The following is a 230686-nucleotide window of genomic DNA, read 5'->3' as shown; positions in this document are numbered from 1 at the left end:
AAATTCCAAGACGAAGTTGAAATTGCAGGAAAGAAAACACTTGTTTCTAGAACTGGCTATACAGGTGAAGATGGTTTTGAAATATATTGTCAAGCTGAAGATACAGCAGTCTTATGGAATGCCATTTTAGAAGCTGGGGAACCGGAAGGGGTTTTACCTTGTGGATTAGGTGCGCGTGATACATTGCGCTTTGAAGCCAATCTTGCGCTTTATGGACAAGAACTATCTAAAGATATCACACCAATCGAAGCTGGAATCGGCTTTGCGGTGAAGCCAAATAAAGAAGCTGACTTTATTGGAAAAACAGTATTAAAACAGCAAAAAGAAGAGGGAGCTCCTCGAAAAATCGTAGGAATCGAAATGATTGATAAGGGAATACCACGTCAAGGTTATGAAGTTTATAGTGGTGACGAGCAAGTGGGCGAAGTTACAACAGGAACACAATCACCAACCCTTCAAAAAAATATTGGTTTAGTTCTTATTAAATCTGAGCATGCCGAACTAGGAAAAGAAGTTGAAGTTCAAGTTCGTAAAAAGCGTCTTAAAGCAGTTGTGGTGGCAACACCTTTTTATAAGCGACCAAAAAAATAAATGGAGTTGTGGGAAAGGGGTACATTCATGAAACATCGTTATTTACCGATGACGGAACAAGATAAAAACGAAATGCTTCAAGCAATCGGCGTATCCAAAGTCGATGAGCTTTTTAGTGATATTCCAGAAAGTGTTCAATTTAAAGGCGAATACAAGATCAAGAAGGCGAAATCAGAAACTGCTTTAATGAAAGAACTTTCTGGACTTGCAGCAAAAAATGCTGATTTACGCCACAATGCTTCATTCTTAGGAGCAGGTGTGTACGATCACTATATGCCAGTAATTGTTGACCATGTTCTTTCACGTTCAGAATTTTATACAGCTTATACACCATACCAACCTGAAATTTCACAAGGTGAGTTACAAGCAATCTTTGAATTCCAAACCATGATTTGTGAGCTAACAGGAATGGATGTAGCAAACTCTTCAATGTATGATGGTGGAACAGCTTTAGCAGAAGCTGCGATGCTCGCATCTGGCCATACAAAAAAGAAAAAAGTACTCGTATCTCAAGCAGTACATCCCGAATCTAGATTGGTTCTAGAAACCTATGCAAAGGGTCAATACATTGAAGTTGTTGAAGTCCCAACAAAGAACGGTGTAACGGATGTTGATGCGCTAAACTCCTTGATGGATAACGATGTAGCATGTGTTATCGTTCAGTATCCTAATTTCTTAGGTCAAATTGAACCGTTAAAAGAAATTGAAGCAGTTGCTCACACTGGAAAGAGCTTGTTTGTTGTATCAAGTAATCCATTAGCACTTGGAGCTTTAACACCTCCAGGAAAATTTGGTGCAGATATCGTTGTTGGGGATGCACAGCCATTTGGAATCCCAGCAGCGTTTGGCGGACCTCACTGTGGGTATTTCGCGGTTACATCGAAATTAATGCGTAAAGTTCCAGGCCGTCTAGTTGGTCAAACGGTAGATGAAGAAGGAAAACGTGGCTTTGTATTAACACTTCAGGCGCGTGAACAACATATCCGTCGTGACAAAGCAACTTCAAATATTTGTTCAAACCAAGCCCTAAACGCATTAGCGGCCTCTGTTGCAATGACGGCATTAGGTAAAAAAGGTGTAAAAGAAATTGCAACCCAAAACATTCAAAAAGCCTACTATGCAAAACAACAATTTAAAGAAAATGGCTTCGAAATCCAATTTGAAGGTCCATTCTTTAATGAATTTGTTGTAAATGTAGGTAAATCTGTAAAAGACGTAAATGCTCGTTTAATAGAAAAAGGAATGATCGGCGGATACGATTTGGGTCGTGACTACCCAGAACTTGAGGGGAATATGTTAGTGGCAGTAACTGAGCTTCGTACAAAAGAAGAGATTGATACTCTTGTAAAAGAATTGGGGGATAGCCATGAATAAGCAAGATCAACCATTAATTTTTGAACTATCAAAGCCAGGGCGAATTGGCTATAGTTTGCCAGAATTAGACGTCCCTGAGGTAAATATTGATGAGGTTATCCCTAGTGACTATCTTCGCGTAGAGGAGCCGGAGCTACCAGAAGTATCAGAATTAGATATTATGCGTCATTACACTGCGTTATCTAAACGTAATCATGGGGTAGATTCAGGATTTTATCCACTAGGATCATGTACAATGAAATACAATCCAAAAATTAATGAAAATGTGGCTCGCTATAATGGATTTGCTCATATTCATCCTTTACAAGACGAGAGTACAGTTCAAGGTGCGATGGAGTTAATGTATGATCTCCAAGAGCATCTAAAAGAAATTACGGGAATGGATGAAGTAACCCTTCAACCAGCAGCAGGTGCACATGGTGAGTGGACTGGATTGATGATGATCCGAGCATATCATGAAGCAAACAATGATACTGCTCGTACAAAAGTAATCGTTCCTGACTCAGCACATGGTACAAACCCAGCGTCTGCAACAGTAGCAGGTTTTGAGACGATTACAGTAAAATCTGGTGAAGACGGACTTGTAGATTTAGAGGATTTACGTCGAGTAGTTGGGCCAGACACTGCTGCATTGATGCTCACAAATCCTAATACTTTAGGCCTTTTTGAGGAAAATATCCTAGAAATGACAGAAATCATCCATTCAGCTGGTGGTAAAGTATATTATGACGGAGCAAACTTAAATGCGGTATTAAGTAAGGCTCGCCCTGGAGACATGGGATTTGACGTTGTTCATTTAAACTTACACAAGACATTTACTGGTCCACATGGTGGTGGCGGTCCAGGTTCAGGTCCTGTTGGAGTAAAGGAAGATTTAATACCATACCTACCAAAACCAGTACTTGTTAAAACAGAAGAAGGTTTTCATTTCGATTACAACCGTCCACAATCAATTGGGCGTGTAAAACCTTTCTATGGAAACTTTGGAATCAATGTTCGTGCATATACGTACATTCGTTCAATGGGACCAGATGGTCTAAAAGCTGTAACTGAAAATGCTGTTATTAATGCAAACTACATGATGCGCCGTCTAGCACCGTATTTTGACCTACCATATGATAAACACTGTAAGCACGAATTTGTTTTATCTGGCAGACGTCAAAAGAAATTAGGTGTTCGTACTCTAGATATTGCAAAACGATTGCTCGATTTTGGATACCATCCACCAACCATCTACTTCCCATTAAATGTGGAGGAATGTATGATGATTGAACCAACTGAAACAGAATCAAAAGAAACACTAGATGCATTCATCGAAGCAATGATCCAGATTGCGAAAGAAGCGGAAGAAAATCCAGAAATCGTTCAAGAAGCACCACACACAACGGTTGTCAGTCGACTAGATGAAACATTAGCAGCAAGAAAACCAGTTTTACGCTATCAAAAACAATAAACAACTATATAGAAGAGATTCGTCCTGTTTTGGGTGAGTCTCTTTTTTTTACCATTAATTACCGTGGTTAAAAGTATTGAAAAATGAATGGGAGGCTGATACTATAGATTAAGTCATCACGGCAACGTGATTGATTGAGTCACAACTTTTAAAGAAGAAAAATTGATTCGAAAAAAAGTTGTTGACACAAATGATTAATAAATGATATATTGATAAAGTCGCTTCTGAGAGGCGAACAAAAAAGTTCTTTGAAAACTGAACACAATACAAGCGTCAACGTTAATTCTAAGTAACAAACTTATTGAGCAATCAATACTCTTATTGGAGAGTTTGATCCTGGCTCAGGATGAACGCTGGCGGCGTGCCTAATACATGCAAGTCGAGCGAATCTGAGGGAGCTTGCTCCCAAAGATTAGCGGCGGACGGGTGAGTAACACGTGGGCAACCTGCCTGTAAGACTGGGATAACTTCGGGAAACCGGAGCTAATACCGGATAACATATGAGACCACATGGTCTCGTATTAAAAGATGGCTTTTAGCTATCACTTACAGATGGGCCCGCGGCGCATTAGCTAGTTGGTGAGGTAACGGCTCACCAAGGCGACGATGCGTAGCCGACCTGAGAGGGTGATCGGCCACACTGGGACTGAGACACGGCCCAGACTCCTACGGGAGGCAGCAGTAGGGAATCTTCCGCAATGGACGAAAGTCTGACGGAGCAACGCCGCGTGAGCGAAGAAGGTCTTCGGATCGTAAAGCTCTGTTGTTAGGGAAGAACAAGTATCGTTCGAATAGGGCGGTACCTTGACGGTACCTAACCAGAAAGCCACGGCTAACTACGTGCCAGCAGCCGCGGTAATACGTAGGTGGCAAGCGTTATCCGGAATTATTGGGCGTAAAGCGCGCGCAGGCGGTCCTTTAAGTCTGATGTGAAAGCCCACGGCTCAACCGTGGAGGGTCATTGGAAACTGGGGGACTTGAGTGCAGAAGAGGAGAGCGGAATTCCACGTGTAGCGGTGAAATGCGTAGAGATGTGGAGGAACACCAGTGGCGAAGGCGGCTCTCTGGTCTGTAACTGACGCTGAGGCGCGAAAGCGTGGGGAGCGAACAGGATTAGATACCCTGGTAGTCCACGCCGTAAACGATGAGTGCTAAGTGTTAGAGGGTTTCCGCCCTTTAGTGCTGCAGCAAACGCATTAAGCACTCCGCCTGGGGAGTACGGTCGCAAGACTGAAACTCAAAGGAATTGACGGGGGCCCGCACAAGCGGTGGAGCATGTGGTTTAATTCGAAGCAACGCGAAGAACCTTACCAGGTCTTGACATCCTCTGACACTCCTAGAGATAGGACTTTCCCCTTCGGGGGACAGAGTGACAGGTGGTGCATGGTTGTCGTCAGCTCGTGTCGTGAGATGTTGGGTTAAGTCCCGCAACGAGCGCAACCCTTGATCTTAGTTGCCAGCATTTAGTTGGGCACTCTAAGGTGACTGCCGGTGACAAACCGGAGGAAGGTGGGGATGACGTCAAATCATCATGCCCCTTATGACCTGGGCTACACACGTGCTACAATGGATGGTACAAAGGGCAGCAAAACCGCGAGGTTAAGCCAATCCCATAAAACCATTCTCAGTTCGGATTGCAGGCTGCAACTCGCCTGCATGAAGCCGGAATCGCTAGTAATCGCGGATCAGCATGCCGCGGTGAATACGTTCCCGGGCCTTGTACACACCGCCCGTCACACCACGAGAGTTTGTAACACCCGAAGTCGGTGGGGTAACCGTAAGGAGCCAGCCGCCTAAGGTGGGACAGATGATTGGGGTGAAGTCGTAACAAGGTAGCCGTATCGGAAGGTGCGGCTGGATCACCTCCTTTCTAAGGAAACTGAAGTTCTACGAACTTCATAAAAAGACGCTTTGTATTGTGGTCAGTTTTGAGAGTGCTTTTGTACTTTCAAAGGTCGATTTTTGCCTTAAGCAAAAATCATTTGCGCTTGCGTCTGCAAGATTAATCAAAGATGATTGATTCCTCAGCGCAAAGCTGCATGAAGATTACTCACTGATGTTTAATCATGATGTGATTGAAGTCAGTAGCTTCGTTCCTTGAAAACTAGATAACGTAACAAAACATTCATTGAAGTAAAGTTCTTTAAAACTTAAAGGTGAATGAGAAGCGAGAAGGTCGAGGAACCGATTGAGGAATCACCGGAGCGTACTTTAACGTACGTAAGGATGATGACGAATGAGGTGACAAAGAGATTCGACGCTTATCAAAGCCGAATAGGTTAAGTTATGAAGGGCGCACGGTGGATGCCTTGGCACTAGGAGCCGATGAAGGACGGTACTAACACCGATATGCTTCGGGGAGCTGTAAGTAAGCATTGATCCGAAGATTTCCGAATGGGGAAACCCACTGCTCGTAATGGGGCAGTATCCTTACCTGAATACATAGGGTAAGAGAAGGTAGACCCGGGGAACTGAAACATCTTAGTACCCGGAGGAAGAGAAAGCAAACGCGATTTCCTGAGTAGCGGCGAGCGAAACGGAAGATAGCCCAAACCAAGAGGCTTGCCTCTTGGGGTTGTAGGACACTCTATACGGAGTTACAAAAGAGCGAAGTAGACGAAGCGACCTGGAAAGGTCCGTCAGAGAAGGTAACAACCCTGTAGTCGAAACTTCGTTCTCTCTTGAGTGGATCCTGAGTACGGCGGGACACGTGAAATCCCGTCGGAAGCTGGGAGGACCATCTCCCAAGGCTAAATACTCCCTAGTGACCGATAGTGAACCAGTACCGTGAGGGAAAGGTGAAAAGCACCCCGGGAGGGGAGTGAAATAGAACCTGAAACCGTGTGCCTACAAGTAGTCAAAGCACATTTATGTGTGATGGCGTGCCTTTTGTAGAATGAACCGGCGAGTTACGATCCCGTGCAAGGTTAAGTTGAAGAGACGGAGCCGCAGCGAAAGCGAGTCTGAATAGGGCGACATAGTACGTGGTCGTAGACCCGAAACCAGGTGATCTACCCATGTCCAGGGTGAAGTTCAGGTAACACTGAATGGAGGCCCGAACCCACGCACGTTGAAAAGTGCGGGGATGAGGTGTGGGTAGCGGAGAAATTCCAATCGAACTTGGAGATAGCTGGTTCTCTCCGAAATAGCTTTAGGGCTAGCCTCGAGTATAGAGTCTTGGAGGTAGAGCACTGATTGGACTAGGGGCCCTCATCGGGTTACCGAATTCAGTCAAACTCCGAATGCCAAAGACTTGATTCTCGGGAGTCAGACTGCGAGTGATAAGATCCGTAGTCAAGAGGGAAACAGCCCAGACCACCAGCTAAGGTCCCAAAGTATACGTTAAGTGGAAAAGGATGTGGAGTTGCTTAGACAACCAGGATGTTGGCTTAGAAGCAGCCACCATTTAAAGAGTGCGTAATAGCTCACTGGTCGAGTGACTCTGCGCCGAAAATGTACCGGGGCTAAACGTATCACCGAAGCTGTGGATTGTTCTTACGAACAATGGTAGGAGAGCGTTCTAAGTGCAGCGAAGTCAGACCGAGAGGACTGGTGGAGCGCTTAGAAGTGAGAATGCCGGTATGAGTAGCGAAAGAGGGGTGAGAATCCCCTCCACCGAATGCCTAAGGTTTCCTGAGGAAGGCTCGTCCGCTCAGGGTTAGTCGGGACCTAAGCCGAGGCTGAAAAGCGTAGGCGATGGACAACAGGTTGAAATTCCTGTACCACCTCATTACCGTTTGAGCAATGGAGGGACGCAGGAGGATAGGGTAAGCGCGCTGTTGGATATGCGCGTCCAAGCAGTTAGACTGGTAAGTAGGCAAATCCGCTTACCGTAAGGTTGAGCTGTGATGGCGAGGGAAATATAGTACCGAAGTTCCTGATTCCACACTGCCAAGAAAAGCTTCTAGCGAGGTAGAAGGTGCCCGTACCGCAAACCGACACAGGTAGGCGAGGAGAGAATCCTAAGGTGATCGAGAGAACTCTCGTTAAGGAACTCGGCAAAATGACCCCGTAACTTCGGGAGAAGGGGTGCTTTTTAGGGTGAATAGCCCTGAAAAGCCGCAGTGAATAGGCCCAGGCGACTGTTTAGCAAAAACACAGGTCTCTGCGAAGCCGCAAGGCGAAGTATAGGGGCTGACACCTGCCCGGTGCTGGAAGGTTAAGAGGAGGGGTTAGCGCAAGCGAAGCTCTGAATCGAAGCCCCAGTAAACGGCGGCCGTAACTATAACGGTCCTAAGGTAGCGAAATTCCTTGTCAGGTAAGTTCTGACCCGCACGAAAGGTGTAACGATCTGGGCACTGTCTCAACGAGAGACTCGGTGAAATTATAGTACCTGTGAAGATGCAGGTTACCCGCGACAGGACGGAAAGACCCCGTGGAGCTTTACTGCAACCTGATATTGAATTTTGGTACAGCTTGTACAGGATAGGTAGGAGCCTTGGAAGCCGGAGCGCCAGCTTCGGTGGAGGCGTCGGTGGGATACTACCCTGGCTGTATTGAAATTCTAACCCGAAGGCCTTATCGGCCTTGGAGACAGTGTCAGGTGGGCAGTTTGACTGGGGCGGTCGCCTCCTAAAAAGTAACGGAGGCGCCCAAAGGTTCCCTCAGAATGGTTGGAAATCATTCGTAGAGTGTAAAGGCACAAGGGAGCTTGACTGCGAGACCTACAAGTCGAGCAGGGACGAAAGTCGGGCTTAGTGATCCGGTGGTTCCGCATGGAAGGGCCATCGCTCAACGGATAAAAGCTACCCCGGGGATAACAGGCTTATCTCCCCCAAGAGTCCACATCGACGGGGAGGTTTGGCACCTCGATGTCGGCTCATCGCATCCTGGGGCTGTAGTCGGTCCCAAGGGTTGGGCTGTTCGCCCATTAAAGCGGTACGCGAGCTGGGTTCAGAACGTCGTGAGACAGTTCGGTCCCTATCCGTCGTGGGCGTAGGAAATTTGAGAGGAGCTGTCCTTAGTACGAGAGGACCGGGATGGACACACCGCTGGTGTACCAGTTGTCCTGCCAAGGGCATAGCTGGGTAGCTATGTGTGGAAGGGATAAGTGCTGAAAGCATCTAAGCATGAAGCCCCCCTCAAGATGAGATTTCCCATAGTGTTAAACTAGTAAGATCCCTCGAAGATGACGAGGTTGATAGGTCAGAGGTGGAAGCATGGTGACATGTGCAGCTGACTGATACTAATCGATCGAGGACTTAACCAAACTGATGAATGTAGGAGCGTTATCTAGTTTTGAAGGAATGAATCCTTCAAATAGTCTAGTGGCGATAGCGAAGAGGTCACACCCGTTCCCATACCGAACACGGAAGTTAAGCTCTTCAGCGCCGATGGTAGTTGGGACTTTGTCCCTGTGAGAGTAGGACGTCGCTAGGCACACAGAAGATCAGCCAATATGGTTGGTCTTTTTTTTGTGCGGAATTAATGGCTAAATCGTTCCACTTTTGAGATTGTCATTTTTAATATCGGCAAAAAATGATGACCAGAGAATGTCATAAAGAGGTTCTTAATTGTAAAAGATTAGGAAATGCTAATCCAGCAAACGTTATAAAGAGGTTCTCATTTGTGAAAAATTAGGGAACACCAAACCCGGAAAGCCCATCATCGGTATATCACCCAATCGCAAAACGATAAATGGTATACCGTAAACAACAAAAACGGTATACCATGTTACCTAAAAATAAAATAACTCTCTATTTGATACATTACCCCAATTAAATTTCTACCAGGTCTATTCCTATAACTCCTCTTTCCTTAATCAACAATTAGCAAAGCCCCAAGTAATGGCAAAAGAAGTGCTACAATCCATAACGGTAGGAATAGCTTTCTTGATTTTATTACTTTCTTTGGCGGAAGACTGAATGTATAAATACTTTTATGTAAACAAAACATTACTGCAAAAATTAGGATGGTCCCAATAAAACTATATAGAAGTGAAACAACATAGTATTCCATTTTTTTATCAGTAAATGGAATCTCCCTTATTAAAAATGTCAAAATCAGTGAAATCAACGCAATAAAAAATATGGCTCCGAAGTTTTTTAAAAATAGTTTTGGTGATCTTGCAATTGCGTCCCTTATAGTGGTGTCCTCTAGAACAATAATATACGGGGTTAGGGAATAAAATAATACAATTAAAATTCCTAAAAGGGCTAATGGTAAAAAAACATTTGAGATAATAAAGAGGATTCCACTGATGAAAAACTCGATTATCGAAAACCTCACCATTCTATCAAAATAATAAGGGGCTATTTTTAGGATGGAATATGTATTATCAGGACCTACTAAAAAGCATTTCATGGAGCCGAGGTATATGCTAAGCGCATAGCTTTTTAATAGTAGAATGATAATGGTAGCTATGCTGGTAAGCAACCAATTTATTGTTAGTCCCTGAAGAGGAAATATAACATCTTTTATTAATGGGATTCCAAAGGGTACTGTGTAACTATTGCTAAAATATAATATACTAAAGCCTGCATATGCTCCTAATGTTCCAATGAATGTGAGAAATACGTTTACGATTAGTGGAATGATGATTAGTCTTGGATGATAGACGGTATGGTAAAGTCCCTTAGAAATGTTCAAAGTATCACCTCGAGTTATTTCTTTCCATAGTTTATCATAAACAAGACATGAAAAAACCTATTCCCAAAATGGAATAGGTTATTTTTTCTTTATTTTACCTGACCACTTTTTAAACCCACCTTGCAGCTGGTAAAGTTCTTTATAGCCTTTTCTACGAAGTAATTGTGCTGCACGGCCACTACGAACAGTGTTTTGGCAGTATAAGTAGACTGGTTTATCAGGTCTGATTTCAGTTAAGCGCATTTTCATTTGTGATAATGGAATATTACGTGCACCTAGAATATGACCCCCGTCAAATTCGTTTGGTTCACGGACATCGATTAGTTGTGCTTTACGATATCCTTCACGAAACTGTTCTTCGTTTAAAACAGTTACTATTTTTCTTTGGTAGAAGAATGTGATAATTCCGTATGCAATGATTGCACCTAAAACAATTAAAAGTATTTCCAAAATCAATCTACTCCTTTTTCTATCTCTCTTTTCTATTATATTCGTGTGTTTAAAAAGAATCAAAGGAATTCTCTGGAGGTTTTGATTTTGAAAAACAATTTTTGTTCTGATAGACTAAGGAATGGCAAACAATAATGAACAAAGAGGGTTTCGTATGGAAAAAGAGGTATGGAGATTTATTGATTCTGGCAATTGTTCGCCAGAGTTTAACATGGCTTTAGATGAAGCCTTACTTGATTGGAACAGTGAGGGGAAAATTCCACCGACAATTCGATTTTATGGTTGGAATCCAGCGACACTATCAATTGGTTATTTTCAAAAGGTAGAAAGAGAAATTGACCTAGAAGCTGTGAAAAAGTATGGTCTAGGCTTTGTTCGTCGTCCGACAGGCGGAAGAGGGGTGCTACACGATCAGGAGCTTACTTATAGTGTGATTGTATCAGAGGAACATCCTGAAATGCCTAAAACGGTAACAGAGGCATATCGTGTTATATCTGAGGGCGTTTTGCAAGGCTTTCGCAAACTAGGTCTTGATGCATATTTTGCTGTTCCAAGGACAGCTGAAGAGCGTGAAGGATTAAAAAATCCACGTTCTGCTGTATGCTTTGATGCACCTTCTTGGTACGAGCTTGTTGTTGAAGGAAGGAAAGTAGCGGGTAGTGCACAAACGAGACAAAAGGGTGTAATTCTTCAACATGGTTCGATCCTACTAGATATAGATGAAGATAAATTATTCGATCTATTTAAATATCCAAGTGAGCGTGTTAGAGAAAGGATGCAGCGAAATTTCAAAAATAAAGCAGTTGCTATAAATGCATTAAGGGAAAGTCCAGTTACGATTGAAGAGGCGAAGAAAGCTTTTAAGGAAGGTTTTGAGGAAGGCCTTCATGTTGTGCTTGAGCCATATCAATTAACTAATGAAGAATTGGACTATGTAAATAAAATTGCAGAAAGACGATACAAAACAGATGAATGGAATTTTAAACGATAAACGACTTTTTTTAGTCGTTTTTTACTTGGGCAAAACTTGAAATCTTTGGTATAACTGAGTTTCGTTTATATAGGTAAAAAGCAACCGACAAAATTCTTCAAAATAAGCGAAAAAATTCAGGTTACCTAGTTTTTCCTCCGTTTTTCTTTATATATTATATTATTTTCAGTTTGACAAAATAGATTTTATTTATATAAAAATCAATATGTAGTGGTGTCGAAAATTATTTCAACACTATATATTGATTTTTGTGTTGTCTTTCATTTAGATATATGATACTTTAATTTTATCACAATAAAACAATCACAATTGAATTAATAGATTTAAAGGGAGATGTGGGAATGACTGTTGTGCTAGAAAAAATGAATATTAATGTTGAAAGGTTGAACCAGGACATACGCCTTTTTCCTCAGGTCCATCCAATTACAGAGGACATGAAGATTACGCATAAGGGCGTATCTAGGCTTGTAATGCTTGATCGGTATACGTTTAAGGATACTGAGAAGCTTACTTTAGCAGAAGGTGACTTTGTTGTTCTAACGATCAAAGAGGATCCAAAGTTTCCTGCACGTGGCTTAGGTTTCATTGTTGACATCGATTGGGAAAAGAAGACAGCCCGGGTACTGGTAGAAGAAGAGTATCGTGGTGTGTTGGACAACCCTGAGGAAGTCGAGACAGGAATTGTGAATCGCTCACTAGATGTTATAGAGAAGCCACTTGAAATTTTCTATGAGCAAATTGCCAAAAGAAATGCCACTGGTTTGGCTGCAGTAGAGAAAACGGAGGAGAAGCGCAATGAATGGTTTGAGAAGTTCTATCAAGAGCTTGTTAATCTAAACTTCATTCCAGCTGGACGTGTTCTTTACGGAGCGGGTGCGGATACGGATGTTACGTATTTTAACTGTTACGTAATGCCATATGTTCAGGATTCTCGCGAAGGGATCTCTGAGCACCGCAAACAAGTAATGGAAATCATGAGCCGTGGTGGCGGTGTAGGAACAAACGGTTCTACATTACGCCCACGTAACACACTTGCACGCGGTGTAAATGGTAAGTCATCTGGTTCCGTTTCATGGTTAGATGACATTGCTAAATTAACACATCTTGTTGAACAGGGTGGGTCAAGACGTGGTAGATAAAGTGCCTCGTCTATAAACTAACCTCGTGAATTGCTGGGAAATCTTTAGGTCTTCGTAGTTAAGACACCTCAGATTAATCAAAATCTTATTAGAGGTGAATTTTCTATGAAACCATATGATGCTAAAAATAGTCAGATATGTAAAGTCTGTAATGAAACTTTCGTTCACAATAGGCGATTTTGTGGAACAGGTCTTAACATCATATATGACTCATAAACCACAACGAAGTTGGAAACGACAGTCGTGAGGGTTTGAAAATTATGAGTGGATAAAGACAATCAGCAGCCAAGCTCCTTAAATTGGAGAAGGTTCAACGACCATCGAAAGCGCGTCAATGTTGGCGGAAGTGAGTAGAGTAGGATTCAAGCGAATCCGAAGCGCGAGGACATTCTTAATGAATGTAAGATATGGTCTGAACTCTAGGGAAACTTAGAGAGTTGATTTAGCGAATCAACGTAACATATTTGGCCCAGATGATCATGCTGTCCGATTGGCATCCAGATATCATTGAATTTATCATCTCGAAAATGCAAAATCCAAGAATTCTTCGTTATTTAATCGAAAATACAGAAGATGAAACAATTAAAAAATACGCTCAAGAAAAGCTAAAATTCACTCCATTTACAGAGCAGGAAATTCAAATGTACCAGGGTATTGTAAACTATAAACAAATTCCTGGTTACGGTGGGTTTAGTGAGAAAATTATTAAAGATGCAGAGCAAAAATTAGTAACTGGCGGAACTTACAGTGTTCATAATCCTGAGTTCTTAACAGGTGCTAATATTTCAGTATGTATCACAAAAGATTTTATGCAAGCTGTTGAAGAAGATAGAATGTATGAACTTAAATTTCCAGATGTTGAAAGCTACAATGAAGAAGAAATGAAAATCTATAATGAAGAATGGCACAAGGTTGGAGACGTCCGAGAATGGGAAAAGCTTGGTCATAAAGTACGTGAGTACCGTAAGATTAAAGCTAAAGACCTTTGGAACCTAATTAATATCTGTGCAACTTATGCTGCAGAACCAGGAATATTCTTCATTGATAATGCAAATGACATGACAAATGCACAAAGCTATGGTCAAAAAGTCGTTGCAACTAACCCATGTGGTGAGCAACCCCTCGCACCGTACAGTGTATGTAACCTTGCAGCGGTTAACTTAGCTGAAATGGTTGATAAAGAAACAAAAACTGTTAACTTTGAAAAACTCAAGCAAACAGTTGAAGTTGGAGTAAGAATGCAGGATAACGTAATCGATGCAACTCCATACTTCTTAGAAGCGAATAAAACCCAAGCATTAGGTGAACGCCGTGTTGGTCTTGGTGTTATGGGATTACACGATCTGCTTATCTATTGTGAAACAGAATACGGTTCAGAAGAAGGAAATAAGTTAGTTGACGAAGTGTTTGAAACAATCGCAACTACTGCGTATCGTGCATCGATTGAACTAGCAAAAGAAAAAGGAAGTTTCCCATTCTTAGAAGGAAATTCACCAGAGGACGGCAATCGTATCAGAGAAGCGCTCATAAATACTGGATACATGCAAAAAATGCCGGAAGATATCAAAGAAGGAATTAAAGAACACGGAATTCGTAACTCACACTTACTAACCGTTGCTCCTACGGGTAAACAACTTGCCCCCTATATTCGTAAGAATGTAGCGTAAACTTGGCTGTATGCGGGAAACTCTGAGAATCCTTTTGTACTCGTGCGCCAACACATTCAGAGTAAAAATCAAAAGGTGCAGACAATCCGCAGGGAAGGCGTGGCTGCCCCCTCAACGACTACATGCCGAGCAACCAGTGTCAATTACATCTTGAGAGTCAAACAAATCTCTAAGAAGGTGTAGTAGATGTTTAAGAAATGTCTTAACTGTAACAAGGATATATATGTGAAGCCAAGCCAATTTGAAAGAAAAAAGTATTGTTCTAGAAAATGTAAAGGTGAATATCAATCTAAAAACCCTATCGCATTTAGCCATTTAAGTAAAAAGAAACTAATTCATTGTGACAATTGTGGAAATGAATTGCAAAGAAAGCCATCAAGTATCTTTGATAAAAATTATTGCAACAAAGAATGTAAATATGATCATCAAAGAAAAATAGGGTCCACAATTAATCAACATCTTGTTAGTCAAGTGGAAAAAACTTGTATGGGATGTGGCAAAACCTATTATGTAATTAAATCAAGAGAAAACACTTCTAAATTTTGTTCAATGAATTGTTTAGGTAAAGCGAATGGGGATAGAGGAAGAATCCAATATAGGAAACGGATTGTTGTTTTCTGTACAAATTGTGGAAAAAAGATTGAAAGAAAACCTTCAGTTATAAAAAAATGGAACTTTTGTAATGAAAAATGTATGGCCGAGTATTACGAAAGATCCAAGGCGTTTTCTGGTTCAAATAGTGCCACTTGGCAGGGTGGCGATATCGATTATTATGGTCCAAACTGGAGAGCCCAACGTAGAAAGGCAAGAAAAAGAGATAATTTTACTTGTCAGGATTGTGGGAGAACAGAGTTACAACTTGGGCACGAACTTTCAATTCATCATATAATTCCTTTTCGGGAATTTGATGGGGATTGGAAATCTGCTAACAAACTTTCAAATTTGGTAAGCTTATGTGAATATCCATGTCATCGAAAGAGACATAGTAAAAAGAATTAACTGGTTGGTGATATAGTCTGACCCATATGGCGACATATGGAGTGGGTAATAATAGTCCCACCCTCTATTGAAAATAGGGAGTAACAAACGTGAGCACAGGAACAATGGTTGGCGTTTCAACAGGTTTAGAACCTTACTTCTCATTCTCTTATTTCAGAAGTGGACGCTTAGGTAAGTTTATTGAAGTAAAAGCAGATATCGTTCAAGAATATCTGGATCAACACCCAGAAGGAGATCCAAACAATCTTCCACAATGGTTCGTTTCTGCAATGGAGCTTTCACCAGAAGCACATGCTGACGTACAATGTGTCATCCAGCGCTGGATTGACAGTTCCATCAGTAAGACTGTTAATGCACCGAAAGGCTATACTGTATCTCAAGTAGAAGCTGTATACGAACGTCTATACAAAGGTGGAGCAAAAGGTGGTACGGTTTACGTTGATGGAAGCCGTGACGCTCAAGTTCTTACATTAAAAGCTGAAGAGAATACCTTTGAAGATACAGAAGTGACAACACAAGAAGAAGAAAAACCAAAAAGCCGTGTAGTCCTTATGGATACAATCATTGACTTACGTCAAACGGATGTAACCATTGGTTCTGAAGTGGGTGACACTTGCCCAGTATGTCGTCAAGGTACAGTCGAAGACCTTGGTGGATGTAACACATGTACAAACTGCGGTGCACAACTTAAATGTGGATTGTAATACTAAACACTAAGAGGGAATCGAATCGATTCCTTCTTTTTTTATGCTCCAAAATATTCATTCGTACTAAATTCCTAGCATTGTGATTAAAAATGTATAAAGGCATTGCTTTAACATTTTTAGCAGAACGCCCTTGCTTCAATAGTGGGGGATTGGGAGGGGTTCTATGTTAATCGATGGCGTTTTTTCGGGTGGGGGTATTAAAGGATTTGCCTTAATTGGAGCTTACCAAGCAATCGAAGAAAGAGGATTAGCCTTCGAAAGAATGGCGGGAACGAGTGCAGGTTCCTTAATTGCCGCCTTAATCGCAGCGGGGTATACAAGTGGTGAGATTATTGAACTCATGGAAGAATTAGACCTTGGTGATTTTTTAGATCAACGAAAAGCCTTTTTACCTACACCCTTAGCTAAATGGCTTCTTTTATATTGGCGTCTTGGCTTATATAAAGGTGATATGTTAGAGAAATGGATTTATCAAAAACTCCGTGCCAAGGGTGTTGTCACCTTTCAAAACCTCCCACCAGGCCGATTACGGATTATTGCTTCCGACTTAACTAATGGGAGAATCATTGTGTTGCCTGATGACCTAGAGCGCTATGGCATACATCCCGCATCCTTTCCCGTTGCTAAAGCGGTTCGGATGAGCTGCAGCCTCCCGTACTTTTTTGAGCCAGTCCGTTTAAAAGATTATCAAGGCAATACAATTGTTGTGGATGGTGGGGTGTTATCAAACTTTCCAATCTGGCTTTTTGATGAGGAAAAAAAGCTAAAAAAGCGACCGGTCCTTGGAATCAAGCTAAGTGGGAGTAGTCAGCAGCAAAAACAAAATAAAATTCATAATGCCATCGATATGTTTGGAGCCCTCTTCGAAACCATGAAAAATGCCCACGATGCACGGTATATTTCACGTCGACATGAAAAGAATATCATTTTTATCCCAATTGAAAGCGGGTTGACGACAGAATTTGGTGTAACGGATGAAAAAAAGCAAGAGCTTATTCTGCAAGGTAAAATCCGTGCCGAAACTTTTTTACGTACCTGGTGCTATTGAATTAATAAAACAAAAGAAGAATCAAAAAAACTTTATTCAGTCTGTGCTGAATAAAGCTTAAAATAGTGCTCGGTTCTTCTTTTTTCCCTTTTTTCCTTCAATTACAGTCAGGTGTGTTGTGTTCGTTTTTCGCTTTTTATGAATAGGCGATACAGTCGATCGTTTTGTCGAGGTTGTTGTAAGTTTCTTACTACCCATTCCTATTGTCTGTGATTTTCGTTGACTTCCAGATTTAAAACGCTTCCTAGATTGTTTAGCTGCGCGTAAATAAGCGGAATGTTCTTTTCCTCCCATTCGTCGACTAATCACAAATTTATATAGTAGATAGATTATCCCTATGAATAGGAAAATCATGCCTGCTTGCACGAGTAATGAACCTGGACGAGTGAAAAGAGTGTAGACAAATCCAAGTGCACCTAATCCTAGTAAAATCATTACGACTATATTTGATTTACGACGATTCATGAGATACACCTCCTGAAAACTATCCTTATATTGTATTAAAAATCAATAACGTTGTTGCTCGTATATTTCATTAATGAAAAGATATTTTTAAAAATACGTCCTTCTTCTATTTATATTCTACAAGATATCCTAATAAACCTCTATGTTAACGACATCATTTATTTAGAAAATTTATAAATTATTCATAAACATTTACTATTGTACCCAGCAATTTCCATTGCTACACATTTTTCCATGAATTTTTTCAAATAGATTAAAAAAGTTATGGACATACTACCAAATGGAGGTGTTGACCTGTGGTAGATGCTGAAAAGAAAAATCCAGAACTTGAACAAAATAAACAAAATGGTGATATGTCTTTAATGGGTAAGGTTGTTGTCATAGGTTTGTTCGGGGGAATATTTTGGAGTTTGCTTTCCTATTTTACGTATGTTTTTCATTTTACTGAACTGAGCCCTAATCTTATCCTTAAGCCATGGATCCTTGGTGATTGGAAAAATCATATGTTAGGTCAGTTTATTGGGATTTTTGTAATTGGTATTATCTCAATTGGTGTAGCACTTTTATATTATGCTTTACTAAAAAAATATCAGTCCATTTGGGTTGGTGCCTTATTTGGCATTATCTTGTGGCTAATTGTCTTTTATGTGTTTAATCCAATTTTTCCGGATATTAAAACTGTTGCGGAACTAGAGCGTAATACAGTTATTACTACTATATGCGTTTATATTCTATATGGTGTCTTTATTGGTTACTCGATTTCATTTGAGGAAAATGAAATGAGGGGCGAAAGACAAGCAGTCTCAACAAATGAGTAGGTGAATTAGAGAAAATTATGATAGAATGTTCTTGTTCGAACATTCTATTTTTAAGGGAGTTTTACGTATTAGAGTACTTAGGGGGAAATCTAGATGAGTAAATTAGAAAAATTGCGCGAAAGTTTTTCTGGATTTGGAATCGATGGTTTATTAGTTACGAATAGCTACAACAGACGCTACATAACAAATTTCACCGGTACAGCTGGAGTTGCACTCATTTCTGAAAATGCAGCAGTATTTATTACAGATTTTCGCTATGTCGAGCAAGCCAATGAACAGGTAAAGGAATTTGAAATTGTTCAACATTCAGGTCCAATCATTGAAGAGGTTGCAAAACAAGCTGAAAAAATGGGAATTAAGAAGCTTGGATTTGAGCAAGAGGACCTTTCTTTTGCGACATATACAGCATACGACAGAGATGTGAAAGCTGAACTTGTCCCAGTTTCAGGTGCAATTGAAAAGTTACGCTTGATTAAGACAGAGTCAGAGATTAAGATATTAAAGGAAGCAGCGGAGATAGCTGACGCCGCCTTTACACATATCTTAGATGTAATTCGTCCTGGTATCACAGAAATTGAAGTTTCCACTGAGCTAGAATTCTTTATGCGAAAACAAGGAGCGACTTCATCTTCATTCGACACAATTGTTGCATCCGGGTATCGTTCTGCCTTGCCACACGGCGTAGCAAGCGACAAAGTGATTGAGAAAGGTGATTTTGTAACCCTCGATTATGGTGCCTATTATAAAGGATATTGTTCAGATATCACACGTACCGTTGCGGTTGGAACTCCTAGCGATGAATTAAAAAACATATATGATGTTGTTTTAGAAGCTCAACTTCGAGGTATGGCAGGAATTAAGGCTGGCATTACAGGAAAAGAAGCGGATGCTCTAACCCGTGATTATATTTCAGAAAAAGGCTATGGTGAATTCTTTGGTCATTCTACTGGGCACGGATTAGGTATGGAGGTTCATGAGCAGCCAGGACTATCATTCAGATCAGATAATGTACTTGAGCCTGGGATGATTGTAACCTGTGAACCAGGAATTTACATAGCGGGTCTTGGTGGCGTGAGAATTGAAGACGATCTTGTTGTTAGAAAAGACGGCAATGAAGCTCTTACTTTCTCTACTAAGGAATTAATTATTCTATAGACAAAGTTTTGTCGGAATTGGATTAGGAGGAAATAATATATGATTTCAGTAAACGATTTTCGTACAGGTTTAACAATTGAGGTAGACGGTGGAATTTGGAGAGTAATGGATTTCCAACACGTTAAGCCAGGTAAAGGAGCAGCCTTCGTACGTTCAAAGCTTCGTAACCTTCGTACAGGTGCAGTTCAAGAAAAAACATTCCGTGCCGGTGAAAAAGTTGCAAAAGCACAAATCGAAAACCGCAGAATGCAATATCTTTATGCGAATGGTGATTCACATGTATTCATGGACAATGAATCTTATGAGCAAATCGAATTACCAGCATCTGCAATTGAGTATGAATTAAAGTTCTTGAAAGAAAATATGGAAGTTCACATTATGATGTTCCAAAGCGAAACACTTGGAGTCGAGCTCCCAAATACTGTCGAGCTTAAAGTTGTTGAAACAGAGCCTGGAATCAAAGGGGACACGGCTTCTGGCGGTTCAAAACCTGCTACCCTTGAAACAGGATTAATTGTTCAAGTTCCTTTCTTCATTAATGAAGGAGATGTATTAATCATCAACACAGATGAAGGTTCTTACATATCACGTGCGTAATAAATATTGAGATTTCAGGTAGAACTCACCGTTTGAGGTGGGTTCTATTTTTTTATTACTTTGGAAAAAAGAGGTTCGAAGAATGTGAATGTAAAATCCACAAACTTAATTCCCCCACCTCCCCACTCAACACCAAAATTTCCTCTTCTGAAAATCAGTAAACAAGCATAGGTTGTACAAAAGAAAATTATTGGGTGGGGACTTCAATGAAACGATTATTTTCGGTGTTTGATTCTACAGTTTTAACGATGGCTGGACTGAGGATCATATCAGGATGCTTAGAAATTACGGCGGCCATTTTAATGCTAACTTTTAATGATGTAAAAAAAGCACTGGCCGTCAATGCGATGCTCGCGATTGTGGGACCTCTTATTTTGATTGCAACAATGTCGATTGGACTTATTGGATTGGCTGATCAGTTGTCTTATTCAAAGCTTTTATTTATAGGGCTCGGTGTTGCGTTTATTTTGTATGGAATCTTCCGCTAGAAATCACATGTGTAGGCATAATGTGTCCAAGCTAGCATACATTGAATTATGAGAGTTTAGATGAGGAGTTTACCATATGAAAGAGATAGTCGACGTTTTACCGAAATCAATCGCTAATCTAATAGCTAAGTATCCTCCAGAACGCAAAGAAAAACTGGAAGAAATCCGAATTAGGGTATCAAGACCTCTAGAAATTATTGAGAGTGGAATTCCAATTTTCCACAACTATATCGTGACAAGTGAAGATGCCATTCAGCTCCTTAACAAGCTTGGTCAATACTCGATTTATACGCTTGAAGAAGAGCTGAAACGTGGCTATGTGACGATTCAAGGTGGGCATCGAGTGGGACTAGCTGGTAAGGTCATTACAGAAAGTGGAATGGTTAAAGCCATTCGTGATGTTACCTCTTTTAATATACGGGTTGCCAAACAAAAAATCGGTGTCGCTGAACCACTTGCTCCATATCTCTATGACTCATATTGGAAAAATACCATCCTTATTGGTCCACCGCAAACTGGTAAAACAACATTATTAAGGGACCTTGCACGGATGATTAGCACAGGAATAGAAACAAGACGCATTCCCGCAATGAAGGTGGGAATTGTGGATGAACGTTCAGAGATTGCCGGATGTGTAAAAGGTGTTCCACAAGCGTCACTAGGACCAAGGGTTGATGTCCTAGATGCTTGTCCGAAGGCAGAAGGAATGATGATGATGATCAGGTCAATGAGTCCTGATGTATTAATAGTGGACGAGATTGGTAGAGATGAAGACAGTCAGGCAATTATGGAGGCCGTAAATGCTGGTGTAAGTTTGATTGTTACAGCACATGGCCATCAGATTTCAGATCTCATGAAGCGGCCGTCTTTAGAAAAAATAATTAACGCAGGGGTAATCGAGAGATTTGTAGAGCTATCACGCACAAAAGGGCCAGGAACAATTAAAGCTATCCTTGGTCCATCTGGCAAGCAACTTTTACCAAAAGTGAGCGTGACGTAAATGATAAAAATGATTGGAGCTATTTTAATATTACTTGCAACAACATGGGCTGGATTTGAGGCGGCGCGAAGGTTAAGTGAAAGACCGCGCCAACTGAGAATGCTTAAGACAGCATTGCAATCACTTGAAGCTGAAATCATGTATGGACATGTCCCATTAATAGATGTGGCTACCCATCTTGCAAGACAAATTCCGAAGCCGGTTTCTTACTTTTTCGAGGGGTTTGCAAAACGGCTTCAAACAGGAGAGGTAAGTGTAAAAGTAGCCTGGGATGAGAGTCTGAAAGAGGTGTCCAAGTTGACTGCTTTTCACCAAGGAGAAATTGAGATTCTTCAGCAGTTTGGTGAGACGCTTGGACAGCATGACAGAACCTCACAACAAAAACACATTTTACTCGCTATTACCCATCTCGAACGAGAAGAAAGCGAAGCAAAAGATAGACAACTGCGATATGAAAAAATGGTGAAAAGCCTGGGCTTTTTGTCAGGATTATTAGTAGTCATTTTATTGATTTAGGGGGAGAAGAAGCGAATGGGAGTGGATGTAAATATTATTTTTCAAATAGCCGGTGTAGGAATTGTGGTTGCCTTTCTCCATACAATCCTAGATCAAATGGGTAAAAAGGAGTATGCCCAGTGGGTAACGTTATTGGGCTTCATCTATATCCTGTTTATGGTCGCAACAATCGTAGAGGATCTCTTTAAAAAGATTAAAGCTGTATTTCTCTTTCAGGGGTAAGGAGGGGTGAGCGATTGAGATTATACAAATCGTTGGATTAGGTCTAATTGGGACCTTTCTAGCACTCATTGTAAAAGAACAAAAACCAACCTTTGCCTTTATGCTAATTGTGTTTATTGGCTGTGTGATTTTTCTCTTTTTAGTAGGGGAAATTTCCGACATCATTCGGATGCTTGAGAAAGTGGCCATTAATGCAAATGTGAACACCGTTTATGTGGAAACCATACTTAAGATCATAGGGATAGCCTACATTGCTGAGTTTGGAGCACAAATTACAAAGGATGCAGGGCAGGGATCCATTGCCTCAAAGATTGAACTCGGAGGAAAAATATTAATTTTAGCAATGGCGATACCAATTTTAACCGTTTTAATAGAAACAATTATTGGACTTATTCCAAGTTAAATCTGGTTTCCAAGGGGGTGGTTGAGTGACCAGTAGTAAAGTTTTTTCTTTTGGAGTATTATTGCTTTTCTTTTTCTCATTACCTCAATTTGTACAAGCATCACCCTCACAGCAAGAAATCATTGAAAATCAAATTCAAAATCAGGTTGAGGAACAGTTAGAAACCCTCGGCATCGACGAAATAAAACAATTCTGGGATGAAATAGTAACAGATTATGGTGGATATTTACCTGAAAGTCAAAAGGGTAGTTTACTAGAATTCATCCGTGGCGAGAAGGAGCTCTCATTGAAGGAGTGGTTGCTTGGACTCGTCAAATTCGTGTTTCATGAGTTAATTGCAAATGGAAAGCTTCTAAGTACATTAATCATGCTTACGGTTTTTAGTATGTTTTTACAAACCCTTCAAAATTCATTTGAGAAAAGTGCAGTCAGCAAGGTGGCCTATGCAATTGTATACATGGTGTTAATCATTATCGCATTAAATAGCTTCCGGGTTGCGATTATGTACACCGAGGAAGCCATCCAATCGATGATTAATTTTATCCTAGCGCTTGTGCCTTTGTTGCTAGCATTAGTGGCATCATCAGGTGGAGTTGCTTCTGCTGCATTGTTCCACCCACTGATTTTATTTTTAATGAATACAAGTGGGCTTTTGATTCAATATATCGTTCTACCATTATTGTTTATGGCAGCGTTATTGAGCATTGTAAGTACTTTAAGTGAACAATACAAGGTAACACAGTTAGCACAGTTACTAAGAAATGCGAGTATCGGAATCATTGGTGTGTTCTTGACTATTTTTCTTGGGGTTATATCCGTACAGGGTACCACAACAGCGGTTGCCGACGGAATCACAATCAGGACTGCAAAATTTATTACCGGAAATTTTATCCCAGTCATTGGTCGGATGTTCACAGATGCGACCGATACGGTTATAAGTGCCTCGGTCCTTTTAAAAAATACGGTTGGAATTTTTGGGGTGATCATTCTGCTATTAATTGCAGTGTTTCCTGCGATTAAAGTACTATCTTTAGCGATTATTTATAAATTGGCAGCTGCACTCTTACAACCACTTGGCGGGGGACCTGTTATTGCTTGTTTAGATATCATCAGTAAAAGCGTTGTTTATATTTTTGCAGCATTAGCTATCGTGTCACTGATGTTTTTTCTAAGTATTACGGTGATTGTCGCAGCTGGAAACTTGACATTAATGGTTAGATAGAAAAGCGGAATGCATCTATAAGCTAGACAAATAGACTTGGAGGTGAGGACACTGAGTTTTATAGCTGAATGGATAACAAATATTATTTTATTTATATTACTTGCCACCATTGTGGACATGCTTCTGCCAAGTTCGAGTATGCAAAAATACGTAAAAATGGTAACAGGGCTATTGTTAATCCTAATCATCCTCACTCCATTGTTCTCACTTTTTAAAACCGATCTGGATCAAGCCTTGTTAAATATGAATCTAAAACCGGTTCAATCAGAAAAAAATCTAGAAAATTTAATAGATTTGAAGAAAAAAGAAATACAAGCCTCACAACGTGCATATATTTTAGAAACGATGGCTGTCCAATTGGAATCTGAAGTAGAAGAGGAGTTGGTGCAAAACGAATATGATTTAACAGTTCAAAAAGTAAATGTATTCCTTTCGAGTGCAGTTGACGTTAAGGAAACTGTTACTTTGGACGACATTCAGTCAATCGAGGTGGTGTTATCAAAAGAGACTGCCGAGCCTGATGATGTCCCAGTTGTCAAACCAGTTGAGATTGATACCTCCAAACAGACTGAACCAGTGTATAAAAAAGTAGATCAAACCAACGTCAAAGCAATCACCAAATCATTATCTACTAGATGGGAACTTGACTCAGATAAAATCGTAGTCACTGTGGAAGGGGGGAAAGAGTCGTAGATGGATAAGAACAAAGGAATTCTGAATACAATCAAAGGGATGTTCTCCGGGTCTAAGGATGGACCACCAGATAAAAAAGGAAACAAAAAAAACCAATATTTTTTACTCTTATTAGCAGTTGGAATAGCCTTTATGTTAATTAGTAATCTATTTTCTGGTGACAAACCTACATCTTCTGTTATGACAGCATCGTCTTCAGACGTAAGTGCAAAAGATGAGCCAGCGTTTGGACAGCAGAAGGATGACCTGACAATGGCAATTTCAAAATATGAGGATCGTTATGAAAACGAGCTCAAGGAGGCACTCGAAGCCATTGCGGGAGTAGAGGATGTAATTGTTTCAGTTAGTGTAGACGCTACTGAAACAAAGATACTTGAAAAAAACACCGTAACCCAAAGCCAAATCACAAGTGAGGAGGACAGGGATGGTGGAAAAAGACAAGTAGAGGATATAACAAGCGATGAACAAGTTGTCATCATCCGGAGTGGTGATTCTGAAACACCGATTATCTTGAAAATTGAAAAGCCTGATATTCGTAGTGTTCTAATCGTCGCTAAGGGTGTTGAGAACGCAAAAATAAAACAAATGGTAGTTGAGGCAGTAACAAAAGGATTTGATGTTCCAAATCATAAGGTAGCTGTTGTACCAAGGAAAACGAAGGGGGATTCATAAAATGTTATTGAAAAAACAAACGGTATGGTTATTAACAATGTTAAGTCTAGTTGTAGTATTGTCAGTCTATTATATTACAACACCTGAAAACAACAATAATAATGTGGCAATGGAGCAAGATGAGCAAAAGGATAATGAAAAAGAAAATGTAGAAACATCAACTGAAAATAAAGATGGTGCGAGTGTTACAGTAGAAGAGGATGAAGATGGCAACGTCATTTCTTCTGTTGCAAGTGATGATATGTTTGCCGCATTACGCTTAGAAATTGACGAGCACCGCAGTAAATTAAGAAGTAATCTTGAGGATCAAACGGCTTCAACTGAGCTTACAGCGGATCAAAAGCTAAAAGCTTATGATGAACTAAAGAAGCTTGATGATATCGAAACAAAAGAAAAAATTATTGAAATGCTGATCAAAGGGAATAATTACGAAGATGCTCTAGTTCGCGTAGAGGGTGACAAAATTAAGATTACAGTTAAAGCAAAGGAAAGCTCTAAAAAGGCAGCCAATGATATTTTACGTCTGGTACGCAGTGAGTTAGGCGACCTTCAAAATCTTGCTGTACAATTCGAAGTAACGGGTGAAAAAGAAAAATAAGTGTTACGAAAGCGCGGTATGAATGCCGTGCTTTTTATTTTTTTCATAAATAAATGAAATTTGGGGAAGGTTTTGATATGATTTGTTTACTGATGATAACGTTTTCGATAAAAAATATCAGCAAAATATTGAAATGCACCTTTTAAGTATCGTATCATATTAGTATGTGGTACTAATACTAGCAATAAAATGCTGACCTACATTTGAAAATATATTTTTATCTAATCACAAGGAGTGTAACCGAAATGTTAAAAATTCAAGAGCTACGTGAGCTTATTAAGTTAGTTGATCATTCAAATATTGATGAGTTTACATTTGAGAGTGAAGGCTCAAAAATCAAAATGAAAAAAAATAAAGAAACAACTGTTCAAACAGTAGTTGAAAACAAGGCACAAGCACAGCCAGTTGCGCCGGTTGTAACTGAAGTACCTCAGGCTGTTGCGCAACCTGCACAGCCACAAACACAGCAAGCACAACCTGCTGCCACTTCACCAGCACCAACAGTAGATGAAAATTTACATAAAATTGTTTCTCCAATGGTTGGTACATTCTATGCTTCTCCATCACCAGATGCTGAAGCTTATGTTAAAAAAGGTGATAAAGTAAAAGAAGATTCAGTCGTTTGTATCGTTGAAGCAATGAAGCTATTTAACGAGATCGAAGCAGAAGTGAATGGAGAAATCGTTGAAATATTAGTTGAGAATGGTCAGCTTGTGGAATATGGCCAACCATTATTTCTAGTAAAAGCATAAAGTCTTGTTCAAAAAGGGGGAGGGTTTAAAAGACTAAATGTCAATTCTATTCGGCCAACTTTTTGAACATCACATAAAGTAAGGAGCTTACCCTATGTTAAAAAAGATATTAATAGCAAATCGTGGAGAAATTGCAGTTCGTATTATTCGTGCTTGTAAAGAACTTGGAATTGAAACGGTAGCCGTTTTTTCTGAGGCAGATCGTGAATCACTCCACGTTCAATTAGCAGATGAGGCCTATTGTATAGGTCCTAAATCTTCAAAAGATAGCTATTTGAATTTTACGAATATCATTAGTGTTGCAAAGCTAACAGAGAGTGAAGGAATTCATCCTGGTTATGGTTTTTTAGCAGAAAATGCCGATTTCGCAGAACTATGTCGTGAAGTGAACCTCACTTTCATCGGTCCAAGTCCTGAAGCGATTAACAAAATGGGGACAAAGGACGTAGCGCGTGAAACGATGAGAGAAGCGGGAGTACCAATCGTACCAGGTTCTCAAGGTATCATCAAAGATACAGATGAAGCGATCGCACTTGCTAATGAAATGGGTTACCCAGTTATTATTAAAGCTACTGCTGGTGGCGGTGGTAAAGGGATCCGAGTGGCTAAGAGTGAAGAGGAACTAGTTAAAGGAATCAATATCACTCAGCAAGAAGCAGCAACTGCCTTTGGCAACCCTGGCGTATATATTGAAAAATATATTCAAGATTTTCGCCATGTTGAAATTCAAGTATTAGCCGATAACTATGGAAATGTGATACATTTAGGAGAGAGAGATTGCTCGATTCAACGTCGATTGCAAAAGCTTGTTGAGGAAACTCCATCACCTGCTCTAAATGAAACAACAAGACAAAAGATGGGTGAGGCGGCCGTTAAAGCGGCTAAAGCTGTTGATTATTCAGGTGCAGGAACAATTGAATTCATTTATGATCATATTAATGATCAGTTTTATTTCATGGAAATGAATACGAGAATTCAAGTTGAGCATCCCGTTACAGAGATGGTAACTGGTGTAGATTTAATTAAAGAAATGATTCGCGTGGCATCTGGAGAAAAGCTTTCATTGACCCAAAGTGATGTAACCTTTAATGGTTGGGCCATTGAATGCCGAATCAATGCAGAGAATCCTGAGAAGAATTTCATGCCTTCTCCTGGAAAAATTGAAATGTATTTACCTCCTGGTGGTTTTGGGGTAAGAGTAGACTCTGCGGCATATCCTGGCTATTCAATACCTCCATATTATGATTCGATGATTGCGAAGCTCATTACATATGGGGCAACGAGAGAAGAAGCGATTGCAAGAATGAAGCGCGCTCTCAGTGAATTTGTCATTGAAGGTGTACACACGACGATTCCATTCCATTTTAAGCTTATGAATCATGAAAAATTTGTGGGTGGGGACTTCAATACAAAATTTCTTGAATTATACGAGGTTATGAAGTAGTAGATCAAATACGCCTTGGCGTATTTGCGTCTAAATTGATTGGCTTATACAGTTTTATCCACCACATATAGAAGTGGGGGACTGAATAAAGTTATATGTAGGAGGTGCTTGCTGATGGCAGCGGAAACGAATATTTTAGAAATGGATCAAGGTAGTAACGGCCTTGGTAAGGTTGAGATTGCACCAGAGGTAATTGAAGTAATTGCAGGTATCGCTTCTTCAGAAGTTGAAGGAGTAGCATCAATGAGAGGTAACTTTGCTTCTGGAGTGGTTGAAAAGCTAGGAAAGAAAAATCATGGAAAAGGTGTCAAAGTCGAATTAACAGAAACAGGTATTATTGTTGATGTATTCTGTGTCATGAACTTTGGTGTTTCGATTCCAAATGTAGCTCGTCAAATTCAAGACAATGTACGACAAGCTTTATTGAATATGACAGCTTTAGATGCAAATGAGGTAAATATCCATGTTGTTGGAGTCTTATTTGAAACCCAAAAACAAGAAGCATTAATTGAAGAAGAAATGTAAGGGGAAAATTGTCTGATGGCAAACGCTATCAGGCATTTTTTATTTTCAACATTAGGGTTGGTTTTTATTTTGAAATTATTTTATGATATTATCATGTTATTAGAATGTAAATATTAGCTTTAATATACATAAAGGAGAAATAGAATGAAAAGACGTACAGCACGACAAAAGGCTTTACAATCGTTATTTCAGATTGATGTAAGTGGAAGTGAGCCAAAGGAAGCGATTGAAAGTGTACTGGAAGAAGAGTCTTTAGATCCTTTTTTGGAGCAACTCGTTCATGGAGTTGTCGAACATAAGGAAGAAATTGATGACTTATTACGAGGGCATCTTGAAAAATGGAATCTCGAAAGACTTGCAAATGTAGATCGCTCGATTTTGCGAATTGCTGTCTTTGAAATGAAATACCTGGAAGAAATCCCTGTAAAGGTTAGTATTGATGAGGCAATTGAGCTTGCTAAAGAATTTGGGGATGATAGCTCTAGTCGTTTCGTCAATGCAATCTTATCAAAAATAAAGGATTCATTAGTGAAGTAACCATTACTTTGTGTTTTGAAAAGGCTGTTTTCGCAAACTTTGTTCTTTTTGGATAAGACTGTGCTAAAGAAAATAATAATGATTGACCTTCCTGTGATTTCGGCGGATGGTACGAGATCCTCGAAAATGCAGGCATTTTCTTCGTGCGGTGAAGTTTCAAGGAAGCAAACTCAACGTCCTGCGGGAATAGCGAGCCAAGCGAGACCCCGCAGTGAAGCGAGGAGGCTTGCGGATCGCCCGCGGAAAGCGAGTACCAGGAGCAGAAATCACCCTATGTTTTAAAAGCAACAATCTTTTAGAAATGAGCATTTGAAAAATAGAATTTCAAAATAGTCGAATGGATAACAAGGGAGAGTTGAAAATTGGCAGCAGAGATTATTAGTGGGAAAGAATTAGCGCAATCAAAACGTAATGAAATCGCATTAGAAGTACAAAAGTTATCTCAGCAAGGAATTGTTCCAGGCTTAGCTGTATTATTGGTGGGTAATGACCCTGCTTCAAGATCCTATGTAAAAGGGAAAGATAAAGCATGTAAGGAAACAGGTATCCATTCCCTAATGCTCGAATATCCGGAAACAATCACAGAAGAATTTTTACTTGGGGAAATTGACCGCTTAAATCAAGATCCGTCTATCCATGGAATTCTTGTTCAATTACCATTGCCAAACTCAATTAATGAAACAGCTGTTATCGAGAGAATCTTACCTGAAAAAGATGTCGATGGTTTCCACCCGATAAACATTGGCCGAATGATGACTGGACAAGATGCTTTTCTTCCATGCACGCCGTTTGGAATCATTGAAATGGTGAAATCCAAGCAAATTTCAATTGAGGGTAAACATGTTGTAGTGGTTGGAAGAAGTAATATTGTCGGAAAGCCTGTTGGTCAACTCTTCCTTAAAGAAAATGCTACAGTGACTTATTGCCATTCAAGAACAACAAACCTAAAAGAAATGACCCTTCAAGCTGATATTTTAGTTGCAGCTGTTGGTAAGGCGAATTTTATTCCTGGTGACTATATTAAAGAAGGCGCAGTTGTAATCGATGTTGGCGTAAACCGTCTTGAATCCACTGGAAAGCTTGTTGGTGACGTTGTGTTCGATGATGCAAAGGAAAAAGCAAGTTATATTACACCAGTTCCAGGTGGAGTAGGTCCAATGACAATTACTATGCTTCTGCATAATACCGTTCAATCAGCAAAGAATGTTGCCCTTCTTTCAAGGAAGTAGGGATTAGTTATAATGGATCAGAATCGTTATTTAACTGTAACAGCTTTAACCAAGTATATTAAACGGAAATTCGATGCTGACCCTCACCTCCAGGATATTTGGGTGAAGGGAGAAATCTCAAATTTTAAAGCACATAGTCGCGGGCATATGTATTTTACGATTAAGGATGGACAAGCGCGAATTCAAACGGTTATGTTTGCTGGTTATAACCGTGATTTGAAGTTTACTCCAGAAAACGGGATGAAAGTATTACTTCGCGGCGAGGTAACAGTTTTTGAATCGAACGGAAATTATCAGCTCTATGTAAAAGAAATGCAGCCAGACGGCATCGGGAATTTATACTTAGCCTATGAGGAAATGAAAAAGCGACTAGAGGCAGAAGGGCTTTTTTCGCAAAAGTATAAAAAGCCCATCCCTAATATCCCGCATTATATTGGCATTGTTACATCACCAACTGGTGCAGCAATCCGGGATATAATCACAACAATAAGACGTCGATTTCCAATTGCAAAAGTTATTGTTTTTCCTGCTTTAGTTCAAGGAGTAAATGCAGGACCATCCGTCGTACAAGCTATTCAAAAAGCAAATGATTTTGGGGAAATTGATGTTCTTATTGTTGGACGTGGTGGTGGCTCGATTGAAGAGCTTTGGGCTTTTAATGAGGAAATTGTAGCACGTGCGATTTTTCAGTCAAAGGTACCGGTTATTTCAGCAGTAGGACATGAAACAGATATTACGATTGCCGATTTTGTTGCAGATTTACGTGCACCTACACCAACCGGAGCTGCTGAGTTGGCTGTTCCGCACATGGCCGAGCTATCAGAACGTTTACTAGTGAGACATACACGTTTATTACGTGCTATGAAGGAAAAACTGATAAATGATTCAAAACGATTAGATACCTTGAAAAAGTCATATGCTTTTCGTTTTCCAAAAAATCTCTATGAACAAAAAGAGCAACAGCTTGACCGCTTAGTAGAACGTTTAGAAAGAGAAGCGGTTATGGCTATTTCTCGTAAGCAAGAGGCATTTCAAAAGGTAAAGCTTAGGCTGCAACATAACCACCCAAGTGAAAAGCTTATTCAAGCAAGACAAAAGCAGGATCTTAATACGAAAATGCTTGTAAAAGAATTTAAACAAATTCTAAAACAAAAGCAATATGCTTTTTCATCAAAAGTAGCTAAGCTTGAAGCATTAAGTCCATTAAAAATTATGGATCGTGGCTATAGTCTCGTATATGACCAGGAACAACATTTAGTGAAAAGTGTAAAGCAGGTTGAATCGGGGAATTTAATCAAGGTAAAACTTACGGACGGTACCCTTGACTGTGAAGTAATTGAAACAGAGGAGAGACAATAAATGAGTGAAGAGAAGGTATTAACCTTTGAGGAAGCAATGGAGCAACTTGAACAAATTGTTGAACGACTTGAAGAAGGGGATGTCCCTTTAGAAAAAGCAATCACTTATTTCCAAGATGGAATGAAGCTTTCAAAGCTTTGTCATGACAAGCTTCAGCATGTTGAAAAGCAAATGGAGCAAATTTTGCGTGAAGATGGCGAACTCGAGCCGTTTACGATTCAGGAGGAAGAATAATAGTGGGACTAACTGAGGTAGAGCAATTTTTAGACAATCAAAAGAAAAATATTGAAGAACAGCTCCCAACGTATATTTCACATTTATCAGCTCCGAACATTATCAAGGATGCTATGCACTATTCTCTTGAAGCAGGTGGGAAACGGATTCGGCCATTATTGCTATTGGGCACGCTTCATTCCTTTGGGAAAGATGAAGGTATTGGAATACCGACTGCGTGTGCAATTGAAATGATTCATACATATTCTCTTATTCATGATGATCTTCCAAGTATGGATGATGATGATCTTCGCAGGGGAAAGCCTACCAATCATAAAGTGTTTGGAGAAGCAATTGCGATTTTAGCAGGGGACGCCCTATTAACTTATAGTTTTCAGATCATTTCTGAGACCATGAAAGACCAAATATCCCCTGAAAAAAAGCTATTACTCATTACTGAGTTAGCCAAAGCTTCAGGACCTGAAGGAATGGTAGGGGGACAGGTTGCTGATATGAAAGGCGAAGGAGCTGTCTTGAATCTAGAAGAACTTGAATACATCCATCGCCATAAAACTGGAAAATTATTAGCGTATAGTGTTATTGCAGGAGCAATTCTTGCAGATGCTACTAGTGAGCAGCTTGAGAAGCTTACACAATTTGCGCATCATTTAGGCTTAGCCTTTCAAATTCGAGATGATATTTTAGATATTGAAGGCACAGAAGTAGTTCTTGGGAAACCGGTCGGCAGTGATACAGGTAATCATAAAAATACATATCCTGCTTTATTAACGCTTGAGGGTGCAAAGGAAAAATTAACCTTTCATATAGATGAAGCAAAACGGTTTTTATATAGTGTTGATATGAAACATGATATACTAGACTATATGTGTAATCTAATCGCATCTAGAGATCATTAAATATACTTTTAGCGGATGTTCAAAAAGTCCGGTAAAAATGACACAGCGTCAGAGGAACTTCGACTAACTACCGACACTTCCTGTGTCGAACGTCGAAGTCACCACATCCTGTGGAAGCTCGTTGGCTTGCTTTTCAGTTGCTCTCACGTATTAACAACATACGTTCCGCTACTCAAAGCTTCGCCGCCTTGAACTTTCGACGCACAGGATGTGCTAGTGCCGGCGACGCCACAGGACGTGGCGCTTTTAGCCGGCGTGGTCCTTTTTATCCTCCTTTTTGAACAAGTATTTTAGCTTTAATGTATATGACTGCTGAATAGTAAATGAAAGTGAGTGAAACCTTTGGATCTTCTAAGTATTAAAGACCCTAAGTTCCTTAAAAATATGTCAATAGCTGAATTGGATAAATTAAGTCAGGAAATCCGTCAATTTTTAATAGAAAAACTATCAAAGACTGGTGGACATATTGGCCCTAACCTTGGTGTTGTTGAATTAACAATTGCATTACATAGGGAGTTTGACAGCCCAAAGGATAAATTGATTTGGGATGTTGGTCACCAGTCCTATGTACATAAAATATTGACTGGACGGGCTTGTGAATTTGATACATTGCGTCAATATAAAGGGCTATGTGGGTTTCCGAAGCGTATTGAAAGTGAGCATGACGTTTGGGAAACTGGACATAGCTCAACAAGTCTTTCCGCGGCTATGGGAATGGCTGTTGCCCGAGATGTAAAAGGAACCAAGGAATTTGTCATCCCTATCATTGGCGATGGTGCCTTAACTGGTGGAATGGCATTGGAAGCGTTAAATCATATTGGACATGAAAAGAAAGACATGATTGTGATTCTAAATGACAATGAAATGTCAATTGCGCCAAATGTGGGTGCCCTTCACCATGTCCTTGCGAGATTGCGTACTGCAGGAAAATATAATTGGGTAAAAGATGAGCTTGAGCTTTTACTCAAGAGAATTCCAGCTGTAGGTGGAAAGCTTGCGGCAACTGCAGAGCGTGTAAAAGATAGTCTTAAATATCTACTTGTATCTGGAGTCTTTTTCGAGGAACTAGGATTTACATACTTAGGCCCGATTGATGGACATAATTTTGAGGATTTATTTGAAACCCTTGAATACGCAAAGAAAACGAAGGGCCCAGTATTAGTTCATGTCATTACGAAAAAAGGAAAAGGCTACACCCCGGCTGAAACAGACAAAGTGGGTACGTGGCATGGTACAGGACCTTATAAAATTGAAACAGGTGATTTCGTTAAACCTGAAAATGCACCACCTGCTTGGAGTGCAGTCATTAGTGAGACCGTGCGGAAGCTTGCGAAAGATGATAAGCGAATTGTCGCGATTACCCCTGCAATGCCTGTAGGTTCTAAGCTTGAAAAATTTGCAAATGAATTTCCTGAGCGTATGTATGATGTAGGAATTGCGGAACAGCATGCAACTACGATGGCTGCTGGACTAGCTACGCAAGGTATGAAGCCGTTTCTTGCTATATATTCGACCTTTTTACAAAGGGCATATGACCAGGTTGTGCACGATGTGTGCCGTCAAAATTTGAATGTATTCATTGGAATCGATCGTTCTGGTTTAGTAGGAGCTGATGGAGAGACACATCAAGGTGTATTCGATATTGCCTTTTTAAGACATATTCCTAATATGGTTATTATGATGCCAAAGGACGAGAACGAAGGTCAGCATATGGTGAATACGGCAATTCATTATGATGACGGTCCAATTGCCTTAAGATATGCAAGGGGAAATGGTCTTGGAGTCGAAATGGATGAGGATCTTAAGCTTATTCCGATTGGTTCATGGGAGATTCTAAAACCTGGCACAGATGCTGTAATTTTAACGTTTGGGACAACCATACCTATGGCACTTGAGGCTGCAGAGTTACTTGAAAAAGAAGATATTTCTGTAAGGGTTGTAAATGCACGCTTTATAAAACCCCTTGATGATGATATGATGCATCAAATTTTAGGTTCAAATCTTCCTGTATTAACTATTGAGGAATCTGTGTTGATGGGCGGATTTGGTAGTGCAGTTCTTGAATTTGCCAATGACCATGAATATCAAAATGCGAAAATTGATCGTATGGGTATTCCTGATCAATTTATTGAGCATGGCAGCGTGAACGAACTACTTCGTGAAATTGGAATGACAACTGAGAATGTAGTGGAACGTATTCAAAAGCTCGTACCTAAGAAGAAAAGAGTGTAGAACATGGGTACAAAAAAAGAGAGACTCGATGTTTTATTAGTTGAACGTGGCTTAATCGAAACGAGAGAAAAGGCAAAACGCACAATCATGGCTGGTCTCGTTTATTCTAATGAAGAACGACTTGATAAGCCAGGGGAAAAAGTAGAAATTGATTTACCACTTACCATTAAAGGAAATGTTATACCTTATGTTAGTCGAGGTGGCTTGAAGCTTGAGAAAGCCATAAAAGATTTTGATTTGAATATAAAAGATAAAATCATGATTGATGTTGGCTCTTCAACTGGTGGCTTTACGGATTGCGCCCTCCAAAATGGCGTGAAAAAATCATATGCGCTAGACGTAGGGTATAACCAGTTAGCATGGAAGCTACGACAGGATGAACGCGTAGTCGTCATGGAAAGAACCAACTTCAGGTATGTAACGCCAGCTGACCTTCAAAGTGGTTTACCGGAGTTTGCTACAATTGATGTCTCCTTTATCTCGTTGAGGCTGATTTTACCTGTTTTAAAAACACTTCTTGTACCGAATAGTGATGTTGTAGCTCTTGTAAAACCACAATTTGAAGCGGGAAAAGAGCAAGTTGGTAAAAAAGGGATTGTACGTGATCCGAAGACCCATGAGGCGGTGCTAATGCATATTATTGAATTTTCCTTGAAGGAAGGGTATGATTGCATCAATTTATCTTTCTCACCAATCACAGGTGGGGAAGGAAATATCGAATTTTTACTTCATTTACGCTGGAATGGATCTGCAGAAATCGGTGAAAACAAACTACCTGTATCTGAACAAGAGGTTGTCGAAAATGCACATTCTAACTTAAAATCCGATAAATGATAAAAAACGGGATAGCCACTGTGCTGTCCTTTTTCTTCGTGGAGAATATTTAGTCCATACGTAGTGTTAACACGAAAATTGTTAAAAAAAATGTACAATCTTGTCAGAATCGGCTAACATAGGAGGTAATAATCCACGTTTGTGAAAGTGAGAGGAATTCAGTATGAATAAGGGGCAAAGACATATTAAAATTCGTGAAATTATCACGAGCCATGATATAGAAACACAAGATGAGATTGTAGATATTTTAAAAAGCGAGGGGTACAACATTACCCAAGCGACTGTATCCCGTGACATTAAAGAACTTCATTTAGTGAAGGTGCCTATGATTGATGGTCGTTATAAATACAGTTTACCTGCTGACCAACGATTCAACCCGCTTCAAAAACTTAAACGTTCATTAATGGATGCTTTCGTAAAAATTGATTCGGCAGGGCATATGCTTGTGATGAAAACTTTACCGGGGAATGCAAATGCTATTGGTGCTTTAATTGATCATTTGGATTGGGAAGAAATTTTAGGAACAATATGTGGAGATGATACCATCTTAATTATTTGCAAAACGCCAGAGCAAACAGAGACGGTCTCAAATCGATTCCTAGACATGCTATGACGCGAGACAGTGGAAGAGGAGGTGTAGGAATTGTTAGCAGAACTATCAATAAAGAATTTCGCCATTATTGAATCTCTTTCGATTTCATTAGAAAAAGGTTTAACAGTTTTGACAGGTGAAACAGGAGCGGGGAAATCCATCATCATTGATGCCATTCATTTATTGGTCGGTGGTAGAGGTTCCGTTGAATTTGTACGATATGGCGAAGAACGTGCAGAAATTGAGGGTCTCTTTTTGATTGAAGATGACAATCATCCCTGTTACACAAAAGCTATGGAATTTGGTATTGAAATTAGCGAGGGAATGGTTGTTTTACGAAGAGATATTTCCAAATCAGGAAAAAGTGTCTGTAGAATTAATGGGAAACTCGTGACCATTTCCATTCTTCGTGAATTTGGCAGAACATTAATCGACATTCATGGACAGCATGAACATCAGGATTTGATGAATCAGGAACAACATATCTATATGCTTGACCAATACGGTGGAGATACGCTTAAACAGGCATTACAGGAATACCTAGCCGTATATAAGGATTTTTTAAATGTGAAGCAACGCTTAAAAAGCTTTAATGAAAATGAGCAAGAGTTGGCCCATCGTCTTGATTTAATCCAATTTCAATTAAATGAGATTGGAAAAGCGAATCTGAAGCCTAATGAAGATGTGGTACTAACAGAAGAAAGAAATAAGATTTCAAATTACGAAAAGATCTTTAAATCACTTCAAAATAGCTATAACGCTCTATATGGAGACCAAAAAGGTCTTGATTGGGTGGGGCTAGCCATGAATCAAGCCGAAGCTGTAATGGATATTGATAAAGAATTAAAGAGCATTCATGAGACAATCTCTAATAGCTTTTATTTGTTAGAGGAAATTTCTTATAAAATCCGAGATCAATTAGATAAATTAGAGTTTGACCCAGCAAGACTCGATTTTATTGAAGGTCGTTTGAATGAAATTGCACAGTTAAAGCGGAAATATGGACAATCAGTTGAGGAAATTCTCGAATATGCTGCTAAGATTGAGGATGAAATCGACACTATTCAAAACCGTGAGCAACATATTGGAAAGCTAAAAGAAGAACTCGAATCTATTTTAGAAGATGTGAAGCTTGAGTCCGAAAATGTTTCACAGATTCGAAAAAAGCTAGCAAAAGAGCTTATTGGTAAAATAACACAGGAATTGAAAGACCTGTATATGGAAAAAGCAAAATTCGATATTAAATTTTTTGAAGATACACCTATTAAATTCACTCTAAATGGGAAAGATGATATTGAATTTTATATTTCTACAAATCCTGGTGAACCACTCAAGCCTTTGGCAAAAATTGCTTCAGGGGGAGAACTCTCTAGGATTATGCTGGCGATTAAGAGTATATTCTCAAAACATCAAGGTGTTACTTCCATCATATTTGATGAAGTAGATACTGGTGTAAGTGGCCGCGTTGCTCAAGCAATTGCAGAAAAAATCTATGGTATTTCTGTAAACTCCCAGGTACTTTGTATTTCCCACCTTCCACAGGTTGCGGCAATGTCTGATACCCATTTATTTATTACAAAGGAAACTATTCAAGGAAGAACTACAACCTCAGTTACTTCCCTAGATGAAACCGAAAAAATCAAAGAGATTAGCCGTATGATTTCCGGAGTTGAAATCACAGATTTAACGAAAGAGCATGCAAAAGAATTATTAAGCCTTGCAAAGGAAAGCAAACTTACACGTCAAATGGTAAATCATTGAATAGGCCAGGCCAACTCGGGATGGATGTGAAGAATGAGTAGCTTTATACAAAGTTAAGAGCGATTTTTATTTGTAATGCTATCCAAATTGGGTAGCTTTTTTAATCTCATAGCAGTTATAAATGTTGCTCTGAAAGGTCAAATTATAGAATGTAGCCATAACTTTTATTCAGTCGGGTTTAAGCCTCCGGCGGATGCCACGATTTTTCAAATGAAATTTTACGAAACGTAAGATCAAAGACTAAGAACGCCCCACTTACTGTGGCAACGTCTTTGTGACCCATCTCGTATGGGCCTAAAAAAAATCGGGCGGCATTTACGCTAAGGCGCATTTGATTCATGTTATGGTATGGGATAGGAGCGAGGAGAGTGAAAAATAAATGAAAACAGATAAAATTAGATATTTAATTGGTACATTTCTCCTTGTTTCAATAATGGCTTTAGGGTTTTCCAAGCCACTAAAAGAATATATAGAAATTCCTAAACACCTTACTTTGTTTGAAGGCCAAGATTTCACAGTTCAATCTACATTACCAGTCACGACAACGATTCAAGATTCGAGTTATGCCTTTTCATCGGCTACCGATGATCAACAAATCTCTGTTGCTGCAAAAGAAAGCGGTGAAGGAGAGATGATGGTTGAGTTCGCAGGTATTCCAGTCAAAAAAGTAAATGTTAATGTTTTATCAGATTTTAGAGTGATACCTGGTGGGCAATCAATAGGGGTGAAACTGAATACGCTAGGTGTGCTGGTTGTTGGTCACCACCAAATTGAAACAGAGGATGGTAAAAAGTCCCCAGGTGAAATTGCTGGAGTACAGGTGGGTGACATCATTAAAGAAATTAACGGTAAAAAAATTGATAAAATGAGTGATGTTGGACCATTTGTTCAAGAATCTGGTAAGACAGGTGAACCGTTAGACTTAGTAATTGTCCGAGACAACGAGGATATTAAGACGAAACTTATGCCACTAAAGGATAAAAATGATGAGGCATATCGAATAGGACTGTATATCCGTGATTCAGCTGCTGGTATCGGAACAATGACTTTCTACCACCCAGAAACAAAAAAATATGGGGCGTTAGGCCATGTTATCTCCGATATGGATACGAAAGAGCCGATCGTGGTATCCGATGGACAGATTGTAAGATCAACTGTAACCTCCATTGAAAAAGGAAGTAATGGTGATCCAGGCGAAAAGCTAGCACGTTTTTCAGCAGATAAGGAAATCATAGGGAACATTAAACGCAATAGTCCCTTTGGGATCTTTGGTGAATTAAACAAACAAGTGAATAACGGCATTATGGATAAGCCGCTACCAATTGCGCTTTCACATCAAGTTAAACCGGGACCTGCAAAGATTTTAACAGTCGTGGAAAATGATAAAGTTGAGGAATTTGACATAGAAATTGTAAGTGCTGTTCCTCAAAAAATTCCTGCTACAAAAGGAATGGTTGTTAAAATAACGGATAAACGCCTCTTAGAAAAAACAGGTGGTATCGTTCAAGGTATGAGCGGTAGCCCAATCATCCAAGATGGCAAATTGATTGGTGCAGTTACACATGTATTCGTAAATGATCCGACAAGCGGATATGGTGTCCATATTGAATGGATGTTAAGTGAAGCGGGTATTGATATTTATAAGAAGGAACAGAAAAAAGCGAGCTAATATGCTCGCTTTTCTTTTTGGACTAACATTTTCTATCGCCAAAAGTTAAATGAGATTATATAATGAAATCAAAACAAAGATTTTTCGACAAAACCTAAATTTTATAAATAATTTATGGCGTATTTAGTCGAATATTTAAGTATAATGGAGAATAAATTATTTTTCAATAAATTTTTCCTATTTTTTTAAAAAAATAAAGGAATTCTTATTGCATTGTCGAAATCTTTCTTTAGAATAAGAATATATAGACAAATTTTTGCGGATTTTAGCTTGAGGAGGAAACAGAGTGAAAAAAATAACAGTTTGTGTGGTTGATGATAACAGGGAACTGGTTAATTTACTTGATGAATATTTATCTAGCCAAGATGATATCGAAGTCTTAGGTGTTGCCTATAATGGTCAAGATTGCCTTAATATGCTTCAAGATAAACAGCCAGATGTTCTCGTTTTAGATATTATTATGCCTCACCTAGATGGATTAGCAGTACTAGAAAAACTACGTGATTCAAATCTTGAAAAACAGCCTAATGTTATTATGTTAACTGCTTTTGGTCAGGAGGATGTGACGAAAAAGGCTGTCGATTTAGGAGCTGCATACTTTATTCTAAAGCCTTTTGATATGGAAAATCTTGCGAGTCGAATTCGTCAAGTTAGCGGAAAGGCTGCTCCGATTGTTAAACGTAATCCATCAAATCAGCTTGTTCGTTCACAGCAGGAAAATAGTCCGAAAAATTTAGACGCGAGCATTACAAGTATTATTCACGAAATTGGAGTTCCAGCACATATAAAAGGATATCTATACTTAAGGGAAGCAATCTCAATGGTATACAATGATATCGAATTATTGGGCTCAATCACAAAGGTTCTTTATCCAGATATTGCGAAGAAATTTAATACCACTGCAAGCCGCGTAGAGCGTGCAATTCGTCATGCCATTGAAGTTGCTTGGAGCCGAGGAAATATTGACTCTATTTCTAATCTTTTTGGTTATACAGTGAGCATGTCGAAAGCAAAGCCTACAAATTCTGAATTCATCGCGATGGTCGCTGATAAACTTCGTCTCGAACACAAAGCCTCTTGAGAGGGTAAGAAGTAAATTTATTCGAACTTATTACTCGTCATATAAGCAAAAAACACCGCTTTCAATGAAGGCGGTGTTTTTACGATATCCATTTATGGAAATTATTCTATAATGGAAGTATACCAAAAAAAGGAGAATATCAATGATGAGTACGAAAATTTTTGGGCATAGAGGTTCGGCTGGAACACATCCGGAAAACACAATGATCTCATTTAAAGAAGCGGAAAGAGTTGGTGCTGATGGCATTGAATTAGATATTCAAATGACGAAAGACGGTGTTATTGTTGTCATCCACGATGAAACCGTTAACCGAACAACAAATGGAGAAAATAAGGGATGGGTTAAAGATTATACATTAAACCAACTCAAAAAAATGGATGTAAGCTATAAATTTAAGGATAAGTACGGAACTTGCAGCATTCCAACCCTTGATGAGGTGTTTGATTGGGCAAAATCAAACCAACTGCTTATCAACGTTGAATTTAAGACTGGATTAGTTTCTTATAGGGGCATAGAGGAGAAAACCTTAAAGATGATCCATGACTACAGAATGGAAGATCGAATTGTGCTATCAAGCTTTAATCATTACAGTTTAGTAAAATGCAGACGCTTATCGAGGACAATTGATTTGGCTATTTTATATATGGAGGGTCTTTACGAGCCATGGAAATACGCAAAACGTCTGCGTACAAACGGCATCCATCCGTATCATCAAACGATTAATAAAGAGATAATTGAAGAGTCGAAGCGGAATGGTATTGCGGTTCGTCCGTTTACCGTAAATGATGAAAAGAAGATGAAACAATTTATTGATTTCGGATGTTCTGCAATCATCACAGATTATCCAAAAAAGGCGAAAGCTTTGCTTAAATAAGAAAAACGCAAGGCGCCTTCCTATCTGCGACAAGCAAAAGATGAGCGCTGACAGAACGTGCTTTTTGCCCTATAAAGCGATTGGCTTAGACCAGAGAGCCGATGGCGCTTGGAGGTAGACATCGAATACTAAATAAAAATTTTTATATATTCTTATCTTTTAAACATAAAATCCTGCTAAATTTAGCAGGATTATTTATTTTGCTCTCCAACAGGGGAGCTTTCTTTTTGAAATTTTTCTTGAACTTTATTACGTTTACGGTCACGGTGTAGAATGAATCCACCGATAAAGGATAAACCTGCTAGGAAGAAAATAAGACCGATAATAAATTGTACCATTAAGGATGGAATTGGGCTATGTAACACACCGAAAAACATATCCCTCATAAATTTAATTCCAATCCCAGCAATAATGCCTGGTATTAGTAGCACGATTAGAGCCAGTATTCGTTGCATAGTATAAAATCCTTTCGCAAATTGACTTCTATATTAAATGTAAGCTATTCAAAAAATTTGTCAAGATGAAGGTTTAAGGTTATTATAAATGTGTGCATAATTTTGCAAAGGGAATAATAAGAGTATGTAAAAAATTGCAAAACTCTTACCGTGTGATTGGGGGGTGACTGTGGTTATGGAGAAAGTTATGGTAGATTTAATTTTAGATTCAACCCATGATGGAATGATTGTCATTGATATAAATAGCCAAGTCATCTTACTAAACAATAGCGCATCAAAGATGATTGGTATTTCGAAAAAGGAAGCTATTGGTAAGCATATATATGAATGCATTCCTGATAGCCGATTGCCAGAGATTCTTTCAACAAGGGCCATTGAAGTTAACCAAGAATTTGTTCTAGAAAATGGACGAAAAATTATTACAACTAGAATTCCAGTGGTAAATGAGTCAGGAATGCTACTTGGTGCATTTGCTGTTTTTAAAGATATTACTGAAGTTGTCAATCTTGCTGAAGAAATTACAAATTTAAAAGAGATTCAAACAATGCTTGAAGCAATCATCCAATCCTCTGATGAAGCTATATCGGTTGTGGATGAGAACGGAAATGGAATTTTAATAAACCGTGCATACACACGAATCACGGGGCTTGAAAAGGAGCAGGTCATTGGGAAGCCTGCAAATGCAGATATTTCTGAAGGAGAAAGTATGCACATGCAGGTGTTAAAAACGAGAAGACCTGTAAGAGGTGCCCGGATGAAAGTGGGACCTCACGATAAAGATGTAATTGTAAATGTTGCGCCAGTCATTGTTGATGGCAAGCTTAAAGGTAGTGTAGGAGTTATTCATGATGTGTCTGAAATCAGTCAGCTCACATCTGAATTGAACAGAGCAAGACATATCATACGTTCCCTTGAAGCAAAATATACCTTTGATGATATTATTGGTTCTTCAGAAGAAATGGAAATTGCAATTGAACAAGCGAAGCTTGGTGCAAAAACCCCAGCCACTGTATTACTAAGAGGGGAGTCTGGGACGGGCAAAGAATTGTTTGCACATGCGATACATAATGAAAGTAAGCGGAAATATAATAAGTTTGTTCGTGTGAACTGTGCTGCAATCTCAGAGTCACTGTTAGAAAGTGAGCTTTTTGGATATGAAGAAGGTGCATTTTCCGGAGCGAAGCGCGGTGGAAAACGTGGCATTTTTGAAGAAGCGAACAATGGCAGTATATTCTTAGATGAAATTGGCGAATTATCCTTAAATACTCAAGCGAAATTATTAAGGGTTTTGCAGGAAAGAGAAATCAGGAGAGTGGGGGGAACGAAGTCCATTCCAATCGATGTAAGAATCATCGCAGCAACAAATGTAAATTTAGAAAAAAGTATTGGAAATGGAACTTTTCGCGAGGATCTCTACTATCGAATTAACAAAATACCCATTCACATCCCTTCACTAAGGATGAGAAAACAAGATATCAAACCACTCGCGGAGCATTTACTAGTTAAAATAAATCAGGATTACGGGCGGACTGTTGAGGGATTAACAGAAGAAGCGATTTATTATTTATATGGTTATGATTGGCCTGGTAATGTGAGAGAGCTCGAAAACGTCTTAGGACGAGCCGTAATCTTTATGAATTATCAGGAAAGACTAATTGATGTAAAGCATATCCAACCCTTACATAATTCAAAAGAAAAAGCCAATTCTAGTCAATCCTTACCTGAAACTGAAATTAAGGATGTCCCTTTATCGGACATAGTGGAGAAGTACGAGGCAAAAGTTATTTCAGAGGTATTGGATTTGAATGGTGGAAATAAGACGGCTGCTGCCAAATCGCTAGGGATATCGCTTAGGAGTCTTTATTATAAGTTGGAAAAATATAATATTGCAAATTAAAGCACGCAATTTTTTGCAAAAAATGCAAGAAGTTGCATATTTGATTTTGTAAAATAGGTCACCAATGAAGCGCTTTCATTTTATTTTGCATTGGCACGATTATTGCATTATATAAAAATGAAAAACGACAGGACTATGATCGAAAAGAAGGTAAAAATGAATGAAGCTGACTAATCTCATCAAAAAAGCTACAGGACGATCTCATGTTACCGTTGCAGTTGCGGCTGCTGAAGATGAAGAAGTACTTGAAGCGATTGTCGAAGCTGTAAATCACAGGCTTGCCCGTTTTTTATTGTTTGGTAATCAAGAAAAAATACTACAAATCCTTTCTGAAAAAGGGGGAAATATTCAAGAGTCTGGTGTACTAGATGTTGTAGATTCATCAACACAAGAAGAAGCAGCAAAGGCTGCTGTAAAAGCGGTTCATACAGGAGCAGCAGATGTATTGATGAAAGGAAATATTCCGACATCAACAATACTAAAAGCCGTTTTGCATAAAGATTATGGACTGCGGACAGGGAATGTTCTGTCACATGTTGCTGTTTTTGAAGTGCCTGATTATGACCGATTTGTAATTGTAACTGATGCAGCTATGAACATTGCTCCAGGTCTACAGGAAAAGATGCAAATTTTAAATAATGCAGTTAAGGTAGCAAACTCAATTGGGATAGACACCCCAAAAGTAGCACCCATTGCTGCTGTGGAAATGGTGAATCCAGCAATGCAAGCAACTTTAGACGCAGCTGCTTTAACCCAAATGAACCACCGTGGCCAAATTCACAACTGTATTGTTGATGGACCATTAGCGCTTGATAATGCCATTTCGATTCACGCAGCCGAGCACAAAGGAATTACGAGTGCAGTGGCTGGACAGGCCGATATTTTGCTAGTTCCAACAATTGAAGTTGGAAATGCATTATATAAATCATTGGTTTACTTTGCAAAAGCAGAGGTAGGGGCCGTTATCGCGGGTGCTTCTGCACCTATTGTTTTAACTTCGAGGGCTGACTCTGCAAAAAGCAAATTATATTCATTAGCGTTAGCAGTTTGCTCTGCTAACAAATAATCAACTAATCATCATTCTTTGGAGGTACTACAAAATGGAAATCTTTTCTTACATGGAAAAATTTGATTATGAGCAATTAGTATTTTGTCAGGACAAACAATCTGGTTTAAAGGCGATTATTGCGATACATGATACAACATTAGGACCTGCACTTGGTGGTACTCGTATGTGGACATACGCTTCAGAGGAAGATGCGATTGTAGATGCATTAAGACTGGCAAAAGGCATGACCTATAAAAATGCTGCTGCTGGACTTAATCTTGGCGGAGGCAAAACTGTTATTATTGGCGATCCTCGCAAGGATAAAAACGAAGAAATGTTCCGTGCATTTGGACGTTATATCCAAGGTCTTAATGGTCGTTATATTACAGCAGAAGATGTAGGTACGACAGTTGCGGATATGGACATTATCCACGAAGAAACCGATTTTGTAACAGGGATATCACCTGCATTTGGATCTTCCGGAAACCCCTCTCCAGTGACTGCATTTGGTGTATACCGCGGAATGAAAGCCGCAGCCAAAGAAGCATTTGGTACTGATTCACTTGAAGGAAAGACAGTTGCGGTTCAAGGAGTTGGAAATGTAGCATACACACTTTGTAAATACCTTCATGAAGAGGGAGCGAATCTAATTGTAACTGACATTAATAAAGATTCTGCTCTCCGTGCAGTAAGAGACTTCGGGGCAAAAGCAGTAGACCCTGACGAGATTTATAGTGTCGAGTGTGACATTTATGCACCTTGCGCACTAGGTGCAACAGTAAATGATGAAACTATTCCGCAATTAAAGGCGAGAGTCATTGCGGGTTCGGCTAACAATCAGCTAAAAGAACCTCGTCATGGAGATATGATCCATGAATTAGGAATTGTCTACGCTCCAGACTATGTGATTAATGCTGGTGGAGTTATTAATGTGGCTGACGAATTATACGGGTACAATCAAGAACGTGCACTGAAGAAGGTTGAATCACTGTACGACACAATTGAAAAAGTAATTGAGATTGCGAAAAGAGATGGGATTCCTACTTATCAGGCTGCTGATCGTTTAGCAGAAGAGCGCATCGAAAGAATGAGAAATTCAAGAAGCCAATTTTTACAAAATGGACACCACATTTTAAGTCGTAGAAAGTAATAGGACTTTTAGATGGGGGAAGGCAGATTACGCTTTTCCTCCTTTTTACCTTCTTGCCATTCATAGTTGCAATAGGAGATAGTAAAACAATCGTAGGACTGCATTTAAGTACTGGAGGTTTCAATCTTGCATGACAAAGAATATCGGATTCTCGTGATCAATCCAGGATCAACATCCACAAAAATCGGCGTCTATGATAATGAACGTTCTGTGTTTGAGAAGACAATTCGACATGATCGATCTGAATTAACTGCTTATGAGAATATTATCGATCAATATGAATTTCGAAAGACTACGATTCTTGAAACATTAGATAATGAAGGCATAAATATTTCAAAACTAAACGCAGTTTGCGGTAGAGGTGGATTATTAAAGCCAATACAAGGTGGAACATATAAAGTAAATGATGAGATGCTACATGATTTGAGAATTGGTTATGCAGGGCAGCATGCATCAAATCTTGGAGGGATTTTAGCGTATGAAATTGCTTCTGGGTTAAATATTCCACCATATATCGTCGATCCTGTTGTTGTTGACGAACTTGAGCCTATTGCTAGAATATCAGGTTTTCATTTGATTGAAAGAAGAAGCATTTTTCATGCTTTAAATCAAAAAGCAGTAGCGAGAAGAGTTGCGAAGGACCTCGGCAAAACCTATGAAGAAATGAATTTAATCGTTACCCATATGGGCGGTGGCATTACAGTTGGCGTCCATAAGCATGGTAAAGTGGTGGACGTTAATAATGGGTTGCATGGTGACGGACCATTTAGCCCAGAACGGGCTGGGACAGTTCCTGCAGGAGATTTAATTGATCTTTGCTTTTCTGGTCAGTACTTCCGTGAAGAAATTATGAAAAAACTAGTTGGTCAAGGTGGTTTAGTTGGATATCTTGGTACAAACGATGCAGTTGAAGTCGAAAAAATGATTGATAGAGGAGACGAAAGGGCGAGGCTAGTCTACAAGGCAATGGCGTACCAAATCGCCAAAGAAATAGGAGCGGCAAGTGCAGCTCTATCTGGGCGTGTTGATGCGATCATTTTAACCGGTGGATTGGCATATGGGAATGAATTTATTTCCGAAATTTCCAACCATGTAAACTGGATAGCGGACGTCATCATTCAACCAGGTGAGAACGAATTACAGGCGTTAGCAGAGGGTGCATTACGTGTACTCCGTGGGGAAGAGAAGGAAAAAGAATATCCCGGAAAGCAACTCCGAACCCCTGTCTTAAAATAGGAAGGTGAACAGGTTATGTCAAAGGAATATGATTTAGTGATTTTGGGTGGCGGTACCGGTGGGTATGTCGCTGCTATTCGTGCCTCACAGCTTGGACTAAAGGTGGCAGTTGTAGAAAAAGGGAAGCTAGGTGGTACCTGCTTGCATGCAGGATGTATTCCGAGTAAGGCACTTTTAAGAAGTGCAGAAGTATATGCAACTACAAAGAGAAGTGAAGAATTTGGAGTCATCACAAAGGATGTTTCACTTGATTTTTCAAAAGTACAGGACCGAAAATATAAGATCACTGAACAACTATATAAAGGTGTCCAGCATTTGATGAAACAAGGGAAAATTGATGTGATTGAGGGCTATGGACGAATTCTAGGTCCGTCAATCTTTTCACCAATACCTGGAACCATTTCCGTTGAAATGAACAACGGCGAAGAGAATGAAATGCTCATTCCTAAAAACGTCATTATTGCAACAGGCTCTAGACCAAGGTCATTACCTGGGCTCGAAATAGATGGCGAATATGTGTTAACTTCCGATGAAGCTTTACAAATGGATCGTCTTCCAAATTCAATGATCATCGTTGGTGGAGGTGTGATCGGAATTGAATGGGCATCAATGCTTCACGATTTTGGAGTGGAAGTAACAGTGCTTGAATATGCCGATCGTATTCTTCCTACGGAGGATCATGAAATTTCGAAGGAAATGCAGCGGTTGCTTAAGAAAAAAGGCGTAAAAGTTGTAACGGGTGCGAAAGTTTTACCCGAGACACTTGAAAAAGGAGAAGGGATTACGATTAAAGCAGAACTTAAAAGTGAAGCTAAATCTTTTTCTGCGGACAAGGTGCTTGTATCTGTTGGCCGACAAGCAAATGTTGAAAATATTGGCCTTGAAAATACGGAGATTGTTTTGGAAAAAGGATATATTACAACAAATGAATTTTTCCAAACGAAAGAATCCCATATATATGCGATTGGCGATGTCATTGGCGGGCTACAACTTGCACATGTAGCTTCTCATGAGGGAATTGTAGCTGTTGAGCATATTGCAGGTGAAAATCCTTCCCCGATGGATTATTCACTCGTATCAAAATGTGTTTACAGTAATCCCGAGGTTGCAAGTGTTGGATTTACTGAAGCAGAAGCAAAAGAGAAAGGCTTTACTGTTAAAGTAGGTAAATTTCCATTTAGAGCAATCGGAAAAGCACTTGTTTTTGGGGAATCTGATGGGTTTGTGAAATTGGTTGTTGATGAACTAACAGATGATTTATTAGGAGTTCATATGATTGGTCCACACGTAACAGATATGATATCAGAGGCTGGTCTAGCGAGAGTACTAGATGCAACACCTTGGGAGGTTGCTCGCACAATTCACCCACACCCAACCTTATCTGAAGCAATTGGAGAGGCAGCTTTAGCTGTTGATGGAAAGGCAATTCACGCATAAATTATTCACACAACTAATATTTTTTAATATGGCAGGCTTGTCCATATAGTTAATTAGGATTTTTTAGGGAGGTATTTTCATGACCGAAAATCGTCATCAAGCATTGGGTTTAAGTGATGATGCAGTTCTTGAAATGTATGAAACCATGCTGTTAGCTAGAAAAATAGATGAAAGAATGTGGTTGTTAAACCGCGCTGGAAAAATTCCATTTGTTATTTCCTGCCAAGGGCAAGAAGCGGCCCAAGTAGGTGCAGCCTATGCACTTGACCGTGAAAAGGATTACGTATTGCCATATTACCGCGACATGGGAGTGGTTCTGACATTCGGAATGACAGCTAAGGAATTAATGTTATCTGGATTTGCGAAGGCAGAAGACCCGAATTCGGGTGGACGTCAAATGCCTGGTCACTTTGGACAAAAGAAAAATCGAATTGTAACGGGTTCATCTCCTGTAACAACTCAGGTTCCACATGCCGTCGGTGTTGCGCTAGGGGGAAGAATGGAAGGCAAGGATTTAGTTACATTTGTGACATTTGGAGAAGGTTCTTCAAATCAGGGGGACTTCCATGAAGGGGCGAACTTCGCAGCGGTTCATAAGCTTCCAGTCATCTTCATGTGTGAGAACAATAAATACGCTATTTCAGTCCCTTATGAAAAGCAAGTAGCTTGCGAAAAAATTTCTGACCGTGCCATTGGGTATGGAATGCCAGGTGTAACGGTGGATGGAAATGACCCACTAGAAGTATACAAAGCAGTTAAAGAAGCAGCGGATAGAGGGCGTCGAGGTGAAGGTCCGACCTTAGTTGAAACTGTCTCATATCGTTTAACTGCACACTCTTCGGATGATGATGATCGTGCATATCGTGAACAGGAAGAAGTGGCAGAAGCGAAAAAGAATGATCCAATCCTTTCTTTTGCAAATTATTTAAAGGAAATAAGAGTTTTAGATGAGGAGAAAGAAAAGGAAATTGGAGAACGTGTTGCAGGACTAGTTAATGAAGCGACCGATTATGCAGAAAATGCACCATATGCAGAGCCGGAATATGCTCTTAAACATGTTTACGCGGAACAGTAAGGGGGAAAAAGAATGCCTGTAATTTCATATATTGATGCCGTAACAATGGCAATTCGAGAAGAAATGGAACGAGATCCTAAGGTTTTTATCTTGGGTGAGGATGTAGGGAAAAAAGGCGGAGTATTTAAGGCGACAAATGGACTTTATGAACAATTTGGCGAGCAACGCGTAATTGACACCCCTTTAGCTGAGTCAGCTATTGCAGGTGTCGGTATAGGTGCAGCCATGTATGGAATGAGACCTATTGCAGAAATGCAGTTTGCAGATTTTATTATGCCTGCAGTCAATCAAATTATCTCTGAAGCGGCTAAAATTCGATACCGTTCAAACAATGATTGGAATTGCCCAATCACAATTAGAGCTCCTTATGGTGGAGGTGTACATGGGGCACTTTACCACTCACAATCTGTTGAAGCGGTTTTTGCCAACCAACCAGGATTAAAAATTGTGATGCCTTCTACCCCTTATGATGTAAAAGGCTTGCTAAAGGCGGCAATACGTGATGAAGATCCAGTGTTATTTTTTGAACATAAGCGTGCTTATCGCTTAATCAAAGGTGAAGTACCTGAAGATGATTATGTATTACCAATTGGTAAAGCAGATGTGAAGCGTGAGGGAGAGGATATCACGGTTATTACGTACGGCTTATGTGTTCACTTTGCTTTACAGGCTGCAGAGCGCCTCGCGAAAGATGGCATTCAGGCACATATCCTTGATTTACGTACTGTATATCCGCTGGATAAAGAAGCAATCATTGAAGCAACTTCAAAAACGGGTAAAGTGCTATTGGTAACGGAAGACAATAAAGAAGGAAGCATTATGGGTGAAGTTGCTGCCATTATTGCTGAAAACTGCTTGTTTGATTTAGATGCCCCAATTAAGCGACTTGCCGGCCCGGATGTACCTGCGATGCCATATGCACCAACGATGGAAAAATACTTTATGGTCAATCCAGATAAAGTAGAAAAGGCAATGAGAGAGCTTGCAGAATTCTAATTTGCTACTATACAGAGGAGGTTTTATGAGTGGCAACTGAAAAAATAACAATGCCCCAGCTTGGTGAGAGTGTGACAGAGGGGACGATTAGTAAATGGCTTGTAGCAGTTGGGGATACCGTAAACAAATATGATCCTTTAGCTGAAGTAATGACAGATAAAGTAAATGCAGAAGTACCTTCCTCTTTTTCAGGAACTATTACAGAGCTTATTGCGGAAGAAGGAGAAACACTAGCAGTAGGTGAGGTGATTTGTACCATTGAAACTGTTGGTGCTGGAACTGAACAAACGGCACCTCAACCAACTGTAAAAGAAGAAACTCTTGAAAAGGCTGTAAATGTGTCTGCTGAGCCAAGTGATACGACCAAAAAATTACGATATTCACCTGCTGTTCTAAAGCTTTCACAGGAACATAATATTGATCTTGAGCAGGTACAAGGGACGGGTGCAGGTGGAAGAATTACCCGTAAGGACCTGCAAAAATTAATCGAGTCTGGACAAATTCCAACTGCAGGTCAGAAAGTTGGAAAAGTGACAACTCAAGCTACGGTTCAGCAAGTGACAAGTGAACAATCTACAAAACCAACACCTGCACCAACGGTACCTGTAACAGCTGGCGATGTTGAAATTCCTGTAACAGGTGTTCGAAAGGCAATTGCATCAAACATGCTTCGTAGCAAGCATGAGATTCCTCATGCTTGGACAATGGTTGAAGTCGATGCAACAAAAATGGTTCAATATAGAAATTCAATTAAAAATGATTTTAAACAAAAGGAAGGCTTCAATCTAACGTTTTTTGCCTTCTTCGTAAAAGCAGTTGCTCAAGCGCTTAAGGAGTTCCCACAAATTAATTCAATGTGGGCGGGAGACAAAATTATTCAGAAGAAAGATATTAATATTTCAATTGCGGTTGCTACAGAGGATGCTCTCTTTGTTCCAGTGATTAAGAATGCGGATGAGAAATCAATTAAGGGCATTGCAAGAGAAATTACTGAACTTGCTGCTAAAGTACGAGCTGGAAAACTATCAGCAGATGATATGCAGGGTGGTACATTCACAGTAAATAATACAGGTTCATTTGGTTCTGTCCAGTCGATGGGGATAATCAATTATCCGCAGGCAGCGATTTTACAGGTGGAATCCATCGTGCAACGACCAGTTATTATCGATGGCATGATTGCGGTTCGTCACATGGTGAACCTTTGTATGTCACTTGACCATCGTGTGTTGGATGGCCTTGTTTGCGGACGCTTCCTTGCACGAGTAAAGGAAATAATCGAGAATACTTCAAAAGAAAATACATCTATTTACTAAAGACATTGCCATGCAGTGTCTTTTTTTATGCGGAGAAAATCTTAATCCGCATAATATATTTTTTGACTGGCGAGTATGGTGAAAGGGAACTATCTTTACATGCTGGCATAATAATTGAAGGCAGCATGTCGCGCAAGGCTTTTCAAGAGGTACCAACTAACTCGGAACTTCAAGAAGTATGCCCCGCAAGACCAATCAAGTGGTACACGCTTCCGCGAAATAGGAAGGAGTATGCCCCTCAAAACCAATGTAACGGTACAAACTAGGACAAAAATCGAAGAAGCATGCCCCAAGACCTTTTTTAATCTTCCATCTATTCATTGCGACAACCCAATATATATACTAAAATTAAATTATAGTTGAAAACGATTTCGAAAGAGGGGAAAGCCTTGTGACGAAACAATCGAAAGAATTCCAGAATATTACCTTCCCGACCATAGATTACGAGACATGGAAACAGGAAGCTGAAAAATCATTAAAAGGAAAACCCATTGAAAAATTACATAAACAAACCTATGAAAAAATTACACTGAAACCTATTTATACGAAGAAGGATGTTCAGAAAATACCGTTTCTAAACGATATGCCTGGTGAAGGCTCAAGAGTGCGTGGCTCAAAACCTACAGGTTACCTAAATCAGCCGTGGCATGTTAGTCAGGAAATGGACTTAAAAACACCTGAGGAGTTTAACCCTGTAATAAGGGAAGCCCTTCAAAACGGTCAAACGATGATTCATTTTACCTTGCAACCGAAAAATGGCTCGCATAAAGGGCTTGCATTACATACAGAAAAAGATATTGAGAAGGCATTCAACGGTATTTCACTGACTAATACGCCTCTCCTAATTGATGCTCAAACTGACTTGTTAGTATTTTTATCACTTCTCCAATCACACGTAAAAACAGATTCTTTAACTGGAACAATCGGTATGGATCCACTTGGAATATTAGTGGAAACGGGGCAGTTGTCTATGAAACCAAAAGCTGCCTATGACCAATTAGCAGAATCCGTAGAATGGGTGATGGATAATCAACCAAATTTAAGAACGATTCTTGTAAAAGGCGAACCATACCATAATGGTGGTGCAAACGCAGTTCAAGAACTTGCTTTTACAATGGGTACTGCTATTGAATATATGAGCGAATTACTAGAGAGAGGGCTTACTGTTGATCAAATTGCCCCACGAATGACATTTTCTTTTTCCATTGGTTCCAATGTGTTTATGGAAATTGCCAAATTAAGAGCTTCCAAAATTCTTTGGAAGACAATCATTGAAGCATATGGAGGAAATGAAGATTCTTGTAAATTGTATATCCATGCCAGAACATCTGCATTTACGAAAACGATCTATGATCCCTATGTTAATATGCTACGCTCGACAATTGAAGCATTTTCTGCAATTGTAGGCGGAATTGATAGCCTCCATGTTTCAGCGTTTGATGAACCAATCAAAACCCCAAATACTTTTTCAAGAAGGATTGCAAGAAATACACAATCAATACTTCGCGAGGAATCCTTCCTAAATAAGGTGATTGATCCCGCGGGCGGTTCTTGGTATGTGGAAACATTGACAAATGAACTGGCAGAAAAAGCATGGGAGTTGTTAAACGAAATTGAATCAGAGGGTGGAATGCTTGAAGCGTTGAAAGCAGGAACGGTTCAAGAAAGGATCTCATTAGTTTTACAAGAAAGACAAAAAAATGTGAACAATCGAAAAGAAAAAATAGTCGGTACAAATATGTATGCAAATATCCAGGAAAAGCCCATCGCATACACCAAAACAAAATCAATATATGAAAGTAATGAAGCGGTTATATCCATCAACCGTATATCACCGGTAAGAATTTCAGAAAGCTTTGAGCAGCTTCGACAAGCATCTGAGCAGTATCTTGAAACTTCTGGCGAGCGACCTAAAGTCGGTTTAATTAATTTAGGTTCTATACCAGAACATAAACCAAGAGCTGATTTTATTACAGGATTTTTTGAAGCGGGTGGCTTCCAGGTCATAAAAAACGATGGATACTTAACAGCAAGAGATGCGATTGAAGGCGCCAAAACAATGAATCTAACAACCTATATTATTTGCGGGAAAGATGACTCTTACAAGGAAATGGCCACTGATATATGCAATGATTTTAAAAAATCGAACCCAGATGTTCGCCTGTTTATCGCGGGGAAACTAGAAAATGAAGAATTCTATCGAAACGTAGGAATAAACGACTTTATCCATATTGGTACAAATTGTTTTGCGTTTTTACATCAATTACAACAAGAAATGGGGGTGCGCTAATTTGGCTAAAAGGCTGGATCTTTCCAATATAAAGTTAAAAATATCTGATACATCACCTTCTCCTGAAAAATGGCGTAAAAAAGTAGAAGAAGAGATTAATCAATCTATTGATGATTTGCTATTTGAAACGAACGAACAAATTGCTGTAAAACCCGTATATACAAAGGAAGACATGGATGGGATGACTCATCTAGATTATATGCCTGGTATTCCCCCGTTTTTACGTGGTCCATATCCAACGATGTATGTAAACCGAGCCTGGACCGTTCGACAATATGCTGGTTTTTCCACAGCTGAGGAAAGTAATGCTTTCTATCGCCGCAACCTTGCGATGGGGCAAAAGGGTCTTTCTGTGGCGTTTGACTTAGCTACACACCGTGGCTATGATTCAGACCACCCCCGTGTTGTTGGCGATGTCGGGAAAGCTGGGGTTGCGATTGATTCAATCCTAGATATGAAGACATTATTTGATGGTATTCCGCTTGATCAAATGAGTGTGTCGATGACGATGAATGGCGCTGTACTTCCGGTTTTGGCGTTTTATATTGTAACGGCAGAGGAGCAGGGTGTCCCTCCCGAAAAACTGTCAGGAACGATTCAAAATGATATTTTAAAAGAGTACATGGTGAGAAATACTTATATTTACCCACCAGACACCTCAATGCGAATTATTTCGGATATTTTCGAATACACGTCAAAAAATATGCCAAAATTCAATAGCATTAGTATTTCTGGGTATCATATGCAGGAAGCCGGTGCACCAGCTGATCTTGAACTAGCCTATACGTTAGCAGATGGGTTGGAATATGTTCGAACAGGAATTGCGAAAGGGATTGATATTGATTCCTTTGCCCCTCGATTATCCTTTTTCTGGGCAATCGGTATGAACTATTTTATGGAGGTAGCGAAGCTGAGGGCAGCTCGACTTATTTGGGCACAAATGATGAAAGCCTTCAATCCTAAGAATCCAAAATCACTTGCGTTAAGGACACATTCACAGACTTCAGGTTGGAGCTTGACTGAGCAGGATCCATTCAATAATGTGACAAGAACATGTATTGAAGCTTTAGCAGCAGTATCAGGTCATACACAATCCTTACATACGAATGCACTCGATGAAGCAATTGCTCTTCCGACTGATTTTTCTGCTCGAATCGCTAGAAATACTCAGCTGTATTTACAGGATGAAACGGGTATTTGTCATGTAATTGATCCATGGGGTGGCTCATATTATGTAGAGACTTTAACTCATAGGCTAATGGAGCGGGCTTGGAAGCATATCGAGGAAATTGAGGAACTTGGTGGAATGACCAAAGCGATTGAAACTGGCCTTCCGAAAATGCGAATTGAAGAAGCAGCGGCGAGACGTCAGGCAAAAATTGATTCCGGCAAAGAAACAATTATAGGTGTCAATAAATATCGATTACAAAAAGAAGATCCAATCGATATTTTAGACATTGACAATACAGCTGTTCGACTCAAACAAATTGAAAGACTCAGTGAATTAAAGGCTTCACGTGATGACGGAAAAGTGGAAGAGGCGTTGGCTGCCATTACGAATGCAGTTGAAACAGGTGAGGGAAATCTGTTGGAACTATCGGTTCAAGCGGCAAGAGCTCGTGCAACGCTAGGAGAGATTTCAAATGCGATTGAAAAAGCTTCCACACGTCATAAAGCTGTCATTCGTTCAATTAGTGGAATTTATAGCTCTGAATATTCAAATGAGGAAGAAATCATGAGTGTGAAGAAGATGACAGATGAGTTTTTGGAAAATGAGGGAAGACGCCCAAGGATCTTGATTGCGAAAATGGGGCAGGATGGCCATGACCGTGGAGCAAAGGTCATTGCTACTGCTTTTGCGGACCTTGGCTTTGATGTTGATATTGGACCATTATTTCAAACACCAGAAGAAACTGCTCTTCAAGCGGTAGAAAATGATGTTCATGTCGTTGGAATGAGTTCACTCGCGGCAGGTCATAAAACATTACTTCCGCAGTTAATTGAAGAACTGAGGAAATTAGGGCGAGAAGATATACTTGTAATTGTTGGTGGAGTTATCCCCGCTCAAGATTATGATTACTTAAAAGAGCATGGAGCTGCAGCTATTTTTGGACCTGGAACAGTAATTCCAGTGGCTGCACAAAAAGTAATCGAAGAAATTTATCTGCGTCTTGGATATGAGGAAGAAGGCAATGACTGATAATAAAAAGAAACCTGAATGGGTTCCCGAAAATGCCTCTGATGGTTTTACAACTGAAATTGTGAAGGGGATAGAGCAAAATAACTCTTCTGGAAGTGCACGTAAATTTGTTAAGAAGAAAGGACGAACAACTGAAGAGTATGTACAGGGTATACGAAATGGTGATCGTACAATTCTCGCCCAAGCCATTACTCTTGTTGAAAGCAACGCAAAACGTCATGAAGACCAGGCACAGGCTGTAATCAATGAAATTCTTCCATACACCGGAAACTCGATACGGATAGGCATCACTGGAGTCCCGGGTGCTGGTAAAAGTACATTTATAGAGAGTTTTGGTTCTTATTTATGTGAACAAGGACATCGCGTTGCAGTTTTAGCTGTAGACCCGAGTAGTAGTGTAACAGGTGGCAGTATACTTGGTGATAAAACTAGAATGGAGACTCTTACCAGGAATAAAAATGCTTTTATACGTCCATCACCTTCAGGAGGAACCCTTGGTGGGGTCAATCGTAAAACGAGGGAAACCATTTTACTTTGTGAAGCCGCGGGGTTTGATGTGATTCTTGTTGAAACGATTGGTGTTGGTCAAAGTGAAGTTGTGGTACGTAGTATGGTGGATTTTTTCCTGCTTCTTGTTTTAACTGGTGCAGGTGACGAATTACAAGGCATGAAAAAAGGAGTAATGGAGCTTGCGGATACCATATTGATCAATAAAGCGGACGGTGAAAATCGACAGAGAGCAAAAATTGCTCGCGCTGAATATAATCGGATTCTCCACTATCTTCAGCCTGCAACGAAAGGTTGGTCTACGAAAGCCTATACAGCTTCCGCACTTTATCATGAAGGTATGGAAGAAATGTGGAAAATCATCCTGCGATTTCTTAAGACTACGAAAGAATCTGGCGCATTTGCAGAACGAAGGGACTCTCAAACAAAGGATTGGATTCATGCAATGATAAAGGATTATCTTGAAACAAGCTTTTTTACCCATCCTTCCATTAAAACGAAGCTTCCAGTCCTTGAAAATAAAGTTATACAGGGAGATTTAAATGTTACAACCGCTGTAAAGGAGTTAATTGAACTATTTGAAGCATAAAAAAAGAAGGAGTGCATTCGCTCTCCTTCCATCTAGGGAGTTTAGGGGTATGATCTAGATGTATTAATAGAATACCCGATTATATATTTTTTAAACGTTCATTTAAGTTCCTAAGATTTGAAAAAACATGATGTAAATTGATATGATAAAAATAGCAAGATATTTTTCTTAAAGGAGTGCACAAAAATGGAAATAGATTTCAATCTGTTTATGAATGATATAGTACAAACAGCTAGAAAAGAAATTACAGAGGCTGGCTATCAAGAGTTAAAAACACCTGAAGAGGTCGATGAAGCATTAAATCGTAAGGGTACAACTTTAGTGATGGTTAATTCTGTTTGTGGTTGCGCAGGTGGAATTGCAAGGCCAGCTGCAGCACATTCAATCCATTATGATAAGCGACCAAACCAATTAGTAACAGTATTTGCAGGGCAAGATAAAGCGGCAACAGAAAAAGCAAGATCATATTTTGAAGGATATCCGCCATCATCTCCATCATTTGCATTATTAAAAGATGGGAAAATCGTTAAAATGATTGAACGACATGAAATTGAAGGACATGAGCCAATGGATGTCATCACTAAATTACAGGAATCCTTTGAAGAATATTGTGAAGAAGTATAAGAGGCCTTTTAGGCTTCTTTTTTTAATTATAAATTATGCATAATGTGATGAATGTTTTATCACTTTTTCACTTTAATTGTTTATATCAGTAGAGTATTAAAAGAAGATTGTGCCAAAATAAACACTAAATTTTCCCTCTAAAATACCTTGTAAGCAGAATAAACTGTAACCATTGCGCAAATGATAGAATTATTAATCAATTATTATTTTTAAAAAACATATTGTATATTTATGCAGATGTGTTAAAATACATTCTATCGAATAATTATAAATAACCACATAGGGGGAAAACATAATGAAAAAGTTTTTACTAGCATCATTGATTGCTATTTTATCAATTGTATTACTAGCAGCTTGTGGGACAAGCGATGATAATGCAACAGGATCTGATAAAGGTACTGATACAAAGAAAGTATTAACAATGGGAACATCTGCTGACTTCCCACCATTTGAAACAATTGATGAAAAAACTGGTGAATATATTGGGTTTGATATTGAGTTAGGGAAGAAAATTGCAGAGAAACTTGGATATGAGCTTAAAATTGAAAACATGGACTTTGGTGGTCTTATTAGCGCATTACAAGCAGAACGTATTGATTTTATTATTTCAGGTATGTCAGCAACTGCTGAACGTAAAGAAAGTGTAGATTTTTCAACAGAATATCATAAATCTGGGGAAATGTTTGTTACATTAAAAGATTCTGATGTTAAATCATTAGAGGATTTAGACGGTAAAACAGTTGGGGTTCAATTAGGTTCCATTCAAGAAGAAGGAGCTAAAAAGATTAAAGAAGAAACACTTAAAAGTTTGGAAATCTCAGCTTTAAATAAGGCTCCAGAATTAATTCAAGAGCTAAAAGCAGGAAGAATTGATGCAGTTTATTTAGATAAGACAGTTGCTATAGGATTCATTGAAGAACTTGATTTAACAGGTTTTGATGATCCTACAGAAGCTTCACCAGGTATGGCGATTGCATTTGCAAAAGGCAGTGAGCTGACTGAGGAATTTAATAAGGTTTTAGAGGAAATGAAGGAAAATGGCGAGTTAAAAGCAATAGAACAAGAATGGATCGAAAAATAAAAAAATTTATTCAGCAAAGGTCCTTCCACTTTAAGTGGGGAATGAAAATTATCATCTATACTTTGGTTGTGAGCATCCATGGGCTGAATAAAGTTTAGCCTCCGGCGGATGCCACAGATTTTCAAAGGAAGGTTTTCGAGCATGCTCGAAAAAATCTGGGCGCAAATACGTCGAGACGTATTTGAATAAATGTAGAAATGAGGTGTAAGGCATGGGTTTGGATATTGATTTTTCCCGAATCGTGCCTTCAATTCCGTTTATACTAGAAGGAATCGGCCTTACGGTATCCTTTGCACTAGTATCGGCAATTTTAGGTTTAATTCTCGGGACAATTTTAGCGGTTTTTAAAATTAGTAAGGTTTCATTTTTAAAGTGGTTTGCGGATATTTATACATCTATATTCAGAGGAACACCACTTATTCTCCAATTGGTTTTAATCTATTTTGCAGTTCCACAGCTTTTTCACTATGATATTGATAAATTTGTTGCTGGGGTTTTAGCATTTGGACTAAACTCAGGTGCGTATATTTCAGAAATCATTAGAGCGGGTATACAAGCTGTTGATAAAGGCCAACAAGAAGCGGCGGAAGCACTTGGAATTTCATACCGTCCAATGATGTTGGATATTATCCTGCCACAGGCAGTAAAAAATATTTTACCTGCACTTTTAAATGAATTTATAACCCTAACAAAGGAATCTGCAATTGTAAGTACAATTGGTTTATTGGATATTATGAGACGTGCTCAAGTGGTCGGATCGAACACGTTCCGCTATTTTGAACCATTATTAATTGCTGGACTAGTTTATTGGATTATTGTTACAATCCTCACATTCCTAGGCGGAAGACTTGAGAGGAGGTTGCGTCGTAGTGAGTAATGATCATATTAAAGTAGAAGGTCTTCATAAATCTTTTGGCAAGCTTGATGTGTTAAAAGGGATTACGACCACCTTTAAACAAGGTGAGGTTGTTGCCATTATTGGTCCTTCTGGTTCTGGAAAATCTACATTTTTAAGATGTTTAAATCTACTTGAAAGACCAACTCAAGGACAGATTTGGGTTGGGGAAGATGAAGTCACAAATGCGAAGACGAATATTACAAAGGTCCGTCAGCATATCGGAATGGTGTTTCAACATTTTTATCTATTTCCGCATAAGACGGTTCTTCAAAATCTTACTTACGCACCAATGAAGGTAAAAGGGATTTCAAAAAGTGAAGCGGAAAACAAAGCCAGGGAGCTATTAAAGCAAGTTGGTTTATCAGAAAAAGAAAATGAATATCCAAATCGCCTTTCTGGAGGACAAAAGCAGAGGGTTGCGATCGCAAGGGCTTTAGCAATGGAACCAGAAATCATGCTTTTTGATGAGCCTACTTCCGCACTTGATCCTGAGATGGTAAAAGAAGTTCTTAATGTTATGAAGGGCTTAGCTAATACAGGAATGACGATGCTTATTGTAACTCATGAAATGGGCTTTGCACGTGAAGTGGCAGACAAAGTACTTTTCATGGATGATGGGCTTATAGTTGAACAAACAACACCTGATGAATTTTTCACAAATCCAAAAAGCCAACGTGCGCAAGATTTCTTAGAAAAGGTTCTATAAAAGAAAAGGAATGATCAACGTGATCATTCCTTTTTTCGTGATTTAGTCATATTAAGATTTGTATAGGTGTTTTATTTTTCCTTTTGATAACAATATAATAAAACCCATTATGGATTTTTAGGAGCCGATTTATGTTTAAAATAGGTTATCGCACTTTAAAAACAGCAATAGGCACAACGATTTCTATATCAATCGCAAAACTAATAGGACTTGATAGTTTTGCGTCTGCTGGAATTTTAACGATTTTATGTATTAAAGTAACAAGGAAAAAATCGCTGGAAAGTTCGTGGGAGCGATTTATTGCGTGTGTGGTTGGAATCCTATTTTCGTTTGTATTCTTTGAGGGAATAGGCTATCATCCATTAACAATTGGGGTGTTACTCCTATTTTTTATTCCTACTGTAGTTGCCGTAAAAGCGAAAGATGGGATTGTAACAAGTACCGTTATTATTTTACATATATTTTCAGCCGGAAAGGTAACACTTGATTTGATTATAAATGAATTGGGTTTAATTGTGATTGGGATTGGAATTGCATTACTCGTAAATCTATATATGCCGAGTGTTGACAAGCAACTTAGGGTATACCAACAAGAAATTGAAGCCCTTTTTGGAAATATATTAAACGAGATGGTTCACTATCTTCGAACAGGTGAGAGTATTTGGGATGGACGAGAGATAACAGCCGTTGAAGATTTATTAAAGAAAGCGAAAAGAATTGCATATAGGGATGTTGAAAATAACTTAATGCGCGATGAAAACTTATATTATACGTATTTTGAAATGAGAGAAAAGCAATTCGAAATTCTACAGAGGATGTTACCTACTATTACTTCGATTACCCAGTCGGTTGAACAGAGGGAAATGGTTGCCGATTTTATTATGGAGGTGAGCCAGTCCATTCATCCTGGTAACACGGCAAGTATATTTTTGAAGAAACTAGAAGCAATGCGTAAAGTGTTTAGAGAAATGCCATTGCCACAAACTCGGGAGGAGTTTGAGACAAGAGCTGCCCTTCTTCAATTTATTAAAGAAATGGAAGAATATTTAATCATAAAAAGATTATTCAAAGGGTTGCCAACCTAATTTTCAAAGCAAAAGGTGACCATTTAGGGTCACCTTTTTAGACTGTTAACAAACCTCGTAACACTGTAAATGTTGGACTTAAAACCACATACCTACACCAGCTAACAGAGTAGTAATTACCATTACTGCAATCATTAAATAAACCACAATTTTTTGAGTTTTACGGGACATGTCACATACTCCCTTCTGCTTACATATTTACTCATATTTTACCGCGAAAATGACAGTTGGACAACCATTAAGTCCTCTTCGTTAAAACTGAAAATACACAATTTTTGATGAGTTCGTGTTAAAATAGATTTATATATTCATGAAGCGCTTACAATGTTGAGCGAGCGCTCGCTTGAGGAGTGAAAGCATGATTGAAAAGATTGACCATATTGGGATCGCTGTCTCATCGATTGAAAATACTCTTCCATTCTACACAAACGTTCTAAACCTTAAGTTAGAAGGAATCGAAACAGTAGAATCAGAGAAAGTAAGAGTTGCCTTCATCAAAATTGGAGAATCAAAACTCGAGTTATTGGAGCCACTTTCATCAGAAAGCCCGATTGCTAAATTTATTGAAAAACGCGGCGAAGGAATACACCATATCGCTTTAGGGGTTTCATCCATCGAAGAGAGGATCAAAGAAATAAAAGAACACGGCATTCGAATGCTTGCAGATGAGCCTAAGAAGGGCGCAGGTGGTGCAAAGATTGCCTTCATGCATCCAAAATCTACGGGGAGTATTTTATATGAGCTTTGTGAGAAACCAAGTAAGGGGGAAAATAATTAATGGTAGATATTTATGAGAAAATAAACGAACTATATGATCGTCGTCGTGAGGTAGAGCTAGGCGGTGGTGATGAGAAGATTGATAAACAGCATGAAAAAGGAAAATTAACAGCTAGAGAGCGTATTGACCTATTACTTGATAAAGGAACCTTTGTCGAGTTAAATCCATTTATTGAACATCGTAGTACGGACTTTGGCTTAGCCGATAAAAAGGGACCTGGCGATGGCGTTGTTACTGGATATGGAAAAATCAACGGTAGACCGGTTTATTTATTTTCACAAGATTTTACTGTTTTTGGTGGAGCGCTTGGTGAAATGCATGCGAAAAAAATCGCGAATGTCATGGACTTAGCAGTAAAAAATGGTGCGCCCTTTATTGGCTTAAATGATTCAGGTGGGGCAAGAATTCAAGAGGGGGTTGTCTCCCTCGATGGATACGGTCATATTTTTTACCGAAATGCGATTTATTCAGGGGTCATTCCGCAAATCTCTGTGATTATGGGACCTTGTGCTGGTGGTGCTGTGTATTCTCCAGCGATTACCGACTTTGTTTTTATGGTGGAAAAGACATCTCAAATGTTTATTACAGGACCGAAAGTCATTGAAACCGTTACTGGTGAAAAAATAAGCTCAGAGGATTTAGGTGGGGCAAGCGTACATAATTCAATTAGTGGAAACGCGCATTTTTCAGGAGAAACTGAAGAGGAAGTTCTACAACAGGTAAGAGCTTTAGTGAGCTATCTACCTCAAAATAATGAGGAAAAACCGCCAATTCTCCCCGAAAAAGAAGAGATTGATTATCGACCTGATTTAACTGATATTATTCCTTTTGATGCAGTCCGACCATATGATGTTCGCAAAGTCATTGAACAAGTGGTGGATGAGAAATCATTCATGGAAGTTCATAAAGATTTTGCGAAAAATATCGTGGTTGGTTTTGCAAGAATAAAAGGGGAAGTTGTCGGCTTAGTATGTAACCAGCCGAAATTTATGGCCGGTGGGCTTGATATCGATTCATCTGATAAAGCCTCAAGGTTCATTCGTTTTTGTGACTCCTTTAATATCCCACTAATTACGTTCGAGGATGTGACAGGCTTTTTTCCAGGGGTAAAACAGGAACATGGAGGAATTATCCGACATGGAGCCAAAATTTTATATGCGTACTCTGAAGCAACAGTACCAAAGCTAACTGTCATTCTAAGAAAAGCATATGGTGGAGCATATGTCGCCTTAAATAGTAAATCAATTGGGGCTGATTTAGTTTTTGCATGGCCAAATGCAGAAATTGCGGTAATGGGTCCACAAGGTGCAGCCAATATTATTTTTGCTCGAGAGATTAATGAAAGTGATGATCCGGAAAAAACACGAGCTCAAAAAATTGAAGAATATCGTGAAAAATTTGCCAACCCATATGTTGCAGCCAGCCAAGGCATGGTTGATGATGTCATTGATCCGCGCGAAACGCGAATTAAAATTGTTCAAGCATTAGAAATGCTGCGGAATAAAAAGGAATCTCGTCCTAATAAAAAACATGGAAATATTCCATTATAATAATTAGAATTTATTTTTTTACTATAGTATGATAGGCTAATTTCATTAACCTATTCATCTTGGAGGTACATACTATGATTAATCAGGATAGACTTGTCAATGAATTTTTAGAGTTAGTACAAGTAGACTCAGAAACTAAATTCGAAACAGAAATTGCCAAGGTTTTAAAAGAAAAATTCACAGCATTGGGTGTACATGTTGTTGAGGATGACACAACTGGTCAAACCGGACATGGTGCAGGAAATTTAATTTGTACCCTTGAAGGAACTAAAAATGATGTGGATACCATTTATTTTACATCACATATGGATACTGTTGTCCCTGGTAAGGGCATTAAGCCTTCTATCAAGGATGGTTATATAGTCTCAGACGGAACAACTATTTTAGGTGCAGATGATAAAGCAGGCTTAGCTGCAATGTTTGAAGCGATTCGAGTTCTGAAGGAAAATCAAATTCCACATGGTAAAATAGAATTTATTATTACAGCTGGAGAAGAATCAGGGCTTATGGGTGCTAAAGCGTTGGACCGCTCCATGATCACAGCAAAATATGGCTATGCGCTTGATAGTGATGGCAAGGTTGGAAATATTATTGTAGCTGCACCAACACAAGCGAAGGTGAAAGCAACAATTATTGGCAAAACAGCACATGCCGGTGTTGCCCCTGAAAAAGGTGTTTCAGCGATTACAATGGCTGCAAAAGCAATTTCAAGAATGCCTTTAGGTCGAATTGATGAAGAAACAACTGCAAATATCGGCCGTTTTGAAGGTGGAACACAAACCAATATCGTTTGCGATCATGTTGAAATTTTGGCTGAAGCTCGTTCATTAATTACAGAAAAAATGGAAATCCAAGTTCAAAAAATGAAAGAAGCCTTCGAATCTGTAGCTGCTGAAATGGGTGGCAGAGCAGAGGTTGAGACTACAGTCATGTATCCGGGCTTTAAATTTGCAGATGGAGATCATGTTGTTGAGGTTGCAAAACGAGCAGTTGCACGAATTGGACGTCAAAGTGAACTACAGCAAAGCGGTGGAGGCAGTGATGCGAACGTCATCGCAGGACATGGCATTCCAACGGTAAATCTAGCAGTTGGTTATGAAGAAATTCACACGACAAATGAAAAAATGCCAATCGAAGAACTAGTTAAAACTGCTGAATTAATTGTTGCAATTGTAGAAGAGGTTGCAAAATAAATTGATTCTATATTGCGAAATTCCGATTTGTAGAGGAGTTTCGCTTTTTTTATTTCTTTTCCAGAACGGGTAAAGTATGATAGAAAGAGAATATAGATTGTTGTTACTACGGTAGAGGTGAAAGTAATGATGGATGACCAAAAAGTTGTTGTTTTTTCAGCAGGTGATGAGGAATATGGTGTCCCTGTTTTAAACGTGATTTCCATAGAAAGAGCACAGGCGCTTAATGCTATACCACAAATGCCAAACTATATGCTAGGCGTGCTAACCATACGAGATGAACTTGTTCCAATTGTGGATACGGGAATTATTTTATTTAATAAATCAATAAATCATACGGATAAAACAAAAATCATCGTTGCCAAAACGGATACACTATCTGTTGGTTTACTTGTTGATGATGCCAAAGAAATAATTGATATCCCACAAAATCAAGTGAAACCATTGAATGTAACTTACCAACTTTCCTCTTATATTACTGGAGTTGCGACATTAGAGGGTAGATTGGTAACATTACTAGACCCTCACAAACTATTTTATGGTTTAGAAGGATTCAATCGAATAGAGGATCATATTCACAGCCACCATTAGAATAGGTGGCTTTTTCTATGATAAACTAGAGATAGTGGATGATTAGGGAAGTGCATAACATGAAAGAAATGTATCCGAAAAACGGAAAGGTAATCCTACATGTGGATATGAACAGCTTCTATGCATCGGTTGAAATGGCATACGACCCTTCCTTACAGGGTAAACCTTTAGCTATAGCTGGGAATGTAGAGGAGCGTAAAGGCATTATTATCACCTGTAGTTACGAGGCACGTGCCTTTGGTGTGAAAACGACGATGCCCTTATGGGAAGCGAAACGAAAATGTCCAAATCTCATTGTCCGAAAACCAAATTTTGAACGTTACCGGAGAGCGTCACTAGCGATGTTTGATATTCTACGTTCATATACAGACTTAGTTGAACCTGTTTCAATCGATGAGGGTTATCTTGATATTACGGACTGCTTTGAAAAAGGGTCTCCTCTTGAAATTGCGACATCTATTCAAAATACGGTACAAAAGACACTGCTTCTTCCTTGTAGTATTGGAATTGCGCCGAATAAATTTCTAGCAAAGATGGCATCCGATATGAAAAAGCCGTTGGGAATTACAGTTTTACGCAAACGAGATGTTCCTAAGGTCCTTTGGCCAATGCCCGTCGGTGATATGCATGGAGTGGGATCAAGGACCGCGGAGAAGTTATCGACGATTCATATTCATACAATTGGTGATCTTGCGAAAGGGAATGATATTCAATTAAAGCAATTGTTAGGTATTAATGGGGAGAGATTAAAACAAAGGGCAAATGGAATGGATAATCGCCCAGTTGACCCCGATGCCATTTCGGAGTTTAAAAGTATCGGAAATTCAACAACATTACCATATGACTCAACAGATGAAGAGGAGCTTCTCGGTGTCATTAAAAGACTTTCAAATTCGGTAGGGGGACGGATTAGGCGAAAGGACATGTTAACAAATAATGTCCAGTTGATGATTCGCTATTCAGATCGAAAGACAGTAACAAGAAGCAGGAAACTTGAGAATCCAATTGATCAAGATATTGAAATTTTTCAGGCTGCCAAGCGCCTTTGGAAAAAACATTGGAACGGGGAACCGATTCGATTGCTAGGTGTCACTGCACAGGAATTAGTTGAGAAACATGAGGCATTTAAACAGCTTGATTTGTTTTCCTATGAAAAAGAAGCAAAAAAAGAACCTTTATTAAAAGTAATTGATAAATTGAAAGGCAAGTATGGAAATGATATTCTGTCAAAAGGAATCAAGCTTCCAAAAGATAAAAATCCTCGAAATAATGAACATGGAACCAGCTTCGAAAAGGATTTTTTAAGTGATTAGGTGATGCAACCTATTTCCTACATTTTATATAAAGGGTAGATATTATGGAAATGAGAAGTATCGTTTAATCTTTTTTTTTATAACAAAATACATACTGCATACTTCAAGGGTTTAACAAGTTTTAAAGGAGATAATAAAACTAAATAATATAGAATATAAAGAGCAGGTATAGCAACCTAGCTCTTTTCTTCCGTTTTGTTTTAAAAAGAGGATTTGGTAGATTTTTGTAGAATTATAGATAAATTGTACTGTGGCATAAAGGTGGTGTAATTTAAATGCCTGATAGAAGAAACCTAACTCCTCATGAGAATGCAATTTTACTTGCAGAGGTTGAAAATATGTGTCCATTCTGCACAAAACCACTTATGTATGAGAAAAAAGGTAGGAATTATAAGTTGTGGGAAGGTGCTCATATTTATCCTCTTAATCCTATAAAGGATGAGATTGAATTATTAAAGGATGAAGAGCGATTGCATGATGATGTAAATAACATAAGAAATTTTATAGCTTTATGTGGTGATTGTCACAAAAAGTTTGATAATCCAAGAACAATTGAGGAATATAGATTGTTATTAAACATCAAGAAAAACATATTGTCAAAGAGTGAAACAAGAGCAAAGTATGTTGATTATCAAATTGAATCAGAAATAAAAGAAGTTATAAAAATGCTTGTAGAGGAGTTTAATGAATCTGAACTTAAACCATTAGAGATGAAAGCCTTAAAGTTGGATGAGAAAGCAAATGAAACACTAACAAGAATTACAAAGATGAGGATAAGAAATGAAATAACTGAATACTATTACTATATAAAAGAGCAATTTGCTCAATTAGATAGTTCATATCCTAGGTCATTTAATGCAATTGCCTCACAAGTAAGTGCATTTTATAACAGTCTAAGTAGAATTGAGTCATCACAAGAAGTGATTTATGGGCAACTTACTGAGTGGCTCTCTAAAAAAACTGGTAACAGCAACCTAGGTGCATGTGGCATTATTATTTCTTTTTTTGTTCAAAACTGTGAGGTGTTTTCATGATAGTGCCTAACAAGGTAATTAGTTTAAGTGAGTCAATTATAGGGAAAATGCCAATTATCCTTAAATGTTTATCAAAGGAAGAAATGACAGTAAAAGAATTATTCTTTACTACACAAAATGATTTTGATGAAATAGATGAATTTATTTATGCACTTGATGTTTTATTTCTACTTGAAGCAATTAAAGTAGATATTGATAAAGGAGTAGTTACATATGTTAACAAGGATTAAGAGTGCAATATTTTCTGAGGAGACTATAGAGTTTCATGTGGGGTTAAATGTAGTATTAGGTGATAATAATGGCTCTAACTCTATTGGTAAATCTACATTACTTATGATTTTGGATTTTATCTTTGGAGGTAATACATATACCTCATATAATAGTGATGTTATAACAAACTTAGGGCATCATAATTTTGGATCAACTTTTATATTCAACAACAATGAATTCCATTATGTAAGAGGTACAGAAAAACCGGATGTAGTTTATAGGAGTAACAAAAACTATGAAAATCTAGAACAAATCACAATTAATGATTTTACAAAGGAACTAAAGTTACTCTATGGAATAGAATCAGACCAATTAACTTTTAGGGCAGCTGTAAGTAACTTTCTCTAGAGTTTGGGGAAAGGAAAACTATAATGTTAAGAAACCTCTACATAGTTTTCCACAAGAGAATTTTAGTCAAACTGTAACAAGCTTAATTCAACTTTTTGATAAATATGGTGCAATTGAAATTCATGATAAAGAGCTAAAAAAATTAGAAGAGCAAAAAAAAGTACTAAATAGTGCCGGGAAACATAAATTGATTCCAAAAATTACTAAGAAGGAATTTAGCAAAAATGAAAAAGAAATTGAATCTCTACTTAAAGAAATAGAAAGATTAGGAAAAAATGTATATAGCCCATCAGGTGATATTAAAGAAATTGTATCTGAAGAAATGATTAACCTTAGAAAAGAGAAGAAAAAACTTATAGATGAGAGAGAATATTATATCTCTAGGTTAAATAGGACAACTAGAACTATAAAAAGAACAACAACTGCTGAGTTTGAATCTCTCCTAGAATTTTTCCCAGATGTAAATCTAGAAAAATTGCAGAATATAGAATCATTCCACCAGGGCATCACTTCCATTCTTACTGAAGAGCTGGAGAATGCAAAAAAAGAGTTAGCAAACAAAATAGATGAGATAGAGAAAAAAATCAATATAATTATCACAAAGCAAGAGCAGTTATTAAACCCTGATGAAGAACTTAATTTATTTATTGATAGCTTAATTGAATTGTCATCAAGGTTAAAGAACCTCCAATTAGAAAATCAGTATTACAAAAAGTTGTCAGGAATAAAAGGGGATATTAAAACCAAGAAAGATGAACTTGAAGTGTTGAAAGAAAAAATAGTTCAAGAAATTAACAAAGCCATTAATACAAAATTAAGAGAGATTAATGACTTTATTCATGAGGACAAAAGGACTGCACCTGAATTAAATTTAACTTACAGTAAATATGATTATGAGTTTTTTGATAATACAGGTACTGGGAAAGCCTATACCAACTTATTAATATTTGACTTGGCAATTTTATCCCTAACTAAACTACCTTTTATCATGCATGACTCTTTCTTATTCAAGAATATTGAAAAAGAAGCTGTCGAACAAATTATAAAATTTTACAACTCTATGTCTAAACAAGTGTTTATTGCAATTGACATTATTGATATGTATAACAAGACAACCCAAAAGACTTTAAAGGATAAGAAAGTGCTCCAATTATCTAAAGACAAGTTATTAACTACTTTAGATTGGAGAGATAGCAGTAAGAAATAGATTGAGTAAGAGGAGCTATAAAACCACTTAGCTCCTTTTTGCTTTTTGGGGATAATGTTTATTTTTTGAGCTTGTAGCTTTCTCTTAGTTAAACAAAAATATAGGGGTACTGGGGAATGAGGTAAAGATAATGAATAAAGATTCTTTTGCTAAATGGTAAAATTTATACAAATATAAAACCTTACTCCATTGGTAGATATTCTAAAGCTATTGGTAAAATACCAACAAAATTAGATACAAGCATTTATTGATTCAATTCTTAAAGTTCCTGAGTTTAAACAGAAGAATGAAAAAGTACACAGAATGTATAGTGTAGCTCTTAATTATTTTAAAATATATTGAGTATTACTATGAATCTGAGTTACAAACTGACCTATTTAAAGAGGAGCAGGAGTTCGAAAAACACCTTACTGATAATCCTAAGTCAAAAGACCAACATAATCACCGGTCAGTAAATAATAGGAAAGTATGGATCAGAAATCCTAAGTATGCAAGTGAGGCTTTGGCTTATGCAGATTATTTATTGGAGTTTGACAATAAACATCAGCATTTTATTTCTAAATTTAATGGAGAGAATTATGTAGAGGCTCATTACTTAATACCAATGCAATATCAGGAGCAGTATGATAATATTCTAGACATCCATGCTAATATAGTTTCACTCTGCTTAGTCTGTCATAAGCAAATCCATTATGGATAGTTTTAGGATAAGAAAGAAATATTAGATAAGCTATTAAAAACAGCAGAATAATAAGACTAAAAGCTGAAGGAATTGATATCAATATCAATTCCTACAGCTTTATCAGGATTAATTTAATCTAATGTTGTGGAGCAAATAGAAAAGATATAAGAAAAAAGGTGAGAGTATTTGGAAAAGAGAGGAAAGGTCAAAAGTAAAAAAGAAAGCAGTAGTAAGAATCATAATGAAAATGTATCAAGTAAAAAGGGGAAATTTGTAACAAATGGAAGTGAATCATATAAAAAAGGTGATGAAACCTTAGAATATAGTCAGCAGGAAAAACATGAGTATCTTAAAGATACAGCATTCATTCTTGCAATTATTACTAGTGTATCTTACTTAATATCTTTAGCATACCAAAAGGGTAAAAATACTTTTTATGGTATTGAGGGCTTAACAAATATTGATTTAAATATTAATAGTCTAACAGGTTCATTATTTGATATTACATCTTTATTATTAATAATTGTCTTAGTATTTGCTGTAGGAAAAATTATATATTTTTTAGCGAGAGTGGGATACAAGAAGTTTTATAAAGATTATGATAATGAGGTAATTGAGAGTTTTCTTGTAATGGTATCAAATTTAGTCTTGATATCATTTATAGTTTGCTGGCTTCCATTTATTATTCTAGGTACAGGAGATAACCTTACAAATATAATGGGAAATTACAGAATGTTTTTTTCTATCCTGTTATGCATTTTACTGATTTCTACTTTACTATGCTTCATTTTCAAAAATCATATTGAAAAAATATTAAAGCCTATTGTGGCTATTGGAAAAGAAAATCTATTAACAGGTCTTTGGAGCAGAAGTAGGTTGAACACAAGAGTTATTTTAGGATTGGCTATGTTATATTTATTAGCAATTATCTTTTTTAATTATGGATACACCCAAGCAGAAAATGAAGAAGAATATGTTATTTTTAATTATAACAATAAAGATTATCTTTTACTTGAAAAGGAGAAAAGCCAGCTTATTGTTGCTCCAATTGAGAAAGAAAAAGACAATATTATTATGAGAAAGGATAATATAAATACTGTAGAGTTAAAATCAGATGGTGTACAATTCTTTAACTTTAAAACCATACAGATCAAAAATGGACTTACTGTTGAACCAAATGAAAGAAAGAAAAAATTAGATAAAGTGAATGAAATTCTTAATAAAATTAGATAATTAACATCCTGACCTTAGGTTAAATCCAGAGGTCCTTTTTATTGTATATATTGTTGAGCCACTACCTTGCATCGTTTCCTCCCCCTGTCCCCCCTTCTTAGTCTGACTTGACAATTAAACAAATATATCATTATGGATTACTGCTATTTGCTAAATTATATAAGTGATGATTACACAAAATGATAGGTTTAAATGTTATCTATGACTAGGAGAAAGAGGAAAGCAAAATCTTAATGCTGTGAATTTGAGAGGGGAGCACACGCAACCTTTGTGGTTGACTTAGCTACTGCAATGGCCTTTAACACGCACGAAAGAATGCTGTTGATTGTAGAAAACAATGGAGCTATTGCGAACTTTGATGATGATGCAATGGTGGAAGTTCCATGTATTGTTGGAAGTGATGGTCCGGAGCCATTAAGTCAAGGTAAGATCCCTGAATTCCAAAGAGCGTTAATGTACCAACAGGTGACTGTCGAAAAATTAGTCGTGCAAGCCTATATTGAGTGCAGTTATCAAAAATTATGGCAGGCTTTAACACTTTCAAAAACAGTTCCTAGTGCAAAAGTAGCAAACGAAATTTAGACGATTTAATTGAAGCTAATAAAGAGTACTGGCCTGAGCTAAATTAATAAATGGTAAAGAGAAAGGCGAAAAAAGCATTTGATGCTTCTTTCGCCTTTTTATATTGTATAAGTCTTTGTTATTTAATCCTCAACTGGCCACCAGTGGAATCCGTCCTCGGCCAATAATTCATCGGCTGCTTTTGGACCGCTAGAACCAGAAGGGTAATTAGGAAACTCCGTTGCAATTTGATTTTCCCATACCTTTGAAATGGAGTCTACGTAACGCCAAGAAAGGGCAACTTCATCCCAGTGAGCAAAGTTTGTTGTATCACCCATCATACAGTCAAAAATAAGCTTTTCGTAAGCCTCTGGTGTATTGATGCCGTCGATGCAGTTATTACAATAATCAAGCTTAACTGGCAATGTCATTGTATTTTGTCCCGGTCTTTTCGCATTTAAATAGAGCGTGATGCCTTCATCTGGTTGAATGTTAATGACAAGAAGGTTAGGGTTTTGACGATCATTTTCCTCTTTATAATATAAATCCATCGGTATGTCCTTAAACTGAACCACAATTTTTGTGGACTTTTCCTTCATTCTCTTCCCTGTACGGATATAGAATGGTACGCCTGCCCATCTGAAATTATCAATTAACAGCTTGCCGGCTACAAATGTGGCAGTATTCGAGTTTGGATCTACTTTTTCCTCCTGGCGATAACCAGGTACATTTTTTCCATTGATAGTGCCCGCATCATATTGCCCTCTAACAAAGTACTTTTTAACATCTTCCTCTTCCAATGGTCGAAGGGCGCGTAATACCTTTATTTTTTCACTACGAATTTCGTCTGTATTTAATTTTATCGGTGGTTCCATGGCTAACAGAGCTACCATTTGAAGCATATGGTTTTGAACCATATCACGAAGTGCCCCTGATTTTTCATAATAGCCGCCACGGTCTTCTACACCAAGGACCTCACTTGAAGTAACCTGGATATTGGATATGTAACGATTGTTCCAAAGTGGTTCGAAAATGGCATTTGCAAAACGGATGACTTCAATGTTTTGAACCATTTCCTTACCTAAATAATGGTCAATTCGGTAGATTTCGTCCTCTGAAAAGGCATGACGCAGCTGTTCATTTAGTTGTTTTGCAGAAGGTAAATTATGTCCAAATGGTTTTTCGATGACAAGTCTTGTATAACCTTCTGTTGAGGTTAACCCTTCTGTTTTCAAATTGACCGCAATTGTACCGAAAAACTCTGGAGCCATTGCGAGGTAGAAGATTCTATTTCCACCTGTGTTGTAAGTTGAATCTAATTCCTCTGCAATTACTTTTAATTCCCTATAAGAAGCAGTATCATTCACATTAAATGGATGGTAGTAAAAATGCTTTGAGAATTTTTCTATATCATTTCGTTGCTCCTCAAACTGTCCGGCAACTGAATTTCTTACGTTTTCTTGGAACTCTTCATTTTTTAATGGACGTCTTGCTACACCGATAACTGCAAAATCCTCAGAAAGTTTTCCTTTTGTATAAAGGTTATATATAGAAGGATAGAGCTTTCGGTTTGCCAAATCACCCGTTGCTCCAAATATAATCACGATTGATTTTGGTGCTGTATTTGTCATAATAATCCCCCAATTTTTTCACGCATTAGTTATCTATTTAATTTATACTTTTTTGTTTAGTAAATCAACTAATTCAAATTATTTTTTTGTTTTCACTTTAAGTATGCCTTAACAAGGAATGGATATGCGATAGAACGACTTAAAGGGCATATATGGAGAAGAAAAGGCAGAATATGATATAGTAAGTAATGGGACAACAGTGGAAAACGTAATAAATTTATCGATTAATTGGAGGATTTCTCAAGTGGAAGTCGTATTTTTAGGAACGGGTGCAGGGGTGCCTGCAAAAGAGCGGAATGTCACTTCAATTGCTTTACAATTGCTTGATGAGCGGAGGGCCACCTGGTTGTTTGATTGTGGGGAGGCAACGCAGCATCAAATTTTATATACATCCATAAAGCCAGGGAAAGTAGAAAAGGTTTTTATTACCCATTTACATGGTGACCATATCTTTGGATTGCCTGGATTTTTAGGAAGTCGCTCCTTTCAGGGAGGAGAGTCTTTATTAACCGTCTATGGTCCACAAGGGATAAAAGCATTTATTGACACTTCATTAACAGTAAGTACGACTCATATTCGATATCCGCTAAAAGTGGTTGAAATCGAAGAAGGAGTGGTTTTTGAAGATGATCAATTTTGTGTGATTGCAAAAGAGCTAGATCATGGGATTCAATCCTATGGATATCGTATCGTTGAAAAAGACCTACCTGGAACATTGTTAGTTGACAAGCTATCCAAAGAAGGGATTAAACCTGGTCCCATCTATCAAAAAATTAAAGAAGGTCAAACGGTCGTTCTCGAGGATGGGCGTATGATAAATGGGGATGAATATATTGGTCCGCCTAAAAAGGGACGTATTGTAACCATTTTAGGCGATACTCGTTATGTTCAAGAAAGTATTGAACTAGCAAAAAATGCGGATCTCCTTATTCATGAAGCAACTTTTAGCTCGAATGAAGCGGAGTTAGCTCATGATTATTTTCACTCGACGACTACTCAGGCAGCAGAGGTTGCTAGACAGGCTGGAGTTAAAAACTTGATATTGACACATATTAGTTCACGATATCAAGGAGAGGACAGTCAGAAACTCCTTGAGGAAGCGCAGCAGGTGTTTCAACATACATATATATCTAAGGATTTTTTTAGGTTTGATATTAAGTCAAGCCACACCGATTAAGCCGACTACGAGGAGGATACATAATCATGAATTCAGTTATCGAAACCATTATGAATCACCGTTCGATTCGTAAATTTGAAGAAAAATTATTAACAGACGAACAAATCCGCACGATTGTTGAATGTGCCCAAGCAGCCTCAACCTCTAGCTTTATTCAGGCTTATTCCATTATCGGAGTTAAGGATCCAAATAAAAAGCAAAGGCTTGCTGAAATTGTTGGTAATCAAGCCTATGTTGCGGAAAATGGACATTTCTTCGTGTTTTGTGGAGATCTTTATCGCCACCAAGTTATCAGCGAAATAGAGGAAAAGGACTTATCGACCTCTTTGGAGAGTACAGAAAAGTTCATGGTTGCGACAATTGATGCTGCTTTAGCTGCACAGAATGCTGTACTCGCAGCAGAATCAATGGGGTTAGGTGCTTGCTATATTGGCGGCTTACGTAATAATTTAAACGAGGTTTGTGATATTTTAAATATCCCTAGATTTGTGATTCCGCTTTTTGGAATTGCTGTTGGCTTTCCGGCACAAATGCCTGTTAAAAAGCCACGACTTCCATTCGAGCATATTTATCATGAAGAGGAGTACCAGCAAGACAAAGCTATATATAAACAAGAGTTAGCAACCTACAATCAAACAATTTCAGATTATTATACACAACGTACAAAAGGGAAGCGCTCAGATACATGGACCGGTCAGATGGCAAATATGCTTGAAAATCCGAAACGAATGTATATGAAGGACTTTGTAAAAAAACAAGGATTTAATCAACAGTAATCCCTAGAAAAATTGAAAGGAGCGGAACCGTGGATATCAAAATCAATCATAAAATGATCAAAGAAATGTGTGGGACCGTCTCCTTCAAAAGAGGGGACGCTTTTTATCGAACGAATAAAGTAACATTTACGGAATACGGATTTGATCAATGCAAAGCCACCGTAAAAGGTACAGAAGACTTCCATGTTAGCATTGAAAAAGACACAAATGGAAAGCTAAAAGCCACATGCACTTGTCCATCACTTGCGAATTTCGATAAGGATTGTCAGCATATTGCAGCAGTTTTAATTGCGATTCATGAACAGCAAAGTCAGGAACCATTCGAATTTTCAGTGATCACGACATCAAAAACTGAAAACCTAACAAGCGATTTCATGACGCTTTTTTTAGATCGACCAACGCGTTCGAGTGGTCACCAGCTTCATTTTGAAAAAAGAGAAGTCCTAGATGCTCGCTTCATATTTCATCCTGTGAAAGTTGCGAATGAAATTTTATTTGGCGTGGAGATTGAAATCGAACAGATAAAAATACATGACATTCGTAACTTTCTAAAGGATCTAAAACAGGGGAAGCAAAGTGAAATATCATCTAATTTTATATATGACTCTAATCTTCATTGCTTTTTACATGAAGCGGATATCCTGCTTCACCAATTAGTGAAAGTAACCGAGGATGAAAAAATTTTTCTAGACATGATCTCTGGACATTCAAATTATAAAGGGAGTCCTAGAACATTGTTAATTCCTCCATCATCGTGGAAAGGGCTCATTCCTTTATTTTCAAAATGTCCTTTCATTTTTCTGGAATACAATGATCATTCCTATGAAGGGCTTCAATTTGTTCAGGAGCCACCTCCACTTCATTTTTCATTTGAGGAAGGGGAAGAGAATGACTATCTGTTAAGAATTCAGGGGTTCAATCGAATGAGTATTTTAAAACCCTACCACACCGTCCTTAGTGATGGACTTCTTTATCAAATCGAAGAAGAGGATTGTGACCGATTATTGGAGCTTAAACAAATGCTCGCGAGTCCTGGTTCAAACCATATTCCCATTCAAAAGGAGCAAGCGCCATTTTTTCTTAAGAAAATTGTCCCAAGCCTGAAAAAAATTGGTGTTGTTCATATGTCTCAAGCCATATCCAAAGAGATGATGAAAACACCACTTGTTGCTAAGCTGTATTTGGACCGGCTGAGACATAAGTTGCTTGCAGGTCTTGAATTTCACTATGAAAATATCATCATCCAACCATTAGAGAATCGTGATTTGCCAACTGGTCCCATGATCATCAGAGATGTGGAAAAAGAGGATCAAATTCTACAAATTATGGATGAGAGTGGTCTTTCAAAAACTGAAGGCGGATATTATATGCATAATGAGGAACTTGAATATGAGTTTTTATATCATATCATTCCAAGACTCCAGCCACTTTGCCAAATTTATGCGACAACAGCTATACGGAATCGCATCATTCCTAAAAATGAACATCCGAAAATAAGGGTGAAGATAAAAAAAGAACGCACAAATTGGCTTGAATTCAAATTTGAGATGAAGGGCATTGCTGACCAGGAAATTCGTGAAATTCTAGCTGCCCTTGAGGAAAAACGAAAGTATTATCGTTTGAAAAATGGTTCACTACTCTCACTTGAAACGAGAGAAATGGAAGAGATACAGCGCTTTTTACATGCTATTCCGGTCCAGGACGATGATTTTGAATCAACCTTAAATATGCCGATGATTGATGTTTTACCCCTATTAGGCTCAATTGATGACAGTGATATTTTTACGGCAGAGAAATCATTCCGCCAATTTCTTGACTCTATCCGACATCCAAATGATTTATCTATCGAGGTTCCGAAGCATTTAGAGTCCATTTTACGAGATTATCAGAAGGTGGGCTACAAATGGATGAAGACGTTGGCTAGTTATGGATTTGGCGGTGTTCTAGCCGATGATATGGGACTAGGGAAAACCGTGCAGAGCATTGCTTTTATGGTTTCGGAAGTTGCTACTATCCGAGAAAAGAAGCAGCCCGTACTCATTGTTTGCCCTTCCTCTTTAACCTATAATTGGCTACATGAGTTATTGAAATTTGCTCCTGAACTTCAAGCGGTTGTGATTGATGGGAATAAGGCAGAACGAAAAGAGTTGCAAAAAGAGAAAGAAGGTATGGATGTTCTTATCACGTCCTATCCGTTATTACGACGTGATATTAAATGGTATGAATCTCAAAGTTTTCATACCGTATTTTTCGATGAGGCTCAAGCTTTTAAAAACCCAGTGACCCAAACAGCGAGGGCAGTCAAACGGATAAAAGCAGATCATCGTTTTGGATTAACCGGGACCCCGATTGAAAATTCAATCGAGGAACTCTGGTCCATTTACCATGTTGTCTTTCCACAACTGTTTAAGGGCTTAAAGGAATATAGTCATTTGACTAGAAAGGACATCTCAAGAAGGGTTCGACCCTTTTTGCTGCGCCGTGTAAAAGAAGATGTTCTTGCAGAGTTACCTGAAAAGATTGAAATCATGGAAACATCAGAGCTACTACCTGAACAAAAAAAGCTTTATGCTGCCTATTTAGCAAAGCTACGACACGATACATTAAAGCATCTTGATAAGAATACGATTCGAAAAAATCGAATTCGAATTCTTGCAGGGTTAACCCGCTTGAGGCAAATCTGCTGCCACCCGGCTTTGTTCGTGGATGGCTACAAGGGAAGTTCTGCAAAGTTTGAGCAACTTCTTCAAATCCTTGAGGAATCCAAATTGTCTGGAAGGAGAGTTTTAATTTTCTCTCAGTTTACGAAAATGCTTGAGTTGATTGGAAGGGAACTTACGAATCGGGGCTTTACCTTCTTTTACTTAGACGGACAAACACCTACGGATGAACGTGTGGAATTATGCCAACGTTATAATGCGGGGGAGCGGGAATTATTTTTAATCTCGTTAAAAGCAGGCGGAACAGGTCTGAACCTGACGGGTGCTGATACGGTTATTTTATATGACCTTTGGTGGAATCCAGCTGTAGAAGAACAAGCTGCAGACCGCGCCCATCGGATTGGTCAGAAAAAGGTTGTCCAAGTAATTAAACTATTTGCTCGCGGCACCATTGAAGAGAAAATGAATGAGTTACAAGAAAAGAAGCGAGATCTAATTTCAGACCTTATTGAATCTGAGGAAAAAACAACACTAACGGAAGAGGATATTCGAGAGCTTCTAATGATTTAAACAAGGCACTTTCCATGTAGGAGAGTGCCTTTTATCATACCTAAGAAATTTATAGCCAACCGCGATCATATTGTTTCGGGCTTTCAATGGATACCCCTAATTCTTTTGCAGCAGTTCTTGGCCAGTAAGGATCACGTAATAATTCACGTGCAATAAATATTAAATCCGCCCGATTGTTTTTTAAAATTTCTTCAGCTTGAACAGCTTTTGTGATTAAACCTACTGCACCGGTAGGGATATTCGCATCATTGCGAATTTTATCTGAAAAAACGACTTGATATCCAGGATATACGTCAATTTTAGCCGGTGCTACGCCACCTGAGCTAACGTCGATTAGGTCAACACCTTGGTCTTTCATGCGTTTTGCATAGTCTACATAATCGTCAGGAGTTAAGCCGTCGTTTGTATAATCATTTGCTGATATACGAACAATTAATGGACCATCCCATACTTCCTTAATTGCCTCGATTACCTCTTGAAGGAAACGGTAGCGGTTTTCGCTGTTTCCACCATATTCATCCTCACGTTTATTTGAAAGTGGAGATAAAAACTCATTAATTAAATAGCCGTGTGCCCCATGAATTTCGATGATATCAAAGCCAGACTCTTTTGCACGTCTTGCTCCATCCTTGAATGCTTCGACTGTTTTTTTAATTTCATTAATTGTTAATTCTTTTGGAGTTTTATATCTTTCATTAAATGCAATTGCAGATGGGGCAACAATATCTCCTTCAACAGTTGCTTTTCGACCTGCATGAGCAATTTGGATAGCTGTTTTGGCGCCCTGAGCTTTGATCATTTCAACAAGTTTTTTGAAGCCAGGTATATGCTTATCGCTCCATATTCCTAAATCCAGTGGGGAGATTCTTCCTTGTGGTGTAACAGCAGTTGCCTCCACCATGATGAGTCCAACCTGACCGACAGCTCGGCTTACATAATGGGTATAATGCCAATCCTGAAGCATTCCATCCTCATTATGACTGGAATACATACACATCGGTGACATCACAATTCTATTTTTCAAGGTGACATTTTTAATTGTATATGGTGAGAATAATGCTGTTTCCATAAAATCACAGCCTCCTATGTAGTTTGTTACGTTAAATAGTATATCAAGTTATAACTTGAAGTTCATCGATTCTGCATATCAAATAAAGAAGCATCGACCTTACATTGTCGATGCTTCTGTTTATTTATAGGGAATTTCCGCTAATTTCTTTCCTGTTTCTGTACTAATGAGTGCCACTTTCGAAGGCACATATTTTTGAATTTGTTTATCAAAAACATATCGTGTTTCAAAATACGCAATTACATCATAATGGGCAATACCTGAAACAGCTCGAATTGCCACGATTTCCTGAGGCTTCATTTTTGTTAATTTATCAAAACGATAGCTGGAAACCGGGTCAACCCATGTTTCGATCGCTTCAAGTCGTTTTTTTAATTCTTCCTTGTCAGGAAAATCTCGGTAGCGATCCTCTGATAACGGAATAACTGCTTCTAAGTCAGTCTGTTTATCAATAAATTCAACTTGATAATCTCCCATGTATTTCATCGAAAAACGCTTTTTCGCTTCGTCAAACCAGCCTGACGTATTAGGGTCTTTGAAAATTTCCTCAACTTTTTCACCTGTATAGCTCAGAACCGTTAACCCGGTGATCCCTCCACTCCCTACAGAATGAAAATAGAGGAGTATATCCTGTTTTCCGTTTTGAAGGACATCAGCAAACTTCATGTCTGCCAATTGGTATAAATCTTGTTTATTATGATAGGTACCTAATTGTTCACCATTGATTTTTAAAGACCACTCATTCGCGAGATTGTATTGATTTTTTCTCGCATATAACTCGATAATATCCTTATTACCATCTCCGTCTAAATCAATATATTCCTTTTGGACAATTGTAAAGGGACCATACTCAACATCGGTTTGCTGGGCAAGAGTCACACTGTGAAAGCCGATGAGAAGGCCTAGTAATACTAAAAATCGTACCAGTTTCACAAAATCACCTCTTTGGTAGGATAACCAAAAATTGAGAGGGATATAGGTGAGACTTCTTATTTTGTATAAAAGTTCTCCGTGTAATATGGATGAGATTCCGTATTAAAGGCAACCCCAACCCCTAAATACGTATATTCCTTTTTTAAAATATTTTCCCTATGTCCCATGGAATTCATTAAACCTTCATGGGCGAAAATACTGCTGAACTGTCCATACGCGAGATTTTCTCCAGCAATCGTAAATAATATTTCATCCTCAAGCATACGATCAAAAGGAGATTGACCTTGTAAATTTGTATGACTGAAATAGTTATTTTCCGCCATGTCTAAACTGTGCTTTCGCGCTGTTTCCTTCACGTGTTCATCCCAAGTTAGTACCCCTAATCCGTAATTTACTCTCGATGCATTTGTAAGATCAAATAATTGATATTCAAAGCCTTCTTTTAATTGTTCACTGGCATTTGTATAAAAATCTTCTCTATTTTGTTCGAGTGCTTCTGAAACGATTTGAATTGAAGTCACCGTATTATTTTCATGTTTATCATAAAAGAGGGTGACATAAGTGTTATCGATATGGAAGACGTCATAGTCCCGATCTTGTTGAAATTCATAATAGACAAATCCTTTTTGGATTCGAGTCATAGGTTCACCAAGTAGATTGAGAGCATCTTGTTTTGGTGTTCCACGCTTGATTCCTTTCGTTGATGAAATAAGGTCTTGATTTGTGTATAATCCGATAACCTTAGCACCAGAGTCATAAGCGACCATCATAAAATTATGGTAGTTTTCATGATACGTATACCAGTTCGTTCCATATTCATTTAATGATGTCCGTTGCGCGGGACCAAGCTTCTTTTCTACACTTTGTTTACTCTCTCCTAGCTCAATGTTGTGTATCGAAAAAGCCTGTTCACTAGGAACATGTAACTCTGGTTTTTCAATTTCATTCTCACCAATAATTGAATTTTCCGGTGCTTTTTCCTCCAATGTTTGCAGTAACGTAGCGATATAATCTATTCCATCATTTAATTTTGTTTTAATCGATGCGATTTCCTCAGATTCAGAAACTCGGTCGAACTCAGACGTAATAGTATCGAAAACTGATTGATTATCAGATTTTACAGCGAGTTTATCAAGTACCGTCCAAGCCGCATATAAGAAAAATAAAAAGGATAAAAATAATAGGATTCTCCTCATAACTAACCTCCAATCCCTAAATCCATTCTATCCAAATTTCTTTGAAATGATAAGGTATTTAACTTTATTCAGCAGAAGCCCTTAACTTCTGCTGAATAAAGTTAAGCCTCCGGCGGATGCCACGATTTTTTTAGGGGGAATTTTGCGAGCTAGGTTCAAAGACTAAGTTCGCCACTTTCTGTGGCAACGTCTTTGTGACCCACCTCGTGTGGGCCTAAAAAAATCAGGCGCAAATACGCCAAGGCGCATTTGATATACAAAAAAGCGAAAAAGGGGAGGAATCCCCTTAGACGGAAGTTGTTGTTTTACCAATCCATATGAAATATAGCAAAATGGAAATGAGAACAGAGAATGCAGAGGCAATGTAGATTGAATGGTACCCTAATAAGTGAGAAAGTTGACCGAATGTAATTGCACCGATTCCAACTCCTAAATCAAACGATGAAAAAAAGGTTGCATTTGCCATTCCTTTGCGGTGTGCAGGTGCTGTCTGAACAGCCCATGCTTGGAGGGCTGGTTGCAAGGCACCAAAACCAAGTCCATAAAGAAATGCGGCAATATACAGGACAAGACTACTAGGTAACCAAGCTAATAGAATCATAGCTATAACAATTAAAAAAGCACCAGGTGCAAAAATAGCTCGATGACCTTTTAAATCATAAAGGCGACCAGCAAAGGTGCGAGAAATCATTAAAGCAACTGCAAATATAAGAAAATACCACTCAATCCCGGGTATTTCCTTTTGTAAAGTATAGATAGGTAAAAAGGCAGTAATTCCTCCAAATGTAACAGTTATAAAGAATAATAGAATTGAAGGTGGAAGGGCTGTTTTTTCATAAAAGTCCCATTTTCTGGGGTTTTCTTTTACCGGCTCGATTTTTTTGTAGTGGATTCTAGATGAAAGAATGAGTGCTACTAATCCAAGAATGGCACAAATGGAAAAGAGTTTTGTAAAGGATATTGTACCAGCAAGTGTAAGACCTAAAGACGGACCAAACGCAAGGGCAATATTGCCGAATAGACCGAAATAGCCCATTCCTTCTCCACGTCTATTGGCAGGGATTAAATCTGTGGCGATTGTTCCTGAGGCTGTTGTTGAAAAGCCCCACCCAATTCCTTGAATGATTCGAAACAGGAATAAAAAGAATAAGCTTGAGATGATTCCATAGGAACCAACAGATAATACGAAGATGGAAAGCCCAAGTAGATAAACAAAACGACGCCCTCTTTTTTCTAATTGATGACCGGCAAACGGTCTGATTAAAAGTGCGGAAAAGGTAAAAAATCCAACGACTAATCCAATCAGTTGGTCATTGCCTCCGAGCTGTTCTACAAAAAGTGGAATGGTTGGTAGTGTCATTTGAAAGCCAAGAAAAATAAAAAAGTTTGAGATGCAAATAAGGGTAAAATCGCGGGTCCAGATTTTCTCTTTCGTCAAACTTAATTGTGGTGATGTTTCTTTTATAAGCGGTGCACTCATAGAATCTCCCCATATTGTATTATTTCGATTTTTTAAATAATTTTATCAAAAAAGTCAGTAAAATCCTACCCCTCATGCACTATTTTCTCGGATTCGGCAGAATTCCACTGACATATGAAAAATTTTGATTTAATTTTCTTGTGAAACGGATTGTAGCATAGCTTCTCCAAGCTCAGCGGAGCGAATAGTCGCACGTTTAATACATGCCACCATAGCTTGCTGGTAATTACATTGCTCTAACACTTTTATTCCTGCTTCTGTTGTACCGCCTGGACTTGTTACTTCTTTTCGTAATGTAGCGGGTTGTTTTGATGAATGTTTTAGCATTTCCGCTGCACCAATTATGGTTTGAAGAATTAATTCTTTGGCAATTCCTTTTTCGAGTCCGATATCATCAGCTGCTTTTTCCATTGCTTCAACTAAATAATATACATAGGCTGGACCACTTCCTGACAGGCCTGTGACGGCATGAAGATCCTTTTCTGCTACTGTTGTTACAATTCCAATTGTTTGAAACAATTGGCGCGCTATTAGAAGGTGGTTTTCGTTTGCGTGCATTCCTGCGGACAGGGCAGTGGCCGATTTTCCGATAGTAGCAGATGTGTTTGGCATTGCACGTACGACTGCCACCTCTTTGTTGAGTAAGTCCTTTATGGTTGTTGTTGCTACTCCTGCTAGTACAGAGATGATAAGTTGTTTTTCACTGACATAATCTTTTATGGCTAATATAGCTTCCGCAACATCCTTTGGTTTTATCGCAAGAATGATGATTCCAGCATTTTCAATCGATTCTTTTTGGTTTTGACTAATAGTTACTCCATAGGTTTTGTTTAGCTCTGCTAATCGTGTATGGTTAGAGCGATTCATTACAGAAATTTGTTTCGGCAAGATGAGCTCCTTTTGTAGCATCCCAGAAATCATTGCCTCAGCCATTGAGCCAGCTCCAACAAACACAATATTTTGATTCATTTCCATAACGATCCCTCCGTTAAATTAAAAGGCTGTTTTCGCAAACTTTATTATTTTTGGCACAATTGATTTTCGCTGCAGGTCACGAAGCCGTTGCCACAGGACGTGGCGCTTTTAGGCTTCGTTCTACTGTTCGCTCCTGTGGGGTCTCAAGTCTCACGCTTTTCCCGCAGGACTTTGAATTTCTTCCTTGAAATCACCCACGTACGAAGAAAATGCGAATGCATTTTCGAGGAGTCGCCACCTTTCGCCTTCAATCAATGTTTTTATTTTTGTCAAATAGCAACAATCTTTTAGAAAAGATCCAATTAAAAAGTAAAAAGACCTATTCCATCCTTGATAAAGGACGGAATAGGTCTGTTATCCGCGGTACCACCTTATTTAACATTTGAAAAATGAACTTTCAATGTTCCACTTGAACCCGTATCGTGGGAAACGGTTAGGTTTTCCTAACAGCTCATAGGTAGGTTCAATCAAGAAGCGGGCGATGAGATCTTTCAGCCGGTGGATCTCACTCTCTTTCACCATTACAGGATTTACTAGTCCTAATCATTGCCTTTGCGAATTTTATATTATTGGTCATTATGCACTGATTTCAGCGGGATGTCAAGGGTTCAAAAGTAAAAAAAGAGCCCAATTTATTTTACATATCAGAGATATTATTTGAATATAATGACAAAATGAGAATGAAAAGGTAAACTAATATTGGATAAATGTAACAAAATGATATGGATATCGTACAAAGGAGATTTTTATGAATAAACTTACGACCACGAAGGATGTTTTTAAAATTACCTTGCCCACACCTTTTGCTGTCGGGGATGTGAATGTATATGTTGTTAAAGGAGACGCACTAACATTAATTGATGCGGGTGCAAAAACAGAGGAAGCGTGGCAATCCTTTAAGGAGCAGCTTGCTCAGTTAGGTTATTCACCATCTGATATTGAACAAATTGTAATCACCCATCATCACCCAGACCATGTTGGGCTTCTTGACTTTTTTAGTAAGGATGTCCCTATCATTGGTCATCCTAAAAATCAGCCATGGATTAGCCAGGATAAGCAATTCTTTGCACATAATGAGCCGTTTTATAAAGAGCTTTTTACTCAATTAGGCCTTAATCCATCATTTACAGCTTTAATCGATATGGATGAAGAATTTGAATATTCTTGCCGTAGAACGTTAACTTCAACAATTGGAGAAGGAGATACAATTGAAGGATTATCTGGCTTTAAGGTATTAGAGACGCCTGGGCATGCACAAAGTCACATTGTTCTTTATCGGGAAGAGGATGGAATGCTTATTGCAGGAGATACCCTTTTAGCTAAAATTTCACCAAACCCATTGCTTGAACCACCGCAATTTGGTGAAACAGCTAGACCAAGACCATTAATTCAATATAATAATTCTTTAAGAAAACTACTAACGCTAGATATGTCAAAGGTCGTAACAGGGCATGGAGACGATATTACGAATGCTCATCACTTAATTCAAGAAAGATTCCTCTCACAAAAAGAACGAGCCTATCATGTGCTGAAAATGATCAAGGAAAAGCCGATGACAGCATTTGAAGTATGTACCAGGTTATTCCCGAAAGTTTACTTAAGGCAGCCTCTTTTTACAATTTCTGAAACAGTTGGACAGCTTGACTTCCTTGAGGAATTAGGGGAAATTAAGATAGAAGTAGTGAACGGACAACATATATATCACTCAAATTAACAAATTTCTGAGGTGAAAAAGGTCGTATGAATTCAAGACTTAAAGGAAAAACAATTGTCATTACGGGTGCTTCGAGCGGGATTGGTGAAAAAATTGCCTATCTCGTTGCAGAGCAGGGGGCTACTCCCGTTCTATTGGCCCGTAGTTATGACCAGTTGGAAAAAATAGCACAGAACATTCAAGAAAAATACAAGATAGATTGTTTATTTTATAAGTTAGATGTGCGTGATGCCGAAAATGTCAAAGAAGTATTTGAGAACATCCTACATCATGTAAAAACGGTTGATGTCCTTGTGAATAACGCGGGGTTTGGTGTGTTTGCCAATGTTGTCGATGCAAAAATAGAGCAAATGAAGGCAATGTTCGAAGTGAATGTTTTCGGGCTTATTTCCTGTACAAAAATGGTATTGCCGACAATGATTGAGCAAAACTCAGGTCATATTATTAATATTGCTTCACAGGCTGGCAAAATTGCGACTCCAAAATCAAGTGTCTATTCTGCTTCAAAGCATGCGGTTCTCGGTTTTACAAATAGTTTACGGATGGAGCTATCGAGTACAAATATTCATGTAACAGCCGTAAATCCAGGACCCATTCGAACTCGTTTTTTCGATATTGCAGATGAGTCTGGAACCTATGCGAAGAATGTAAATCGTTTTATGCTGGATCCCGATGTAGTTGCGTCTAAAATTGTAAGTGCCATGTTAACTCCAAAACGCGAAATTAACCTGCCGGGTTGGATGAATGCAGGTAGTGTTTTTTATACCCTTTTTCCTCGTCTTGTTGAAAAAGTGGGTGGGAAGGCGTTTTTTAAGAAATAACTTTCAATCATACTCCTTTTTATTAAGGGGTATTTTTTTGCGTTTAAACATATAAAATTAACTGAATCTTATAAGTTTCATTACTTGACGAATGATTTAGATAATGAGTAAATTACATTAAACACATTGAATTACTGTGTATTAAATAGAAGGTACATGAGGGAGAGAATGACGTGTCACAAAATAATCAGACATTAAGCCTAAAATTACCACTGAAGCAAACATTACTTCAACCAATAAGCCTGAAGAAATAAAAGGGGATGGCTCGTTTAATCGTCAAACAAATCGCTTTACAACTCCTTTTGGAAACCAGCCAGATGAGCTACCCGTTAAGTCCGGCCGCTACCGTTTACTTTGGTCGGCCGCATGTCCATGGGCACACCGTTCTGTGATCGTTCGCAAAGTGCTTGGTTTAGAAAAAGCAATTAGCTTAGGAACAGTAAGTCCACTTAGACCTCGAATTGAGCATGTAGATTGGGAATTTTCTTTGGATGAAAATGGAGTGGATCCTGTTCTTAATGTTCAGTATGTGGGTGAGGTCTATAAGAATGCGGACCCTGATTATACAGGTAGACCTACTGTACCAGTCATGGTTGATCTTGAAACCAAAAAAGCGATTAACAATGATTATGTTAAGCTTACCAACTATTTTGAAACCGTTTGGGCTCCTTTTCATAAGGAAAATGCTCCTGATTTATATCCGAGTAGCTTGCGCGAAGAAATTGATGCATTAAATGACGTCATTTTTCATGATGTAAACAATGGCGTATATAAATGTGGATTCGCTCGTTCTCAGGAGGCCTATGAACAAGCCTATGATCAATTATTTGCTAGGTTAGATGAATTAGAAGAGCGTTTGTCCAAGCATCGTTTCTTATTTGGAGATTTTATTACGGATTCTGATGTCCGCCTATTTACGACATTGGCACGCTTTGATGCTGCTTATTACTCCGCTTTTCGGACAAATCGAAATTTGATCCGTGAGTTTAACAATTTATGGGGGTATGCCCGTGACTTATACCAGACTCCTGGTTTTGGTGAAACGACTGATTTTGATGCGATTAAGCGACATTATCATCTATCGATCACCATTGATCCTGCAAAAGGAGAAGTGAATATTCTTCCTAAAGGACCAGATGAATCTGTATGGCTCTCCGAACATAACCGTGAGCAGTTAAGTGGAAAAAAAGAAAAATTCTTGATCAAAGGGTAGGTGAAATCAGTAATGAAAATTCGTGATGCAAAACAGGATGAATTGGAGTTTATTCGTGAGCAACGAGTTGCTGCTTATCTTGAGCATTCAAGGGTAATTCCAGCTGCTCATTGGCAAGCTCTTAAGCAGGCCATTTCATCTGAGGCTGATCGCCTCCATGGTTCTGAGCTTATTGTCTGTGAGCTTGATGGAAAAATTATAGGAAGTGTAGTCTTGTTTCCCGCTAATACAGACGCATATGAAGGTCAGTTAGAAGAACTCGAATACCCTGAAATACGAATGCTAGCTGTAAGTCCTGAGGCACGTGGAAAGGGTGTCGCTTCTGCATTAATTACCGAGTGCATACAGCGTTCGCAAGCAAAGAATCATCAATTTCTTGGATTACATACTGGTGAATTCATGATACAGGCAATTAAGCTTTATACAAAACACGGATTTGAACGTTTGCCTCACTATGATTTTGAGCCAGCCAATGATGGGATTATTGTTAAAGCTTTTCGCTTATCTATTTAATACTAAAAAACCAATTCGCTATCTAAGCGTTTTGGTTTTTTTGTTTACGAGGTACTCCATTAGGCAGTTAAGTATTCATTCACAACGTCATTTATGATGTCCTGTGGTTCTGCTTTAAATTTCCATTGAAATCGAACGTATATTCTCCTATTATTAGGAATAGAATACGAACATATATTCTTTTTGGAGATGATGTTAGATGGTGGATTACAGTCAGTTTCCCGTTCAAAAGATTTTATGTGTGGATATAAAAAGCTTTTATGCGAGCTGTGCTGCAGTATTATTAGGCCTTGATCCACTTGAGTGCTATTTAGCGGTTGTTGGAGATACAGAGCGCCAAGGAAGTGTTGTGCTCGCAGCTTCGCCAAAGCTAAAACAGGAATTTGGGATAAAAACGGGGTCAAGACTCTTTGAGATCCCAAAGGATCCACGAATTCAAATTGTAAACCCGAAAATGGCAACCTATTTACGAATTTCAACGGAAATTACGAGACTTTTTAACCGGTATGTACCAAAAGATGCAATCCATGTATATAGCGTCGATGAAAGCTTTATTAAGATTGATGGAACTGAAAAATTATGGGGAGATGCGACAACAATCGCTCGTAAAATCAGGAAAGAAATTAAAGCTGAATATGGGCTAACCTGTGCCATTGGGATTGGTCCCAATATGCTGATGGCAAAGCTATGCCTAGATTTAGATGCAAAGAAAAAGGGAATCGCGGAATGGACCTATGATGATATCCCCGAAAAACTATGGTCTGTATCGCCACTACGAGAAATGTGGGGAATTGGAAGAAGGGTAGAGCGAACCTTAAATGGGATGGGAATTACAACCGTTGGTCAGCTTGCTCAATATCCACTCGAACTACTTGAGAAAAAATTTGGAGTGATGGGAAATCAGCTTTATTACCATGCCTGGGGGATCGATTTATCGGAAATTGGTGCCCCTATTATGCAGGGGCAAGTAAGCTTTGGGAAAAGCCAAATCCTTTTGCGTGATTACCCTGACCCACAAGAAGTAAAACATGTCATTCTTGAAATGTGTGAAGAGGTAGCAAGGCGCGCACGTCGACATAAAAAGGCAGGAAGAACGATTAGCCTCGGAATTCATTATAGCCAAGATGAGTTTGGGGGAGGATTTTACCGTTCAAAAACGATTGAAACTCCGACAAATATTACGATGGAAATGTATCGCGTCTGTCTTGAATTATTTGAGAAATTCTATGCGAAAAAGACAGTTCGTAAAATATCAATTGCACTTTCTAATATTGAGGATGACACACAAATGCAGTTGGATTTGTTTTATCTTAATCGAGTCAAGCAGCATAAGCTTGGGTATGTAATGGACGGCATCCGTGGTAAATACGGTTCAGATGCAATCCTACGTGCCGTTTCCTATACAAATGCCGGAACATCAAGACATCGCAGTAAACTCGTTGGCGGACACAAGGCAGAGTAGAGCGTCTCAATGGGTTAGGTGCTGGAGATAGACGTAAGAAAGAAGGTAATAAGGATGATACGGGACCGCGGAACGATAAAATGGACAGCAATGATGCTGCCAGAACATGTGAAATTGCTTAGAGATTGGGCAGAAGAAGATACGTATGAGCCAAAACCAGAACTAGATGAACAACAAATCGAAGAGATGAACAGTGTTCTTTGTCAGGCGATGGAGGAAGGGAGAGAGCTGGTTATCACGCATTATGAAGCCAAACATCACAAACTCCTTCTTGGTACTATTCACCATTACGATTACTTACAAAATAGACTGCATATCATTGATAAATTTGGGGAAGTCCACTACATCCCTACAAATAGATTAGTCGATTTACGCTTTTCAGACTAATTTTAGAAGGATTTTTAGACAAAGGATAGAAGTTAATATGGTAAAAGAAAAGAATGGAGTAAAAATAATGTTTGTATACCAAATTGACAAGGAACTGTCCTTGAAATTAACAGAAGTAAACGATGCCGAGCGAATTTTTAAATTAACAGATCAGTCAAGAGGGTATTTACGAGAATGGCTGCCATGGCTTGATATGACAACAAAGGTAGAGGATACAAAAGCATATATCGAATCCTGCAGGAAAAGCTATGCAGAAAATAAAGGGATGCATACCGTTATCGTCTATAAAAATGAAATCGTTGGGGTAGTAGGTTTCAACGAAATCGACTGGACCAATAAAATAGTCTATATCGGCTACTGGCTTGGACAGCAATATCAAGGAAACGGAATCATGACAAGGGTAGCGAAGGCATTAACTGATTATGCTTTCAACCATTTAAAACTAAATCGAGTGGAAATCCGTGCAGCGGTCGAAAATCATAAGAGCAGATCGATACCTGAAAGATTAGGCTTTGTGAATGAAGGCGAGATTCGGCAATCCGAATGGCTCTACGATCACTATGTTGACCATATTATATATGGCATGCTAGCAAAGGATTGGAATCCAGAAAATTAAGAAAGGAGCCAATGAGGCTCCTTTTACGTAATTTTTTACAGGATATCCAGATATAAATTACATTCCCAGACTGTCTTGAAAACGATTTTCAGGCGAAGCAAGCAACGCGGTATGCTAACGTTTGTCAACAGTCTGCTTTACGTATCTTTACCCAAATGAAAAAAACGGTACGTCATAATAAGTCCAATAAAAAACAAGCAAAGGGCGAAATAAGCGGGAAGAAGATGAATAAAGGTCGTATACCCGATTGCAAAATGAATCCAAATTCCTACAAAAAAGGCTGGTAGTCCACCTATTAGCAAAGTCCACCAAACCCATTTATTCCCCTGCTGAAATCCCCAGAGAGAAATAGTTAGCACCAAAAATCCAACACTCAGAAGGGCACTTCCAAAGCCCGCGCGGTCATGAGCAATGACCGAAATCAATTTATCATTAAATAAATCCAACTTTTCAGGCGGCATACAAATATAGAGAATATCTGTTGCAACAAACACATTCGTAATCCCAATTAATGAAATCACAATGCCGCCTAACACAAATGAAAATCCAAGGATGATAAAAGCTAGTTGTCCAAATAAACTATGTTTCCAAACCGGGTGATTACGAGTGTTAAGCGATGTTGGCGTCCCTTTCATATGTCTCGTTTTAATAAAACCAGTTAAATAGATTGGGAGTAAAATGAGCCAAAAAAGAAGGTGAAGCCAATCGAAATATCCGTATCCAATGAATAAGAATATTCCTAAAAAACCAAGGATGGCTGCAAGATCAATCGTCTGCTTGGTCCAGAGAATCTGTTTTCGAACTCCGAAACGAGCCAATGCCATATAGACGATACCGCCAGAAATCATTGTCCCAGCAAGTGTCATCCGATCATGGGCCATAAAATAGAGAATCCGTTCATTAAACAGAAGGATTTCTTCTCTTTGCATTCCAAGAAATTGTTCATCATAAGGAAGAATAATAGTCGTCAAGCTGAACAGAGCGGCAATTAATCCACCAATAACGATGGACAAACCAAATAGCCAATACCATATCCATGCTGGATGAAGCGGTGGATGTGGTTGAAGTTGGTGTAAAAGGGCTTCGCTAGTTCTTTTTGTAAGACCTGGTCCAGAAAAAACATATCCTTCTGAAAGCAGCACAAGGTCAGCCCCTGCATCAAGAAGTGCAAGAGCATTGGCGGGTTCATAAATACCACCGACTGTAATGATGGGAAGCGTAAACCCACTTTTTCTTAAATAATGAATAGAATCTAGTAGTTTCCTTAAATAATTATCCTTTGCCATATCCAAAGGTTCATCAATGACGATACCAGAACAAGTAGACTGAATCCGCTCAAGTGAAAGATTCTTGATCTCATATACTGGAACAGCAAGATAAACAGGACGGTTTGTAGTCCACTGAAGATTCGGAGTAGAAGTTACAAATGCCGTAACATATGGATCTAATTTCGTAATCAAATCCTGTTGTTCTTCACTCATTCCAGCCAATCTTGCCCAGACAGGCTGTATTGGCTTCCACTTTTTAAGCTTTTGAACCGTTTTCTCAACTCCGATTGATTCATAGTTTGAAGAAAAGTCGATTTGCTGTTTTTGCCAATCTACAATTGGAAGTGATGGGTCTTTTGTCGGCACTTTCGTTACTGGACCAATTTCAATAAAACCAAATCCAAGATTAGAAAAAGCGTTTGAACCAGTTAAAAGGGGATCCACTTTTCCAGAAAGCCCAATGGGATTTGGATAGATTACGCTATGAATTTCTGTTTTTATAAGTTCAGAAGATTCCTCTCTACCAAGAAAATGAATGAAATGCTTTCCTCCTGGAATGGAGGCAACCAGATTCATTCCCCGGTGGATAAATTCCCGGGATTGATAGGGAGACAGACGGGATAAGATAGGTTTAAAGAGTCCATGATATGACCAATCAGGCATGTTTTGTCCTCCATGAAAGGCTTTTACCCGTATTGTAACATAAAGTGAAACTTCAATCAGTGGGGGTATCATTCCCCACTGATTGTTAGTTGAGGCCCACATGATGTGGGTCACAAAGACGTTGCCACAGGACGTGGCGTTCTTAGTCTTTGATCCTTTAATCGGGCTTTTACGGGCAGTTAACTCTTGCTTATACTTCTGTGATTATTAAAGTTTTAAGGTGGGGGTTATACTGCCCGTTAATGCGGGATAATTGGCGATCCGGATAACGAAAAAACCGAATGCATAGTGCATTCGGTGCAATAAGGATTATTCTTTTGGAGCTCGTACGACTGATTCAAAGTGACCTTTATGAGAACCGTCGCAAAATGGTTTATTATTGGATCTACCACATCTGCATAATGAGAAGGTTTGTTTTGTTGGAAACGTATTTCCTTCCGCATCGATCAAATCAACATCACCTGAAATCCTTAATGAACCATTATCATTTACTTTGATGGTAACCTTCGACATCTCCGAAATCCCCCCTTAAAGTAATCATATTACTATTGATAATAAACCAGCATTTACCAAATTTCAAATTGCTTGGTAAAGTGTAGAGCCATTGTAATGATATGTAGAAGAAGACAAGATATGTTAGAATAGACGTAATATGAAAGAAAAAGGAGAACAAAAATGAACGTTACATTTTCAGAACGGGCAATTGAAAAACTGAATACACAAATTAAAAATAAAGACAAAAAATTAAAACTAAAATATGAAACAGAAGGCTGCGGCTGTGTGATGAGTGGGGTTACGGCCTTGTGGCTAGTAGACTCTGAAGACGATGATGACCTAGTCTTTGAAACAAATTATCAACCATTATTAGTAGAAAAATCTAAAATGGTATTCTTAGATGAAAATATGACAATCGATTTTCTTGAACAGGCAAATTGCTATATGTTAAAGAGCCCAAATGAGATTTTAAATCCGCGTTTACGGCTAGTAGAAGTGAGTGATGTACATGAGTTCCAATCTTAAAACAATCCGAAATATTGCAGAAGATAAAACATGGGTTTCCTTTTTACATGATAACCATCCATATAGCCTCTTACACTGGTCAATTGCAGGGGTAAACTATGATCAAAAGGATGTTTGGTTGCTTCAGGATGAGGTGACTTTTGAGGTTCAGGAGTTTGAAACAATTGAACTCGCATTAGCCTGGATCGATAAGAATTTAACAGACATTACAGATGTACTTGGGTAAGGGACTGAATTCAATCAGTCCCTTACATATTTCTCAAAAAAATCGTCAATTACTTTTTCATACGCTTCCTTGTTATCAGCGAAGGAATAGGCATGTTTGCCTTTTTCCGCGATCAGCATCTGCTTTGGTCCTTCCTTCATTTTATAAAGCTCCATTGTCATTTCAGGTAAAATATAATCATCCTTCGCACTATGAATAAATAAAACTGGATTTTTGATATTTTGAATCACGGAAACAGGAGAAACATCTTTGATGCTATATCCATCGCGAAGCTTTAAAAATACGTTGGCAAAAGGAAGAACAAGTGGGGCGGGAACTTTGTAATCAACCTTTAATAAATATTTCAGTTGAGCTTCAAAATCGGAAAACGGGCAGTCCACAATATAAAAATTTGCTCCGTCTTCAATCATTCCGGCATATAGTAAAGTCGTTACTGCCCCCATAGATTCCCCGTGAATACCAATCGTACTGTCATCTCCAAATTTTTCTTTTACCCAGGAAACAACCGATTCAAGATCGAATTTTTCATAATGCCCATAGCTTGTTGTCTTTCCCCCGGTTTCTCCATGTCGACGATGATCATACAAAAGGACATTCCAATCACGTTCCAAGAAAAGCTTCATGTATTTAATGGAATTTAGTTTATTTTGAGTCACGCCATGGGAAATGATAATAACTCGTTTTTTATCCGTTCCTTTTACAAGCCAGCCTTTAATCATGTATCCAAATCTAGATTGAATGGATACATCCTCTTTTTTCAGAGACTCAACCTCATCTAAAGTAAGGCGCCCTTCCTGTGTTTCTCGTTCAAGAATCTCATCATCGGTTTTCTTCTTCATAAACATAACAATGTTTGTAAAAATCATTCCAATTGTGGTCATATAGCCGATTAGAATTCCAAGCAATATTAATATCTTTTTCATTCTTTTCATGAAAAAACGCTCCTTCTAAAAATCCGATTGGATATGTTAGCTTCTTTTATTATATCTTTTTTTAAACGATTCTCCATAATTTTCCTACGCCTTAGGTCTTAGGTAAAGATATATCTCCGGCTCATTATCCCACTTTCCATAAGCCGATATGATTAATTTATACAAAAATACTAAATTTTACCTATTAGGAGAAAGAGGAGATGAACAGTGAATTTATTGAAATTTATTGTCCAACGGAAAATCTTAATTACTTTAATGATTTTCCTAGTAACCGTATTAGGGGGCTATTCTTTATTAAAAGTAGACAAAGAGCTCATGCCCCCTGTAAAACTAGACGGAGCGTTTGTTGAGATTTACGCAGGAGAAATGGCAGCAATTGAAGTTGAAAGAACGATCACCACCCCCATTGAACAACAAATTTTAGCAATAGATGGTGTTGAGGGTGTTGAGTCTACTACCAATATCGGAAGAACCATGTTGAATCTTACATTTGAGTCAGGGCGAGGAGAAGAGATTTTTAAAGAAGTCGAGTCTGTCATTGCATCCGCCAAATCGGAGTATCCGAATATCACCGATATTGCATCAGGTCAGTATGGAGGAAGTCAAAGTTACGAATTTTTTATGGATGTATCTGGTGGCAACATGGAAGAGATGTCTGCTTTTTCAAAAGAGATTTTAGAGCCGAGATTAGAAGCTCTGCCTGAGGTAAGAGATGTCTTACTAACAGGGAGCAAGGAGCAAGAGGTTTCCATTAAAATAGACCGTGAAAAATTGCTAAAACATAATCTTGAGGTTTCCCAAGTGGTTGCAGCAATTCAACAGTCTGAAGGTGAAGCAACCTTAGGAGAATTACAAAATGAGAAGGGTTCACCTTCTTTGAGATGGAGTTCAAAGATAGATAGTATTAATGATATTGAAAATATTTCACTCCTAACGCAAAATGGATCGATTTTATTAAAGGATGTTGCAACTATTACAATCCAGCCTATAGAGAATAACTCATATGTATGGAAAAACGGTTCGCAGGACTTTATTCTCGTACAAATTGGGCGCGTATCGAATGTCACGCAAATTGAGATGGCAAAAGCAATACGTGCGGAAGTGAAAAAAATTCAAAGTGAAGGTCTTGTAAAGAACTTTGAATTAAACGAGGTTGTTGCCCAAGCAGATTATGTCAGTGAGTCAATCGACGGGGTTAAAGACAATATATTAATTGGTGGAATCATTGCGATTGTCATTTTATTACTGTTTTTACGTAATATTAGAGCTACCTTTATTATTGGTTTGTCGATTCCATCTTCCGTTCTTTTAACTTTTACAGCCATGTGGTTATTTGATTATAGCTTTAATATGTTAACCTTACTTGGACTTGGCCTGGGAATAGGAATGATGGTGGATTCCTCTATTGTCATCCTAGAAGCTATATATAAAAAGAAGGAACTTGGTTTTGGTAGGTTCGAATCTGTTATCGAAGGGACTAAGGAAGTAGCTTCGGCAGTCATTGCATCTATGCTAACAACCATCGTTGTGTTCCTACCAATTGGCTTAATAGGTGGCGAGATGGGTGAATTTGTCATAATGCTTTCCGCTGTTGTGGCAATAACCTTAATAAGTTCCGTTATCATATCTTTCACATTAATTCCTTCTCTGTCAGAAGTATTTTTAAAGCTAAGAAAACCATCTAAATTGAAAAAAGACTCGATTTTTATGAAAGGCTATCGCAATGTAGTTGCTTGGGTAATTAAAAAGAAAAGAAATAGCTTGGCCATAATAACATTGTTTCTTTTGATGTTAGTTGGTTCCTTATTTCTTGTATCGAAAATACCGATGACCATCATGCCTGATATGCTAAATCGCTATGCAGAACTTGGCGTAGACTTAGAACCAGGATTATCTGTGGAAGAAAAGCAGAATGTAGTGAATGAAATAAACCAGAGACTACAAAAAGTAAACGATGTTGAAACAAATTATGTCATGGATAATGGAAGTATGCTTTACATTATTATTAATATGACCAAGGGCGATCAAATTACGGTAGAACAAAAGGAAGTAAATGAAAAAATACTAGATACTTTGCGAAAGATGCAGGAAGATCAACCCGTCTTGGGTGTTCAAAGTGCAATGGCAGGCGGGGGAGGGTTTCCTGTCAAAGTAAATATTAAAGGAGATAGTTTTGAACAGCTCCAAATGATTTCAAACAAATTTGCAGATGAGCTTCAGAATGTAGATGGGATTTCAGCAATCACAAATTCAGTTGAAAGATCCTCTGATGAGCAAATCGTTGTTTTAAAAGAAAAAGAAATGGAAGAAGAGGGCTTATTGCCTTCACAAGTTAAACAATTTATTGAAACTTCCTTTATTCAAATGTCGGTCGGTACGATGCAGTATGATAATGAAACAATACCTTTACAACTAAGTTGGACGAAAATACCTGATACAAAAACGGATTTACTTGATATGAAAATACCTGTTAATGGTGTTGAAGTGCCACTTTCTACTTTTATTGAACTTGAAACTGTTCAAACACCAAATGAAATCATTCATTCTGATGGAGAAAGACTTGTGACGATTTCCGCTGATATAAAGGATCGTGATCTGGGTGCGGTAAATCGAGATATTCAGAAAATGATTGATGAATTTGAGATGCCAACAGGGTATACTCTTTCAGCAGGTGGGGATTTAGAGCAGCAACAGGAGCTAATGACGGATATGATATTTGTTTTTGCGATTTCAATCTTCCTTGTTTATTTGGTTATGGCTGTTCAATTTAACCATTTTGGGCATCCGCTGCTTGTAATGTCCGTTATTCCGATTACAATCATTGGGGTTATTTTAGGATTGTTTATTACACAGATGGAATTAAATCTCATGTCGGGAATGGGTATTATCATGCTTGTAGGAATTGTTTTAAACAATGCAATATTGCTCATAGACAGAACAAACCAGCTTCGAAAGGAAGGATTTACGATTGAGGAAGCGCTTGTCGGAGCAGGGAATGATCGGATTCGCCCAATATTTATGACGACTTTAACAACAGTTGGCGGTATGCTCCCGCTTGCGCTTGAATCTGGAGCCTCCGGGAATTATCAGGCGCCGATGGCAACTGTCATCATTTCAGGGTTGTCGTTTGCAACGCTCATTACATTACTGTTAATTCCTGCTGTCTATCGATTGTTTTCATTCTCTCGGATACCCGCAACTCGTAGAGAAAGAAATAAATTAAAAGCAAGAGCAACGACAAAAGTAGAAACAGCACCGAAAATCTAAAAAAATCCCCTGGTGTAGGTCACAGTTGACTTTACCAGGGGATTTTTTTCATTGCTCTGAATTTTGACGGTTTGTAGGGTGAATGGCTTTTTCCATTTCTTCAGCAGCCATCGTGTTGTTTGTCGTATCAGCATTCGGTTTTCCTTTTTGAGCACGACCTTTGTCTCGTTTTGCCAATGGTAACAACTCCATTTCCTAAAGAGGATATTTATAAATTCATGGATAGGATGTGGAGTTTTTCAGCGAAATATTCTTATTTTGCTTTTGTAAGCCGGTAAAATTTACTTTCAATCGGCCTTGTCAGATGGGGATTTATTACATCAACAGCCTCGACAAGCTTTGAAAGGTTAATCCCTGTGGAAATCCCCATTTCTTCAAGCATATACACAACATCTTCAGTAGCAACATTACCAGTCGCACCTGGTGCAAACGGGCAACCACCTAAACCACCAGCAGAGGTATCAAAACGGTCTATTCCGGATTGAATAGCAGCCAACACATTTGCAAGCGCCATGCCGCGGGTGTCATGAAAATGAGCTGTTAACAAGGTGTTTGGTAGCTCTTTTTTTAACATTGAAAAAAGGGAGAAGACCTCTTTTGGATTTGCTCTTCCAATTGTATCGGCGACACTTAATTCATCTACCCCATATTGTACAAAAGTTGAGCATAGCTTTAATACAGCTTCTTCATCTACTTTTCCTTCGAACGGACAGTAAAAAGAAGTAGAAATACATGCACGCACAAAATATCCCTTTTCCTTTAGTTCCTGAATAAGAGGTTTTAATTCCTCTAAACTTTCAGCCGTCGTTTTATTGATGTTTTTTTTGTTAAAGCTATCACTGGCCCCAACAAAAACAGCAATCGCTTTGCAATTTGTTTCATACAGTCTTTCAATTCCTTTGCGATTCGGTGCTAATACAATGTTTCGAGTGTCATCTAAACAGGCTGCGATAACTTCTTCTGCATCCTTCATCTGTGGAACCCATTTTGGCGAAACAAATGAGGTAAGCTCCATTTCTTGAAGGCCCGCCATTTTTAATTTTTTAATAAAATTAATCTTCGCCACTGTTGGGATTATTCTTTTTTCATTTTGCAGCCCATCCCTTGGTCCGACTTCAATAATTGTGACTTGCTTAGGTAATTGCATGGACAACCCTCCAGCAAAACATAGTCTTATCTCTTATTCTAGTGGAGCTCTTTTCTAAAAATCAAGAATAATAGAAATTTAGACAAAATAAGAGGTATTTCGAAAAAAGCATCGAAATATATATGATAATGATTACATAAAGTCCGTACGTAAAGGAGATGTTGAAATGAGTAATGATGTAGTGGTTGTAAGCGCTGTCAGAACAGCGATTGGTAGTTTTGGAGGAAGTTTGCAGTCTGTTTCAGCTCCAGAACTAGGTGCTGTCGTTATTAAAGCAGCTATTGAAAAAGCAGGGGTGGACATGGAGCTTGTAGATGAAGTGATTATGGGCAATGTTTTGCAGGCGGGTGTAGGCCAAAATCCAGCAAGGCAGGCAGCCATAAAAGCAGGTTTGCTACAGGAAACTCCAGCGATGACAATAAATAAGGTATGTGGCTCAGGATTAAAAGCCGTACACTTGGCAACGCAGGCAATCATAGCTGGTGATGCAGACGTAATTGTGGCTGGTGGAATGGAAAATATGAGTCAGGCTCCTTATCTTTTAAAGGGTGCCCGAAATGGATTTAAAATGGGCGACCAAAAGATGGTTGATAGCATGATTTCCGATGGGTTATGGTGTGCATTTAATGACTATCATATGGGGATTACAGCCGAAAATTTATGCGATAAATATGAGATTACGAGGGAAGAACAGGATCGTTTTTCAGCTCGTAGCCAGGAGAGAGCAATAGCCGCAATTGAAGCAGGTAAATTTAAGGAAGAGATTGTGCCAGTTGTGATTCCACAACGTAAAAAAGAAAGCATAGTCTTTGATACAGATGAATACCCAAAAGCAGGTACAACAGTTGAGAAGCTTGGAAGCCTGCGTCCAGCATTCAAGAAAGATGGCTCTGTTACAGCAGGTAACGCCTCTGGAATAAATGATGGAGCTGCTGCATTTGTCATTATGAGTAAAAAGAAAGCTGATGAGCTTGGCATTAAGGGCTTAGTTACCATAAAAGCGAATGGAAATGCTGGGATTGACCCTAGTATTATGGGGATTGGTCCGGTCGCAGCTGTCCAAAAGGCAATGAAAAAATGCGGTTTAAGTATTAGTGATATGAATTTAATTGAGGCAAATGAGGCATTTGCTGCTCAGTCTATTGCAGTAGATCGAGAGCTTCGTTTTAACCATGATATTTTAAATGTGAATGGTGGTGCAATTGCCTTAGGTCATCCAATAGGCGCAAGTGGAGCAAGAATTCTAGTTACACTTATTCATGAGCTAAAACGTCGTAATGATCGTTATGGATTAGCGACTTTATGTATTGGCGGCGGCCAAGGTGTAGCGACTATTGTTGAAAATATTGAATAGTGGGGTGTGCAAATGAAACCAATATATTCCTCTTTTCAGGAAGCGGTTAAGGAAATCAAAGACGGTTCCACGATTATGGTGGGTGGATTTGGTTTATGTGGTATCCCGGAAAATTTAATTTTCGCATTGGCCGAGTCTGGGGTAAAGGATCTGACAGTTATTTCAAACAACTGTGGTGTTGACGATTGGGGACTTGGTTTACTTTTGAAGAACAAACAAATTTCGAAAATGATCGGTTCATATGTTGGGGAAAACAAGGAATTTGAACGACAAGCATTGTCAGGTGAACTTGAGGTTGAGCTTGTTCCCCAAGGTTCATTGGCGGAAAAAATTAGAGCAGGTGGAGCGGGGATTCCAGCATTTTACACACCTGCAGGAGTTGGAACCCCAATTTCTGAAGGAAAAGAAACCCGTGTATTTAATGGGAAGGAATATGTGTTAGAAGAGGCATTTGTGGCTGACTTTAGTCTAGTTCGCGCTGAAAAGGCTGATAAAATGGGGAATTTAATCTATAACAAGACGGCCCGTAATTTTAACCCGATGATTGCTGCTGCAGGAAAGGTCACGATTGCAGAGGTTGAACAACTCTATGAAATTGGCGAACTTGACCCAAATTTGATTCATACACCGAGTATCTATGTCCAAGGATTAATTGTAGGTGAACAAAAGAAGCGAATTGAACGATTGACATTATCTAAGTAAGAGGGGAGAAGGCGATGACAAATACGCGTGAAAAGATTGCAAAAAGGGCTGAAAAGGAAATTGAGAATGGCTTTTATGTGAATCTTGGAATTGGAATGCCAACCCTTGTTGCCAATTATATATCTTCTAATAAACAAGTTGTTCTCCAATCCGAGAATGGGTTGCTTGGAATTGGTCCATATCCAACTGAAGAAAATGTTGACCCAGATTTAATCAACGCCGGGAAAGAGACGGTCACAGCGATTCCGGGAGCAGCATATTTTGACAGTGCGGAATCATTCGCGATGATTCGCGGTGGACATATCAATATTGCGATTCTTGGTGCAATGGAAGTTTCAGAGCAGGGTGACCTTGCAAATTGGATGATTCCAGGAAAAATGATAAAAGGAATGGGTGGGGCAATGGACCTCGTTCATGGTGCCAGGAAGATCATTGTAATTATGGATCATGTCAATAAAAAAGGAGAGCCGAAAATCTTAACAAAATGTACCCTGCCTTTAACCGGAAAGGGAGTCGTAAATCGAATCATTACCGATCGTGCTGTAATTGATGTAACTGAAAACGGATTAAAATTAGTAGAGGTGGCAAAAGGATTTACGGTAGAGGATATACTAACTTCTACAGAGCCAAATCTACTCATTGATAATGACGTCGTACTTGATGCATACTAAAGGGACTTCGGCGAATAACCCACCAAGCGGTTATTCGCTTTTTTTGCTATAATAGTAGTCAAATGGTTGATGTATGGAGGGAATACTATGGCTAAGAAGAAGCAAAAGCCATCTGTTAAAAAGCAAAAAGATGAGAAATTAAGCCTTGGCGACTTACTAAATGACGATATTGTTTCAAAGTTAAAAAATACACAACAACAGTTAAAAGAAGAAGCCCAGAAAAAACAAGAAGAAGAGCTTGAAAGACAAAGAGAGGAAAGAAGACAACGAGAAAAAAACAAATCATTTGAAGAGCTATTCAACGAGAGTAACCTTAAATGGTCAGATTTCAAATAATGTAAAAAACCCCACAGGTTCTGTGGGGTTTCAGAGTGTAGACAAAGTTAGTACTGACTTTGTCTACACGTTTTTTTACAGGATATCTAGATGTAAATTACTCTCCCCAGACTGTCTTGAAAACGCTTGTCAGACAAGGCGCGCAGCCGATCGAAGACGCGAATAGAAGTTGTCCTTCATGAGCGGACGAGAGAGGCAAGCAACGAAGTATACGAGCGTTTGTCAACAGTCTGAAAAATCTATTTGATTTGAACAATTTTAGTGGGGCAATTTAAATACGGTTCTTAATTTTGATTTACCGTTTTTAAATCGATAATACGGTTTTTAATTCAAAAACACTGTTTATAAACTGTATTTACTGTTTTTAATTACGTAACTGGTTGGGCGTGATCATCTATGTTGCACGTATACAGAAGCTTTCGTGAGTTCTCTAATTTTCTGTACCTGTTCATCTGTTAAAGGTTTCGTATTTGCAGCTTCCACATTTTTTTCAATTTGACGGGTTGAACTTGCCCCGGCTACGACAGAAGCAACAACATCCTCATATAAGCAATATTGTAGTGCGATTTCCGTTAAAGGTCTATTCCCTGCCACTTCTGATTTTAAGGTAGAAATCACAGACTCAAGCTCCTCAAAAGAATAATCAAGGTATCCATTTTGTTTTATAATTTGACTTGCATCCTCAACTGGTCGATTGGTGAGTAAGCCTTTAGCGACGGGTCCACGTGCAACAACGCTGACTTCATTTTCTTTTAAAAAGGAGAGCATCTGTTCCTCAGGGCGTCGGTCGAGAATACTGTATTGCATCATCACGCTTACGACGGAAGATTTCTTCACAAATTCCCGGATCACATTTGGACGGATAGAAGAGATTCCATAATAGCGAATGACACCTTCCTCCTTTAACTCCTCGAATGCTTCAATCGTTTCATCGATATGATCTTCAATGGTCCCACCATGGAGTTGGTATAGATCTATATAATCGGTTTGCAGACGTCTCAGACTGTCCTTAACAGTGGACTTTATGTATTTTTTAGATGGGTCCCAGGACCATCCTTCCTTACCTATTTCAAAACGGTTTCCAACTTTAGTAGCTAAAATAATATCTTGTCTTTTTGATTTAAGAGCTTTACCGACGAATTCTTCATTTAGTCCTTGATCATATAAATCTGCCGTATCTAAATAATTGATTCCCAAATCTATTGCAGCATCAATGATTTGTAAGGCTTCTTTTTCTTCCGTACCAATTGACATACAGCCTAGTCCTAGTTTACTTACATATAAGTCAGAAGCCCCGATCCTTCTTTTGTCCATAGCAATCCCCTCCATATTTCTCATTCTTCTAACATCTAGATATCATTTTATCTTTTTGATGTCCGAATCACAAATAATTTGAAGGGGCATCAAGCCAGCTTATTTTTTCTCCTTTTCCACTCTTCCTTGATTAATCCACTCTTGGACAGTTTGATAGGAACGACTATATTCCTTCAGTTTTGCGCGAATTTCCCATGCCTTGCCGACTAACGCTACCCGATTTTCACCAATCACAATTTTCATCGCAAACCTCCTTGGGGGTTATAAAAAGTGAAAAGAACTATGCTAAAATGTATGAAGTATATATATTTAGTAGAACAAGGAGCTGGCTATAATGGATCATTTGCGAGAAAAGACAATTAGTAGGGACGTTCTTTTTGAAGGAAAGGTTATCGATTTACATATAGAAGAGGTAGAGTTACCAAATGGAAATACGAGTAGACGAGAACTTATCAAACATCCTGGAGCTGTTGCTATACTAGCTATAACTGATGACCGTAAGCTCGTAATGGTTCAACAATATCGAAAAGCATTAGAGAAGGTCATTGTTGAGATTCCAGCTGGAAAGCTAGAAAAAGGAGAAGCCCCAGACGTAACCGCAAAACGAGAGTTAGAAGAAGAAACGGGTTATGGTTGTGAAACATTGACGCCGCTTATTTCCTTTTATACTTCTCCAGGCTTTGCAGATGAATTGGTGCATCTTTTTATTGCGAAAGGTTTAAAAAAGATGGAGAACCCAGCAGGCTTGGATGAAGATGAATTTGTCGATGTGCTTGAGGTTACATTAGAGGAAGCTGTTGGTTTGATAAAAGAAAAGAAAATATATGATGCGAAGACGGCTTATGCGGTCCAGTATTTACAATTACAACAAGCATTAGGAGAATAGGCCAAGATGAACAATTACTATGTTGACCTCCATATCCATATCGGAAGAACGAATTCGGGTAAACCAGTAAAAATTACAGGTGCCAAGTCACTTACTATTGGAAACATCCTGCAGGAATCCACTGAAATTAAAGGGATGGACATGATTGGTGTTATAGATTGTCATGTTCCGGAAGTCATCGGGGAGCTTGAAACCTTAATTGAAATGGGAGAAGTGTATCCCTATGAAGAAGGTGGATTACGTTTTAAGAATGTGACACTCCTTTTAGGGAGTGAGCTTGAAATCTATGATGAAAATTGTAAAGGACCGATACATGTCCTAGCTTTTATGCCGACGATTGAAAAAATGAAGCTATTTTCCGCATGGCTATCCGAACGAATGAAAAATATAACATTGAGCTCACAAAGAATTTATGTGGGCGGAAGAGAACTGCAACGAAAGGTTAAAGAGTTATCCGGTATTTTTATTCCTGCCCATGTCTTCACTCCTTACAAAAGTATGTACGGTCGGGGTGTAAAACAATCGTTAACAGAAGTGTTTGATGAGGATTTAATTGATGCAATTGAACTTGGATTGAGCTCGAATACAAATATGGCAGACCAAATAAAAGAATTGCATTCTTTCACGTTTGTGTCTAATTCAGACGCACATTCCCTTCCAAAAATTGCGAGGGAATATCAAATTATAAAAATGAAAGAGCCCACTTTTGAAGAACTCAGACTTGCACTTCATCAAAAAGCTGGCAGGGAAGTTGTTGCAAACTACGGGTTAGATCCTCTATTAGGAAAATATCATAAAACAACCTGTGAGAAATGTTTAACAATTATTGAAGATGTGATGGCAGAGGCTTGTCCTGGCTGTGGGCATACAGGATTTGTAAAAGGTGTTTTTGACCGACTTCAGCAGTTAAAAGACACGGATATACCAAATTCAAATCGGCCTCCATATGTGCACCAAGTTCCACTTGAGTTTATTCCCGGATTAGGGCCAAAAACCTTACAAAAACTGAGGGACTATTTTAAAACAGAAATGGCAATTCTACATGAAATACCTGAAGAGGAATTAAGACGTGTGGTGAAAGGTTCAATCGTCGATATCATCATACAAGCACGACAAGGAAAACTCCGCCTTAAATCAGGTGGTGGCGGTAAATATGGAAAAGTAGACTCCGAATAAAAGGGGTCTTTTTCTATTTAATGAGAGTGGCGAATCACTAGAAATAGTTTTGGACAAGTTGTCATAGAAATCTATTTTCCCTCATAGAATCTACTAGAAGATTGATAGGAGGAACGATAGATGAGAAAGCAACAACCATATAAAACAATTGTCGTTAACCATTTTCGTGAACATTCATCCATATATTTATTTATTTCCGTACTATTCCTAATGGGTGTCATCTTTGGAGCAATTGTCGTAAACAGCTTAAACCCTAGTCAAAAAGAAGACCTCTTTTTCTATTTAAGTCGATTTTTTGGAGAGGTATCTGAAGGAACTTATGCCAATTCGACCGATATGTTCAAACAGAGCATTCTTCATAACATAAAATATGTCGGACTCATGTGGATTCTAGGAATCTCCATTATCGGGCTGCCGATTATCTTAATTCTGTTATTCCTAAAAGGGGTTGTTGTCGGATTTACGGTTGGCTTTCTCGTCAATCAAATGGGCTGGAGCGGGTTTCTCTTATCATTTGTTTCCGTACTTCCACAAAATCTATTAATCATTCCAACATTTATTATCGTCGGTACAGTCGCTGTCGCATTCTCACTAAAAATGATCCGCCAGCAATTTATGAAACGAATGAACGAACCTGTTTTACAACTATTGACTCGATATTCGCTATTGATGATTGGTGTAAGTTTCGTCATTTTAATGGCTTCAGCTATAGAGGCATTCGCTTCTCCTGTTCTAATGAAAGAAATAATTGATGTGGTTAACAAATAAGAATCGTTATTAATTAATAATGGTTACTTCTTATTATTTATAATTATTTTATTTGGACAGTGCCCCTTCTTCTGATATAATAATGAGGTAATGGCGAGGGAGGGAAAGTTTTACATGGAAAATCGGATCGATCGTATAAAAAAACAGTTGCATTCATCAAGTTATAAGCTTACACCACAGCGTGAGGCGACCGTTCGGGTACTGCTTGAACATGAAGAGGACCATTTAAGTGCCGAAGATGTCTACCTCCTTGTAAAAGAAAAGTCGCCTGAAATCGGCTTAGCAACTGTTTATCGAACACTTGAATTACTTACCGAATTAAAAATTGTTGATAAAATAAATTTCGGAGATGGTGTATCCAGGTATGACCTTCGCCAAGAAGGTGCTGCACATTTTCATCATCATCTTGTATGTATCGAATGTGGGGCAGTCGACGAAATTCAAGAAGATTTACTTGAGGATGTTGAAGAAATCGTTGAAAAGAATTGGAATTTTATTATTAAAGACCATCGTTTAACTTTCCATGGTATTTGTCATCGTTGTCATGATAAAGTAGCAAAAGAAGAAACAGATCTTCTTAAATAAACGACCCTTTTCCTTTCGAGAAAAGGGTTTTTTTGATTTTCATAAATTAATAGGGAAATCAAATGCTTCTGGCTTTATCTAATGTAGTATTGTGTGATAAAGGGAAAGAAATATAAAAAAATGGGATAAGCGTGTATAAAACCATGTAAATTTGGCATATCTTCTAATAACAATGGAATTGGAGGATTACTAGATGGGACAATGGTTTCGCGTTGTATTTGATACATTAAAGGTGTTTGTATTGTTTACTGGATGCACAATTCTTTTTTATTATGGTATTATATGGGTTAATGAGGAATATCAAAATTACCACAAATATGATGAACCAGAAGGGTCCTCAGTAAAGGCTACTTCGATGATTGAAGAAAAGGAGAATGGCCTGTTAGACCGATTAGTGTTTTTTTACCGAAATGGGGAGTAGAGTCTAGTGGAAGATCAAGTGAAGGATTATTTGCATTACCTAGTTGTCGAAAGAAGACTAGCTACCAATACAGTAAAGTCCTATGAACGGGATCTTAAAAAATATTATCAATATGTAACCAAGGTTGAAAATATCTCATCCTTTAATGATGTAAATCGCTTACAAGTCATTCATTTTTTGAAGCACTTAAAGGAACAAGGAAATTCATCCCGAACCTTGGCAAGACATATAGCATCAATCCGTTCTTTTCATAAGTTTTTGTTTCGTGAAAAAGTAACTGACCATGATCCTACAGAACAGATTGAGACACCGCAGGCAGAGCGTACACTTCCGAAAGTATTAAATATTTCTGAAGTAGAGGCCTTATTAGATGCACCAAAATTGGACAATCCGTTTGGTATACGTGATAAAGCAATGCTTGAGCTTTTATATGCGACAGGGCTTCGTGTAAGTGAGCTCATTAACTTAAATTTAGCTGATATTCACTTATCAATGGGGTTTATTCGATGCCTTGGAAAAGGAAATAAGGAACGTATTGTTCCACTTGGTAGTGTTGCGACGAAGGCATTGCAGGCATATTTAGAAAATGGTCGTGGTCAACTAGTGAAGCAAAAAAAAACGGACGCCTTTTTTGTGAATCATCATGGGAATCGTATGACAAGACAAGGATTCTGGAAAAATTTGAAGAAAATCGCAAATGATGCCCGTATTGAAAAGGAATTAACCCCACATACGCTTCGTCATTCATTTGCGACACACCTTTTAGAAAATGGAGCTGACCTTCGAGCCGTGCAGGAAATGCTTGGTCACGCAGACATTTCAACGACACAAATTTATACACATGTCACAAAAACACGCCTGAAGGATGTATATAGAAACTATCATCCTCGCGCCTAATAATGATTAATAGATTGCTAGACAATACGTCTGGCTTTTTTCGTCAAAAAATGTTAACAATTTTTGCTAATACTCTTGTGAATTTACTTGAAAAGAATAAACCACACCCTTATACTCAAAGATGTCAGACTTCTGACCATCAAACATATGTGAAAAATTGAGTAAGTTGCAACTAGAAGGGGAAAATACTTCATAGAATACTTTGGGAGGGAAATACATGTCTACTTATACATACAAACGGATCTTCTTAATTGTTATGGATTCTGTTGGAATCGGAGAAGCACCAGATGCTAAAAAATTTGGTGATGAGGGTTCAGATACATTAGGACATATTGCGGAAGAAATGAATGGTCTACATATGCAGAATATGGCAAAGCTAGGTTTGAGCAATATTCGAGAAATAAAAGGAATTCCTGTTCAAGAACAGCCACTAGCATACTACACGAAAATGCAAGAGGCCTCTAATGGAAAAGACACGATGACAGGACATTGGGAAATCATGGGCTTACACATTGAAACGCCTTTTCAAGTTTTTCCGGATGGATTTCCAAAGGAATTATTAGATGAACTTGAAAGACGGACTGGACGAGGAGTTTTAGGGAATAAGCCAGCATCCGGAACCGCCATTATTGATGAACTTGGCGAAGAACATATGAAAACAGGAAAATTGATCATCTATACATCTGCCGATTCTGTTTTGCAAATCGCAGCACATGAAGAAATTGTACCATTAGATGAGCAATATAAAATTTGTGAAATTGCACGTGAGTTAACCCTCGATGAAAAGTATATGGTTGGACGTGTTATAGCCCGTCCATTTGTTGGGGAACCTGGCAATTTTACAAGAACACCAAACAGGCATGACTATGCTTTAAAACCATTTGAACCTACTGTTATGAATGAATTGAGTGATCAAGGTTTTGATGTTATCGCAATTGGAAAAATTTCAGATATTTATGATGGAGAAGGCGTTACACAAGCATTGCGTACAAAATCAAATATGGATGGTATGGATAAGTTAGTACAAACCCTAAATATGGATTTTACAGGCTTAAGCTTTTTAAATCTAGTTGATTTTGATGCATTATTTGGACATCGCCGCGATCCAAAAGGGTACGGAAATGCTCTAGAGGAGTATGACGCACGTTTACCTGAAGTATTTGAAAAACTAACCGATGATGATTTATTAATCATTACAGCGGATCACGGTAATGACCCAGTACATACTGGAACCGATCATACAAGAGAATATGTTCCGTTATTGGTATATAACAAAAAAATGAATGGTGGTAAGGAATTACCATTACGAACAACATTTGCAGACATTGGAGCAACAGTCGCGGATAATTTTAATGTAACATTACCTAAACATGGAAAGAGTTTTCTTTCAGAGATTAATGGGGGAATATAGGAATGGATAAATCAATTATAGAAAGAGCTTCACAATTCTTAAAGGAAAAAAGCCCGAGTGCCCCTGAAATTGGTTTGATTTTAGGTTCAGGTTTAGGCGTGTTGGCTGATGAAATTGAAAATCCAATCAAAGTCCCATATGACCAAATTCCAGAGTTTCCTGTATCAACGGTGGAAGGTCATGCCGGACAACTTGTATTTGGTACATTACAAGGAAAATCAGTTGTTGCCATGCAAGGACGATTTCATTTTTATGAGGGATATACCCTTGATAAGGTTACGTTCCCTGTTCGTGTGATGAAAGAACTTGGTGTAACGAGTTTAATTGTTACAAACGCAGCGGGTGGAGTGAACGAATCATTCCAACCAGGGGATTTAATGATTATTACCGATCATATTAATTTTGGGCAAAACCCATTGATTGGTCCAAATGATTCAAAGGTCGGAGCAAGATTTCCGGATATGTCAGAAGCGTATACAAAAGAACTTCGTACACTTGCAAGGGACGTAGCAAATGAACTGAATATGAACATTCAAGAAGGGGTATATGTTGGAATGACAGGACCTTCTTACGAAACACCAGCGGAAATTAAAATACTACGAACATTAGGTGGGGATGCAGTGGGAATGTCTACTGTTCCTGAAGTGATTATCGCTCGTCATGCGAATTTAAAGGTACTTGGCATTTCCTGTATCTCAAATATGGCAGCAGGTATTTTAGATCAGCCTCTTACCCATGATGAAGTAATTGAAACAACAGAAAAAGTAAAAACTGACTTTTTATCTCTTGTTAAACAAATTGTGAAGAAAATGTAAATCACAAGAAAAAGGTGAAAAATAATGAGAATGGTTGACTTAATTGAAAAAAAACGTGATGGAATGGAATTAACGTCAGAGGAAATTTCATTTGTGGTAGATGGTTATACGAAAGGTGAAATTCCTGACTATCAAATGAGTGCTTTTACGATGGCAGTCTTTTTTACTGGAATGACAAAACAAGAACAAGCTGATTTCACAATGGCAATGGTTCAATCTGGCGATACAATAGACCTCTCAGGGATTGAAGGAGTCAAAGTAGACAAACATAGTACAGGTGGTGTTGGTGATACAACTACATTAGTACTTGCTCCATTAGTTGCATCTGTTGGGGTGCCGGTAGCAAAAATGTCAGGACGTGGTCTTGGTCATACAGGTGGAACGATTGATAAGCTCGAATCTGTTTCTGGTTTCCATGTTGAAATTAATAATGAAGACTTTATTCGTCTCGTCAATCAAAATAAGGTTGCTGTCATAGGGCAAAGTGGGAACCTAACACCTGCAGATAAAAAGCTTTATGCTTTGCGGGATGTAACGGCGACTGTAAACAGCATCCCATTAATCGCTAGTTCAATTATGAGTAAGAAAATTGCGGCAGGAGCAGATGCGATTGTCTTAGATGTAAAAACTGGCGCAGGTGCTTTTATGAAGGATTTAAATGATGCAAAAGAATTGGCTAAAACAATGGTTGATATTGGGAATAATGTGGGCAGAAATACGATGGCCATCATTTCAGATATGAGTCAGCCGCTTGGGTTTGCGATTGGTAATGCGCTTGAGGTAAAAGAGGCGATTGACACGTTAAGAGGAGAAGGTCCTGCTGACCTGCAAGAGCTTTGTCTCGTTTTAGGAAGCCAAATGGTCGTACTAGGAAAAAAAGCGAATTCTATTGAAGAAGCAAGAAGTCTGCTTGAGGAATCCATCAAAAATGGAAAAGCATTAGAAACCTTTAAAACATTCTTATCATCACAAGGTGGAGATGCTTCTGTCGTAGATTCACCTGAAATGCTTCCAAAAGCAAAATATCAATTTGAGTTTGAAGCAGAGTCTGATGGATATGTCTCAGGGATTATTGCCGATTCCATCGGCACTGCGGCTATGCTTCTAGGTGCAGGAAGAGCAACAAAGGAATCATCGATTGATTTGGCGGTTGGGCTTGTTCTTAGGAAAAAAATAGGTGATAAGGTTTTAAAAGGAGATAGCCTTGTCACGATTCATAGTAATTTTGAAGATATTGCTGAAATCAAAAAGAAATTATCTGAAAGTATATCGATTTCATCAAATCCAGTAAAACCACCTACATTAATCATTGATAAAATATCGTAAATCACAATCCGAGGATGAATATTCCTCGGATTTTTTTATGTCCTTTTTATCTCAAAGGACCTTTTTTAAATGTATATTTTTTTATTTGTTGGAAAAAATGGGAAAGTATAAAGAATGGAGGGTTTGGGATGAAACGCGTATTTATTAGTCTGTTACTATTAACAATTATGATTTTTACTATTAGCCCTTTCGCTTCTGCACAGGAATCGTCTGTTGATTTAGCGAATAATGCAAAATCTGCAATTTTAATTGAACGTGATACAGGGAAGATCCTTTACGAAAAAAATAGTGATGAAAAGCTTCCCCCAGCAAGCATGACGAAAATCATGACCATGCTGTTGATCATGGAAGCCCTTGATAAAGGTAGTATCACCTATTCTGAAAAAGTGAGAACAAGTGAGCATGCCGCATCAATGGGCGGATCACAAATATTCCTTGAGCCTGGCGAAGAAATGACAGTCGAGGAAATGTTAAAAGGGATTGCAATTGGTTCGGGTAATGATGCTTCAGTTGCCATGGCAGAAAAGATAGCAGGTTCAGAAGAAGCTTTCGTTGAAATGATGAATAATAAGGTGAAGGAATTAGGTCTTAAAAATACATTATTTCAAAATCCAACAGGCCTTCCTGCTGATAATCATTACAGTTCTGCCCATGACATGGCAATCATGTCAAAGGAATTACTGAAATATGAAGAAGTCACTAAATTCACTGGTAAATATGAGGATTATTTACGTCAGGATTCCGAAAATAAATTTTGGCTTGTAAATACCAATCGCCTTGTACGATTTTATCCAGGTGTAGATGGATTAAAGACGGGCTTTACAACAGAGGCAAAATATTGTTTAACAGCGACTGCTGAAAAAGAGGATATGCGATTAATATCTGTTATTTTTGGAGCCCCAACACCGAAGGAACGCAATGCACAAGTAACAAAAATGCTCGACTTTGGTTTTAGTCAGTATAAGACACATCCTTTATATGAGCGTAATCAGCAAGTTGCTGAAGCGAAAATAAGTAAAGGAAGTGAAAAGAAAATTAAACTTGTTACATCTGAACCTATTTCACTTTTAACGAGAAAAGGTGAAAAAATTGATGATGTACAAAAAGAAGTGGTTGTTGCTGAAAAGCTAAAAGCTCCGATAAAAAAAGGTGACAAAATTGGAAAACTCGTGATTAAGAAAGATGGAAAGGTTTTAAGTGAAAGCCCCCTTGTCGCAGAGAAAGATATCGATGCTGCGAGTTGGTGGAAATTATTTAAACGGACTATGGGAACGTTTAATAAAACCCCTTAAATCTTTAAGTTTGACCTAGTTCATGATGTCTAGCTCCAGCGCCTAGCCCCTCGAGGTCACAATCCAATCTGTCCAGAAGGTCAAAGTAGAACCTTCTAGCCAGCTCGTCTTGTGCTTGTCGGACTTGCACAGGACAAGGAATGCTTCGAAAGCATTATCCTCGCACGAAGAAAATGCATAGCATTTTCGAGGAAGTGCTGACATCGACGTTTGCCACAGGATGTGGCAGTAGTTAGTCGATGTTCAGGCGCTTGCGCTTTTCTTGTTTTTTTGCCGAATGAACACTAGTTTTGTCATCAAGAAGGATTCTTTCATGTGAATATCGAAAAGACTCTCTATACGATTTAAAGGAGGCATTGTAAAGTGAGTCTTGGAATTGAACTTGAGGTAAAACACAATGTGTTATGTATTCGGCTTACTGGTGAGCTAGACCATCATACAGCTGATGAATTGCGATTAAAGGTAACAGATACGATTGAAAGCAATCAAATTAATCACATCTTATTAAATCTTGAAAAGCTGACATTTATGGATAGCTCAGGATTAGGTGTTATTTTAGGAAGATACAAGCAAATCAAAAATCTAGGTGGAGAAATGGTTGTTTGTTCTATTTCCCCACAGGTCGAACGTTTATTTGAAATGTCCGGTCTTTTCAAAATCATTCGGTTAGAGCGTGATGAGTCTTTTGCGCTTCAGTCATTGGGGGTGGCGTAATGAAAAACGAAATGCACCTTCAATTTTCAGCCCTTAGCCAAAATGAGTCATTCGCACGAGTTGCAGTAGCAGCGTTTATCACACAACTCGATCCAACATTAGACGAACTAACTGAAATTAAGACAGTTGTTTCAGAGGCCGTAACAAACTCAATTATTCATGGATATGAAAGTGATCCAAGCGGGATTGTTTACATTTCATGCAAAATTGAAGACAGTACAGTCTATATCACTATAAGAGATGAAGGAATTGGAATTAACAATCTCGAGGAAGCTAGGCAGCCATTGTTTACAACAAAACCAGAGCTTGAGCGATCAGGTATGGGATTTACAATTATGGAAAATTTCATGGATGAGTTTGAAGTGGAAACAGGTTCATGCGTAGGTACAACATTACGGCTAACAAAGCATTTATCAAAGAGTAAAGCGTTATGCAATTAAGGAGACTTGCCAATGGATGTGGAGGTCAAGAACAACAATAGTGAAACGTATTTAAAGGACAACGAGGTTAAGAATTTAATCAAACTCAGCCAAGAAGGACGACAAGAAGCACGTGATTTAATTGTTCAGAAGAACATGAGATTAGTTTGGTCTGTTGTACAACGATTTTTAAATCGAGGCTATGAACCAGATGATTTGTTTCAAATAGGCTGCATTGGATTATTGAAGTCTGTCGATAAATTTGATTTATCCTATGATGTTAAATTTTCAACCTACGCGGTACCAATGATAATTGGTGAAATCCAGCGTTTTATTAGAGACGACGGAACAGTGAAGGTGAGTCGTTCATTAAAGGAGACCGGAAATAAAATCCGGAAAGCTAAGGATGAACTGTCAAAGCAGTTCGGTAGAGTTCCAACAATTGCAGAGATTGCGGAATACTTAGAAATCACTCCTGAAGATGTTGTTTTAGCCCAAGAGGCAAGTCGAGCACCTTCATCTATTCACGAAACCGTATATGAAAATGATGGTGATCCGATTACATTGCTTGATCAAATAGCGGATAATAATGAAACAAAGTGGTTTGATAAAATAGCGCTAAAGGAAGCGATTCGCGAGTTGGATGAACGTGAGAGATTAATCGTTTTCCTGCGCTATTATAAGGATCAAACCCAATCCGAAGTTGCGACAAGGTTGGGGATATCGCAAGTACAAGTGTCGAGACTTGAGAAAAAAATATTACAACAAATGAAAGACCGAATGGACGTATGATCCATTCGGTCTTTTTCGTTTACCGTGGTAATTATTGGTGTTTGCACTCCAGTCGCATTAGATAAATGAGATTTAACATACTACTTATATAAGGAAAACAATGTGTGGGGTGTGAAAGTGATGGAAAAATCAATTTATGTTCGAATGCGCCATCGCGTACTGGTACAACCCAATGCAACAATTACTATTGGTGAAATCATACAAATAAGTGCTGAGGACAGCATCGCACAAGCTATTCAAAAGATCATCATACATCAAGTAAGCAAAAAAGATAAAAATATTATTGTCATTGATGTCATGAAGGTGATTGAACAAATTAGAAGGCGATTTCCTCATGTTGACATTCAAACGGTTGGACCCGCACAAACCATCATTGAGGTAGCTATCAAGAAAAAACGGTTTGCACCTGCACTCTTTGTAGCTGTTTGGTTTCTATTATTCACAGGAGCTGCCCTTACAATGATGAATTTCCATGAAGATGTGTCAATGAGAGAGGTTCATCTGCGAATCTATACCATGATAACTGGTGACGTAGTTCCTAAACCATTGTTATTTCAAATTCCATATTCATTGGGTTTAGGTCTAGGGATGATTTTATTCTTCAATCACTTTTTCCGGAAACGTCTCAACGAAGAACCAAGTCCACTTGAAGTTGAAATGTTTAATTACCAGCAGGATTTAGATAATTATTTAATTTTAAACGAGAACAAAGAAAGTATGAAACACATTGATGACAATTAAAGTCCTTTTAATTATGTTTATAGGATTGGGAAGTGGGCTTGCTGTTGGAGGCGGTTTTGTAGCTTTTTTAGCAGTCTTAGGTATTATTCCACGGTTAACACAATTAACAAAAACAATGAAATTCATTCGTTATTATGAGTGGGGGGTTGTATTAGGTGCAGTATTTGGTGGTTGGTTTACTCTAAACGATCATATCTTTAATCTTTGGGAGGTTTTAGTACTTCCCGTTGGATTAGCAAGTGGGATATTCGTCGGTATGTTGGCAGCTGCCCTCACAGAGGTACTAAATGTTTTTCCAATATTAGCTAAACGCATTGGAATCGATAATAAAATCATTATTCTAGTTATGGCGATTGTTTTTGGAAAAATCGCCGGGTCTTTATTTCAATGGATGTACTATGTGAAATGATTTTATTAAGGATAATTTTACAACGCAGGGAGTGAACATTGAGTGGCTACTAAGAAAAAGATAAAAGACGATTATAAAAATAGCATCAAAAAGTACCAACCTAAACCTAAGTATTTTATTAATTGCATAAAGGCATTTTTGGTTGGGGGGTTTATCTGCTGTATTGGACAAGGGATACAAAATTTCTATATGACAGTATTTGATTTTACGGAAAAAGATGTAGGAAATCCGACTGTCGCAACTCTTATCCTAATATCCTCCTTATTAACCGGGTTTGGTTTATATGACAAGCTTGGACAATTTGCTGGTGCAGGATCCGCGGTTCCTGTTACAGGATTTGCAAATTCGATGACTAGTGCCGCAATGGAATATAAAAGCGAAGGTGTCGTATTAGGAATTGCCACGAATATGTTTAAGCTCGCAGGCAGTGTTATTGTGTTTGGAGCAGTTTCTGCGTATATTGTTGGGATTATTCGTTATTTCTTTAATCTCACAATATCATGATTGCAAGGAGTGAATGACATGAGGCTAGTTGGAAAACAAACATGGGTATTTGAAAATCAAATCTTTTTAAATTCAACGGGAACAGCGGTAGGACCAAAAGAAAGTTTAGGTCCTTTAGGTTCAAGTTTTGATATAAAGTATGATGATTTGCATTGTGGCGAAGATTCTTGGGAATCTGCCGAAAGAAGGCTTATGGTGGATTCGATTGATTCTTGTCTACAAAAAGTGAACTTGTCAAATGATGATATTGATTTCTTTTTAGCTGGAGACTTATTAAATCAAAATGTTACGACAAACTATGCTGCTAGACATCATCAAATCCCACTTATCTGTATGTTCGGGGCTTGTTCAACTTCTATGGAGACTCTTGCTGTTGGTTCAGCGCTTGTTGATGCTGGATTTGCAAACAGAATCTTAGCATCGACGAGTAGCCATAACGCGACGGCTGAAAGACAATTCCGATATCCAACCGAATATGGAGGACAAAAGCCGGATACAGCAACCTTTACAGCAACAGGTGGTGGTACTGCTCTTGTGAGTAAAGAGAAGGGACCGATTAGGATTACTTCAGCGACAATAGGTAAAGTAGTTGACTTAGGAATAACAAATCCTTTTGACCTCGGTTCTGCAATGGCACCGGCAGCTGCTGATACCATCACAAGACATTTTCAGGATTTAAATATTAATCAAGATGAATATGACCTGATTGCGACTGGTGACCTCTCAGGTGTTGGAAGTCCAATTCTAAAGGAAATGGTAAAGGAAGAAGGCTATGATCTGGGCAATAAACATAATGATTGTGGACTGATGCTTTATCATTCAGACCAAGAGGTATTTGCTGGTGGGAGTGGATGTGCTTGTTCAGCAATTGTTACGTATGGTCATATTGTAAAAGAATTAATCAGTGGCAATTTAAACAAGGTGTTTATTGTTGCAACAGGTGCACTTCTTAGCCCGACAATGATACAGCAAAAGGAAACCATCCCTACAATCGCACATGGTGTGGTGTTGGAACGTGTTCAAGGTGGTGAGTAGGTAATGGAATATTTATATGCATTCTTAGTTGGTGGAGCAATATGTGTGGTTGGACAGCTTTTACTGGATTTTGCGAAATTAACACCCGCTCATGTGATGAGTGTTTTTGTCGTAGTAGGTAGTATTTTGGATGGATTTGATCTGTACGACAATTTAATCCGATTTGCAGGTGCTGGAGCAACAGTACCAATTACAAGCTTTGGTCACTCCCTTTTACACGGTGCGATGGAAAGTGCAGAAGACCATGGATTTATCGGTATTGCAATGGGGATCTTTGAATTAACTTCAGCTGGTATATCCTCAGCTATATTGTTCTCCTTCTTAGTTGCACTGATTTTCAGAGCGAAAGGATAAAATATATGGATGAAGCTAGAAGAAAAGTGATTCTAGTAACAGATGGCGATGAATATGCAAAGAAGACATTGGAATACATCGCGAAAGAAGTAGGAGGACGATGTATTTCCAAATCACAAGGAAACCCAACTACTTTAACAGGAAAAGAAATGGTGGAGTACGTTTTAGAGACCCCTTACGACCCTGTATTTGTCATGTTCGATGATAGTGGATTGTTGGGCGAAGGAATGGGTGAACACGCATTAAAGTATGTCGCAAATCATCCAAAAATTGAAGTGTTAGGTGTTATTGCTGTGGCTTCGAAGACCCATCAAACTGAATGGACAAAAGTTGACATAAGTATTGACAGAGACGGTAATCTTACGGAATACGGGGTCGATAAAAGTGGGCTTCCTGAATATGACGTTGGTCGAATAAACGGAGATACGGTGTATTGTTTAGATTCACTAGATGTTCCAATAATTGTAGGAATAGGAGATATTGGAAAAATGGCACGTAAAGATGATATTAAAATTGGTGCCCCCATTACAAGAAAAGCAGTGGATCTAATACTCGAAAGGAGTGGTTATGATCGGAAAGGAACAAACTTCAACAAAGACTCCAATTTCTCCTGACATAGTTAAAAATGATAAATATTTCGAATCACGCATAGGTTTAGGAACTTCAAATTTTGATGTCGGTGTGAGAAGATTTAAGATTTTAAATAAGGAAGTCCATCTATATTATTTAAATGGTCTGTGCGACACGGCATTTATTATTCAAATTTTAGAGGAATTAGTAAATATCAATGATAATGAAAAGAATTCTTACCAGGCCTTTCAAATCATTGAGAATCGACTTGTCCATCAGCAAGTAAGTACTATCAAGAATTTAGACGAGGCCGTTGATACGATCCTTTCAGGACTTATCCTCTTTCTAGTTGAGGGGGAGGATTCGGGGCTAGCAGTTGATGTACGTAGTTATCCAGGAAGAACACCCCAAGAGCCTGATACTGAAAAAGTTATTCGGGGTGCTCGAGATGGATATGTAGAAAATATTATCGTGAATTGCGCATTAACCAGAAGAAGAATACGTGATGAAAGGCTCCGTAACGAAATTATGCAGGTCGGTGAGAGATCAAAGACAGATATTTGTGTCTCTTATATTCAGGATGTAGCTGACCCTGACTTGGTGAGGATCATTAAAAAGGAACTCAGTAAGATTAATGTAGATGGCTTAACGATGGCGGATAAGACAATTGAGGAATTTATCGTTCATCAAGGTTTTAATCCTTATCCATTGGTTCGGTATACAGAGCGTCCTGATGTTGCAGCAACTCACTTACTTGAGGGTCATGTTGTCATAATGGTGGATACCTCGCCAAGTGTCATTATCACTCCTACAACAATGTTCCATCATGTGCAGCATGCTGAAGAATATCGCCAAGCTCCTGCAGTTGGTACATTACTACGGTGGACAAGGTTTATTGGGATAATAGCTTCTATTTTTCTTTTACCCCTTTGGTTTTTATTAGTTTTAGAACCTGAAATGATTCCAAAGGCAATTGATTATATTGGACCAAATGAAAAGTCAAATATCCCAATTGTTGTCCAAATTTTCCTTGCGGATATGGGAATTGAGTTTTTAAGGATGGCGGCCATACATACGCCAACACCATTATCAACTGCGATGGGCTTAATTGCTGCAGCATTAATTGGTCAAATTGCAATTGATGTTGGATTGTTTGGACCAGAGGTAATCCTTTATGTAGCAATTGCAGCGGTCGGTACATTTGCAACACCGAGCTATGAATTAAGTGCTGCTAATAAGATAGCAAGATTATTTTTATTAGTCTTAGTGGCTATATTTAAGGTGCCAGGATTTGTTATTGGTTGCACCATCTATTTCTTGTTCTTGGTAAATATCAGGTCCCTAAATACTCCATATTTGTGGCCGTTTTTACCATTTAATGCAAAAGCGTTATTACAAATTGTGATTCGGACTTCCGTACCAGGAGCAAAGTTAAGACCGAGTATCGTACACCCTCAAAAACCTTTCAAACAATAGTTGCACCATATAAAACGTTGTGTTAATCTATGTTCCATAGCACAGCGTTAAAGATATAATGACAGCTGATGACTATAAGTGATTAGCTGTCATTTTTCTTTGAAAAAAGGCGGGAATGCACATAATACTATTTTATCATAATGAGTACTCTATGAAGGAATGAGGGGAAATCAATGTTTTTGCATGGAACTAGTAAAGTAAATGAAAAAAACCACTTAGAAATTGGTGGGGTAGATACTGTAGAATTAGCAGAACAATATGGTACACCTTTATATGTGTATGATGTTGCACTTATCAGAGAACGTGCTAGAAGCTTTCGTGAAACATTTAAGCGTTTAAATATTCCTGCACAGGTTGCATACGCGAGCAAAGCCTTTTCAACGATTGCAATGGTACAGTTGGCTCATGAGGAAGGGCTGTCTTTAGATGTCGTTTCAGGCGGGGAACTCTTTACTGCCCTACAAGCAGGTTTTCCAGTAGAACGAATTCACTTCCATGGTAATAATAAAAGCTATGAAGAATTAGACATGGCTGTTAAAAATAACGTTGGGTGTATTGTGGTTGATAATTTTTATGAACTATCGTTGTTAGAGCAGGTTTGTAATGAAAATAAAACAACAATGAAGATTTTATTAAGGGTAACACCTGGTGTTGAAGCACATACTCATGATTATATTACAACTGGGCAAGATGACTCTAAATTTGGCTTTGGACTCGAAAATGGACAGGCAGACGCAGCCGTCGAGCAGGCACTTCATTCAGAATACTTAGAGTTATTAGGAATTCATTCTCATATTGGCTCTCAAATTTTTGAAACAACTGGATTTTTAGTGGCTGCTGGAAAAATGTTCGGAAAACTTAAAGACTGGAAGGATCGTTTCGGATTTGCACCTAAAGTATTAAATCTTGGCGGTGGCTTCGGGATTCGCTATACGGAAGAAGACAAGCCACTTCCAGTGTCAAACTATGTAGAAGCGATTATCGGTGAAGTTAAGAAGCATGCGGATGATCTTTCAATCGAGATTCCTGAAATATGGATTGAGCCAGGTCGTTCAATTGTAGGTGACGCTGGAACAACGATTTATTCTGTTGGTTCACGAAAAGAAGTACCTAATATCCGTCAATATATCGCAATTGATGGGGGCATGACAGATAATATTAGACCAGCCTTATATCAAGCAAAATATGAAGCGGTATTAGCAAATCGTGTAGAGGATCCTGTTGAGGAGACCGTTTCTATTGCGGGGAAATGCTGTGAATCTGGTGATATGCTAATCTGGGACTTGCCATTACCAAAAGCAGACTCAGATGATATGTTAGCTGTTTTCTGTACAGGTGCATATGGATATGCTATGGCGAATAATTATAACCGTATCCCAAGACCTGCAGTTGTATTTGTAGAGAATGGTGAGGCGCAGCTTGTTGTTCAACGTGAAAGTTATGAAGATTTAGTTAGATTAGATATTCCGCTAAAATCTAAGTTAGTAGAATAAATTAAATCGTAAAAACCCACGAATATTCGTGGGTTTTTATTGTAATCTTCTTTATTTAAAAAGATTTTTAATGGCATCAATTAGGCTAACAAAAAATTCTTTAAGTTTATCTAAAAAGCCTTGCCCTTCTTCAGATTCTAAAAAGTTTGTTAGCTTCTCCTTAGCTAAATTTAGTTGTTCACCAACTTGATTCCAGTCAATATTAAGATCCATTAGCTTTTTAAAAAGGTCCATTAGTCGATCGATGTCGGCATCTGTTAATGTAATACCTAAGTCATTCGCAGCATTTACAATAATGGTCCGCAGTTCCTCGTCGTTTTTCGGTGCGTTTTTCGCTATTTCATCCTTAATTTTTGCCATTAATGCCGCGGCATCTTCTGCACCAATTTTTTCACTTAATTTTGTGGTTTCAACCATTTCTTCATTGGCAATCTGCTTAACATCCTCAGGGATAACTTGATCTGAAGATATCTCGTAAGCTTTAATAATCCCTGTTAAGGCGGCTGTTCCAGAAACATCAAAAGGTCCTGTTACATAGATTTTTGCATCTTTCACACCAGCTGTAATTAATGCATTTGCGTACATTTCCTCTGTAATTAAAGTAATATGTTTTGAAATGGTTACATCCAGCCCAGAACCCTTTTCCCCAATTGTAATCGAAGCTGAGGATAATGCTTTGTTTCCGATTCTAGCTTTTGGTATATAGTTTCCAAGGTACTGATGTTCTTCCGCATTTGTAACAACGACAATCTGTGGATTCTCTGGTGCATTCATTTCTTTTAGAATTGCGTCTTTTTGCGTCTCGGTTAGGTCTTGACCAAGTGTAAGAATCACATCTCCAGGTGTTGCGTCTGCGAAGCTAAGTGATGGAAAAATGAGTGAAAACAAAAGTAAAAAAGAGAGTATACGTTTATATCTCAAACTAATTTCCTCCTTTGATTTTTAAAACAAGGTGATTCATCGTACATATTATACATTATTCTTTCCCTAAAATATCTTTCTGACGGTGATAAATGAAAAACGCCTCCTCTTGAGATTGGATTATTCCAACCATTTATAGTAAAATGAACTCGTTCAATACATATGGACGAAAGAAATTAAGCGGAGGTTTCAAATGAAAAAAGCTAGCATTGAGTTTGAAAATGGAGAAAAAATTGTTATTGAGTTATATCCAAATGAAGCACCAGGAACTGTAGCGAATTTTGAAAAGCTTGCAAATGAAGGATTTTATAATGGCTTAACATTCCACCGTGTTATTCCTGGATTTGTTGCACAAGGTGGCTGCCCTCGTGGTAATGGAACAGGCGGTCCAGGGTATACAATTAAATGTGAAACAGAAGGTAACCCACATAAACATGTACCTGGAGCATTGTCTATGGCACACGCTGGAAAAGATACTGGTGGAAGCCAATTCTTCATTGTACATGAGTCACAGCCGCATTTAGACGGTGTGCACACTGTTTTCGGTCAAGTGATTGAAGGTTTAGAGTCTGTATACCGTATTAAACAAGGCGATGTAATGAAAGAAGTTAAAGTTTGGGAAGAGTAAGAAATGAGGCACAACAGGTCATTCTTGTTGTGTCTTTTTGTTTGTCCTATAATGAGTCTTGAGGTGACATTAAATGGGTAAAGGAAGATGGACAGTATTATTTGTATTGCTATTCATTGCAATTGCTTGGGGAGTTATTTTCTGGTTGTTTATCGCGTAGTTTCCTATGTGTACTAAAATACATAATTTGCATCGTAAAGCATTAAATTCGACAAACTAAGAGTACTTTATGTTATACTGATTTACATCGCTAAAAGAATAAAATATGTTCCTTCGGGGTTAGGTGAAATTCCTTACCGACGGTGATGAACAATTGTTCTAAGCCCGTGACCCATTTTATTATCAGCATTCTAATGTTGATAGGCTATATGCCATGAGATTTCATTTAAAATGGTGGACTTTGGTGAGAATCCAAGGCCGACAGTTAAAGTCTGGATGGGAGAAGGATGTTAGTACGGTATGTGAAAAAAATTGTCCATTATACCTTTATTTGTGATGGGCAAAAATACATATTCTGTTGCTTGAATAACATCGACCAGGACCCCGGATTGTTTTCCGAGGTCTTTTTTTGTTTCGGAAATAAAGTAAGAACCCTCGTAATTTGTACATGATAAATAGAAAGGAGTGTAGATGGGTGAGAGATCAAGATTATATGAATTTAGCGATAAATGTTGCAAAAGCTGGTGTTGGTCAAACTACACCAAATCCTGTTGTAGGAGCAGTTGTTGTGAACGAAGGCAGAGTGGTTGGCATTGGTGCACATTTAAAAGCAGGTGAACCCCATGCGGAAGTCCATGCAATAACGATGGCTGGTGAGAAAGCCCAAAATGCAACGGTGTATGTAACATTGGAGCCTTGTAGTCACCATGGTAAAACTCCACCATGTGCTGATCTTTTAGTAAATAGCAATGTGAAAAGGGTAGTCATTGCAACGACTGATCCAAATCCACTCGTTGCTGGAAAAGGCATCGCTAAATTGAAAGCAGCGGGAATTGAAGTAGAAGTCGGGGTATGTAAGGAACAAGCAGATGCATTAAACGCCGTTTTTTATCATTTTTTAGATAAAAAACTTCCTTATGTAACCTTGAAATCTGCCATCACATTAGATGGAAAAATAGCAACAGTTACTGGTGAAAGTAAATGGATAACCGGTGAGGACGCTAGAAATGATGTCCATCTGTATAGAAGTATTCATGATTCAATTCTTGTTGGTGTTAATACAGTGCTTGTGGATAATCCAAGTTTAACAACAAGGCTTCCGAATGGAACAGGCAAAAATCCAATTCGAATCATCTTAGATTCAACCTTAAGAACACCCCTAGATTCGCAAGTTGTCAATGACGGTAAGGCAGAGACATGGATTATTGTTTCTAACCAAGTCAATGAAGAGCAAATGAATGAATTCTCCGATAAAAAGGGCGTTCGAATCATTCAATTGCAGGAGTCCAAAATTTTAGTTAACTCTATGCTTGCACGTCTAGCTGATGAAGGGATATCTTCCATTTTTGTTGAAGGTGGAGCAGAAGTGAATGGCAGCTTTTTAAAGGAAAAGGCAATTAACCAAGTCATTGTCTACCTTGCACCCAAATTAGTAGGTGGAAAACTAGCTCCAACTTCTATTGGTGGTACTGGAATTGAATCTATTGATGATGCATTACAATTAACCATTAAATCCGTGGAACAGCTCGGAGAAGATATTAAAATCGTAGCAGAACCGAGATAGAGGTGAAAAAATGTTTACAGGGATTGTAGAAGAAATCGGGAAAGTCAAAGCGATAAATGGTTCACAGGATTCCATTGAAATGGTGATCCAAGCTAAAAAGATTCTCGAGGATGTAAACTTAGGCGATAGTATTTCTGTCAATGGAGTTTGTTTAACTGTAACCGAATTTACTTCAAATGGTTTCACCGTTGATGTGATGCCAGAAACGGTGAAATCAACTTCTTTACGAGATTTAGAGCGAAATCATGCTGTCAATCTAGAAAGAGCAATGACTGCAGGTGGACGTTTTGGAGGGCATATCGTTTCAGGTCATGTCGATGGTACCGGAAAGATCGTTCGAAAAGAACCAAAAGGTAATGCCGTGTACTATGAAATTGAAATACCTGAAGAGCTTGTTGAGTTTATGATATATAAAGGATCGGTTGCAGTAGACGGAACGAGTTTAACGATTTTCGGCCTTACAGAAAATACATTTACTCTCTCTTTGATCCCACATACATTATCAGAAACGATTTTACGTAATAAAGGTGTAGGAGACATTGTTAACATTGAGTGTGACATGCTCGGGAAGTACGTGAGCCAGTTCATGAAACGATCTTTTAATAATGAAAAAATAACGAAATCAAAGATTACCGCAAGCTTTTTAGAAGAACATGGATTTAAATAAAAAAGGGGGGACGACAATGTTTGATCAAATTGAAGATGCTCTTGCCGACCTAAAACAAGGAAAAGTAATCATTGTGTGTGACGATGAAGATCGTGAAAATGAAGGAGATTTTATAGCAATTGCTGAAAAAGCAACCCCAGATATCATTAATTTTATGATCACGCATGGCCGTGGACTCGTATGTACGCCTATTTCAAAGTCGTTAGCTGAAAAATTAGATCTTGATCCAATGGTTTTGCATAATACAGACCCACATGGCACTGCCTTTACAGTGAGTATTGATCATAAAACGACAACAACAGGGATAAGTGCTATCGAACGATCAACAACAATAATGGAGCTGCTTAACCCACAATCAAAAGCGTCAGATTTCAAAAGACCTGGTCATGTCTTTCCTTTAATTGCGAAGGAGGGGGGGGTTCTCCGCAGGGCAGGTCATACAGAAGCTGCCGTTGACTTAGCGCTCCTTTGTGGATCAGAACCTGCTGGGGTGATCTGTGAAATTGTGAAAGAGGACGGAACCATGGCAAGGGTTCATGATTTGCGAAAAATTGCAGATGAATTCAACCTAAAAATGATTACGATTGAGGAATTAATTCGTTACCGGAATCAAAAGGAAAAGCTTGTAAAAAGAGAAGTTGAAGTTTCGTTACCAACTGAATATGGAGATTTCACAGCAATTGGATACTCAAGTCTTATTGATGGAAAAGAACATGTTGCACTAGTTAAAGGTGAAATTAAAGAAACAGAACCAATGCTGGTGAGGGTACATTCAGCATGTTTAACTGGAGATGTATTCGGATCAAAGCAATGCGAATGCGGATCACAGCTTCATGCGGCATTACAACAAATAAAGCAAGCGGAGTCAGGTGTACTCTTATATATGCGTCAAGAAGGTAAGGATGATGGTTTAATAAACAAAATGCGTACCTATAAACGTAAAGTAGACGGGCAAGAAACAGCCGAAAAAAATGAAAATCCTGGAGTTTTACCTGAATTAAGGGATTATGGAATAGGTGCTCAAATCCTCAGGGATTTAGGGATTAAAAAAATGAAGCTTTTAACGAATAACCCAAGAAAAATCACTGGACTTGAGGGATATGGATTAGAAGTTGTCGATCGAATTCCATTTGAATTGGAAGAAAAAAACAGAAATAAAAATGTAGGCCATATACTACATTTTTAAAAAAATGAACAATAACTGATAACATAGGAGGCAAATGATGAATAAAATTTATGAAGGACATTTAGTTGGAACAGGTTTAAGAGTGGGGATTGTAGTTGCGCGTTTTAATGAATTCATCACAGCAAAATTATTAAGCGGCTCACTCGATGCACTCAAGAGACATGGAGTTGCAGATGAGGATGTTGAAATTGCTTGGGTTCCAGGTGCCTTTGAAATCCCTTTAATAGCTAAAAAGATGGCTGAATCAAGTAAATATGATGCTGTAATTGCGTTAGGTACTGTCATTAGAGGCTCTACTTCCCACTATGATTTTGTTTGTAACGAGGTAGCAAAAGGATTGGCCGCAACTGCATTAGCGACTGGAAAACCAGTCATGTTTGGTGTTTTAACAACTGATACAATTGAACAAGCAATCGAAAGAGCGGGAACCAAAGCAGGAAATAAAGGATGGGATTCTGCTGTATCTGCAATTGAAATGGCGAATTTAGCACGTTCATTTGAATAATTCACGAAAATTTGTATGGGTTTGGAAAGTTTTGGATATAATTTAAATTTAAGGGTATTCCAAAAAGACTATGGAAAAATAACCGGGATAATGGTACTCTTAATAAATGTATTATGGTTAGTCCAAAAGTAGTAATGGATATACTATTTGGAAAGTTTTTCGATAATGAGGGATTTATATGTTAATTCGTTATAAAAAGAATTATGAGAAAATCGCAATGGGGCTTCTTTCATTTATGCCGACCGAAAAGGACCTAAAGAACCTGCAAGCAACAATGAAGCAATATGAAGAAGATGATACACAGCAGCTATTCTTATGGAAAGAAGAAGATATTGTAGGAATTATCGGAACAACAATCCATGACGGGAATCTTGTAGAAATTCAACATATCTGCGTGAATCCATCCCATCGCTATCAAGGGATTGGAAAAAAGATGGTAAAGGCGCTAAAAGAGCATTTTCCGGATCGTGAGTTACGACCAAATGAACATACTGCAGCATTTTTTGAGAAATGTGATTTTTCAGAGGATGACAAATGTGAAGAGGGACAGTCATAAGACTGTCCTTTTTAATTTCTGTTTCGATTTTTCTGCTTTAAAAGGAATTGTTTTTCCCGTTCGGTAATGATCTCGCTTCTGTCTCGTAATCTGTGTTTATGGATTAGTTCCTTATTTGAAAGATCACTTTCTTTCCCCCATGTTTTTCCTGATTTAGTAGCCTGGTATTTACAAGTTGCTAGGAGATTTTTATCGGTTAAAGGTAAGTTTATACTTTCATAGGGAGTGCCGTTTTCAATCTCATAAAATTTCTTCACTAAAAGTTCAATTAGTTCATCAGCTTGAAATCCCAACTTTACCAACTCGGATTTCTGTTCTTTACAAATGTTTAGTGCACTCTTCATCATTTTGAGGGCACCTGCTCTATTCCCACGGCGATAGTGATAAAATGACACGGCAATTTGAATTAAACCTACCCAATATTTCTTTCTTTCAGGAACAGGATCTTCTTTCCAATGTTCTTCCAAAATCTCATGGCATTCAAAATAGTCCCGTTCACAGTGAAAATGAATTAAATATTCAATAAATGCTTGTGGATACAAGGTAATCACACATCCTTTTAACACTATGTAAGTGTAGTTTAACATATTCACTGTATCCATTACATGGAAAAAATAAAGTGTTCAGCAAAATGCTGAACACTTTATCGTCATTTTCAGTGATTAATTAAAACCAAGCTGCACCAACGATAACTAAAAGAATAAACAATACTACGATTAAGGCAAATCCGCCTCCAAAAAAGTATCCACCACTCATTTAAAATACCTCCTTAAGTTTCTTGGTTACACAGTTATAGTATGACTTTTATGATTACTTGTGTGGGCGGGTGTCCTTATCCACGCTCATTTTTCAAAAAAATTTGGTGCAAATATCCAAAATCCAGATATGGCTTGAATGGTTATTATGTTCTATACTAATACTTGTGTTAAAATATAATAGGTTGTTCAAAAAGTCCGGTAAAAATGACACATCGAATTTCTACGTTGGTTTGCTTCTCCGTTCCTCACGTATTAACTGCATACGCTCCGGTACTCAAAGCTGCACCGCCTTGAACTTCTTGGTCCTTTTTATCCTCCTTTTTGAACTTGAATTATAAGAATATGAATATGTCAAGAAGGGTATTTTTGGTGAGATGAGCGTGGATTTACATTACAGCGTAAAAATTGACTCTTTTGAAGGTCCATTAGACCTTCTTTTACATTTAATCAATCGATTAGAAATTGATATTTACGATATACCAGTTGCGGAAATTACAGAACAATACTTAATGTATATACATGCAATGAAAGTATTACAATTAGATATTGCAAGTGAATACCTTGTTATGGCCGCGACGCTATTAGCAATAAAAAGTAAAATGTTGCTTCCAAAACAAGAAGAAGAGCTTATCGATGGTGACTCAGAGTTTGATTATGAAGAGGATCCGCGTGAAGACCTGATGAACCGACTGATTGAATATCGTAAATATAAAAATGCTGCAGAAGATCTGAAGCATCTAGAAGAAGAGCGTTCCCAACTGTTCACAAAGCCTCCAAGTGATTTAAGTGAATTCACGAAGGATGTCTCCAACAATTATTCATTAGATGTCAATCTCTATGACATGCTGGGAGCTTTTCAAAAGCTTATGCGTCGTAAAAAATTGCAGAAGCCTTTATCAACAAGAATTACAAGACAAGAAATACCCATCGAAAAAAGGATGGAAGAAATTATTAATGAATTAAAGGGCTACCGTGGAAAAAAGAAATTCACAGAGCTTTTTCCATATCATGATAAAAACCATATTGTTGTGACATTCCTTGCACTTCTTGAATTAATGAAGAAAAATGCTGTATTTATTGAACAGCAGAACAATTTTTCAGAAATTTATATATCGAGTATGGAAAGGGATTTTAGTAATGAAATTAGCTGATTGGAAAGCCATTGTCGAAGGGTTGCTGTTTGCAGCCGGAGACGAAGGGTTGACATTAAAACAAATGGCAATGGTTTTAGAAATAAGTGAGAGCACTGTTTTGGACATTGTAGGAGAATTAAAGAACGATTATAGTAAAACTGGTCGGGGCATAAATCTAGTTGAGGTTGCTGGTACTTATCAACTAACGACAAAAAAAGAACATGCCGGTTATTTGAAAAAACTAGTAGAATCACCCACTTCGACCTCATTATCACAGGCTGCATTAGAGACACTTGCGATTATTGCTTATCGTCAGCCAATTACTCGTGCAGAAATCGAAGAAATTCGTGGGGTGAAGACGGAAAGACCGATTCATACCTTAATGGCAAAAGTTTTGATTAAAGAGGTCGGGCGTGTTGAAGGTACAGGAAGAGCTATTTTATATGGCACAACAAAAGATTTCTTAGAGTATTTTGGATTAAAGACATTGGAAGAATTGCCTCCACTTCCTGAAAAAGTAGATGAACAGTTCGTTCAGGAGGAGGCAGACCTCTTCTTTGATAGATTTCAAGAAACGATAGAAGATTCAAATTAGTTCACCTGCACTATGCTATATATGGTAATATGTAGATAATCTATTTGGAAAATCGTGGCGAGTGGGGTGGAAATGTGTTAATTAAACAATGTAGTGGATTTGAACTTGAAAAAACGTTAAAAAATACGTTTGAGGACTTTTTTAACCAATCTGAAGTAACATATGTGGTAGATGGAGAGGAAAGGACTTTACAGATACTTTATTTGCGTTATTTCGAAGAACAATTTACATCATTTACTCCTTTTACCGAAGACCCAGTTTATAAAATTGATACAAATGATGTTTATTTCAAAGATCTTGTAGCTCTAGTATGCTTGCTTAAGAATCCTGAGTATCGTCATCGTAAACGTGTATATTTAAATGAGCAAAACCAATTTGAAGAACATTTTAAGGGGCTTCATTTTGATAGACTAAAAGAAATATTTACACATCTCCATCACAAAAATGGCTATGAATTAAAATCACCAATAGAATTTATTCAACAAACATAACAATCGAACCCCAATTGAAGAATTTACGCAATTGGGGTTCTCTTTTATTCTTGAACACGAGGCTTTGTCGGGTCACAATTAGGTGGATTGGTCTCTTTTGTGGCTTGCGCTAATTTGATTAAATAATAGCATTCTTCCCTTGCCATATGGTCGGCCATGAGGGGAGTAAGGACCCCTAAAATTTCTTTATTTAATTCCATTTCTTCCAATTCTTCCAAGAAGCCTTTAAAGATTTTCATTTCGATTTCTACATCATTATTAAATCGGGAAAGTGCAGGGAATTCATATTGACTTGTACGTAAAAAACCAACCATTTCAACGGCTTTTAGGTAAAACTCTTCCCATTCCTTTACGAATTTCTCGCTCTTTTGAATTAATTCTTTTTCAACTCTGTCTAGGTTCGATACAATTCCACCTGCATGTCCGGCGGCATCTAAAAGCCAAATAAGGTGGTGATGAAGTGCATGTGTATATGGTACATTTTTACCTTCTACTAAAAAGCTAGATACACGTAACCATTCCTCTAATTCATTGACCATATGATTAATAAAAGAAGGAGAAAGACTGATTTTTACTTTCCCGACTAACTGATTTTTAATAATATCCAATTTTAACTTGCGAAGTTGTTCTGCGGCAGTTCTTCCCTCTTGGATAATGGTAGTCATTTGATTTGGTTGTAATGGTTCTCTTGTTGAATGCAATAAACGATCAAATACGGTGATAAATTGTTGTGATTTTGTAATTCTTTCTTTTTCACTCGGTGCCAAAGAATCGTGTATAAATCGACTATGGTCACCTAGAACCTGCATCCAAAACTGAATTTCAAATAAGGCTTCCTCCTGAAATGAACGATTCACCTTTTCATACCTCCCAATATATATCCATACGTAACAATACAAACGGTTTTCCAATTCAAATAAAAATGGGCATTCGCCAAGTTTTCTACAGTATCTGTATGTAGAAAAGGAATGATGGGTGAATCATCCGTTTTAATTCTTTATGTGTAAGTCACGAAACTGGGGTAAACGCATACGATATTGACGATTAAAAACGAGGGAGGATTAGGATGGGAAGCCCTGAAAAGTATGTGGAAGATGTGAAAAGATGGTTTTTGGAATTGAAAAGTCAATTTGAAAATGAACGGAATGAAAACCTTCAATTGGAACTATTAAAGTTTTCAAATTTCCTTGATGCAGTTGGAAAGGGAACGCCAACTAATGTACTAGAATTGAAGGCTGAGGTAGAGAACCTTTATCGTACTAGTTTACGATTTGCAGAACAAGCTGATGAGGAATTACAAGAGACAAGACGAGTGGGAATTGGCCAGCATAAATTGCCACCGCTCCCATATGAATATGATGCATTAGAGCCTTATATCTCAAGGGAAATCATGATACTCCATCATGATAAGCATCATAAGAGCTATGTGGACGGGTTAAACAAGGCTGAGAAAATGATGGAAAAGGCTCGTGACACTGGTGATTATGACTTACTGAAGCATTGGGAAAGAGAAGCTGCATTTCATGGTTCAGGTCATTATTTGCATACGATTTTTTGGAATGTGATGAAGCCAAAGGGTGGAGGAATGCCAGGTCGCGAATTACTACGCCAGATTAATAGGGATTTTGGCAGCTTTGAAGTCTTTAAGAGACATTTCAGTGAAGCTGCGAATAAGGTGGAAGGCGTAGGTTGGGCTATATTAGTATGGTCACCAAGGGCTGGTCACTTAGAAATCCTACAGGCGGAACGTCATCAATTTATGACCCAATGGGATACTATTCCATTACTTGTTCTAGATGTTTGGGAACATGCCTATTATCTTCAGTATAAAAATGTTCGTGCAGACTATGTGAAAAATTGGTGGAATATCATAAATTGGGATGAAGTTGAACACCGATTTAATGAAGCATCTAAACTTCAATGGAAGGAATATTAACTACTTTTTTAGGTACTGACCTGGCCTTGGTCAGTTTTTTTGTGGATTATAAAATTTAAAAGGTATCGTTAAGGATAACGTTTAATGGGTGTATCCGAGTCCAAATTCAGTTCCTAGCCCCTCGAAGGCATAAGGCAATCTGTCAAGAAGGATAAAATACATCCTTTTTGCCGGCTTTTCCTATGCTTGTCGGACTTGCACAGGAGGTGAACTGGCAAACCGGGTTATCACCCTTTCATATGGATAAATTTAGGAAAATGCGAACCTGCAAACTGTGTTATTATCCCCGCATATGGATAAAATCAGGAAAAGGTGAACCCGCAAACCGGGTTATCACCCTTTCATATGGATAAAATTAGGAAAAAGCAAACACGCAAAATAAGGTATCTACCCCGCATGTGGATAAAATTAGGGAAATGCGAACCTGCAAACTATGTTATCATCCCCGCATTGGATAAAATTAGGGAAACAGTGCTGACATCGACTTTGCCACAGGACGTGGCAAGTTAGTCGATGTTCCTCTCACAAGGCGCTTACGCTTTTGTTCTGTTGGTGAAAAGTGTTCTTTTCCGATCAAAAATTTGATGTCTAGCTCCAGGAGCGATCGGCTCTCTGGTCTAAGCCGATCGCTTCAGAAGGTAAAAGGCACCTTCTGTTAGCGCTCGTCTTATGCTTGTCGCCTAAGGCTGCGCGCTTAGCGATTTTCAATGTTTGTACATATTTTATTCATATAGGTGGACATGTTCTGCATACACTTTTACAAAACGGCAAAAGGGACGGGGATCGAATGACATTATTCCACAAAAGATTTATTTCACTTATCATCATTGTTATGATTCTCATAGGCTTCCTTCCTCAAAAAGCGAGTGCACTTACTGTTAGCGCAAAAGGTGCGATCTTAATAGAGCAAGAGTCTGGTAGAATTTTGTTTGAAAAAAACGCCCATCAACGAATGAGAATTGCTAGTATAACAAAAATCATGACGGCCATTATCGCCATTGAATCAGGAAAACTGAATGAAATGGTAAAAGTAAGTAATAAAGCAGTGCGTACAGAAGGTTCTTCTTTATACCTGAAACCAAACGAGCAAATAAAGCTTGAAGATTTGGTCTATGGACTAATGTTACGTTCAGGTAATGATTCTGCAGTAGCTATTGCTGAACATGTAGGTGGTAGTGTAGAAGGCTTTGTTTTTATGATGAATCAAAAGGCAGCAGAAATAGGTATGCAAAATACAGAATTTGCAAACCCCCATGGATTGGATGATCATGAAAATCATTTTTCATCGGCGTATGATATGGCGATTTTAACAAGATATGCGATGATGAATGAAAAATATAGGGAGATTGCCGGTACAAAAGTACACCGCGCACCGAATCCGACTGAAAAGTGGGATCGTGTTTGGAGAAATAAAAATAAGCTTTTAACAAAGCTTTATCCATATAGCACAGGTGGAAAAACAGGGTATACAAAGCGTGCAAAACGTACCTTAGTTTCAACAGCTTCAAAGGATGGAATTGATTTAATTGCTGTCACAATTAATGCTTCTGATGACTGGAATGATCATATGAATATGTTTAACCGAGCATTTGAAAGGTATGATTTAGTTAAGGTTGTAGAGGAAGGTTATCTGCAAACAGACAGCAGTTTTTATAAAGGTAAAGTGTTTGTCGATCATGATTTTATGTATCCCTTGACCTCAGAAGAGAAAAAAGAGATTAAGATTGATGTTGAATTGCTTGAACCTGAAAATCGGGAATGGCGGAAACCAGAAAATGTCCCTGATATAGTGGGTACACTTACTGTTAATCTTGGTGACAAGACAATAGAGGAAATGCCTATCTATTTTGATAATGGCAATGTAGACAGACCAAAGGTAACATTTTGGGAAACACTGAAAAGTATTTTTTTAGTAATTTTAGGGGTTAAATGACGATGGTAAATATTATATGGGTAGCTATGACAATTATCGGGATTATCTTTGCAAGCGTAAACGGAACGATGGACGAGGTAAATGAAGCAATTTTTAAGGGAGCTTCAGAAGCAGTCACTATTTGTATAGGCTTAATAAGTGTGCTTGTTTTCTGGTTAGGACTGATGAGAATTGCACAAGAGGCAGGCTTATTAGAAAAACTGTCCAAATTATTTCGACCTCTTGTTAGGCGCTTGTTTCCTGAGGTGCCAGTCGACCATCCGGCAATGGGGTATATGCTTTCAAACATGATTGCGAATATGTTTGGACTTGGCAATGCTGCTACACCAATGGGAATTAAAGCGATGGAGCAACTAAAAGTGCTTAATGGCGGGAAAACCTCCGCAAGTCGCTCAATGGTTACTTTTCTAGCAATTAATACAGCAAGTGTAACGCTTGTTCCTACTACAGTCATTGCAATTAGGATGACCTATGAATCTACAAACCCAACAGATATAGTAGGTCCAACTCTTATCGTAACCTTAATTTCAGCAATTGGTGCGGTATTAATTGACCGTTATTTTTATCATCGAAGAGTGAAGAAGGGTGGCGTTGAAAAATGAACATCATTAACACCATTTCACTCTGGCTAATCCCAGTAATTATTGGATTTATACTCTTGTATGGAACTGCAAAACGAATTCCAACTTATGAAACATTTGTAGAAGGTGGTAAGGAAGGAATAAAAATTGCCTTTTCAATTATGCCATTTTTAATAGGAATGTTAGTTTCGATTTCAATTTTCAGGGCATCCGGTGCAATGGATTTCTTCATTAATCTCATTAGACCAGGATTGGAATTCGTTGGTTTCCCGGCAGAAATTGCTCCGTTGGCTTTAATAAGGACGCTGTCTGGAACAGCTGCCTTAGGCATGACTACAGATTTAATTGCCACATATGGACCTGACTCCTTTATTGGTAGACTTGCATCCATCATGCAAGGAAGCACTGACACTACCCTTTATGTTCTGACCGTCTATTTCGGAGCAGTCGGAATTAAAAAAATGGGTGATGCCCTGAAGGTCGGTCTATTAGCGGATTTATTAGGGATAATCGTTAGTGTCGTTGTAGTTACTTTCATATTTGGATCATAAAACACGCAATTATCGCGTGTTTTTCTTTTTTGAGTTTTTTAGGAAACTTCTCGAATGGACATACTAAAGAATGTTTTTATCTTGTACAAATACTGAGAAACAAGTAAGATGTTTAAGGGGTGAGCATAGATGGAACGTCTACAAAAAGTAATTGCACATGCAGGTGTAGCTTCAAGGAGAAAAGCCGAGGAGCTCATAGTTGCAGGCCAAGTTAAGGTAAATGGAAAAGTTGTGAAGGAGCTAGGGATTAAGGTTAGCTCAAATGATAAAATTGAGGTAAGCGGCATTCCATTAGAAAGGGAAGAGCCTGTTTATTTTTTATTTTATAAACCACGTTCAGTGATTTCGAGTGTGAGCGATGATAAAGGGAGAAAGGTTGTAACGGACTTCTTTCCAGAAATTAGAGAACGTATTTATCCGGTTGGAAGACTAGATTACGACACATCTGGATTGCTGTTGTTAACGAATGATGGTGAGTTTGCAAATCTCCTCATGCATCCAAAATATGAGATTGAGAAGGTATACGTGGCAAAGATTAAGGGTATTCCACCTAAGGAAAAACTACGTCAATTAGAAAGAGGCATTAAGCTAGAGGATGGAATGACTGCCCCTGCTAGAGTTAAGCTTATTTCAATGGATAAGCGTAAACAAACGTCTATTATCGAGATTAGCATTCATGAGGGAAGAAATCGACAGGTGAAAAGAATGTTTGAAGCGATTGGACATCAAGTAATGAAGTTAAAAAGAGAAAGATTTGGCTTTTTAACTCTTCAAGGTCTACATACTGGTGAGTTCAGAGAATTGCTTCCACACGAGGTTAAGCAATTGAGAGCTTTAGCAAGCACGAAGGATAATCGGTTGTAGATTTTAAAGCTTACCAATAATGATTCTCAATTGTCACATAACCTTCAAAATGTTTGCAATGTCATAATATTAGAAAGTGCTATAATGGCAAAGAAAGTACATATTTCATCTTATACAAAGGGAGATCTTAAATGGATAAGAAAAAGCGACGATTAGTTATTCGTACGATCATATTGTTACTTCTCGCCGCTGCGCTCGTCTATACATTGTATATCAATTTCTTTACGAGTAAGGATAAGGTTGCAGTTGGGGATATGGCGCCAGATTTTGTCGTTACAGACTTGAATGGGAACGAACACCATTTGTCAGAGTATAGAGGAGAAAAAGGTGTGTTTTTAAACTTCTGGGGAACATGGTGTGAGCCATGTCAAAGGGAATTCCCATATATTGATACTTATTATCAGGAATATAAGGATCAAGGAGTTGAGGTAATCGCCATCAATGTTGGTGAACCTAAATTCAGTGTTAATAACTTTATCAAAAAATACGATTTATCATTTCCTGTTGCGATCGATAAGGGAAACCAGTTGCTAAATGCCTATGGAATTGACCCATTGCCAACAACTTTGTTGATTGATAAGGACGGAAAAGTTGTTAAGATAATTACTGGTGAGATGACTAGCAAAATGGTACGAGATTATATGGAGCAAATAAAGCCATAGGGAGTTATTTTTTATGGAAAATGTTAAATGTGAATGTGGGCATGTGAACCCACATGGGACAATTTTTTGTGAGGCTTGTGGAAAACCTGTTCAAAGTGAAGAAATAAACCAGGATGATAAAGAGAAAAAGAAACTACTTGATATGAGGTATGAAGGTAGCGCAAGACGCTCTCAAACCTATAATAAAACGATTGTTGATAAAATTTGGAATTTCTTTTCTTCGGTGAAAGTAGGAATTTGGATCATCGTTGTGCTTTTAATTGCTTCAGCACTTGGGACGATTTATCCTCAGGAATTATACATACCGCCAACCATGACGCCGGCTGAGTTCTATGAACAAGAATATGGAATAACCGGAAGATTATATTATCAATTAGGTTTCCATAACCTTTATGGATCATGGTGGTATATGATTCTGATCGCAATGCTCGGTATTTCCTTAATTATTTGTAGTATCGACCGTGTAGTGCCTCTATATAAAGCATTGAAAAAGCAAGGTGTTACACGCCATGAAAGTTTCTTGAAAAGACAGCGTGTATACGGTAAAAACACGGTTGAGAATATAGATCAGGACTTTGAAACTGTTAAGCAAAAATTAAAAAAGAAACATTATTCTGTCCGTGAAGAAAATGGAAACATCTTAGCAGAAAAGGGTCGTTTCTCAAGATGGGGTCCATATGTTAACCATTGTGGACTGATTATCTTTCTAATTGGTGCGATGCTTCGCTTTGTACCTGGAATGTATGTAGATGAGGTACTTTGGATTCGCGAAGGTGAAACCGCAAGTGTTCCAGGAACACATGGAAAATATTATTTAGAGAGCGAACGTTTTATTGTAGAAGTTTACGAGAAAGGTAAAGAAAAAGAAGTTTTTGACGATGCGATTGAGCTTGCCGGGAATGGAATGGTAGTTAAGAATTATCAAACAGATGTTACGTTATATGAACGTACAGATGAGATCATCCCGGGAGTTGAACCAGAATTAAAAAAAGTTAAATCTCATGAAATTCGCGTGAATGAGCCATTAAAACATGATCATTATGCATTCTATCAAGTTGATTATAAACTAAACGAATTTAGTACAATGTCTTTTGAGATGATTGACAAAGGGACGAATGAAGATTTTGGAACAATCACGATTAATTTGAGAGACCCACAGGAAAAATATGATTTAGGAAATGGGTATTCAATTGAGCTTGCAAGCTACTTTCCTGATTTTTATTTTAATGATAAAGGCGAACCTGCTACTAAAACAAAGATTCCTAATAACCCGGCATTTGTATTTAAAATGTATGCTCCAGATAAACCTGACGGAGAAATTAGCTTTGTTGCAATTCAGCAAAATATAGAACCTATGGGCGATAATAAATACAAGATGGCTTTTGCTGGAATTGAAATGAAGAATGTTTCTGGCTTAACCGTTAGAAGAGATTTTACACTATGGATCCTAGCAGTTGGAGGAGCAATCTTTATGATCGGAGTTATTCAGGGTTCATACTGGCATCATCGTAGAATCTGGATTCAACGGAAAAATAACGAGGTTATCGTTGCAGGACATACAAATAAAAACTGGTTTGGCTTGAAGAATGAGATACGTTATTTTCTAGCAGACACTGGAATTTCGGAACCTATAGATCAAGTTGATGCGAAAAATAAGGAAAATAAGGAGGGGTAAAAATGGCAGAATTAAGTTCAAATCTTCTATTTGCCGCTTTTATTCTCTATCTTGTAGCAACCTTTGTCTTTGGTGGCGCAATTAGAGACAAGAAAAGCACAAATGGGTATAACCGCTGGTCTCAGTTCGGAATTATTATCACCATTATTGGATTTGCTGCACAAGTAGGCTATTTTTTTACTCGGTGGATTGCAGCAGGACATGCGCCTGTAAGTAATTTATTTGAATTTATTACGTTTTTTGGAATGATGTTAGTTCTTGCATTCATCATCATTTACTTTATATATAAAACAAGCATATTAGGTCTTTTTACTCTACCAATTGCATTATTAGTAATTGCATATGGCAGTATGTTTACAAGGGAAATCTCTCCTTTAATTCCTGCTTTGCAAAGTCATTGGCTTCAAATTCATGTTACGACAGCTGCGTTAGGTCAAGCTATTCTTTCCATTAGCTTCGTAGCAGGAATCCTTTATCTTTTAAAGGTTGTTGATCAAACTGTAAAAAGTAAGAAAACATTTTGGCTGGAATTTATTATGTATGTACTTGTTGTTGTTGTAGGCTTCGTGGCAATTACAACTGCTTTTGGAACAATGAAATATGAATCCGTTTTTTCATGGGTAGATAAAGAAGGCGTAAATGCCGAGATGGTGTATAAGTTACCTGCATTGGTCGTACCTAATGAAGGCGAATTATTAACAGACGGAAAGTTTTCAAGTGGTATTGAATTACCTGCATTATTAAGTGCTAGAAAAGTAAACACTCTTCTTTGGTCAATTATTTCAGGTTCGATTCTATACGGATTAATCCGTTTAATTTTACGTAAACGAATTGGTGCGGCATTACAACCATTAACTAGAAAATTAAATTTAGATTTAGTTGATGAAATTGGGTACCGATCAGTTGCAATCGGATTTCCAATTTTTACTCTAGGAGCGTTAATCTTTGCAATGATTTGGGCACAAATTGCCTGGACGCGTTTCTGGGGCTGGGATCCAAAAGAAGTATGGGCACTTATCACATGGCTCTTTTATGCAGCATTCTTACACTTAAGACTTTCAAAAGGCTGGCATGGTGAAAAATCTGCTTGGCTTGCGGTCGTTGGATTCTTCATTATTATGTTTAATACGATTTTTGTAAACCTAGTTATTGCTGGTTTACATTCATACGCATAACAAATAAAAAGTCTTCATCATCAGATGAAGGCTTTTTACGTATAAAGCCTCTGTTTTGTGTCAGAATTTCGACTTTTCGACAGCTTTTGAAGACTAGTGTGATATATGTTATAGCAAATTATGAAAATTTTATGTACGATAGAGATGTATAGAAATATTCTTTCTGAAAGAAAATGGAGGAATAACAAAATGGAAAAAGAAGCAAAAATTTTAATAGTCGATGATGAAGAGAGAATTCGTCGTTTACTTAAAATGTATTTAGAGAGAGAAAATTATGTAATAGAGGAAGCAGACAATGGAGATGTTGCCTTAGAAAAGGCATTAAAAAACGAATATGACCTAATTTTATTAGATCTCATGATGCCAGGAAAAGACGGTATTGAAGTATGTCGGGAGTTGCGAGAAAAGAAATCAACTCCAATCATTATGCTAACTGCAAAAGGTGAAGAAGTGAACCGCGTTCAAGGATTTGAAGTTGGAACAGATGATTATATCGTAAAACCTTTTAGTCCGAGAGAGGTTGTTTTACGTGTGAAAGCTTTATTAAGAAGAGCTTCTCTTACAACCTACCTAGAAACCGAAACAACCGCCAAGGATGTAATCGTATTCCCACATCTAACAATTGATAATGACGCACATCGTGTCACTGCAGACGGAAAAGAGGTAGGGTTAACACCTAAGGAATATGAACTATTATGTTTCCTAGCAAAATCACCTGACAAGGTATTTGACCGTGAGCAGCTATTAAAGGAAGTATGGCACTACGAATTTTTTGGTGACTTACGTACGGTAGATACTCATGTTAAGCGTTTGCGTGAAAAATTAAATAAAGTGTCTCAGGATGCTGCAAAAATGATTGTCACTGTATGGGGTGTTGGTTATAAATTTGAGGTTGGCCAGGAATGAAATTTTGGCGAAGTGTTGTAGGAAAACTATGGGCAACCATTCTTTTATTGTTTTCCTTTGTACTATTTGTTTTAACCGTGTTATTCATGGAGTACTTTGAAAATTATCATATTCAAGAAGCAGAACGAAATTTAACCCAACTAGCAGCAAATATCGCAGTTATAATGGAACAGCATGAGGATAAAGATATTGCCCGAACCCTTGCATGGGAGCTTGTGAATGACGAAACAAAGGTCATAATTGTAGCAGATAAAAACACCTATTGGGTCTCACCCGATCGGAAGTCACTCGCAAATATTCCTGTTAGCCTATTAATAGAGGATCCGGATCTTAAACTCGTTATTTCAAAGGATCAAAACAAGAGTAAAAAGCTTATTCTTCCAGAAACAGATAATATAAATAATCAAAACCGAGAGTTATTTGTCGTCGGGGCCCCACTCCATATCGAAAATGATCAGAAGGGTGCGGTGTTTCTTTATCAATCATTAGATGTTGTGCAGCAGACAACCCAACATACAACCCAATTTATTATTTTAGCAGCGGGAATAGGAATTGTTCTTACGACGGTTTTTGCGTTTTTCTTATTGACTCGAATAACAGCACCGTTACGTAAAATGAGGGAGGCAGCTACTGAAGTTGCAAAAGGAAAATTCGATACGAAGGTTCCTATTCTTACTCATGACGAAATTGGTGCTTTAGGATTGGCGCTTAACCAAATGGGAAGGCAATTAAAATACAATATGAATGCTCTTAATCAAGAAAAGGAGCAGCTTGCAAGTATATTAAATAGTATGGCAGATGGTGTCATTACGTTAAATCGGGATGGAACGATTTTAATTACAAATCCACCTGCTGAACGCTTCCTTCAGGCTTGGTACTATCAACAAGGTATGTATCAGGATGTTGGTGAGGAGCTTCCGCCAGAAGTTAAAGATCTTTTTCAACGTGCGGTTTCTTTCGAAAAGGAACAATTTATTGAAATAAGCCTTCAAGGCAGAACCTGGGTTATTTTGATGAGTCCACTCTATAATCAAACATATATTAGGGGGGCCGTTGCGGTACTTCGTGATATGACAGAAGAAAGACGATTGGATAAACTTCGCGAGGACTTTATCGCAAATGTTTCACACGAATTAAGAACACCGATCGCTATGCTACAGGGTTATAGTGAAGCGATTATGGATGATATTGCAAGCTCTGAAGAAGAGAGGAAAGAAATCACCAAGGTTATCTACGATGAGTCACTACGTATGGGCCGACTTGTTAACGAACTATTGGACATTGCGAGGATGCAATCAGGTCATATTACCTTGAATAAAGAAAATGTTGATTTTGATTCCTTTATCAATCGAGTGATTCGAAAATTCCAAGGCTTAGCTAAGGATAATTTTATTACTTTAACTGCAACAAAAGAAGAAGATATCGGTGAAATTTACATGGACCCTGATCGGATTGAGCAGGTATTTACAAATTTAATTGATAACGCGATAAGACATACCGATGAAAATGGTAGGGTCGAGGTACATGTAACAGGACAAGAAACATCCATTAAAGTGGATATCAGGGATACAGGGTCTGGAATTCCTGAAGAAGATCTACCGTTTGTATTTGAACGTTTTTATAAGGCGGATAAAGCGAGAACAAGAGGAAAATCAGGGACAGGTTTAGGACTTGCAATCGTAAAAAATATTATCGGTGCTCACAATGGAAATATTTCTGTCCATAGTAAGCTTGGGGAAGGAACAACTTTTACATTCATTATTCCTCGAAAAAGTGAGTAATATGAAAGATTGTGACGAAGATTCTTGTTCCATAAGAAACATTTTCCTTGTAATCGAAATATCCTTTTAGTAATATAAAGAAGTTAATAAAATTTAATAAGAAATCAGAATTATAGGTGTCTGAGGATGATGTTATCATTCTTAAATATTGATTAAAATGGCGGATGAAAAGGACCACGCCGGCTAAAAACGCCACGTCCTGTGGCGTCGCCGGCATTAGCACATCCTGTGCGTCGAAAGTTCGAGGCGGTGAAGCTTTGAGTACCGGAGCGTATGTAGTTAATACGTGAGGAACGGAAAAGCTAGCCAATGAAGAAATTCGATGTGTCATTTTAACCGGATTTTTTAACATCAACTCAAAGACTTAAAAGGGAATCTGGTGTGAATCCAGAACTGCCCCCGCAACTGTAAAAGTGGACGAAATGAGAAGAACCACTGTATGAATGGATGGCTGTCAAATGCTGTTCATCATATGGGAAGGGCTCAGAGTAGAAAGAAGCTAAAGTCAGTAGACCTGCCTAATTCGATCGTATTTAATTCTTCGGGGTGTGGGAATTAACAATAAAGCTTTATGCTTTTTTGTATTTTTCCATATAATTAACAAAGCTCACCCGTTGTGGTGGGCTTTTTCTTTTGGTATTTCGTGCTTAGCACATATATAAACTATCTAACACAAAGGGGAGCTAGAAAATGAAAAAATTATTATTTGCATTACTATCATTGGGATTATTATTTGGATGTAGCAATGAACAATTCACGAACGATTCTACAAACAATAACAATGCATCAGAAACAGTTAATAAAGAAGAAAAAGCTGAAATCGTAACTGTCGTGATCTCGAAAAACAACGGAGAAGAAATCATCGAAGAAAAAGAACTTGAAATTGAGGAAGGAAAAGAAACGACTTTAATGGAAATAATGCTAGAAAACTTTGAAATCGAAGCTGATGAAGCTGGTTTTATTAGTAGCATTAGTGGAGTTGCAGCAAATAATGAAGAGAAAACCTATTGGCATATTTCCGTAAATGGTGAGGATGCAATGGTAGGAGCAAAAGATATCGAAGTAGAGCCAGAAGATAAGTTTGAATTCGATTTACAAACATGGGAATAATGAATTTATCTGTTAAAAACCTAACGTTCCTATCAATGTTAATCGCATTATCGGTTGTTGGGCGAATTATGTTTACATTCCTCCCAAATGTTCAGCCAACGACTGCTATTATTATCATAGCAAGCTTGTTTTTAGGACCAATTTATGGAGTAATTGTAGCTGTATTAAGCTCGGTATTATCCAACCTTGTGATGGGGATGGGCTTATGGACAGTTGGGCAAATCTTTGCATGGGGGATCATTGGTTTAATAAGTGGAGCATTACGTAAATATCGCGACAGAATACCGGTTGTGGTCCTAGTTATTTATGCAGTGTTTTGTGGTTTCCTCTTTGGACTTGTAATTTCAATTCCACTTTATTTGTTCTCCGGTAAGTTTTTTGCTTATTACATAGCCGGACTACCATTTGACATGAGTCATGCAATCGGGAACGGAGTGTTTTTTCTTATCCTGTACCCCATTTTAAGACTATTATTCTTGAAAAATGTAACAATCGCAAAGTAAGGAAGAATATTTCCAAAATATTCTTCCTTTTTTTATGAAAACATACTATATTGGGAGTGTAACTTTTTTAAATAACATTCGACTAATGAAATGAACGGGAGGATTTGCAAAATGGATTCCTTATTTGAGGAACTATATGAAAAGTATCATCACGATGTCTTCTCCTTCTTATTTTATATGGTAAAAAATCGTGAACTGGCTGAAGATCTCGTTCAGGAAGTTTATATAAGAGTTTTAAAATCATATGATAGATTCGAAGGAAAAAGTAGTGAAAAGACATGGCTATTTTCAATTGCAAGACATGTTGCGATTGATTCATTTCGAAAACAAAAAGGCTGGAAACAAAGAATTATGGATTCCTTTGATTGGAGCCGCCAAGAGGTAAAAGATTTTGCTCCACTTCCAGAAGAAATAGCCTTACAAAATGAGCAAGTACAGATGATGTACCGGTGTTTAGAACGCTGTACGACTGATCAACGTATGGTCTTAATTTTACGTTATATTCAATCTCTTTCGATTGCTGAGACCGCTGAAGCTCTAGGATGGACAGAAAGTAAGGTAAAAACAACCCAACATAGAGCACTTAAGGTTTTAAAGACATATATGGAAGAATCTGGTATAAAGGAGGGTGTAGATGATGAAAAAATCAGAGTGGAACGATGAACAACTAGAGCAGATGCTATCGCAAATGCCAAGAATCAAAGACAATCGAAAACCACAAGAAATTTATCAAAATATAACCCTTAAAATGAATAAGCAAAAGAAAAAGGTTTGGATGGTTCCTACTATTGCATCTGTGGCAGCAGCGCTTCTGTTATTCATCTTAGCTCCTTCTTTCATAGATAATATGAATAGTTCAAGCTCCGACTCTGCTGAAATGGCGCGAGAAAAAAGCAGTATTGCGATGGAGAATAAAGAAGAAACTTCAAATGATGAATCATTCAGCACTTTACAAGAAGCTGACGAGCCAAAAGCAGATGATGAGGTGGAGATTTTTTCTTCAGAGGAACAACCTATCCAGAACTATGCAGTAAATAGTGTAGGAGAAAATCAAGTACTATTAACATATGGGGTATATTTAGGTGGTGTCATGTTTCCTACCATCGTATCAATTATTGTTGAATCAGATGGCCAGGATGTTGTAGAACAATGGCAAAAGAACATTCCACAGGTAAATGAATTTATTCGTCAAAATGCGGGATGGGGCATTGATGAGATACCAGAGTCCTATTTTACGGATTTTTCAGAAGTTGAAACGAAGGATTCTGCAAAAGCCGTAAGGGTAGATGTGAATAACGCAGTTCATACAGAGTCATTCTCATCTGCTCAAAGAGTAGAGTTTGTACATGCAATTAATTCTTTCCGCTATCTGTTAGAAGATTTTCAGCATGTTGAACTTTTTCAAAATAATCAACAAGGGATGATGATTGGGGAGACCGGTACTACAGAAAATAATATCGATCTCGAAAAAGATACGAAAAAAGCCTATCTATATTACATGAATGAAGAATCCGGTAAAAAGCTTCTAGCTCTAACTTATGAAGACTTCAAGACAGTTAAGCAGGCGCTGGAAGCTATGAAAAACGATAAAGATCAAGGCGATTATAAACTTTATCCAACCATCATATCCGAAATAAAGGATATTAATGAAGATGGCTCTAATTTAGAGGTTCATTTCAGTGACGATGCAGTTTTAGAAAACACAGATAATTATATTTTAATGTTAGATGCAATCATGCTAACGGCAAAGGAATTTAACTTTGATAAGGTTACATTTTACGGAAATATCGATCAAATTGGAAATGTACGCTTCGGCAAACCGACACCGGTACCATTAGCACCAAATCCATTACCAATACAATAAAGAGGCACATAGTTGTCTCTTTTTTTTGTGCGTCAATTAAATGCGCCTTGGCGTATTTGCACTCAGATTTTTAGACCTAGACAAGGTTGGTCATAGCATTATCCGACTGATTGCTAAAAAGTTTCCTTTGAAAATTGCATGTCTACGCCGGATGCTTTAACATTATTCAGCCTTTAGTTGAAAATCAGTTTATTGGCTAACTCTAGTTGTAGTCATCCCCGCCACTAGTACTTTTACTGAATAAAGTTAAAATATACATGCATTTATTTACATAATTTAAGAAATTTTTTCAAATAATGAAAGGGTGTTAATCTTCATAGCACGAATTGTTCATTTTTTTTGAGGAGGATCATCATGCTTTTTTTTGTTAGACGGATTGTTATTTTTGCAGTAATGGTAATTTGTGTAGGTTTTAGCTATTTAAACATTCAAAATGCCAGTGCACAGGAATTACCAGCAGAAACAACAGAGGAGTGGGCATGGCCAGTCACAGGAAGAGTCACGGATACATTTGGCACAAGACAAGGGAATCATAAAGGTTTAGATATCGCTGCTCCAATTGGAGAACATATATATGCGGTAGAAGAAGGAATCGTTACCATTTCAAGTTTCAAGGGTTCGTATGGACATGTCATTTTCATACAACATCCTAATGGTTATGAAACGGTCTATGCGCATCTAAGTAAACGTAGTGTAAAAGAAGGAGAACGAGTTGCAAAGGGCCAAATAATTGGGCAAATAGGGAGTACAGGGAATTCAACTGGACCACACTTACATTTCGAAGTACACAACGGGGAATGGAATCCTTCGAGAAATAATGCCATTGATCCTTTTTATGTATTGACTGATGAGCAGATTCCGGTTCCTGCGATTATGCAAAAAGAGGGGATTGAGGTTTCAAAAGAGCTTGAAACCTACACTGTCAAGGAGGGAGAATCTCTTTCCGTCATTGCAAATAAAGTGGGATTATCTGTCGAAGAAATTAAAGCTTTAAATCAGTTAACAGGCGACATAATTTTTCCAAATCAAGTCTTAACTTTATTCAGTGGGGATATAATCCCCGACTGAATAAAGTTAGAGCCTCCGGCGGATGCCACGATTTTTTAAAGGAAATTTTTCGAGCTTGCTCGAAAAAAATCGGGCGCAAATACGCTTATGGCGTATTTGATTTATAGAAAAAACCTAAATAATTTTTTGCATTTTTCATTCCCATCAGAAGTCAGTTCATGTATAATGATAAAAACTTCGATGGGGGATTCTTATGCGCACTGATTATCACAATCATTTAGAGCTAGGTACACTTGAATTAGACTATTTAATGAAGTTTATTGATGAAGCTAAGCTTAAGAAGATTGATCATTTTGGGATTTCAGAGCATGCTTATCATTTTTATCAGACAAAAGATATCCTTAGTAATCCTTGGGTAGATGCAAGGAGATATTACGATATGAAGGATTATGTTGATTTATTTAAGCTTGCCTGGAAAAATGAAATTGATGTAAAAATGTCAATCGAAATGGATTATACACCTGGAAAGCACAACGAGATGAAAAAATTCATTTCTTCCTATGACTTTGATTATGTAATTGGATCGATTCACTGGGTTGGAGATTTTGGAATTGACCTTGCAGAGTTCCGTGATGAATGGGATAAACGAGATTTACATGATACATATACAAAATACTATGATCAGGTAATTACATTAGCACAATCAAACTTATTTGATATTATCGGTCATATTGATCTTGTCAAAATATTTAAGTATATTCCGGAGGATGAAGAATTCCTCTTGTATCAATTTGATCGGGCGACAACTGCTTTAGCAAATTCCAAAACATGTGTTGAAATTAGTACAGCAGGATTACGAAAGCCGATTGGCAAGCTTTATCCTGATCCAAGGCTACTTCAAATGTGTTTTGACAAAAATATTCCAATTGTCTTGTCATCAGACGCACATCGTCCACAAGATGTGGGTGCCGATTTTGAGCAGGCAATTGATTTAGCAAAAAGTGTTGGCTATAAAACATTGATGACATTTGAAAAAGGTGAACGTAAAGAAGTTCCACTAGGATAATCAAATAAAACAGGCTACCTTAGCCTGTTTTATTTATTAAAAAGGCTCTTTTCTAAAAGATTGTTGTTATTAGCCTAAAGTTTATTGGTGGAACTAGGGTGATTTCCGCTTCTGGCACTCGCTTTCCGCGGGCGATCCGCAAGCCTCCTCGCTCGTGCCTCACTGCGGGGTCTCGCTTGGCTCGCTATTCCCGCAGGACGTCGACTTTGCTTCCTTGAAACTACACCGCACGAAGAAAATGCCTGCATTTTCGAGGATCTCGCGCCATACGCTCCAATCACTAGAGGGAGCACTTATGTGTCTAAAAATACTTATTAATGGCTATATCAAAAACAACAAAATTTGCGAAAACAGCCATTAAAAAAGAACCCTTTTTCGGAAAAGGGTTCTTTAGAGATTGAATAGGACTATTCAAATTTTAGCGGATCACCATCAAATGGCTCGTCTGCAACTTTAATGGAATCAGTTGGACAGCCCTCGAATGCATCGATCATATCTTCTTCTAATATTTCTGGAATTTCAACAATTCCTTGGTTATCATCAAGTGTTACAAATGCAATACCGTCATCATCGTAATCGTAGATGTCTGGTGCAGCCGCACCACATGCACCACAAGCGATACAAGTTTCTTTGTCAACAATGGTATACTTTGCCATGTGTACTTAACCTCCCGAAATCATTACATGTATAAACATATATTTATATTAGTTCCCAATCCTACTTCCTCATAAGATGGAAACAGCTTCCTCATATCTCATTGTAAAGCTGTTCACAAAACTTTTCAATAAAAATATAATGTGAGATTGCTTATCGGAAAAGGGTTTTTCCCTGGCTGACAAGCATATACATATTTCCACAGGAAAACATCCCACTTTTCGTTATTATTTGATAAAATAAAGGTAACATTCATTCGACAATTTTCCATGTATTTCGATTGTGAGGGAAAGACCATGAACCTAACCTATCGTTCAATATTGATATTAACATGCATCGATAAACTGAACGGAGAACGTACCGTTTATGGAGTTTATCATTTATTGAATGGTAAAAAATCCTCTCAAACGATTGGGGATGCGAATCTATTTAATCTCACATCATTATTTGGAATTCTTAAACCCTTAGATAGAGAACTATTTGATAAAGAGATAAAATTGCTACACCAACTTTCCTTGATTGAAGAAATAAAAACACCAAAAAACAATAAATTTATCGTGACTGATACTGGATATTCCCTTTTAAATAGTAATCATAAAAAGAAACCAATTCCTAAACATTTAAATGGTTGGAATTACAATGATCAATCTCTAGTGCTTTGGCGGAGACTTTCGCTTCTAACACAGGTTTTGTCGAATCTCATTAATGGGAACAAACAATACACACCCATTCAACAGGATGAAGCAGTCTTTGAATGGGTTAAAGAATTTTTAATGAAAAACGGACATAACCGGTATGTACTGGCTGAATGCCTATATAAAGAAGTTTTGCTTTCCCTTGAAAAAGTTACAGAACTTGAAGCAACCATTTTCGTGATGAGGTTAACAAGTTCGACCAGAATCGGCAATACAATTGAGCAAATTAGCTCTTTATTAAATGAGGATGAGACATGGTGCCAACTTCTTTTTCTACATACGCTGCATACGATTGTTAAACAACTTGAAATAAATGGTGAGCAGTTTCCAATCCTTGTTTCAATGACTCAGACAAACCATGACAACAATGTGTTATTCACTGCTTCAACGAATACAACTTATCAGATGCTAATGCAGGGAAAGACAATTGACGAAATTGCACTTGTTCGAAATTTGAAACGGAATACAATTGAAGACCATGTTGTAGAAGTCACACACCAAAAACCTGACTTTTCAATTGATCCATTCGTGCCCTCTGAACATCAACAAATGATTGTATCAGCATTTAAGATGTTGAAAACCAAACAATTAAGACCTATTAAGGCAAAACTTTCAGATGACATATCTTATTTTGAAATTAGACTGGTCCTTGCAAGACATGGTGACATTACATGAATCTTAAAAAAATTTTAAAAGAAAAATTTAATCATACTTCCTTCCGAATAGGGCAACAGGAAATCATCGAGGATATACTTAGTGGCCAAGATGTCATTGCACTTTTACCCACAGGAGGAGGGAAATCCCTTTGCTATCAGTTGCCCGCGCAAATTCTTAATGGGAGTGTTCTGATTATTTCACCACTTGTCGCATTAATGGAAGACCAGGTGCTTCAATTAAAAAAAATGGGAGAGAAAAGGGTAATTGCTCTGAATAGTTTCCTATCATACGAAAAAAAACGAAAAATTATGCCCAGCCTTCACAAATATAAATATATCTTTGCATCACCTGAAATACTCCAATCGAAATTTTTGATTAATCGATTAAAAGGAATTCATTTTTCGTTATTTGTTGTGGATGAGGCCCATTGTATTTCGCAATGGGGACATGATTTTCGCCCTGACTATTCAAGGTTAGGTTCGATTCGTGAATTTCTAGGGTCTCCACCATGCCTTGCATTAACAGCAACGGCAACAAAAGAAGTTTTTGAAGATATCAAAGGAACTTTAAAATTAACAAATCCGAAAATGCATATACACTCCATAGATCGACCCAATATTGCAATCGCAGTAAAAAAGGTTAATTCCATTGAAGATAAAAAGGAAGAGCTTTTAAAATATGTAAAAGAGTTACAAGGTCCAGGAATTATCTATTTTTCAAGTCGTGTCTTGGCTGAAAATACTGCCCAATTTCTAAAGGATCAAGGTTTTGAACGAGTTGCTTTTTATCACGGTGGAATGGAGCAGGAAAAAAGAATGCTGATCCAGGAGCAATTTATTCATAACCAATTATCCATTATTTGCTGTACAAATGCATTTGGGATGGGTGTAAATAAGCCCGATATTCGATTTGTCATTCATTTTCATTATCCTTCACAGATGGAGTCTTATTTACAAGAAATAGGACGTGCAGGGCGGGATGGAAAACCAAGTGCGGCCATACTACTTTTTCATGAAATGGATCACGAAATTCCAGAAGTCTTAATAAAATATGAACTTCCGACAAAAGAACAAACACAATTGGTCGTTGAATATATTAATCAGGAAATTAAAGATAAGGGCAAATTTTTATATACAAAAACGGTTGAAGAATATTTTCTAACCGTCTTTAGTGTATCAGAAGTCCAATGGCGATTTATTCAATATTATTTGTCCTTGGACGAGATTGTACAAACACAAGTTGAAATGAAAACTTCCATCAATATCGTCGGAGAAGCTGCAAGAAAACGATATGTATATAAGTTTAATAAACTAAAGATGATGGAGAACTGGATAAAGTCACAAAGATGTCGTCGGGAAGAAATTTTAGCTTATTTCGATGAACAGATTGAAAAAAAGCCATCATCATGCTGTGATCGATGTGAAATAGATTGGGATATGTATAAACGTAAATGTAATGAGGGAAATGAGTGGAAGCCACCTTCTTGGAGACAAGAATTACATCGAATTTTCCATAGAAATGGGTGAAAAAATATGGGTAGGCGCCAAGCTGATATTATCAAACATTTACCGGATAAAGAAATTGTTTTTCACCTTTATTTAACCCAAGGAATTTTATTAGTTGTTTCCTTAGTCCTTGGTTTTTTCTTCTTTGACAATTGGTCATTATTTACAAAGCTGTGGAATTGGAAGGATTGGAATATTCTTTTCATTGGTTCTGCTTTTGCATTGGTTGTTGTCATTGTTGATTTATTGCTAATGAAGTGGCTGCCAGAAGCAATGTATGATGATGGTGGGATAAATGAACGTATTTTCCAAAAAAGAAGCATCCCCCATATTTTTATCCTGTGTTTATTGATTTCATTTTCGGAAGAAATTTTATTTAGAGGTGTCATCCAAACTCATTTTGGACTTTTCATTGCTAGTTTAATTTTTGCAGTATTACACGTTCGTTATTTATATAAATGGGTTTTGTTGACATCGGTTGTCCTTTTAAGCTTCTTATTAGGGTATATTTACGAGCTTTATCAAAATCTTTGGATTACGGTGTATGCTCATTTTTGGATTGATTTTATTTTTGCAGTAAAGATTAGGGCCGATTATTTGCGTAGACTTTAAAATGAGGAGGTATCGTCTTGAAGCAGGCTGAAGGAGAAAAGGAATCAAATGATTTAAAGACAAGTACTTCGACACTACCACCTCGAAGTGAATTTCATAAAACGAAGAAAAAGAAAACAAAAGTGAAGATTAAATATCCAATTATTCGTTTGTTAGCTCTTTTGTTTGTATTACTTCCCGTTGCAATCCTTAGCTATAAGTTTAATTCGAATCCAGACCAACTTGAATCAACGCCAGTAAAAAGGAGCACAAATTTTGAAAGTATCAGCTATGAAGACGAAGATGAGACTGAACAAGCTCCTGAAGCAGAAGAGATTAGAGAAGAATCTGAAAATGTTGAACATGAGTCGACAGTAGAAAAAGAGGAACCAAAACAGCCGGAAGTTGAAAAACAAGTGGAAGTACCAACTAATGAAGAACCAAATCAAAACGCCGTCGAAATCACAGATCCACCAACAGCTGAAGAAACAAAAGTAATACAACCTGTTCAACAGCAGGAAAAACCGAAGGACCGCTATGATGTGAAGTATCATACTGTAAAAGCGGATGAAACACTTTATCGAATTTCCATGCATTATTACAATAGCCGCTCTGGTGAAGAATTAATCAAAAGATGGAATAATCTAAATGGTGATACTGTCGTCGAAGGACAAGTTTTGCGAATTCCAATTAAACTAAATTAGTTTTAAAATCTTATATGACGCGAGGTTTCTCGCGTTATTTTTATGATTAGACATATACGAGGGTACAAGCTCATATTTATATGAACAGAAAATTGGGGTTAAATGAATATACAGACGAAGTGAAAAAGCAAATGCTTCAGCATTCTGTTGAGTAAAAGAGAAAATTTGAAAAGTTAAAGGTGAGAGCGTATTATATGAAGCTTGTTGCTCTTTTTCTATTATCATTTTTCTTAGTATACGTATATAAAACAATTGTTCTTCCTTATAGCCATTCGACCGAGCTGATGATTTCTGTTTTCCTTGATGGCTCCATTTACTTCATGTTTGCCTTCATCATAGGGGGTCTATATGGAGGTATTCGTTATGTAGATAAGAAGAAAGATGAAGCAGAAGATATGCCATCTGATGTGAAGTTGTAGATATGAGTAAGGATTTATGGAAGGAATCAGCTCAAGGGGTGAGCGCCAATGGTTTTTGAAATGATGAAGAAGGAATTTGACTTAAATTTATATCATGAAAGTAAATAGCTGAATTTCGCATCCAGCTATTTACGACATTTAAAAGTATTTCTTTTTATCACGTTCTTCTTTAAGTATTTCTACTGCTTCTTTAAATCGTTGGGCATGGATAATTTCCCGCTCCCTTAAAAAGCGTAAGCTATCATTTAAATCGGGATCATCACTCATATTGATGATCCATTGATAAGTAGCTCTTGCTTTCTCTTCCGCAGCGATATCCTCATATAAATCAGCAATAGGGTCACCTTTTGCCTGGATATATGTTGCAGTAAATGGTACACCTGCCGCATTGTGGTAAAATAATGCTTTATCATGATCGACATAGTGTTGATCTAGGCCTGCAGCTTTTAATTGATCTGGGGTTGCGTCTTTTGTCAGTTTATATACCATAGTTGCAATCATTTCTAAATGTGCAAATTCTTCTGTTCCAATATCATTTAACAATCCAATAACCTTTCCGGGGATTGTATAACGTTGATTTAAATAACGTAATGCAGCGGCTAATTCACCGTCAGCTCCACCATATTGTTCAATTAGTAACTTCGCTAACATTGGGTTACACGTACTCACTTTGACTGGATATTGCAGCTTCTTCTCATAAATCCACATTAATGTATATTCCTCCCCCTGCAAAATAACTATTTTTTATTAAACCTGCCACGGCCACGGTTCGTCATCCCAATTCCAAGGGTAGCTGGAATAGCTATACCGACCATATTGAGTTAAGGGACCAAATCTTTCTTCATACTGTTTCGCGACTTTCCTTCGTTGCTGGGAAACTGTGTTGAATTGTTGAATCGCCTGATAATCATTAGGATGGGTATCAAGATACAAAGTGAGCTCCACAAGGACAAAATCCAAAGCTTGCAAATCCTCTAATAACGCATAATATTCTGGGGGCATCTGTTTTTGATTCATTCGCTCTTAGCCTCCCTATTTGGTTCATATGGGCCGAAATACGGATCGTAAAAGAGTTTCCAAAGTGTCCCTGTGTATAATGCTTCCTTTGGTGTGAATTGAGGTAAATTTGCTGGCTGAAAAGGTATATAAAGATTTGGTGGGGTAACGTATGTTTTAGGTGTGATTGGTTTACAAGGGTCGAATGGGCTTACATAGGGGTAATAGGCCTTCCTTGTTGTAAACATGAAGCAACCTCCTTGATGTCAAAATACAAAACGATGTCATTCTACTGTATGGTTTATGGAGTAAAAAAATGACAGGGAACACGTTTTTTCTGAAGGGTTGGAAATATGTTTTAATATGGATGCTGAGAATGGTTTAAGGTTAGCCTTTTCCATAATTTATGGTATCATATCCTTATATTAGATGCGTGATCGAGATAGATAGGGCGTGAACTATGATATATTTTTTGGGGATTATAATTGTAGGAATGTTGCTCCTTCTATTCATGTGGCAGGAAGCAAGACTTGAGCGTGTTGTAACAAAGACACTAACATTTTCGGATTTTCCCAAAAGCTTTAAAAAATTAACCATTTTCTTCATTTCAGATATTCATAGAAGAGAGGTATCTGAGAAAATAATTAATGAAGTAAAAGGAAAAGCAGACATTGTGATAATTGGAGGGGATTTAACAGAAAAGGGTGTTCCCTTTGAACGTGTCAAGAAAAACCTTCAATTAATTAATACCGTTGGACCAACCTATTTTGTATGGGGCAATAATGATTACGAAGTGGATTATCATGAACTTGATTCTTTACTTTTAAGTATGGGTATTAAAATTTTAGATAACACCGCGATGTTTTTTGAAACAGAGGACGGCGAGAAGCTTGCTCTGCTTGGGATCGATGATTTGAAGGTAGGGAGAAGCAGGCTAGATCTTGCTCTTTTAGATGCAGGGGATGAGGCGGATTTTAAAATTTTGATTAGCCATAATCCAGAAATAAAAAATGTTCTTATACCAGACAACAAGATTAATCTCTTATTATCGGGTCATACACATGGTGGACAAATTCGGTTTTGGAAGTTTGGGCTATATCCTAAAGGCGGTGTTGAGTATAAAAACGGAATGACCATATTTATCAGTAACGGTTACGGTACATCTGGCATACCGTTAAGGTTTGGTGCACCGCCTGAAACACATTTAATTACTCTTCAATCATCTGATAGCTAATTCATTGCAAAAAATGTCCCAACAATGCTAATTCCAAGAACATAATTCATTTTCCTTCATAAAATAATGTAACGGTTGCTGTAGGTGTGATGGTGAGGGAGGGTTTTCAATGCGTCTTGAGCGCTTAACTTATAATAAAATCAAGATTTTTCTAACATTTGATGATCTGGTTGATCGTGGCCTCACTAAGGATGATCTTTTGTCGGATTCGCTTAAGGTCCATCAATTATTTCGTGATATGATTGAGGAAGCAAGTGTCGAACTAGGCTTTGAGGCAGATGGCCCCATTGCTGTAGAAGTTTACTCTTTGCAAGCACAAGGTATGGTTATCATTGTTACGAATTCAGTAGGGGACCTTGAAGATGAAGAATTTATGGATGAAGATTATATTGAAATGCAGGTTACTCTTGATGAAAGTAAAGATATATTTTATGAGTTTCGTACGTTTGAAGATGTCATACAGCTTTCAACCAGATTAAATAGTTTATCCATAGATGGTGGCAAGTTATATTCATATGAAGACTATTTTTATTTATTACTGGAAGATAATTTGTCTTTTCAAACAGAAAATATCATTGCCATTTTAGCCGAATTTGGAACTCCTGCAACACTAACAAAATATAGAGTTCATGAATATGGGAAAATCCTTTTTAAAGAAAATGCAATGAAAGAGATTTACAATTATTTTATAAAAAAGTAGGAGGGACCTCTAATAAGAATTAGGGGTTTTTCTCTACGCAATAGAATTCTAAATGTAGATTCTAACAGCATTTTTATTTTAATAAATTAAATGAAGATTCTTCATTTTTCATCTTGCATAAACATATGGAAGGTGTATACTAGTGACTGGAAAGGTGGACAATAATACTATCTGGAAAATAGATGTTATTTTTCTGTCTTTGTTTTATACAAATGTGAAATCATATTTTAATAACCAAAAAACCGAAAAACTCGGCATTTCCAGCTTCTTGTTTACACCTTTAAGGAAGAGGAATCGAACTGTGAAAAATCTTGGGAGGTTTACAAATGGTAGCCGAAAACAATAAGGACATTTCAAAACAGAATAACGAAGAGAAAATGGATGTCCTAAAATCTACACAAACAGTCATACATAAAGCATTAGAAAAATTAGGGTACCCTGAGGAAGTATACGAACTTTTAAAAGAACCAATCCGAATGATGACCGTTAAAATTCCAGTACGAATGGACGATGGTTCTGTCAAAATCTTTACAGGCTATCGGGCTCAGCATAACGATGCGGTAGGTCCAACAAAAGGTGGGATTCGCTTTCACCCAAATGTAACTGAAAAGGAAGTTAAAGCGCTTTCGATTTGGATGAGCTTAAAATGCGGCATCGTCGATTTACCATACGGTGGAGGAAAAGGTGGAATCATTTGTGACCCTAGAGATATGTCATTCCGTGAACTTGAGCGACTTAGTCGTGGCTATGTTCGTGCAATTAGTCAAATCGTAGGACCTACAAAGGATATCCCGGCACCAGATGTATTTACAAATTCTCAAATTATGGCATGGATGATGGATGAATATAGTCGAATTGACGAATTTAACTCACCTGGATTCATCACTGGAAAACCCCTAGTATTAGGCGGTTCCCATGGCCGTGAATCTGCAACTGCGAAGGGTGTAACCATTTGTATTCGCGAAGCAGCAAAGAAACGTGGCATTAATCTAGAAGGTGCTCGTGTAGTTGTACAAGGATTTGGAAATGCAGGTAGCTTTTTATCAAAATTCATGCATGATGCAGGTGCTAAGGTAATCGGTATTTCTGACGCATATGGCGGCTTATACGACCCAAATGGTTTGGATATTGATTACTTATTAGATCGTCGTGATAGCTTTGGAACAGTTACAAAGTTATTTAACGATACCATTACTAACAAGGAGCTATTGGAGCTTGATTGTGATATTCTTGTTCCGGCAGCTATCGAAAACCAAATTACAGAAGAAAATGCCCATAATATTCGTGCAAGTATTGTAGTGGAAGCTGCAAACGGTCCTACAACACTTGAAGCAACACAAATCTTAACCGAAAGAGGAATCCTGCTTGTACCAGACGTTTTAGCAAGTGCAGGTGGTGTGACAGTGTCCTATTTCGAATGGGTTCAAAATAACCAAGGCTATTACTGGTCAGAGGAAGAAGTAGAGGAAAAACTCGAAAAAGTGATGGTCAAATCATTTGAAAACATTTATTCAACAGCACAAAATAGACGTGTTGACATGAGACTAGCAGCCTACATGGTTGGTGTAAGAAAAATGGCAGAAGCGTCTCGCTTTAGAGGTTGGATTTAATTCTTAAGAAACATTTCATTTGCAAGAATAACGGAAATCTCCTATCATTTTTATGGTAGGGGATTTTTATATTGGGGTACATCCTCGTAGTCTTGAATTATTTAACAATATCTCTTATAAGAAATTAGGAAAAGATAAATCAAAAAACGTCAAATATAAAAAAGAAGGCGTATTGAATATAGTAGGAGTGACAAACATGCAATTGGAAGAAGTCGTTATTATTGGGGGAGGACCCTGTGGCTTAGCAGCAGCTATTGCACTGCAGAATGTCGGAATCAAACCATTGGTAATTGAAAAAGGAAATATTGTAAATGCCATTTACCATTACCCAACCCACCAAACATTTTTTAGTACAAGCGAAAAATTAGAGATCGGAAATGTTCCATTTATTATTGAGGGGAGAAAGCCAAAAAGAAACCAAGCTTTGGCTTATTATCGCGAAGTAGCAAAACGTGAAAAAATTAGAGTGCATGCATTTGAAAAAGTAACGGGTGTCACCAAACTAGACGATGGGCATTTTAAAATAACAAGTTCTAAAGGTGAGTATCAAGCAAAATATGTAATCGTTGCGACTGGTTACTATGATAATCCAAACTTTATGAATGTTCCAGGCGAAGATCTTCCTAAGGTTTTCCATTATTTTAAAGAACCACATCCATATTTCGATAAAGATGTTGTTGTAATTGGCGGGAAGAACTCAAGTATTGATGCTGCTTTAGAGCTGGTAAATGCTGACGCGAGGGTTACTGTTTTATATCGTGGATCTGAGTACTCCTCAAGCATTAAGCCATGGATCTTACCTGAGTTTGAATCATTGGTCCGTAATGGGATTATTACGATGGAATTTAATGCCGATGTAATCGAGATAACTGAAGATGCCGTGATCTATCAGGTTGGGAACGAAAAAAGGGGGATTAAAAATGATTACGTATTTGCCATGACAGGCTATCATCCAGAACATAGTTTTTTACAGAAAATGAATGTTCAGATTGAGAAGGAAACAGGTAGACCATTATTTAACCCTGACACGATGGAAACGAATGTTGAGGGGATTTTTATCTCTGGTGTCATTGCAGCGGGGAATAATGCGAATGAAATTTTCATTGAAAATGGGCGCTTTCACGGAGACTTAATTGCAAAAGCGATCATAGATAAAAAATAGGGTGACTCTAAGTCGCCCTATTTGTATTGTACAGATAGCTTTCTCCAATAGCTCCTGTTCCTTGGAGTGCAGGCGCTCGACTCCTGAGGGAATAGCATGAGCTTTGAGACCCCGCAGGGAGTATGCTTTTTGCTCACGAGGAGGCTCAAGCCATGCCCGCGGAAAGCGTCCACCTCCTAGAAAATGCATTCGCATTTTTTTCGTGCGGTGCAAATTCAAGAAAGAATTTGCAAAATGCAGCGGAAATCAATTGTGTCAAAAACAACAAAGTTTGTGAAAACAGCCTAAATTTTTTAATTCATTTATGACAAAAAAATAATTTGGAAAACACTTGACTACAGTTAAGAAAGCGAGTACTGAATCAGAAAACACCCTATGTTTTAAAAGTAAAAATCTTTAAGAAATGTGCCTTTATTTATAAAACATTTCCTGTATTTCATCATGATCAATTGTGATTTCTAATGTGACCAACAGTTTAAGTCTTGCTTTTTGTCCATTAAGACCATTTGAAAAAATAACGCCAAGCTCTTTTAATCGACGTCCACCGCCTTCGTAATTATACACGTCCTGTACATATCCGTTAAAACAACGGGACACTAATACAACAGGTATACCACTGTCCATAAGTTCCTTAAGCTCAGGTACCATCGTTGGTGGCAAGTTGCCTTGTCCAAGCGCTTCGATCACTAATCCATCCGGATGTATGGTCCGAATTGCCCGAAGGACCTGACCATCCATCCCTGCATAAGCCTTCAAGAGAACAACATTTTTTGTTATTTCCTCAATGTCATATGTTTCCCTAATCGTAGGCATGTGGTGGAAAGTGATTTCTCGTTTGCTCACAATTCCTAATGGCCCGTATTGCGGACTCTGGAAGGTCGCGATATTACTAGTGTGGGTTTTTGTTACGTTTTTAGCTGTATGAATTTCATCATTTAATACAACTAAAACTCCCATTCCAACGGCACTGTCGGAAGCTGCAACACGAACAGCGGAAATTAAATTATATGGACCATCTGCTCCAAGCTCATTGCTCGACCTCATCGCTCCTGTCACGACGATGGGAATATCGGATTGGACGGTTAGGTCTAAAAAATATGCCGTTTCTTCAAGTGTGTCCGTTCCATGGGTAATGACAACACCTTCAATTTCATCTTCTATAATACTCGTTTCAATCTTTTTCTTTAGCAAAAGCATTTCTTTTTCCGTGATATGTGGAGATGGCAATTGAAATAATTCTTCCACTTTAACATCCGCAATTGCGCTTAAAGCATCAGTGTGAAGTAAAAGTGGATTTTGTTGATTTTGTTGGACAGCACCAGTTTCTTTGTCCTCCATCATTGCAATCGTTCCACCTGTATGTATAATGAGTATTTTTTTCATCTGAATCGCCTCATTTCAATATAGAAAAATGTTCCATTTAAGGATAGTTCATATTTTCATTTACCACATTACATGTTACGATAAAAGTGTTTGTTACTCAACTCAAACATAATTTACATTCGGGGAGAAGAGGTTTCTTTATGGTGGCGGTCATAACCGCAGGGCTAGCACCTGGACTTGCGTTATTAAGTTATTTTTATTTAAAAGATAAATATGAGGCCGAACCAATTGCAATGGTGTTTCGAGTATTCATTTTTGGTGCATTGTTGGTATTTCCAATCATGTTTATTCAATATGTGTTGGAGGTTGAAGAGGTATTTAGGAATAATCTTTTACAAGCCTTCTTATCTGTAGGGTTATTAGAAGAATTTTTCAAATGGTTTATCCTTTTTTATACCGTTTACCAACATTTTGAATTTGATGAAGAATATGATGGAATCGTGTATGGCGCATCCTTGTCGTTAGGATTTGCAACGCTGGAAAACATTCTCTATTTATTTGCAAATGGACTCCAGTTTGCAGTTGGCCGTGCTCTTTTACCGGTATCTAGTCACGCGTTATTTGGTGTGATTATGGGGTTTTACTTAGGTAAAGCAAAATTTTCCCCTAACGAACAGAAAAAATGGATTCTCATTTCCTTCTTATTCCCGTTTTTATTACATGGTTTTTATGATTACATCCTACTTTCAATGAAGAAATGGATCTATATCATGGTCCCATTCATGTTATTTTTATGGTGGTTTGGATTACATAAAGTAAAAATTGCAAAACCTTAACCTGTCAATTGTGGCAGGTTATTTTTATTGGATTCATTTTGAAAAGTATTGAATCTTAGTTGAAATACTTCTGAATAAAATACTAATCTCTACAGAAAATACTTGTAAGTATATATAGAAAATGGTTAGGGAGGTAATTAACATGAGCTGTAAAAAGTATTTGATGTTCCCCATCGTCCTTATCATGTTTGTTGGTGTGTTCATCGGAGGAACTACTAATAATGTTCAAGCTTTTTCTGATCAGATTATTCAACGTGGTGCAACAGGTGACGATGTTATTGAGCTGCAATCAAGATTACAATATAACGGCTACTACCATGGTGCGATTGATGGGGTTTACGGATGGGGCACATATTGGGCAGTCCGGAATTTCCAGAAGGCATTCGGCCTTGAAGAGGTAGACGGCTTAGTCGGTGACAAAACAAAAGCAATGATTAACCGCTTTACTAAGTATAATAAGCAATTTGTATACGACAATTTGCGCAAAGGGAATCGTTTTACCCACTATGGGGGTGTTCCTTGGAGTATTCAATCGGCTCCTTCTGAAAAAAATATCCAAAAAGCAAAAACTACGGCAGAGGCAAGACGTGCAGAAATAGAAAAACAATTTACGGTAGAGCAAAAGAAGCCACAGGCTGGACAGGGAGGTGCCCAGCAACAACAACCAAAGGCACCTACACCAAAGCAACAGCAGCCGCAAGCTCAGCGACAGAACCCTCAAGGGCAGCAAGGTCAAACCAAGCAACCACAAAAACCTCAAGCACAACCTAAGCCGCAGGCTAAACAGCAACCAAAAGCAAAGGTTGAACAACAAGGAGAGGCTAGATCATTAGGACCAACAGCTGTAAATATGCCGGGGGGGTTTTCGCAAAATGATATTCAACTTCTTGCAAATGCGGTATATGGAGAGGCACGTGGTGAGCCATATATTGGGCAAGTAGCAATTGCTGCCGTTATTTTAAATCGTCTTGATAGTCCAACATTTCCAGATACAGTCTCTGGTGTCATTTTTGAACCACTTGCATTTACGGCGGTTGCGGACGGGCAAATTTGGTTGACGCCAAATGAACAGGCAAAAAAAGCCGTTATTGATGCGATAAATGGCTGGGACCCAACAGGTGGGGCAACTTATTATTTTAATCCGGCAACTGCAACAAGTAAATGGATTTGGGGCAGACCACAAATTAAGAGAATTGGCAAGCACATATTCTGTAGATAGAATGGAAGGTGAGGCAAATTGTTAAGAGGAATATTAATTACTGTACTTACGATTGGTATCATAGGAACAGGTTATTGGGGCTATAAAGAGCACCAAGAGAAAAATGCCATTCTAATACAGGCGGAAAATAACTATCAACGAGCATTTCACAATTTAACGTATCATATTGACCTTTTACACGATAAAATCGGAACAACACTAGCCATGAATTCAAGAAATTCACTTTCTCCTGCACTTGCCGATGTGTGGAGAATTACATCTGAGGCGCATTCAGATGTAGGACAATTGCCATTGGCTTTAATGCCTTTTAACAAAACAGAAGAGTTTCTAAGTAATATCGGGGATTTTAGCTATCGAACGGCAGTTCGTGATTTATCTAAAGAACCATTGTCAGAGGAAGAATATAAAACACTTCAGCAGTTATATAAAAATGCAGAGGATATCCAAAAGGAACTCCGAACGGTCCAACATCTTGCAATGGAGAATAATCTCCGTTGGATGGATGTTGAATTAGCACTTGCTTCGGGTGAAAAGCAGGCTGATAACACGATTATCGATGGCTTAAAAACTGTTGAAAAAAATGTTGCTGCCTATTCTGAGAGTGATTTTGGAGTCACCCTTACAACTACAAAAAAAGATGGTGGAGAATTTCCAAATTTAGAGGGTCCGCAAATTAACGAGGAACAAGCGAAAGAAATGGCAAAAAAGTTTCTCGGGTTAAAAGGTAATATTGACATAAAAGTCACTGAGAATGGCGAAGGTTCACCAAATGGTTTTTATAGTCTAGAGATAAATGACCCTAAATCAAAAGTAAATACATTCATGGATATAACAAAAAAAGGTGGAATCCCGATTTGGGTCATTCGTAACCGTGAAGTTGCTAAAAGCTCAATCAGCCTTAATGATGCATATAATCGGGCACAAAAATTCCTAAAAGATAATAAATTTGAAAATCTAGAGCTCTTTGAAAGTGCACAATACGATAATATTGGTGTATTCAATTTCGTTTCTTCAGTTGATGGAATACGAGTCTATTCAGATTCGATTAAAATGAAAGTAGCACTTGATGATGGAAACATTATTGGATTTACGGCAAGAGATTATTTAATGGCTGGTAAAATTAATGCACCAAGTAAACCTAAAATCTCAAAAGAGGAAGCAAGGAAAGAAATTAACCCAAACCTTCAAATCATGGAGGATCGTCTAGCCATTATTACAAACGAACTTGATCAAGATGTCCTCTGTTATGAATTTTTAGGAACAATTGATAATGATACGTATCGAATCTTTATCAATGCCGAGAATGGATTTGAAGAAAAAGTTGAAAAGCTTAAAAATGCTGAACCAGTCTATAAGGGAATGAACAAATCATAATGAAACAAAAGGAAAGCTAGTTTTTGCTTTCCTTTTTTCTGTTCCCACTTCGAAAGATAAAGCTTGTCGTCCATATGTGGGTGTCTTGCGCTTTTCTTGTTATTCATGGTTTAATAAGAATACAGAAGAATTTACAGAATGTTTTAGAAAGAGTGAACGATTGTGTTGAAAATTGGGGATTTGATTTACCTTGAACCCACCATTAATCCGAATGGTGAAAAATATCGGTGTAGGGTAGTTGAAAAAATGGAAAATAGGATTTACATCGACTATCCAGTTAACAACAGTACTGGGAAAACGGTTTTTTTATTAAATGGGACACAGCTAAAGGCTTTTATTGCAGCTGACAGTACTTCAGCATATTTTTTTGACACGACCGTGTTAGGAAGGGTCAAACAAAATATTGCAATGATTGTTCTTTCCTATCCAGGTGAAGACAGTATGTATAAGATTCAGCGACGTGAATATGTACGTGTTGAAACGTCAGTAGATGTTGCTGTACATAGTTTAAACGGGGAATTTCAGCCATTTGTCTCCATTACCCGTGATATTAGTGCGGGAGGTGCGGCTATCATTTTACCGTCTTCAAAAACAATTATACCGGGGCTAGATATCCTTACACATTTTGTTCTTCCATCTCTTTCTGAGGAATATCATTATGTGACTCTTAGAAGTAATGTGATCCGAATTGTGGATGGTAAAAATGGAGAAAGAAATAGGGCTTCTATTAAATTTGTGGATATAAGTGAATCAGATCGCCAGCTATTAATTAAATTCTGCTTTGAAAGACAATTATTATTGAAGAAAAAAGGGATCCATTCAAGTGAAATTATGAAATAGGATAAACTAATAGAATAAAATTCTCTAAATTTTTGCATACTAGTATAAAACTCTCTTATAGGGTAGGTATGCAAAATGAAAAATTTCGAACGGATATTAATAAAGCTAGCTATTATTCAATTTGTATTTTTACTTCTAGCACAGGCTATCATATTATATACCCCATTAACCCCATATATCACGAGAATGATTGAATATGAGGGTGTTGACAAATCAGACACGACCAAAACCATTGAAACATTACTAAATAACAATTAAAATGAATTGCAGGGATTCCCTGCAATTTTTCGTAGGTAGGAATACTGTTCAAATGAATCAATATAATATAGTTTAGATAGACAAGCTTACTTGTTTATTACTATTTTTAATTCCTACCGATTGTTACATACAGGAGGCATACATAGTTTATGGACAAAAAGATTTCAATAGCAATTGACGGACCTGCGGCTGCAGGAAAGAGTACAGTCGCAAAAATTATCGCAAAGGATCTATCTTATATTTATGTTGATACAGGTGCGATGTATCGTGCATTAACATACAAAGCTTTACAATCAAATTTAGATTTAGAAAATGAAGACCAGCTTCTTAAGGCATTACAAAATGCAAATTTAGAGTTAAGACCAAGTGATAACGGCCAGCTTGTTTTTATCGATGGCAAAGATGTAACTGAAAAAATTCGGGAGCATGATGTGACAAATTCGGTATCGATTGTTTCTAGGCATCGCAAGGTCCGCGAAGACATGGTCAAGCGTCAGCAAGGATTTGCTGAGCATGGTGGAGTTGTAATGGATGGTAGGGACATTGGCACTCATGTCCTTCCAAATGCAGAAGTGAAAATATTTCTACTTGCTTCCGTAGAAGAAAGAGCTGTACGCCGCCACGAAGAAAACCTTTCAAAAGGGTATCAGTCCGATTTAGAGCAATTAAAATCTGAAATTGCTGCTCGGGATAAATTAGATTCTGAACGTGAGGTTGCCCCATTGCGAAAAGCGGAAGATGCAATTGAAATTGACACAACATCATTAAGCATTGAAGAGGTTGTAGCAAAAATTATGGATGTTGTAAAGGAAAGGATTTGACTGGCATGAACCTTTATCCCTTTGCACGAGGTTTAGTTGGAGTTATCATAAAACCTCTTTACCGCATTGAAGTTCTGGGCAAGGAGAACATTCCTAAGGAAGGCGGTGTCTTGATTTGTTCAAATCATATTGATAATCTTGACCCACCTGTTGTTGGAGTTACGTCACCTAGACCCATTTATTTTATGGCAAAAGCAGAATTGTTTAAGGTTCCTATCTTAGGTCAGATATTACCGAAAATAAATGCTTTCCCTGTTAAGCGTGGAATGAGTGATCGTGAAGCACTTCGGACAGCATTAAAGGTATTAAAGGATGGGAAAGTATTAGGGATTTTTCCAGAGGGTACAAGAAGTAAGGATGGAACTCTAGGAAAAGGGTTATCAGGTGTTGGCTTCTTTGCATTAAGATCGGAATGTACTGTCGTTCCTTGTGCGATTATAGGTCCTTATAAATTGTTTGGTAAATTAAGGGTTGTGTACGGAAAGCCTGTTCAAATGGAAACATTCCGTGAAGAGAAGACTTCTGCAGAGATTGTAACCAACAAAATTATGGATTCCATAAGAGAAATAATGGAAAAATATAAATAGATTAAGAGTTTATACTTGACAAATAACTCTATTTATTAGAAGTTAATTAAAAGAATATTTTTAACTTTATCTTATACATAAAGAGTTTTTCTGTTGGACATTAAGGAGGTAATTGGAATGGCAGAGGATATGAATCAAGTCGAGTACAAAGAGTTACAGGTTGGTGATGTAATCACTGGCAAGGTAACAAAGGTAGAGGAGAAACAAGTATTTGTTTCAGTTGAGAACAGTAAGCTAGACGGCATTATCCCAATTAGTGAGCTGTCCAGCCTGCATGTTGAAAAAGCAAGTGATGTTGTATCAGAAGGAGAAGAACTAGAGCTTGCCGTTACTAAAGTAGAAGAAGAAGCTTTAATTTTATCTAAAAAAGCAGTTCTCGCTTCTAAAGCGTGGGATGAATTAGAGCAAAAATTCAATTCTGGTGAAGTATTTGAAGCAGTTGTAAAAGATGTTGTTAAAGGTGGACTGGTTGTTGACCTTGGTGTAAGAGGATTTATTCCAGCATCTTTAGTCGAGAATTATTATGTTGAAGATTTCTCTGACTATAAAGACAAATTGTTAACAGTAAAGGTTGTAGAACTTGACCGTGAGAAAAACAGAGTCATCTTATCTCACCGAGCTGTTGTGGAAGAAGAACAAAAAAATAAGAAGCAACAGGTTCTAGATTCATTACAGGTCGGAGCTGTACTTGAAGGTACTGTTCAACGATTAACGGATTTTGGAGCGTTCGTTGACATCGGTGGTATTGATGGATTAGTCCATATTTCTCAGCTTTCACACGAGCATGTGTCAAAACCGTCTGATGTTGTTGAAGAAGGACAGGTAATTAAAGTCAAAGTTTTATCTGTTGACCGTGATAATGAAAGAATTTCTTTGTCTGTTAAAGAAACATTACCTGGTCCGTGGGAAAACATCACCGAGAAGTTATCAGTTGGTGATGTAGTCGAAGGAACAGTGAAAAGACTTGTTTCATTCGGCGCATTTGTTGAGGTATTGCCTGGCGTAGAAGGCCTTGTACATATTTCACAAATTTCTTCTAAGCATATTGGTACCCCTCATGAAGTATTAAAAGAGGGCCAAGCAGTACAGGTGAAGGTTCTTGAACTAAATGAGTCAGAAAAACGTATTTCTCTAAGCATGAAAGAACTTGAAGAAAATGTTGAAGAAGACTATAGCAAATACCAACAACAAGAGGAAACAACAGGTTTTCAGCTTGGAGAAGTAATTGGCGATCAATTAAATAAATTAAAATAATCAATAAAAGAAGAAGCTCTCACCCGAATGGGTGAGAGCTTTTTATTTTGGATTCATACGATTCATTTCTCTTGCTTCTTCAGGTGTATCTAATCTTGTTGCACCTTTATGATCAAGAGATTGGTCTCGGTCAGACTCGACTACTCGTGCTTTTTTCAGCTTGCTTTCCTGTCTATCTCTACCCATCTTAATTTCCTCCTTTTTCATCCCTACATAAGTTTACATGTATAGGGAAATTTATGTAGGGATAATCCTTCATGTAAATTCAAATGAAGTTTCACTTTATTGTGTCTTAAAAGGATTTTTGGTATGCAAATGGGTTAAAATTCATAATTTCGAGCCATAATGGAAATAGTAGGAGGTGGAGAAATGGAAGGTGCAGTATTTTATTGGATTTGTTGGATGGCTTGGGTTTGCAGTACTTTTTTTATGAAGAAAAACAGGGAGAGGCTACTTTTATCCATTCTGTTTTTAGTAACAATCATTTTATCACCTTATTACATTGGACTAGGTGGTATTAAAATCAATTGCAGTATTTTTCTTATATTCTTTTTTTGTATGAAAGAAATCTCGAAAAGACCAAAAAAACAAGTGCTTTATATGCTCATCTGTATTCTTACCATCTCTCTAGCCTATTGTAGTTTTTTAATGTTTGAGTTGTATGACCCTGTGTGGCTTCTTTTTAATCGTAATTTGATGCTTGGAGCAGCCTTAATATATGTAACCTTAATGTTATTGAAGGATTTTCGGTTACGACTAGCAGGGGTTTTGATTGGGTCCATACAGGGTGATATTCTTTATGGGATTATCGTGAATAATGTCAATTTTTCATATGAGATTGGTTCATTTGTCTTTTTAGATGTCATTTCAATTTGTTTTTGTTTTATTTTTGTTTGGTCATCTTTAGAAATACTGTTACGTCATGTTGATGTAATGGTCCAAAAAAACACGAAGGAGAAACACGGCTAGCATGAATGAATATACATACCCGATATTGTTCGGGGTCATCTTTGGTGTTGCAGTTCGATTGTATATGTTAAGGACAGATTATCGTCAATATCCAACTTATTTACACGGAAAAATCATCCATATTGCGTTAGGTTTTATAGCGGCAGGATTAGGAACGGTGGCTGTTCCTTCGATTATGGAAGAAGATTTCACTGCGATTACGTTTTTAACGATTGCGGCCTCACAATTTCGTGATGTCCGTAATATGGAGCGCAATACACTTACAGAACTGGATTCCTATGAACTTGTTCCGAGGGGAAAGACATATATTGAGGGAATTGCGGTTGCGTTTGAAAGTCGTAATTATTTAGTCATTTTCACTTCTTTATTTTCCACATTCGCTTATCTAGCTATTAAATGGTGGGCTGGAATCGTGGTAGGGATAATTTGCCTTCTGATCTGTAAAAAGCTAATGGCTGGTAGTAAACTAAAGGATATTGTTGACGTTGAATATGTAGAGCCACATTTTAAAGATGCTGGCTTATATGTGGATAATATTTATATTATGAATATTGGACTTCCAGCAAGGCAGCAAGAGATTTTAAATTATGGGATGGGGTTTATCTTAAAACCAAAAACGTTTGATGCAAGAGCTACAATTGCAAATTTAGGGCAAAGGCAAGCCATTTTACATGATGTTTCTACTGCTTTGGGGATTTTTAGAGATTCAGGAACCCCTGCTCTTACTCCATTAGCAAAAAGAGATTTAAACGACGGGCGTGTTGGAATTTTCGTATTGCCCCAGGATAAAAATATAGATAGAGCGATCGAGGTAATCAGTAATGTGCCAACTTTAGAAAATGCAATTCGAATGCCGACAGAGAGGGAAAGAAAGGAGAAGGGAATGCCAACTAAATGAATATCGAAAAATTTATTTTAGCCGCGATCACAATGGAGCCATCAAAGGTGAATGTTTCAGGAGGTACACCCGTATTTTCTTGTTCTTCAAAGGAAGAACTTGACTCAGTTGCTGCAAGTTTAGAGGCAATCTTAGATGGAATTGCTCATGAAATCAGCAAGAATGTGTACATAATCGTAAAACACTAAACATTTGATTGTTGTGAGTATGTATTTTTGATAGAATAAAAAAAGTATGACCCTTCTGATGTAGAAGGGTTTGTTTTATAAATATGGTTGGTTTTCGACATTTTTGATTTGATATATGAGAAAGAGATCGTTTAGAAGGGAAGAACGCATGTGGTAAAACCAGTTGTGGCAATTGTTGGTCGACCAAACGTTGGGAAATCAACAATTTTTAATCGAATAGTAGGAGAAAGAGTTTCAATTGTAGAAGATATACCAGGAGTAACCAGGGATCGAATCTATAGTTCGGGCGAGTGGCTTAATCAAGAATTCAATATTATTGATACTGGTGGAATTGATATTGGCGACGAGCCGTTTCTTGCTCAAATTAGGCACCAAGCTGAAATTGCGATTGATGAAGCAGATGTCATTATTTTTATGACAAGTGGTCGTGAGGGAGTGACAAGTGCAGACGAAGAGGTCGCGAAAATATTATATCGCTCTAAAACACCTGTTGTTTTAGCTGTCAATAAAGTGGACAACCCTGAGATGCGTGCAGATATTTACGACTTTTATGCACTAGGGTTCGGTGAACCAATCCCTATTTCAGGCTCCCATGGGATTGGACTAGGTGACTTACTGGACGAAGTTGTCAAACATTTTCCAGAGGGTGGAAATGGGGAATATGATGAGGAAATCATTAAATTTTCTTTAATTGGACGCCCGAATGTAGGAAAGTCATCACTTGTTAATTCTTTATTAGGTGAGGAAAGAGTAATTGTAAGTGATATCGCTGGTACAACAAGAGACGCGATTGATACAAAATACATAGTGGATGGAAAAGAATACGTTATTATTGATACAGCTGGAATGAGAAAAAAAGGTAAGGTCTATGAAAGCACTGAAAAGTATAGTGTGCTAAGGGCTTTAAAGGCAATCGAACGCTCTGACGTCGTCCTTGTTGTGTTAAACGCAGAAGAAGGGATAATCGAACAGGATAAAAAAATTGCTGGTTATGCCCATGAAGCAGGTAGAGCGGTTGTCATTGTAGTTAATAAATGGGATGCAGTTGAGAAAGACGAGAAAACAATGAAGGAATTCGAAGAGAAAATCCGGGACCATTTTCAATTCCTTGATTATGCTCCAATTGTGTTCTTATCGGCGAAAACAAAACGCCGCATTCATACCTTAATTCCAATGATTGATATGGCGAGTGAAAATCATACGATGCGCGTTCAAACAAATGTCTTAAATGATGTCATCATGGATGCTGTCGCGATGAATCCAACACCTACTGATAAAGGGAATCGTCTGCGGATTTATTATGTTACACAAGTTGCGGTTAAGCCGCCAACATTTGTTGTCTTTGTAAATGAACCGGAGTTAATGCATTTTTCATATGAACGTTTCTTAGAAAATCGGATTAGGGATGCTTTTGGATTCGAAGGTACACCTATAAAGCTCATCGCAAGAGCTAGAAAATAGGAAGGGGATGATGTAATGGAGAAAGTAACGGTTGTTGGAGCAGGTAGCTGGGGAACGGCACTTGCACTTGTTCTTGCTGACAATGACCATGAGGTACGGATCTGGTCTCATCGACAAGAACAAGTTGATGAAATCAATACGAAACATACGAATTCTAAATATGTCCCATCAATTGAGTTACCAGAAATGATCATGGGATATGCGGATATAGACAAGGCATTGGAGGCCGTAGAAACAATTGTTCTTGCTGTTCCAACAAAAGCAATTCGGGAAGTACTTCAAAAGATAAGTCAGGTCACCTCTACACCATTAACTATCATTCATGTGAGTAAAGGGATTGAACCAGACACATTAAAGCGGATCTCTGAAATGATTGAGGAAGAAATGCCTTCAAATCTTTTAAAAGATGTTGTTGTTCTTTCTGGACCAAGCCATGCTGAAGAAGTGGTGCTTCGCCATCCAACAACTGTAACGGTTTCATCTAAAAATATGAAATCTGCTGAATATGTTCAAGACTTATTCATTAATCAGCATTTCCGAGTTTACACAAACCCTGATATTGTTGGTGTTGAAATTGGTGGGGCGTTAAAAAATATTATAGCCTTAGCTGCTGGAATCACAGATGGTCTTGGGTATGGAGATAATGCAAAAGCTGCACTTATTACGCGTGGCTTGGCTGAGATTGCACGTTTAGGCAGTAAAATGGGTGCAAATCCATTAACATTTGCGGGATTAACTGGTATCGGTGATTTAATTGTAACGTGTACAAGTGTGCATTCACGCAACTGGCGTGCGGGAAATCTACTTGGTAAAGGGCAAAGCCTAGAAGAAGTCCTTGAAAATATGGGAATGGTTGTCGAGGGTGTTAGAACGACAAAGGCAGCGTATCAGTTAGCTAAAAAAATGGATGTGTCCATGCCTATCACATTTGCGCTATATGACGTTCTTTTCAATAATCAATCACCAAAAGATGCGGTTGATCAACTAATGGCCAGAGGAAAAACAAATGAAATGGCTGACCTCTTTGACTATCTAGATAATGGAACTTTGTAAAAAATGCTTACACAAACCCTCTTTTCATGCATATGATGGAAAGGAGAAAAAAATAGCGGGATTTCCTAAACATTTCGCGCAGCAAAAAAATTTCTAGTGAGTAAAAAGTTTGCACTTTTCTTGCGGAAAATAGGCATCAGACGATACATTTGTTGCTGTTTTCGCATAAAATGCAACGTAGTATACTGTGGGTCTGAGCGACTGGGTAAAAGGGAATATTTAGTTCTACGCTTGCTGAAGTAAAGGCGCCCCTCTTTACTTCAGTTTTTTTGATTTTACAATTAACAATATAGACTTAGTTTAAAGGTTCGTATTATGATATAATATTTGACGGAATGTTAGAGTTGGACAAGGGAGTGAAAAAGGTGACACCAGGATTACTAAAAATGTGGATATCATTTGCAGGAATGGCATTTATGGCGATTGCTGTTATATCTATTTATCTTAGTCGATATAAACTTAAGGGCTTCCTAAAAGGAATAGTAGCCACGATTGCATATCTTTTTATGATTCTAGCAGGAATTATTATTTTCTTTGTTGTGTTTAGCGGACCAGTTAGTGAATAGAGTTACAAACATAAGGATGGTATAAATATGAAAGTTTCATTACAACTGTTGGTTATTGTTTTTTCATTATCATTACTTACTGGGTGTCTTTATCCAAAAGAAAAGCTTGCTCAAAATCAAATTCCTTACGAGGACCAAATTGCAGCTGTCCAGCGGGCGGTTGACCAATTTAAAGAGGATTCAGGGGGGCTTTTGCCAATAAAAAATAGAGATATGGAGACTCCCATTTATCAAAAATATCCAATCGATTTTACCCGGATTTCCCCAAAATACATAGCTGAACCCCCTGGTAATGCGTATGAAACGGGCGGAGTTTATTTATATGTTTTAGTAAATGTAGAAACAAACCCAACGGTTAAACTTCTTGATGTTCGAATTTCAGAAGAAATAAGTGAGCTAAATTTGCGAGTGCAAATGTATCGTTCATCAAATGGTTATGCGCCATTTAAGGAACAGCTTCAAACAAATGTATTTACATTGGATTATAGCAAGCTAGGCTTGAAAGAAGAGCCATATGTTGTGAGTCCATTCACAGGAAAAAACTTGCCACTATTGATTACGAGCACGAATGAGATTGTTGTAGACTATCGTATGGATTTATTTGAGTATTTAACAAAGTATGAACATACATATCAAACAGGTGATGATATTCGGGATCTTTTAGTCGATAACTCGATGTTTGTCCCGACCAATTCCTTGCCGTATACGATAAACGACGAAAATGAACCAATTTTTTTAGATAATTAAGTCATGAACCCTTCTTTTAGACATAAACTCTAAAAGAAGGGTTTTCTTTTGTTCAAAAAGTGTAAAAAAAATAGCTTGCTAGGGTGTTTATAAGACTGTCTTTTTGAACTCAAATTTGCTGCTACATATTGTGGGGGGAATTTTTTTCTAGAAATAGTCATATTTAATTAGGACAACGTCATACAAATATAATGTCCTAGAATATGTAGTAAACGGATAAAATTATCCCAAGAACTGTAAAATCGGGAGGGATCACACTTGGAAAAGGTAGATATTTTCAAAGATATCGCTGAGCGCACCGGTGGCGATATATATTTAGGAGTCGTTGGTGCAGTAAGAACAGGTAAATCTACTTTTATAAAGAAGTTCATGGAATTAGTAGTCTTACCGAATATCGGTAGTGAAGCTGATAAGGCTCGCGCACAGGATGAATTGCCACAAAGTGCAGCTGGAAGAACAATCATGACAACTGAACCAAAGTTTGTTCCAAATCAAGCTGTTTCTGTCCATGTTGAAGAAGGGCTTAATGTGAACATTCGCCTTGTGGATTGTGTGGGGTACACAGTTCCAGGTGCAAAGGGATATGAGGATGAAAATGGTCCTCGTATGATTAATACACCTTGGTATGAGGAGCCAATCCCATTCCATGAAGCAGCCGAGATTGGCACGAGAAAAGTTATTCAGGAGCACTCCACAATCGGTGTTGTTGTAACAACAGATGGTTCAATTGGAGAAATTCCTAGAAGAGATTATATTGAAGCAGAAGAGCGTGTCATTGCTGAACTAAAAGAGGTTGGGAAACCATTTATAATGGTGATTAATACAGTCCATCCTCATCACCCTGAAACAGATGCTCTTCGTCAGGAGTTAAATGAAAAATATGATATTCCTGTTTTAGCGATGAGTGTTGAAAGCATGCGTGAAGCTGATGTGTTCAATGTTCTACGTGAAGCACTTTATGAGTTCCCGGTATTAGAGGTAAATGTTAATCTTCCAAGCTGGGTAATGGTTTTACGTGAAGATCATTGGTTAAGAGAAAGCTATCAGGATGCTGTCAAGGACACTGTCCAAGATATCAAACGTTTACGCGATGTTGACCGTGTAGTTGGACAATTTAGTGAGTATGACTTTATTGACCAAGCAAGCTTAGCTGGTATCGAAATGGGGCAGGGTGTAGCTGAAATTGATTTATATGCTCCAGATGATTTATATGACCAAATTCTTAAGGAAGTTGTGGGAGTTGAGATTCGCGGAAAAGATCATCTTTTACAGCTCATGCAAGACTTTGCTCATGCAAAAGCAGAGTACGATCAAGTGGCAGATGCATTAAAAATGGTGAAGCAAACAGGATATGGAATTGCTGCACCTGCGCTATCTGATATGAGCTTAGATGAGCCAGAAATCATCCGACAAGGTTCAAGATTTGGAGTTCGCTTAAAGGCTGTTGCACCGTCTATCCACATGATTAAGGTCGATGTTGAATCTGAATTTGCGCCAATTATTGGTACAGAAAAACAAAGTGAAGAATTGGTCCGTTACTTAATGCAAGACTTTGAGGATGATCCACTATCCATCTGGAATTCAGATATCTTCGGTAGATCATTAAGCTCAATTGTACGCGAGGGTATCCAGGCGAAATTATCATTAATGCCTGAAAATGCACGCTACAAGTTAAAAGAAACACTTGAAAGAATCATTAACGAAGGTTCCGGCGGATTAATTGCCATCATATTATAGGATTTAGGCTCCTTACTAGGGAGTCTTTTTTTTGTGTGAATTTGCATAAGACCAAGACATAATTTGCTTAGTAAATACGAATATGATACGCTTTTTACAGAAAAATATAGGTTTTTTGGTGAAATATACATAAAAAGGTAAAATTTCTGTTGAAATATATTGAATTATGTCTAATTATCGTTTATTATAAGGCATGTTAGCATCAAGCCAACGTAAGTACATACTTGATGACATAAAGCTTTAAGAACAATGTAAGATCATTCATATGATTTAAAATCTTCATTTGGGAGGAGGTGAATGTCATGAACAAAACAGAATTAGTTAACGCTGTAGCTGAGAGTGCTGAGCTTTCTAAGAAGGATGCTACAAAGGCTGTTGATGCAGTTTTTGATTCTATCCTTGAAGCTCTTAAAGGTGGAGACAAAGTTCAGTTAATCGGATTTGGTAACTTTGAGGTACGTGAGCGTGCAGCTCGTAAAGGTCGTAACCCTCAAACTGGTGAAGAAATCGAAATCGCTGCAAGCAAGGTTCCTGCATTTAAACCAGGAAAGGCGCTTAAAGATGCAGTAAAATAATTTTACATAGAAACTATGTGAAAGATACAAAAAGAGTCGTCTTGCGACTCTTTTTTGTTTTATAACCATAAATATGCTAGAATCAATGAACTGATAGTATGTGATATGAGGAGGGGTTGGCAAATGACTTCTGTAGATTATAAAAAGATAGAGCAAGCCGTTACGATGATTTTAGAAGCGATTGGGGAAGATCCACAGAGAGAAGGGCTAGTTGATACACCAAAACGTGTTGCTAAAATGTATGCTGAAGTTTTCTCAGGCTTAAAAGATGATCCGAAAGAATACTTTCAAACAGTTTTTGGAGAAGAACATGAAGAATTGGTACTTGTAAAAGACATCCCGTTTTTTTCGATGTGTGAGCACCATCTTGTTCCATTTTATGGTCATGCTCATGTTGCCTACATACCTAAAGGAGGTAAAGTAACAGGCTTAAGCAAACTTGCACGAGCTGTTGAAGCTGTAGCTAAAAGACCTCAATTACAAGAGAGAATCACTTCAACCATCGCTGATTCTATTGTTGAAACACTTCAACCTCACGGAGTAATGGTTGTAATTGAAGCAGAGCATATGTGTATGACAATGCGTGGTGTCAAAAAGCCTGGGGCAAAAACCGTGACTTCTGCTGTTCGAGGAATATTACAAAAGGATTCAGCCGCTCGTAGTGAGGTATTATCATTAATTAATAATTGACATCCGTAAAAAAGTACGAGATAGTAAAAAAGATATCGATTTCACTCATCTTCCAAGCAAGTGTTGGATGAGATGAAATGTTTCTTTTATTGTGAGTGTTCAAAAATTCAACGTATTTCATTTAGTCAATTTTTGAGCATCCCCTTACATAGCATTCATAGGAGTGAAGAAGGATGAGCAATAATACAAACTCAGAATTTATTGTAATCAAAGCAGTCGAAGATGGAGTGAATGTAATCGGATTAACAAGAGGATCTGACACACGCTTTCATCATTCGGAGAAATTAGATAAAGGTGAAGTCATGATTGCACAATTTACTGAACATACCTCAGCAATCAAAGTACGAGGGCACGCAATCATTCAAACTAGTCACGGAGAAACTGAATCAGATTCTAAAAAATAAGCAGGTAAATCCTGCTTTTTCTTTTGGAATAAATAAAACTAAGAGAAAATCTAAGTGATGTATGTTATAATTAACGTTGTTTTATAAAGACTAACGATAAAGAACTTGAACATAGATAAATGGTTATTTAAATTGGGGAAACAAGGGTGATTGATTTGCATGACATCAAGGAAATAGTTGCTGATCTTAAGGAGCGTATTGAGAACAAAACAAGACATTCATACCTTCAAAGATATATGGAAACACCTAGTATAGATGAGGATAAACTATTATTGTTATACTCCATATGTGAGGATTTGCTTCTTCCAAAAGAGCAATTAACAAATTATATAGTAACCACTATGCTTGTTCAGCAAGCGTTAGATACCCATGAAACAGTCCCCAATCGACTAACCTATTCAGATGAACGTATGCGCGGTCAACAGTTGGCCGTCTTGGCAGGAGATTATTTTAGTGGATTGTATTATTATCTTCTTGCTCAAGCTACCGATATCGCCTTCATTCGAATACTCGCAGAAGGTATTAAAGACGTAAATGAGGCTAAAATTTATTATTATCAAATGGATCATGAGCAAATAGACAAGCTTTTTTCATGTGTGACAGCGGTCGAATCAGCTGTCTTCGGGAAAATCGTGAAAAGCTTTCAAATAAATAAATGGGAACAACTCGTTCAAAATTTTTTATTGTTAAAAAGACTTCTACTTGAGAGAGACCTCTATATAGAGAGTGGAAATTCGATTCTTTTTAAGACTCTAAAAAAAATAGTCTCGAGGGGAAAACCAGATCAAAAATCAGAAGTTATGTTTGAATATAACAAGCACCTTTCTCTTGTAAGTAAAAAGCTAGAACAATCCTTAGAGATCAACCCTAGAATAAACAAAATGTTACGAAATCGAATAAATGAAGTACTTCTTAAAGGTACAACACTATCATTGAAAAGAAGCGTGGAAGAAGGGTAATTATGGAGCAATCTAAAGAACAACGTGTACATCATGTGTTTGAAAAAATATATAAAAACTATGATCAAATGAATTCTGTTATCAGCTTCCAACAACATATAGCATGGCGTAAGGATACAATGAAGCGAATGGATGTCCAAGAGGGCTCATCTGCACTTGACCTTTGCTGTGGCACTGCTGATTGGACCATTGCCCTCGCTGAGAAGGTTGGTCCTAAGGGCAAAGTAATCGGTCTTGATTTTAGTAAAAACATGCTTAAAATAGGTCAAGAAAAAGTAGACAAGTTAAAGTTAAATCAGGTGGAATTAATACATGGTAATGCGATGGATCTCCCGTTCGAGGACAATTCCTTTGATTATGTAACAATTGGCTTTGGTCTGCGGAATGTTCCTGATTACATGACTGTCTTAAAAGAAATGCAAAGGGTAGTTAAGCCTGGGGGAAAAGTTGTGTGCTTAGAAACTTCACAGCCAACAATGATTGGTTTTAGACAGTTATACTTTTTCTATTTTCGGTTTATCATGCCGGTTTTTGGGAAGCTTTTTGCAAAAAGCTTTAAGGAATATTCATGGCTTCAGGAATCTGCACGTGATTTTCCAGGTATGAAGGAACTCACAAAAATGTTTCAGGAAGCAGGCTTGACCGACATTGAAGTGAAACCTTACACTTTAGGTGTAGCTGCAATGCATTTAGGTTATAAAAGAAATGGATGAACGCGTCATATTTTTTAGACTAAGGTGAAACTGATGAAATTATCTTTGATGTATTCGTATTTGAATACAGATTTAGCAATTATTGAAAAAGAACTAGAGGCGTCCATCAAAGGGAAGCATCCGGTTCTTCAACAGGCTGGGTTGCATTTATTACAATCTGGTGGCAAACGACTACGCCCTGTTTTTGTCCTTTTAGGAGGAAAATTTGGGGATTACAATATTGATGTAATTAAAAATGTTGCCGTAACACTTGAACTGATTCATACGGCATCGCTTGTGCATGATGATGTGATTGATGACGCGGATCTTCGACGAGGCAAGCCTACCATTAAGGCAAAATGGGACAATAAGATAGCGATGTATGCGGGAGATTATATTCTAGGGAGTTCATTAGAAATTATTACAAAGCTTCCCAATCCCTTATTACATAAACTGCTTGCACACACCATTGTTGAGGTTTGTTTAGGTGAAATCGAACAAATCAAAGATAAATATCGTTTTGATCAAAATTTACGCTGCTATTTACGTAGAATAAAGCGAAAGACGGCTCTATTAATTGCGAGCAGTTGTCAATTAGGGGCGGTAGCTGCAGATGTCCCTGCAGAGGTTCATCAAAAACTGTTTTTATATGGTTATTATGTAGGAATGGCCTTCCAAATCACAGACGATATTTTAGACTTTACGGGTACCGATGAACAATTGGGCAAACCTGCTGGTAGCGATTTAATGCAAGGCAATATTACGTTGCCAGTTTTATATGCGATGAAAAACGAAAGCCTTAAACAACAAATTGTTCAAGTGTCTGAACGTACAACAGCTGCTGAGATTAAACCTTTAATTCATGCTATTAAACAATCAGATGCAATAAAGCAAGCAGAGGCTTTAAGTAATAGATATTTAGAAAAAGCATACAAAATCTTGGGGGAATTACCTCCTTGTCGTGCCAGAAATACGCTTTTTAATGTCGCAAAATATATTGGAAAAAGAAAATTTTAGGAATAACATTGATAACCAATCAAAATAGTGTTACTATTTTGATTGGTCGCTAAAAAAAGACTATTTTACATAATTGTGGTGGGGTGGAGATCTTATGGAAAAAACATTTTTAATGGTTAAGCCGGATGGCGTACAGCGTCAATTAATTGGTGAAATTGTATCACGGTTTGAAAGAAAGGGCTTTCAATTAGTAGGAGCTAAATTGATGGCGGTTTCAGAAGAGCTTGCGAGTGAACATTACGCTGAGCACAAAGAGCGACCGTTCTTTGGAGAACTAGTAGAATTCATTACATCTGGACCAGTTTTTGCAATGGTTTGGCAAGGTGAAAATGTAATTGCAACTGCTCGTCATATGATGGGTGCTACAAATCCTAAGGATGCAGCTCCAGGTACTATCCGTGGTGATTTTGGATTAACAGTTGGAAAGAACGTTATTCATGGTTCTGATTCAACAGCAAGTGCCGAGCGTGAAATTTCATTATTCTTCAAAGAGGAAGAATTAGTAGCATACGATAAGCTAATTAATAACTGGATTTATTAATCTAACCAAACCAGCTCTATTCGGAGCTGGTTTTTCTAAAGAAACATTCACCCCTATGATGATTTTTTCGAGGAGAAACTATGGACAAGAATTATACGTTATTTGCCGAGCAGGTAAAAAGAAAAACAGGTATTGATTTACTTTTATATAAAGAAGCTCAAATGGTTAGAAGACTGACTTCGTTGTATGAAAAACGAGGTTTTTCAAGCTTTCAGGAATACTTTAAAGGAATTGATAAAGACAAAGAGTTGTTACACGAGTTTTTAGATCGAATGACGATTAATGTATCAGAGTTTTATCGGAATGCGAAACGGTGGGAAGTATTAGAAACAAAGATTCTTCCAAAACTACTTCAACAGAATCGGAAGCTTAAAGTGTGGAGTGCAGCCTGTTCAGCTGGTGAAGAGCCCTATACTCTTGCAATGATTCTTTCAAAATTTTTACCTTTACATCAAATATCTATTTTAGCTACGGATATAGACGAAAATATTCTTGCAAGAGCAAGGATGGGAGTATATCCAGAACGCTCGCTTCAAGAGGTTCCTCCTGACATGAAGAGACGCTATTTCACTCAAGATGGCACTTTTTATAACGTCCATTCCGACTTAAAAAAGGCAGTAAATTTTAAAAAGCATAATCTTTTATCTGATTCCTTTGAAACGAATTTCGACTTAATCGTGTGTAGAAATGTATTAATTTATTTTACCGAAGAGGCTAAAGATATGCTCTATAATAAATTTAGTGCAGCTCTTAAAAGGGATGGTATTCTATTTGTTGGAAGCACCGAACAAATTTTCAATCCAGCATCGTATGGCTTAGAGACAGAAGATACGTTCTTTTATAGAAAAAATTAAAACGTCAGAAAAATGACAAATCTATTATTGTTTGTTAATATAAAGGAATCGAATTTGCCATTTGGTAAATTCGATTCCTTTATATTTGTAGATGCATAATCATAGAAATTTTTGAAAAAATCTATCCTGTTATACAAAGATTATGATATATTGATACATAATCGCTTTAAATTACGAAAGTGAAATTTATTTTTACTTTAACATACAAGGGGGTAACATAAATGAGATATTTAACAGCTGGAGAATCACATGGGCCGCAGCTTACAACAATCATTGAAGGTGTACCTGCAGGTCTTGAACTAACTACTGAGGATATTAATACTGAGCTTGCTAGACGCCAAAAAGGGCATGGTCGAGGTAGAAGAATGCAAATTGAAAAAGACCAAGCACAAATTGTTAGTGGGGTAAGACACGGTAAAACATTAGGTTCACCTATTGCATTAGTCGTTGAGAACAATGACTGGAAGCACTGGACAAAAATTATGGGCATTGAACCAATAACCGATGAGGAATCTGAAGAGATCAAACGTAAAATTACACGTCCACGTCCGGGGCATGCAGATCTTAATGGAGCCTTGAAATATGGCCATCGTGATATGCGAAATGTTCTTGAAAGATCCTCTGCACGTGAAACAACAGTGCGTGTTGCCGCTGGCGCTGTAGCTAAAAAATTCTTAGCTACATTAGGAATCAAAGTAGCTGGACATGTACTTGAAATTGGCGGTGTACGAGCTAAGAATACAACATATGCGAGCATTGAAGAATTAAAAACAAAATCAGAAGAATCACCAGTAAGATGTCTTGATGAAGAAGCAGGCGTGCAAATGATGAACGCCATTGATGAAGCAAAGAAAAATGGTGACTCGATTGGTGGAATTGTAGAAGTCATCGTTGAAGGCGTACCTGCAGGTGTGGGAAGCTATGTTCATTATGATAGAAAGCTTGATTCTAAGATTGCAGCTGCAATGGTAAGTATTAATGCCTTTAAAGGCGTTGAATTTGGAATCGGTTTTGATGCAGCAAGAATCCCAGGAAGTCAAGTACATGATGAAATTATTTGGGATAAAGAAAGTGGTTATCAGAGAAGAACAAATAATTTAGGCGGCTTCGAAGGTGGTATGACAAATGGTATGCCGATCGTTGTAAGAGGTGTCATGAAGCCGATTCCAACTTTATATAAGCCACTAAAAAGTGTAGATATTGAGACAAAGGAAGTTTTTGAAGCAAGTATTGAAAGATCCGATAGCTGTGCAGTTCCTGCAGCTTCCGTTGTTGCTGAAGCAGTCGTAGCTTGGGAAGTTGCAAATGCAATTGTTGAACAATTTGGACAAGATCGAATCGATTTAATTCAAGAAAATGTAACGAAAATGCGTGAGTATTCGAGGGAATTTTAATGGACAAATTGACCATTGCTACAAAATCGAAAACGTATCCGATGTACATTGGGACTGAAATAATAGATCAACTTCCCAAGTTGATACAGGATACATGTAAACAGGTTTCGAAGATACTTGTTATAAGTGATGAGTCTGTTGCGGAACTATATTTGGATAAAGTGCTTAACATCCTTAAGCAACAATACGACGAGCCATTATCATTTGTAATTCCTGCTGGAGAGAATGCAAAATCCTTCGACGTATATTATCAATGCCAGACCTTTGCACTTGAAAAAGGATTGGATCGTACTTCTGTGATCCTTGCTTTAGGTGGAGGTGTAGTTGGGGACTTAGCTGGCTTTGTTGCAGCAACTTTTATGCGCGGCATTCCGTTTATCCAAATTCCAACAACATTACTTGCTCATGATAGTGCGGTTGGAGGTAAGGTTGCAATTAATCATGAACTTGGAAAGAACATGATAGGCGCATTTCATCAACCGAATGCGGTTCTTTACGATATTGAATTGATGAAGACATTACCTAGGGTAGAGCTTCGCTCAGGTTTTGCAGAGGTTATTAAACATGGACTCATTTGGGACCGGGAATTTTACCGGTGGCTTACGGAGGAAATACAATCTCTTGAGGACCTAAAAGGTGAAAAGCTCCAATATGCTGTATTAAAGGGTGTAGCTGTAAAAGCTAGAGTTGTTTCCGAGGATGAACAAGAAAAAGGACTCCGTGCCATTTTGAACTTTGGTCACACGCTAGGGCATGCAATTGAAGCAGAGTCAGGCTATGGTAGGATTACCCATGGAGACGGAGTTGCAATTGGGATGATTTTTGCATTAAAGGTGAGCGAAAAAATCTTTCATACCAATCTATCGTCCGAAAAGATTAGGGAATGGTTTCGTTTATTTGAATTCCCTACAGCCATTCCTGAAGGGTTAGACCGAGTAAAACTACTTGAGCGTATGAAACATGATAAAAAAGCTACCTCTGGAAAAGTGAAGATGGTCTTGTTAAAAAATATTGGCGAAACCGCCATTGAGGATATAGGTGATGAACAACTACTTCAATTCTTGAAGGAGTTTCATTAAGTAGGTAGCAAGACGCAAAAGGAGGGGCAGAGTTGATAAGGGGAATACGTGGTGCTACAACAATTGAAAATAATAATAAACAAGATATTTTAGCTGCAACTGAAAAACTTTTACGTGACATGATTTCTGAAAACAAGATTGATGCAGAAGATGTTGCGCAAATAGTATTTTCAGTAACAGATGATATTGATGCGGCTTTTCCTGCAGCCGCTGCAAGACAAATTGATGGTTGGTCATTTGTTCCGGTAATGAGCATGAGAGAGATTCCGGTTCCGGGATCGATTCCAATGTGCATTCGTGTCATGATGACAGTGAATACAACCGCAAAACAACAAGAAATCCAGCATATTTACCAAGGTGGAGCTGTAGTGCTTCGACCAGATCTTACAACTGTCAAAGAAAATAATTAAAAGCAATGCATTGACAAATAGGGAATGCATACGATAAGATAATTAAAACATTTAGTACATTTAGTATAGTTAGAGTTTAGTGAGTTTTCAGTTAAGAATTTAGAGTTGAGTTTAGGGTAGACGAGAATGAGAGAGTTTAGCTGAGGTTAGCAGAGTTTACAATGTTTACTTCTACCCAAAGATACGAACGTGTCTTTGGGTTGTTTATTTTTATCGTTTTTTATAAAAAGCGATCCCAAATTTTATATACCTCCTAAACCTCATTCTCCATATTACATGGAGGAGTGAGCCTATTGAATACGTATAATTTTTCCTCGTTTGAGTCCGATGCTAAGCTATATCGGACAATTCCAATCGTCAAACGTTTCTTAGTTGATACGTTGACACCCATTCAAATTTTTCAAAACTTAAAGAACGAAGCATCCTTTCTTCTTGAAAGTAAGGACCATGAATCTGATTGGTCGCGATATTCATTTATCGGCTTAAAACCATTTCTGTTCATGAATGAAAAGAACGGTCATTATTATGTAAAAAACGAAAATCAACAGAGTTTGGTAAAAAAACACACAATGAAGGATGCCTTTAACTGGATCAAGGATTATCTCGTCATAAAGCCGCTTGATATCGAAATTCCCTTTTATGGAGGGGCAGTTGGTTATATTGGCTATGATGCAATCTCAACCTTTGAAAAAGTTGAAGAACACTCAAACAATGATTTAAATATGGAACGCTACCAATTTTTCTTTTGTGAAACGATTTTGGCGTTAGATCACCATTCGCGTGAATTGATTGTCGTTCATTTTATTCGATTGAATGGTGGCGAAGATAAACGGATTCAAAAAGCCGTTTTTGAACATGCCAATTCAAAAATCAATATGTATTTATCGCGAATTATTCAAAACAAAGAGCAAAGCGAAATGTTACTGCTCCCAAAACTACATGAAATACCGAATGTGACTGATATCAAAACCAACTTTGAAAAACAAGATTTTCTAGATGCGGTTAACAAAATAAAAGACTATATCACCGCTGGAGATATTTTTCAGGCTGTTTTATCACAGCGTTTTGAGATTCCGGTTTCAGTAAGCGGATTCCAGCTCTATCGTGTTTTACGGATGGTAAATCCATCACCTTATTTATTTTATATCAAAATCAATGACATAGAGATTGTTGGGAGTTCTCCTGAACGCTTAATTAAAATTCATAATAAGCATCTTGAAATTCACCCGATTGCAGGGACCAGACGGAGAGGGAAGACGAAAGAAGAGGATGAAGCACTTGCAACAGAATTGCTTCAGGATGAAAAAGAGAAGGCAGAGCATTATATGCTAGTTGATTTAGCAAGAAATGATATCGGCAGGGTGTCTACATTTGGTTCGGTTGAAACGCCTGTACTTATGGAGGTTGGTCGATTCTCACATGTTATGCACATTATCTCAAAGGTAACAGGTGTGTTAGATGAGAAAATTGACCCACTGGATGCATTACTTGCTGCCTTTCCAGCTGGAACTGTATCTGGAGCACCCAAGATTAGGGCGATGCAAATTCTTTCAGAACTAGAACCAACCGCACGAAACTTGTACGCCGGTGCCATTGCTTATATTGGATTTGATGGAAATATTGATTCATGTATTACAATTCGAACAGCGATCATTAAAGATGGTGTAGCATATGTCCAGGCAGGAGCGGGAATCGTCGCAGATTCGGTACCTGAACACGAATGGATGGAAACGGTTAATAAAGCGAGTGCATTGATTCAAACCATTCAACTAGCTCAAGAGGCTTTTGAGAAGGAGGATATTCATGTTTAAACAACTTTTAAATAAATGTATCAACGGAGAGGTTTTAACGGAAGAAGAAAGCTATCAAGTGATGGATGTAATCATGTCCGGAAAAGCAACAGCTAGTCAAATTGCGAGCTTGCTTTCGATTCTCCGTTTTCGTGGTGAAACGGTTGATGAGATTACAGGCTTTGCTAGAGCAATGAGAGAGCATATGATGCAGCTTGATTATGAAAGTGATCAAGTGATTGATACATGTGGAACAGGCGGGGACGGTGCTTCTACCTTTAATATTTCAACAGCATCAGCAATTGTTGTATCTTCCTTAGGAATAAAGGTTGCAAAGCATGGAAATCGAGCAGTCTCATCTAAAAGTGGTAGTGCCGATGTTTTAGAGTATTTAGGTGTTGAAATACAATCAACTGGAAAAGAGGCAAAAGAGGCATTAAGCAATCGAAATATGAGCTTCTTGTTTGCACCTATATACCATGCTGCAATGAAGCATGCGGTTACACCTAGACAGGAAATCGGATTTCGTACCATTTTTAATCTATTAGGACCGATGGCTAACCCGGCTAGATGTAAAAAACAGGTACTGGGTGTTTATTCAACAGATTATGCTGAAAAAATGGCAAATGCCCTTGGAAAGCTCGGTTCTGAGCACGTTTTATTCGTCTCAGGTCGTGATGGACTAGATGAATGCAGCATTACAACTGAAACAGATGTTGTGGAATTAAAAGATGGAGAGATTACAAGATTTGTCCTGTCCCCTGAAGATGTTGACCTTCCACGTGGAAACATGGAAGATATTCAAGTTTCTTCTGTTGTTGAAAGTGCAAACCTATTACGGGATGTCTTATATAGTAAGGCTAATCAAAGTGCTACGAATATTGTTTTATTAAATGCAGGAGCAGCGATTTATGTTTCTGGAAGAGTAAATAGTATTCGTGAAGGTGTAGAGTTGGCAAGAGAAGCCATTGTAACTGGAATTGCGAGAAATCAATTTGAGCAACTAAGAAGTCGTGAGGTGGAGTACTATGCTAAATAAAATACTTGAACAAAAGAAAGTTGAAGTGGAAAACATCAACTACCCTGAAATAGATTGTGAGGTTGAAAGAAAGTCATTAAACTCCGCACTTTCTAACCCAAATCGTTCACTTGGGATTATTGCCGAGGTGAAAAAGGCATCACCTTCAAAGGGGATCATACGGGAAGATTTTCATCCAGTCGCGATTGCTATGGAATACGAGGAAGCTAGAGCGGATGCGATTTCTGTGTTAACCGATGAGCGATTTTTTCAAGGTTCGATTAATTATTTAATGGACATTAAGAAAAAAGTAAACATCCCCGTGTTACGTAAAGACTTTATTGTTGATGCAAAGCAAATCAAACAAAGTGAAAAAATGGGGGCCGATGTTATTTTGTTGATTGGAGAAGCACTCGCTCCTAATCAATTACATGAGTATTATTGTGAAGCTTATGAAAGGGGATTAGAGTGTTTAGTTGAAGTCCATTCACGAGAAACTTTGGAACGGGTTTGCAGCATTTTTACCCCGGAAATTCTAGGTGTTAATAATCGGAATTTAAAAATATTTGAAACTTCGATTACCCATACAGAAGAAATCGTGAATGATGCTCCTTCAGACAGTTTAGTCGTTAGTGAAAGTGGAATTCATACTCCACAGGATCTTAAAGACATTATTCGATATGGAGCAAAGGCTGCTTTAATTGGAGAAGCATTTATGAGAGCATCATCCCCTGGAATCGGGATTAAACAAATGTTTGGTGAGGTTCCCTATGCAACAACCTCTCATTAAATATTGCGGGAATAAATCGTTTGAAGATGTACAGGTTGTTGCGAAAAGCAATGCTCATTACATCGGATTTATTTTTGCGAAAAGTAAACGCAAAGTAAAGTCTGCGGATGTCAGTGTATGGTTGGGCAAGTTGGATTTACGGGATAAAAAAACGGTAGGGGTCTTTGTCAATGCAGAACTAAAAGAAATCATAGATGTATTGGCAAAAGTCTCATTATCCGTTATTCAATGCCATGGAACGGAGTCAGTTGATTTTATTAAACAAGTTAAAAACAAAACGGGTTTACACGTATGGAAGGTCATTCATCATGATGAGCTAGGTATTCAGAGGATGAAGGAGTTTGCCGGTGTTGCTGATGGATATGTTGTTGATACAAAGGTTGCAAATATGTGGGGGGGATCTGGGGTTTCGTTTGATTGGAAGTCCATCCCTGTTTATCAGCAGGAAGCAAGAGAACAGGGAGTTCCCTGTCTCATAGCGGGTGGAATTGATTCTACTAATATCGAAGAACTACTTAGCTATGAGATTGATGGATTTGATATCTCAAGTGGAATTGAATGTGAAGGTAAAAAAGATGACACGATCATACAAACAATAGAGAAATGGGTGGATACATGTGTTGAACGTACCTAATAAAAATGGAAGATACGGTGATTTTGGGGGGAAATTTGTACCTGAAACATTGATGATGCCATTGGAAGAAATAGAAAAGGCATTGGAAGAAGCCTATAAGGATAAGGAATTTCATAATGAATATATTCGTATTTTAAAAGAATACTCAGGACGTCCAACAGCACTTACATTTGCTGACAATTTAACAAGAGAACTGGGTGGGGCTAAGATCTATCTAAAGCGTGAGGACTTAAATCATACCGGAGCACACAAAATTAACAATGCCATTGGTCAAGCTCTCCTTGCCAAAAGAATGGGAAAGAAAAAGATTATTGCTGAGACGGGTGCTGGTCAGCACGGTGTAGCCGCTGCGACAGTTGCTGCAAAGTTTGGGTTGGAATGTAAGGTCTTCATGGGTGTGGAGGACATTGAAAGACAAAAACTTAATGTATTCCGAATGAGACTTTTAGGTGCTGAAGTAATTCCTGCTACTAGTGGTAACCAAACATTGAAAGATGCAACAAATGAAGCCATTCGATATTGGGTCCAGCATTGTGAGGATCACTATTATATGATTGGATCGGTAGTTGGTCCTCATCCATATCCAAAAATGGTCCGTGATTTCCAACGGATCATTGGTGATGAAGCAAGAGAACAATTCCTAAAACGTGAAAACAAGTTGCCAACTGCAGTAGTTGCATGCGTTGGTGGTGGAAGTAATGCAATGGGAATGTTCTACCCGTTTTTAGAAGATGATGTACGCTTAGTAGGTGCTGAGGCTGCTGGTAAAGGTGTGGATACTTCCCTACATGCAGCTACAATTACAAAAGGTACAAAGGGCATTATTCACGGCTCACTTACACTTCTTCTTCAAGATGAGCACGGTCAAATTACAGAACCATATTCGATCTCTGCTGGACTTGATTATCCAGGAGTAGGACCTGAACATGCGTTTCTTGCCAGTAGTGGACGAGTTAAATATGAAAGTGTAACAGATAAGGAAGCACTTGATGCCTTACAAATGCTAACTCGTGTTGAAGGGATTATTCCGGCAATTGAATCTGCGCACGCAATTGCAAAAGCTATTCAAATGGCGAAAGAAATGTCACCTGAAGAATCGATTCTCATTTGTTTGTCAGGTCGTGGTGACAAAGATGTCCATTCCCTTATGACATACCTAGAAGAAGGAGGAGCTACAAATGAACACAACCTTTACGAACCGATTGTCCAAGGCTGAAAAATTATTTATTCCATTTATCGTTGCAGGTGATCCACATCCAGATGTGACGATTGAAATTGCACTTTCCTTGCAAGAGGCAGGTGCTTCTATCCTTGAACTAGGAATTCCATATTCAGATCCATTAGCAGATGGACCTGTCATTCAAAGAGCATCTGCTCGGGCTTTAAAAAATGGAGTTACATTGGAAAATTCGATGAATCTTGTCTCGAAAATGAGAAAAAAAGGACTAAAAATTCCTGTAATTATCTTTACCTATTACAATCCTGTGCTACAATTAGGAGAAGAAAACTTTTTCGCTTTAGCGCGACAAAATGGTATAGACGGATTGCTAGTACCAGACCTTCCTTTTGAAGAAAGTGAAGACCTCAGAAGAAGGTGTGAGGAAGAGGGATTGAAGTTTATTTCTCTTGTAGCTCCAACTTCTTCCAGCCGCATTGAAAAAATCGCCACACATGCACAAGGATTCCTATACTGCGTATCATCTTTAGGTGTTACAGGTGTTCGAAATTCCTTGAACAATGAGGTATACTCATTTTTAAAAGAGGTTAAACGATATAGCGATATCCCAGTGGCAGTTGGGTTTGGTATCTCGAGTTCTTCCCAAGTAGAAGCACTTAAGGACCATTGCGATGGGGTAATCATGGGAAGTGCCCTTATCCGAAAAATTGAAGAGCATCTACCTGAATTAGTCAATGAGGAAACAAGAGCTGCCGCCTTATACCATTTCAAGAATTTTATTAAAGATGTTTTGCAACCTATCAACTTTTTTCAGCAGAAGTCCTAAATACTCTGAAAAAAGTTTAAGCCTCCGGCGGATGCCACGATTTTTTAAAGGGAATTTTTTCGAACTTGCTCGAAAAATCGGAAGCAAATACGCCAAGGCGCATTTGATTAAGATAAGAGGTGTAGCTTGAAATGAATATCAAAGAACAATTATTGGATTTAAAACCATATCAACCAGGTAAACCGATTGAGGAAGTCAAGCGGGAATATGGTTTAGAAAAGATTGTGAAACTAGCTTCAAATGAAAATCCATATGGATGCTCAGACAATGCAAAAGAGGCAGTAAAAAATAGCTTAGATTCATTTGCAATTTACCCTGATGGCTATGCTACTGAGTTAAGAGAAAAGCTTGCAAAACATTTAGATGTGGAAGGCACACAGCTTCTCTTCGGTAATGGATCAGACGATGTCATTCATATTATCGCAGCAGCATTACTTGCACCTGGGAAAAATACTGTAATGGCGCATCCATCATTTTCTCAGTATAAGCATAATGCAATTATAGAAGGAGCTGAGGTTCGTGAGGTTGAGCTAATTGATGGCCATCACGATCTTGATGGAATGCTCGCGCAAATCGATGAAAATACGGAAATTGTGTGGGTGTGTTCACCAAATAACCCTACAGGAGTATATGTTAACTCAGAAAAATTGCATGCCTTTTTAAAACAAGTTCCTAGTCATGTTCTCGTAATTATGGATGAAGCTTATTATGAGTTTGCAGTAGATGAACAGGATTATCCGGATACAGTTTCCTTGTTGAATGACTATCCAAATCTTCTTATTTTAAGAACGTTCTCGAAGGCATACGGTCTTGGTGGACTGCGTGTTGGTTATGCAATCGGAAATCGTGATTTTATTAACAAAATTGAACCTGTACGTCAGCCTTTTAACTCCAATCGTGTTGGTCAATTAGCAGCTGCAGCTGCATTGGATGATCAAGACTTCATTACAGCCTACGTTGAAAAAAATAAAAAAGGTCTGCAACAGTTCTATACATTCTGTAAGGAAAATAATTTAGCTTATTACCCATCGTTCGGAAATTTCATTTTGATTAATTTTGAACAACCAGGGGATGATGTATTTCACTATTTATTGGAACGGGGCTTTATTGTTCGTTCAGGAAATGCATTAGGCTTTCCAACTAGCGTTCGAATAACAGTTGGCACAGAAGAACAAAATAGTGAACTCATTGCATTACTTACAGAAATGCTTAAAAATCAAAAGAACTAAGACTATGGGGGTTGAGCATAACCCCCATTATGTGTTTCTTATACGGTGGTGACGACAAGATGAATAAAAATGTTTTAGTCATTGGACTTGGATTAATTGGGGGATCAATTGCACTTGCGATAAAAAAGGAACACCCTGACATTAAAATATACGGTTTTGACACTAATACCGAAATACCGTTGCTAGCAAAAACGTTAAAAGTGATTGATGAAGTGGTTCTGAAGTTAGAGGATGTAATACATATATGTGATTTTATTTTTATAGCAGTTCCCGTAAAGCAAACAATAGATATGATTCATGAACTTAGCTCATATCCACTAAAAAAAGATGTCATTGTGACAGATGTGGGAAGTACAAAACAACAAATTGTTCAAATTGCAGATTCCACTTTTGAAAATCTTGGTGTCAGCTTTGTTGGTGGCCATCCGATGGCAGGCTCCCATAAAAGCGGGGTTGTTGCTGCAAAGGAGCATTTATTTGAAAATGCTTTTTATATTTTTACCCCTCATAATGAGAAACCATCAAGTAAATTTGCTGTTGAGCAGTTAAAAGTTTTATTAAACGGAACAAAAGCTAATTTTGTGATTATGACACCAGAAGAGCATGACCGTGTTGCTGGGGTTATTAGTCACTTTCCGCATATAGTTGCAGCAAGTCTTGTCCATCAAGCGCAAAAATATGATAAGGAAAATGATCTTGTTCGTCCATTAGCAGCGGGAGGTTTTCGAGATATTACTAGAATTGCATCTAGCAATCCATCAATGTGGCGTGATATATTAATACAAAATCAAAGTGTTTTGCTAGATCTGTTTGAAAAATGGATTGATGAGATGGAGAAAATCCGAAATTTCGTGGCAAATGGTAAAGCTGATTATATTTATGATTATTTTATGGATGCCAAAAATTTTCGTGATGGACTTCCTACACGTACAAAAGGTGCGATCCCTTCCTTTTATGATTTATATGTTGATATTCCGGACTATCCAGGTATCGTTTCTGAAATTACGGGACTTCTTGCGCAGGAAAGGATAAGCATTACAAATATTAGAATTATCGAGACGAGAGAGGAAATCTATGGAGTGCTAAGAATTAGCTTCCAAAGTGATGAGGATCGTCAGAAGGCTAAAATATGTATTGAAAGCAAGACTAGTTACGATACATATAATGGTTAATGGAAAATGTTTTCTAGGGGTGGTATTTTGGATTTACTAAAACTACGTACAAATATTACTGGTTTAAATGGTTCAATTGATATTCCCGGTGATAAGTCAATTTCCCATCGTTCAATTATGCTTGGAGCCATTGCACAAGGTAGAACCGTTGTGGATAACTTTTTACTAGGGGATGACTGTCTAAGTACGATTAGCTGCTTTGAAAAATTAGGTGTAAAGATTACACTGGATCATAATCATGTTGAGATAGAAGGAGCAGGTTTCGATGGGCTACGTGAGCCAGTTGAGGTTCTGGATACTGGTAACTCAGGAACGACGACTAGATTAATGGTTGGTCTTCTTTCCGGTGTGCCGATTCATACCTGCATGATCGGTGATGAGTCGATTGCCAAAAGACCAATGAAACGTGTGACTGACCCACTCCGTCAAATGGGGGCTAAAATAGACGGTAGAGAAGACGGCAATTTTACACCGTTAGCGATTCGTGGTGGTTCCATAGAGGGGATAGACTTTACTTCTCCTGTAGCAAGCGCACAAGTAAAATCCTCAATTCTTTTAGCAGGTTTGAACGCTGTAGGGACAACATCTGTAACGGAGCCTCATAAATCGAGAGACCATACCGAACGCATGCTACGTGCTTTCGGATGTGAGGTTGAAGAAGATGGCCTTACTGTAAAATTAAAAGGTGGTCAAAAGCTAACAGGGACAAATATTGAAGTACCTGGAGATATTTCCTCTGCCGCTTTTTTCCTAGTTGCAGGAGCAATTGTACCAAACAGTCGAATTACGTTAAAAAATGTAGGAATGAATCCAACGCGAACAGGAATTATTGATGTTTTAGTTAAAATGGGAGCTCGTCTTGAGATTGGTAACGAGAGAATCGAGAATAATGAACCAATTGCTGACTTAACCATTCAGACTTCAGAGTTAACAGGGATTGAAATCGGTGGAGACATTATTCCTCGTTTGATTGACGAAATTCCAGTTATCGCTCTTTTAGCTAGCCAAGCGCAAGGAAAAACGGTTATCAAAGATGCAGCGGAATTAAAAGTGAAAGAAACAAATCGTATTGATACGGTTGTCGGAGAGCTTTCTAAACTAGGTGCGGTGATTGAACCTACTGACGATGGAATGATTATTTATGGTGATAAAAAACAATTGACTGGTGGCGAGGTACACAGTCATGGTGATCACAGAATTGGGATGATGCTGGCTATTGCCGCATGTATTGCAAATAATGAAGTATCTCTATCTGATTCAGAATCCATCTCTGTATCATACCCAAGTTTTTTTGAACATCTAAATGGATTAATTGTAGAAAACTAATGCATAGTGGCCCATGGAATTAATATTCCATGGTTTTTTACATATTTGTAGGAATAAATAACATACATCCTCCGGCTTTCGCATAGCTTGTCTTAAGAAGATTAGTATGCCTAAATGCGAAAGGAGAGGTTTGATGCCATATATATTAGAAAAAGCGAATGTTCTTAAGAATAATAAGGTCATCACATGTTCAATTCTTATAAAAAATCACCGCGTTGATTATATGAAAGAAAACCTCAAAAGACTTTCTTATATGAAAACGAACTTATCACAATATTTATTAACACCTGGCCATGTCATGATAAACTACTCCTTTACAAAAGAATATTCATTTCAATCATTTAAGAAAGAAATGACGGAAAACTATTTGCGAAAAGGTTGTACAACCTTACTTGTGATAAGTGATGTAAAGAATGAGCATGAAATAGCACAATCACTTAATAGCACAAAACACTTTTTATTAAATAGCCCTATTGACTATTATTTAGGTATCCGTATTCCTCTCGAAAGCCTTACGCCATCATTCCTGGTTGCATGTAGACGAAAAAAAATTCCGGTTATCATCGTCACGATTAATAAAGTGGAAGATTTATTCAACGTACCTTGGGGCTGGATTAGGGAATCCTATCATTCTTATCGAATTCCAATTATCCCGGATTGGAAGATGAAGGAGAAGACTGTTTTTAATAGTAATCGAAAGGAACTAATTTGGAAAGAGATCACCGACGATAATCGAATCCCTACCATCCCTCTCTGTCCAACCGCGGATGTACCCCTGTCCATAGACTTTCTAAAAAAGAGTGGGATTTACCCCGATAAAGGCGATATTCGCGTTGGCGGGGAACTGGATTACAATTTGTATGAACATGATTCTATAAGCTATTCAGTTGATGAAAAGCCAACTCTCGATTATCATAATCTTATACCAACTATCACCATGCACAAGGGGAATTTTACAAAAGTAGGTACTAAGGTATACTTTCGTTCCGGATTTGGTAATGAATGTAAGGTGAAAAAACCTGGGTATTTTGTATCTTCCTATGATCATGAAGTATTGGTGAATGAGAGATAGATATGAGGAGTTAATCATTTATGCATAAATTAGATAACGCCATTCAGCTAGTTGAAGATGGAAATGTAGAAGAAGGACTTAAGGTCTTGAAACAACTTAGAGAGTACTCAAATGATGATGAGAAATACACAATTGCTGAACATTACTTTAAGTGGGGCTTTGTCGAGGATGCGAAAGAAATCGTTGAAGAATTGATGTCACGATATCCTGACGAAGGCGAATTATTTGTTTTTTTAGCAGAAATTCTGATTGACCTTGACATGGAAGAGAAAGCAATTGACATTTTAGAGCAAATTGCAGAGGATGACCCCGTATACTTAGAATCCCTTGTTTTACAAGCGGATTTATTTCAAATGCAGGGGTTATTTGAGGTTAGTGAACAAAAGCTTCTGTTAGCAAAGGAAAAGTCCGATGATGAAACAATCATTGACTTTGCTTTAGCTGAATTGTATTCAAGTCATGGCGAATACAACAAAAGTATTCCTTACTATGAGAAAGTTCTACAGAATGGTGACGAAATAGCTGGTGTAAATGTTAACGCTCGAATTGCTGAGAGTTATAGTACAACAGGAAAATTTGAAGAAGCACTACCATATTATGAGGATGCCATCAAGAAACAAGAAGATAGCAATACATTGTTTGGATTTGGTGTTACCGCGTATCAAGCGAAATATTATAAAAAAGCCATTGAAATACTTGAACGACTAAAGGAGCTCGACCCGGACTATTCCTCTCTTTATTTATACCTGGCAAAGGCATATGAAGAAGAAGCTAACTTTACGGAAAGCTTCAAGGTCTTATTAGAAGGACTTGAAGTGGAATCTTTAAATAAAGAGCTTACTTTCTACGCTGGTAAAATATCTATGTTGCTAGGTGATAAGGAAAATACTGAAAAGTACCTTCGTGCAGCTGTGGGAATTGACCCAGGTTATGTGGAAGCAACCTTACAGCTTTCAAAGTTTTTATTGCGTGAGGAAAGATTTGAGGATGTCGTGGAATGCCTAGAATCTGTCATGAGCTATGGTGAGTATGATGAACAATTTGAGTGGGATCTCGGTTTTGCAAAAAATAAATTAGAACAATATTCGGATGCATTAAACCATTACCGTCATGCATATACTTCTTTTAAAGAAACTCCAGAGTTTTTAGAAGAGTTTGGATATTTCTTATTGGAGGACGGAAAAAGACAAGAGGCAGTCGAAGTATTTAAGGAACTCTTAAAGCTGGATCCAATGAAATATGAAATCGAGGCATTAATTTCTGAACTTGAGTAAGGTAAAGTTTTCGTGGTTAAGAAGTGAGTGATAAAAATGAGGTTGAAAAGGACCAAGAAGTTCGAGGCGGCGCAGTTTTGAGTTGCGGAACGTATGTAGTGAATACGTGAGCAACGGAGAAACAAGCCAACGAAGAAATTCAAAGTGTCATTTTTAACCGACTTTTTAACATCCTTGAGAAGGAATTTTTAATGTGATTGTTGAAGTATATCAGTATATTATCATTAGTACTACTCAATACTAGCAGAGGAGGGAAGCGTGCGATGACTACCCCTGTATCTGTCAACGAGAAAAAAGACTTCATACGCTGGTTTCTAAATAATTATCAGCTAAAACGAAGAGAGTGTGTTTGGATTCTAAACTATTTAATGAGTCATGACCAACTCATGAAAAATGTCCACTTTGTTGAGCAGGCTCAATACTGCCCTCGAGGTATTATTATGTCGACGCATTGTGTTGATGATGTACCATTCCGTTTTTATAAGGAAAATGTCATGACAACGGATGCTGAAAAATCATTTCATGATATTCGCCTTAACAGGGAAGAAGAAATTTATATTCAACTTAATTTCAGATCCTCCTTCCATTCTCCAAATTATGTGGCTGTGCTTGAAGAGAATCCATATATGCCAAAGCATCTTCAGGTGAATGAGCAAGATAAAGAACTCGCGAAAAAATTTCTTGAGCAGTCCATCCATATGTTTCAGAAAGAGCATTTGTTAAAGCGAATTGATGAGGCGCTTGACAGACAGGATGAAACAGAGTTTAAAAGGCTGACTGAAAAGCTTAAACAATTATAAAACAGAAAAGCATACATTAGAAGGGGCTGACAACGTGTCAGTCTTTTTTATTTATCCTAAATATGGTATGGTAGTTTGGGAGTTTGGCTAAAAATCGTAAAAAAGAAATGAAAATGATTTTTGTACAGCAAATGGGAAAGGGAGCAGACAAAATGAAATGGATAACGAAGGATATGGATGTTTATTTACAAGCAAAAGAATATGTTGATACAGCAGTGATTCCATTGATACCAGTTTCTCTAGAAGGAAATTTAAAAAATACGGTTTCCATGGGTGAGTTCATTACCATTCTTTCAAATGAAGTGGAGCGACAATTTAAAGGAAGAATTATACTGTTTCCGGCCTTTACGTATTCAAATGGTGAAGTGCTTGATATAGCGAAAAACCGTTTAAATCAGTGGACAAGTGATTTGATTAGCGGTGGTATGAAGCATACCATATTTATTACTTCTGATAGTAGCTGGAAGCAAGTAGAAGCAGATTTAAATGGCTCACTTATTTGGCTGCCAACTTTACCACTTGAATATGTCGAAGAAAAATACAAGCAAACCATGCTTCAGGATCAAATGAAACAGCTTGTTACACTATTTACAAACATCTGGCAAAGGTAATCGTCAACGTTATGGGACTATAACAATAAAAAATTCCTGACTTTTCCTAAGAAAGTCACATAGTTGCCATTGTTTCGGCAAATCCTATTATTGACCTGTACCAAATATTGATATATCATGAGAATGTCCTAGTTTTTAATGTGTACAATTATGTCCGGAGTGGACTTAGCTTAGCATAGAGGGGGGAAAACAATGAGCGAGAATAAACAACGGGTTTCAAGACGTCAATTTCTAAACTATACTCTAACAGGTGTAGGTGGTTTCATGGCAGCTGGGATGTTAATGCCTATGGTCCGCTTTGCAATTGACCCATTACTTCAACCAGAAGCTGAACACGACATGGTACAAGTAGTGAGTGTTGATAAGATTACGAAAGAACCTCAAAAATTTGATTTTAAAATTAATCAAGTTGATGGATGGTATGAATCAGAAGTTCCAAATTCAGCGTGGGTTTATAAAAATGATAAAGGCGACATCATCGCATTATCACCAGTATGTAAACACCTTGGCTGTGCTGTTTCTTGGGCTGAGGATCCAGCTAACCCGGATCGTTTCTTCTGTCCTTGTCACTATGGATTATATGAGAAGGATGGCATGAACGTACCTGGTACACCACCAATGGGTCCATTAGATGTATATGATAGTCAAGTAAAAGATGGTTATTTATATTTAGGAAAAACAAAACCAAACCCTGTAGGAGGAGCGTAATCAATGTTAAATAAGATTTTTGATTGGGTTGACGAACGACTTGATATTACTCCTCTCTGGGCAGATATTGCAGACCATGAGGTTCCTGAGCATGTAAACCCAGCGCATCATTTTAGCGCATTTGTATACTGCTTTGGAGGACTTACATTTTTTATCGTCGTCATCCAAGTACTATCTGGTATGTTCTTAACAATGTACTATGTTCCAGATATCATCAATGCATGGAATTCTGTTTATTATTTACAAAACGAAGTAGCGTTTGGACAAATTGTTCGCGGAATGCATCACTGGGGAGCGAGTCTGGTTATCGTTATGATGTTCTTACATACCCTACGTGTATTTTTCCAAGGTGCTTATAAGAAGCCTCGTGAGCTAAACTGGATTGTTGGAGTTTTAATTTTCTTTGTTATGCTGGCTCTTGGTTTAACAGGTTACTTATTACCTTGGGATATGAAAGCGTTATTCGCAACAAAAGTTACAATCCAAATTGTGGAATCAGTTCCACTTATAGGGCCTTACTTAAAGACCTTAATTGCAGGACACCCTGAAATTATTGGTGCTCAAACATTAACCCGCTTCTTTGCGATTCATGTATTCTTCTTACCAGCAGCATTATTCGGTTTACTAGCTGCTCACTTTATCATGATTCGCCGTCAAGGTATTTCTGGTCCGCTGTAGGATACAAGACTTTGCCTTCTAGTTAGAGGTGTAAAGGATTAATATCTTCAACGAATTACTTTAGATGAAAAGGGCTTTGGGTATGTTCGAAAATTTATTAATGAATTGAACAATCTCTTTTGAATGAAAATTCTCTAAAAAGGAGGGGGACCGATTATGCATCGTGGAAAAGGAATGAAATTTGTTGGGGACTCACGTGTTCCTGTAAGTAATAAAAAACATATTCCTAAGGATTACTCCGAGTATCCAGGAAAAACAGAAGCATTCTGGCCAAACTTCCTATTAAAAGAATGGTTAGTTGGTTCTGTTTTCTTAGTCGCGTTTTTATGTTTAACAGCAGCACATCCGTCACCACTTGAAAAAGTCGCTGACCCTACTGCTGCAGGATATATTCCACTACCAGACTGGTATTTCTTATTCATGTATCAATTGATTAAGTACACATTTGCATCTGGTGATTTCAATGTTATTGGTACGCTTGTAATTCCTGGACTTGCATTTGGAGCACTTTTGCTTGCACCATTCTTAGATCGTGGCCCTGAACGTAGACCATCAAAGCGTCCAGTTGCTACAGGTATGATGCTTTTAGCGTTTGCCTCAGTTGCATACTTAACATGGGAATCTGCATCTCAAGTAGACTGGGAAGCAAGAGCTGAATCTGCGAAAATAGTAGCAGAGGCAGAAATTGATAAGGAATCAGAAGGATACTTATTATATCAAGAAAAAGGTTGTATCGGATGTCACGGTGGTGACCTAGAAGGTGGACCTGCAGGAAAAGCGTTAGTTGATAACGGATTATCTCCTGAAGAAGTTGCCAACATTGCAAAAAATGGTCAAGGGGCTATGCCTCCAGGAATGTTCGAAGGTACTGACGAAGAATTACAGAAGCTCGCTGAATTTATTTCAAGTGTAACTTCTAAGTAAACAAACACAAAGCTGACTTTTAAAGGTCAGCTTTTTTTATACGTTTTTTCTTGACAAGGTAACCGCTTTTAAGAGAATCTTGAGGTAAGAAAATAGGAGAGTTGGTACATAGGATGAAGTGGATTACTTATTTAATGGGACAACGATGGGTGCTCTGGATTCTATTACTTATAAACGTTCCAGGCACAATCTATGGGTATATTTGGTATGAAAGTCAACTAAACATTACGCCGTCAAAATTTTTAGTCTTTGTTCCCGATAGCCCAACGGCAAGCTTGTTTTTTTGTTTTGTATTAGTTGCATTTTTGCTAAGAAGGAATTGGCCGCTTATTGAAGCGTTGGCAATTGTTACCCTTTTTAAATATGGGATTTGGGCAGTGGTCATGAATATTCTTACTTATTTTGTCAACGGTCTGGATATTTATGGGTATATGTTGATTTTTTCTCACCTTGGAATGGCAATTCAGGGACTATTATATGCTCCTTATTATCGCATAAAGCCGATTCATTTGGTGATTGCAGCTGTCTGGACCATACATAATGATGTAATTGATTATGTTTTCTTTATGATGCCAAGATATAGTGTATTGGATCAGTATATTCCTCAGATTGGCTATTTTACATTTTGGTTAAGTATGGTATCCATCTTACTTACTTATTTACTTTGTATAAAAAAAGATCGCTATCAGTTAGAACTTCAATAAATAATTGGTCTACTCTTGTCCAATCTATCATACATTTTAATAGATGTTTGAGGAGGGACAAGTATGAAAATTTCTAGAATTATATGCATTATTTGTTTTATAGTTATGATTCATCCTATATCCATAAACGCTACCTCCACTGAAGAAAACTGGGATAAGCTTGATCAAATTTCCGATCAAGCCCTACAAATGGTGAAGCAGGAAAGATACAAGGATGCTAAGCAATTGTTAACACATTTTTCAAATGAATTCCTTCGAATGAATCAGCGGGATCCATCCTTTTCAATGGATGAACTTCGGATTATTACCTTAACTCATGAATCAGCCTTTGAAGCAGTTACTTCTAGTTCACTTAGCATGGAAGAAAGAGTCAATCGTGTTACCCAATTTCGTTTAGTGGTAGATGCGATGAGGTCTGAGTATCAGCCGATGTGGACAGAATTGGAAGATTCAATAATGACGACGTTTGGAGAAATGAAGGAAACGATTGAAGAAGGCGATAAGGAAACATTTAATCAATTGTTGACTATCTTTCTATCAAAATATAATATGATTCATCCGAGTATTACTGTGGATATCACACCTCAAGACGTTCAGAAGATAGAATCACATATTGCTTTCTTAGATGCATACCGTAACGAAGATTTGAAAACCGCTACTAGAATACAACAGCTTGAGCAAATGGAGTTAGATCTAAAAAAAATGTTCGACCGTATGACGGAGGATGACGCAGATCCGTCTCTAATTTGGGTGATGATATCAACAGGTGGCGCCATTATTCTTACATTAATCTATGTAGGCTGGAGAAAATATAAAGGCGATAAGCAAAAGCGCCAAAAACAGAGAGATTACGAAGACCGCTGACAGTGGGGCATATCCCACTGTTTACTTTTAGGGATTTTGTAAGCAAGTCAATTGACATTGAGGGAGTCTCTAATTAAAATTAAATTATACTATAATTTGGAGGAACAAAAATGATTCTAGTTTATTTCGCTTTGATCATTATCATTCCGATATATGCACAAATTAAAGTTAAGAGTGCATATAAGAAGTATTCACAAATTCCTTCGTCATCAGGTATGACAGGTGCAGAAGTAGCAAGAAGAATACTTGATCAAAATGGATTATATGATGTGAGAATTGAAGAAACACCTGGTTTGCTTTCAGACCATTATGACCCAAGATCAAAAGTTGTGCGACTATCAACTAATAATTATTATGGAAATTCAATCGCTGGTGCAGCAGTTGCGGCCCATGAAGTTGGACATGCGATTCAAGATCAACAAGATTATGCATTTCTTCGTTTCCGTCATGCACTCGTACCGGTTGCGAACATTGGTTCAAACTTTTCATGGATTTTAATCATTGCTGGTATTATTTTTACAATGTCAAACTTAATTCTAGTAGGAATTATCTTTATGGCAGCAGCTGTGTTATTCCAACTTGTTACATTACCAGTTGAATTTAATGCATCATCAAGAGCAATGAACGAAATCGTTTCTGCAGGTGTCATTCGTAACGATGAAGAACGTGAAACAAAGAAAGTGCTAAACGCAGCAGCCCTTACCTATGTTGCAGCAGCAGCAGTTGCAGTGCTAGAACTTTTGAGATTGATCCTTATTTATACAGGTATGACTCGAGAAGAATAAGCAACGAAAGCCGGTTAATCAATGTGGATAACCGGCTTTTTTCATGTCAGTTATAAAGGCATATAAAGCCCAAAAGCTTCACGCGAATGAGCAAATACTCTTGATACACGTTAAATTACCGCTCAATCGGCTTTTTATTCTCATCCAACGTAAATCCTTCTCCAAGCACATCATGAACATCACTTACTGAGACAAAAGCATGTGGGTCGACGGAGATAATTACTTGCTTTAAACGACCGACTTCACTTCTTCCGACAACACAATATAAAATATGCTTCTCCTGCTTCGTATACGACCCCATCCCCTTCAAGATCGTTACTCCTCGATCCATCTCATGTAATATCTTTTCAGCAATCTCATCATTCCTCTCTGAAATAATCATAGCGCCTCTAGCGGCATAGGCACCTTCCTGCATGAAATCAATTACTCGTGCCCCAATAAAAACAGCAAGCAAGGTGTACATAGCCTCACGATAAGAAAGATAAAAAATGAGGGAAACCGTAATAACCACCGCATCAAATAAGAACATTGTCCGCCCCATTGGCCAGCCAACATATTTTCGAACAAGCCTTGCGATGATATCAACACCACCAGTTGTACCGCCATATCGAAAAATAATCCCTAGACCAACTCCAATAAACACACCGGCAAATAACGCTGCCAGCATTAGGTCGCCATCGAGTGGAATATTAAATTGATAACGCTGAAAGAACCACAAAAATATTGAAACACTAACAGTACCGATAAGTGTATAATAAAATGCAATACGACCAAGGAGCTTCCACCCTAGAAAAAACAGTGGAACATTTAAGATCAAATTCGAATAGGACGGATCAAATTTAAATAAAAAATAAAGCAAAAGTGTAATCCCTGTAAAACCGCCCTCTGCTAGGTTGTTTTGCATATTAAAATGCACAATCCCAAACGAGAAAATAGCGGAACCCAACAAAATGAAAATAATATTTTTTATGGAAAACTTCAAAGTTAAATACCCCCGAAATAGTAATAATTGCCACTTTATTATAAAGTATGGGTGAAAAACAAACAAATCATGTCGTATAAAAGAATTATTTGTCAAAAAGCTATATTTTAAGCTAACATAGGAATAGAAACGATAGAGGTGATAGTAATGGCAGATAAAACGATGAAACAGCTGCAACAAGAGGTAGATGCATACATAGGTCAATTCAAAGAAGGCTATTTTAGTCCGCTTGCATTACTAGCTAGGTTGACTGAGGAACTAGGAGAACTTGCGAGAGAGGTTAATCACTACTATGGCGAAAAGCCTAAAAAAGATTCGGAAACAGAAAAAAGCATGGCTGAAGAAACAGGTGACTTGCTATTTGTTCTGATTTGTCTTGCAAATTCCTTGAACATTGACCTTGAAGACGCACATAATACTGTTATGAACAAATTTAATACAAGAGATAAAGATAGATGGACGCGTATTGATACGAATGAATAAGGGGGAATACATACATCATGGAAACAATAAAAATTGTAATTGCAGGTCCGCGGGGTAGAATGGGAAAAGAAGCGGTAGCCCTTGTTCAGGAAACAGAAAATTTTTCTTTAGTAGGGGTCATCGATCGAAAAAACAATGGCCAGTTATTAAGTGATGTAGAAGGCTTTTCGAATGTAAAAGCTCCGATCTTTACGGATATTTTAGAGTGCTTCTCAGAAACAAAACCGGACGTGCTAATTGATTTAACTACACCTGAAACAGGTAAGTACCATACGGAGGTAGCTATTGAACACGGGATTCGCCCTGTAGTAGGCACGACAGGTTTTACGAAAGATGAATTAGATAGACTGTCAAAAATGGCGGAGGAACGTAAGGTAGGCGCCATTATCGCACCTAATTTTGCGGTCGGTGCTGTTCTAATGATGAAGTTTTCGCAAATGGCTGCCAAGTATTTTCAAGACGTGGAAATTATTGAGCTTCACCATGACCAAAAGCTTGATGCACCCTCTGGCACAGCTGTTAAAACAGCCGAATTATTGACAACAGTTAGAGAATCAAAACAACAAGGACATCCTAATGAAAAAGAAACAATCCAAGGAGCTCGTGGTGCTGAGTACGATGGAATTCGCATACATAGCGTACGCTTACCGGGACTTGTTGCACATCAAGAGGTAATGTTTGGTGGTAATGGACAAATGCTTTCCATACGCCATGATTCATTCAACCGTGCTTCCTTTATGTCAGGTGTCAAATTATCAGTTGACACTGTAATGAATCTTGACGTTTTAGTGTATGGATTAGAAAATATCATCGAATAAGGGGATACATAACTATGAAAATTGCTCTAATTGCTCACGATAAAAAGAAAAATGATCTAGTACAGTTTTCAACAGCTTATACATCTATTTTAGAACAACATGAATTATTCGCTACAGGAACAACAGGCTTACGCATATCTGAAGCTACTGGACTGCAAATTCATCGTTTTCAATCAGGACCACTAGGCGGTGACCAAGAAATTGGGGCGATGATTGCAAATAATCAAATGGACATGGTGATCTTTTTTAGAGACCCACTAACTGCACAGCCACACGAGCCAGATGTATCTGCATTAATTAGATTATGTGATGTGTATGCTGTTCCATTAGCAACAAATATGGGAACGGCAGAGGTACTGATTCATGGACTTGAAAAAGGATTTTTTTCATGGCGTGAAATCATACGTGAAAGACAAGAGGGAGCTAATCAATAAGCTTTCGAGTCTTTAACATGAATCCGTATTTGTAATTAATGTAGAAGTGGGAGAATCTTCAATGAAACTTAAAATCGGGATCACCTGTTACCCTTCAGTTGGGGGATCAGGTATCGTTGCAACAGAGCTAGGGAAGTTGCTTGCAGAGAAAGGACATGAAATCCACTTTATTTCTTCAAGTCTTCCATTCCGTTTAAACAAAATTTATACAAATATTTATTTTCATGAGGTAGAAGTGAATCAATATTCAGTATTTAAATACCCGCCTTATGATTTAGCATTAGCAAGTAAAATGGCAGAGGTTACAAAAAGGGAGAAGCTGGATCTATTACATGTTCATTATGCGATCCCGCATGCAGCATGCGCTTATTTAGCAAAGCAAATGGTGGGTGGGGATGTTAAGATAGTGACCACCCTTCACGGAACAGATATTACCGTTCTCGGGTACGATCCATCTTTAACCGAACTTATTCGGTTTGGAATTGAACAATCCGATGCAGTAACAGCAGTTTCAAAATCGCTTGTCGAACAAACCTACGAATTAATTGAACCAAAAAAAGAGATTAAAACGATATATAATTTTGTGGACGAGAAAATTTACTACAAAAGAAATGTGAATGATTTACGAAAACAGTATGGGATACAAGAAGATGAAAAAGTGATTATCCATGTATCCAATTTCCGAAAGGTTAAACGTGTTCCTGACGTTGTTCAAGCATTTAACTTGATTCAAAAAGAAGTGAAATCCAAGCTATTATTAGTGGGCGATGGACCTGAATTAACTACTGTTTGCAAATTAATTAATAAGTTTGGACTAACTGATAAAGTACTTCTTTTGGGAAAACAAGAAAACCTCCCCGAACTTTATTCAATTAGTGACTTAAAGCTTTTATTATCTGAAAAAGAGAGCTTTGGACTTGTTTTAATTGAAGCAATGGCTTGTGGAGTTCCAACTATTGGGACAAACACTGGAGGTATTCCAGAGGTTATTGATGAAGGTAAAGATGGCTATATTTGTGAACTCGGGGATATTAAAGACATCGCAAACAAATCAATCGTATTATTAAAGGATACCGACTTACATAGTAAAATGTCTGATCAGGCAATCCGCTCTGTTCAAGAAAAGTTTAATTCCGAGCGAATTGTTAATGATTATGAGGATTTATATTATTCTATTCTTGAGGATAAACGTTGAGAGGGGCTCTCGATGATGGATGAACCTTTTATAAAAGCAAAAGAAATTCTTAAAACTTTACATAATAACGGCTATGAGGCTTATTTTGTTGGTGGTTCAGTCCGTGATTATCTTTTACATCGACCCATTGGTGATATCGATATCGCAACTTCTGCACGACCAGAACAAATTATGGCTATATTTCCAAAAACCATTGATGTTGGTGCGGTTCACGGAACAGTAATTGTGTTACATAAGGGTGAACAATATGAAGTGACGACATTCCGAACAGAGGAGGGATATGATGACTACCGGAGACCTTCTCAGGTTGAATTTGTCACTTCCCTTCACGAGGATTTAAAAAGAAGAGATTTTACGATGAACGCAATGGCGATGACGATTGATGGTAACATTATTGATCCTTTCGGAGGAAAGAAAGCAATTGAAGAGAAACGAATTCAAACTGTCGGTGACCCCAACGAACGGTTCTTTGAAGATGCACTTAGGATGATGAGGGCTGTTCGATTTTCAAGCCAATTGTCCTTTTTATTATGTAAGGAAACGGAGTCAGCCATCAAGGAAAATGCGGTATTATTAAAAAAGATTTCAGTTGAGCGGATTTCAATAGAATTTGAAAAATTACTAATTGGCCCGAGTTGCCAAGAATCAATTCCGCTCTTAGTAAACACCAATTTATATCAATATATACCTGGTTTTGCGGATCGAATTCAAAGTTTAGAACGTTTTTCCTACTATAAATGGAATCATCTTCAAGAAAGAGCTGAATATTGGACACTTGTTTGTTATTTATTGAACACAGACGATAGTAAGGCATTTTTGCGACTATGGAAATTACCAAATAAAATCATTGAACAGGTTGTAAAAAATAGAGTTTTTCTTGAAAAAGTCATACAAACTGGCTGGAATAAACGTCTACTATACGATTGTGGAGCAGAATGTATCCAACAGATAGAACGTATTTTAGAAGTTTTAAGGATTCATCAAGACGTGTCACCGTTTCAGGAATTTAATAAATTACCCATTAAACAACGTTCCGATCTAGATATCACAGGTGAAGATCTTTTACTCTGGTACAAACAAAAGCCAGGGAAATGGATAGCGGACCTATATGAATTAGTTGAAAATGGAATTCTTGAAAACAAAGTTGAAAATAACAAGGAAAAGATAAAGGAGTGGCTTCTATCGTGCAATCAGAAATAAGAAAGAAATTGTTAGAAGTCTTCTCTAGTGCCAACGGGGAGTTTATATCTGGACAAAAATTAAGCGAGCAACTTGGGTGTTCGCGGACAGCCGTATGGAAACATATTGAAGATTTACGTAATGAAGGATACGAATTAGAGGCCGTTCGAAAGCTGGGTTATCGTATCATAACTAAGCCAGATAAAATTAGTGGTAATGAAATACAGCTAGGCCTAGAAACTAAAAGTTTAGGGCGAAACATTCATTTTGAGGAATCGGTAACCTCTACCCAGCAAATTGCTCACAAATTAGCGTATGAAGGTGCTGTCGAAGGTACACTTGTTGTGGCAGAAGAACAGACAACTGGACGTGGCAGATTAGATCGCGCATGGTATTCCCCTAAACATACTGGAGTCTGGATGAGTATGATTTTAAGACCACAAATCCCGCCATCACAAGCTCCACAATTAACTTTATTAGCTGCGGTTGGTGTCGTCCAAGCAATCCAAGAAGTGACAGGCTTAGAGCCAGATATTAAATGGCCTAATGATATTTTAATTCATCAAAAAAAAATTGTGGGAATTTTAACGGAGCTCCAAGCTGAAACTGATCGAATTAATTCAGTCATTATTGGGATTGGCATCAATGTGAATCAAGAATTGAGTCAATTTCCTGAGAATCTTCATACCATTGCGAGTTCACTTGCAATTGAAAAAGGCGATAAAATTGACCGTGCCAAATTAATTCAGGTGATTTTATTAAAAATTGAAAAGCTTTACAATGAGTTTTTACAGCATGGCTTTAAGGTCGTTAAACTTTTATGGGAAAGCTATGCAACAAGTATAGGAAAGCAGATCATTGCTAGAACCATTTCTGGATCGATTGAAGGAAAAGCAATTGGCATCAATGAGGAAGGAGTATTACTCCTCGAAGATGCAGAAGGTAAGGTTCATCATATCTATTCCGCAGATATTGAACTTCCTTAAAAATAAAGTGTAGAAAAGAATGCGAATCTTATATATAATTCAAAGTGATGGGTGGTATCCTTTATGGAACTACACCAAGCTTTAATTTTTACCAATGCAATTCACAATTGTATTCTGCCTTGATCCATTGGACTGGGACAGAGGGATGAAATTTACCGAACTTATTCATGTTCAATCCTTCTTTCTCTATTTGAAAGAAGGATTTTTTACTATATTTACGCAAAAAACTACCACGAATCGGTCTTTTCATCTCCTCTTTTAGGAAACTCAAGGGATACTTGAGCAAGGCGACTTTAAAGAAGGGTTGTTTACTTTCTAAAAGCCAAAAGGAGGAAAAATGATGAAACAAACAACGGAATTTTTGAAAATGAAACAAAGGAAAGAGCCAATCGTCATGTTGACAGCCTATGATTATCCATCTGCTAAGCTTGCAGAAGAAGCCGGTGTGGATATGATCCTTGTCGGTGATTCATTAGGAATGGTTGTATTAGGCTATGATTCTACTATACCAGTAACAGTAGATGATATGATTCATCATACGAAGGCCGTAAAACGTGGGGCAAAGGATACATTTATTGTAACGGATATGCCATTTATGTCTTATCATGTTTCGCGTCCTGAAACGTTGAAAAATGCAGCACGGATTATTCAAGAATCTGGAGCCCATGCTGTTAAAGTTGAGGGAGCAAAGGACGTCATTTATACCATTTCGTCTTTAACAGAAGCAGGAATTCCTGTCGTTGCACATCTTGGTTTAACACCACAGGCAGTAGGAGTATTAGGTGGTTATAAAGTGCAAGGAAAAGATGCAGAAAGCGCAAGACAGTTAATTGAGGATGCAAAAAAAGTCGAGGAAGCAGGAGCAATTGCTTTAGTATTAGAATGCGTGCCGAAACAATTAGGTGAAGAAGTGACAAACAGCGTTTCAATTCCTACAATTGGTATTGGTGCTGGTAACCAAACGGATGGTCAAGTTCTAGTATTTCATGATGTGATTTCATATGGGGTTGATCGTGTTCCAAAGTTTGTAAAACAATATGCCTCAGTGAATGAGCCAATTTTACAAGGACTCTCAAATTATGTGGATGAGGTAAAAGCACGTTCTTTCCCAGAAGAAAAAAATACGTACACAATGAAAGAAGAAGAGCTTGCTAATCTTTACGGGGGAAAATAAACATGAAAGTCATCGCATCGATCCAGGAAATGCAGCAATATATGAAATCATTGAAGCAAGAGGGAAAAACAATCGGATTCGTACCAACAATGGGGTATCTTCATGAAGGACATTTAACCTTAATAAATAAGGCAAGAAGTGAAAATGATGTACTAGCTGTGAGTATTTTTGTAAATCCACTTCAATTCGGTCCAAACGAGGATTTCGATTCCTATCCACGTGATTTTGAAAAAGATCGTAAATTAGCAGAGAACAATGGTGTGGATGTTCTTTTTCATCCAAGTACTGAAGAAATGTATCCAACAAAGATGTCTCTTACCGCGGTCGTCCATTCAAGAATTAATGTACTATGCGGAAGGAAGCGTAATGGCCATTTTGATGGAGTTGCCACAGTTCTTGTCAAATTATTTAATATCGTACAGCCAGACCGAGCATATTTTGGTTTAAAAGACGCTCAGCAGGTCGCCGTTGTTGATGGATTGCTCACAGATTTCAATTTTCCAATAACTCTTGTACCAGTGGAAATTGTTCGTGAAGAGGATGGGCTTGCGAAAAGCTCTCGTAATGTTTATTTAACTTCACAAGAGAGGGTAGAAGCACCAAGACTATATGAAAGTCTTCAAATCGCAAAACGAGAGATAGATAAGGGAGAACGAAATCCGAAAGTGATTGAGGAATTAATAAAAAAACATATTTCAGTACATACATCAGGGGTTATCGATTATGTTGAAATGTATCGTTATCCGGAGCTTGATGAGGTTATTGAGCTAAAGGGAAAAATTATTATTGCACTAGCCGTCAAGTTTACAAAAGCAAGACTTATTGATAATATTACTTTTGATGTATAGAAACTGTTAATACACTTTTTATTGGAAATCCTAAAGATTCAAGGGGGAGCATCATGTTCCGTACAATGATGAACGCAAAAATACACAGAGCACGTGTTACAGAAGCAAACTTAAACTATGTAGGTAGTATTACGATAGATGAAGATATATTAGATGCAGTCGGAATGGTCGCTAATGAAAAAGTTCAAATTGTAAATAATAATAATGGGGCTCGACTTGAAACATATATTATTCCTGGCGAAAGAGGAAGCGGTGTATTTTGTTTAAACGGTGCTGCCGCTCGTCTTGTACAAGAGGGGGATGTCATAATTGTCATCTCATATGCAATTGTACCTGAGGAAAAAATAGAAAATCATAAGCCAAGAGTAGCGATTATGAACGAAAACAACCAAATTAAAGAACTAATCTTTGAAGAACCAGCTGCAACTGTTCTATAAACGGTATACACGCCCCCAATTTGGGGGCGTTTGTGTTAGGAGGTGGCACCAATGAAAAAACGCTTTGTCGTAGTAGACCTAGAAACAACCGGGAACTCTCCAAAAAAAGGCGATAAAATCATACAGTTTGCAGCTGTCGTGATTGAAGATGGAGAAATCGTTGAAAGATTTGCAACCTTCGTCAATCCGAAACAAGACATACCCGTTTTTATTGAACAATTTACGGGTATTTCTAATGAAGTGGTTGCCAATGCACCTGATTTTTCAATCGTTGCACCTGAAATTATTTCAATGTTTCAGGATTCCTATTTTGTAGCTCATAATGTCCCTTTTGATTATTCGTTTCTGCAGGAAGAATTAGCACAGTGTGGGTTTGAAAATTTTCATTGTCTTACCATTGATACGGTTGAACTATCTAGAGTAATGCTACCTTTAGCAGATAGCTACAAACTGGGTCAACTTGCTGAGTCTTTATCATTAACCCATGAAAATCCTCATCAAGCCGATAGTGATGCTGAAGTAACAGCTGAAATTCTTTTGAAAATTTTACATAAGATCGAACGACTACCGCTTGTTACGATTCAAAAGCTATATTCACTGTCAAGCTTTTTCAAAAGTGATATTCGTGAAATTTTAAGTGAGATTCTAGATGAAAAATCAAAATATGCCGAAAAGAATACGAAATTTGATATCTATCGTGGACTTGCACTTCATAAAATCACCAAACAAAAAGAAAAACGAAAACAAAAAAGCTATACATATACTGAGATATTTCACTCAGTGATTCACGACTTTCCGTTTCGTCAAGGCCAGCTAGAAATGGTGCAGACGATACAGCATGCAATGGAAACAAACCAGCATGCCATGATTGAAGCGGGTACAGGAATAGGTAAATCCATCGCATATTTACTGCCAGCGATTTACATCTCTAAAATGAAGGGTCGCTGCCTGATAAGTACGAATACTCTACAGCTACAGCATCAGCTTTTAGAAAAAGATATTGTCAAATTGCGTGACATCCTTTCATTTGACTTTGATGCTGCGCTTTTAAAAGGAAGAGGGAATTACCTCTCTTTAAGAAAATTTGAACAAATACTTTATGAGAACACAGATAATTATGATGAAGTGTTAACAAAAGCACAAATTTTAGTATGGTTAACAGAAACAAAAACAGGGGATATTGACGAAATTAATTTACCGTCAGGTGGCAAGCTATTATGGGAACGAGTGAAATGTACAGTTGAACATCCTGGATTGGAAGATCCCATTTGGGAATCAAGGTGTTTTTATCAAAAAGCAAAGAAAGCGGCTGAAACAGCAGATATCGTGATTACAAATCACGCACTACTCTTACAGGATTTAGACAATCATTTTGAAATTCTTCCACAGTACGAGTATTTAATACTAGATGAAGCCCATCATTTCGAAGCTTTGGCAAAACGACAGCTTGGCTATCATGTTCATTATTTATCGATCCATTCCGTCCTCATGAGAATTGGACTGCTGGAGACAAATGACTTGCTTGCAAAGACATCGAAACTTATGGAAAAAAACGGATTTGAAGTAGACTCTTTTTTACGAGTGAATCAACTCATTAAGGATATAAAAGCAGCAGCTAATGATTTTTTTCGAATGATACGCAGTCATGTTTTAATGAAACAGCAAGAAGAAAAAGAAAAGAATCGAATTCAATATATTCTTCATCCTATACATGAATATGGTGAATATTGGCGGGAAGCAATTGAGCAACTAACAAAGCTCAACATATTTAAAAAAGAGCTTGTAAATAAAGTCAACTATCAAAAACAGCAGATAATCCAAAATAAGTCCTTATTTACTCCATTACAAATTGGGTTATTTAATGATTATTTATTAACTATCGACTTATTAATGGAAAAGTGCTCGATAATTGAAAATATTATGAACGTCAATCAGCATCAGCTAAGATGGATTGAAATTGATCCAAAAGGTCCTGTCAACTCGGCAGCTATTCTAGTAGAACCGACAGACATCTCAGAATTTTTAGCTGATCAATTTTTTACTTTTAAGAAAAGTGTTGTCATGACATCAGCAACGCTAACGGTGGATGATTCATTTGCCTATATGATTGAAAAACTTGGGTTAGCTGATTTTCAACCTATTACGTTATCAATACCATCACCATTTGATTTTGAGCGTCAAGCAGCACTAATGGTACCAACAGATATACCACTAATCAAATCTGTTTCTCAGGATGAGTTTGTTGATTCGATTTCAGATCAAATTGCTAAAATAGCGAATAAAACAAATGGTCGCATGCTTGTGTTGTTTACATCATATGAAATGTTGCAAAAGACATATATGAATTTAAAAAATAGAGTACTGCTTGATCAGTTTGTGTTAATTGCTCAAAGTATAAGTGGCGGCAGTCGGGCAAAATTAACAAAAAATTTTCAAGCCTTTGATAAGGCGATTCTTCTTGGAACGAGTAGTTTTTGGGAAGGTGTGGATATTCCTGGAGAGGATTTGAGTGCGCTCGTTATCGTAAGGCTTCCGTTTGCACCGCCAAATGATCCGATGTACACTGCACGTGCCAGGGAGATTGAAGAAAAGGGTGGAGACACCTTTAGAGAGCTCTCGCTACCGGATGCTATTATCCGTTTTAAACAAGGCGTTGGTAGGCTAATTCGGTCAGAAAAGGATAAAGGGGTCATTTTTATTCTGGATCGCCGGATTATCTCAACAAAGTATGGAAAAAAATTTCTCACATCTGTTCCAAAGATGAAATTTTTCCACAAATCACTTAATGAGCTTTTAAAGGATGTTGAGGATTGGCTATAGGTATTAAAAAGACCTGTCATAAGACAGGTTAAGGCATGGGATTAGGAGTTAATTTTTATTGAAATCAAATGCGCCTTAGCGTATTTGCGCCCGATTTTTAGGCCAAAAGGAAGTGGGTCATAAAGACGTTGCCACAGGATGTGGCGGTTTTAGTCTTTAATCTTACTGCTCGAAAATTTCCCTTTGAAAAATCGAGGCATCCGCCGGAGGCTGTTTTTTTCAGTCGGGATATACTCCGAACTGAAAAAAACTATATTGTGAATGGTAATACACCTGTTATAATGATGTAAGGCAATATAATGTAGACAACTTCAACTGTAATGTTGTAGTACTACTATTGTTGCCTGATACGTGGAACGTATGAGTAGTAAAATTTGTGATGAATGAAGGGAGAGCTCTTGCTTGGAAAGTAAGATAGAAGTTCTATCGACCGTTAAAATTCAAAATACACCTGATTTATATAAAATAGTTGATTTATTAAATCGTACATTGAAGCATGAAGATCTCATGTTTGGTCTTGCGCTTGATCGAGATGATCAAAATAAAGCAGTATTTACAATTTATCGTACGTAAAGTAGTGAATAAGATATGAAAAAATGGATCATTGGGATACTCGTTGTACTCCTTATCTTTATTATTTGGAGAGGGATTAACATTTATCAATCGGCTCTTGAGCCACTAAATAACGCTGCAGCAAAAGGAAACAAAATCGCACTTGAAAAGACGCCAATTGAAACAATAGAAGATAGTTATACATATTTGGGATCAAAATCATATCAAGTTGTCATCGGGAAAAATGATGAAGATGAAACAATGATTGCTTGGATTCCGCTAAAAAAAGGGGAAATCGTAACACGCTTTAAACGTGATGGCATTACAGAAAGTGAAGCACTAACCATTTTAAAAAGTGAGCGAGATCCACAAGAAATTCGTTCCGTTAAGCTTGGACTCGAAGATAATATTCCAATATGGGAAATTATTTATATCGATAGTGATAATCGTTTGACCTACCATAAACTGTATTTTGAAAATGGTAAATATCGTAATTCAATAAAACCATAATACGTGGAGGGGAATACCATTGAAATTAGCAAACAGAGTAGCAGCCTTAACACCTTCTTCAACACTTGCTATAACAGCAAAAGCAAAAGAATTGAAAGCTGCGGGTCATGATGTAATTGGACTTGGTGCTGGTGAGCCGGATTTTAATACACCAGATTATATAATCGAGGCAGCAGTAAAGGCTATGAGAGAAGGGCATACTAAATATACACCTTCAGCGGGATTACCTGCTTTAAAACAAGCGATTTGTAAAAAGCTTTTAAATGACCAACAATTAGAATATAAAGCAAATGAAGTGATAGTTGGTTCGGGTGCAAAGTTTGTGTTATATGCCTTATTCCAAGTTCTTCTAGATAAAGATGATGAAGTTATTATTCCAACACCTTACTGGGTTAGCTATCCTGAGCAAGTAAAGCTTGCAGAAGGTGTACCTGTATATGTAGAAGGTAAAGAAGAAAATCAATTTAAAGTGACTGTAGACCAGCTTGAAGCTGCAATTACAGATAAAACTGTTGCTCTAATCTTAAATTCACCAAGTAACCCAACTGGTATGCTTTATTCGAAAGAAGAACTGCAAGCTATCGGTGAATTATGTGTGAAGCATAATATTTGGATTGTTTCAGATGAAATATATGAAAAGCTTGTATATTTTGGGGCTGCACATACATCAATTGCGCAGGTTAGTGAAGAAGTGAAGGCAAAGACAATTATCATCAATGGTCTTTCTAAATCACATTCAATGACTGGTTGGAGAATCGGTTATGCTGCAGGTCCACAGGAAATTATCAAAAGTATGACAGATCTTTCAAGTCATAGCATTTCTAATCCAACATCAATTGCACAATATGCGGCTCTAGCTGCTTATGAAGGCAATCAAGAACCGGTTGAAACAATGAGACAGGCATTTGAACAGCGTTTAGACGTGATTTACAATAAATTAGTAAGAATACCTGGCATATCATGTATCAAGCCACAGGGAGCATTTTATCTATTTCCAAATGCGAAAAAGTGTGCCGAATTGACTGGTTATAATAATGTGGATGATTTTGCGAAGGCTTTATTAGAGGAAGCGCTCGTTGCAGTTGTTCCAGGATCCGGTTTTGGTTCACCAGATAATATGCGCTTATCTTATGCAACATCTTTAGACCTATTGGAAGAAGCGATCAAACGTATTCATACATTTGTTGAAGAAAAAATGTAGCATTCTTAATAATGGGGGACGATTCGATTGGTTCTTACGCAACCAAAGGAACGTCCCCATGGTATTTCTTGATTCATGAACTTAACAAATGTATAATGAAGTAGGTAAATTAGGCATTTATACATAAGGGTTACGGTTTTGGAGGGACAATTGTGAAAATAACTATTTCTGATGTTAATAAATATGTAGGTGAAGAGGTTAGAATTGGCGCTTGGTTAGCAAACAAAAGATCAAGCGGAAAGATTGCCTTTTTACAGCTTCGAGATGGGACAGGCTTTATCCAGGGAGTCGTTGTAAAAGCAGAAGTGGATGAAGAAGTTTTCCAGAAAGCAAAATCAATTACTCAAGAAACTTCTCTATATGTCACTGGTGTTGTAAGAGAAGATGAAAGATCTCCTTTTGGTTATGAGCTAACAGTCACGAACATAGAAGTGATTCATGAGGCTGTGGATTATCCAATTACACCTAAAGAGCATGGGACAGAATTCTTAATGGACCACCGCCATTTATGGCTACGTTCAAAGAGACAACATGCGGTAATGAAAATTCGTAATGAAATCATTCGTGCAACTTATGAATTTTTCAATGACCATGGATTTGTAAAGGTTGATCCACCAATTTTAACAGGAAGTGCGCCTGAAGGAACAACTGAGCTTTTTGCTACAAAATACTTTGATGAAGATGCATACCTTTCTCAAAGTGGACAGCTTTATATGGAAGCTGCAGCCATGGCTTTAGGGAAAGTATTCTCTTTCGGACCTACATTCCGCGCTGAAAAATCAAAAACAAGACGTCATTTAATTGAGTTCTGGATGATTGAGCCAGAAATGGCTTTTACTGAGCATGAAGAAAGTCTAAAAGTACAAGAAGAGTATGTTTCTCATATTGTGCAATCTGTCTTAAAAAATTGTCAATTAGAATTAAAAACCTTAGGTCGGGATACATCCAAGCTTGAACATATAAAAGCTCCATTCCCTCGCATTTCTTATGATGAGGCAATTGAGTTTTTACATGATAAAGGCTTTGAAGATATTAAATGGGGCGATGATTTTGGGGCTCCACATGAAACGGCTATTGCAGAAAGCTATGACAAACCAGTGTTTATTACAAATTATCCGAAGGGTATTAAGCCATTCTATATGCAGCCAGCACCAGATCGTGATGATGTAGTTTTATGTGCGGACTTAATAGCCCCTGAAGGTTACGGTGAAATCATTGGTGGTTCTGAGAGAATTCATGATTATGACCTATTAAAACAACAACTTGAAGCACATGGTTTAACAAGTGGTGCTTATGATTGGTATTTGGAATTACGTAAATATGGATCTGTTCCACATTCAGGCTTTGGATTAGGGCTAGAAAGAACAGTTGCATGGATTAGTGGCGTAGAACATGTACGTGAAACCATCCCATTCCCACGTCTACTAAACCGTCTGTATCCATAATTAAACAACATTAGGGGACCTTCCAAAGAAGAAGGTCCCATTTATTTTATACAAATAACCAAACCAAATATTTCTTTCTTAGCCCTACTCTCAGGTCTCATGTTATACTAGGTTATGAAGAGGTGTTTGTACATGAAAATGGATAAATTAGTTGATTTATTCGAACAAGGCAGTATTTCAATTCCGAAAATGTTAATGTCCTCGTATCGACATCTACAGTTAAATGAAGAGGAAATGATGGTCCTATTCCATATATTAACCTTTATGGATAGTGGAAATTTCTTTCCTACACCAATTGAAATCTCAAACCGCATGACAATTAAAGAAGAAAAGTGCATGGAAATTCTACGTCTGCTTATACAACGTGGATATTTAGAAATAAATGAAGGAAATGACGAGAATCGTGTCATCTATGAGAAATACTCAATACGACCATTATGGGAGAAAATGCTTCAGTATGTAGTTCAGCAAAACATGAACGAAGAAAAAGAACTCGATAAACAGCATGAAATGGACTTGTATAGCATTTTTGAACAAGAATTTGGACGACCCCTTTCGCCTTTTGAATGTGAATCACTAGCGATGTGGCTCGACCAAGACCACCACGATCCGTCCATCATTAAAGCAGCCTTACGTGAAGCAGTCATGTCGGGTAAGCTTAATTTCCGATATATTGATCGAATTCTATTTGAATGGAAAAAGAATGGCATTCGTACAATAACACAAGCCCAAAACCATTCACAAAAGTTTCGTCAATATCAACAAAAGCAAAAACAAACGGATCAACTGCAGCAAGGAAATTATAAGCGTACAATTCCGTTTTATAATTGGTTAGAAAGTTAATGTATATAAGTTAAGGTGATATTTTATGTTAAACAAACAACAAATACGATTTTGTTTAGACACAATGGGGGAAATGTTCCCAGATGCTCATTGTGAGTTAAACCATAGAAATCCGTTTGAACTGGTGATCGCTGTTTCATTATCCGCCCAATGTACAGATGCATTGGTAAACAAAGTAACAGCCTCACTTTTTGAAAAATACAAAACCCCTGAGGATTATTTGGCGGTTTCCTTAGAAGAACTACAAAACGATATCCGGTCTATCGGACTCTATCGAAACAAGGCAAAAAACATCCGTAAATTATGTCAAATGTTGCTAGAAGACTATGGTGGCATCCTTCCACAAGACCGTGATGAATTAACAAAATTCCCAGGAGTCGGTAGAAAGACGGCCAATGTTGTTGTCTCCGTTGCATTTGGTGTTCCAGCGATTGCTGTTGATACACATGTGGAAAGAGTCAGCAAAAGACTGGGATTTTGTAGATGGAAGGACTCTGTTCTAGAAGTCGAAAAGACGTTAATGAAAAAGGTACCTAAGGAAGAATGGTCTGCTACCCATCATCGGATGATATTCTTCGGGAGATACCATTGTAAGGCACAGAATCCCCAATGTGAAATTTGTCCCCTCCTTGAGGTTTGTCGAGAAGGCAAAAAGCGTATGAAGGGGAAAGAAAAGATTGGATAATGACAAAATCATCTCTGATATAACAGAAAAGTGGAATGCACGGAAAGAACATTTAACTAGCCTCTTCCACAACAGAGATAAATCAGCAGTAAAGGTGCCAATGGATGAAGCGATTGATGCCTTTTTAACCTTTTTATTCGTAATGAATGGAAAGAGGCCTCCAGATAAAGAAATCTTTCAAGATGACCTTATTGGCTTGGAGTATAAACCAATTAATCTTGATGAGCGTCTTTCATTTATTTTAAAAAAGCCGAATCAATACCATTCATTTGTTCAATTAAATGAACTTTATCTTGAATTATTAAAGCTTTATGCCAAAATGAAAATACGTAAGTATAAAAAATAACGCACAGTTATGAACTGTGCGTTATTTTTGTATCTATTCTCTATCACCGTTAGTTGGTGGTAGTGGAGGGAAGATTGGAACTCCACCGTCACCTTCTCCGTTACCTTCACCTTCGCCACCAGTATCGCCACCAGTATCGCCACCGTTTTCGCCACCATTGCCGTTACCATTACCATTTCCCGGATTTCCAGGAGGTAGTGGAATATCGATTTCTTCTTCAGGCGGTTCCGGAACTTCTATCGTTGTGGAAGCTGGGTCACTGCGTTTTTCAGGATTTTCATTATTCACAACGGCTACACTGAATTTGTATATTGCCCCTGGGATCGCATCAGGAACCGTATAGGTTAATTCTTTCGTTGTTGTAAGAACTTTTGCAGGACCTTCGTCAATTGAAACACTAACCTCAAAGCTATTTCCTTCCATTTCACCTTCCGCATAAGCCCATGTTAAATTAATTTGATTTGTAACTTGGTCATACATCACACTAAGGTTTGATGGTGGATTTAGCTTATCATATTTATCTGACACCTCAGTCGGCTCTGTACCTCTAATGAAATACTCATACACAATTTCATCTTTTGGCGTAAATTCGCTTGGAAGTTTTGCAGGACTAGATCCCTTTTCCACACCAACCTTAACGACTGTCTTCGGCATTACGAAATCTTCTGCTTCTTTACCTTCGGATAGATTAGTGATAATGTCTCTAAATAATTTTAACGCTAAGCTTTGTTCAGCAGGTAGGACTGCTGTTTGGTTATTTCTATATCCTGTCCAAATAGCAACGGTATAGCTTGGTGTGTAACCACTAAACCATATATCTGGAACACCACCAGCAGGAATATTATAGTCTTTTATCTCTTTTGCGGTGTAGTTTGTTGTACCCGTTTTACCGGCAATTTGCAAACCGGAAACATCATATCTTCGTCCAGAACCAAAGTCCATAACGGATTTTAACATGTCTGTCATCATAAAAGCTGTTGCTTCAGACATTGCTGTCTTTGGCTCAGGCGCAAGAACAACTTCTCGATTATCCGGGAAGACAATTTTAGTAACCGCATGTGGTTTAATAAAGTTCCCTTCATTACCGAATGTTGCATAGGCACCAGCCATTTCAAGAGGGGAGATACCTCCTAACATTCCACCGATTGAATATGCTTCATTAATTCTTTCTTCAAATGTAATACCAAGGTTGTTTGCAAATTCCGTAGCTTTTGAAACACCAACTTCTTGGAATGCCTTGAGAGCTGGAATGTTCCTTGAATGAGCTAAGGCAACTCTTGCTGTAATTTGCCCCATAAATTTTCTGTCGAAGTTGTTTATAGGTCTTTTATCTGAATAGGTGTATGGCTCATCCTTAATTTGATGGTAGGTTGACCATTTTAAATACTCTATTGCAGGGCCATAGTCCAAAATAGGCTTAATCGTTGAACCAGGTTGGTTTGAATTATCAAGTGCAAAGTTAACACGTGTATTTTGGGCTTGATTTCTTCCGCCACCTAATGCTCTAATTTCACCTGTTTTTGTATCTACGATTGCAATTCCAGCTTGAAATTGATCATCTGGAAATTGAATATCAGGATTTTCATTTGCCAATAATGAATCAACATGAGCTTGAGCCTCAGGGTCAAATGTTGTATAAATTTTCACTCCTGCATTATATACATCAATATCGCCATATTCTTTTAGCTCATTTTTTACTTGATCCATGAAAGAATCGATTGGATGTGATTGTTCTTTTGATTCCACAATTGATGATTCAATTGGAACCTTCTTAGCAGCGTCTGCTTGCTCTTTCGTGATAAATTCATGCCTAACCATTAGATTTAATACGATGTTTCTTCGCTTTTCTGCAGCCTCAGGATGGACAAATGGGTTGTAAATTCCAGGATTTTGTCCAAGCCCTGCAATAAATGCAGATTCGTGAAGCTCAAGTTCATCTAGTGGCTTACCAAAATATAATTCGGCTGCCTTTGCAACACCATATGTGTTACCGACACCGTAATAAATTTTGTTTAAATACATTTCAAGAATTTCGTTTTTTGAATATTTGCGTTCTAATTGGAATGCAAGCCATAGCTCCTGTGCCTTTCTTGTGAGCTTTTTCTCTCCTTCAACGAAAAAGGAATTCTTAATTACCTGTTGTGAGATCGTACTAGCACCTTCTGCACCAAATCCTTCGGTTAGATTAGCGACAACTGCGCCACCAAGACGAATGACGTCTAAACCATGGTGTTCATAGAATCGAGCATCTTCAACTGCTAATACAGCATTTTTTAAATCATCGGGAATTTGATTAAGAGAGACATAAGTCCGTTTTTCTGCCCCGAATTCATAAATTTTATTACCATTCATATCGTATACCTTTGATGATAGTGGATCCTTAAGGAGGGATTCATCCAACTCCGGAGCACCACTTGCCATCACGAAAAATGTTGTTGCCCCAGCTACCATACCGATGATTCCAATTAATAGAATTATTAATAGAATTCGTTTAAATAACGAGCCCTTAGATTTTTTTCGCTTTTTTTTCTTTTGATTTGCATGTCGACGCTCTTCACGTGATTGATATTTTTCAGACATACTTTGTTTCCTGCCTTTCAAAATGCTTTCCTATTATATGACGTATAATAGGAAGGATTTGTTTCATTCCTGGCGTATTTGCTATTCTTCCAAGTTAAAATAAAGCTTGTCAATAACCTTAATATAATCAATTCTTGGACGATAGCCAATAGTTAAGTGATGACCAAACGTTTCGATTTCGTCTTTCGTAATCGATTTTCTGCCACCCTTCATTTTTCGTTGCCAAAAGGTCAATAGGTGTTTTGCTTCTAGGTAATAGATTTCATCTAACGTTGTAAAACGTAAGATCACAAAACAAATTCCATCATGTTTTAAACAATCGGACATATGCTTGATTTGATGCTCGTGAAAATTTTGGAGCGGGAAGGAGGTTTTATTTTTCGTTTCCTTCGCTTCAAAATCAAGATAACGACCTTTGTAGATACCATTGTAGTCCGTAGTAGATGCTAGCTTAAAATAAGCTTCTTTGATGACAGCAGCACTTCTTTGTGGATAGTCCACATTTACGATTTGAACAGGTGTTGGTTTTTTATGGACAACCGCAATTTCCTGTTCCAAATAAAATTGATTGGTTTCATTTAAATCTTCTTCTAATGTCATCCCACGATTTCCATATATTCGTTGCTTGAGGTGTGGTTTATTTTTTACCTGCTGGGGCTTATATACTTTTCCATTTGGATAACGAAATTCCATACTCCCATCCCCCTTAAGACACCTATTATACCAAAAAAGTTTGTTAAATAGTTTAACGAAATTTAAACAGTTGGGTACAGGCGTATAGAATTACTGTCACTATACCATACTATTCGCCTGAAAATATACTTTTGGGGGCGTGGGGCTCTTCACGATGGGACACACTAAACTTAAGAGGTGTGTATGCATGAGCGAGATTGCAGAGATAGAAAAAATGGTAAACGAACGAAGAAATCGGGATATTCAATTAACGATGGAAGAGAAAGAACTTTTTTATAAAATAAATGCAAGGACAGTGAAAGGTAATCTTGACAATATTTCGAGGACCAAAAGTTACGCGAGCTTCTATCGAAGACATAATGAGATAAGATGGTCCTTCTTAGCAAGTCAGGTATCTCGAAATGCTGGTTGGAATATGACGGATCTTGAAGGAGAGTGGTTTCCAAAGATCCTTAGTAAAAAAGAGCGAAAAATTCTGTTTAGTACATATGAACGAGCAAATTGGCTAATTTTCTCCGACGCCTATCCACAGCTCTTAGTATACGAATATTCAAATCAAGTAGGAAAACCTTACTTTCACATGCTTAAATTATTTTCTGTATCACGATTTATTGAAAGTGAATGGGAATATTACTGGAGGCATCGAGAAGGTAACCGTTTAGTAACTGCTCAAATCATTAATGAACAAAATATCATCCAAAAACCAGTTATTGAGCATCCATTCTATAGGAAAAGGGTTTTTCAACGTTTTTTTTATAACCTTCAGGATCTTTTACACTTTAGTTCTGCTATTTTTCCAACACTTGAAGGAAGGTTATACGGTTTCTCAGTTCATCAATTCACAAAGCTTGATGCAAGAATTGAACTTGGTAAAAAGCTTGCATCCTTGTTATTTCATAACAGTTATTATGATCATTTTCTTGGATTTTCAAATAAAGTAGAGCATACTGGCTCAAGATTTGATTATGAACAATATGTTTCGGAAAGAAGATTTCGTAATACTCCATTTTTACGTACCACTTATCCGATTATCAGGCATACACAAGATAATAGGATTGATTGGTATAGAGGAAACAGGTATGAGAAATGGTTTGACGAAGTAGAGCTAGATGAGCAGATTGAGCTTACAAATTGGTACTTAAGAAAGCAAAAGCAAATGCAAGTGGGGATTTTAATAGAGGAAATACTACGAAAAAACAAAGGCTGAACTCTTCAGCCTTTGTATGTATATTTATGTGGATGGTCGGTCAGGTCCTTCAAGTTTTTTGTCTCCATAACCAGGTGCTTTCTCTTCATTACGTTCTTGTTTATTTTTCTTTTTATCTTGCTTTGCCATGGAATCTTCACCTCCTACAGGTAGTGTGAGCATCTTTCATGGAAACCATTCTTAAAATGTATGAATCCATTGTCGAAAACAGGGATAAACGATGGGAGATTTCCGCTTTCTTTGACGAATGCAAACTAGTTTTGTCAAGCGTGCAGGAGTAAAAAAATTCACATCGAAATTACTTAAAAAGAGATCGTTTAGGAGGGTGGATATGTTGAAGGATGAACTTACGAAAAAAAAGCATGTTCTTGAAAGTATTGATCAATTGCTTTCTATGTTAAACAAAATTGATGTGCAAATTCAGACAGAGGTAGTGAAGCATTTAAATGAAGAAGGAAACCGGAATATTCTTCAAATGAAGCAGCTTGAAAATGAAATGAAATCATTACGTAATGAGTTTCATCATCAAAAGGATGGGCGAGTATCAGAAACCGATAAGGAGCACTCCTATCACTTAACATTAAGCTATTAAAGCGGTATGATAGATGTTGAGGTGAGAGAATGTATACAGAATTACTCGCGAAAACAAAAATGCTAAAGGATCTCTGTGATCAATCCCTTAAACGTTTAGAGGAAATTAAACAGAGTGAATCATACGAGGTAGATTTCTATAAAGAAGTAAAGCCCTTTGTCGACGATACGATGGCAATAGCGGACAATTGGAGAGAGTTGGCGGTTTCCTGGATTAACAAAGAATTTCCTAAAAACCTTCACCCAAATCAGATTGATGCGACCCATGAAAACATCCAACATATCTCTATCCAAAGTTTTTATCAGGATACTAAAGTCAAACGCTTTAAAAATATGTACGAATCAGTCCAGTACGTTCTTGAAAATATCCTTGAAAAGGTAGCAACAGCAAAATGAATATTTTTTTAAAAGATACCCTTACCTAAATGGTATCTTTTTTTATGGGGATGAACACCTAACCATGCTTTTACATAATCTATAAAAAAAGAACATCACAGGAGGTTTGTTCCATATGTATCAATCCTTTGGCAGGAACAAAGCTTTAAGACCTTATGGTTATTCGTGGCCATTTTATGACCAGGCGACCTATCAACAGTTTTATGGTGGAGGCAATCAATCCCAATGGAATCCTAATTATCCTCCTTCATACATGCATTATAATATCAACAGTTATCCTGGATTTTCTTCATCTGGGTACCAAACGCCCCAAACGCCATATCCAACACCGTATCCAATTGGGATGGAACAGGCGCAGAAAAAAGGGGGAGGTGGCATCCTCACTCAATTTAAGAAAGATGATGGCACCTATGATATCAACAAAATGATGGACACAGCAGGTCAAATGGTCGGAACGATAAACCAAGTTAATTCAATTGTAAAAGGGTTAACGAAAACATTTAAGGTTTAGAAGAAAAAAAGAAAGCTGTCAAAAGGATTTCAGCTTTCTTTTTTACATAGATTATCGCTTTTTCTTTTGTTCATTATATTGTTTTGCTAAAAGCTGTAATGCTTCATTATATGATAACCCAGAATTCGCATTGAGACGTTTTACTTCCTCGACGTCTGTATTAGAATATTGCTTGGTACTAAATCCTTTTACCATCTGCCCCACCTTTTCTAAAGCAATTCATATACTTCATTCAGTTGATTAACACGTGTAAAATCTTTTTCATCCATGGCATAGTTGATTTCATCCGGAAGGATCTTGTTCAAAAATTCGATTTCTTCCTCATCTAAATCTCTAACCAATGCTTCCTCTGAGCGGTATTGGTTATTTATCAATTTTGTTAATATAGCACGACTTATTTTATTTTCATCACCATAATTTGAAATCGATTCTATTAAATAGCCTAACGTTTTGTCCATAATTTAATCACCATTTCATCTTTAGGATTCTTCGAAAAAAGAGGAAAATTCCTCATCATCAGATTCAGATTCTTTATAATAAGGGTTTTCATCGGTTGCGTTTTTTGGATCTAAATTCGTTTTAATAACAAGTATGGGCTCATCACTAGCTTCTGCAATAAACCTGTCATTCAGTTCTTTAAAATCAGGTAAATTTTGATTGCCTATCTTCTTCTCCACAATTACACCTCCTAGCCATATGATGCTAATCTTCTATCGAAAGTATGTAAAAAAGAGCATGTTATTTTACATGCTCTCATCAATCACTATTTTACGTCTTCTTTGTTTTGGGATGCGAATTTTGAGGACACCATTTACGTAAGAAGCGTTTAAATTATCTGTATGAATCGGATATGGCAATGCGACAGTTCGACTTGCTTTATTAAATGAATGTTTTTTTACATAATATTGCTTTTTTTCATTGGTTTCTTCTAATTCTTCAACATGATTTACAGTGATTGTCACATATCTTTCTGAATACTCGATATCGATTTGTTCTTTTTTAATTCCAGGTATCTCTGCCGAAATAATAAGTTCTTTATCTGTTTCATACATTTCCACGGGTATGGATGCAAAGGGAAACGGCCTTTCAAAGAAATCATCAAGGGTACCTAACAGACGTTTAATGGGTTGTTGGTTAAAGAATTCATTCATTGATTTCATGAGTGGACCGAATGACTCATTATCATTTTTTCGGATTGGTTTATCTGACTTTTCGTCTTTCACACTTTTCTCCTCCCTAGACGGATTATCTACTCACACTATATTCATTTCCTTTTAAAATGTTTTTGTTTTGGGCATGAAAAAAGAACTGAGCGTAAATTGGGCTCAGTTCTTTTTTTTAGGCTCTTTTCAAAAAGATTATTGTTATTAACTTATTGTTGGAACTAGGGTGATTTCCGCTTCGGGCATTCGCATTCCGCAGCGATCCGCAAGTCTCCTTAGGCCTACACGATGTAGGTTACAAAGCCGTTGATGCAGGACGTGGCTCCTAGGCTTTAAACATGAATTGCTCACTGTGGGGTCTCACTTGGCTCGCTATTCCCGCACGACGTTGAGTCTGCTTCCTTGAAACTACACCGCACAAAGAAAATGCCTGCATTTTCGAGGATCTTGTGTCATACGCACCAATCACTAGAGGGAGGACTTATGTGTCTATTAATACTTATTAATGGCTATATCAAAAACAACAAAGTTAACGAAAACATCCTTTTTATAAGAATAATTCATCTTCTAAGGTTTCCGGATCAACAATAATATTCCCTTTTTCATCAATTTCGACAATATCTTTTTTCTTTAATTTTGTGAATGTTCTGCTGACTGTTTCACGGGTGGTTCCAATCATATTCGCCAAATCTTTATTCGTGTATTGTGTGGTCATCATGATTCTGCCATCTGAGAGTACTTTTCCATCTGTATTACAAAGGCGCATAATTAATTTAATAATTTGTTCATAAGTATTATTTAAAATTTGAGCCTCCAACCGATTTTGAAGATCTACGATTTTCTCGCCCATTACGCGGAAAAGCTTAATGCTGACCTGTGGATGCTGTAAAAGAACATTCTCAAAATGAGAGATGGAAATAACCACTGCTTGCGTATCCTCTAAAACAAGAGCATAAGCGGGATAATTCCCTTTTCGAAAGAAACCTACATGAGGGAACATGTCGCCATCCTTTTGGACTGTTACAATTTGTTCCTTCCCATTTATATCATTTTTGTATATTTTTACTTTTCCTTTATAGATAAAATAAACATTTTCTAAAGGATCATCCTGCATAAATACATGAGACCCTTTTTTATATTGGCGGTATTGGGCTATGTTCACGATCTCATTTAATTCATTGCTTGTTAATTCTTTGAAAAGTGGCACCGTACGTAAAACCTCAGTTATTTCAATCCGATTCATATGTATTCACTCCATATTTTCACTAGTACTTTAAGTGTACCAAACTACTAGATTACAGGTAAAGTATTACCAGATTTCAGGCGAGAGAATTTACCAGACTAAAAGGTCGTTGTATTAAAGTATGAAAGGAAAACTAGTACTTATCACTTAAATAAAAAAGAAATTTCCTTCAAATGTAATATTTTCTCGTTTTTATTTATAGATTTAATGTAGAAATCAAAATGGTTTCAAAAAATAGTATAGGGGGTCAATTGCTTGAAAAGAAAGCTTTCAGTTGGATTGGTCTTATTGCTTTCTATCTTTTTAGCTTTGTCTGGTTGTTTTAGTGGAGAAACGACAACGAATAAACCAGAAAAGCCATCAACTCCTAGTGAGGAAGGAAAAGAGAATGATCAGGAAGCATCTGGACCAAAGATTCTTCGCCTTAATAATAATGAAGAGCCTGGTTCTTTACATCCTGGTACTGCACAAGGAACACATGATTCTTGGATTCTTGAGCATGCATTTGAGGGTTTAACAAAAAAGACGCCTGAAGGAGAAATCGTAGCTGGAATGGCTGAATCCTGGGAGCCAAGTGAGGATGGACTCACATGGACTTTCAAGCTTCGTGGTGATGCAAAATGGTCGAATGGTGACCCTGTTACCGCACATGATTTTGAATATGCTTGGAAATACGCACTAAACCCAGAAACTGCATCTACATATGCATACCAACTCTACTATTTAGAGGGTGGGGAGGCATATAACTCTGCAGAAGATGGTGCGGATTTAGCTGCACTTGAAGCAGCAGTTGGTGTAAAAGCAGTAGATGATACAACATTAGAAGTTAAACTTGCGCAACCAACTCCTTATTTCCTAGATTTAACATCATTCTATACGTATTATCCAATTAATAAGTCTGTTCAGGAAGCAAATCCAGAATGGTACCAGGAAGCAGATACTTACGTATCAAATGGTGCTTTTAAATTGACTGAGTGGAAGCATAAAGAAAGCATGAAGCTCGCAAAGAACGAAAACTATTATGATAAAGACAAAATCAATTTAGATGAAGTTCATTTTGTCATTATTGATGATGAGAATACAGCATGGCAAATGTACCAATCGGATGAATTGGACTTAGTATATCCGTTAC

235 protein-coding genes, 3 rRNA genes, 5 pseudogenes, 2 riboswitches and 1 other annotated feature (2 of these 246 only partly in view) are annotated in these 230686 nt (G+C 37.9%); of the genes and pseudogenes, 206 read left to right on the top strand and 37 right to left on the bottom strand.

The features are described 5' to 3' along the window. From gcvT to rrf, 6 genes are all read left to right on the top strand, one after another. Positions 1 to 591: the 3' portion of a glycine cleavage system aminomethyltransferase GcvT gene (gene gcvT / locus RGU12_RS15420; RefSeq protein WP_309536863.1), read on the top strand. The gene continues 540 nt to the left of window position 1, outside the view; only the last 591 of its 1131 coding nucleotides appear in the window; its start codon lies beyond the left edge, outside the window; its stop codon occupies positions 589 to 591. Positions 592 to 618: 27 nt separating this feature from the next. Continuing rightward, entirely contained in the window at positions 619 to 1965 is a 1347-nt protein-coding gene (gene gcvPA, locus RGU12_RS15415) for an aminomethyl-transferring glycine dehydrogenase subunit GcvPA (protein ID WP_309536862.1), read from the top strand. Next, positions 1958 to 3418, top strand: coding sequence for an aminomethyl-transferring glycine dehydrogenase subunit GcvPB (gene gcvPB, locus RGU12_RS15410; protein WP_309536861.1), 1461 nt, complete (start codon positions 1958 to 1960; stop codon positions 3416 to 3418). The genes gcvPA and gcvPB overlap by 8 nt, the downstream gene beginning before the upstream one ends. Positions 3419 to 3736: 318 nt before the next feature. Next, positions 3737 to 5288, top strand: a 16S ribosomal RNA gene (locus tag RGU12_RS15405). Positions 5289 to 5695: 407 nt separating this feature from the next. Beyond that, positions 5696 to 8627, top strand: a 23S ribosomal RNA gene (locus RGU12_RS15400). 54 nt (positions 8628 to 8681) lie between these two features. Next, positions 8682 to 8797 (top strand): 5S ribosomal RNA (gene rrf, locus RGU12_RS15395). Together the 16S, 23S and 5S rRNA genes form the textbook arrangement of a ribosomal RNA operon. A gap of 378 nt (positions 8798 to 9175) precedes the next feature. On the opposite strand, the gene RGU12_RS15390 is transcribed toward rrf, so the two are convergent. Continuing rightward, positions 9176 to 10006 (bottom strand): hypothetical protein, encoded by an 831-nt coding sequence (locus RGU12_RS15390; RefSeq protein ID WP_309536860.1) that lies wholly within the window; start codon positions 10004 to 10006, stop codon positions 9176 to 9178. Positions 10007 to 10084: 78 nt separating this feature from the next. Further along, positions 10085 to 10456 carry a rhodanese-like domain-containing protein gene (locus RGU12_RS15385; protein WP_116352535.1) on the bottom strand — a complete coding sequence of 124 codons (372 nt, stop codon included), beginning with the start codon at positions 10454 to 10456 and terminating at the stop codon, positions 10085 to 10087. 154 nt (positions 10457 to 10610) lie between these two features. Here RGU12_RS15385 and lipM point away from each other — a divergent pair, with 154 nt between their 5' ends. The 6 genes and pseudogenes from lipM to RGU12_RS15355 all read left to right on the top strand — a co-directional run bounded on the left by lipM (position 10611) and on the right by RGU12_RS15355 (position 17007). Further along, positions 10611 to 11447 carry an octanoyltransferase LipM gene (gene lipM / locus RGU12_RS15380; protein ID WP_309536859.1) on the top strand — a complete coding sequence of 279 codons (837 nt, stop codon included), beginning with the start codon at positions 10611 to 10613 and terminating at the stop codon, positions 11445 to 11447. Positions 11448 to 11788: 341 nt separating this feature from the next. Beyond that, positions 11789 to 12580, top strand: a pseudogene (locus RGU12_RS15375) (ribonucleotide reductase barrel domain-containing protein); the annotation flags it as partial. Positions 12581 to 13050: 470 nt separating this feature from the next. Then, positions 13051 to 14214, top strand: a pseudogene (locus RGU12_RS15370) (ribonucleotide reductase barrel domain-containing protein); the annotation flags it as partial. A gap of 225 nt (positions 14215 to 14439) precedes the next feature. Then, a complete protein-coding gene (locus RGU12_RS15365) occupies positions 14440 to 15252 on the top strand; it encodes an HNH endonuclease (protein WP_309536858.1) in 813 nt (270 codons plus the stop codon). A 92-nt stretch (positions 15253 to 15344) separates the two neighbouring features. Beyond that, positions 15345 to 15956: pseudogene (locus RGU12_RS15360) on the top strand (ribonucleotide reductase barrel domain-containing protein); the annotation flags it as partial. A gap of 166 nt (positions 15957 to 16122) precedes the next feature. Beyond that, positions 16123 to 17007, top strand: coding sequence for a patatin-like phospholipase family protein (locus RGU12_RS15355; RefSeq protein WP_309536857.1), 885 nt, complete (start codon positions 16123 to 16125; stop codon positions 17005 to 17007). A gap of 57 nt (positions 17008 to 17064) precedes the next feature. Here the strand turns inward: RGU12_RS15355 and RGU12_RS15350 are convergent, their stop codons facing one another. Continuing rightward, positions 17065 to 17472, bottom strand: a complete 408-nt coding sequence (locus tag RGU12_RS15350; RefSeq protein WP_309536856.1) for an SA1362 family protein — start codon at positions 17470 to 17472, stop codon at positions 17065 to 17067. 296 nt (positions 17473 to 17768) lie between these two features. Here RGU12_RS15350 and RGU12_RS15345 point away from each other — a divergent pair, with 296 nt between their 5' ends. From RGU12_RS15345 to RGU12_RS15215, 27 genes are all read left to right on the top strand, one after another. Then, entirely contained in the window at positions 17769 to 18290 is a 522-nt protein-coding gene (locus RGU12_RS15345; protein WP_116352531.1) for a YqhR family membrane protein, read from the top strand. A 93-nt stretch (positions 18291 to 18383) separates the two neighbouring features. Then, positions 18384 to 19445, top strand: coding sequence for a M24 family metallopeptidase (locus tag RGU12_RS15340; RefSeq protein ID WP_309536855.1), 1062 nt, complete (start codon positions 18384 to 18386; stop codon positions 19443 to 19445). A gap of 39 nt (positions 19446 to 19484) precedes the next feature. Continuing rightward, the gene (gene efp, locus RGU12_RS15335; RefSeq protein ID WP_309536854.1) at positions 19485 to 20042 is read left to right on the top strand and encodes an elongation factor P; all 558 of its coding nucleotides are present in this window, start codon (positions 19485 to 19487) and stop codon (positions 20040 to 20042) included. 206 nt (positions 20043 to 20248) lie between these two features. Further along, positions 20249 to 20530, top strand: coding sequence for a YqhV family protein (locus RGU12_RS15330; protein ID WP_309536853.1), 282 nt, complete (start codon positions 20249 to 20251; stop codon positions 20528 to 20530). A 76-nt stretch (positions 20531 to 20606) separates the two neighbouring features. Next, positions 20607 to 21530 (top strand): stage III sporulation protein AA, encoded by a 924-nt coding sequence (spoIIIAA, locus tag RGU12_RS15325; protein ID WP_309536852.1) that lies wholly within the window; start codon positions 20607 to 20609, stop codon positions 21528 to 21530. Further along, positions 21531 to 22046 (top strand): stage III sporulation protein SpoIIIAB, encoded by a 516-nt coding sequence (spoIIIAB, locus tag RGU12_RS15320; RefSeq protein ID WP_309536851.1) that lies wholly within the window; start codon positions 21531 to 21533, stop codon positions 22044 to 22046. Positions 22047 to 22061: 15 nt separating this feature from the next. Next, complete coding sequence (gene spoIIIAC / locus RGU12_RS15315) at positions 22062 to 22268, top strand: stage III sporulation protein AC (protein ID WP_010284588.1); 207 nt, start codon at positions 22062 to 22064, stop codon at positions 22266 to 22268. A gap of 13 nt (positions 22269 to 22281) precedes the next feature. Then, a complete protein-coding gene (spoIIIAD, locus tag RGU12_RS15310; RefSeq protein WP_309538265.1) occupies positions 22282 to 22671 on the top strand; it encodes a stage III sporulation protein AD in 390 nt (129 codons plus the stop codon). Positions 22672 to 22696: 25 nt separating this feature from the next. Further along, the gene (gene spoIIIAE, locus RGU12_RS15305) at positions 22697 to 23893 is read left to right on the top strand and encodes a stage III sporulation protein AE (protein WP_309536850.1); all 1197 of its coding nucleotides are present in this window, start codon (positions 22697 to 22699) and stop codon (positions 23891 to 23893) included. Between the two features lie 42 nt (positions 23894 to 23935). Next, the gene (spoIIIAF, locus tag RGU12_RS15300) at positions 23936 to 24586 is read left to right on the top strand and encodes a stage III sporulation protein AF (protein WP_309536849.1); all 651 of its coding nucleotides are present in this window, start codon (positions 23936 to 23938) and stop codon (positions 24584 to 24586) included. Beyond that, entirely contained in the window at positions 24587 to 25258 is a 672-nt protein-coding gene (spoIIIAG, locus tag RGU12_RS15295) for a stage III sporulation protein AG (protein ID WP_116352523.1), read from the top strand. Position 25259: 1 nt separating this feature from the next. Beyond that, on the top strand, positions 25260 to 25856 hold the full coding sequence (locus RGU12_RS15290) for a SpoIIIAH-like family protein (RefSeq protein ID WP_309536848.1): 597 nt from the start codon (positions 25260 to 25262) through the stop codon (positions 25854 to 25856). Between the two features lie 245 nt (positions 25857 to 26101). Beyond that, the gene (accB, locus tag RGU12_RS15285; protein ID WP_309536847.1) at positions 26102 to 26608 is read left to right on the top strand and encodes an acetyl-CoA carboxylase biotin carboxyl carrier protein; all 507 of its coding nucleotides are present in this window, start codon (positions 26102 to 26104) and stop codon (positions 26606 to 26608) included. A 94-nt stretch (positions 26609 to 26702) separates the two neighbouring features. After that, on the top strand, positions 26703 to 28052 hold the full coding sequence (gene accC / locus RGU12_RS15280) for an acetyl-CoA carboxylase biotin carboxylase subunit (protein WP_309536846.1): 1350 nt from the start codon (positions 26703 to 26705) through the stop codon (positions 28050 to 28052). 114 nt (positions 28053 to 28166) lie between these two features. Beyond that, positions 28167 to 28577, top strand: coding sequence for an Asp23/Gls24 family envelope stress response protein (locus RGU12_RS15275; RefSeq protein ID WP_309536845.1), 411 nt, complete (start codon positions 28167 to 28169; stop codon positions 28575 to 28577). A gap of 144 nt (positions 28578 to 28721) precedes the next feature. After that, a complete protein-coding gene (gene nusB, locus RGU12_RS15270) occupies positions 28722 to 29114 on the top strand; it encodes a transcription antitermination factor NusB (protein WP_309536844.1) in 393 nt (130 codons plus the stop codon). Between the two features lie 362 nt (positions 29115 to 29476). Further along, the gene (folD, locus tag RGU12_RS15265; protein ID WP_309536843.1) at positions 29477 to 30343 is read left to right on the top strand and encodes a bifunctional methylenetetrahydrofolate dehydrogenase/methenyltetrahydrofolate cyclohydrolase FolD; all 867 of its coding nucleotides are present in this window, start codon (positions 29477 to 29479) and stop codon (positions 30341 to 30343) included. A gap of 12 nt (positions 30344 to 30355) precedes the next feature. Beyond that, positions 30356 to 31702: an exodeoxyribonuclease VII large subunit gene (xseA, locus tag RGU12_RS15260; protein ID WP_309536842.1), complete on the top strand. Its 1347-nt coding sequence runs from the start codon at positions 30356 to 30358 to the stop codon at positions 31700 to 31702. After that, complete coding sequence (locus RGU12_RS15255) at positions 31703 to 31936, top strand: exodeoxyribonuclease VII small subunit (protein ID WP_116352515.1); 234 nt, start codon at positions 31703 to 31705, stop codon at positions 31934 to 31936. A gap of 2 nt (positions 31937 to 31938) precedes the next feature. Further along, the gene (locus RGU12_RS15250) at positions 31939 to 32832 is read left to right on the top strand and encodes a polyprenyl synthetase family protein (RefSeq protein WP_309536841.1); all 894 of its coding nucleotides are present in this window, start codon (positions 31939 to 31941) and stop codon (positions 32830 to 32832) included. Positions 32833 to 33174: 342 nt separating this feature from the next. Next, positions 33175 to 35064 (top strand): 1-deoxy-D-xylulose-5-phosphate synthase, encoded by a 1890-nt coding sequence (gene dxs / locus RGU12_RS15245; RefSeq protein ID WP_309536840.1) that lies wholly within the window; start codon positions 33175 to 33177, stop codon positions 35062 to 35064. Positions 35065 to 35067: 3 nt separating this feature from the next. Beyond that, a complete protein-coding gene (locus tag RGU12_RS15240; protein WP_309536839.1) occupies positions 35068 to 35898 on the top strand; it encodes a TlyA family RNA methyltransferase in 831 nt (276 codons plus the stop codon). A gap of 163 nt (positions 35899 to 36061) precedes the next feature. Continuing rightward, positions 36062 to 36511 (top strand): transcriptional regulator AhrC/ArgR, encoded by a 450-nt coding sequence (ahrC, locus tag RGU12_RS15235; protein WP_116352511.1) that lies wholly within the window; start codon positions 36062 to 36064, stop codon positions 36509 to 36511. A gap of 30 nt (positions 36512 to 36541) precedes the next feature. Continuing rightward, positions 36542 to 38251 carry a DNA repair protein RecN gene (gene recN, locus RGU12_RS15230; protein ID WP_309536838.1) on the top strand — a complete coding sequence of 570 codons (1710 nt, stop codon included), beginning with the start codon at positions 36542 to 36544 and terminating at the stop codon, positions 38249 to 38251. Between the two features lie 379 nt (positions 38252 to 38630). Further along, positions 38631 to 39920, top strand: coding sequence for a SpoIVB peptidase (gene spoIVB, locus RGU12_RS15225; RefSeq protein ID WP_309536837.1), 1290 nt, complete (start codon positions 38631 to 38633; stop codon positions 39918 to 39920). Between the two features lie 286 nt (positions 39921 to 40206). After that, complete coding sequence (gene spo0A / locus RGU12_RS15220; RefSeq protein WP_309536836.1) at positions 40207 to 41001, top strand: sporulation transcription factor Spo0A; 795 nt, start codon at positions 40207 to 40209, stop codon at positions 40999 to 41001. Between the two features lie 145 nt (positions 41002 to 41146). Next, positions 41147 to 41875 (top strand): glycerophosphodiester phosphodiesterase, encoded by a 729-nt coding sequence (locus tag RGU12_RS15215; RefSeq protein ID WP_309536835.1) that lies wholly within the window; start codon positions 41147 to 41149, stop codon positions 41873 to 41875. 191 nt (positions 41876 to 42066) lie between these two features. On the opposite strand, the gene RGU12_RS15210 is transcribed toward RGU12_RS15215, so the two are convergent. Beyond that, a complete protein-coding gene (locus tag RGU12_RS15210; RefSeq protein WP_116352507.1) occupies positions 42067 to 42330 on the bottom strand; it encodes a DUF2627 domain-containing protein in 264 nt (87 codons plus the stop codon). Positions 42331 to 42505: 175 nt separating this feature from the next. On the opposite strand from RGU12_RS15210, the gene RGU12_RS15205 reads away from it, so the two are divergent. The 16 genes from RGU12_RS15205 (at position 42506) to RGU12_RS15130 (ending at position 62462) form a co-directional block, all read left to right on the top strand. Then, positions 42506 to 44227: a sigma-54 interaction domain-containing protein gene (locus tag RGU12_RS15205; protein ID WP_116352549.1), complete on the top strand. Its 1722-nt coding sequence runs from the start codon at positions 42506 to 42508 to the stop codon at positions 44225 to 44227. 160 nt (positions 44228 to 44387) lie between these two features. After that, positions 44388 to 45293 carry a phosphate butyryltransferase gene (yqiS, locus tag RGU12_RS15200; RefSeq protein WP_309536834.1) on the top strand — a complete coding sequence of 302 codons (906 nt, stop codon included), beginning with the start codon at positions 44388 to 44390 and terminating at the stop codon, positions 45291 to 45293. 34 nt (positions 45294 to 45327) lie between these two features. Next, positions 45328 to 46425 carry a branched-chain amino acid dehydrogenase gene (gene bcd, locus RGU12_RS15195; RefSeq protein ID WP_116352505.1) on the top strand — a complete coding sequence of 366 codons (1098 nt, stop codon included), beginning with the start codon at positions 45328 to 45330 and terminating at the stop codon, positions 46423 to 46425. A 126-nt stretch (positions 46426 to 46551) separates the two neighbouring features. Next, complete coding sequence (gene buk, locus RGU12_RS15190; protein ID WP_309536833.1) at positions 46552 to 47661, top strand: butyrate kinase; 1110 nt, start codon at positions 46552 to 46554, stop codon at positions 47659 to 47661. Between the two features lie 15 nt (positions 47662 to 47676). Further along, complete coding sequence (gene lpdA / locus RGU12_RS15185; RefSeq protein WP_309536832.1) at positions 47677 to 49098, top strand: dihydrolipoyl dehydrogenase; 1422 nt, start codon at positions 47677 to 47679, stop codon at positions 49096 to 49098. Between the two features lie 79 nt (positions 49099 to 49177). Continuing rightward, positions 49178 to 50173 (top strand): thiamine pyrophosphate-dependent dehydrogenase E1 component subunit alpha, encoded by a 996-nt coding sequence (locus RGU12_RS15180; protein WP_309536831.1) that lies wholly within the window; start codon positions 49178 to 49180, stop codon positions 50171 to 50173. A gap of 12 nt (positions 50174 to 50185) precedes the next feature. Next, the gene (locus RGU12_RS15175; protein ID WP_309536830.1) at positions 50186 to 51169 is read left to right on the top strand and encodes an alpha-ketoacid dehydrogenase subunit beta; all 984 of its coding nucleotides are present in this window, start codon (positions 50186 to 50188) and stop codon (positions 51167 to 51169) included. Between the two features lie 29 nt (positions 51170 to 51198). Further along, entirely contained in the window at positions 51199 to 52482 is a 1284-nt protein-coding gene (locus tag RGU12_RS15170) for a dihydrolipoamide acetyltransferase family protein (protein WP_309536829.1), read from the top strand. 391 nt (positions 52483 to 52873) lie between these two features. Continuing rightward, positions 52874 to 54772, top strand: coding sequence for a methylmalonyl-CoA mutase family protein (locus RGU12_RS15165; protein WP_309536828.1), 1899 nt, complete (start codon positions 52874 to 52876; stop codon positions 54770 to 54772). Between the two features lie 40 nt (positions 54773 to 54812). Further along, a complete protein-coding gene (scpA, locus tag RGU12_RS15160) occupies positions 54813 to 56972 on the top strand; it encodes a methylmalonyl-CoA mutase (protein ID WP_396232401.1) in 2160 nt (719 codons plus the stop codon). Then, positions 56965 to 58068, top strand: coding sequence for a methylmalonyl Co-A mutase-associated GTPase MeaB (gene meaB, locus RGU12_RS15155; protein ID WP_309536827.1), 1104 nt, complete (start codon positions 56965 to 56967; stop codon positions 58066 to 58068). The genes scpA and meaB overlap by 8 nt, the downstream gene beginning before the upstream one ends. A 186-nt stretch (positions 58069 to 58254) precedes the next feature. Further along, a complete protein-coding gene (locus RGU12_RS15150; protein ID WP_309536826.1) occupies positions 58255 to 58692 on the top strand; it encodes a BrxA/BrxB family bacilliredoxin in 438 nt (145 codons plus the stop codon). A gap of 295 nt (positions 58693 to 58987) precedes the next feature. After that, a complete protein-coding gene (locus tag RGU12_RS15145; protein ID WP_309536825.1) occupies positions 58988 to 59773 on the top strand; it encodes a transporter substrate-binding domain-containing protein in 786 nt (261 codons plus the stop codon). Positions 59774 to 59990: 217 nt separating this feature from the next. Continuing rightward, complete coding sequence (locus tag RGU12_RS15140; RefSeq protein WP_136378025.1) at positions 59991 to 60650, top strand: amino acid ABC transporter permease; 660 nt, start codon at positions 59991 to 59993, stop codon at positions 60648 to 60650. Then, positions 60643 to 61377 (top strand): amino acid ABC transporter ATP-binding protein, encoded by a 735-nt coding sequence (locus tag RGU12_RS15135; RefSeq protein ID WP_309536824.1) that lies wholly within the window; start codon positions 60643 to 60645, stop codon positions 61375 to 61377. Before RGU12_RS15140 ends, RGU12_RS15135 begins: the two co-directional genes overlap by 8 nt. A gap of 131 nt (positions 61378 to 61508) precedes the next feature. Continuing rightward, a complete protein-coding gene (locus tag RGU12_RS15130; protein WP_309536823.1) occupies positions 61509 to 62462 on the top strand; it encodes an aromatic acid exporter family protein in 954 nt (317 codons plus the stop codon). Positions 62463 to 62540: 78 nt separating this feature from the next. On the opposite strand, the gene prli42 is transcribed toward RGU12_RS15130, so the two are convergent. After that, positions 62541 to 62633: a stressosome-associated protein Prli42 gene (prli42, locus tag RGU12_RS15125; RefSeq protein WP_152983165.1), complete on the bottom strand. Its 93-nt coding sequence runs from the start codon at positions 62631 to 62633 to the stop codon at positions 62541 to 62543. 187 nt (positions 62634 to 62820) lie between these two features. Here prli42 and mce point away from each other — a divergent pair, with 187 nt between their 5' ends. The 11 genes and pseudogenes from mce to RGU12_RS15070 form a co-directional block, all read left to right on the top strand. After that, on the top strand, positions 62821 to 63240 hold the full coding sequence (gene mce / locus RGU12_RS15120; protein ID WP_309536822.1) for a methylmalonyl-CoA epimerase: 420 nt from the start codon (positions 62821 to 62823) through the stop codon (positions 63238 to 63240). Continuing rightward, positions 63240 to 64790 carry an acyl-CoA carboxylase subunit beta gene (locus RGU12_RS15115; RefSeq protein WP_309536821.1) on the top strand — a complete coding sequence of 517 codons (1551 nt, stop codon included), beginning with the start codon at positions 63240 to 63242 and terminating at the stop codon, positions 64788 to 64790. The genes mce and RGU12_RS15115 overlap by 1 nt, the downstream gene beginning before the upstream one ends. A 74-nt stretch (positions 64791 to 64864) precedes the next feature. Beyond that, positions 64865 to 65983 carry a tripeptidase T gene (locus RGU12_RS15110; RefSeq protein WP_309536820.1) on the top strand — a complete coding sequence of 373 codons (1119 nt, stop codon included), beginning with the start codon at positions 64865 to 64867 and terminating at the stop codon, positions 65981 to 65983. A 129-nt stretch (positions 65984 to 66112) separates the two neighbouring features. Next, positions 66113 to 66574, top strand: coding sequence for a chemotaxis protein CheW (locus tag RGU12_RS15105; RefSeq protein WP_309536819.1), 462 nt, complete (start codon positions 66113 to 66115; stop codon positions 66572 to 66574). A 59-nt stretch (positions 66575 to 66633) separates the two neighbouring features. Beyond that, positions 66634 to 67887, top strand: coding sequence for a DNA polymerase IV (locus RGU12_RS15100; RefSeq protein WP_309536818.1), 1254 nt, complete (start codon positions 66634 to 66636; stop codon positions 67885 to 67887). Between the two features lie 275 nt (positions 67888 to 68162). Then, positions 68163 to 68921 (top strand): ABC-three component system protein, encoded by a 759-nt coding sequence (locus RGU12_RS15095; RefSeq protein ID WP_309536817.1) that lies wholly within the window; start codon positions 68163 to 68165, stop codon positions 68919 to 68921. Then, positions 68918 to 69151 carry an ABC-three component system middle component 7 gene (locus tag RGU12_RS15090; protein ID WP_309536816.1) on the top strand — a complete coding sequence of 78 codons (234 nt, stop codon included), beginning with the start codon at positions 68918 to 68920 and terminating at the stop codon, positions 69149 to 69151. Before RGU12_RS15095 ends, RGU12_RS15090 begins: the two co-directional genes overlap by 4 nt. After that, a complete protein-coding gene (locus RGU12_RS15085; RefSeq protein WP_309536815.1) occupies positions 69135 to 69539 on the top strand; it encodes an ATP-binding protein in 405 nt (134 codons plus the stop codon). Before RGU12_RS15090 ends, RGU12_RS15085 begins: the two co-directional genes overlap by 17 nt. Before the next feature lie 187 nt (positions 69540 to 69726). After that, positions 69727 to 70746 (top strand): DUF2326 domain-containing protein, encoded by a 1020-nt coding sequence (locus RGU12_RS15080; RefSeq protein WP_309536814.1) that lies wholly within the window; start codon positions 69727 to 69729, stop codon positions 70744 to 70746. A gap of 868 nt (positions 70747 to 71614) precedes the next feature. After that, a complete protein-coding gene (locus tag RGU12_RS15075; protein WP_309536813.1) occupies positions 71615 to 72661 on the top strand; it encodes a G protein-coupled receptor family protein in 1047 nt (348 codons plus the stop codon). 258 nt (positions 72662 to 72919) lie between these two features. After that, positions 72920 to 73290 (top strand): annotated as a pseudogene (locus RGU12_RS15070) (family 4 glycosyl hydrolase); the annotation flags it as partial. A 75-nt stretch (positions 73291 to 73365) separates the two neighbouring features. On the opposite strand, the gene zwf reads toward RGU12_RS15070, so the two are convergent. Further along, positions 73366 to 74853, bottom strand: a complete 1488-nt coding sequence (gene zwf, locus RGU12_RS15065) for a glucose-6-phosphate dehydrogenase (protein ID WP_309536812.1) — start codon at positions 74851 to 74853, stop codon at positions 73366 to 73368. Positions 74854 to 75097: 244 nt separating this feature from the next. On the opposite strand from zwf, the gene rnz reads away from it, so the two are divergent. From rnz to RGU12_RS15050, 3 genes are read left to right on the top strand one after another with little or no spacing between them, the layout of a single operon-like run. Continuing rightward, positions 75098 to 76030, top strand: coding sequence for a ribonuclease Z (gene rnz / locus RGU12_RS15060; RefSeq protein ID WP_309536811.1), 933 nt, complete (start codon positions 75098 to 75100; stop codon positions 76028 to 76030). Positions 76031 to 76056: 26 nt separating this feature from the next. Then, on the top strand, positions 76057 to 76806 hold the full coding sequence (gene nfsA / locus RGU12_RS15055; RefSeq protein ID WP_309536810.1) for an oxygen-insensitive NADPH nitroreductase: 750 nt from the start codon (positions 76057 to 76059) through the stop codon (positions 76804 to 76806). 29 nt (positions 76807 to 76835) lie between these two features. Then, entirely contained in the window at positions 76836 to 80036 is a 3201-nt protein-coding gene (locus tag RGU12_RS15050; protein WP_309536809.1) for an SNF2 helicase associated domain-containing protein, read from the top strand. A 49-nt stretch (positions 80037 to 80085) separates the two neighbouring features. Here the strand turns inward: RGU12_RS15050 and namA are convergent, their stop codons facing one another. The 5 genes from namA to proI form a co-directional block, all read right to left on the bottom strand. After that, positions 80086 to 81105: an NADPH dehydrogenase NamA gene (gene namA, locus RGU12_RS15045; RefSeq protein ID WP_309536808.1), complete on the bottom strand. Its 1020-nt coding sequence runs from the start codon at positions 81103 to 81105 to the stop codon at positions 80086 to 80088. Positions 81106 to 81225: 120 nt separating this feature from the next. Beyond that, entirely contained in the window at positions 81226 to 82038 is an 813-nt protein-coding gene (locus RGU12_RS15040) for a YybI family spore inner coat protein (RefSeq protein WP_309536807.1), read from the bottom strand. A gap of 56 nt (positions 82039 to 82094) precedes the next feature. Beyond that, positions 82095 to 83234, bottom strand: a complete 1140-nt coding sequence (locus tag RGU12_RS15035) for a CAP domain-containing protein (protein WP_309536806.1) — start codon at positions 83232 to 83234, stop codon at positions 82095 to 82097. Positions 83235 to 83520: 286 nt separating this feature from the next. Beyond that, positions 83521 to 84714: an MFS transporter gene (locus RGU12_RS15030; protein WP_309536805.1), complete on the bottom strand. Its 1194-nt coding sequence runs from the start codon at positions 84712 to 84714 to the stop codon at positions 83521 to 83523. Positions 84715 to 84843: 129 nt separating this feature from the next. Further along, positions 84844 to 85689, bottom strand: coding sequence for a pyrroline-5-carboxylate reductase ProI (gene proI, locus RGU12_RS15025; protein WP_309536804.1), 846 nt, complete (start codon positions 85687 to 85689; stop codon positions 84844 to 84846). A 333-nt stretch (positions 85690 to 86022) separates the two neighbouring features. Beyond that, positions 86023 to 86245: a binding site (T-box leader), on the bottom strand. 192 nt (positions 86246 to 86437) lie between these two features. On the opposite strand from proI, the gene RGU12_RS15020 reads away from it, so the two are divergent. The 7 genes from RGU12_RS15020 (at position 86438) to RGU12_RS14990 (ending at position 92415) form a co-directional block, all read left to right on the top strand. Continuing rightward, positions 86438 to 87403, top strand: coding sequence for an MBL fold metallo-hydrolase (locus RGU12_RS15020; RefSeq protein WP_309536803.1), 966 nt, complete (start codon positions 86438 to 86440; stop codon positions 87401 to 87403). Between the two features lie 26 nt (positions 87404 to 87429). Then, positions 87430 to 88224 carry an SDR family NAD(P)-dependent oxidoreductase gene (locus RGU12_RS15015; protein WP_309536802.1) on the top strand — a complete coding sequence of 265 codons (795 nt, stop codon included), beginning with the start codon at positions 87430 to 87432 and terminating at the stop codon, positions 88222 to 88224. 223 nt (positions 88225 to 88447) lie between these two features. Beyond that, positions 88448 to 89437: a glutathione S-transferase family protein gene (locus RGU12_RS15010; protein ID WP_309538263.1), complete on the top strand. Its 990-nt coding sequence runs from the start codon at positions 88448 to 88450 to the stop codon at positions 89435 to 89437. Between the two features lie 12 nt (positions 89438 to 89449). Beyond that, positions 89450 to 89950 carry a GNAT family N-acetyltransferase gene (locus tag RGU12_RS15005; RefSeq protein WP_309536801.1) on the top strand — a complete coding sequence of 167 codons (501 nt, stop codon included), beginning with the start codon at positions 89450 to 89452 and terminating at the stop codon, positions 89948 to 89950. Positions 89951 to 90149: 199 nt separating this feature from the next. Beyond that, on the top strand, positions 90150 to 91412 hold the full coding sequence (locus RGU12_RS15000) for a Y-family DNA polymerase (protein WP_309536800.1): 1263 nt from the start codon (positions 90150 to 90152) through the stop codon (positions 91410 to 91412). Positions 91413 to 91466: 54 nt separating this feature from the next. Further along, on the top strand, positions 91467 to 91799 hold the full coding sequence (locus tag RGU12_RS14995) for a YolD-like family protein (RefSeq protein WP_309536799.1): 333 nt from the start codon (positions 91467 to 91469) through the stop codon (positions 91797 to 91799). 67 nt (positions 91800 to 91866) lie between these two features. After that, a complete protein-coding gene (locus tag RGU12_RS14990; protein ID WP_309536798.1) occupies positions 91867 to 92415 on the top strand; it encodes a GNAT family N-acetyltransferase in 549 nt (182 codons plus the stop codon). A gap of 137 nt (positions 92416 to 92552) precedes the next feature. On the opposite strand, the gene RGU12_RS14985 is transcribed toward RGU12_RS14990, so the two are convergent. Both RGU12_RS14985 and RGU12_RS14980 read right to left on the bottom strand, forming a co-directional pair. Further along, positions 92553 to 94346 carry a dihydroorotate dehydrogenase gene (locus RGU12_RS14985; RefSeq protein ID WP_309536797.1) on the bottom strand — a complete coding sequence of 598 codons (1794 nt, stop codon included), beginning with the start codon at positions 94344 to 94346 and terminating at the stop codon, positions 92553 to 92555. Positions 94347 to 94655: 309 nt separating this feature from the next. Beyond that, positions 94656 to 94859: a CDGSH iron-sulfur domain-containing protein gene (locus RGU12_RS14980; RefSeq protein ID WP_309536796.1), complete on the bottom strand. Its 204-nt coding sequence runs from the start codon at positions 94857 to 94859 to the stop codon at positions 94656 to 94658. Between the two features lie 162 nt (positions 94860 to 95021). On the opposite strand from RGU12_RS14980, the gene RGU12_RS14975 reads away from it, so the two are divergent. Further along, entirely contained in the window at positions 95022 to 95366 is a 345-nt protein-coding gene (locus tag RGU12_RS14975) for an iron-sulfur cluster biosynthesis family protein (RefSeq protein WP_309536795.1), read from the top strand. Then, positions 95350 to 95592 carry a DUF2552 family protein gene (locus tag RGU12_RS14970; protein WP_309536794.1) on the top strand — a complete coding sequence of 81 codons (243 nt, stop codon included), beginning with the start codon at positions 95350 to 95352 and terminating at the stop codon, positions 95590 to 95592. Before RGU12_RS14975 ends, RGU12_RS14970 begins: the two co-directional genes overlap by 17 nt. 14 nt (positions 95593 to 95606) lie before the next feature. Here the strand turns inward: RGU12_RS14970 and RGU12_RS14965 are convergent, their stop codons facing one another. Then, positions 95607 to 96515: an alpha/beta hydrolase gene (locus RGU12_RS14965; RefSeq protein ID WP_309538262.1), complete on the bottom strand. Its 909-nt coding sequence runs from the start codon at positions 96513 to 96515 to the stop codon at positions 95607 to 95609. 216 nt (positions 96516 to 96731) lie between these two features. Here RGU12_RS14965 and RGU12_RS14960 point away from each other — a divergent pair, with 216 nt between their 5' ends. Beyond that, on the top strand, positions 96732 to 99791 hold the full coding sequence (locus RGU12_RS14960) for an efflux RND transporter permease subunit (RefSeq protein ID WP_309536793.1): 3060 nt from the start codon (positions 96732 to 96734) through the stop codon (positions 99789 to 99791). Positions 99792 to 99839: 48 nt separating this feature from the next. On the opposite strand, the gene RGU12_RS14955 is transcribed toward RGU12_RS14960, so the two are convergent. Together RGU12_RS14955 and RGU12_RS14950 are read right to left on the bottom strand one after the other, a co-directional pair. Beyond that, on the bottom strand, positions 99840 to 99968 hold the full coding sequence (locus RGU12_RS14955; RefSeq protein ID WP_309538322.1) for a hypothetical protein: 129 nt from the start codon (positions 99966 to 99968) through the stop codon (positions 99840 to 99842). A 76-nt stretch (positions 99969 to 100044) separates the two neighbouring features. Next, positions 100045 to 100938, bottom strand: coding sequence for a hydroxymethylglutaryl-CoA lyase (locus tag RGU12_RS14950; RefSeq protein WP_309536792.1), 894 nt, complete (start codon positions 100936 to 100938; stop codon positions 100045 to 100047). Positions 100939 to 101104: 166 nt separating this feature from the next. Between RGU12_RS14950 and RGU12_RS14945 the strand changes: the two genes are divergently transcribed. The 4 genes from RGU12_RS14945 to RGU12_RS14930 all read left to right on the top strand — a co-directional run bounded on the left by RGU12_RS14945 (position 101105) and on the right by RGU12_RS14930 (position 104001). Continuing rightward, positions 101105 to 102292 carry an acetyl-CoA C-acetyltransferase gene (locus RGU12_RS14945; protein ID WP_309536791.1) on the top strand — a complete coding sequence of 396 codons (1188 nt, stop codon included), beginning with the start codon at positions 101105 to 101107 and terminating at the stop codon, positions 102290 to 102292. Positions 102293 to 102304: 12 nt separating this feature from the next. After that, positions 102305 to 102994 carry a CoA transferase subunit A gene (locus RGU12_RS14940; protein WP_309536790.1) on the top strand — a complete coding sequence of 230 codons (690 nt, stop codon included), beginning with the start codon at positions 102305 to 102307 and terminating at the stop codon, positions 102992 to 102994. Between the two features lie 14 nt (positions 102995 to 103008). Continuing rightward, complete coding sequence (locus RGU12_RS14935; protein WP_309536789.1) at positions 103009 to 103665, top strand: CoA transferase subunit B; 657 nt, start codon at positions 103009 to 103011, stop codon at positions 103663 to 103665. Positions 103666 to 103752: 87 nt separating this feature from the next. Beyond that, positions 103753 to 104001, top strand: a complete 249-nt coding sequence (locus tag RGU12_RS14930) for a YqkE family protein (protein WP_309536788.1) — start codon at positions 103753 to 103755, stop codon at positions 103999 to 104001. A 390-nt stretch (positions 104002 to 104391) separates the two neighbouring features. Here the strand turns inward: RGU12_RS14930 and RGU12_RS14925 are convergent, their stop codons facing one another. Both RGU12_RS14925 and mciZ read right to left on the bottom strand, forming a co-directional pair. After that, the gene (locus RGU12_RS14925) at positions 104392 to 105315 is read right to left on the bottom strand and encodes an aldo/keto reductase (protein ID WP_309536787.1); all 924 of its coding nucleotides are present in this window, start codon (positions 105313 to 105315) and stop codon (positions 104392 to 104394) included. Between the two features lie 99 nt (positions 105316 to 105414). Next, positions 105415 to 105558, bottom strand: a complete 144-nt coding sequence (gene mciZ / locus RGU12_RS14920; RefSeq protein ID WP_116352457.1) for a Z-ring formation inhibitor MciZ — start codon at positions 105556 to 105558, stop codon at positions 105415 to 105417. A 91-nt stretch (positions 105559 to 105649) separates the two neighbouring features. Between mciZ and RGU12_RS14915 the strand changes: the two genes are divergently transcribed. From RGU12_RS14915 to lysA, 21 genes are all read left to right on the top strand, one after another. Continuing rightward, positions 105650 to 106201, top strand: coding sequence for an NUDIX hydrolase (locus tag RGU12_RS14915; RefSeq protein ID WP_309536786.1), 552 nt, complete (start codon positions 105650 to 105652; stop codon positions 106199 to 106201). A gap of 6 nt (positions 106202 to 106207) precedes the next feature. Then, positions 106208 to 107377, top strand: a complete 1170-nt coding sequence (locus RGU12_RS14910) for an endonuclease Q family protein (RefSeq protein WP_309536785.1) — start codon at positions 106208 to 106210, stop codon at positions 107375 to 107377. Between the two features lie 120 nt (positions 107378 to 107497). Further along, entirely contained in the window at positions 107498 to 108145 is a 648-nt protein-coding gene (gene spoIIM / locus RGU12_RS14905) for a stage II sporulation protein M (protein ID WP_309536784.1), read from the top strand. A 114-nt stretch (positions 108146 to 108259) separates the two neighbouring features. Continuing rightward, positions 108260 to 108730: a ferric iron uptake transcriptional regulator gene (fur, locus tag RGU12_RS14900; RefSeq protein ID WP_116352453.1), complete on the top strand. Its 471-nt coding sequence runs from the start codon at positions 108260 to 108262 to the stop codon at positions 108728 to 108730. 193 nt (positions 108731 to 108923) lie between these two features. Next, the gene (locus tag RGU12_RS14895) at positions 108924 to 109151 is read left to right on the top strand and encodes a YqzK family protein (RefSeq protein WP_309536783.1); all 228 of its coding nucleotides are present in this window, start codon (positions 108924 to 108926) and stop codon (positions 109149 to 109151) included. A gap of 6 nt (positions 109152 to 109157) precedes the next feature. Further along, entirely contained in the window at positions 109158 to 110048 is an 891-nt protein-coding gene (gene xerD / locus RGU12_RS14890) for a site-specific tyrosine recombinase XerD (protein WP_116352451.1), read from the top strand. Positions 110049 to 110265: 217 nt separating this feature from the next. Further along, complete coding sequence (gene deoB, locus RGU12_RS14885; protein ID WP_309536782.1) at positions 110266 to 111459, top strand: phosphopentomutase; 1194 nt, start codon at positions 110266 to 110268, stop codon at positions 111457 to 111459. Positions 111460 to 111461: 2 nt separating this feature from the next. Further along, on the top strand, positions 111462 to 112274 hold the full coding sequence (locus RGU12_RS14880) for a purine-nucleoside phosphorylase (RefSeq protein ID WP_309536781.1): 813 nt from the start codon (positions 111462 to 111464) through the stop codon (positions 112272 to 112274). A 24-nt stretch (positions 112275 to 112298) separates the two neighbouring features. After that, a complete protein-coding gene (locus RGU12_RS14875; protein ID WP_309536780.1) occupies positions 112299 to 113600 on the top strand; it encodes a pyrimidine-nucleoside phosphorylase in 1302 nt (433 codons plus the stop codon). A 128-nt stretch (positions 113601 to 113728) separates the two neighbouring features. Further along, complete coding sequence (locus RGU12_RS14870; RefSeq protein WP_309536779.1) at positions 113729 to 114892, top strand: D-alanyl-D-alanine carboxypeptidase family protein; 1164 nt, start codon at positions 113729 to 113731, stop codon at positions 114890 to 114892. A gap of 363 nt (positions 114893 to 115255) precedes the next feature. Further along, a complete protein-coding gene (spoIIAA, locus tag RGU12_RS14865) occupies positions 115256 to 115606 on the top strand; it encodes an anti-sigma F factor antagonist (RefSeq protein WP_116352446.1) in 351 nt (116 codons plus the stop codon). Further along, positions 115606 to 116046 (top strand): anti-sigma F factor, encoded by a 441-nt coding sequence (gene spoIIAB / locus RGU12_RS14860; RefSeq protein WP_116352445.1) that lies wholly within the window; start codon positions 115606 to 115608, stop codon positions 116044 to 116046. The genes spoIIAA and spoIIAB overlap by 1 nt, the downstream gene beginning before the upstream one ends. A 12-nt stretch (positions 116047 to 116058) precedes the next feature. Continuing rightward, a complete protein-coding gene (sigF, locus tag RGU12_RS14855; protein ID WP_116352444.1) occupies positions 116059 to 116817 on the top strand; it encodes an RNA polymerase sporulation sigma factor SigF in 759 nt (252 codons plus the stop codon). Between the two features lie 120 nt (positions 116818 to 116937). Further along, positions 116938 to 117558, top strand: coding sequence for a stage V sporulation protein AA (locus tag RGU12_RS14850; protein WP_309536778.1), 621 nt, complete (start codon positions 116938 to 116940; stop codon positions 117556 to 117558). Beyond that, positions 117548 to 117967 (top strand): stage V sporulation protein AB, encoded by a 420-nt coding sequence (locus tag RGU12_RS14845; protein WP_116352442.1) that lies wholly within the window; start codon positions 117548 to 117550, stop codon positions 117965 to 117967. The genes RGU12_RS14850 and RGU12_RS14845 overlap by 11 nt, the downstream gene beginning before the upstream one ends. Before the next feature lie 42 nt (positions 117968 to 118009). After that, complete coding sequence (gene spoVAC, locus RGU12_RS14840; protein WP_116352441.1) at positions 118010 to 118471, top strand: stage V sporulation protein AC; 462 nt, start codon at positions 118010 to 118012, stop codon at positions 118469 to 118471. Positions 118472 to 118489: 18 nt separating this feature from the next. Continuing rightward, positions 118490 to 119506: a stage V sporulation protein AD gene (gene spoVAD / locus RGU12_RS14835; RefSeq protein ID WP_309536777.1), complete on the top strand. Its 1017-nt coding sequence runs from the start codon at positions 118490 to 118492 to the stop codon at positions 119504 to 119506. A 3-nt stretch (positions 119507 to 119509) separates the two neighbouring features. Further along, positions 119510 to 119860: a stage V sporulation protein AE gene (gene spoVAE / locus RGU12_RS14830; protein WP_309536776.1), complete on the top strand. Its 351-nt coding sequence runs from the start codon at positions 119510 to 119512 to the stop codon at positions 119858 to 119860. A 5-nt stretch (positions 119861 to 119865) separates the two neighbouring features. Beyond that, complete coding sequence (spoVAEA, locus tag RGU12_RS14825) at positions 119866 to 120474, top strand: stage V sporulation protein SpoVABEA (protein ID WP_309536775.1); 609 nt, start codon at positions 119866 to 119868, stop codon at positions 120472 to 120474. After that, on the top strand, positions 120428 to 121906 hold the full coding sequence (locus RGU12_RS14820; RefSeq protein WP_309536774.1) for a spore germination protein: 1479 nt from the start codon (positions 120428 to 120430) through the stop codon (positions 121904 to 121906). Before spoVAEA ends, RGU12_RS14820 begins: the two co-directional genes overlap by 47 nt. 173 nt (positions 121907 to 122079) lie before the next feature. After that, a complete protein-coding gene (gene lysA, locus RGU12_RS14815; protein WP_309536773.1) occupies positions 122080 to 123399 on the top strand; it encodes a diaminopimelate decarboxylase in 1320 nt (439 codons plus the stop codon). A gap of 51 nt (positions 123400 to 123450) precedes the next feature. On the opposite strand, the gene RGU12_RS14810 is transcribed toward lysA, so the two are convergent. Further along, a complete protein-coding gene (locus tag RGU12_RS14810; protein WP_116352435.1) occupies positions 123451 to 124320 on the bottom strand; it encodes a DUF1002 domain-containing protein in 870 nt (289 codons plus the stop codon). A gap of 193 nt (positions 124321 to 124513) precedes the next feature. Between RGU12_RS14810 and RGU12_RS14805 the strand changes: the two genes are divergently transcribed. The 6 genes from RGU12_RS14805 (at position 124514) to RGU12_RS14780 (ending at position 129585) form a co-directional block, all read left to right on the top strand. After that, the gene (locus RGU12_RS14805; protein ID WP_136377877.1) at positions 124514 to 124948 is read left to right on the top strand and encodes a peptidylprolyl isomerase; all 435 of its coding nucleotides are present in this window, start codon (positions 124514 to 124516) and stop codon (positions 124946 to 124948) included. A 265-nt stretch (positions 124949 to 125213) separates the two neighbouring features. Further along, a riboswitch (FMN riboswitch) is annotated at positions 125214 to 125399 on the top strand. A 156-nt stretch (positions 125400 to 125555) separates the two neighbouring features. Further along, positions 125556 to 126671 (top strand): bifunctional diaminohydroxyphosphoribosylaminopyrimidine deaminase/5-amino-6-(5-phosphoribosylamino)uracil reductase RibD, encoded by a 1116-nt coding sequence (ribD, locus tag RGU12_RS14800; RefSeq protein WP_309536772.1) that lies wholly within the window; start codon positions 125556 to 125558, stop codon positions 126669 to 126671. 10 nt (positions 126672 to 126681) lie between these two features. Continuing rightward, positions 126682 to 127338 carry a riboflavin synthase gene (gene ribE / locus RGU12_RS14795; protein WP_309536771.1) on the top strand — a complete coding sequence of 219 codons (657 nt, stop codon included), beginning with the start codon at positions 126682 to 126684 and terminating at the stop codon, positions 127336 to 127338. 16 nt (positions 127339 to 127354) lie between these two features. Continuing rightward, on the top strand, positions 127355 to 128524 hold the full coding sequence (locus RGU12_RS14790) for a bifunctional 3,4-dihydroxy-2-butanone-4-phosphate synthase/GTP cyclohydrolase II (protein WP_309536770.1): 1170 nt from the start codon (positions 127355 to 127357) through the stop codon (positions 128522 to 128524). A gap of 37 nt (positions 128525 to 128561) precedes the next feature. Then, positions 128562 to 129029: a 6,7-dimethyl-8-ribityllumazine synthase gene (gene ribH / locus RGU12_RS14785; protein ID WP_136377880.1), complete on the top strand. Its 468-nt coding sequence runs from the start codon at positions 128562 to 128564 to the stop codon at positions 129027 to 129029. 178 nt (positions 129030 to 129207) lie between these two features. Beyond that, positions 129208 to 129585 carry a GNAT family N-acetyltransferase gene (locus tag RGU12_RS14780; protein WP_309536769.1) on the top strand — a complete coding sequence of 126 codons (378 nt, stop codon included), beginning with the start codon at positions 129208 to 129210 and terminating at the stop codon, positions 129583 to 129585. Between the two features lie 11 nt (positions 129586 to 129596). On the opposite strand, the gene RGU12_RS14775 is transcribed toward RGU12_RS14780, so the two are convergent. Both RGU12_RS14775 and RGU12_RS14770 read right to left on the bottom strand, forming a co-directional pair. Further along, positions 129597 to 130172, bottom strand: coding sequence for a DUF309 domain-containing protein (locus RGU12_RS14775; protein WP_309536768.1), 576 nt, complete (start codon positions 130170 to 130172; stop codon positions 129597 to 129599). Between the two features lie 79 nt (positions 130173 to 130251). Then, entirely contained in the window at positions 130252 to 130341 is a 90-nt protein-coding gene (locus RGU12_RS14770; protein WP_116352428.1) for a YjcZ family sporulation protein, read from the bottom strand. 382 nt (positions 130342 to 130723) lie between these two features. Here RGU12_RS14770 and RGU12_RS14765 point away from each other — a divergent pair, with 382 nt between their 5' ends. The 3 genes from RGU12_RS14765 to RGU12_RS14755 are packed head-to-tail and all read left to right on the top strand — an operon-like array spanning position 130724 to position 132562. Further along, the gene (locus RGU12_RS14765; RefSeq protein ID WP_309536767.1) at positions 130724 to 131494 is read left to right on the top strand and encodes a segregation/condensation protein A; all 771 of its coding nucleotides are present in this window, start codon (positions 130724 to 130726) and stop codon (positions 131492 to 131494) included. Further along, positions 131481 to 132071, top strand: a complete 591-nt coding sequence (gene scpB, locus RGU12_RS14760) for an SMC-Scp complex subunit ScpB (protein WP_309536766.1) — start codon at positions 131481 to 131483, stop codon at positions 132069 to 132071. The genes RGU12_RS14765 and scpB overlap by 14 nt, the downstream gene beginning before the upstream one ends. A 44-nt stretch (positions 132072 to 132115) precedes the next feature. Continuing rightward, positions 132116 to 132562 carry a hypothetical protein gene (locus RGU12_RS14755; protein ID WP_396232361.1) on the top strand — a complete coding sequence of 149 codons (447 nt, stop codon included), beginning with the start codon at positions 132116 to 132118 and terminating at the stop codon, positions 132560 to 132562. A 44-nt stretch (positions 132563 to 132606) separates the two neighbouring features. Here the strand turns inward: RGU12_RS14755 and RGU12_RS14750 are convergent, their stop codons facing one another. Beyond that, positions 132607 to 133419, bottom strand: a complete 813-nt coding sequence (locus RGU12_RS14750; RefSeq protein ID WP_309536765.1) for a DUF2935 domain-containing protein — start codon at positions 133417 to 133419, stop codon at positions 132607 to 132609. Positions 133420 to 133628: 209 nt separating this feature from the next. Between RGU12_RS14750 and RGU12_RS14745 the strand changes: the two genes are divergently transcribed. The 16 genes from RGU12_RS14745 to RGU12_RS14670 all read left to right on the top strand — a co-directional run bounded on the left by RGU12_RS14745 (position 133629) and on the right by RGU12_RS14670 (position 150177). Next, entirely contained in the window at positions 133629 to 134498 is an 870-nt protein-coding gene (locus RGU12_RS14745; protein ID WP_309536764.1) for a superoxide dismutase, read from the top strand. Between the two features lie 787 nt (positions 134499 to 135285). Continuing rightward, a complete protein-coding gene (locus RGU12_RS14740) occupies positions 135286 to 136431 on the top strand; it encodes a D-alanyl-D-alanine carboxypeptidase family protein (RefSeq protein ID WP_309536763.1) in 1146 nt (381 codons plus the stop codon). Positions 136432 to 136433: 2 nt separating this feature from the next. Beyond that, positions 136434 to 137033, top strand: a complete 600-nt coding sequence (locus RGU12_RS14735) for a nucleoside recognition domain-containing protein (RefSeq protein WP_309536762.1) — start codon at positions 136434 to 136436, stop codon at positions 137031 to 137033. Then, entirely contained in the window at positions 137030 to 137563 is a 534-nt protein-coding gene (locus RGU12_RS14730; RefSeq protein WP_309536761.1) for a spore maturation protein, read from the top strand. The genes RGU12_RS14735 and RGU12_RS14730 overlap by 4 nt, the downstream gene beginning before the upstream one ends. Before the next feature lie 129 nt (positions 137564 to 137692). Further along, positions 137693 to 138427, top strand: a complete 735-nt coding sequence (gene rluB, locus RGU12_RS14725) for a 23S rRNA pseudouridine(2605) synthase RluB (RefSeq protein WP_309536760.1) — start codon at positions 137693 to 137695, stop codon at positions 138425 to 138427. A 131-nt stretch (positions 138428 to 138558) separates the two neighbouring features. Continuing rightward, a complete protein-coding gene (gene resA / locus RGU12_RS14720; protein WP_309536759.1) occupies positions 138559 to 139089 on the top strand; it encodes a thiol-disulfide oxidoreductase ResA in 531 nt (176 codons plus the stop codon). Positions 139090 to 139102: 13 nt separating this feature from the next. After that, a complete protein-coding gene (resB, locus tag RGU12_RS14715) occupies positions 139103 to 140764 on the top strand; it encodes a cytochrome c biogenesis protein ResB (protein WP_309536758.1) in 1662 nt (553 codons plus the stop codon). A 2-nt stretch (positions 140765 to 140766) separates the two neighbouring features. Next, entirely contained in the window at positions 140767 to 141939 is a 1173-nt protein-coding gene (ccsB, locus tag RGU12_RS14710; RefSeq protein WP_309536757.1) for a c-type cytochrome biogenesis protein CcsB, read from the top strand. A 189-nt stretch (positions 141940 to 142128) separates the two neighbouring features. After that, positions 142129 to 142845, top strand: a complete 717-nt coding sequence (locus tag RGU12_RS14705) for a response regulator transcription factor (RefSeq protein WP_116352415.1) — start codon at positions 142129 to 142131, stop codon at positions 142843 to 142845. Continuing rightward, positions 142842 to 144626 carry an ATP-binding protein gene (locus RGU12_RS14700; RefSeq protein ID WP_309536756.1) on the top strand — a complete coding sequence of 595 codons (1785 nt, stop codon included), beginning with the start codon at positions 142842 to 142844 and terminating at the stop codon, positions 144624 to 144626. The genes RGU12_RS14705 and RGU12_RS14700 overlap by 4 nt, the downstream gene beginning before the upstream one ends. 321 nt (positions 144627 to 144947) lie before the next feature. Next, positions 144948 to 145162: riboswitch (cobalamin riboswitch) on the top strand. A 154-nt stretch (positions 145163 to 145316) separates the two neighbouring features. Then, positions 145317 to 145736, top strand: a complete 420-nt coding sequence (locus tag RGU12_RS14695) for a DUF4430 domain-containing protein (RefSeq protein WP_309536755.1) — start codon at positions 145317 to 145319, stop codon at positions 145734 to 145736. Next, entirely contained in the window at positions 145727 to 146239 is a 513-nt protein-coding gene (locus RGU12_RS14690; RefSeq protein ID WP_309536754.1) for an ECF transporter S component, read from the top strand. Before RGU12_RS14695 ends, RGU12_RS14690 begins: the two co-directional genes overlap by 10 nt. Before the next feature lie 111 nt (positions 146240 to 146350). Continuing rightward, a complete protein-coding gene (gene sigX, locus RGU12_RS14685) occupies positions 146351 to 146902 on the top strand; it encodes an RNA polymerase sigma factor SigX (protein ID WP_116352411.1) in 552 nt (183 codons plus the stop codon). Further along, positions 146874 to 148103: a hypothetical protein gene (locus RGU12_RS14680; RefSeq protein ID WP_309536753.1), complete on the top strand. Its 1230-nt coding sequence runs from the start codon at positions 146874 to 146876 to the stop codon at positions 148101 to 148103. The genes sigX and RGU12_RS14680 overlap by 29 nt, the downstream gene beginning before the upstream one ends. A gap of 354 nt (positions 148104 to 148457) precedes the next feature. Continuing rightward, positions 148458 to 149171, top strand: a complete 714-nt coding sequence (locus tag RGU12_RS14675; RefSeq protein ID WP_309536752.1) for a peptidoglycan DD-metalloendopeptidase family protein — start codon at positions 148458 to 148460, stop codon at positions 149169 to 149171. A gap of 193 nt (positions 149172 to 149364) precedes the next feature. Next, positions 149365 to 150177 (top strand): histidinol-phosphatase, encoded by an 813-nt coding sequence (locus RGU12_RS14670; protein WP_309536751.1) that lies wholly within the window; start codon positions 149365 to 149367, stop codon positions 150175 to 150177. 407 nt (positions 150178 to 150584) lie between these two features. Here the strand turns inward: RGU12_RS14670 and RGU12_RS14665 are convergent, their stop codons facing one another. After that, entirely contained in the window at positions 150585 to 150833 is a 249-nt protein-coding gene (locus RGU12_RS14665; protein WP_077618638.1) for a 4Fe-4S domain-containing protein, read from the bottom strand. 294 nt (positions 150834 to 151127) lie between these two features. Here RGU12_RS14665 and RGU12_RS14660 point away from each other — a divergent pair, with 294 nt between their 5' ends. The 5 genes and pseudogenes from RGU12_RS14660 to RGU12_RS14640 form a co-directional block, all read left to right on the top strand. Next, positions 151128 to 152201, top strand: coding sequence for a YpbB family protein (locus RGU12_RS14660; protein WP_309536750.1), 1074 nt, complete (start codon positions 151128 to 151130; stop codon positions 152199 to 152201). Beyond that, positions 152198 to 153709, top strand: a complete 1512-nt coding sequence (locus RGU12_RS14655) for a RecQ family ATP-dependent DNA helicase (RefSeq protein ID WP_309536749.1) — start codon at positions 152198 to 152200, stop codon at positions 153707 to 153709. The genes RGU12_RS14660 and RGU12_RS14655 overlap by 4 nt, the downstream gene beginning before the upstream one ends. Before the next feature lie 6 nt (positions 153710 to 153715). Then, complete coding sequence (locus tag RGU12_RS14650; RefSeq protein ID WP_309536748.1) at positions 153716 to 154300, top strand: CPBP family intramembrane glutamic endopeptidase; 585 nt, start codon at positions 153716 to 153718, stop codon at positions 154298 to 154300. Between the two features lie 17 nt (positions 154301 to 154317). Continuing rightward, positions 154318 to 154983: a LysM peptidoglycan-binding domain-containing protein gene (locus RGU12_RS14645; protein WP_309536747.1), complete on the top strand. Its 666-nt coding sequence runs from the start codon at positions 154318 to 154320 to the stop codon at positions 154981 to 154983. A gap of 167 nt (positions 154984 to 155150) precedes the next feature. Then, positions 155151 to 155402: pseudogene (locus tag RGU12_RS14640) on the top strand (DUF2663 family protein); the annotation flags it as partial. Between the two features lie 138 nt (positions 155403 to 155540). On the opposite strand, the gene cotJC reads toward RGU12_RS14640, so the two are convergent. The 3 genes from cotJC to RGU12_RS14625 are packed head-to-tail and all read right to left on the bottom strand — an operon-like array spanning position 155541 to position 156646. Beyond that, on the bottom strand, positions 155541 to 156110 hold the full coding sequence (cotJC, locus tag RGU12_RS14635; RefSeq protein ID WP_116352402.1) for a spore coat protein CotJC: 570 nt from the start codon (positions 156108 to 156110) through the stop codon (positions 155541 to 155543). 39 nt (positions 156111 to 156149) lie between these two features. Beyond that, on the bottom strand, positions 156150 to 156419 hold the full coding sequence (locus RGU12_RS14630) for a spore coat protein CotJB (RefSeq protein WP_309536746.1): 270 nt from the start codon (positions 156417 to 156419) through the stop codon (positions 156150 to 156152). Beyond that, a complete protein-coding gene (locus RGU12_RS14625) occupies positions 156416 to 156646 on the bottom strand; it encodes a spore coat associated protein CotJA (protein WP_309536745.1) in 231 nt (76 codons plus the stop codon). Before RGU12_RS14625 ends, RGU12_RS14630 begins: the two co-directional genes overlap by 4 nt. 212 nt (positions 156647 to 156858) lie before the next feature. Between RGU12_RS14625 and RGU12_RS14620 the strand changes: the two genes are divergently transcribed. From RGU12_RS14620 to RGU12_RS14605, 4 genes are all read left to right on the top strand, one after another. Beyond that, positions 156859 to 157632 (top strand): metallophosphoesterase, encoded by a 774-nt coding sequence (locus RGU12_RS14620; RefSeq protein WP_309536744.1) that lies wholly within the window; start codon positions 156859 to 156861, stop codon positions 157630 to 157632. Between the two features lie 109 nt (positions 157633 to 157741). Then, complete coding sequence (locus RGU12_RS14615) at positions 157742 to 158332, top strand: genetic competence negative regulator (protein ID WP_309536743.1); 591 nt, start codon at positions 157742 to 157744, stop codon at positions 158330 to 158332. 326 nt (positions 158333 to 158658) lie between these two features. Next, entirely contained in the window at positions 158659 to 159942 is a 1284-nt protein-coding gene (locus tag RGU12_RS14610; protein ID WP_309536742.1) for a Glu/Leu/Phe/Val family dehydrogenase, read from the top strand. 196 nt (positions 159943 to 160138) lie between these two features. After that, the gene (locus RGU12_RS14605) at positions 160139 to 161104 is read left to right on the top strand and encodes a YpdA family putative bacillithiol disulfide reductase (protein WP_309536741.1); all 966 of its coding nucleotides are present in this window, start codon (positions 160139 to 160141) and stop codon (positions 161102 to 161104) included. Positions 161105 to 161515: 411 nt separating this feature from the next. On the opposite strand, the gene RGU12_RS14600 is transcribed toward RGU12_RS14605, so the two are convergent. After that, positions 161516 to 162487: an asparaginase gene (locus RGU12_RS14600; protein WP_309536740.1), complete on the bottom strand. Its 972-nt coding sequence runs from the start codon at positions 162485 to 162487 to the stop codon at positions 161516 to 161518. Positions 162488 to 162627: 140 nt separating this feature from the next. Between RGU12_RS14600 and prsW the strand changes: the two genes are divergently transcribed. The 8 genes from prsW to rpsA all read left to right on the top strand — a co-directional run bounded on the left by prsW (position 162628) and on the right by rpsA (position 169616). Further along, on the top strand, positions 162628 to 163263 hold the full coding sequence (gene prsW, locus RGU12_RS14595; RefSeq protein ID WP_309536739.1) for a glutamic-type intramembrane protease PrsW: 636 nt from the start codon (positions 162628 to 162630) through the stop codon (positions 163261 to 163263). 142 nt (positions 163264 to 163405) lie between these two features. Then, a complete protein-coding gene (sleB, locus tag RGU12_RS14590; RefSeq protein ID WP_396232360.1) occupies positions 163406 to 164482 on the top strand; it encodes a spore cortex-lytic enzyme in 1077 nt (358 codons plus the stop codon). Positions 164483 to 164500: 18 nt separating this feature from the next. Next, a complete protein-coding gene (gene ypeB / locus RGU12_RS14585) occupies positions 164501 to 165856 on the top strand; it encodes a germination protein YpeB (protein ID WP_309536738.1) in 1356 nt (451 codons plus the stop codon). Between the two features lie 162 nt (positions 165857 to 166018). Next, positions 166019 to 166696 carry a flagellar brake protein gene (locus tag RGU12_RS14580; protein ID WP_309536737.1) on the top strand — a complete coding sequence of 226 codons (678 nt, stop codon included), beginning with the start codon at positions 166019 to 166021 and terminating at the stop codon, positions 166694 to 166696. 75 nt (positions 166697 to 166771) lie between these two features. Next, the gene (locus RGU12_RS14575; RefSeq protein ID WP_116352390.1) at positions 166772 to 166954 is read left to right on the top strand and encodes a YpfB family protein; all 183 of its coding nucleotides are present in this window, start codon (positions 166772 to 166774) and stop codon (positions 166952 to 166954) included. Between the two features lie 149 nt (positions 166955 to 167103). Further along, positions 167104 to 167775, top strand: coding sequence for a (d)CMP kinase (gene cmk / locus RGU12_RS14570; protein ID WP_309536736.1), 672 nt, complete (start codon positions 167104 to 167106; stop codon positions 167773 to 167775). 5 nt (positions 167776 to 167780) lie between these two features. Beyond that, a complete protein-coding gene (locus RGU12_RS14565; protein WP_309536735.1) occupies positions 167781 to 168362 on the top strand; it encodes a lysophospholipid acyltransferase family protein in 582 nt (193 codons plus the stop codon). Between the two features lie 117 nt (positions 168363 to 168479). Beyond that, positions 168480 to 169616: a 30S ribosomal protein S1 gene (gene rpsA, locus RGU12_RS14560; RefSeq protein ID WP_309536734.1), complete on the top strand. Its 1137-nt coding sequence runs from the start codon at positions 168480 to 168482 to the stop codon at positions 169614 to 169616. A gap of 42 nt (positions 169617 to 169658) precedes the next feature. Here rpsA and RGU12_RS14555 read toward each other — a convergent pair whose 3' ends face one another. Further along, the gene (locus RGU12_RS14555; RefSeq protein WP_116352386.1) at positions 169659 to 169802 is read right to left on the bottom strand and encodes a YpzI family protein; all 144 of its coding nucleotides are present in this window, start codon (positions 169800 to 169802) and stop codon (positions 169659 to 169661) included. Positions 169803 to 169985: 183 nt separating this feature from the next. Here RGU12_RS14555 and RGU12_RS14550 point away from each other — a divergent pair, with 183 nt between their 5' ends. From RGU12_RS14550 to RGU12_RS14365, 38 genes are all read left to right on the top strand, one after another. Next, positions 169986 to 170585 (top strand): YphA family membrane protein, encoded by a 600-nt coding sequence (locus tag RGU12_RS14550; RefSeq protein WP_309536733.1) that lies wholly within the window; start codon positions 169986 to 169988, stop codon positions 170583 to 170585. A gap of 1 nt (position 170586) precedes the next feature. Continuing rightward, entirely contained in the window at positions 170587 to 171483 is an 897-nt protein-coding gene (locus RGU12_RS14545) for a YIEGIA family protein (RefSeq protein WP_309536732.1), read from the top strand. Next, entirely contained in the window at positions 171480 to 171671 is a 192-nt protein-coding gene (locus tag RGU12_RS14540) for a capping complex subunit for YIEGIA (protein ID WP_116352383.1), read from the top strand. The genes RGU12_RS14545 and RGU12_RS14540 overlap by 4 nt, the downstream gene beginning before the upstream one ends. Before the next feature lie 150 nt (positions 171672 to 171821). After that, the gene (gene der / locus RGU12_RS14535) at positions 171822 to 173132 is read left to right on the top strand and encodes a ribosome biogenesis GTPase Der (protein WP_116352382.1); all 1311 of its coding nucleotides are present in this window, start codon (positions 171822 to 171824) and stop codon (positions 173130 to 173132) included. Between the two features lie 15 nt (positions 173133 to 173147). Continuing rightward, positions 173148 to 174185 (top strand): NAD(P)H-dependent glycerol-3-phosphate dehydrogenase, encoded by a 1038-nt coding sequence (locus tag RGU12_RS14530; protein WP_309536731.1) that lies wholly within the window; start codon positions 173148 to 173150, stop codon positions 174183 to 174185. 365 nt (positions 174186 to 174550) lie between these two features. Then, complete coding sequence (locus RGU12_RS14525; RefSeq protein ID WP_116352380.1) at positions 174551 to 174751, top strand: DUF2768 domain-containing protein; 201 nt, start codon at positions 174551 to 174553, stop codon at positions 174749 to 174751. 27 nt (positions 174752 to 174778) lie between these two features. After that, positions 174779 to 175498, top strand: a complete 720-nt coding sequence (locus tag RGU12_RS14520) for a YphF family lipoprotein (RefSeq protein ID WP_309536730.1) — start codon at positions 174779 to 174781, stop codon at positions 175496 to 175498. Between the two features lie 258 nt (positions 175499 to 175756). Further along, positions 175757 to 177235 carry a stage IV sporulation protein A gene (gene spoIVA, locus RGU12_RS14515; RefSeq protein WP_309536729.1) on the top strand — a complete coding sequence of 493 codons (1479 nt, stop codon included), beginning with the start codon at positions 175757 to 175759 and terminating at the stop codon, positions 177233 to 177235. A gap of 302 nt (positions 177236 to 177537) precedes the next feature. Next, the gene (gene hbs / locus RGU12_RS14510) at positions 177538 to 177810 is read left to right on the top strand and encodes a non-specific DNA-binding protein Hbs (RefSeq protein WP_057997427.1); all 273 of its coding nucleotides are present in this window, start codon (positions 177538 to 177540) and stop codon (positions 177808 to 177810) included. 123 nt (positions 177811 to 177933) lie between these two features. Beyond that, on the top strand, positions 177934 to 178500 hold the full coding sequence (gene folE, locus RGU12_RS14505; RefSeq protein ID WP_309536728.1) for a GTP cyclohydrolase I FolE: 567 nt from the start codon (positions 177934 to 177936) through the stop codon (positions 178498 to 178500). A gap of 173 nt (positions 178501 to 178673) precedes the next feature. Continuing rightward, positions 178674 to 178904, top strand: coding sequence for a trp RNA-binding attenuation protein MtrB (gene mtrB / locus RGU12_RS14500; protein ID WP_116352376.1), 231 nt, complete (start codon positions 178674 to 178676; stop codon positions 178902 to 178904). Positions 178905 to 179050: 146 nt separating this feature from the next. Further along, positions 179051 to 179863, top strand: a complete 813-nt coding sequence (locus RGU12_RS14495; protein ID WP_309536727.1) for a heptaprenyl diphosphate synthase component 1 — start codon at positions 179051 to 179053, stop codon at positions 179861 to 179863. Between the two features lie 2 nt (positions 179864 to 179865). Beyond that, entirely contained in the window at positions 179866 to 180576 is a 711-nt protein-coding gene (locus RGU12_RS14490; RefSeq protein ID WP_309536726.1) for a demethylmenaquinone methyltransferase, read from the top strand. A 33-nt stretch (positions 180577 to 180609) separates the two neighbouring features. Beyond that, complete coding sequence (gene hepT, locus RGU12_RS14485; protein WP_309536725.1) at positions 180610 to 181572, top strand: heptaprenyl diphosphate synthase component II; 963 nt, start codon at positions 180610 to 180612, stop codon at positions 181570 to 181572. Positions 181573 to 181666: 94 nt separating this feature from the next. Next, complete coding sequence (gene ndk, locus RGU12_RS14480; protein ID WP_309536724.1) at positions 181667 to 182113, top strand: nucleoside-diphosphate kinase; 447 nt, start codon at positions 181667 to 181669, stop codon at positions 182111 to 182113. A gap of 80 nt (positions 182114 to 182193) precedes the next feature. Further along, entirely contained in the window at positions 182194 to 182967 is a 774-nt protein-coding gene (locus RGU12_RS14475; RefSeq protein ID WP_309536723.1) for a CheR family methyltransferase, read from the top strand. Between the two features lie 221 nt (positions 182968 to 183188). Beyond that, a complete protein-coding gene (gene aroC, locus RGU12_RS14470; RefSeq protein WP_309536722.1) occupies positions 183189 to 184361 on the top strand; it encodes a chorismate synthase in 1173 nt (390 codons plus the stop codon). Further along, a complete protein-coding gene (gene aroB, locus RGU12_RS14465; protein ID WP_309536721.1) occupies positions 184361 to 185440 on the top strand; it encodes a 3-dehydroquinate synthase in 1080 nt (359 codons plus the stop codon). Before aroC ends, aroB begins: the two co-directional genes overlap by 1 nt. A gap of 32 nt (positions 185441 to 185472) precedes the next feature. Then, positions 185473 to 185850, top strand: coding sequence for a chorismate mutase (aroH, locus tag RGU12_RS14460; protein WP_309536720.1), 378 nt, complete (start codon positions 185473 to 185475; stop codon positions 185848 to 185850). Positions 185851 to 186143: 293 nt separating this feature from the next. After that, positions 186144 to 187661, top strand: a complete 1518-nt coding sequence (gene trpE, locus RGU12_RS14455; RefSeq protein ID WP_309536719.1) for an anthranilate synthase component I — start codon at positions 186144 to 186146, stop codon at positions 187659 to 187661. Further along, positions 187654 to 188679, top strand: coding sequence for an anthranilate phosphoribosyltransferase (trpD, locus tag RGU12_RS14450; RefSeq protein WP_309536718.1), 1026 nt, complete (start codon positions 187654 to 187656; stop codon positions 188677 to 188679). The genes trpE and trpD overlap by 8 nt, the downstream gene beginning before the upstream one ends. Continuing rightward, entirely contained in the window at positions 188669 to 189448 is a 780-nt protein-coding gene (trpC, locus tag RGU12_RS14445) for an indole-3-glycerol phosphate synthase TrpC (protein ID WP_309536717.1), read from the top strand. Before trpD ends, trpC begins: the two co-directional genes overlap by 11 nt. Beyond that, a complete protein-coding gene (locus tag RGU12_RS14440) occupies positions 189429 to 190082 on the top strand; it encodes a phosphoribosylanthranilate isomerase (protein WP_309536716.1) in 654 nt (217 codons plus the stop codon). The genes trpC and RGU12_RS14440 overlap by 20 nt, the downstream gene beginning before the upstream one ends. Continuing rightward, positions 190066 to 191298, top strand: a complete 1233-nt coding sequence (gene trpB / locus RGU12_RS14435) for a tryptophan synthase subunit beta (protein ID WP_309536715.1) — start codon at positions 190066 to 190068, stop codon at positions 191296 to 191298. Before RGU12_RS14440 ends, trpB begins: the two co-directional genes overlap by 17 nt. Beyond that, on the top strand, positions 191261 to 192085 hold the full coding sequence (trpA, locus tag RGU12_RS14430; protein WP_309536714.1) for a tryptophan synthase subunit alpha: 825 nt from the start codon (positions 191261 to 191263) through the stop codon (positions 192083 to 192085). The genes trpB and trpA overlap by 38 nt, the downstream gene beginning before the upstream one ends. 131 nt (positions 192086 to 192216) lie before the next feature. Beyond that, on the top strand, positions 192217 to 193314 hold the full coding sequence (hisC, locus tag RGU12_RS14425; RefSeq protein WP_309536713.1) for a histidinol-phosphate transaminase: 1098 nt from the start codon (positions 192217 to 192219) through the stop codon (positions 193312 to 193314). A gap of 59 nt (positions 193315 to 193373) precedes the next feature. Continuing rightward, entirely contained in the window at positions 193374 to 194486 is a 1113-nt protein-coding gene (locus RGU12_RS14420) for a prephenate dehydrogenase (RefSeq protein WP_309536712.1), read from the top strand. Between the two features lie 27 nt (positions 194487 to 194513). Further along, positions 194514 to 195812, top strand: coding sequence for a 3-phosphoshikimate 1-carboxyvinyltransferase (aroA, locus tag RGU12_RS14415; protein WP_309536711.1), 1299 nt, complete (start codon positions 194514 to 194516; stop codon positions 195810 to 195812). Between the two features lie 133 nt (positions 195813 to 195945). Continuing rightward, entirely contained in the window at positions 195946 to 196884 is a 939-nt protein-coding gene (locus tag RGU12_RS14410; protein WP_309536710.1) for a hypothetical protein, read from the top strand. A 20-nt stretch (positions 196885 to 196904) separates the two neighbouring features. Beyond that, complete coding sequence (locus RGU12_RS14405; protein ID WP_309536709.1) at positions 196905 to 198158, top strand: tetratricopeptide repeat protein; 1254 nt, start codon at positions 196905 to 196907, stop codon at positions 198156 to 198158. A 263-nt stretch (positions 198159 to 198421) separates the two neighbouring features. Then, the gene (locus RGU12_RS14400; protein ID WP_116352356.1) at positions 198422 to 198958 is read left to right on the top strand and encodes a ReoY family proteolytic degradation factor; all 537 of its coding nucleotides are present in this window, start codon (positions 198422 to 198424) and stop codon (positions 198956 to 198958) included. An 83-nt stretch (positions 198959 to 199041) separates the two neighbouring features. Then, positions 199042 to 199569 carry a YpiF family protein gene (locus tag RGU12_RS14395; RefSeq protein WP_309536708.1) on the top strand — a complete coding sequence of 176 codons (528 nt, stop codon included), beginning with the start codon at positions 199042 to 199044 and terminating at the stop codon, positions 199567 to 199569. 192 nt (positions 199570 to 199761) lie between these two features. Continuing rightward, the gene (locus tag RGU12_RS14390) at positions 199762 to 200277 is read left to right on the top strand and encodes a Rieske (2Fe-2S) protein (RefSeq protein ID WP_309536707.1); all 516 of its coding nucleotides are present in this window, start codon (positions 199762 to 199764) and stop codon (positions 200275 to 200277) included. A 3-nt stretch (positions 200278 to 200280) separates the two neighbouring features. After that, positions 200281 to 200955 carry a menaquinol-cytochrome c reductase cytochrome b subunit gene (gene qcrB, locus RGU12_RS14385; RefSeq protein WP_116352354.1) on the top strand — a complete coding sequence of 225 codons (675 nt, stop codon included), beginning with the start codon at positions 200281 to 200283 and terminating at the stop codon, positions 200953 to 200955. A 156-nt stretch (positions 200956 to 201111) separates the two neighbouring features. Continuing rightward, a complete protein-coding gene (locus tag RGU12_RS14380) occupies positions 201112 to 201879 on the top strand; it encodes a menaquinol-cytochrome c reductase cytochrome b/c subunit (RefSeq protein ID WP_309536706.1) in 768 nt (255 codons plus the stop codon). Positions 201880 to 201992: 113 nt separating this feature from the next. Further along, a complete protein-coding gene (lhaT, locus tag RGU12_RS14375) occupies positions 201993 to 202583 on the top strand; it encodes a lipoprotein heptaprenylglyceryl N-acetyltransferase LhaT (RefSeq protein ID WP_309536705.1) in 591 nt (196 codons plus the stop codon). A 63-nt stretch (positions 202584 to 202646) separates the two neighbouring features. Continuing rightward, positions 202647 to 203447 carry a sporulation protein YpjB gene (gene ypjB, locus RGU12_RS14370; protein ID WP_309536704.1) on the top strand — a complete coding sequence of 267 codons (801 nt, stop codon included), beginning with the start codon at positions 202647 to 202649 and terminating at the stop codon, positions 203445 to 203447. 110 nt (positions 203448 to 203557) lie between these two features. Beyond that, a complete protein-coding gene (locus RGU12_RS14365; RefSeq protein ID WP_116352350.1) occupies positions 203558 to 204232 on the top strand; it encodes a zinc metallopeptidase in 675 nt (224 codons plus the stop codon). 115 nt (positions 204233 to 204347) lie between these two features. Here the strand turns inward: RGU12_RS14365 and RGU12_RS14360 are convergent, their stop codons facing one another. Then, a complete protein-coding gene (locus tag RGU12_RS14360; protein ID WP_309536703.1) occupies positions 204348 to 205214 on the bottom strand; it encodes a YitT family protein in 867 nt (288 codons plus the stop codon). A gap of 147 nt (positions 205215 to 205361) precedes the next feature. On the opposite strand from RGU12_RS14360, the gene RGU12_RS14355 reads away from it, so the two are divergent. From RGU12_RS14355 to RGU12_RS14275, 17 genes are all read left to right on the top strand, one after another. Further along, positions 205362 to 205697 (top strand): nucleotide pyrophosphohydrolase, encoded by a 336-nt coding sequence (locus RGU12_RS14355; protein WP_309536702.1) that lies wholly within the window; start codon positions 205362 to 205364, stop codon positions 205695 to 205697. Positions 205698 to 205714: 17 nt separating this feature from the next. Beyond that, positions 205715 to 206515, top strand: coding sequence for a 4-hydroxy-tetrahydrodipicolinate reductase (dapB, locus tag RGU12_RS14350; RefSeq protein WP_309536701.1), 801 nt, complete (start codon positions 205715 to 205717; stop codon positions 206513 to 206515). A gap of 14 nt (positions 206516 to 206529) precedes the next feature. Then, positions 206530 to 206949, top strand: a complete 420-nt coding sequence (gene mgsA, locus RGU12_RS14345; RefSeq protein ID WP_116352346.1) for a methylglyoxal synthase — start codon at positions 206530 to 206532, stop codon at positions 206947 to 206949. A 61-nt stretch (positions 206950 to 207010) separates the two neighbouring features. Further along, positions 207011 to 208144 (top strand): N-acetyl-alpha-D-glucosaminyl L-malate synthase BshA, encoded by a 1134-nt coding sequence (gene bshA / locus RGU12_RS14340; RefSeq protein WP_309536700.1) that lies wholly within the window; start codon positions 207011 to 207013, stop codon positions 208142 to 208144. A gap of 12 nt (positions 208145 to 208156) precedes the next feature. Continuing rightward, on the top strand, positions 208157 to 209344 hold the full coding sequence (locus tag RGU12_RS14335; protein ID WP_483867253.1) for a CCA tRNA nucleotidyltransferase: 1188 nt from the start codon (positions 208157 to 208159) through the stop codon (positions 209342 to 209344). Then, positions 209329 to 210309, top strand: a complete 981-nt coding sequence (locus RGU12_RS14330) for a biotin--[acetyl-CoA-carboxylase] ligase (protein ID WP_309536699.1) — start codon at positions 209329 to 209331, stop codon at positions 210307 to 210309. The genes RGU12_RS14335 and RGU12_RS14330 overlap by 16 nt, the downstream gene beginning before the upstream one ends. A gap of 340 nt (positions 210310 to 210649) precedes the next feature. Then, positions 210650 to 211483, top strand: a complete 834-nt coding sequence (gene panB / locus RGU12_RS14325) for a 3-methyl-2-oxobutanoate hydroxymethyltransferase (protein ID WP_309536698.1) — start codon at positions 210650 to 210652, stop codon at positions 211481 to 211483. A 2-nt stretch (positions 211484 to 211485) separates the two neighbouring features. Next, positions 211486 to 212331, top strand: coding sequence for a pantoate--beta-alanine ligase (gene panC, locus RGU12_RS14320; protein ID WP_309536697.1), 846 nt, complete (start codon positions 211486 to 211488; stop codon positions 212329 to 212331). A gap of 53 nt (positions 212332 to 212384) precedes the next feature. Further along, entirely contained in the window at positions 212385 to 212768 is a 384-nt protein-coding gene (gene panD, locus RGU12_RS14315; RefSeq protein ID WP_309536696.1) for an aspartate 1-decarboxylase, read from the top strand. A 51-nt stretch (positions 212769 to 212819) separates the two neighbouring features. Then, positions 212820 to 215588 (top strand): ATP-dependent DNA helicase DinG, encoded by a 2769-nt coding sequence (gene dinG, locus RGU12_RS14310; RefSeq protein ID WP_309536695.1) that lies wholly within the window; start codon positions 212820 to 212822, stop codon positions 215586 to 215588. Between the two features lie 402 nt (positions 215589 to 215990). Beyond that, positions 215991 to 216161: a YpmA family protein gene (locus RGU12_RS14305; RefSeq protein WP_116352338.1), complete on the top strand. Its 171-nt coding sequence runs from the start codon at positions 215991 to 215993 to the stop codon at positions 216159 to 216161. A gap of 15 nt (positions 216162 to 216176) precedes the next feature. After that, complete coding sequence (locus RGU12_RS14300) at positions 216177 to 216650, top strand: cell wall elongation regulator TseB-like domain-containing protein (RefSeq protein WP_309536694.1); 474 nt, start codon at positions 216177 to 216179, stop codon at positions 216648 to 216650. A gap of 19 nt (positions 216651 to 216669) precedes the next feature. Next, the gene (locus RGU12_RS14295; RefSeq protein ID WP_309536693.1) at positions 216670 to 217851 is read left to right on the top strand and encodes a pyridoxal phosphate-dependent aminotransferase; all 1182 of its coding nucleotides are present in this window, start codon (positions 216670 to 216672) and stop codon (positions 217849 to 217851) included. Between the two features lie 152 nt (positions 217852 to 218003). Then, complete coding sequence (asnS, locus tag RGU12_RS14290; RefSeq protein WP_309536692.1) at positions 218004 to 219296, top strand: asparagine--tRNA ligase; 1293 nt, start codon at positions 218004 to 218006, stop codon at positions 219294 to 219296. A gap of 132 nt (positions 219297 to 219428) precedes the next feature. After that, positions 219429 to 220139, top strand: coding sequence for a DnaD domain protein (locus tag RGU12_RS14285; protein ID WP_309536691.1), 711 nt, complete (start codon positions 219429 to 219431; stop codon positions 220137 to 220139). Positions 220140 to 220164: 25 nt separating this feature from the next. Next, positions 220165 to 220824, top strand: coding sequence for an endonuclease III (gene nth / locus RGU12_RS14280; RefSeq protein WP_309536690.1), 660 nt, complete (start codon positions 220165 to 220167; stop codon positions 220822 to 220824). Beyond that, entirely contained in the window at positions 220817 to 221170 is a 354-nt protein-coding gene (locus tag RGU12_RS14275; protein ID WP_309536689.1) for a YpoC family protein, read from the top strand. Before nth ends, RGU12_RS14275 begins: the two co-directional genes overlap by 8 nt. A 33-nt stretch (positions 221171 to 221203) precedes the next feature. On the opposite strand, the gene RGU12_RS14270 is transcribed toward RGU12_RS14275, so the two are convergent. Next, complete coding sequence (locus RGU12_RS14270) at positions 221204 to 223750, bottom strand: PBP1A family penicillin-binding protein (RefSeq protein ID WP_309536688.1); 2547 nt, start codon at positions 223748 to 223750, stop codon at positions 221204 to 221206. Between the two features lie 81 nt (positions 223751 to 223831). Then, positions 223832 to 224443, bottom strand: coding sequence for a Holliday junction resolvase RecU (recU, locus tag RGU12_RS14265; protein WP_309536687.1), 612 nt, complete (start codon positions 224441 to 224443; stop codon positions 223832 to 223834). 187 nt (positions 224444 to 224630) lie between these two features. On the opposite strand from recU, the gene RGU12_RS14260 reads away from it, so the two are divergent. Continuing rightward, on the top strand, positions 224631 to 225650 hold the full coding sequence (locus RGU12_RS14260; protein ID WP_309536686.1) for a DUF2515 domain-containing protein: 1020 nt from the start codon (positions 224631 to 224633) through the stop codon (positions 225648 to 225650). Between the two features lie 24 nt (positions 225651 to 225674). Here RGU12_RS14260 and RGU12_RS23860 read toward each other — a convergent pair whose 3' ends face one another. Then, positions 225675 to 225779 (bottom strand): hypothetical protein, encoded by a 105-nt coding sequence (locus tag RGU12_RS23860; RefSeq protein ID WP_505307732.1) that lies wholly within the window; start codon positions 225777 to 225779, stop codon positions 225675 to 225677. A gap of 202 nt (positions 225780 to 225981) precedes the next feature. Between RGU12_RS23860 and RGU12_RS14255 the strand changes: the two genes are divergently transcribed. The 3 genes from RGU12_RS14255 to RGU12_RS14245 all read left to right on the top strand — a co-directional run bounded on the left by RGU12_RS14255 (position 225982) and on the right by RGU12_RS14245 (position 227148). After that, positions 225982 to 226242 carry a hypothetical protein gene (locus RGU12_RS14255; protein WP_309536685.1) on the top strand — a complete coding sequence of 87 codons (261 nt, stop codon included), beginning with the start codon at positions 225982 to 225984 and terminating at the stop codon, positions 226240 to 226242. 29 nt (positions 226243 to 226271) lie between these two features. Further along, entirely contained in the window at positions 226272 to 226637 is a 366-nt protein-coding gene (locus RGU12_RS14250) for a YppE family protein (RefSeq protein ID WP_309536684.1), read from the top strand. A gap of 115 nt (positions 226638 to 226752) precedes the next feature. Continuing rightward, on the top strand, positions 226753 to 227148 hold the full coding sequence (locus tag RGU12_RS14245) for a YppG family protein (protein ID WP_309536683.1): 396 nt from the start codon (positions 226753 to 226755) through the stop codon (positions 227146 to 227148). 51 nt (positions 227149 to 227199) lie between these two features. Here RGU12_RS14245 and RGU12_RS14240 read toward each other — a convergent pair whose 3' ends face one another. The 5 genes from RGU12_RS14240 to RGU12_RS14220 all read right to left on the bottom strand — a co-directional run bounded on the left by RGU12_RS14240 (position 227200) and on the right by RGU12_RS14220 (position 229554). Continuing rightward, positions 227200 to 227343, bottom strand: coding sequence for a hypothetical protein (locus tag RGU12_RS14240; protein WP_189655223.1), 144 nt, complete (start codon positions 227341 to 227343; stop codon positions 227200 to 227202). A gap of 14 nt (positions 227344 to 227357) precedes the next feature. Continuing rightward, positions 227358 to 227606: a sporulation protein gene (locus RGU12_RS14235; RefSeq protein WP_116352326.1), complete on the bottom strand. Its 249-nt coding sequence runs from the start codon at positions 227604 to 227606 to the stop codon at positions 227358 to 227360. Between the two features lie 21 nt (positions 227607 to 227627). Continuing rightward, entirely contained in the window at positions 227628 to 227825 is a 198-nt protein-coding gene (locus tag RGU12_RS14230; RefSeq protein WP_189655222.1) for a hypothetical protein, read from the bottom strand. 66 nt (positions 227826 to 227891) lie between these two features. Continuing rightward, entirely contained in the window at positions 227892 to 228371 is a 480-nt protein-coding gene (locus tag RGU12_RS14225) for an Hsp20/alpha crystallin family protein (protein WP_309536682.1), read from the bottom strand. A 487-nt stretch (positions 228372 to 228858) separates the two neighbouring features. Further along, a complete protein-coding gene (locus tag RGU12_RS14220; protein WP_309536681.1) occupies positions 228859 to 229554 on the bottom strand; it encodes a Crp/Fnr family transcriptional regulator in 696 nt (231 codons plus the stop codon). Positions 229555 to 229809: 255 nt separating this feature from the next. Here RGU12_RS14220 and RGU12_RS14215 point away from each other — a divergent pair, with 255 nt between their 5' ends. After that, positions 229810 to 230686, top strand: the 5' portion of a protein-coding gene (locus RGU12_RS14215; protein WP_309536680.1) for a peptide ABC transporter substrate-binding protein. 809 nt of this gene lie beyond the right edge of the window; only the first 877 of its 1686 coding nucleotides appear in the window; it begins with the start codon at positions 229810 to 229812; its stop codon lies off the right edge, out of view.

This window comes from Ferdinandcohnia sp. QZ13 (assembly GCF_031324165.1).
Taxonomy (GTDB): domain Bacteria; phylum Bacillota; class Bacilli; order Bacillales; family Bacillaceae_L; genus Ferdinandcohnia.
The sequence above is the reverse complement of the archived record's forward strand: the minus strand, read 5'-3'. Positions and strand labels throughout refer to the sequence as shown.

What these genes read in the sequence shown, in the direction of transcription:
- dapB (WP_309536701.1), top strand. Translation starts at nt 205,715, where the DNA reads ATGGAAACAATAAAAATTGTAATTGCAGGTCCGCGGGGTAGAATGGGA.
- cotJC (WP_116352402.1), bottom strand. Translation starts at nt 156,110, where the DNA reads ATGTGGATTTATGAGAAGAAGCTGCAATATCCAGTCAAAGTGAGTACG.
- RGU12_RS15100 (WP_309536818.1), top strand. Translation starts at nt 66,634, where the DNA reads ATGAAAGAAATGTATCCGAAAAACGGAAAGGTAATCCTACATGTGGAT.
- RGU12_RS14895 (WP_309536783.1), top strand. Translation starts at nt 108,924, where the DNA reads ATGGGACAATGGTTTCGCGTTGTATTTGATACATTAAAGGTGTTTGTA.
- spoVAEA (WP_309536775.1), top strand. Translation starts at nt 119,866, where the DNA reads ATGGATGAAGCTAGAAGAAAAGTGATTCTAGTAACAGATGGCGATGAA.
- RGU12_RS14695 (WP_309536755.1), top strand. Translation starts at nt 145,317, where the DNA reads ATGAAAAAATTATTATTTGCATTACTATCATTGGGATTATTATTTGGA.
- RGU12_RS14605 (WP_309536741.1), top strand. Translation starts at nt 160,139, where the DNA reads ATGCAATTGGAAGAAGTCGTTATTATTGGGGGAGGACCCTGTGGCTTA.
- RGU12_RS14520 (WP_309536730.1), top strand. Translation starts at nt 174,779, where the DNA reads ATGAAAGTTTCATTACAACTGTTGGTTATTGTTTTTTCATTATCATTA.
- RGU12_RS14655 (WP_309536749.1), top strand. Translation starts at nt 152,198, where the DNA reads ATGAATCTTAAAAAAATTTTAAAAGAAAAATTTAATCATACTTCCTTC.
- ribH (WP_136377880.1), top strand. Translation starts at nt 128,562, where the DNA reads ATGAATAAAATTTATGAAGGACATTTAGTTGGAACAGGTTTAAGAGTG.
- efp (WP_309536854.1), top strand. Translation starts at nt 19,485, where the DNA reads ATGATTTCAGTAAACGATTTTCGTACAGGTTTAACAATTGAGGTAGAC.
- RGU12_RS14925 (WP_309536787.1), bottom strand. Translation starts at nt 105,315, where the DNA reads ATGGACAAAAGAAGGATCGGGGCTTCTGACTTATATGTAAGTAAACTA.
- RGU12_RS15035 (WP_309536806.1), bottom strand. Translation starts at nt 83,234, where the DNA reads ATGAGGAGAATCCTATTATTTTTATCCTTTTTATTTTTCTTATATGCG.
- hepT (WP_309536725.1), top strand. Translation starts at nt 180,610, where the DNA reads ATGAAATTATCTTTGATGTATTCGTATTTGAATACAGATTTAGCAATT.
- spoIVB (WP_309536837.1), top strand. Translation starts at nt 38,631, where the DNA reads ATGAAAACAGATAAAATTAGATATTTAATTGGTACATTTCTCCTTGTT.
- RGU12_RS14910 (WP_309536785.1), top strand. Translation starts at nt 106,208, where the DNA reads ATGAACAATTACTATGTTGACCTCCATATCCATATCGGAAGAACGAAT.
- RGU12_RS15255 (WP_116352515.1), top strand. Translation starts at nt 31,703, where the DNA reads ATGAGTGAAGAGAAGGTATTAACCTTTGAGGAAGCAATGGAGCAACTT.
- RGU12_RS14550 (WP_309536733.1), top strand. Translation starts at nt 169,986, where the DNA reads ATGGAAGGTGCAGTATTTTATTGGATTTGTTGGATGGCTTGGGTTTGC.
- panC (WP_309536697.1), top strand. Translation starts at nt 211,486, where the DNA reads ATGAAAGTCATCGCATCGATCCAGGAAATGCAGCAATATATGAAATCA.
- RGU12_RS14540 (WP_116352383.1), top strand. Translation starts at nt 171,480, where the DNA reads ATGAATATCGAAAAATTTATTTTAGCCGCGATCACAATGGAGCCATCA.
- recU (WP_309536687.1), bottom strand. Translation starts at nt 224,443, where the DNA reads ATGGAATTTCGTTATCCAAATGGAAAAGTATATAAGCCCCAGCAGGTA.
- RGU12_RS14945 (WP_309536791.1), top strand. Translation starts at nt 101,105, where the DNA reads ATGAGTAATGATGTAGTGGTTGTAAGCGCTGTCAGAACAGCGATTGGT.
- RGU12_RS14980 (WP_309536796.1), bottom strand. Translation starts at nt 94,859, where the DNA reads ATGTCGAAGGTTACCATCAAAGTAAATGATAATGGTTCATTAAGGATT.
- RGU12_RS14530 (WP_309536731.1), top strand. Translation starts at nt 173,148, where the DNA reads ATGGAGAAAGTAACGGTTGTTGGAGCAGGTAGCTGGGGAACGGCACTT.
- RGU12_RS14255 (WP_309536685.1), top strand. Translation starts at nt 225,982, where the DNA reads ATGTTGAAGGATGAACTTACGAAAAAAAAGCATGTTCTTGAAAGTATT.
- spoIIIAC (WP_010284588.1), top strand. Translation starts at nt 22,062, where the DNA reads ATGGGAGTGGATGTAAATATTATTTTTCAAATAGCCGGTGTAGGAATT.
- folE (WP_309536728.1), top strand. Translation starts at nt 177,934, where the DNA reads ATGACTTCTGTAGATTATAAAAAGATAGAGCAAGCCGTTACGATGATT.
- RGU12_RS15020 (WP_309536803.1), top strand. Translation starts at nt 86,438, where the DNA reads ATGAATAAACTTACGACCACGAAGGATGTTTTTAAAATTACCTTGCCC.
- RGU12_RS14490 (WP_309536726.1), top strand. Translation starts at nt 179,866, where the DNA reads ATGGAGCAATCTAAAGAACAACGTGTACATCATGTGTTTGAAAAAATA.
- hisC (WP_309536713.1), top strand. Translation starts at nt 192,217, where the DNA reads ATGAATATCAAAGAACAATTATTGGATTTAAAACCATATCAACCAGGT.
- RGU12_RS14930 (WP_309536788.1), top strand. Translation starts at nt 103,753, where the DNA reads ATGGCTAAGAAGAAGCAAAAGCCATCTGTTAAAAAGCAAAAAGATGAG.
- RGU12_RS15030 (WP_309536805.1), bottom strand. Translation starts at nt 84,714, where the DNA reads ATGAGTGCACCGCTTATAAAAGAAACATCACCACAATTAAGTTTGACG.
- spoIIAB (WP_116352445.1), top strand. Translation starts at nt 115,606, where the DNA reads ATGAAAAACGAAATGCACCTTCAATTTTCAGCCCTTAGCCAAAATGAG.
- RGU12_RS14245 (WP_309536683.1), top strand. Translation starts at nt 226,753, where the DNA reads ATGTATCAATCCTTTGGCAGGAACAAAGCTTTAAGACCTTATGGTTAT.
- ribD (WP_309536772.1), top strand. Translation starts at nt 125,556, where the DNA reads ATGATAAATAGAAAGGAGTGTAGATGGGTGAGAGATCAAGATTATATG.
- RGU12_RS15000 (WP_309536800.1), top strand. Translation starts at nt 90,150, where the DNA reads ATGGTGGATTACAGTCAGTTTCCCGTTCAAAAGATTTTATGTGTGGAT.
- RGU12_RS14420 (WP_309536712.1), top strand. Translation starts at nt 193,374, where the DNA reads ATGAATAAAAATGTTTTAGTCATTGGACTTGGATTAATTGGGGGATCA.
- spoIIIAA (WP_309536852.1), top strand. Translation starts at nt 20,607, where the DNA reads ATGAAAGAGATAGTCGACGTTTTACCGAAATCAATCGCTAATCTAATA.
- RGU12_RS14780 (WP_309536769.1), top strand. Translation starts at nt 129,208, where the DNA reads ATGTTAATTCGTTATAAAAAGAATTATGAGAAAATCGCAATGGGGCTT.
- RGU12_RS15365 (WP_309536858.1), top strand. Translation starts at nt 14,440, where the DNA reads ATGTTTAAGAAATGTCTTAACTGTAACAAGGATATATATGTGAAGCCA.
- RGU12_RS15355 (WP_309536857.1), top strand. Translation starts at nt 16,123, where the DNA reads ATGTTAATCGATGGCGTTTTTTCGGGTGGGGGTATTAAAGGATTTGCC.
- RGU12_RS14285 (WP_309536691.1), top strand. Translation starts at nt 219,429, where the DNA reads ATGAAAATGGATAAATTAGTTGATTTATTCGAACAAGGCAGTATTTCA.
- ccsB (WP_309536757.1), top strand. Translation starts at nt 140,767, where the DNA reads ATGGCAGAATTAAGTTCAAATCTTCTATTTGCCGCTTTTATTCTCTAT.
- RGU12_RS14630 (WP_309536746.1), bottom strand. Translation starts at nt 156,419, where the DNA reads ATGAATCAAAAACAGATGCCCCCAGAATATTATGCGTTATTAGAGGAT.
- RGU12_RS15205 (WP_116352549.1), top strand. Translation starts at nt 42,506, where the DNA reads ATGGAGAAAGTTATGGTAGATTTAATTTTAGATTCAACCCATGATGGA.
- RGU12_RS14775 (WP_309536768.1), bottom strand. Translation starts at nt 130,172, where the DNA reads ATGTTAAACTACACTTACATAGTGTTAAAAGGATGTGTGATTACCTTG.
- lysA (WP_309536773.1), top strand. Translation starts at nt 122,080, where the DNA reads ATGTTTTTGCATGGAACTAGTAAAGTAAATGAAAAAAACCACTTAGAA.
- RGU12_RS14355 (WP_309536702.1), top strand. Translation starts at nt 205,362, where the DNA reads ATGGCAGATAAAACGATGAAACAGCTGCAACAAGAGGTAGATGCATAC.
- RGU12_RS14705 (WP_116352415.1), top strand. Translation starts at nt 142,129, where the DNA reads ATGGAAAAAGAAGCAAAAATTTTAATAGTCGATGATGAAGAGAGAATT.
- bshA (WP_309536700.1), top strand. Translation starts at nt 207,011, where the DNA reads ATGAAACTTAAAATCGGGATCACCTGTTACCCTTCAGTTGGGGGATCA.
- RGU12_RS14440 (WP_309536716.1), top strand. Translation starts at nt 189,429, where the DNA reads ATGCAACAACCTCTCATTAAATATTGCGGGAATAAATCGTTTGAAGAT.
- prli42 (WP_152983165.1), bottom strand. Translation starts at nt 62,633, where the DNA reads ATGTCCCGTAAAACTCAAAAAATTGTGGTTTATTTAATGATTGCAGTA.
- lpdA (WP_309536832.1), top strand. Translation starts at nt 47,677, where the DNA reads ATGTCAAAGGAATATGATTTAGTGATTTTGGGTGGCGGTACCGGTGGG.
- RGU12_RS14735 (WP_309536762.1), top strand. Translation starts at nt 136,434, where the DNA reads ATGGTAAATATTATATGGGTAGCTATGACAATTATCGGGATTATCTTT.
- RGU12_RS14845 (WP_116352442.1), top strand. Translation starts at nt 117,548, where the DNA reads ATGACAATTAAAGTCCTTTTAATTATGTTTATAGGATTGGGAAGTGGG.
- spoIIM (WP_309536784.1), top strand. Translation starts at nt 107,498, where the DNA reads ATGAGAAAGCAACAACCATATAAAACAATTGTCGTTAACCATTTTCGT.
- dinG (WP_309536695.1), top strand. Translation starts at nt 212,820, where the DNA reads ATGAAAAAACGCTTTGTCGTAGTAGACCTAGAAACAACCGGGAACTCT.
- spoIIIAG (WP_116352523.1), top strand. Translation starts at nt 24,587, where the DNA reads ATGGATAAGAACAAAGGAATTCTGAATACAATCAAAGGGATGTTCTCC.
- RGU12_RS14850 (WP_309536778.1), top strand. Translation starts at nt 116,938, where the DNA reads ATGGAAAAATCAATTTATGTTCGAATGCGCCATCGCGTACTGGTACAA.
- namA (WP_309536808.1), bottom strand. Translation starts at nt 81,105, where the DNA reads ATGGAAACAGCATTATTCTCACCATATACAATTAAAAATGTCACCTTG.
- RGU12_RS14740 (WP_309536763.1), top strand. Translation starts at nt 135,286, where the DNA reads ATGACATTATTCCACAAAAGATTTATTTCACTTATCATCATTGTTATG.
- nusB (WP_309536844.1), top strand. Translation starts at nt 28,722, where the DNA reads ATGAAAAGACGTACAGCACGACAAAAGGCTTTACAATCGTTATTTCAG.
- RGU12_RS14475 (WP_309536723.1), top strand. Translation starts at nt 182,194, where the DNA reads ATGGACAAGAATTATACGTTATTTGCCGAGCAGGTAAAAAGAAAAACA.
- RGU12_RS15215 (WP_309536835.1), top strand. Translation starts at nt 41,147, where the DNA reads ATGAGTACGAAAATTTTTGGGCATAGAGGTTCGGCTGGAACACATCCG.
- resA (WP_309536759.1), top strand. Translation starts at nt 138,559, where the DNA reads ATGGATAAGAAAAAGCGACGATTAGTTATTCGTACGATCATATTGTTA.
- zwf (WP_309536812.1), bottom strand. Translation starts at nt 74,853, where the DNA reads ATGACAAATACAGCACCAAAATCAATCGTGATTATATTTGGAGCAACG.
- sigX (WP_116352411.1), top strand. Translation starts at nt 146,351, where the DNA reads ATGGATTCCTTATTTGAGGAACTATATGAAAAGTATCATCACGATGTC.
- qcrB (WP_116352354.1), top strand. Translation starts at nt 200,281, where the DNA reads ATGTTAAATAAGATTTTTGATTGGGTTGACGAACGACTTGATATTACT.
- mciZ (WP_116352457.1), bottom strand. Translation starts at nt 105,558, where the DNA reads ATGAAAATTGTGATTGGTGAAAATCGGGTAGCGTTAGTCGGCAAGGCA.
- rluB (WP_309536760.1), top strand. Translation starts at nt 137,693, where the DNA reads ATGGAACGTCTACAAAAAGTAATTGCACATGCAGGTGTAGCTTCAAGG.
- panD (WP_309536696.1), top strand. Translation starts at nt 212,385, where the DNA reads ATGTTCCGTACAATGATGAACGCAAAAATACACAGAGCACGTGTTACA.
- xseA (WP_309536842.1), top strand. Translation starts at nt 30,356, where the DNA reads ATGGATCAGAATCGTTATTTAACTGTAACAGCTTTAACCAAGTATATT.
- RGU12_RS14820 (WP_309536774.1), top strand. Translation starts at nt 120,428, where the DNA reads ATGATCGGAAAGGAACAAACTTCAACAAAGACTCCAATTTCTCCTGAC.
- RGU12_RS14970 (WP_309536794.1), top strand. Translation starts at nt 95,350, where the DNA reads ATGAGTTCCAATCTTAAAACAATCCGAAATATTGCAGAAGATAAAACA.
- RGU12_RS14790 (WP_309536770.1), top strand. Translation starts at nt 127,355, where the DNA reads ATGTTTGATCAAATTGAAGATGCTCTTGCCGACCTAAAACAAGGAAAA.
- accB (WP_309536847.1), top strand. Translation starts at nt 26,102, where the DNA reads ATGTTAAAAATTCAAGAGCTACGTGAGCTTATTAAGTTAGTTGATCAT.
- RGU12_RS14565 (WP_309536735.1), top strand. Translation starts at nt 167,781, where the DNA reads ATGAACCTTTATCCCTTTGCACGAGGTTTAGTTGGAGTTATCATAAAA.
- RGU12_RS14650 (WP_309536748.1), top strand. Translation starts at nt 153,716, where the DNA reads ATGGGTAGGCGCCAAGCTGATATTATCAAACATTTACCGGATAAAGAA.
- sigF (WP_116352444.1), top strand. Translation starts at nt 116,059, where the DNA reads ATGGATGTGGAGGTCAAGAACAACAATAGTGAAACGTATTTAAAGGAC.
- RGU12_RS14965 (WP_309538262.1), bottom strand. Translation starts at nt 96,515, where the DNA reads ATGAAAAAGATATTAATATTGCTTGGAATTCTAATCGGCTATATGACC.
- RGU12_RS14940 (WP_309536790.1), top strand. Translation starts at nt 102,305, where the DNA reads ATGAAACCAATATATTCCTCTTTTCAGGAAGCGGTTAAGGAAATCAAA.
- RGU12_RS15095 (WP_309536817.1), top strand. Translation starts at nt 68,163, where the DNA reads ATGCCTGATAGAAGAAACCTAACTCCTCATGAGAATGCAATTTTACTT.
- RGU12_RS14805 (WP_136377877.1), top strand. Translation starts at nt 124,514, where the DNA reads ATGAAAAAAGCTAGCATTGAGTTTGAAAATGGAGAAAAAATTGTTATT.
- RGU12_RS14400 (WP_116352356.1), top strand. Translation starts at nt 198,422, where the DNA reads ATGACTACCCCTGTATCTGTCAACGAGAAAAAAGACTTCATACGCTGG.
- RGU12_RS14555 (WP_116352386.1), bottom strand. Translation starts at nt 169,802, where the DNA reads ATGGGTAGAGATAGACAGGAAAGCAAGCTGAAAAAAGCACGAGTAGTC.
- RGU12_RS14730 (WP_309536761.1), top strand. Translation starts at nt 137,030, where the DNA reads ATGAACATCATTAACACCATTTCACTCTGGCTAATCCCAGTAATTATT.
- RGU12_RS14675 (WP_309536752.1), top strand. Translation starts at nt 148,458, where the DNA reads ATGCTTTTTTTTGTTAGACGGATTGTTATTTTTGCAGTAATGGTAATT.
- RGU12_RS14300 (WP_309536694.1), top strand. Translation starts at nt 216,177, where the DNA reads ATGAAAAAATGGATCATTGGGATACTCGTTGTACTCCTTATCTTTATT.
- RGU12_RS14665 (WP_077618638.1), bottom strand. Translation starts at nt 150,833, where the DNA reads ATGGCAAAGTATACCATTGTTGACAAAGAAACTTGTATCGCTTGTGGT.
- nfsA (WP_309536810.1), top strand. Translation starts at nt 76,057, where the DNA reads ATGAATTCAGTTATCGAAACCATTATGAATCACCGTTCGATTCGTAAA.
- RGU12_RS14700 (WP_309536756.1), top strand. Translation starts at nt 142,842, where the DNA reads ATGAAATTTTGGCGAAGTGTTGTAGGAAAACTATGGGCAACCATTCTT.
- RGU12_RS14660 (WP_309536750.1), top strand. Translation starts at nt 151,128, where the DNA reads ATGAACCTAACCTATCGTTCAATATTGATATTAACATGCATCGATAAA.
- RGU12_RS15180 (WP_309536831.1), top strand. Translation starts at nt 49,178, where the DNA reads ATGACCGAAAATCGTCATCAAGCATTGGGTTTAAGTGATGATGCAGTT.
- ypjB (WP_309536704.1), top strand. Translation starts at nt 202,647, where the DNA reads ATGAAAATTTCTAGAATTATATGCATTATTTGTTTTATAGTTATGATT.
- spoVAE (WP_309536776.1), top strand. Translation starts at nt 119,510, where the DNA reads ATGGAATATTTATATGCATTCTTAGTTGGTGGAGCAATATGTGTGGTT.
- RGU12_RS15105 (WP_309536819.1), top strand. Translation starts at nt 66,113, where the DNA reads ATGGATGACCAAAAAGTTGTTGTTTTTTCAGCAGGTGATGAGGAATAT.
- trpC (WP_309536717.1), top strand. Translation starts at nt 188,669, where the DNA reads ATGCTAAATAAAATACTTGAACAAAAGAAAGTTGAAGTGGAAAACATC.
- RGU12_RS14690 (WP_309536754.1), top strand. Translation starts at nt 145,727, where the DNA reads ATGGGAATAATGAATTTATCTGTTAAAAACCTAACGTTCCTATCAATG.
- RGU12_RS14365 (WP_116352350.1), top strand. Translation starts at nt 203,558, where the DNA reads ATGATTCTAGTTTATTTCGCTTTGATCATTATCATTCCGATATATGCA.
- nth (WP_309536690.1), top strand. Translation starts at nt 220,165, where the DNA reads ATGTTAAACAAACAACAAATACGATTTTGTTTAGACACAATGGGGGAA.
- RGU12_RS14985 (WP_309536797.1), bottom strand. Translation starts at nt 94,346, where the DNA reads ATGCCTGATTGGTCATATCATGGACTCTTTAAACCTATCTTATCCCGT.
- RGU12_RS15110 (WP_309536820.1), top strand. Translation starts at nt 64,865, where the DNA reads ATGATTAATCAGGATAGACTTGTCAATGAATTTTTAGAGTTAGTACAA.
- hbs (WP_057997427.1), top strand. Translation starts at nt 177,538, where the DNA reads ATGAACAAAACAGAATTAGTTAACGCTGTAGCTGAGAGTGCTGAGCTT.
- RGU12_RS15275 (WP_309536845.1), top strand. Translation starts at nt 28,167, where the DNA reads ATGGCAGCGGAAACGAATATTTTAGAAATGGATCAAGGTAGTAACGGC.
- accC (WP_309536846.1), top strand. Translation starts at nt 26,703, where the DNA reads ATGTTAAAAAAGATATTAATAGCAAATCGTGGAGAAATTGCAGTTCGT.
- RGU12_RS15015 (WP_309536802.1), top strand. Translation starts at nt 87,430, where the DNA reads ATGAATTCAAGACTTAAAGGAAAAACAATTGTCATTACGGGTGCTTCG.
- RGU12_RS14390 (WP_309536707.1), top strand. Translation starts at nt 199,762, where the DNA reads ATGAGCGAGAATAAACAACGGGTTTCAAGACGTCAATTTCTAAACTAT.
- RGU12_RS14990 (WP_309536798.1), top strand. Translation starts at nt 91,867, where the DNA reads ATGTTTGTATACCAAATTGACAAGGAACTGTCCTTGAAATTAACAGAA.
- trpA (WP_309536714.1), top strand. Translation starts at nt 191,261, where the DNA reads ATGAACACAACCTTTACGAACCGATTGTCCAAGGCTGAAAAATTATTT.
- RGU12_RS14625 (WP_309536745.1), bottom strand. Translation starts at nt 156,646, where the DNA reads ATGTTTACAACAAGGAAGGCCTATTACCCCTATGTAAGCCCATTCGAC.
- RGU12_RS14545 (WP_309536732.1), top strand. Translation starts at nt 170,587, where the DNA reads ATGAATGAATATACATACCCGATATTGTTCGGGGTCATCTTTGGTGTT.
- RGU12_RS15130 (WP_309536823.1), top strand. Translation starts at nt 61,509, where the DNA reads ATGTTTAAAATAGGTTATCGCACTTTAAAAACAGCAATAGGCACAACG.
- RGU12_RS14600 (WP_309536740.1), bottom strand. Translation starts at nt 162,487, where the DNA reads ATGAAAAAAATACTCATTATACATACAGGTGGAACGATTGCAATGATG.
- RGU12_RS15145 (WP_309536825.1), top strand. Translation starts at nt 58,988, where the DNA reads ATGAAAAAGTTTTTACTAGCATCATTGATTGCTATTTTATCAATTGTA.
- RGU12_RS14870 (WP_309536779.1), top strand. Translation starts at nt 113,729, where the DNA reads ATGAAACGCGTATTTATTAGTCTGTTACTATTAACAATTATGATTTTT.
- RGU12_RS15085 (WP_309536815.1), top strand. Translation starts at nt 69,135, where the DNA reads ATGTTAACAAGGATTAAGAGTGCAATATTTTCTGAGGAGACTATAGAG.
- RGU12_RS15090 (WP_309536816.1), top strand. Translation starts at nt 68,918, where the DNA reads ATGATAGTGCCTAACAAGGTAATTAGTTTAAGTGAGTCAATTATAGGG.
- meaB (WP_309536827.1), top strand. Translation starts at nt 56,965, where the DNA reads ATGACTGATAATAAAAAGAAACCTGAATGGGTTCCCGAAAATGCCTCT.
- RGU12_RS14240 (WP_189655223.1), bottom strand. Translation starts at nt 227,343, where the DNA reads ATGGTAAAAGGATTTAGTACCAAGCAATATTCTAATACAGACGTCGAG.
- RGU12_RS15330 (WP_309536853.1), top strand. Translation starts at nt 20,249, where the DNA reads ATGAAACGATTATTTTCGGTGTTTGATTCTACAGTTTTAACGATGGCT.
- prsW (WP_309536739.1), top strand. Translation starts at nt 162,628, where the DNA reads ATGGTGGCGGTCATAACCGCAGGGCTAGCACCTGGACTTGCGTTATTA.
- RGU12_RS14270 (WP_309536688.1), bottom strand. Translation starts at nt 223,750, where the DNA reads ATGTCTGAAAAATATCAATCACGTGAAGAGCGTCGACATGCAAATCAA.
- RGU12_RS15115 (WP_309536821.1), top strand. Translation starts at nt 63,240, where the DNA reads ATGGTAGATATTTATGAGAAAATAAACGAACTATATGATCGTCGTCGT.
- RGU12_RS15150 (WP_309536826.1), top strand. Translation starts at nt 58,255, where the DNA reads ATGGAAATAGATTTCAATCTGTTTATGAATGATATAGTACAAACAGCT.
- RGU12_RS15005 (WP_309536801.1), top strand. Translation starts at nt 89,450, where the DNA reads ATGAAAATTCGTGATGCAAAACAGGATGAATTGGAGTTTATTCGTGAG.
- RGU12_RS14335 (WP_483867253.1), top strand. Translation starts at nt 208,157, where the DNA reads ATGATGGATGAACCTTTTATAAAAGCAAAAGAAATTCTTAAAACTTTA.
- gcvPB (WP_309536861.1), top strand. Translation starts at nt 1,958, where the DNA reads ATGAATAAGCAAGATCAACCATTAATTTTTGAACTATCAAAGCCAGGG.
- yqiS (WP_309536834.1), top strand. Translation starts at nt 44,388, where the DNA reads ATGAAGCTGACTAATCTCATCAAAAAAGCTACAGGACGATCTCATGTT.
- RGU12_RS14410 (WP_309536710.1), top strand. Translation starts at nt 195,946, where the DNA reads ATGCCATATATATTAGAAAAAGCGAATGTTCTTAAGAATAATAAGGTC.
- mtrB (WP_116352376.1), top strand. Translation starts at nt 178,674, where the DNA reads ATGAGCAATAATACAAACTCAGAATTTATTGTAATCAAAGCAGTCGAA.
- bcd (WP_116352505.1), top strand. Translation starts at nt 45,328, where the DNA reads ATGGAAATCTTTTCTTACATGGAAAAATTTGATTATGAGCAATTAGTA.
- spoIIIAB (WP_309536851.1), top strand. Translation starts at nt 21,531, where the DNA reads ATGATAAAAATGATTGGAGCTATTTTAATATTACTTGCAACAACATGG.
- RGU12_RS14995 (WP_309536799.1), top strand. Translation starts at nt 91,467, where the DNA reads ATGATACGGGACCGCGGAACGATAAAATGGACAGCAATGATGCTGCCA.
- RGU12_RS14875 (WP_309536780.1), top strand. Translation starts at nt 112,299, where the DNA reads ATGAGAATGGTTGACTTAATTGAAAAAAAACGTGATGGAATGGAATTA.
- deoB (WP_309536782.1), top strand. Translation starts at nt 110,266, where the DNA reads ATGTCTACTTATACATACAAACGGATCTTCTTAATTGTTATGGATTCT.
- RGU12_RS14880 (WP_309536781.1), top strand. Translation starts at nt 111,462, where the DNA reads ATGGATAAATCAATTATAGAAAGAGCTTCACAATTCTTAAAGGAAAAA.
- RGU12_RS14680 (WP_309536753.1), top strand. Translation starts at nt 146,874, where the DNA reads ATGATGAAAAAATCAGAGTGGAACGATGAACAACTAGAGCAGATGCTA.
- gcvPA (WP_309536862.1), top strand. Translation starts at nt 619, where the DNA reads ATGAAACATCGTTATTTACCGATGACGGAACAAGATAAAAACGAAATG.
- scpB (WP_309536766.1), top strand. Translation starts at nt 131,481, where the DNA reads ATGAAATTAGCTGATTGGAAAGCCATTGTCGAAGGGTTGCTGTTTGCA.
- RGU12_RS14235 (WP_116352326.1), bottom strand. Translation starts at nt 227,606, where the DNA reads ATGGACAAAACGTTAGGCTATTTAATAGAATCGATTTCAAATTATGGT.
- lipM (WP_309536859.1), top strand. Translation starts at nt 10,611, where the DNA reads ATGGAAAAAGAGGTATGGAGATTTATTGATTCTGGCAATTGTTCGCCA.
- RGU12_RS23860 (WP_505307732.1), bottom strand. Translation starts at nt 225,779, where the DNA reads ATGGCAAAGCAAGATAAAAAGAAAAATAAACAAGAACGTAATGAAGAG.
- spoVAD (WP_309536777.1), top strand. Translation starts at nt 118,490, where the DNA reads ATGAGGCTAGTTGGAAAACAAACATGGGTATTTGAAAATCAAATCTTT.
- RGU12_RS14670 (WP_309536751.1), top strand. Translation starts at nt 149,365, where the DNA reads ATGCGCACTGATTATCACAATCATTTAGAGCTAGGTACACTTGAATTA.
- cmk (WP_309536736.1), top strand. Translation starts at nt 167,104, where the DNA reads ATGGACAAAAAGATTTCAATAGCAATTGACGGACCTGCGGCTGCAGGA.
- RGU12_RS14615 (WP_309536743.1), top strand. Translation starts at nt 157,742, where the DNA reads ATGCGTCTTGAGCGCTTAACTTATAATAAAATCAAGATTTTTCTAACA.
- RGU12_RS15350 (WP_309536856.1), bottom strand. Translation starts at nt 17,472, where the DNA reads ATGAATCGTCGTAAATCAAATATAGTCGTAATGATTTTACTAGGATTA.
- RGU12_RS14405 (WP_309536709.1), top strand. Translation starts at nt 196,905, where the DNA reads ATGCATAAATTAGATAACGCCATTCAGCTAGTTGAAGATGGAAATGTA.
- trpD (WP_309536718.1), top strand. Translation starts at nt 187,654, where the DNA reads ATGTTTAAACAACTTTTAAATAAATGTATCAACGGAGAGGTTTTAACG.
- RGU12_RS15175 (WP_309536830.1), top strand. Translation starts at nt 50,186, where the DNA reads ATGCCTGTAATTTCATATATTGATGCCGTAACAATGGCAATTCGAGAA.
- RGU12_RS15340 (WP_309536855.1), top strand. Translation starts at nt 18,384, where the DNA reads ATGAGTAAATTAGAAAAATTGCGCGAAAGTTTTTCTGGATTTGGAATC.
- RGU12_RS14380 (WP_309536706.1), top strand. Translation starts at nt 201,112, where the DNA reads ATGCATCGTGGAAAAGGAATGAAATTTGTTGGGGACTCACGTGTTCCT.
- proI (WP_309536804.1), bottom strand. Translation starts at nt 85,689, where the DNA reads ATGGAAATGAATCAAAATATTGTGTTTGTTGGAGCTGGCTCAATGGCT.
- RGU12_RS15240 (WP_309536839.1), top strand. Translation starts at nt 35,068, where the DNA reads ATGGGTACAAAAAAAGAGAGACTCGATGTTTTATTAGTTGAACGTGGC.
- resB (WP_309536758.1), top strand. Translation starts at nt 139,103, where the DNA reads ATGGAAAATGTTAAATGTGAATGTGGGCATGTGAACCCACATGGGACA.
- lhaT (WP_309536705.1), top strand. Translation starts at nt 201,993, where the DNA reads ATGAAGTGGATTACTTATTTAATGGGACAACGATGGGTGCTCTGGATT.
- sleB (WP_396232360.1), top strand. Translation starts at nt 163,406, where the DNA reads ATGAGCTGTAAAAAGTATTTGATGTTCCCCATCGTCCTTATCATGTTT.
- ahrC (WP_116352511.1), top strand. Translation starts at nt 36,062, where the DNA reads ATGAATAAGGGGCAAAGACATATTAAAATTCGTGAAATTATCACGAGC.
- RGU12_RS14220 (WP_309536681.1), bottom strand. Translation starts at nt 229,554, where the DNA reads ATGAATCGGATTGAAATAACTGAGGTTTTACGTACGGTGCCACTTTTC.
- RGU12_RS14610 (WP_309536742.1), top strand. Translation starts at nt 158,659, where the DNA reads ATGGTAGCCGAAAACAATAAGGACATTTCAAAACAGAATAACGAAGAG.
- RGU12_RS14250 (WP_309536684.1), top strand. Translation starts at nt 226,272, where the DNA reads ATGTATACAGAATTACTCGCGAAAACAAAAATGCTAAAGGATCTCTGT.
- rpsA (WP_309536734.1), top strand. Translation starts at nt 168,480, where the DNA reads ATGGCAGAGGATATGAATCAAGTCGAGTACAAAGAGTTACAGGTTGGT.
- mgsA (WP_116352346.1), top strand. Translation starts at nt 206,530, where the DNA reads ATGAAAATTGCTCTAATTGCTCACGATAAAAAGAAAAATGATCTAGTA.
- RGU12_RS15210 (WP_116352507.1), bottom strand. Translation starts at nt 42,330, where the DNA reads ATGCAACGAATACTGGCTCTAATCGTGCTACTAATACCAGGCATTATT.
- mce (WP_309536822.1), top strand. Translation starts at nt 62,821, where the DNA reads ATGATTGAAAAGATTGACCATATTGGGATCGCTGTCTCATCGATTGAA.
- aroC (WP_309536722.1), top strand. Translation starts at nt 183,189, where the DNA reads ATGAGATATTTAACAGCTGGAGAATCACATGGGCCGCAGCTTACAACA.
- RGU12_RS14950 (WP_309536792.1), bottom strand. Translation starts at nt 100,938, where the DNA reads ATGCAATTACCTAAGCAAGTCACAATTATTGAAGTCGGACCAAGGGAT.
- RGU12_RS14915 (WP_309536786.1), top strand. Translation starts at nt 105,650, where the DNA reads ATGGATCATTTGCGAGAAAAGACAATTAGTAGGGACGTTCTTTTTGAA.
- RGU12_RS14745 (WP_309536764.1), top strand. Translation starts at nt 133,629, where the DNA reads ATGGGAAGCCCTGAAAAGTATGTGGAAGATGTGAAAAGATGGTTTTTG.
- RGU12_RS14770 (WP_116352428.1), bottom strand. Translation starts at nt 130,341, where the DNA reads ATGAGTGGTGGATACTTTTTTGGAGGCGGATTTGCCTTAATCGTAGTA.
- RGU12_RS15290 (WP_309536848.1), top strand. Translation starts at nt 25,260, where the DNA reads ATGTTATTGAAAAAACAAACGGTATGGTTATTAACAATGTTAAGTCTA.
- RGU12_RS14935 (WP_309536789.1), top strand. Translation starts at nt 103,009, where the DNA reads ATGACAAATACGCGTGAAAAGATTGCAAAAAGGGCTGAAAAGGAAATT.
- RGU12_RS14260 (WP_309536686.1), top strand. Translation starts at nt 224,631, where the DNA reads ATGAGCGAGATTGCAGAGATAGAAAAAATGGTAAACGAACGAAGAAAT.
- fur (WP_116352453.1), top strand. Translation starts at nt 108,260, where the DNA reads ATGGAAAATCGGATCGATCGTATAAAAAAACAGTTGCATTCATCAAGT.
- ribE (WP_309536771.1), top strand. Translation starts at nt 126,682, where the DNA reads ATGTTTACAGGGATTGTAGAAGAAATCGGGAAAGTCAAAGCGATAAAT.
- panB (WP_309536698.1), top strand. Translation starts at nt 210,650, where the DNA reads ATGAAACAAACAACGGAATTTTTGAAAATGAAACAAAGGAAAGAGCCA.
- aroB (WP_309536721.1), top strand. Translation starts at nt 184,361, where the DNA reads ATGGACAAATTGACCATTGCTACAAAATCGAAAACGTATCCGATGTAC.
- RGU12_RS14575 (WP_116352390.1), top strand. Translation starts at nt 166,772, where the DNA reads ATGAAAAATTTCGAACGGATATTAATAAAGCTAGCTATTATTCAATTT.
- RGU12_RS14975 (WP_309536795.1), top strand. Translation starts at nt 95,022, where the DNA reads ATGAACGTTACATTTTCAGAACGGGCAATTGAAAAACTGAATACACAA.
- ndk (WP_309536724.1), top strand. Translation starts at nt 181,667, where the DNA reads ATGGAAAAAACATTTTTAATGGTTAAGCCGGATGGCGTACAGCGTCAA.
- RGU12_RS14620 (WP_309536744.1), top strand. Translation starts at nt 156,859, where the DNA reads ATGATATATTTTTTGGGGATTATAATTGTAGGAATGTTGCTCCTTCTA.